This is a genomic window from Streptomyces ferrugineus (genome assembly GCF_015160855.1).
GTDB lineage: Bacteria > Actinomycetota > Actinomycetes > Streptomycetales > Streptomycetaceae > Streptomyces > Streptomyces ferrugineus.
The window spans coordinates 9,618,905-9,843,129 of the sequence record NZ_CP063373.1; the positions used below are offsets into that span (position 1 = coordinate 9,618,905).

At 70.6% G+C, this 224,225-nt stretch carries 220 protein-coding genes, 2 tRNA genes and 6 pseudogenes (2 of these 228 running past the window's edge); 104 read left to right on the forward strand and 124 right to left on the reverse strand.

The window, feature by feature from the left end; genetic code table 11:
• Positions 1-164 carry the start of a TadA family conjugal transfer-associated ATPase gene (locus IM697_RS42785; protein ID WP_228044398.1) on the reverse strand. The gene continues 1,198 nt to the left of window position 1, outside the view, so only the first 164 of its 1,362 coding nucleotides appear in the window; its start codon is at positions 162-164; its stop codon lies beyond the left edge, outside the window.
• A gap of 623 nt (positions 165-787) precedes the next feature.
• Entirely contained in the window at positions 788-1,891 is a 1,104-nt protein-coding gene (ssd, locus tag IM697_RS42790) for a septum site-determining protein Ssd (protein WP_228044399.1), read from the reverse strand.
• A gap of 592 nt (positions 1,892-2,483) precedes the next feature.
• On the opposite strand from ssd, the gene IM697_RS42795 reads away from it, so the two are divergent.
• Positions 2,484-3,317, forward strand: coding sequence for an HAD family hydrolase (locus IM697_RS42795; protein WP_194042804.1), 834 nt, complete (start codon positions 2,484-2,486; stop codon positions 3,315-3,317).
• A gap of 434 nt (positions 3,318-3,751) precedes the next feature.
• Here IM697_RS42795 and IM697_RS42800 read toward each other — a convergent pair whose 3' ends face one another.
• Positions 3,752-4,576, reverse strand: coding sequence for a Fic family protein (locus tag IM697_RS42800; RefSeq protein WP_194042806.1), 825 nt, complete (start codon positions 4,574-4,576; stop codon positions 3,752-3,754).
• A gap of 101 nt (positions 4,577-4,677) precedes the next feature.
• Here IM697_RS42800 and IM697_RS42805 point away from each other — a divergent pair, with 101 nt between their 5' ends.
• On the forward strand, positions 4,678-5,787 hold the full coding sequence (locus IM697_RS42805) for an ATP-binding protein (protein WP_228044400.1): 1,110 nt from the start codon (positions 4,678-4,680) through the stop codon (positions 5,785-5,787).
• Here the strand turns inward: IM697_RS42805 and IM697_RS42810 are convergent.
• A complete protein-coding gene (locus IM697_RS42810) occupies positions 5,777-7,087 on the reverse strand; it encodes a polysaccharide deacetylase family protein (RefSeq protein WP_194042808.1) in 1,311 nt (436 codons plus the stop codon). The two genes, IM697_RS42805 and IM697_RS42810, sit on opposite strands and share 11 nt — an antisense overlap.
• Positions 7,088-7,382: 295 nt before the next feature.
• On the opposite strand from IM697_RS42810, the gene IM697_RS42815 reads away from it, so the two are divergent.
• From IM697_RS42815 to IM697_RS45310, 6 genes are all read left to right on the forward strand, one after another.
• A complete protein-coding gene (locus IM697_RS42815) occupies positions 7,383-9,989 on the forward strand; it encodes a bifunctional SulP family inorganic anion transporter/carbonic anhydrase (protein ID WP_194042810.1) in 2,607 nt (868 codons plus the stop codon).
• A gap of 278 nt (positions 9,990-10,267) precedes the next feature.
• Positions 10,268-12,226 carry an acetate--CoA ligase gene (gene acs, locus IM697_RS42820; protein ID WP_194042812.1) on the forward strand — a complete coding sequence of 653 codons (1,959 nt, stop codon included), beginning with the start codon at positions 10,268-10,270 and terminating at the stop codon, positions 12,224-12,226.
• Positions 12,227-12,426: 200 nt separating this feature from the next.
• Positions 12,427-13,866, forward strand: coding sequence for a Na+/H+ antiporter NhaA (gene nhaA / locus IM697_RS42825; protein ID WP_194042814.1), 1,440 nt, complete (start codon positions 12,427-12,429; stop codon positions 13,864-13,866).
• Between the two features lie 77 nt (positions 13,867-13,943).
• Entirely contained in the window at positions 13,944-14,441 is a 498-nt protein-coding gene (locus IM697_RS42830; protein ID WP_194042816.1) for a phage holin family protein, read from the forward strand.
• Positions 14,438-15,376: an alpha/beta fold hydrolase gene (locus IM697_RS42835; protein WP_194042818.1), complete on the forward strand. Its 939-nt coding sequence runs from the start codon at positions 14,438-14,440 to the stop codon at positions 15,374-15,376. Before IM697_RS42830 ends, IM697_RS42835 begins: the two co-directional genes overlap by 4 nt.
• Before the next feature lie 127 nt (positions 15,377-15,503).
• Positions 15,504-15,686: a hypothetical protein gene (locus tag IM697_RS45310; RefSeq protein WP_228044401.1), complete on the forward strand. Its 183-nt coding sequence runs from the start codon at positions 15,504-15,506 to the stop codon at positions 15,684-15,686.
• Between the two features lie 18 nt (positions 15,687-15,704).
• Here IM697_RS45310 and IM697_RS42840 read toward each other — a convergent pair whose 3' ends face one another.
• The 3 genes from IM697_RS42840 to nth all read right to left on the reverse strand — a co-directional run bounded on the left by IM697_RS42840 (position 15,705) and on the right by nth (position 18,783).
• Positions 15,705-16,904 (reverse strand): MarP family serine protease, encoded by a 1,200-nt coding sequence (locus IM697_RS42840; RefSeq protein ID WP_194042826.1) that lies wholly within the window; start codon positions 16,902-16,904, stop codon positions 15,705-15,707.
• A 48-nt stretch (positions 16,905-16,952) separates the two neighbouring features.
• A complete protein-coding gene (locus IM697_RS42845; protein WP_194050121.1) occupies positions 16,953-17,648 on the reverse strand; it encodes an NUDIX hydrolase in 696 nt (231 codons plus the stop codon).
• 94 nt (positions 17,649-17,742) lie between these two features.
• On the reverse strand, positions 17,743-18,783 hold the full coding sequence (gene nth / locus IM697_RS42850) for an endonuclease III (protein WP_194042828.1): 1,041 nt from the start codon (positions 18,781-18,783) through the stop codon (positions 17,743-17,745).
• 275 nt (positions 18,784-19,058) lie between these two features.
• Between nth and IM697_RS42855 the strand changes: the two genes are divergently transcribed.
• The 3 genes from IM697_RS42855 (at position 19,059) to IM697_RS42865 (ending at position 21,827) form a co-directional block, all read left to right on the forward strand.
• Entirely contained in the window at positions 19,059-19,733 is a 675-nt protein-coding gene (locus tag IM697_RS42855) for a Crp/Fnr family transcriptional regulator (RefSeq protein ID WP_015658871.1), read from the forward strand.
• Positions 19,734-20,068: 335 nt separating this feature from the next.
• A complete protein-coding gene (locus IM697_RS42860; protein WP_194042830.1) occupies positions 20,069-20,938 on the forward strand; it encodes an NUDIX hydrolase in 870 nt (289 codons plus the stop codon).
• A 58-nt stretch (positions 20,939-20,996) separates the two neighbouring features.
• The gene (locus tag IM697_RS42865; RefSeq protein ID WP_194042832.1) at positions 20,997-21,827 is read left to right on the forward strand and encodes an MBL fold metallo-hydrolase; all 831 of its coding nucleotides are present in this window, start codon (positions 20,997-20,999) and stop codon (positions 21,825-21,827) included.
• Here IM697_RS42865 and IM697_RS42870 read toward each other — a convergent pair.
• The 3 genes from IM697_RS42870 to IM697_RS42880 form a co-directional block, all read right to left on the reverse strand.
• A complete protein-coding gene (locus tag IM697_RS42870) occupies positions 21,824-22,669 on the reverse strand; it encodes a nucleotidyltransferase domain-containing protein (RefSeq protein WP_194042834.1) in 846 nt (281 codons plus the stop codon). The two genes, IM697_RS42865 and IM697_RS42870, sit on opposite strands and share 4 nt — an antisense overlap.
• Positions 22,670-22,793: 124 nt before the next feature.
• Positions 22,794-23,261 carry a RidA family protein gene (locus IM697_RS42875; protein ID WP_194042836.1) on the reverse strand — a complete coding sequence of 156 codons (468 nt, stop codon included), beginning with the start codon at positions 23,259-23,261 and terminating at the stop codon, positions 22,794-22,796.
• Positions 23,258-23,419 carry a Sp36 family protein gene (locus IM697_RS42880; RefSeq protein WP_010986011.1) on the reverse strand — a complete coding sequence of 54 codons (162 nt, stop codon included), beginning with the start codon at positions 23,417-23,419 and terminating at the stop codon, positions 23,258-23,260. The genes IM697_RS42875 and IM697_RS42880 overlap by 4 nt, the downstream gene beginning before the upstream one ends.
• Positions 23,420-23,524: 105 nt before the next feature.
• Between IM697_RS42880 and bagA the strand changes: the two genes are divergently transcribed.
• On the forward strand, positions 23,525-24,502 hold the full coding sequence (bagA, locus tag IM697_RS42885; protein WP_194042838.1) for an ATPase BagA: 978 nt from the start codon (positions 23,525-23,527) through the stop codon (positions 24,500-24,502).
• A gap of 73 nt (positions 24,503-24,575) precedes the next feature.
• On the forward strand, positions 24,576-26,009 hold the full coding sequence (gene bagB, locus IM697_RS42890) for an ATPase BagB (protein ID WP_194042840.1): 1,434 nt from the start codon (positions 24,576-24,578) through the stop codon (positions 26,007-26,009).
• Between the two features lie 56 nt (positions 26,010-26,065).
• On the opposite strand, the gene wblA is transcribed toward bagB, so the two are convergent.
• Positions 26,066-26,404 (reverse strand): transcriptional regulator WblA, encoded by a 339-nt coding sequence (gene wblA, locus IM697_RS42895; RefSeq protein WP_194042842.1) that lies wholly within the window; start codon positions 26,402-26,404, stop codon positions 26,066-26,068.
• Between the two features lie 521 nt (positions 26,405-26,925).
• On the opposite strand from wblA, the gene IM697_RS42900 reads away from it, so the two are divergent.
• Positions 26,926-29,211 carry a transglycosylase domain-containing protein gene (locus IM697_RS42900; RefSeq protein ID WP_194042852.1) on the forward strand — a complete coding sequence of 762 codons (2,286 nt, stop codon included), beginning with the start codon at positions 26,926-26,928 and terminating at the stop codon, positions 29,209-29,211.
• A 184-nt stretch (positions 29,212-29,395) separates the two neighbouring features.
• Here IM697_RS42900 and IM697_RS42905 read toward each other — a convergent pair whose 3' ends face one another.
• Entirely contained in the window at positions 29,396-29,860 is a 465-nt protein-coding gene (locus IM697_RS42905; protein ID WP_194042854.1) for a GatB/YqeY domain-containing protein, read from the reverse strand.
• 141 nt (positions 29,861-30,001) lie between these two features.
• Between IM697_RS42905 and IM697_RS42910 the strand changes: the two genes are divergently transcribed.
• The 5 genes from IM697_RS42910 to IM697_RS42930 all read left to right on the forward strand — a co-directional run bounded on the left by IM697_RS42910 (position 30,002) and on the right by IM697_RS42930 (position 33,848).
• Complete coding sequence (locus tag IM697_RS42910) at positions 30,002-30,928, forward strand: metallophosphoesterase (RefSeq protein WP_194042856.1); 927 nt, start codon at positions 30,002-30,004, stop codon at positions 30,926-30,928.
• A 168-nt stretch (positions 30,929-31,096) separates the two neighbouring features.
• Positions 31,097-31,906 carry a Pr6Pr family membrane protein gene (locus IM697_RS42915; RefSeq protein WP_194042858.1) on the forward strand — a complete coding sequence of 270 codons (810 nt, stop codon included), beginning with the start codon at positions 31,097-31,099 and terminating at the stop codon, positions 31,904-31,906.
• A gap of 33 nt (positions 31,907-31,939) precedes the next feature.
• A tRNA-Pro gene (locus IM697_RS42920) sits at positions 31,940-32,013 on the forward strand.
• 242 nt (positions 32,014-32,255) lie between these two features.
• On the forward strand, positions 32,256-32,936 hold the full coding sequence (locus tag IM697_RS42925; RefSeq protein WP_194042860.1) for a DUF488 family protein, N3 subclade: 681 nt from the start codon (positions 32,256-32,258) through the stop codon (positions 32,934-32,936).
• A 120-nt stretch (positions 32,937-33,056) separates the two neighbouring features.
• Positions 33,057-33,848: a hypothetical protein gene (locus IM697_RS42930; RefSeq protein WP_194042862.1), complete on the forward strand. Its 792-nt coding sequence runs from the start codon at positions 33,057-33,059 to the stop codon at positions 33,846-33,848.
• 18 nt (positions 33,849-33,866) lie between these two features.
• Here IM697_RS42930 and IM697_RS42935 read toward each other — a convergent pair whose 3' ends face one another.
• From IM697_RS42935 to IM697_RS42950, 5 genes are all read right to left on the reverse strand, one after another.
• The gene (locus tag IM697_RS42935) at positions 33,867-34,679 is read right to left on the reverse strand and encodes a DUF3644 domain-containing protein (RefSeq protein WP_228044403.1); all 813 of its coding nucleotides are present in this window, start codon (positions 34,677-34,679) and stop codon (positions 33,867-33,869) included.
• Positions 34,680-34,693: 14 nt separating this feature from the next.
• Positions 34,694-34,984 carry a DUF3644 domain-containing protein gene (locus IM697_RS45315; protein ID WP_228044404.1) on the reverse strand — a complete coding sequence of 97 codons (291 nt, stop codon included), beginning with the start codon at positions 34,982-34,984 and terminating at the stop codon, positions 34,694-34,696.
• Between the two features lie 142 nt (positions 34,985-35,126).
• Positions 35,127-36,650: a LacI family DNA-binding transcriptional regulator gene (locus IM697_RS42940; protein ID WP_194042864.1), complete on the reverse strand. Its 1,524-nt coding sequence runs from the start codon at positions 36,648-36,650 to the stop codon at positions 35,127-35,129.
• A gap of 38 nt (positions 36,651-36,688) precedes the next feature.
• Positions 36,689-37,078, reverse strand: a complete 390-nt coding sequence (locus tag IM697_RS42945; RefSeq protein WP_407699588.1) for a helix-turn-helix domain-containing protein — start codon at positions 37,076-37,078, stop codon at positions 36,689-36,691.
• Positions 37,079-37,135: 57 nt separating this feature from the next.
• Entirely contained in the window at positions 37,136-37,393 is a 258-nt protein-coding gene (locus IM697_RS42950) for a helix-turn-helix domain-containing protein (protein ID WP_194042866.1), read from the reverse strand.
• Positions 37,394-37,900: 507 nt separating this feature from the next.
• Between IM697_RS42950 and IM697_RS42955 the strand changes: the two genes are divergently transcribed.
• The 5 genes from IM697_RS42955 (at position 37,901) to IM697_RS42975 (ending at position 43,341) form a co-directional block, all read left to right on the forward strand.
• Positions 37,901-38,842: a hypothetical protein gene (locus IM697_RS42955; protein ID WP_194042868.1), complete on the forward strand. Its 942-nt coding sequence runs from the start codon at positions 37,901-37,903 to the stop codon at positions 38,840-38,842.
• Positions 38,839-39,537, forward strand: coding sequence for an ATP-binding protein (locus tag IM697_RS42960; protein ID WP_194050123.1), 699 nt, complete (start codon positions 38,839-38,841; stop codon positions 39,535-39,537). The genes IM697_RS42955 and IM697_RS42960 overlap by 4 nt, the downstream gene beginning before the upstream one ends.
• A gap of 95 nt (positions 39,538-39,632) precedes the next feature.
• A complete protein-coding gene (locus tag IM697_RS42965) occupies positions 39,633-40,964 on the forward strand; it encodes a hypothetical protein (protein WP_194042870.1) in 1,332 nt (443 codons plus the stop codon).
• Between the two features lie 311 nt (positions 40,965-41,275).
• Entirely contained in the window at positions 41,276-41,617 is a 342-nt protein-coding gene (locus tag IM697_RS42970; RefSeq protein WP_194042872.1) for a plasmid mobilization relaxosome protein MobC, read from the forward strand.
• The gene (locus tag IM697_RS42975) at positions 41,614-43,341 is read left to right on the forward strand and encodes a relaxase/mobilization nuclease domain-containing protein (RefSeq protein WP_194042874.1); all 1,728 of its coding nucleotides are present in this window, start codon (positions 41,614-41,616) and stop codon (positions 43,339-43,341) included. Before IM697_RS42970 ends, IM697_RS42975 begins: the two co-directional genes overlap by 4 nt.
• A gap of 497 nt (positions 43,342-43,838) precedes the next feature.
• On the opposite strand, the gene IM697_RS42980 is transcribed toward IM697_RS42975, so the two are convergent.
• Both IM697_RS42980 and IM697_RS42985 read right to left on the reverse strand, forming a co-directional pair.
• Positions 43,839-44,285 (reverse strand): hypothetical protein, encoded by a 447-nt coding sequence (locus IM697_RS42980; protein ID WP_194042876.1) that lies wholly within the window; start codon positions 44,283-44,285, stop codon positions 43,839-43,841.
• A gap of 101 nt (positions 44,286-44,386) precedes the next feature.
• Positions 44,387-45,073, reverse strand: coding sequence for an SPDY domain-containing protein (locus IM697_RS42985; protein WP_194042878.1), 687 nt, complete (start codon positions 45,071-45,073; stop codon positions 44,387-44,389).
• A 352-nt stretch (positions 45,074-45,425) separates the two neighbouring features.
• Between IM697_RS42985 and IM697_RS42990 the strand changes: the two genes are divergently transcribed.
• The 10 genes from IM697_RS42990 to IM697_RS43035 all read left to right on the forward strand — a co-directional run bounded on the left by IM697_RS42990 (position 45,426) and on the right by IM697_RS43035 (position 51,258).
• Positions 45,426-45,656, forward strand: a complete 231-nt coding sequence (locus IM697_RS42990; protein WP_133023859.1) for a hypothetical protein — start codon at positions 45,426-45,428, stop codon at positions 45,654-45,656.
• Positions 45,634-46,146: a DUF6879 family protein gene (locus tag IM697_RS42995; RefSeq protein ID WP_194042880.1), complete on the forward strand. Its 513-nt coding sequence runs from the start codon at positions 45,634-45,636 to the stop codon at positions 46,144-46,146. Before IM697_RS42990 ends, IM697_RS42995 begins: the two co-directional genes overlap by 23 nt.
• 27 nt (positions 46,147-46,173) lie before the next feature.
• On the forward strand, positions 46,174-47,019 hold the full coding sequence (locus IM697_RS43000; protein WP_194042882.1) for a helix-turn-helix domain-containing protein: 846 nt from the start codon (positions 46,174-46,176) through the stop codon (positions 47,017-47,019).
• A 95-nt stretch (positions 47,020-47,114) separates the two neighbouring features.
• Positions 47,115-47,501 (forward strand): hypothetical protein, encoded by a 387-nt coding sequence (locus IM697_RS43005; protein WP_194042883.1) that lies wholly within the window; start codon positions 47,115-47,117, stop codon positions 47,499-47,501.
• Positions 47,498-48,040, forward strand: coding sequence for an NUDIX domain-containing protein (locus tag IM697_RS43010; protein WP_194042885.1), 543 nt, complete (start codon positions 47,498-47,500; stop codon positions 48,038-48,040). Before IM697_RS43005 ends, IM697_RS43010 begins: the two co-directional genes overlap by 4 nt.
• Before the next feature lie 82 nt (positions 48,041-48,122).
• Positions 48,123-48,368, forward strand: a complete 246-nt coding sequence (locus IM697_RS43015) for a hypothetical protein (RefSeq protein WP_194042886.1) — start codon at positions 48,123-48,125, stop codon at positions 48,366-48,368.
• A 61-nt stretch (positions 48,369-48,429) separates the two neighbouring features.
• Entirely contained in the window at positions 48,430-49,230 is an 801-nt protein-coding gene (gene dapF, locus IM697_RS43020; RefSeq protein ID WP_194042888.1) for a diaminopimelate epimerase, read from the forward strand.
• A complete protein-coding gene (locus IM697_RS43025; protein ID WP_194042891.1) occupies positions 49,227-50,318 on the forward strand; it encodes a D-alanine--D-alanine ligase family protein in 1,092 nt (363 codons plus the stop codon). Before dapF ends, IM697_RS43025 begins: the two co-directional genes overlap by 4 nt.
• Positions 50,319-50,355: 37 nt before the next feature.
• Positions 50,356-50,868, forward strand: a complete 513-nt coding sequence (locus tag IM697_RS43030) for a C39 family peptidase (protein ID WP_194042892.1) — start codon at positions 50,356-50,358, stop codon at positions 50,866-50,868.
• Between the two features lie 27 nt (positions 50,869-50,895).
• Positions 50,896-51,258, forward strand: coding sequence for a glutamate ligase domain-containing protein (locus IM697_RS43035; RefSeq protein ID WP_194042894.1), 363 nt, complete (start codon positions 50,896-50,898; stop codon positions 51,256-51,258).
• Between the two features lie 130 nt (positions 51,259-51,388).
• On the opposite strand, the pseudogene IM697_RS43040 reads toward IM697_RS43035, so the two are convergent.
• A pseudogene (locus tag IM697_RS43040) lies at positions 51,389-52,077 on the reverse strand (siderophore-interacting protein).
• A gap of 245 nt (positions 52,078-52,322) precedes the next feature.
• Between IM697_RS43040 and IM697_RS43045 the strand changes: the two are divergent.
• Positions 52,323-52,781: a MarR family winged helix-turn-helix transcriptional regulator gene (locus IM697_RS43045; protein ID WP_228044405.1), complete on the forward strand. Its 459-nt coding sequence runs from the start codon at positions 52,323-52,325 to the stop codon at positions 52,779-52,781.
• Positions 52,782-53,085: 304 nt separating this feature from the next.
• On the opposite strand, the gene IM697_RS43050 is transcribed toward IM697_RS43045, so the two are convergent.
• On the reverse strand, positions 53,086-54,363 hold the full coding sequence (locus tag IM697_RS43050) for an amidohydrolase family protein (protein ID WP_194042905.1): 1,278 nt from the start codon (positions 54,361-54,363) through the stop codon (positions 53,086-53,088).
• 220 nt (positions 54,364-54,583) lie between these two features.
• Here IM697_RS43050 and IM697_RS43055 point away from each other — a divergent pair, with 220 nt between their 5' ends.
• The 3 genes from IM697_RS43055 to IM697_RS43065 all read left to right on the forward strand — a co-directional run bounded on the left by IM697_RS43055 (position 54,584) and on the right by IM697_RS43065 (position 57,650).
• A complete protein-coding gene (locus tag IM697_RS43055) occupies positions 54,584-55,210 on the forward strand; it encodes an NAD(P)-dependent oxidoreductase (RefSeq protein ID WP_194042907.1) in 627 nt (208 codons plus the stop codon).
• Between the two features lie 64 nt (positions 55,211-55,274).
• Complete coding sequence (locus IM697_RS43060) at positions 55,275-56,147, forward strand: aldo/keto reductase (RefSeq protein WP_194042909.1); 873 nt, start codon at positions 55,275-55,277, stop codon at positions 56,145-56,147.
• Between the two features lie 66 nt (positions 56,148-56,213).
• Positions 56,214-57,650 (forward strand): FAD-binding oxidoreductase, encoded by a 1,437-nt coding sequence (locus IM697_RS43065; RefSeq protein ID WP_194042911.1) that lies wholly within the window; start codon positions 56,214-56,216, stop codon positions 57,648-57,650.
• A gap of 54 nt (positions 57,651-57,704) precedes the next feature.
• Here IM697_RS43065 and IM697_RS43070 read toward each other — a convergent pair whose 3' ends face one another.
• The 8 genes from IM697_RS43070 to IM697_RS43105 form a co-directional block, all read right to left on the reverse strand.
• Positions 57,705-58,286, reverse strand: coding sequence for a TetR/AcrR family transcriptional regulator (locus IM697_RS43070; RefSeq protein WP_194042913.1), 582 nt, complete (start codon positions 58,284-58,286; stop codon positions 57,705-57,707).
• Positions 58,287-58,377: 91 nt separating this feature from the next.
• Positions 58,378-59,043: a response regulator gene (locus tag IM697_RS43075; protein WP_194042915.1), complete on the reverse strand. Its 666-nt coding sequence runs from the start codon at positions 59,041-59,043 to the stop codon at positions 58,378-58,380.
• Complete coding sequence (locus IM697_RS43080; RefSeq protein ID WP_407699589.1) at positions 59,040-60,329, reverse strand: sensor histidine kinase; 1,290 nt, start codon at positions 60,327-60,329, stop codon at positions 59,040-59,042. The genes IM697_RS43075 and IM697_RS43080 overlap by 4 nt, the downstream gene beginning before the upstream one ends.
• Before the next feature lie 19 nt (positions 60,330-60,348).
• Positions 60,349-61,182, reverse strand: a complete 834-nt coding sequence (locus tag IM697_RS43085; protein WP_194042917.1) for an ABC transporter permease — start codon at positions 61,180-61,182, stop codon at positions 60,349-60,351.
• Positions 61,179-62,117: an ATP-binding cassette domain-containing protein gene (locus IM697_RS43090; protein WP_194042923.1), complete on the reverse strand. Its 939-nt coding sequence runs from the start codon at positions 62,115-62,117 to the stop codon at positions 61,179-61,181. Before IM697_RS43090 ends, IM697_RS43085 begins: the two co-directional genes overlap by 4 nt.
• 175 nt (positions 62,118-62,292) lie before the next feature.
• Positions 62,293-62,919, reverse strand: coding sequence for an NAD(P)-dependent oxidoreductase (locus tag IM697_RS43095; protein ID WP_194042925.1), 627 nt, complete (start codon positions 62,917-62,919; stop codon positions 62,293-62,295).
• Positions 62,920-63,001: 82 nt separating this feature from the next.
• Positions 63,002-64,576, reverse strand: coding sequence for an MDR family MFS transporter (locus IM697_RS43100; protein WP_194042927.1), 1,575 nt, complete (start codon positions 64,574-64,576; stop codon positions 63,002-63,004).
• Positions 64,573-65,463, reverse strand: coding sequence for an SDR family NAD(P)-dependent oxidoreductase (locus IM697_RS43105; RefSeq protein WP_194042929.1), 891 nt, complete (start codon positions 65,461-65,463; stop codon positions 64,573-64,575). The genes IM697_RS43100 and IM697_RS43105 overlap by 4 nt, the downstream gene beginning before the upstream one ends.
• Before the next feature lie 192 nt (positions 65,464-65,655).
• Between IM697_RS43105 and IM697_RS43110 the strand changes: the two genes are divergently transcribed.
• The 6 genes from IM697_RS43110 to IM697_RS43135 all read left to right on the forward strand — a co-directional run bounded on the left by IM697_RS43110 (position 65,656) and on the right by IM697_RS43135 (position 72,318).
• The gene (locus tag IM697_RS43110) at positions 65,656-66,165 is read left to right on the forward strand and encodes a MarR family winged helix-turn-helix transcriptional regulator (RefSeq protein ID WP_228044408.1); all 510 of its coding nucleotides are present in this window, start codon (positions 65,656-65,658) and stop codon (positions 66,163-66,165) included.
• Positions 66,166-66,222: 57 nt separating this feature from the next.
• Positions 66,223-67,380 (forward strand): sensor histidine kinase, encoded by a 1,158-nt coding sequence (locus IM697_RS43115; RefSeq protein ID WP_194042931.1) that lies wholly within the window; start codon positions 66,223-66,225, stop codon positions 67,378-67,380.
• On the forward strand, positions 67,377-68,045 hold the full coding sequence (locus IM697_RS43120) for a response regulator transcription factor (RefSeq protein WP_194042933.1): 669 nt from the start codon (positions 67,377-67,379) through the stop codon (positions 68,043-68,045). Before IM697_RS43115 ends, IM697_RS43120 begins: the two co-directional genes overlap by 4 nt.
• Positions 68,046-68,156: 111 nt before the next feature.
• Entirely contained in the window at positions 68,157-70,331 is a 2,175-nt protein-coding gene (locus IM697_RS43125; protein WP_194042935.1) for an MMPL family transporter, read from the forward strand.
• 59 nt (positions 70,332-70,390) lie between these two features.
• On the forward strand, positions 70,391-71,662 hold the full coding sequence (locus IM697_RS43130; RefSeq protein WP_228044409.1) for a metallophosphoesterase: 1,272 nt from the start codon (positions 70,391-70,393) through the stop codon (positions 71,660-71,662).
• Between the two features lie 125 nt (positions 71,663-71,787).
• Positions 71,788-72,318, forward strand: a complete 531-nt coding sequence (locus IM697_RS43135; protein WP_194042937.1) for a nuclear transport factor 2 family protein — start codon at positions 71,788-71,790, stop codon at positions 72,316-72,318.
• A gap of 211 nt (positions 72,319-72,529) precedes the next feature.
• Here IM697_RS43135 and IM697_RS43140 read toward each other — a convergent pair whose 3' ends face one another.
• From IM697_RS43140 to IM697_RS43150, 3 genes are read right to left on the reverse strand one after another with little or no spacing between them, the layout of a single operon-like run.
• On the reverse strand, positions 72,530-73,189 hold the full coding sequence (locus tag IM697_RS43140; RefSeq protein WP_228044410.1) for a PaaI family thioesterase: 660 nt from the start codon (positions 73,187-73,189) through the stop codon (positions 72,530-72,532).
• 56 nt (positions 73,190-73,245) lie between these two features.
• Positions 73,246-74,256 (reverse strand): zinc-dependent alcohol dehydrogenase, encoded by a 1,011-nt coding sequence (locus tag IM697_RS43145; protein ID WP_194042941.1) that lies wholly within the window; start codon positions 74,254-74,256, stop codon positions 73,246-73,248.
• Positions 74,249-74,680: a tautomerase family protein gene (locus IM697_RS43150; protein ID WP_194042943.1), complete on the reverse strand. Its 432-nt coding sequence runs from the start codon at positions 74,678-74,680 to the stop codon at positions 74,249-74,251. The genes IM697_RS43145 and IM697_RS43150 overlap by 8 nt, the downstream gene beginning before the upstream one ends.
• Before the next feature lie 102 nt (positions 74,681-74,782).
• Between IM697_RS43150 and IM697_RS43155 the strand changes: the two genes are divergently transcribed.
• Complete coding sequence (locus IM697_RS43155) at positions 74,783-75,373, forward strand: TetR/AcrR family transcriptional regulator (RefSeq protein ID WP_194042945.1); 591 nt, start codon at positions 74,783-74,785, stop codon at positions 75,371-75,373.
• 664 nt (positions 75,374-76,037) lie between these two features.
• Here IM697_RS43155 and IM697_RS43160 read toward each other — a convergent pair.
• The 3 genes from IM697_RS43160 to IM697_RS43170 all read right to left on the reverse strand — a co-directional run bounded on the left by IM697_RS43160 (position 76,038) and on the right by IM697_RS43170 (position 79,764).
• Entirely contained in the window at positions 76,038-76,433 is a 396-nt protein-coding gene (locus IM697_RS43160; RefSeq protein ID WP_194042947.1) for a hypothetical protein, read from the reverse strand.
• The gene (locus tag IM697_RS45320) at positions 76,433-78,262 is read right to left on the reverse strand and encodes a hypothetical protein (RefSeq protein ID WP_228044411.1); all 1,830 of its coding nucleotides are present in this window, start codon (positions 78,260-78,262) and stop codon (positions 76,433-76,435) included. The genes IM697_RS43160 and IM697_RS45320 overlap by 1 nt, the downstream gene beginning before the upstream one ends.
• A gap of 257 nt (positions 78,263-78,519) precedes the next feature.
• A complete protein-coding gene (locus tag IM697_RS43170) occupies positions 78,520-79,764 on the reverse strand; it encodes an IS256 family transposase (RefSeq protein WP_194037738.1) in 1,245 nt (414 codons plus the stop codon).
• Between the two features lie 272 nt (positions 79,765-80,036).
• Between IM697_RS43170 and IM697_RS43175 the strand changes: the two genes are divergently transcribed.
• Entirely contained in the window at positions 80,037-82,709 is a 2,673-nt protein-coding gene (locus IM697_RS43175; RefSeq protein WP_194042949.1) for an ATP/GTP-binding protein, read from the forward strand.
• Between the two features lie 451 nt (positions 82,710-83,160).
• Positions 83,161-83,676, forward strand: a complete 516-nt coding sequence (locus tag IM697_RS43180) for a DinB family protein (protein WP_194042951.1) — start codon at positions 83,161-83,163, stop codon at positions 83,674-83,676.
• A 225-nt stretch (positions 83,677-83,901) separates the two neighbouring features.
• Here IM697_RS43180 and IM697_RS43185 read toward each other — a convergent pair whose 3' ends face one another.
• Together IM697_RS43185 and IM697_RS43190 are read right to left on the reverse strand one after the other, a co-directional pair.
• Positions 83,902-84,702 carry a class I SAM-dependent methyltransferase gene (locus IM697_RS43185; RefSeq protein ID WP_228044412.1) on the reverse strand — a complete coding sequence of 267 codons (801 nt, stop codon included), beginning with the start codon at positions 84,700-84,702 and terminating at the stop codon, positions 83,902-83,904.
• The gene (locus IM697_RS43190) at positions 84,699-86,291 is read right to left on the reverse strand and encodes a radical SAM protein (protein ID WP_194042953.1); all 1,593 of its coding nucleotides are present in this window, start codon (positions 86,289-86,291) and stop codon (positions 84,699-84,701) included. Before IM697_RS43190 ends, IM697_RS43185 begins: the two co-directional genes overlap by 4 nt.
• A 225-nt stretch (positions 86,292-86,516) precedes the next feature.
• Between IM697_RS43190 and IM697_RS43195 the strand changes: the two genes are divergently transcribed.
• The 3 genes from IM697_RS43195 (at position 86,517) to IM697_RS43205 (ending at position 88,095) form a co-directional block, all read left to right on the forward strand.
• Positions 86,517-87,188 (forward strand): CDP-alcohol phosphatidyltransferase family protein, encoded by a 672-nt coding sequence (locus tag IM697_RS43195; RefSeq protein ID WP_194042955.1) that lies wholly within the window; start codon positions 86,517-86,519, stop codon positions 87,186-87,188.
• 119 nt (positions 87,189-87,307) lie between these two features.
• The gene (locus IM697_RS43200; RefSeq protein WP_194042957.1) at positions 87,308-87,766 is read left to right on the forward strand and encodes an SRPBCC family protein; all 459 of its coding nucleotides are present in this window, start codon (positions 87,308-87,310) and stop codon (positions 87,764-87,766) included.
• Entirely contained in the window at positions 87,766-88,095 is a 330-nt protein-coding gene (locus IM697_RS43205) for a TfoX/Sxy family protein (protein WP_194042958.1), read from the forward strand. Before IM697_RS43200 ends, IM697_RS43205 begins: the two co-directional genes overlap by 1 nt.
• A gap of 66 nt (positions 88,096-88,161) precedes the next feature.
• Here IM697_RS43205 and IM697_RS43210 read toward each other — a convergent pair whose 3' ends face one another.
• Positions 88,162-88,809: a peroxiredoxin-like family protein gene (locus IM697_RS43210; RefSeq protein ID WP_194042960.1), complete on the reverse strand. Its 648-nt coding sequence runs from the start codon at positions 88,807-88,809 to the stop codon at positions 88,162-88,164.
• A gap of 119 nt (positions 88,810-88,928) precedes the next feature.
• On the opposite strand from IM697_RS43210, the gene IM697_RS43215 reads away from it, so the two are divergent.
• On the forward strand, positions 88,929-89,528 hold the full coding sequence (locus tag IM697_RS43215) for a TetR/AcrR family transcriptional regulator (RefSeq protein ID WP_194042962.1): 600 nt from the start codon (positions 88,929-88,931) through the stop codon (positions 89,526-89,528).
• A gap of 6 nt (positions 89,529-89,534) precedes the next feature.
• Here the strand turns inward: IM697_RS43215 and IM697_RS43220 are convergent, their stop codons facing one another.
• The gene (locus IM697_RS43220) at positions 89,535-90,140 is read right to left on the reverse strand and encodes an SRPBCC family protein (RefSeq protein WP_228044413.1); all 606 of its coding nucleotides are present in this window, start codon (positions 90,138-90,140) and stop codon (positions 89,535-89,537) included.
• Positions 90,141-90,158: 18 nt separating this feature from the next.
• The gene (locus IM697_RS43225; protein ID WP_194042964.1) at positions 90,159-91,262 is read right to left on the reverse strand and encodes an acyltransferase family protein; all 1,104 of its coding nucleotides are present in this window, start codon (positions 91,260-91,262) and stop codon (positions 90,159-90,161) included.
• Positions 91,263-91,384: 122 nt separating this feature from the next.
• On the opposite strand from IM697_RS43225, the gene IM697_RS43230 reads away from it, so the two are divergent.
• A complete protein-coding gene (locus tag IM697_RS43230; RefSeq protein WP_194042966.1) occupies positions 91,385-91,840 on the forward strand; it encodes a tellurite resistance TerB family protein in 456 nt (151 codons plus the stop codon).
• 24 nt (positions 91,841-91,864) lie between these two features.
• Here the strand turns inward: IM697_RS43230 and IM697_RS43235 are convergent, their stop codons facing one another.
• The gene (locus tag IM697_RS43235) at positions 91,865-92,797 is read right to left on the reverse strand and encodes a M56 family metallopeptidase (RefSeq protein ID WP_194042968.1); all 933 of its coding nucleotides are present in this window, start codon (positions 92,795-92,797) and stop codon (positions 91,865-91,867) included.
• Between the two features lie 6 nt (positions 92,798-92,803).
• Complete coding sequence (locus IM697_RS43240; protein ID WP_194042970.1) at positions 92,804-93,193, reverse strand: BlaI/MecI/CopY family transcriptional regulator; 390 nt, start codon at positions 93,191-93,193, stop codon at positions 92,804-92,806.
• A gap of 142 nt (positions 93,194-93,335) precedes the next feature.
• On the opposite strand from IM697_RS43240, the gene IM697_RS43245 reads away from it, so the two are divergent.
• Entirely contained in the window at positions 93,336-93,557 is a 222-nt protein-coding gene (locus IM697_RS43245; RefSeq protein ID WP_194042972.1) for a twin-arginine translocase TatA/TatE family subunit, read from the forward strand.
• A 19-nt stretch (positions 93,558-93,576) separates the two neighbouring features.
• Here the strand turns inward: IM697_RS43245 and IM697_RS43250 are convergent, their stop codons facing one another.
• The 3 genes from IM697_RS43250 to IM697_RS43260 all read right to left on the reverse strand — a co-directional run bounded on the left by IM697_RS43250 (position 93,577) and on the right by IM697_RS43260 (position 95,212).
• Positions 93,577-93,996 (reverse strand): DUF7144 family membrane protein, encoded by a 420-nt coding sequence (locus IM697_RS43250; RefSeq protein WP_194042974.1) that lies wholly within the window; start codon positions 93,994-93,996, stop codon positions 93,577-93,579.
• 52 nt (positions 93,997-94,048) lie between these two features.
• Positions 94,049-94,492, reverse strand: a complete 444-nt coding sequence (locus IM697_RS43255) for an SHOCT domain-containing protein (RefSeq protein ID WP_194042975.1) — start codon at positions 94,490-94,492, stop codon at positions 94,049-94,051.
• Positions 94,493-94,570: 78 nt separating this feature from the next.
• Entirely contained in the window at positions 94,571-95,212 is a 642-nt protein-coding gene (locus IM697_RS43260) for an HdeD family acid-resistance protein (RefSeq protein ID WP_194042977.1), read from the reverse strand.
• 217 nt (positions 95,213-95,429) lie between these two features.
• Between IM697_RS43260 and IM697_RS43265 the strand changes: the two genes are divergently transcribed.
• Positions 95,430-96,842, forward strand: coding sequence for a DUF2252 domain-containing protein (locus tag IM697_RS43265; protein ID WP_194042979.1), 1,413 nt, complete (start codon positions 95,430-95,432; stop codon positions 96,840-96,842).
• 8 nt (positions 96,843-96,850) lie between these two features.
• Here IM697_RS43265 and IM697_RS43270 read toward each other — a convergent pair whose 3' ends face one another.
• Both IM697_RS43270 and IM697_RS43275 read right to left on the reverse strand, forming a co-directional pair.
• Positions 96,851-97,048: a hypothetical protein gene (locus tag IM697_RS43270; protein ID WP_194042981.1), complete on the reverse strand. Its 198-nt coding sequence runs from the start codon at positions 97,046-97,048 to the stop codon at positions 96,851-96,853.
• Between the two features lie 133 nt (positions 97,049-97,181).
• Positions 97,182-99,827 carry a winged helix-turn-helix domain-containing protein gene (locus tag IM697_RS43275; protein WP_194042983.1) on the reverse strand — a complete coding sequence of 882 codons (2,646 nt, stop codon included), beginning with the start codon at positions 99,825-99,827 and terminating at the stop codon, positions 97,182-97,184.
• A gap of 199 nt (positions 99,828-100,026) precedes the next feature.
• Between IM697_RS43275 and IM697_RS45325 the strand changes: the two are divergent.
• From IM697_RS45325 to IM697_RS43300, 6 genes and pseudogenes are all read left to right on the forward strand, one after another.
• A pseudogene (locus IM697_RS45325) lies at positions 100,027-100,233 on the forward strand (carboxymuconolactone decarboxylase family protein); the annotation flags it as partial.
• Between the two features lie 179 nt (positions 100,234-100,412).
• Positions 100,413-100,556 (forward strand): annotated as a pseudogene (locus tag IM697_RS45330) (carboxymuconolactone decarboxylase family protein); the annotation flags it as partial.
• 37 nt (positions 100,557-100,593) lie between these two features.
• Positions 100,594-101,508 carry an RNA polymerase sigma-70 factor gene (locus IM697_RS43285; protein ID WP_194042985.1) on the forward strand — a complete coding sequence of 305 codons (915 nt, stop codon included), beginning with the start codon at positions 100,594-100,596 and terminating at the stop codon, positions 101,506-101,508.
• Between the two features lie 403 nt (positions 101,509-101,911).
• On the forward strand, positions 101,912-105,913 hold the full coding sequence (locus tag IM697_RS43290; protein ID WP_194050131.1) for a WD40 repeat domain-containing protein: 4,002 nt from the start codon (positions 101,912-101,914) through the stop codon (positions 105,911-105,913).
• Positions 105,914-106,182: 269 nt separating this feature from the next.
• Entirely contained in the window at positions 106,183-106,752 is a 570-nt protein-coding gene (locus tag IM697_RS43295; protein ID WP_194050132.1) for a UTRA domain-containing protein, read from the forward strand.
• A gap of 8 nt (positions 106,753-106,760) precedes the next feature.
• Positions 106,761-107,537: a glycosyltransferase family 2 protein gene (locus IM697_RS43300; protein WP_194042987.1), complete on the forward strand. Its 777-nt coding sequence runs from the start codon at positions 106,761-106,763 to the stop codon at positions 107,535-107,537.
• Here the strand turns inward: IM697_RS43300 and IM697_RS43305 are convergent.
• The 12 genes and pseudogenes from IM697_RS43305 to IM697_RS43360 all read right to left on the reverse strand — a co-directional run bounded on the left by IM697_RS43305 (position 107,534) and on the right by IM697_RS43360 (position 118,441).
• Positions 107,534-108,754, reverse strand: a complete 1,221-nt coding sequence (locus IM697_RS43305) for an amidohydrolase family protein (protein ID WP_194042989.1) — start codon at positions 108,752-108,754, stop codon at positions 107,534-107,536. The genes IM697_RS43300 and IM697_RS43305 overlap by 4 nt on opposite strands.
• A 76-nt stretch (positions 108,755-108,830) precedes the next feature.
• Positions 108,831-109,559: a TIGR03943 family putative permease subunit gene (locus IM697_RS43310; protein ID WP_194050133.1), complete on the reverse strand. Its 729-nt coding sequence runs from the start codon at positions 109,557-109,559 to the stop codon at positions 108,831-108,833.
• Positions 109,556-110,587: a permease gene (locus IM697_RS43315; protein ID WP_194042992.1), complete on the reverse strand. Its 1,032-nt coding sequence runs from the start codon at positions 110,585-110,587 to the stop codon at positions 109,556-109,558. The genes IM697_RS43310 and IM697_RS43315 overlap by 4 nt, the downstream gene beginning before the upstream one ends.
• Positions 110,588-110,857: 270 nt before the next feature.
• Positions 110,858-111,124, reverse strand: coding sequence for a DUF4235 domain-containing protein (locus IM697_RS43320; RefSeq protein ID WP_194042994.1), 267 nt, complete (start codon positions 111,122-111,124; stop codon positions 110,858-110,860).
• Entirely contained in the window at positions 111,121-111,471 is a 351-nt protein-coding gene (locus IM697_RS43325; protein WP_194042996.1) for a DUF3618 domain-containing protein, read from the reverse strand. The genes IM697_RS43320 and IM697_RS43325 overlap by 4 nt, the downstream gene beginning before the upstream one ends.
• Entirely contained in the window at positions 111,468-111,887 is a 420-nt protein-coding gene (locus tag IM697_RS43330; protein WP_194042998.1) for a phage holin family protein, read from the reverse strand. Before IM697_RS43330 ends, IM697_RS43325 begins: the two co-directional genes overlap by 4 nt.
• Positions 111,888-111,946: 59 nt before the next feature.
• Positions 111,947-113,008 carry a YihY/virulence factor BrkB family protein gene (locus IM697_RS43335; RefSeq protein WP_194043000.1) on the reverse strand — a complete coding sequence of 354 codons (1,062 nt, stop codon included), beginning with the start codon at positions 113,006-113,008 and terminating at the stop codon, positions 111,947-111,949.
• 116 nt (positions 113,009-113,124) lie between these two features.
• Positions 113,125-114,975: a S9 family peptidase gene (locus IM697_RS43340; protein WP_194043002.1), complete on the reverse strand. Its 1,851-nt coding sequence runs from the start codon at positions 114,973-114,975 to the stop codon at positions 113,125-113,127.
• Between the two features lie 147 nt (positions 114,976-115,122).
• A pseudogene (gene tgmC / locus IM697_RS43345) lies at positions 115,123-116,303 on the reverse strand (ATP-grasp peptide maturase system methyltransferase).
• Complete coding sequence (gene tgmB, locus IM697_RS43350; RefSeq protein WP_194043004.1) at positions 116,300-117,262, reverse strand: ATP-grasp ribosomal peptide maturase; 963 nt, start codon at positions 117,260-117,262, stop codon at positions 116,300-116,302. Before tgmB ends, tgmC begins: the two are co-directional and overlap by 4 nt.
• On the reverse strand, positions 117,262-117,531 hold the full coding sequence (gene tgmA / locus IM697_RS43355; protein ID WP_228044414.1) for a putative ATP-grasp-modified RiPP: 270 nt from the start codon (positions 117,529-117,531) through the stop codon (positions 117,262-117,264). Before tgmA ends, tgmB begins: the two co-directional genes overlap by 1 nt.
• Positions 117,532-118,009: 478 nt before the next feature.
• A complete protein-coding gene (locus tag IM697_RS43360) occupies positions 118,010-118,441 on the reverse strand; it encodes an ATP-binding protein (protein ID WP_322734543.1) in 432 nt (143 codons plus the stop codon).
• Between the two features lie 242 nt (positions 118,442-118,683).
• Between IM697_RS43360 and IM697_RS43365 the strand changes: the two genes are divergently transcribed.
• Entirely contained in the window at positions 118,684-119,946 is a 1,263-nt protein-coding gene (locus IM697_RS43365) for a helix-turn-helix domain-containing protein (RefSeq protein WP_194043009.1), read from the forward strand.
• On the forward strand, positions 119,943-120,464 hold the full coding sequence (locus IM697_RS43370; protein ID WP_194043011.1) for an NUDIX domain-containing protein: 522 nt from the start codon (positions 119,943-119,945) through the stop codon (positions 120,462-120,464). Before IM697_RS43365 ends, IM697_RS43370 begins: the two co-directional genes overlap by 4 nt.
• Positions 120,465-120,532: 68 nt before the next feature.
• On the opposite strand, the gene IM697_RS43375 is transcribed toward IM697_RS43370, so the two are convergent.
• Positions 120,533-121,690, reverse strand: coding sequence for an FAD-dependent monooxygenase (locus IM697_RS43375; protein WP_194043014.1), 1,158 nt, complete (start codon positions 121,688-121,690; stop codon positions 120,533-120,535).
• A gap of 76 nt (positions 121,691-121,766) precedes the next feature.
• On the opposite strand from IM697_RS43375, the gene IM697_RS43380 reads away from it, so the two are divergent.
• From IM697_RS43380 to IM697_RS43390, 3 genes are all read left to right on the forward strand, one after another.
• The gene (locus IM697_RS43380) at positions 121,767-122,324 is read left to right on the forward strand and encodes a TetR/AcrR family transcriptional regulator (RefSeq protein ID WP_194043017.1); all 558 of its coding nucleotides are present in this window, start codon (positions 121,767-121,769) and stop codon (positions 122,322-122,324) included.
• Between the two features lie 55 nt (positions 122,325-122,379).
• A complete protein-coding gene (locus tag IM697_RS43385) occupies positions 122,380-122,748 on the forward strand; it encodes a nuclear transport factor 2 family protein (protein ID WP_194043019.1) in 369 nt (122 codons plus the stop codon).
• A 65-nt stretch (positions 122,749-122,813) separates the two neighbouring features.
• Complete coding sequence (locus IM697_RS43390) at positions 122,814-123,623, forward strand: SURF1 family protein (RefSeq protein WP_194043021.1); 810 nt, start codon at positions 122,814-122,816, stop codon at positions 123,621-123,623.
• A 53-nt stretch (positions 123,624-123,676) separates the two neighbouring features.
• On the opposite strand, the gene IM697_RS43395 is transcribed toward IM697_RS43390, so the two are convergent.
• From IM697_RS43395 to IM697_RS43410, 4 genes are all read right to left on the reverse strand, one after another.
• Positions 123,677-124,738, reverse strand: coding sequence for a hypothetical protein (locus tag IM697_RS43395; protein ID WP_194043023.1), 1,062 nt, complete (start codon positions 124,736-124,738; stop codon positions 123,677-123,679).
• A gap of 83 nt (positions 124,739-124,821) precedes the next feature.
• Positions 124,822-125,502 carry a SigE family RNA polymerase sigma factor gene (locus IM697_RS43400; protein ID WP_194043025.1) on the reverse strand — a complete coding sequence of 227 codons (681 nt, stop codon included), beginning with the start codon at positions 125,500-125,502 and terminating at the stop codon, positions 124,822-124,824.
• Positions 125,503-125,907: 405 nt separating this feature from the next.
• Positions 125,908-126,960: an aspartate-semialdehyde dehydrogenase gene (locus IM697_RS43405; RefSeq protein ID WP_194043034.1), complete on the reverse strand. Its 1,053-nt coding sequence runs from the start codon at positions 126,958-126,960 to the stop codon at positions 125,908-125,910.
• Positions 126,957-128,234, reverse strand: coding sequence for an aspartate kinase (locus IM697_RS43410; RefSeq protein ID WP_194043037.1), 1,278 nt, complete (start codon positions 128,232-128,234; stop codon positions 126,957-126,959). Before IM697_RS43410 ends, IM697_RS43405 begins: the two co-directional genes overlap by 4 nt.
• Before the next feature lie 276 nt (positions 128,235-128,510).
• On the opposite strand from IM697_RS43410, the gene IM697_RS43415 reads away from it, so the two are divergent.
• From IM697_RS43415 to IM697_RS43430, 4 genes are all read left to right on the forward strand, one after another.
• Positions 128,511-129,263 (forward strand): cyclodityrosine synthase, encoded by a 753-nt coding sequence (locus IM697_RS43415; protein WP_228044416.1) that lies wholly within the window; start codon positions 128,511-128,513, stop codon positions 129,261-129,263.
• Positions 129,253-130,440 (forward strand): cytochrome P450, encoded by a 1,188-nt coding sequence (locus tag IM697_RS43420; RefSeq protein ID WP_194043039.1) that lies wholly within the window; start codon positions 129,253-129,255, stop codon positions 130,438-130,440. Before IM697_RS43415 ends, IM697_RS43420 begins: the two co-directional genes overlap by 11 nt.
• 79 nt (positions 130,441-130,519) lie before the next feature.
• Positions 130,520-131,224, forward strand: coding sequence for a response regulator transcription factor (locus tag IM697_RS43425; RefSeq protein WP_194043041.1), 705 nt, complete (start codon positions 130,520-130,522; stop codon positions 131,222-131,224).
• Complete coding sequence (locus IM697_RS43430; RefSeq protein WP_194043043.1) at positions 131,221-132,606, forward strand: sensor histidine kinase; 1,386 nt, start codon at positions 131,221-131,223, stop codon at positions 132,604-132,606. The genes IM697_RS43425 and IM697_RS43430 overlap by 4 nt, the downstream gene beginning before the upstream one ends.
• Here IM697_RS43430 and IM697_RS43435 read toward each other — a convergent pair.
• Entirely contained in the window at positions 132,572-133,099 is a 528-nt protein-coding gene (locus IM697_RS43435; RefSeq protein WP_194043057.1) for an SgcJ/EcaC family oxidoreductase, read from the reverse strand. The genes IM697_RS43430 and IM697_RS43435 overlap by 35 nt on opposite strands.
• Before the next feature lie 132 nt (positions 133,100-133,231).
• On the opposite strand from IM697_RS43435, the gene IM697_RS43440 reads away from it, so the two are divergent.
• Positions 133,232-133,963, forward strand: coding sequence for a sulfite exporter TauE/SafE family protein (locus IM697_RS43440; RefSeq protein WP_194043060.1), 732 nt, complete (start codon positions 133,232-133,234; stop codon positions 133,961-133,963).
• A gap of 4 nt (positions 133,964-133,967) precedes the next feature.
• Here IM697_RS43440 and IM697_RS43445 read toward each other — a convergent pair whose 3' ends face one another.
• Positions 133,968-134,384 carry an SsgA family sporulation/cell division regulator gene (locus IM697_RS43445; protein WP_194043062.1) on the reverse strand — a complete coding sequence of 139 codons (417 nt, stop codon included), beginning with the start codon at positions 134,382-134,384 and terminating at the stop codon, positions 133,968-133,970.
• A gap of 193 nt (positions 134,385-134,577) precedes the next feature.
• Between IM697_RS43445 and IM697_RS43450 the strand changes: the two genes are divergently transcribed.
• The gene (locus IM697_RS43450; protein ID WP_194043071.1) at positions 134,578-135,417 is read left to right on the forward strand and encodes a PhzF family phenazine biosynthesis protein; all 840 of its coding nucleotides are present in this window, start codon (positions 134,578-134,580) and stop codon (positions 135,415-135,417) included.
• A 15-nt stretch (positions 135,418-135,432) separates the two neighbouring features.
• Here IM697_RS43450 and IM697_RS43455 read toward each other — a convergent pair whose 3' ends face one another.
• The 3 genes from IM697_RS43455 to IM697_RS43465 all read right to left on the reverse strand — a co-directional run bounded on the left by IM697_RS43455 (position 135,433) and on the right by IM697_RS43465 (position 137,130).
• Entirely contained in the window at positions 135,433-136,101 is a 669-nt protein-coding gene (locus IM697_RS43455) for a DUF5063 domain-containing protein (RefSeq protein WP_194043073.1), read from the reverse strand.
• The gene (gene recR, locus IM697_RS43460; RefSeq protein WP_194043075.1) at positions 136,094-136,693 is read right to left on the reverse strand and encodes a recombination mediator RecR; all 600 of its coding nucleotides are present in this window, start codon (positions 136,691-136,693) and stop codon (positions 136,094-136,096) included. Before recR ends, IM697_RS43455 begins: the two co-directional genes overlap by 8 nt.
• Positions 136,694-136,785: 92 nt before the next feature.
• Positions 136,786-137,130 (reverse strand): YbaB/EbfC family nucleoid-associated protein, encoded by a 345-nt coding sequence (locus tag IM697_RS43465; RefSeq protein WP_194043077.1) that lies wholly within the window; start codon positions 137,128-137,130, stop codon positions 136,786-136,788.
• 281 nt (positions 137,131-137,411) lie between these two features.
• On the opposite strand from IM697_RS43465, the gene IM697_RS43470 reads away from it, so the two are divergent.
• Positions 137,412-138,167, forward strand: coding sequence for an SLATT domain-containing protein (locus IM697_RS43470; RefSeq protein WP_194043079.1), 756 nt, complete (start codon positions 137,412-137,414; stop codon positions 138,165-138,167).
• A gap of 13 nt (positions 138,168-138,180) precedes the next feature.
• Here the strand turns inward: IM697_RS43470 and IM697_RS43475 are convergent, their stop codons facing one another.
• From IM697_RS43475 to IM697_RS43490, 4 genes are all read right to left on the reverse strand, one after another.
• Complete coding sequence (locus tag IM697_RS43475) at positions 138,181-139,725, reverse strand: substrate-binding domain-containing protein (RefSeq protein ID WP_194043082.1); 1,545 nt, start codon at positions 139,723-139,725, stop codon at positions 138,181-138,183.
• Positions 139,726-139,782: 57 nt separating this feature from the next.
• Positions 139,783-141,765, reverse strand: coding sequence for a serine/threonine-protein kinase (locus IM697_RS43480; protein WP_194043084.1), 1,983 nt, complete (start codon positions 141,763-141,765; stop codon positions 139,783-139,785).
• Positions 141,766-141,843: 78 nt separating this feature from the next.
• Positions 141,844-142,302 (reverse strand): MarR family winged helix-turn-helix transcriptional regulator, encoded by a 459-nt coding sequence (locus IM697_RS43485; protein WP_194043086.1) that lies wholly within the window; start codon positions 142,300-142,302, stop codon positions 141,844-141,846.
• On the reverse strand, positions 142,299-142,904 hold the full coding sequence (locus tag IM697_RS43490) for a type 1 glutamine amidotransferase family protein (protein WP_194043088.1): 606 nt from the start codon (positions 142,902-142,904) through the stop codon (positions 142,299-142,301). The genes IM697_RS43485 and IM697_RS43490 overlap by 4 nt, the downstream gene beginning before the upstream one ends.
• A 73-nt stretch (positions 142,905-142,977) precedes the next feature.
• Here IM697_RS43490 and IM697_RS43495 point away from each other — a divergent pair, with 73 nt between their 5' ends.
• The 5 genes from IM697_RS43495 (at position 142,978) to IM697_RS43515 (ending at position 148,835) form a co-directional block, all read left to right on the forward strand.
• Complete coding sequence (locus IM697_RS43495) at positions 142,978-143,220, forward strand: hypothetical protein (RefSeq protein ID WP_194043090.1); 243 nt, start codon at positions 142,978-142,980, stop codon at positions 143,218-143,220.
• An 89-nt stretch (positions 143,221-143,309) separates the two neighbouring features.
• Positions 143,310-144,665, forward strand: a complete 1,356-nt coding sequence (locus tag IM697_RS43500; RefSeq protein ID WP_194043092.1) for an aspartate aminotransferase family protein — start codon at positions 143,310-143,312, stop codon at positions 144,663-144,665.
• Positions 144,666-144,915: 250 nt separating this feature from the next.
• On the forward strand, positions 144,916-145,617 hold the full coding sequence (locus tag IM697_RS43505) for a GntR family transcriptional regulator (protein ID WP_194043094.1): 702 nt from the start codon (positions 144,916-144,918) through the stop codon (positions 145,615-145,617).
• A complete protein-coding gene (locus IM697_RS43510; RefSeq protein WP_194043096.1) occupies positions 145,614-148,097 on the forward strand; it encodes a dolichyl-phosphate beta-glucosyltransferase in 2,484 nt (827 codons plus the stop codon). The genes IM697_RS43505 and IM697_RS43510 overlap by 4 nt, the downstream gene beginning before the upstream one ends.
• A gap of 87 nt (positions 148,098-148,184) precedes the next feature.
• The gene (locus IM697_RS43515) at positions 148,185-148,835 is read left to right on the forward strand and encodes a phospholipase D-like domain-containing protein (RefSeq protein WP_194043098.1); all 651 of its coding nucleotides are present in this window, start codon (positions 148,185-148,187) and stop codon (positions 148,833-148,835) included.
• On the opposite strand, the gene IM697_RS43520 is transcribed toward IM697_RS43515, so the two are convergent.
• From IM697_RS43520 to IM697_RS43540, 5 genes are all read right to left on the reverse strand, one after another.
• Positions 148,828-149,118 carry a hypothetical protein gene (locus tag IM697_RS43520; protein ID WP_194043100.1) on the reverse strand — a complete coding sequence of 97 codons (291 nt, stop codon included), beginning with the start codon at positions 149,116-149,118 and terminating at the stop codon, positions 148,828-148,830. The two genes, IM697_RS43515 and IM697_RS43520, sit on opposite strands and share 8 nt — an antisense overlap.
• A gap of 133 nt (positions 149,119-149,251) precedes the next feature.
• On the reverse strand, positions 149,252-149,665 hold the full coding sequence (locus IM697_RS43525; RefSeq protein WP_194043102.1) for a PIN domain-containing protein: 414 nt from the start codon (positions 149,663-149,665) through the stop codon (positions 149,252-149,254).
• Complete coding sequence (locus IM697_RS43530) at positions 149,662-149,925, reverse strand: hypothetical protein (protein WP_228044417.1); 264 nt, start codon at positions 149,923-149,925, stop codon at positions 149,662-149,664. Before IM697_RS43530 ends, IM697_RS43525 begins: the two co-directional genes overlap by 4 nt.
• Positions 149,926-149,993: 68 nt before the next feature.
• Positions 149,994-150,551: a hypothetical protein gene (locus IM697_RS43535; protein ID WP_194043106.1), complete on the reverse strand. Its 558-nt coding sequence runs from the start codon at positions 150,549-150,551 to the stop codon at positions 149,994-149,996.
• 174 nt (positions 150,552-150,725) lie between these two features.
• Complete coding sequence (locus IM697_RS43540; RefSeq protein ID WP_194050135.1) at positions 150,726-151,103, reverse strand: hypothetical protein; 378 nt, start codon at positions 151,101-151,103, stop codon at positions 150,726-150,728.
• Here IM697_RS43540 and IM697_RS43545 point away from each other — a divergent pair.
• The 3 genes and pseudogenes from IM697_RS43545 to IM697_RS43555 form a co-directional block, all read left to right on the forward strand.
• Positions 151,062-151,550 (forward strand): annotated as a pseudogene (locus IM697_RS43545) (DUF5753 domain-containing protein); the annotation flags it as partial. The gene IM697_RS43540 and the pseudogene IM697_RS43545 overlap by 42 nt on opposite strands.
• Positions 151,547-151,735 carry a DUF397 domain-containing protein gene (locus IM697_RS43550; protein WP_194043110.1) on the forward strand — a complete coding sequence of 63 codons (189 nt, stop codon included), beginning with the start codon at positions 151,547-151,549 and terminating at the stop codon, positions 151,733-151,735. The pseudogene IM697_RS43545 and the gene IM697_RS43550, both read left to right, overlap by 4 nt.
• Positions 151,736-151,869: 134 nt before the next feature.
• The gene (locus IM697_RS43555; RefSeq protein ID WP_194043112.1) at positions 151,870-152,223 is read left to right on the forward strand and encodes a peptidase inhibitor family I36 protein; all 354 of its coding nucleotides are present in this window, start codon (positions 151,870-151,872) and stop codon (positions 152,221-152,223) included.
• An 84-nt stretch (positions 152,224-152,307) separates the two neighbouring features.
• On the opposite strand, the gene IM697_RS43560 is transcribed toward IM697_RS43555, so the two are convergent.
• Positions 152,308-153,591 carry an adenylosuccinate synthase gene (locus IM697_RS43560; RefSeq protein ID WP_194043114.1) on the reverse strand — a complete coding sequence of 428 codons (1,284 nt, stop codon included), beginning with the start codon at positions 153,589-153,591 and terminating at the stop codon, positions 152,308-152,310.
• Positions 153,592-153,788: 197 nt separating this feature from the next.
• Here IM697_RS43560 and IM697_RS43565 point away from each other — a divergent pair, with 197 nt between their 5' ends.
• Entirely contained in the window at positions 153,789-154,652 is an 864-nt protein-coding gene (locus IM697_RS43565; RefSeq protein WP_194043117.1) for a diacylglycerol kinase family protein, read from the forward strand.
• Positions 154,653-154,687: 35 nt separating this feature from the next.
• Here the strand turns inward: IM697_RS43565 and IM697_RS43570 are convergent, their stop codons facing one another.
• Entirely contained in the window at positions 154,688-155,182 is a 495-nt protein-coding gene (locus tag IM697_RS43570) for a GbsR/MarR family transcriptional regulator (RefSeq protein WP_194043119.1), read from the reverse strand.
• A gap of 114 nt (positions 155,183-155,296) precedes the next feature.
• Here IM697_RS43570 and IM697_RS43575 point away from each other — a divergent pair, with 114 nt between their 5' ends.
• Positions 155,297-156,232 (forward strand): ABC transporter ATP-binding protein, encoded by a 936-nt coding sequence (locus IM697_RS43575; protein WP_194043121.1) that lies wholly within the window; start codon positions 155,297-155,299, stop codon positions 156,230-156,232.
• Positions 156,229-157,887: an ABC transporter permease gene (locus IM697_RS43580; RefSeq protein WP_194043123.1), complete on the forward strand. Its 1,659-nt coding sequence runs from the start codon at positions 156,229-156,231 to the stop codon at positions 157,885-157,887. Before IM697_RS43575 ends, IM697_RS43580 begins: the two co-directional genes overlap by 4 nt.
• Before the next feature lie 25 nt (positions 157,888-157,912).
• Here the strand turns inward: IM697_RS43580 and IM697_RS43585 are convergent, their stop codons facing one another.
• The 3 genes from IM697_RS43585 to IM697_RS43595 are packed head-to-tail and all read right to left on the reverse strand — an operon-like array spanning position 157,913 to position 161,837.
• On the reverse strand, positions 157,913-159,133 hold the full coding sequence (locus IM697_RS43585) for a cytochrome P450 (RefSeq protein WP_194043125.1): 1,221 nt from the start codon (positions 159,131-159,133) through the stop codon (positions 157,913-157,915).
• 41 nt (positions 159,134-159,174) lie between these two features.
• Positions 159,175-160,383 carry an FAD-dependent monooxygenase gene (locus IM697_RS43590; RefSeq protein ID WP_194043128.1) on the reverse strand — a complete coding sequence of 403 codons (1,209 nt, stop codon included), beginning with the start codon at positions 160,381-160,383 and terminating at the stop codon, positions 159,175-159,177.
• The gene (locus IM697_RS43595; RefSeq protein ID WP_228044418.1) at positions 160,383-161,837 is read right to left on the reverse strand and encodes an MFS transporter; all 1,455 of its coding nucleotides are present in this window, start codon (positions 161,835-161,837) and stop codon (positions 160,383-160,385) included. The genes IM697_RS43590 and IM697_RS43595 overlap by 1 nt, the downstream gene beginning before the upstream one ends.
• A gap of 86 nt (positions 161,838-161,923) precedes the next feature.
• Between IM697_RS43595 and IM697_RS43600 the strand changes: the two genes are divergently transcribed.
• Positions 161,924-162,490 carry a TetR/AcrR family transcriptional regulator gene (locus tag IM697_RS43600; RefSeq protein ID WP_194043129.1) on the forward strand — a complete coding sequence of 189 codons (567 nt, stop codon included), beginning with the start codon at positions 161,924-161,926 and terminating at the stop codon, positions 162,488-162,490.
• 58 nt (positions 162,491-162,548) lie between these two features.
• Here IM697_RS43600 and IM697_RS43605 read toward each other — a convergent pair whose 3' ends face one another.
• From IM697_RS43605 to IM697_RS43640, 8 genes are all read right to left on the reverse strand, one after another.
• Positions 162,549-162,983 (reverse strand): VOC family protein, encoded by a 435-nt coding sequence (locus tag IM697_RS43605; RefSeq protein ID WP_194043131.1) that lies wholly within the window; start codon positions 162,981-162,983, stop codon positions 162,549-162,551.
• A 21-nt stretch (positions 162,984-163,004) separates the two neighbouring features.
• Positions 163,005-163,670: a response regulator gene (locus tag IM697_RS43610; protein ID WP_194043133.1), complete on the reverse strand. Its 666-nt coding sequence runs from the start codon at positions 163,668-163,670 to the stop codon at positions 163,005-163,007.
• Positions 163,667-165,007 (reverse strand): sensor histidine kinase, encoded by a 1,341-nt coding sequence (locus IM697_RS43615; protein WP_407699590.1) that lies wholly within the window; start codon positions 165,005-165,007, stop codon positions 163,667-163,669. The genes IM697_RS43610 and IM697_RS43615 overlap by 4 nt, the downstream gene beginning before the upstream one ends.
• 129 nt (positions 165,008-165,136) lie before the next feature.
• Complete coding sequence (locus tag IM697_RS43620) at positions 165,137-165,811, reverse strand: response regulator (RefSeq protein ID WP_194043135.1); 675 nt, start codon at positions 165,809-165,811, stop codon at positions 165,137-165,139.
• Complete coding sequence (locus IM697_RS43625; RefSeq protein WP_407699591.1) at positions 165,808-167,241, reverse strand: sensor histidine kinase; 1,434 nt, start codon at positions 167,239-167,241, stop codon at positions 165,808-165,810. Before IM697_RS43625 ends, IM697_RS43620 begins: the two co-directional genes overlap by 4 nt.
• 10 nt (positions 167,242-167,251) lie before the next feature.
• Positions 167,252-168,484, reverse strand: coding sequence for an acyltransferase family protein (locus IM697_RS43630; protein WP_194043139.1), 1,233 nt, complete (start codon positions 168,482-168,484; stop codon positions 167,252-167,254).
• Complete coding sequence (locus tag IM697_RS43635) at positions 168,477-169,682, reverse strand: alpha/beta hydrolase (protein ID WP_228044419.1); 1,206 nt, start codon at positions 169,680-169,682, stop codon at positions 168,477-168,479. Before IM697_RS43635 ends, IM697_RS43630 begins: the two co-directional genes overlap by 8 nt.
• A 155-nt stretch (positions 169,683-169,837) precedes the next feature.
• A complete protein-coding gene (locus IM697_RS43640) occupies positions 169,838-170,737 on the reverse strand; it encodes an alpha/beta hydrolase family protein (protein WP_194043141.1) in 900 nt (299 codons plus the stop codon).
• 210 nt (positions 170,738-170,947) lie between these two features.
• Between IM697_RS43640 and IM697_RS43645 the strand changes: the two genes are divergently transcribed.
• Positions 170,948-171,556 (forward strand): TetR/AcrR family transcriptional regulator, encoded by a 609-nt coding sequence (locus IM697_RS43645; protein WP_194043143.1) that lies wholly within the window; start codon positions 170,948-170,950, stop codon positions 171,554-171,556.
• Positions 171,557-171,608: 52 nt separating this feature from the next.
• Here IM697_RS43645 and kynU read toward each other — a convergent pair whose 3' ends face one another.
• The 3 genes from kynU to IM697_RS43660 form a co-directional block, all read right to left on the reverse strand.
• On the reverse strand, positions 171,609-172,817 hold the full coding sequence (gene kynU, locus IM697_RS43650; RefSeq protein WP_194043145.1) for a kynureninase: 1,209 nt from the start codon (positions 172,815-172,817) through the stop codon (positions 171,609-171,611).
• Positions 172,810-173,694, reverse strand: a complete 885-nt coding sequence (locus IM697_RS43655) for a tryptophan 2,3-dioxygenase family protein (protein ID WP_194043147.1) — start codon at positions 173,692-173,694, stop codon at positions 172,810-172,812. Before IM697_RS43655 ends, kynU begins: the two co-directional genes overlap by 8 nt.
• A gap of 161 nt (positions 173,695-173,855) precedes the next feature.
• Positions 173,856-174,269, reverse strand: coding sequence for a DUF3151 domain-containing protein (locus IM697_RS43660; protein ID WP_194043149.1), 414 nt, complete (start codon positions 174,267-174,269; stop codon positions 173,856-173,858).
• A gap of 81 nt (positions 174,270-174,350) precedes the next feature.
• Between IM697_RS43660 and IM697_RS46070 the strand changes: the two are divergent.
• A pseudogene (locus IM697_RS46070) lies at positions 174,351-174,535 on the forward strand (hypothetical protein); the annotation flags it as partial.
• Positions 174,536-175,008: 473 nt separating this feature from the next.
• On the opposite strand, the gene IM697_RS43665 reads toward IM697_RS46070, so the two are convergent.
• The 5 genes from IM697_RS43665 to IM697_RS43685 form a co-directional block, all read right to left on the reverse strand.
• Complete coding sequence (locus IM697_RS43665) at positions 175,009-176,484, reverse strand: MFS transporter (RefSeq protein ID WP_194043151.1); 1,476 nt, start codon at positions 176,482-176,484, stop codon at positions 175,009-175,011.
• Positions 176,485-176,569: 85 nt separating this feature from the next.
• The gene (gene fbaA, locus IM697_RS43670; protein WP_194043153.1) at positions 176,570-177,592 is read right to left on the reverse strand and encodes a class II fructose-bisphosphate aldolase; all 1,023 of its coding nucleotides are present in this window, start codon (positions 177,590-177,592) and stop codon (positions 176,570-176,572) included.
• Between the two features lie 155 nt (positions 177,593-177,747).
• On the reverse strand, positions 177,748-178,296 hold the full coding sequence (pyrE, locus tag IM697_RS43675) for an orotate phosphoribosyltransferase (RefSeq protein WP_194043155.1): 549 nt from the start codon (positions 178,294-178,296) through the stop codon (positions 177,748-177,750).
• A gap of 10 nt (positions 178,297-178,306) precedes the next feature.
• Complete coding sequence (locus tag IM697_RS43680) at positions 178,307-179,095, reverse strand: aldose epimerase family protein (RefSeq protein WP_194043157.1); 789 nt, start codon at positions 179,093-179,095, stop codon at positions 178,307-178,309.
• A 22-nt stretch (positions 179,096-179,117) separates the two neighbouring features.
• Complete coding sequence (locus tag IM697_RS43685; RefSeq protein ID WP_194043159.1) at positions 179,118-180,347, reverse strand: pyridoxal phosphate-dependent aminotransferase; 1,230 nt, start codon at positions 180,345-180,347, stop codon at positions 179,118-179,120.
• 805 nt (positions 180,348-181,152) lie between these two features.
• Between IM697_RS43685 and IM697_RS43690 the strand changes: the two genes are divergently transcribed.
• The 3 genes from IM697_RS43690 (at position 181,153) to IM697_RS43700 (ending at position 184,445) form a co-directional block, all read left to right on the forward strand.
• Positions 181,153-181,725 carry a DUF2617 family protein gene (locus IM697_RS43690; RefSeq protein WP_228044420.1) on the forward strand — a complete coding sequence of 191 codons (573 nt, stop codon included), beginning with the start codon at positions 181,153-181,155 and terminating at the stop codon, positions 181,723-181,725.
• An 86-nt stretch (positions 181,726-181,811) separates the two neighbouring features.
• Complete coding sequence (locus IM697_RS43695) at positions 181,812-183,455, forward strand: polyamine aminopropyltransferase (RefSeq protein WP_194043162.1); 1,644 nt, start codon at positions 181,812-181,814, stop codon at positions 183,453-183,455.
• A gap of 126 nt (positions 183,456-183,581) precedes the next feature.
• Positions 183,582-184,445, forward strand: coding sequence for an SRPBCC domain-containing protein (locus tag IM697_RS43700; protein WP_194043164.1), 864 nt, complete (start codon positions 183,582-183,584; stop codon positions 184,443-184,445).
• Positions 184,446-184,953: 508 nt separating this feature from the next.
• On the opposite strand, the gene IM697_RS43705 is transcribed toward IM697_RS43700, so the two are convergent.
• A complete protein-coding gene (locus IM697_RS43705) occupies positions 184,954-185,481 on the reverse strand; it encodes a YbjN domain-containing protein (RefSeq protein ID WP_194043165.1) in 528 nt (175 codons plus the stop codon).
• 140 nt (positions 185,482-185,621) lie between these two features.
• Complete coding sequence (clpB, locus tag IM697_RS43710) at positions 185,622-188,219, reverse strand: ATP-dependent chaperone ClpB (RefSeq protein ID WP_194043167.1); 2,598 nt, start codon at positions 188,217-188,219, stop codon at positions 185,622-185,624.
• A 119-nt stretch (positions 188,220-188,338) separates the two neighbouring features.
• On the opposite strand from clpB, the gene IM697_RS43715 reads away from it, so the two are divergent.
• Positions 188,339-188,752 (forward strand): pyridoxamine 5'-phosphate oxidase family protein, encoded by a 414-nt coding sequence (locus IM697_RS43715; protein ID WP_194043169.1) that lies wholly within the window; start codon positions 188,339-188,341, stop codon positions 188,750-188,752.
• A gap of 191 nt (positions 188,753-188,943) precedes the next feature.
• Here the strand turns inward: IM697_RS43715 and IM697_RS43720 are convergent, their stop codons facing one another.
• Positions 188,944-189,279, reverse strand: a complete 336-nt coding sequence (locus IM697_RS43720) for a Rieske (2Fe-2S) protein (protein WP_062673604.1) — start codon at positions 189,277-189,279, stop codon at positions 188,944-188,946.
• A gap of 295 nt (positions 189,280-189,574) precedes the next feature.
• Here IM697_RS43720 and IM697_RS43725 point away from each other — a divergent pair, with 295 nt between their 5' ends.
• The gene (locus IM697_RS43725) at positions 189,575-190,615 is read left to right on the forward strand and encodes a helix-turn-helix transcriptional regulator (protein WP_194043172.1); all 1,041 of its coding nucleotides are present in this window, start codon (positions 189,575-189,577) and stop codon (positions 190,613-190,615) included.
• Positions 190,612-191,583: a helix-turn-helix transcriptional regulator gene (locus tag IM697_RS43730; RefSeq protein ID WP_194043174.1), complete on the forward strand. Its 972-nt coding sequence runs from the start codon at positions 190,612-190,614 to the stop codon at positions 191,581-191,583. Before IM697_RS43725 ends, IM697_RS43730 begins: the two co-directional genes overlap by 4 nt.
• Here the strand turns inward: IM697_RS43730 and IM697_RS43735 are convergent.
• Positions 191,546-192,595 carry a helix-turn-helix transcriptional regulator gene (locus tag IM697_RS43735; RefSeq protein WP_194043176.1) on the reverse strand — a complete coding sequence of 350 codons (1,050 nt, stop codon included), beginning with the start codon at positions 192,593-192,595 and terminating at the stop codon, positions 191,546-191,548. The genes IM697_RS43730 and IM697_RS43735 overlap by 38 nt on opposite strands.
• A gap of 383 nt (positions 192,596-192,978) precedes the next feature.
• Between IM697_RS43735 and IM697_RS43740 the strand changes: the two genes are divergently transcribed.
• The 3 genes from IM697_RS43740 to IM697_RS43750 are packed head-to-tail and all read left to right on the forward strand — an operon-like array spanning position 192,979 to position 196,294.
• Positions 192,979-194,520, forward strand: coding sequence for a circularly permuted type 2 ATP-grasp protein (locus IM697_RS43740; RefSeq protein WP_194043178.1), 1,542 nt, complete (start codon positions 192,979-192,981; stop codon positions 194,518-194,520).
• Positions 194,517-195,455: an alpha-E domain-containing protein gene (locus IM697_RS43745; RefSeq protein ID WP_194043180.1), complete on the forward strand. Its 939-nt coding sequence runs from the start codon at positions 194,517-194,519 to the stop codon at positions 195,453-195,455. Before IM697_RS43740 ends, IM697_RS43745 begins: the two co-directional genes overlap by 4 nt.
• Positions 195,452-196,294 carry a transglutaminase family protein gene (locus IM697_RS43750; protein WP_194043182.1) on the forward strand — a complete coding sequence of 281 codons (843 nt, stop codon included), beginning with the start codon at positions 195,452-195,454 and terminating at the stop codon, positions 196,292-196,294. The genes IM697_RS43745 and IM697_RS43750 overlap by 4 nt, the downstream gene beginning before the upstream one ends.
• A gap of 28 nt (positions 196,295-196,322) precedes the next feature.
• Here IM697_RS43750 and IM697_RS43755 read toward each other — a convergent pair whose 3' ends face one another.
• The gene (locus tag IM697_RS43755; RefSeq protein ID WP_194043184.1) at positions 196,323-197,447 is read right to left on the reverse strand and encodes a sugar ABC transporter substrate-binding protein; all 1,125 of its coding nucleotides are present in this window, start codon (positions 197,445-197,447) and stop codon (positions 196,323-196,325) included.
• A 301-nt stretch (positions 197,448-197,748) separates the two neighbouring features.
• On the opposite strand from IM697_RS43755, the gene IM697_RS43760 reads away from it, so the two are divergent.
• Together IM697_RS43760 and IM697_RS43765 are read left to right on the forward strand one after the other, a co-directional pair.
• A complete protein-coding gene (locus IM697_RS43760) occupies positions 197,749-198,261 on the forward strand; it encodes a hypothetical protein (RefSeq protein ID WP_194043186.1) in 513 nt (170 codons plus the stop codon).
• Between the two features lie 93 nt (positions 198,262-198,354).
• The gene (locus IM697_RS43765) at positions 198,355-200,385 is read left to right on the forward strand and encodes a PA14 domain-containing protein (RefSeq protein WP_228044421.1); all 2,031 of its coding nucleotides are present in this window, start codon (positions 198,355-198,357) and stop codon (positions 200,383-200,385) included.
• A 67-nt stretch (positions 200,386-200,452) separates the two neighbouring features.
• Here IM697_RS43765 and IM697_RS43770 read toward each other — a convergent pair whose 3' ends face one another.
• The 5 genes from IM697_RS43770 to IM697_RS43790 all read right to left on the reverse strand — a co-directional run bounded on the left by IM697_RS43770 (position 200,453) and on the right by IM697_RS43790 (position 205,791).
• Positions 200,453-200,899: a heat shock protein transcriptional repressor HspR gene (locus tag IM697_RS43770; protein WP_194043188.1), complete on the reverse strand. Its 447-nt coding sequence runs from the start codon at positions 200,897-200,899 to the stop codon at positions 200,453-200,455.
• Between the two features lie 5 nt (positions 200,900-200,904).
• Entirely contained in the window at positions 200,905-202,089 is a 1,185-nt protein-coding gene (dnaJ, locus tag IM697_RS43775; RefSeq protein ID WP_194043190.1) for a molecular chaperone DnaJ, read from the reverse strand.
• A gap of 36 nt (positions 202,090-202,125) precedes the next feature.
• On the reverse strand, positions 202,126-202,788 hold the full coding sequence (gene grpE, locus IM697_RS43780) for a nucleotide exchange factor GrpE (protein WP_194043191.1): 663 nt from the start codon (positions 202,786-202,788) through the stop codon (positions 202,126-202,128).
• Positions 202,785-204,632, reverse strand: coding sequence for a molecular chaperone DnaK (gene dnaK / locus IM697_RS43785; RefSeq protein ID WP_194043199.1), 1,848 nt, complete (start codon positions 204,630-204,632; stop codon positions 202,785-202,787). Before dnaK ends, grpE begins: the two co-directional genes overlap by 4 nt.
• A gap of 94 nt (positions 204,633-204,726) precedes the next feature.
• A complete protein-coding gene (locus IM697_RS43790) occupies positions 204,727-205,791 on the reverse strand; it encodes an MraY family glycosyltransferase (RefSeq protein ID WP_194043202.1) in 1,065 nt (354 codons plus the stop codon).
• Between the two features lie 187 nt (positions 205,792-205,978).
• On the opposite strand from IM697_RS43790, the gene IM697_RS43795 reads away from it, so the two are divergent.
• The 3 genes from IM697_RS43795 (at position 205,979) to IM697_RS43805 (ending at position 209,973) form a co-directional block, all read left to right on the forward strand.
• Positions 205,979-208,261 (forward strand): (Fe-S)-binding protein, encoded by a 2,283-nt coding sequence (locus IM697_RS43795; RefSeq protein ID WP_194043204.1) that lies wholly within the window; start codon positions 205,979-205,981, stop codon positions 208,259-208,261.
• A gap of 83 nt (positions 208,262-208,344) precedes the next feature.
• On the forward strand, positions 208,345-209,580 hold the full coding sequence (locus tag IM697_RS43800; protein WP_194043207.1) for an IS30 family transposase: 1,236 nt from the start codon (positions 208,345-208,347) through the stop codon (positions 209,578-209,580).
• A 99-nt stretch (positions 209,581-209,679) separates the two neighbouring features.
• Entirely contained in the window at positions 209,680-209,973 is a 294-nt protein-coding gene (locus IM697_RS43805) for a zinc-ribbon domain-containing protein (RefSeq protein WP_194043209.1), read from the forward strand.
• A 33-nt stretch (positions 209,974-210,006) separates the two neighbouring features.
• Here IM697_RS43805 and IM697_RS43810 read toward each other — a convergent pair whose 3' ends face one another.
• The 6 genes from IM697_RS43810 to IM697_RS43835 form a co-directional block, all read right to left on the reverse strand.
• On the reverse strand, positions 210,007-210,705 hold the full coding sequence (locus IM697_RS43810; RefSeq protein WP_228044422.1) for a DUF2637 domain-containing protein: 699 nt from the start codon (positions 210,703-210,705) through the stop codon (positions 210,007-210,009).
• A gap of 2 nt (positions 210,706-210,707) precedes the next feature.
• Complete coding sequence (locus IM697_RS43815) at positions 210,708-210,893, reverse strand: hypothetical protein (RefSeq protein WP_194043211.1); 186 nt, start codon at positions 210,891-210,893, stop codon at positions 210,708-210,710.
• 142 nt (positions 210,894-211,035) lie between these two features.
• Positions 211,036-211,587, reverse strand: a complete 552-nt coding sequence (locus IM697_RS43820) for a dihydrofolate reductase family protein (RefSeq protein WP_194043213.1) — start codon at positions 211,585-211,587, stop codon at positions 211,036-211,038.
• Positions 211,588-211,748: 161 nt separating this feature from the next.
• Entirely contained in the window at positions 211,749-211,913 is a 165-nt protein-coding gene (locus IM697_RS43825; protein WP_194043215.1) for a hypothetical protein, read from the reverse strand.
• On the reverse strand, positions 211,910-212,521 hold the full coding sequence (locus IM697_RS43830) for a Chromate resistance protein ChrB (protein ID WP_194043217.1): 612 nt from the start codon (positions 212,519-212,521) through the stop codon (positions 211,910-211,912). The genes IM697_RS43825 and IM697_RS43830 overlap by 4 nt, the downstream gene beginning before the upstream one ends.
• A gap of 20 nt (positions 212,522-212,541) precedes the next feature.
• Complete coding sequence (locus IM697_RS43835) at positions 212,542-212,814, reverse strand: hypothetical protein (protein ID WP_228044423.1); 273 nt, start codon at positions 212,812-212,814, stop codon at positions 212,542-212,544.
• A 414-nt stretch (positions 212,815-213,228) separates the two neighbouring features.
• On the opposite strand from IM697_RS43835, the gene IM697_RS43840 reads away from it, so the two are divergent.
• Positions 213,229-214,524: an FG-GAP repeat domain-containing protein gene (locus IM697_RS43840; RefSeq protein WP_194043219.1), complete on the forward strand. Its 1,296-nt coding sequence runs from the start codon at positions 213,229-213,231 to the stop codon at positions 214,522-214,524.
• A 20-nt stretch (positions 214,525-214,544) separates the two neighbouring features.
• On the opposite strand, the gene IM697_RS43845 is transcribed toward IM697_RS43840, so the two are convergent.
• Genes IM697_RS43845 through IM697_RS43860 form a run of 4 tightly spaced genes read right to left on the reverse strand, consistent with a single transcriptional unit; the run spans position 214,545 to position 217,558 of the window.
• Positions 214,545-215,165 (reverse strand): hypothetical protein, encoded by a 621-nt coding sequence (locus IM697_RS43845; RefSeq protein ID WP_194043222.1) that lies wholly within the window; start codon positions 215,163-215,165, stop codon positions 214,545-214,547.
• Between the two features lie 13 nt (positions 215,166-215,178).
• Entirely contained in the window at positions 215,179-215,949 is a 771-nt protein-coding gene (locus IM697_RS43850) for a hypothetical protein (RefSeq protein ID WP_194043224.1), read from the reverse strand.
• Positions 215,946-217,247 carry an AAA family ATPase gene (locus IM697_RS43855; RefSeq protein ID WP_194043226.1) on the reverse strand — a complete coding sequence of 434 codons (1,302 nt, stop codon included), beginning with the start codon at positions 217,245-217,247 and terminating at the stop codon, positions 215,946-215,948. Before IM697_RS43855 ends, IM697_RS43850 begins: the two co-directional genes overlap by 4 nt.
• Before the next feature lie 5 nt (positions 217,248-217,252).
• Positions 217,253-217,558 (reverse strand): hypothetical protein, encoded by a 306-nt coding sequence (locus IM697_RS43860; RefSeq protein WP_194043228.1) that lies wholly within the window; start codon positions 217,556-217,558, stop codon positions 217,253-217,255.
• Positions 217,559-217,910: 352 nt separating this feature from the next.
• On the opposite strand from IM697_RS43860, the gene IM697_RS43865 reads away from it, so the two are divergent.
• Entirely contained in the window at positions 217,911-218,564 is a 654-nt protein-coding gene (locus tag IM697_RS43865) for a DUF5701 family protein (RefSeq protein ID WP_194043230.1), read from the forward strand.
• A gap of 287 nt (positions 218,565-218,851) precedes the next feature.
• On the forward strand, positions 218,852-219,790 hold the full coding sequence (locus tag IM697_RS43870) for a Yip1 family protein (RefSeq protein WP_194043232.1): 939 nt from the start codon (positions 218,852-218,854) through the stop codon (positions 219,788-219,790).
• 156 nt (positions 219,791-219,946) lie between these two features.
• Here the strand turns inward: IM697_RS43870 and IM697_RS43875 are convergent, their stop codons facing one another.
• Positions 219,947-220,450 carry a phosphoribosyltransferase gene (locus tag IM697_RS43875; RefSeq protein WP_194043234.1) on the reverse strand — a complete coding sequence of 168 codons (504 nt, stop codon included), beginning with the start codon at positions 220,448-220,450 and terminating at the stop codon, positions 219,947-219,949.
• Positions 220,451-220,471: 21 nt separating this feature from the next.
• Positions 220,472-221,047: a dCTP deaminase gene (gene dcd, locus IM697_RS43880; RefSeq protein ID WP_194043236.1), complete on the reverse strand. Its 576-nt coding sequence runs from the start codon at positions 221,045-221,047 to the stop codon at positions 220,472-220,474.
• A gap of 538 nt (positions 221,048-221,585) precedes the next feature.
• Here dcd and IM697_RS43885 point away from each other — a divergent pair.
• Positions 221,586-221,659 (forward strand) — tRNA-Gly (locus IM697_RS43885).
• Positions 221,660-222,560: 901 nt separating this feature from the next.
• Here the strand turns inward: IM697_RS43885 and IM697_RS43890 are convergent.
• From IM697_RS43890 to IM697_RS43900, 3 genes are all read right to left on the reverse strand, one after another.
• Positions 222,561-223,148, reverse strand: a complete 588-nt coding sequence (locus IM697_RS43890; RefSeq protein WP_194043238.1) for a TetR/AcrR family transcriptional regulator — start codon at positions 223,146-223,148, stop codon at positions 222,561-222,563.
• A complete protein-coding gene (locus IM697_RS45335) occupies positions 223,109-223,543 on the reverse strand; it encodes a hypothetical protein (protein ID WP_228044424.1) in 435 nt (144 codons plus the stop codon). The genes IM697_RS43890 and IM697_RS45335 overlap by 40 nt, the downstream gene beginning before the upstream one ends.
• A gap of 560 nt (positions 223,544-224,103) precedes the next feature.
• Positions 224,104-224,225 carry the 3' end of an ATP-binding protein gene (locus IM697_RS43900; RefSeq protein ID WP_322734544.1) on the reverse strand. 2,329 nt of this gene lie beyond the right edge of the window, so the window shows 122 of its 2,451 coding nt (coding positions 2,330-2,451); the start codon falls outside the window, past its right edge; its stop codon occupies positions 224,104-224,106.

A 224,225-nucleotide genomic window follows, 5' to 3' on the forward strand; every position in this document is an offset into this window, starting at 1 on the left:
GCCACCCGCGCGGGCGTCGGCTCGGCCCCGCTCTCGGCCAGCCACTGCCGCACCCCGTCGAGCAGTTCCGACGGCGTACCCGCCCCGTCCGCCGACCCACCCGACGCCCAGCGCACACCTGGCGGACCGGCCCGCTCGACCGGCCCCCGCCAAGCACCGTCCATCCCCGCACCGGCCGTACTCACCGCACCGTGCGACAGCCGCCGCCCACCACCGACGCGACCGGAACCATCCGGCGTCGCCGATCCGCTCGCGCCCGGCAGCGCCGATCCGCTCGCGCCCGGCAGCGCCACACCGCCCGACGCCGATCGCGGCACACTCGCACTCGTCCAACCGTCCGACGCCGAACGCGGCACACCCGCACTCGCCACACCGTCCGACGTCGAACGCGGCACCCCCGCACTCACCACACCGCCCGACGCCGATCGAGACGCGCCCGCAGAAGCCCCGCCGCCAGAAGCCCCGCCGCCAGACACCCCGCGCGGCACGCTCACCCGTGCCTCGCCGTCCGAGGCCCGCCGAGGCACACCCACACTCGCCCCACCACCGGACGCCGATCGAGACGCGCCCGCAGAAGCCCCGCCGCCACCCGAAGCCCACCGAGGCACCCCAGTACGCACCCCGTCCCCCGAAGCCCACCGAGGCCTCCCCGAACGAGACGTGCCCGAACAAGACGCACCCGAGCGCGCCCCGCCCTCCGCCGCCCCACCCGACCGCCGCCGCCCAGCCGACGCCCGTACCGACCCCGCCTCGCCACCGCTCGCCCGCTCGCGCCCCGAAGCCGTACTCATGCCACCCTCGCTTCCAGCAACGCCCGCTCCCAGAACTCCCGGCAGAAGCGCGCCAGCGGCCCCCGCCCCGCCGCCCCCGGCGGTTCCTTGCTCTCGTGCGGTCGCAGCAGTCCCGGCTCGACCGGCACCTCGCCCACCAGCGGCAGGTCCAGCAGCCGGGCGACCTCGTGGTCGTCGAGGCCGGGTGCGTAGGGCCCGCGTACGGCCACTCGCAGGTCCCGCAGGACCAACCGGACCGCGGAGGCCATCTGTCGGGCGGCGGCGACGGCGCGCAGTTCGGCGGGGACCACGAGGACCCCGACGTCGAGTTGGGCGAGGGCTTCCGCGAGCCCGTCGTCGATGCGGCGGGGCAGGTCGACGACGACCGCGCCACCCCGGCGCCGGGCAGCGGCGAGCACGGCTCGCATGGCCGGTGCCGGAACGGCGAGGCTGTCGCCGCGATCCCAGCTCAGCACTCGCAGGGAGTGCAGTCTCGGCAGCGACTCCTCCAGCGCGCCGCTGCCGAGCCGCCCGCGCGAACCGGCGAACGAGGGCCAGCGCAGCCCTTCGGCCGCCTCCCCGCCCAGCAGGACATCGAGGCCGCCGCCCAGCGGATCGGCGTCCACCAGCAGCGTGCGCAGGCCCTCACGTGCGGCCGTGACGGCGAGGGCGCACGCGAGTGTGGAGGCTCCGGCCCCGCCGCGGCCGCCGATGACGCCGACGGTGAGGGCGGGCCGGCCGACGCCCTCGGCGACATCGGCGATGCGGTCGACCAGCCACTGTTCGCCGTCGGGCAGCATCAGGACGTGGTCGGCGCCGATCTCGACGGCCCGGCGCCAGACCCCGGCGTCGTCCTGGTCCCGCCCGACGAGCACCACGCCGCGCCTGCGCCCGGCCCCGCGCACGCGGCGTGCGGCGTCGTCCCCGACCAGGACGAGCGGCGCGGCCTCCCAGCTCCCTCTGGGCTCGGGCACCCCGTGGTGGACCTCGGGTGTGGCGCCGGCCGCGGCGCACAGGCGCAGCAGGTCGTCGAGCAGTTCGGCGTCCTCCGTGACGATCAATGGCTTGCCCGGCTGCCCGGAGGCGGCGGGCTGCGGATCGTGTGTGACGGCTGCGGTCACGGTTTCCGTCCCCCTTCGCTGCATCACTCGCGCGGCCCTGCGGCCCCGCGATTCCCAAACGTGTGAAGAACCGGCGACCGGCCTCCATATGAACGGCCGATACGAACCGGCCAAACACGCCCGACAAACCGGAACCGGCCATGAAGTCGGCCCGAGCGGGACGCGTTGGAATCACGGTGCAGCGATCCCGAAAATCGTGTGGATCTTGGTCGATAACTGTGGACAACTCGGCGGTTGTGAATATCGCCGTCACCCAAACCGGTGACCCCCCAGCGCCCTCTGACCGACCTCAGTACGACTCCCGCAGAGCAGCACGACGACTACGCACAGTCACGGATCATGGATGTGGCGAGCGGACGGCCGCAGCCGCCTCGTAGCGGCCCCGCGATCGCACTCCGAAAAGGAAAACCCACCCGGACATGCGACGACCCCCGCCGGGGGGGAGAGCGGGGGTCGTCTCCACGGCCGACTCGGGGGGGGAGGAGTCGGACCGGGTTAGCACGGTCGCGAACGATCCGTGACTTCCATGGTGTACCCGAGAGCCCTCTCAGGCAAACCCACGCGCCCACCTTACGCCGAATGGGCTGCGCCTATGCTCAGGGTCGTGGAAAACCACTCCTTGCCCCGCACAGCGGCCTTCTTTGACCTGGACAAGACGGTCATTGCGAAGTCGAGCACGCTCACGTTCAGCAAGTCGTTCTACCAAGGCGGTCTGATCAACCGCAGGGCCGCCTTGCGGACCGCATATGCCCAGTTCGTCTTCCGCTTGGGCGGTATGGACCATGACCAGATGGAGCGCACGCGCGAGTACCTGTCCGCGCTCGTGCGCGGCTGGAACGTCCAGCAGGTCAAGGAGCTCGTCGCCGAGACGCTCCACGACCTGATCGACCCGATCATCTACGACGAGGCCGCCTCCCTGATCGAGGAGCACCACACCGCAGGTCGCGACGTGGTGATCGTGTCCACGTCGGGCGCCGAGGTGGTCGAGCCGGTCGGCGAGCTGCTCGGCGCCGACCGCGTGGTGGCCACGCGCATGGTCGTGGGCGACGACGGCTGCTTCACCGGGGAGGTGGAGTACTACGCGTACGGTCCGACGAAGGCCGAGGCGATCAGGGAGCTGGCCGAGTCAGAGGGCTACGACCTCGACCGCTGTTACGCCTACAGCGACTCGGCGACCGATCTGCCGATGCTCGAGACGGTCGGGCATCCGCACGCCGTCAACCCGGACCGCGCCCTGCGGCGCGAGGCGCTCGCGCGCGGGTGGCCGATTCTCGACTTCCATCGCCCGGTCCGGCTCAAGCAGCGGATCCCCTCCCTCTCCGTACCGCCGCGTCCCGCGCTCGTCGCGGCCGCGGCCATAGGAGCGGCCGCGGCCACCGCGGGCCTCGTCTGGTACGCCAACCGACGCCGGACGGCAACCGCCTGACCTGCAGACCCGCTTCACCCCCACCTCACCCGGCAAACCGCTGCCCGTTTGAAGTGGTTTGCGAGTAAAAGTAAAGAACTGCAGCGAAGCCTTCCGCTTGGTTGTGGCCTGGAGTACAAAGGACTCAACGGCCCGCGAGACCAAGGACATCCGAGAGGATCACCTTTAATACGCATTTGGCCCCACGGACCGAGCATGGACATCGGGCACCCACGCGACGTCGACCCGTCGATTACGGGCCAGCCGCACCAGGTGACGGGCAAAGTTCCCGACCTGATGGGCAACATATCGAGGACGCTTGGTAACCCGGTGAACATGCCAGCGGCGGTACGAATCCTCGTACCGCCGCAACTCATGTGCGCCACGCGCGGGCCTTTTCGCGGCCTACGACTTTCAAGTCGCCTCCACCGTCAGGCCACGCACGCGCGCGCCCGCTACGCCGCCCCGCGCTGCAACGCCTCGCACACCGCCGTCGACTCCCGCGCACCGAGTTCGATCGCCCTGCCGCAGTGCGCGATCCACGCGGCCACGCCCTCGGGAGTGCCGGAGACATAGCCGTCGAGCGCCGCCAGATAGGCGGTGCGGCCCAGTTCGGCGTGGCCGACCTCGGCCGGGCAGACGGACTTCGGGTCGAGGCCGCTGCCGACCAGGACGATGCGCTCGGCCGTGCGCGCGACCAGGCCGTTGTGGGAGGTGAAGGGGCGCAGTGCGAGGAGTTCGCCGTGCACGACGGCGGCCGTCACCAGGGCGGGCGCGGAACCGCCGGCGATGATCACCTCGGACAGCCCCTCCAGTCGGCCGTGCACCTCGGCCGCGCTCGGCAGCGGCAGCTCGACCAGTGGCTCGTCGACCGGCTCGCCCTCCTGACGCGGGCGTCCGACCTGCTCCTCCTTGCCGGCCGCCGCCACCAGGTGCAGCCGGGCCAGCACCCGCAGCGGCGACTGCCGCCAGATGGACAGCAGTTGGCCGGCCTCGGCCGTCAGACGCAGGGCCGCGCCCATGGCGCGCGCCTCGTCGTCGCCGCTGAAGTCGGTACGCCGGCGCACCTCTTCGAGCGCCCAGTCGGCACCGGACAGGGCGGCGGTGCCACGGGCGCCGCGCAGGGCAGCCTCGGAGGTGATCTCGTTGCTGCGGCGCCGCATGATCCGGTGCCCGTAGACCCGGTCCACCGCCTTGCGCACGGACTCCACGGACTCGGGCACCCCGGGCAGTGAACCGAGGGCCGCGAGCGGATCGGCGGTCGCACCTGTCGCACTCATGAGTACGACATTACGCACCTCGGAGCCCCGCCCCTCGATCGAGTGGCCTTCTTCACGCGCGCCTGCCACGTACAGCTATCACGCGACTACTCTTCGTGAACATGAAAATTGCTTTCGTCGGGAAGGGTGGCAGCGGCAAGACCACGCTGTCCTCCCTCTTCATCCGCCATCTCGCGACTGTCGGCGCACCGACCGTGGCCGTGGACGCCGACATCAACCAGCATCTGGGAGTCGCGCTCGGCCTCGACGAGGCGGAGGCCGCCGCGCTACCGGCGATGGGTGAGCGGCTGCCGATGATCAAGGACTGTCTGCGCGGCACGAATCCACGGATCACCTCTGCCCGGACGATGATCAAGACGACACCGCCCGGAGAGGGTTCGCGGCTGCTGCGGGTGTGCGAGGACAACCCGATCTACGACGCCTGCGCCCGGCCGGTGGAACTCGACTGCGGCACCGTCCGTTTGATGGTCACCGGCCCCTTCACGGATTCCGATCTGGGGGTCGCCTGCTACCACTCCAAGACGGGGGCGGTGGAGCTGTTCCTGAACCACCTGGTGGACGGCCCCGGCGAATACGTCGTGGTCGACATGACGGCCGGCTCGGACTCCTTCGCCTCCGGCATGTTCACCCGCTTCGACATCACGTTCCTCGTCGCCGAGCCGACCCGGAAGGGGGTCTCCGTCTATCGCCAGTACCGCGAGTACGCCCGCGACTTCGGAGTCGTCCTGAAGGTCGTCGGCAACAAGGTGCAGGGTCAGGACGACCTGGACTTCCTCCGCGCCGAGGTCGGCGACGACCTGCTGGTGACCGTCGGGCACTCGGACTGGGTGCGCTCCATGGAGAAGGGCCGCCCGCCCCGGTTCGAGCTCCTGGAGGACACCAACCACCTCGCCCTGCGCCGACTGCACACGGCCGTGGACGCGACGTACGAGCTGCGGGACTGGGAGCGCTACACCCACCAGATGGCGCACTTCCACCTGAAGAACGCCCGGACCTGGGCGAACGAGCGCACCGGGATCGACCTGGCGGCGCAGATCGACCCCGGGTTCATGCTCGGCGAGAGCGCCGTAGCCCTGCCCGAGGGCGTCGGCGAGGACACCGTTGCCCAACCCGAGGACATCGGCGAGAACACCGCTGCCCAACCCGAGGACATCGGCGAGAACACCGTCGACCTCCCCGAGGGCAACTCCCGCCTGACCTCTACTGCTTGACCGCCGGCGCCCCGGGCACCCCCTTCGGGGCCGGGGCCGGATGCTTCGACAGGAAGGCGGCCCAGCCCTGCTTCGGGGCCTCGCCGACCCCCAGGGTGCGCAGCTTCTTCAGGACCGCCGGGTCCTGGGCGTCCAGCCAGTCGGCGAGCTGCCGGAAGGAGACACAGCGCACGTCGGGCTTGTTGCAGACGGCCTCGACGACCTCCTCGACGGCGCGCATATAGGTGCCGCCGTTCCAGGACTCGAAGTGGTTGCCGATGATCAGGGGCGCGCGGTTGCCGTCGTAGGCCCGGCGGAAGCCCATGAGCAGGCCGTCGCGCATCTGGTCGCCCCAGAACTCGTGCTTGTCGGGGTCGCCCTGGCTCGTGGTGCCCGACTGGTTGACCATGAAGTTGTAGTCCATGGTGAGCTGCTCGTAGGAGTGCCCGGGGAACGGCACGAGCTGCATGGACAGGTCCCACAAGCCCTCCCTCTTCCTGGGCCAGAGCTGGTTGTTGACGCCGCTGGAGTCATAGCGGAAGCCCATCTCGCGCGCGGCCTTCACGAAGTTCTTCCGGCCTTCCAGACAGGGCGTGCGGGCGCCGATGAGCTCCTTGTCGTAGTCGAAGGGCAGGGGGGCCGCCTCGGTCATCCCGGTGTTGGTCTTCCAGGACTTGACGAATCGTTTCGCCTGGATGATCTCGTCCTTCCACTCCTCCACCGACCACTCGCCGACTCCGCCGTTGCCGCCGCAGAAGTGGCCGTTGAAGTGGGTGCCGATCTCATTGCCCTCCAGCCACGCGTGGCGCAACTGCTTCACGGTGTCGGCGATGCCCTGCTCGTCGTTGAAGCCGATGTCGGAGCGGCCCGGAGAGTGCTGCGGGGGCCGGTAGAGGTCGCGCTTGTGGTCCGGCAGCATGTACACGCCGCTGAGGAAGTACGTCATCGTCGCGTTGTTCGCCTTGGCCACCTTGCGGAAGTGCGAGAACAGCTTCTGGCCGTCCTCGCCGGCGCCGTCCCAGGAGAAGACCACGAACTGCGGGGGCTTCTGGCCCGGCTTCATCCGCTCGGGCCTGGGCAGATGCGGCTGCGCGCCGGTGTACGCGGTCGACCCGTCGCCGATCAGGCGGGGCGCGCTCTGCGGCGCGGGAGCCCCCGGCTTCGCCCTGTGCGGCCCGGGTGCGGCGCGCCCGGTGGCGTCCCGGCCGCTCGCGCAGCCGGCGAGCGACGCGGCGCAGACCGCGGCGACGGCGGTACTGGCCGCGATCCTGTGCGTCGCGGCGATGGTGCGGGGGGCGGTGGACCTGCGGGTGGCGGCCATGTTCCGTCCACCTTCTTCCTTCTCTCGGTGCCGACAGCGCCGCAAAGGTCGCACGGAGATCGCGAAGGAATTAGTACGACAAGCCGACTAATTAGCCACTTCACCCTTCAGGGGGATTTATTAGTCCATTTGCTCGGAAAAACTATTCCCTCCCTTTACTTTGCATTACGATTCGTTTACCGACTGTTACATCCCGCCGCTGCACGCCGTGCCCACACGGCCGCGACCCGACCCCTCGCCCCGAGCGGGGGACCACCAGATACGCGACCGCGCTGACCCGGAGGAGACGGGAAACATGTCAGCCTGCGTTCCCACCCGCGCCGACGAACCACGTCGCGAAAAGCACATCCACGAACCCCACAGCCCACCCCCGACCCGGCCCCGCCTCCCTCGCATCGCGGGCGCCGATGTGTCGGCCTCGATCGCGGTCTTCCTGATCGCACTCCCCCTGTCCCTGGGCATCGCCCTGGCCACCGGCGCCCCCCTCCAGGCCGGCCTCGTCGCCGCCGCCGTCGGAGGACTCGTCGCCGGACGGCTCGGTGGTGCCCCGCTCCAGGTCAGCGGCCCCGCCGCCGGACTCACGGTGGTCACCGCCGAGCTCATCCAGCGGTACGGCTGGCGTACGACCTGCGCCATCACCGTCCTCGCCGGTCTCGCCCAACTCGGCCTCGGACTCCTGCGTGTGGCGCGCGGCGCGCTCGCCGTGAGCCCCGCCATCGTGCACGGCATGCTCGCCGGCATCGGCGTCACCATCGCCGTGGCCCAGCTGCACATCGTCCTCGGCGGCACCCCGCACAGCTCGGTCCCGGACAACCTGCGCGAACTGCCCGGCCAGTTGGCCCGCGTCCATCCCGCCGCCCTGTCGGTGAGCGTGCTGACCCTCGCCATGCTGGTGGTCTGGCCCCGGCTTCCCGGCCGGGTCGGCCGCTGGCTGCGCAAGGTGCCGACCCCGCTCGTCGCCGTGGCCGTGGCCACCACGACCGCCTCGCTCGCCGGGCTCCACCTGCCCAAGGTCGACCTGCCGTCCTGGAGCAGCCACGCGCTGGCCTCGCTCCCCGAGGGCCCGGCGCTCGGCCTCGTCGCCGCCGTGCTCACCATCACGCTGGTGTGCAGCGTGCAGTCGCTGCTCGGCGCGGTAGCCGTCGACAAGCTGGTCGCGGGCCGACCGGAGCAGGCCGCCCGCGTCGGCCGCTCCGACCTGGACCGCGAGCTGCTCGGCCAGGGCGCCGCCAATGTCGTCTCCGGCGCACTGGGCGGGCTGCCCATCGCCGGGGTCGCCGTGCGCAGTTCCGCGAATGTGCACGCCGGTGCCGTCAGCCGGAACTCCACGATGCTGCACGGCGTTCTCGTAGTAGTCGCCGCGCTGCTGATGGTCCCGATCCTGGAGCTCATCCCGCTCGCCTCGCTCGCCGCCCTGGTGATGGCCGTCGGCATCCAGATGGTGTCCCTGCACCACATCCGCACGGTGACCCGCCACCGAGAGGCGCTGGTGTACGCCGTCACCACCCTCGGCGTGGTCTTCCTCGGCGTCCTGGAGGGCGTCGCCCTGGGCATCGCCATGGCCGTCGGCGTCGCCCTGCACCGCCTGACCCGCACCCGGATCACGCACGACGAGAAGGAAGGAGTCCATCACGTACATGTACGAGGACAGTTGACGTTCCTCGCGGTGCCGCGGCTCAGCCGGGCCCTGCATCTCGTGCCCCAGGGCGCCCACGCCGTCGTGGAGTTGGACGGGTCCTTCATGGACCACGCGGCGTACGAGTCACTGCAGGACTGGCAGAACACGCACACCGCACACGGCGGCTCCGTCGAGCTGGTCGGCCGCAGGGCCGGGGTCCGGATCGGTGAGCCGACGGGTCCGGCCGGCCTGCATGCCGACGCCGGGAGGTCCACGGCCGGGTCCGCCGACTGCCGTTGCCATCCCTGGACGCCCTGGCGCAACCACCAGTGCGAGATCCCCGAGACGGCCGCCCCGCCCCGCGACGGCCGGCCAGGGGAAGCCCGCGCGAACGGCATCGACGAAACACCCGGGTCCGGCACGCCCTCCGGCACCGACGCCCCCAACGGCCCCACCGGCACCGACAAGCTCGACACGACCGGCGAGTCCGGCGCACCCGGCGCCGCCGACGGCACCGTCGAGTCCGGTCGGGCCGAGGACAACCCGGCCGACGCGGGCGGCGGCGGTGGCGCCGACGACAGCCGGCCGAGTGCGCGTCAACTGGCCCGTGGCATCAGCGCGTTCCAGCGCAACACCGCGCCCCTGGTGCGAAGTGAGCTGGCGCGGCTGGCGCGGGAGGGGCAACGGCCCTCGCAGCTGTTCCTCACCTGCGCGGACTCACGGCTGGTCACATCGATGATCACCTCCAGTGGTCCCGGTGACCTGTTCGTGGTGCGCAATGTGGGCAACCTCGTTCCTCCCCCCGCTGACGCCGGGGGGTGCCCCCAGCCCGGCCAGGAGAGCGGGGACGACTCGGTGGCGGCCGCGATCGAGTACGCCGTGGACGTGCTCCAGGTGCGGTCGATCACGGTGTGCGGGCACTCCGGGTGCGGGGCCATGCAGGCGCTGCTCGCCTCCGAGCCGGACGGCCCGCAGACCCCGCTCCGGCGCTGGCTGCGGCATGGGCGGCCGAGCCTGGAGCGGCTGTCCGACGAGAGCCGCCCCTGGCCCAGGCTCGCCGGGCGGGCGCCGGCCGACGCGGTCGAGCAGCTCTGCCTGACGAACGTGGTCCAGCAGCTGGAGCATCTGCGCACCCATGAGTCGGTGGCCCGGGCCCTGCGGGCGGGGGCGCTGGAGTTGCACGGGATGTACTTCCACGTGGGCGAGGCACAGGCCTATCTGCTCGCCGAGGGGCGTGAGGACGAGGTGTTCGATCACGTGGGGGTGGCCGATCTGTCGGCCTGACGGATGAGAGGTGAGCGCGGCCCCGTCCGGTGCGGGGCCGCCGCGCTTTCCACCGGGTCGGCGTTTCGCCTGCGCACGGCGCGGATGTGAAAGGGATTACACAGATGAACCGCCTCGTTGCGACATCCGTGGGAACGGATGACCCGGCACCGACAGCAGCTCGGTCCACACTCCATGACAGGTCTAAACCAATTTTCCGTCGACCCTTGTCATCGGGCCCTCGGGTCTGATGAGCTGTGGCCTGGGACACAACGGACACCCTGGGAAAGGGAGATGTCGTGAGCAACGAAAGCCTGGCCAACCTGCTGAAGGAAGAGCGCAGGTTCGCACCCCCCGCCGACCTGGCCGCCAACGCCAATGTCACGGCGGAGGCGTATGAACAGGCCAAGGCTGACAGGCTCGGCTTCTGGGCCGAGCAGGCCCGCCGGCTGACCTGGGCCAAGGAGCCGGCGGAGACGCTGGACTGGTCGAACCCGCCGTTCGCGAAGTGGTTCAAGGACGGCGAACTCAACGTCGCGTACAACTGCGTGGACCGGCATGTCGAGGCCGGGCACGGCGACCGGGTCGCCATCCACTTCGAGGGCGAGCCCGGCGACAGCCGCGCCATCACCTACGCCCAGCTCAAGGACGAGGTCTCCAAGGCCGCCAACGCCCTGCTGGAGCTGGGAGTTCAAAAGGGCGACCGGGTCGCCGTCTACATGCCGATGATCCCGGAGACGGCGGTCGCGATGCTGGCCTGCGCCCGGATCGGCGCCGCCCACTCCGTCGTCTTCGGCGGCTTCTCGGCGGACGCGCTGGCCACCCGTATCCAGGACGCGGACGCCAAGGTCGTCATCACCTCCGACGGCGGCTACCGGCGCGGCAAGCCGTCCGCGCTCAAGCCGGCCGTGGACGAGGCGATCTCCAAGGTCGACAACGTGCGGCATGTGCTCGTCGTGCGCCGTACCGGCCAGGACGTCGCCTGGGACGACAGCCGTGACGTGTGGTGGCACGAGATCGTCGAGCGCCAGTCCGTCGAGCACACCCCCGAGGCGTTCAACGCCGAGCAGCCGCTCTTCATCCTCTACACGTCCGGTACGACGGGGAAGCCGAAGGGCATCCTGCACACCTCGGGCGGCTACCTCACCCAGGCCGCGTACACCCACCACGCCGTCTTCGACCTCAAGCCGGAGACCGACGTCTACTGGTGCACCGCCGACGTCGGCTGGGTCACCGGCCACTCGTACATCGTGTACGGGCCGCTGGCGAACGGTGCGACGCAGGTGATGTACGAGGGCACGCCGGACACCCCGCACCAGGGCCGGTTCTGGGAGATCGTGCAGAAGTACGGGATCACGATCCTGTACACGGCGCCCACCGCGATCCGCACGTTCATGAAGTGGGGCGACGACATCCCCGCGAAGTTCGACCTGAGCAGCCTGCGCGTCCTCGGCTCGGTCGGTGAGCCGATCAACCCCGAGGCGTGGATCTGGTACCGCAAGCACATCGGCGCCGACCGGACGCCGATCGTCGACACCTGGTGGCAGACCGAGACCGGCGCGATGATGATCTCGCCGCTGCCGGGCGTGACCGAGACCAAGCCCGGCTCCGCGCAGACGCCGCTGCCCGGCATCGCCGCGACCGTCGTCGACGACGAGGCCAACGAGGTGCCCAACGGCGGTGGCGGCTATCTGGTCCTGACCGAGCCGTGGCCGTCGATGCTGCGCACCATCTGGGGCGACGACCAGCGGTTCATCGACACCTACTGGTCGCGCTTCGAGGGCAAGTACTTCGCCGGTGACGGGGCGAAGAAGGACGACGACGGGGACGTCTGGCTGCTGGGCCGCGTGGACGACGTCATGCTCGTCTCCGGGCACAACATCTCGACCACCGAGGTGGAGTCGGCGCTCGTCTCCCACCCGTCCGTGGCCGAGGCGGCCGTCGTCGGCGCCACCGACGAGACGACCGGGCAGGCGATCGTCGCCTTCGTGATCCTGCGCGGCACGGCGAACGCCGAGGACGAGAACCTCATCGCCGACCTGCGCAACCACGTCGGCGCCACCCTCGGCCCGATCGCCAAGCCCAAGCGGGTCCTCCCGGTGGCCGAGCTGCCCAAGACCCGCTCCGGCAAGATCATGCGCCGACTGCTGCGGGACGTGGCCGAGAACCGCCAGCTCGGTGATGTGACCACGCTCACCGACTCCACCGTCATGGACCTCATCCAGGCGAAGCTGCCGGCGGCGCCGAGCGAGGACTGAGCACGGCCAGGGACTGAGCACGACCTTCGCGGGCACCCGGCGCCAAGCGCGCCGGGTGCCTTTCGTGTACGTACGGTGGACATCGACGGATGCACTTCCGGCCACCCTTAAGTAAGCTAAGCAAAACAAATGGTCCTCAGGTGTGCCGGGAAGTCTGGTCGGCAAGTGTTCTGTCCTACCCACCGACCGGAGGTTCCCACGTGGCTGCGCCCCGTCCCCCCGCTCCCGCCCGCAAGGTCCTCGGACGCCTTTCCCTGCCCGAGCGGAACTTCATCGCGGACGCGCTGCGCACCGAGACGGTCGGCGGTGTCCTGCTGCTGCTCGCCGCGATCACCGCGCTGCTCTGGGCGAACATACCCGCGCTGGGCGACAGCTACGAGAGCGTCGGCCACTTCCACCTGGGCCCCGAGGCCCTCGGGCTGGACCTGTCGATCGAGCACTGGGCCGCCGACGGACTGCTCGCGATCTTCTTCTTCGTCGCCGGGATCGAGCTCAAGCGTGAGCTGGTGGCCGGCGACCTCAGAGACCCCAAGGCGGCCGTGCTGCCGGTCGTCGCCGCCTTGTGCGGCATGGTGGCACCCGCGCTCGTCTACATCCTGACCAATGTCACCGGGGGCGGCTCCCTGTCGGGCTGGGCGGTCCCGACCGCCACGGACATCGCCTTCGCGCTCGCCGTGCTCGCCGTCATCGGCACCTCCCTGCCCAGCGCCCTGCGCGCCTTCCTGCTCACGCTCGCCGTCGTCGACGATCTGTTCGCGATCCTGATCATCGCGGTGTTCTTCACCGAGCAGATCAACTTCGCCGCGCTCGGCGGCGCCGTCGTCGGCCTGAGCGTGTTCTGGCTGCTGCTGCGCAAGGGCGTACGCGGGTGGTACGTGTACATCCCGCTCGCCCTGGTGATCTGGGGCCTGATGTACAACAGCGGCGTCCACGCCACCATCGCGGGCGTGGCGATGGGCCTGATGCTGCGCTGCCATCGCCACGAGGGCGAGGAGCACTCCCCCGGCGAGCACATCGAGCATCTCGTACGACCCCTGTCGGCCGGCCTGGCCGTGCCGCTGTTCGCGCTCTTCAGCGCCGGTGTGGCCATCTCCGGCGGCGCGCTGCGCGATGTGTTCGCCCAGCCGGAGACGCTCGGCGTGGTCCTCGGTCTCGTGGTCGGCAAGATGGTCGGCATCTTCGGCGGCACCTGGCTGACGGTACGTTTCACCAGGGCTTCGCTCAGCGACGACCTGGCGTGGGCCGACGTGTTCGCCGTCGCCACCCTCGCCGGCATCGGCTTCACCGTCTCGCTGCTCATCGGTGAGCTCGCCTTCGAGGGCGACGCCACCCTGACCGACGAGGTCAAGGCCGCCGTACTGCTCGGCTCGCTCACCGCGGCGCTCGTGGCGACGGTGCTGCTGAAGATACGGAACGCCAAGTACCGCCGGATGTGCGAGGAAGAGGACCGAGACGAGGACGCCGACGGCATCCCGGACATCTACGAGCAGGACGAGCCTGAGTACCACCTTCGGATGGCCGCCATCTTCGAACGCAAGGCCGCCGAGCACCGCCGCCTCGCCGAGGAGAAGGCCGCCGCACGCCACGCGCTTGCCGAAGTGGCGGGCAGGGCAGGCGAGGAGGAGCACCGTCGGGCATGATCTGACGGGACGGTACAAAAGACGGAACCGTACGCACTCAGGCGGAAGACGGAACCGTGACTACGAGGGAGACCGCGATGAGCGCACCCGACGGCAGCCCGGTCGGCGCCGAACGCAGCATCGGCCAGCTGTTCGCCTCGGCGACGACCGAGATGTCGGCGCTGGTGCATGACGAGATCGCCCTGGCGAAAGCGCAGCTCAAGCAGGACGTCAAGCGCGGCGCGACCAGCGGCGGCGCGTTCACGGCGGCCGGCGCGGTGCTGCTGTTCTCCCTGCCGATGCTGAACTTCGCCCTCGCGTACGGCATTCGGACCTGGAGCGACTGGAACCTCGCGATCTGCTTCGTGCTGTCCTTCGCCGCGAATGTCGTCGTCGCCGGTCTCCTCGCGCTGATCGGCGTCGTCTTCGCGAAGAAGGCCAAGAAGAGCAAGGGCCCGCAGAAGGTCGCCGCCTCGATGAAGGAGACCGCGGGCGTCCTGCAGAAGGCCAAGCCGCACCCGCGTCCGGCCCCCGCTCCGGAGCTGGAGGTCCGGGCGCCGGCGGCCATCGAGGCTGTGGCACGCTCGTCGTCATGACGGATCCCGCCGCCCCTACGCCGCAACCGGCCTCGGTCGTACGACTGGATGGTCCCTGGACACACCGGGACGTGGCCGCCAATGGTGCGCGCTTCCACATCGCCGAGCTGGGCGACGGTCCACTGGTCCTGCTGCTGCACGGTTTCCCACAGTTCTGGTGGACCTGGCGGCACCAGCTCGTCGCGCTCGCCGACGCGGGGTTCCGGGCGGTGGCGATGGACCTCAGGGGCGTGGGCGGCAGCGACCGTACGCCGCGCGGTTACGACCCGGCCAACCTCGCCCTCGACATCACCGGCGTGGTCCGCTCGCTCGGCGAGCCCGACGCCGCGCTGGTCGGCCATGACCTGGGCGGATATCTGGCGTGGACGGCGGCCGTGATGCGCCCCAAGCTGGTGCGGCGGCTCGCGGTCGCGTCCATGCCGCACCCCCGGCGCTGGCGCTCGGCGATGCTCTCCGACGTCAAGCAGACGAGTGCGAGTTCCTACATCTGGGGGTTTCAGCGCCCCTGGATTCCCGAGCGGCAGCTCACCGCCGACGACGGGGCGCTGGTCGGCCGGCTGATCCGGGACTGGTCCGGCCCGCGCCTGCCGGACGACGACGCGGTGGACACGTACCGCAGCGCCATCCGCATCCCGTCCACGGCGCACTGCTCGATCGAGCCTTACCGCTGGATGGTGCGCTCACTGGCCCGCCCCGACGGCATCCAGTTCAACCGCCGTATGAAGCGACCCGTGCGCGTGCCGACGCTGCATCTGCACGGCTCCCTCGACCCGGTGATGCGCACCCGCAGCGCGGCCGGCTCCGGCGAGTACGTCGAAGCGCCGTACCGCTGGCGTCTGTTCGACGGGCTCGGGCACTTCCCGCACGAGGAGGACCCGGTCGCCTTCTCCACCGAACTCATCAACTGGCTGAAAGACCCCGAACCCGATCGGTGACCGCGCCGATGCGCCCGGTATCCGGAACTGAACACCTGTCCTACGAACAGCCAATTGCCCGGCGCATAGGCCAATTGGGGGCGCGTGAGGCGGTTATCGACCATGGGGCAGGGGCAGACGTCGGGGTATGGGCTGGACGCACGACTACAGTGACGCAGCACGCAATCGCCGCTCGGCCAGTGGGCTGAGCTCCCACCAACGGGGCACCGCCCCGCAGATAGCGGGCGCCGATCCCCGGGTGGGCATTCCGCGCATCCTGCGCCGCCGCGCGCGCTGGGTCTCGGTGCGCCTGCGCCACCCGCGCGGCTGACGCCGCCGCACCCGAACGTCAGAGCGCGCAGCTGTCGCTGTCCACCTGCTGGTTGGCGGTACGCCCCTTGACGATGTCCTCCTGGATCTCGTCCGCGGTGAGCGCATAGCCGGTGTCGGCGTCGTCGAGGGACTTGGCGAACACCACGCCGTACACCTTGCCCTCGGGCGTGAGCAGCGGGCCGCCGGAGTTGCCCTGGCGGACGACCGCGTACAGCGAGTAGACGTCACGGCGCACGGTGCCGCGGTGGTAGATGTCCGGGCCGTTGGCCGGCAGGCGCCCGCGCACGCGCGCGGCTCGCACGTCGTACGCCCCGTTCTCCGGGAAGCCCGCGATGATCGCGCCGTCGCCGCTCTCGGCGTCGGTGGCCGTGAACCGCAGCGCGGGCGCGTCCATGTCCGGTACGTCCAGTACGGCGATGTCGCGCTCCCAGTCGTAGAGGACGACCTTCGCGTCGTACCGCCTGCCCTCTCCGCCTATCTGGACGGTGGGTTCGTCGACGCCGCCGACGACATGCGCGTTGGTCATGACCCGGCGGTCGGCGAAGACGAAGCCGGTGCCCTCCAGGACCTTTCCGCAACTCGTCGCCGTGCCCATGACCTTGACGATGGAGCGCTGGGCGCGGGCGGCCACCGGGCTGTTGGCCAGGGCCGGGTCGGGCGGCTGGACCTCGTTGATGGGCTCGTTCGAGAACGGGCTGAAGACCTGCGGGAAGCCGTTCTGCGCGAGCACGGAGGAGAAGTCCGCGAACCAGGTGTCGGCCTGGTCGGGCAGCGCCCGTGAGACGCCGAGCAGCACCTTGGAGCTGCGGACCTCCTTGCCGAGCGTCGGCAGCGTCGTCCCGGCGAGGGCGGAACCGATCAGCCAGGCGACGAGGAGCATCGCGACGACGTTGACGAGGGCGCCGCCGGTGGCGTCGAGGGCGCGGGCCGGGGACCAGGTGATGTACCGGCGCAGCTTGTTGCCGAGGTGCGTGGTCAGGGCCTGGCCGACGGAGGCGCAGACGATCACGACGACGACCGCGACGACGGCGGCGGTCGTGTTCACCTCGGCGTTGTCGGTCAGCGCGTCCCAGATGACCGGCAGCAGGTAGACGGCCACGAGGCCGCCGCCGAGGAAGCCGATCACCGACAGGATGCCGACGACGAAGCCCTGGCGGTAGCCCACGATCGCGAACCAGACGGCGGCGACCAGCAACAGGATGTCCAGCACGTTCACCGATTCAGGCCTCGCCTCGTCACTCTCCGGTCCACGGCAGACACCCTGTCATGACCGCCAGTCGAGCGGGACCTGCTTGCCCCGGTCCCAGGGCCGCTCCCAGCCCGAGAAATGGAGCAGACGGTCGATGATCCCGGCTGTGAAGCCCCAGACCAGTGCCGATTCGACCAGAAATGCCGGACCTCTGTGGCCGCTGGGATGGACGGTCGTGGCGCGGTTGTCCGGATTCGTGAGATCCGCCACGGGGACGGTGAAAACGCGCGCCGTCTCGTTCGGATCGACGACGTCGACCGGGCTCGGCTCGCGCCACCAGCCCAGCACGGGGGTGACGACGAAGCCGCTGACCGGGATGTACAGCTTGGGCAGCACCCCGAAGAGCTGGACGCCGCTCGGATCGAGCCCGGTCTCCTCCTCGGCCTCGCGCAGAGCGGCCCGCAGCGGCCCGTCGGCCTGCGGGTCGCCGTCCTCGGGGTCGAGCGCGCCACCGGGAAACGACGGCTGTCCGGCATGGGACCGCAGCGAACTGGCCCGCTCCATGAGCAGCAGCTCGGGCCCGCGCTCGCCGTCACCGAAGAGAATCAGTACGGCGGACTGCCGCCCCGCCCCGCTCTCCGGCGGCAGGAAGCGGCTCAGCTGCAACGGCTCGACGGTCTCCGCCACCCGCACCACGGGCTCCAGCCACCCCGGCAGCCCATCCCTGCTGAGCACCACTGACCCGTCCCGCGTATCGCTCGCCCTCGTCATAGCCACCCCCGTCGTCCTGCCGAGTCCAACGCCCGAGGGCACCTAGATCGTTCCGCCCCGGCCGTACCACCGCCCGGCGACGCTTCCCGCCCCGTCATCCGGCCCCCAGCGGCGGGGCCGGCTTCCCGCCCGCGTCCAGATAGGCCTGCGGCGGCTTGAGCCGCTGCCCCGGAAGGCCGCCCTTCTCGTACTTCAGCAGCTTCTTCGCCTTCTCCGGGTCCGTCTCGCCTTCGCCGTACGCCGGGCAGAGCGGCGCGATGGGGCAGGCGCCGCACGCGGGCTTGCGGGCGTGGCAGATGCGCCGGCCGTGCCAGATCACATGGTGCGACAGATCCGTCCAGTCACTCTTCGGGAACAGGGCGGCGACCTCGGCCTCGATCTTGTCCGGGTCCGTCTGCTCGGTCCACTGCCAGCGCCGCACCAGCCGCTGGAAGTGCGTGTCCACGGTGATGCCGGGCCGCCCGAAGGCGTTGCCGAGCACGACGAACGCCGTCTTGCGCCCCACACCGGGCAGCTTCACCAGCTCTTCCAGCCGCCCCGGGACCTCACCGCCATGGTTCTCCACCAGCGCCTTGGACAGCCCCATGACCGACTTGGTCTTGGCCCGGAAGAAGCCGCACGGCCGCAGGATCTCCTCGACCTCCTCCGGATTGGCGCCGGCCAGGTCCTCAGGGGTGGGGTACTTGGCGAACAGCGCCGGGGTCGTCTGGTTGACGCGCAGGTCGGTGGTCTGGGCGGACAGCACGGTGGCGACCAGGAGCTGGAAGGAGTTGTCGAAGTCCAGCTCCGGATGGGCGTAGGGATAGACCTCGGCGAGCTCGCGGTTGATGCGCCGGGCCCGACGGACAAGGGCGGTCGACGGCTTGGCGCCGACGGTCCTGACGGTGGAGGCACCCTTCACGGCGGCGGAGGCCTTCGCGGGAGCGACGACGGGCTTCTTGGCGATCGCCTTCTTGGCGGTGACCTTCTTGGCAGTGGCCTTCTTCGCAGCCGCAGCTTTCTTGCCGCCCGCCGCCTTCTTCGTACCCACGCCCTTCTTCACCGCCTCTTTCCCGCCACCGGGGGCTGCCCCGCCCGGCGCCTTTTTCGTCGCTTTTGCCGTTTTCCTTCCGCCACCGGGGTCCTGTTCGCCCACAGCGGAATCGCGACGTACAACCACCCGCCCAGCCCCCTTGGCCTGTGCTCTCACCGGCGATTTGGACACCCGGCCAGCCTAGAGCCCGGCACCGACATCCGCCTCGGACCCCGAAGGTCGGCCCCCAATTGGACCCCTGCCGCTTACCTCGGCACACCTGTGCGGCATCCTTGTGACAGATCACACTGTTTGGACCGTCCGGCAAAATGGGGAGCACGGTCCCCTGGTACGTGGGGGAGCAAGATCCCCTGAGCAGGTCGACAAGGAGAGAACTCGTGGACGACGTTCTGCGGCGCAATCCGCTCTTCGCGGCTCTCGACGACGAGCAGTCCGCGGAACTGCGCGCCTCCATGAGTGAGGTGACCCTCGCACGTGGCGACTCCCTGTTCCACGAGGGCGACCCGGGTGACCGGCTCTACGTCGTCACCGAGGGCAAGGTCAAGCTTCACCGCACATCCCCCGACGGCCGCGAGAACATGCTCGCCGTCGTCGGCCCCGGAGAGCTCATCGGCGAGCTGTCCCTCTTCGACCCGGGCCCGCGCACGGCGACCGCCACCGCGCTGACCGAGGTCAAGCTGCTGGGCCTGGGCCACGGCGACCTCCAGCCCTGGCTGAACGCCCGCCCCGAGGTGGCCACCGCACTGCTGCGCGCTGTGGCCCGCCGCCTGCGCCGCACCAACGACGCGATGTCCGACCTCGTCTTCTCGGACGTCCCCGGCCGCGTGGCCCGCGCGCTTCTGGACCTCTCCCGCCGCTTCGGCGTGCAGTCCGAGGAGGGCATCCACGTCGTCCACGACCTCACGCAGGAGGAGCTGGCCCAGCTCGTCGGCGCGTCCCGCGAAACGGTCAACAAGGCCCTGGCCGACTTCGCCCAGCGCGGCTGGCTGCGCCTGGAGGCCCGCGCGGTGATCCTGCTGGACGTGGAACGCCTGGCGAAGCGTTCGCGCTAGCCCGACCAAGACACCGGGCCCTGCCTTCTACGAGGCGGGGCCCCGTCGTAGTCCCCCCCAAGGACCCGCAGCCGCGTACGGCGGGAAGGGGACGTGGCGGGGGGTGTCCGCCCGCAGTGGCCGGCGTCAAGAAACGCTCAGCACCCTGCCCAAGGCCAGCCGCCGGTCCGAGGACGGACACCCCCGCCACGGCCCCGACCCACAAAACACCCGCAGGCGCTACGCGCACCCCCACACACCCCGCAGCGGCGCCGCAGGCATCAACACGCACCCCCACCAGCCACGCCCCAAGACCACCCCTCGAACATCCGCCCACCAAGAGATAGCCTCCGCCCATGGCAAACGGGCAGTGGTACCCACGGGAGTGGCCGGACCGCATCCGCGCACTCGCGGAAGGAACCCTCACCCCCGTCGCCCCGAAACGGGCGGCCACCGTCATGCTGCTCAAGGACGCCGACACCGGCGGCCCCGCCGTACACATGCTGCGCCGCCGCAGCTCGATGGCCTTCGCCGGCGGGGCGTACGCCTACCCCGGCGGCGGCGTCGACCCGCGCGACGAGCAGCCCATCCGCTGGGCAGGCCCCACGCGCGCGTGGTGGGCGCAGCGCCTCGGCGTCGAGGAGGCCACGGCCCAGGCGATCGTGTGCGCCGCCGTACGGGAGACGTACGAGGAGGCGGGCGTCCTGCTCGCCGGCCCCACCGACGATTCCGTAGTGGGCGACACCACGGGCGACGACTGGGAGGCGGACCGCGCCGCATTGGTCGCCCGCGACGTGTCGTTCGCCGAGTTCCTCGACCGCCGAGGTCTGGCCCTCCGCTCCGACCTGCTGGGCGCCTGGACCCGCTGGATCACCCCGGAGTTCGAGCCCCGCCGCTACGACACCTGGTTCTTCGTCGCCGCCCTCCCGGAGGGCCAGCGCACCCGCAACGCCTCCACAGAGGCCGACCGCACGGTATGGATCCGCCCCACGGACGCCGCCGCCTCGTACGACGAGGGCGAGCTGCTGATGATGCCGCCCACCATCGCGACACTGCGCCAGCTGACGCCGTACGACAGCGCCGCCCAGGCCCTCGCCGCCGCCCCGACCCGGAACCTCACGCCCGTCCTGGCGCAGGCCCGCCTCGAGGACGGCGAGATCGTGCTCACCTGGCCCGGCCACGACGAGTTCACCAAGCACATCCCGACCGGCGGAACCCCCACATGACCGCACCCGCAGCACCCGCACCCGCACCAGTGCCCGCACCCTCGGAAGGCCCCCACGCATGACGGACGCAGCAGCCCTCCCCGGCCAGCCGCGAGGCGGGGTCCTCACCGGCCCCGCCACCCCCCGCGCCGTCAACGTCCTGGCCCCCAACCCCTCCGCGATGACCCTGGACGGCACCAACACCTGGATCGTCTCCGAGCCGGACTCCGACCTGGCCGTCGTCATCGACCCGGGCCCCCGGGACGAGGGTCATCTGCGCAACGTCGTCGCCATGGCCGAGAAGTCCGGCAAGCGCGTCGCCCTGACCCTGCTCACCCACGGCCACCCCGACCACGCCGAGGGCGCCGCACGCTTCGCCGAGCTGACCGGCACGCGCGTGCGTGCCCTCGACCCGGCGCTGCGGCTCGGCGACGAGGGGCTCGGCGCCGGGGACGTGGTCACCGTCGGCGGCCTGGAGCTGCGCGTCGTACCGACGCCCGGGCACACCGCCGACTCCCTCTCCTTCCACCTCCCGGCCGACCGCGCCGTCCTGACCGGCGACACGATCCTGGGCCGCGGCACGACCGTCGTGGCACACCCCGACGGCCGCCTCGGCGACTATCTGGACTCGCTGCGGCGCCTGCGGTCCCTCACGGTCGACGACGGCGTGCACACGGTCCTCCCGGGCCACGGCCCCGTCCTGGAGGACGCCCAGGGCGCCGTCGAGTTCTACCTCGCCCATCGCGCCCACCGCCTCGCCCAGGTGGAGACGGCGGTCGAGGACGGCCACGGCACCCCGGCCGAGGTCGTCGCCCATGTGTACGCGGACGTGGACCGCTCCTTGTGGCCGGCGGCCGAGCTGTCGGTACGGGCGCAGATGGACTACCTGGAGGAGCACGGGCTCATCTAGCCCGGCCGATCGGGGCGCGGTGCCTTGATGCCGTGCACGCGCGCGTACTCCGCGGCGAGCCAGGGACCGAGGTCGTCGACGTACGAGCGGAGCACACCGGCGTCCCCGACCGGCTCGTACCCGAGCACCGCCGCCGCCCGCATCTGCCGGGCCCGCTCGGGGTAGTACGTGCCGAAGGCCTCGGCCATGTCGGTCAGATCGCTGGTCCAGCCGTTCCAGCGGGGCATGACGAGCGTGAAGCCGGTACGGACGAGACGCCGGGACATGAGCCGCACGAGCCGCCGCCGCACCCGGTCCGCGTCGTCGGCGGCGTCGGCGTCGGTGTCGGCGATGCGGGTGCGCCAGCGGGGCAGCAGCAGGGCGAGATCCCCGTTGGTCTCGCGGGCGAGCAGTGAGTCGGGACGATAGCGCGGCAGGTGCCCGGCCAGGTCCTCGCCGAGCAGCGGCGTGCACAGACAGGCGACGAACCATCCCAGGTCGTGCCGCTCCAGCTCGCTCAGCACGCGCGCCCGGCTCTCCAACAGGGTCCCGGCCCCGTCGATCTCCCGGAACTCCCTGTCCAGCGCCGCATCGAGCGCGCGGGCCTGCGCCCGGTCCCCGGCGCCGGGCTCCTCGTGCAGGACGACCAGCAGATCCAGGTCGCTGCGCCCCACGCGCGCAGTGCCGCGAGGGATCGACCCGTACAGGTAGGCGCTGTGCAGCCGCGCCCCGAACACCGCCGGCAGACGCTCCCGCGCAGCGGCGACGATGTGCCGGAAGCCATACGGGACAAGCCCGAGGGAGCCTTCGCGCGCGATGTACCCCTGGGCGTCGAGTCCTCGGCCCTGAACGGTTTCGACCATGGGGCCACTGTGCCCCGCCGGAAGGCCGCGGGGCCGCCCGTTTTCGGCACGGCAGCGGGCATGACGCCGCCGCTGTTCGGCCTGCCCGGGGCAGGTCCCCGGACAGACCACAGCCGCCGAAGGCCTACGCCTCCGTCAGCTCCACCTGGACCTCGACCTCGACCGGCGCGTCCAGCGGAAGCACGGCCACGCCGACCGCGCTGCGCGCGTGCACGCCCTTGTCGCCGAGCACCTCGGCGAACAACTCGCTCGCGCCGTTGATGACGCCGGGCTGACCCGTGAAGTCGGAAGCCGACGCCACGAAGCCCACGACCTTCACGATGCGCGCGACGCGGTCCAGGTCGCCGGCCACCGACTTCACGGCCGCGAGGGCGTTCAGGGCGCAGACACGGGCGAGGTCCTTCGCCTCCTCGGCGGTGACCTCCGCGCCCACCTTGCCGGTGACCGGAAGCTTGCCCTCCACCATGGGGAGCTGGCCCGCGGTGTAGACGTACACGCCGGACCGGACCGCCGGCTGGTACGCGGCGAGCGGCGGCACGACCTCCGGAAGCCTCAGACCCAGCTCGGCGAGTTTCGACTCGACCGCGCTCATGCCTGCCTCTCCCGCTTCAGGTAGGCCACGAGCTGCTCGGGGTTGTTCGGCCCGGGCACGACCTGGACGAGCTCCCAGCCGTCCTCGCCCCAGGTGTCCAGAATCTGCTTCGTGGCATGGACGAGCAGCGGCACGGTTGCGTATTCCCACTTGGTCATGTGGCCGACTTTATCCGTTGCCCGCAAGGGCGACGCGGCCGACCGGCGGCAGGTTATCCACAGGCCGCCGCGTGGCTCGCGCACCGACTGGTTAGGCTCGAAGACGTGAGCAGGCTCCAGGTCGTCAGCGGCAAGGGCGGGACCGGAAAGACCACGGTCGCCGCCGCGCTCGCGCTCGCCCTCGCCACCGAGGGGAAGCGGACGCTTCTCGTCGAGGTCGAGGGCAGGCAGGGCATCGCGCAGCTCTTCGAGACAGAGGCGCTGCCCTATGAGGAGCGGAAGATCGCCGTCGCTCCTGGGGGCGGGGAGGTGTACGCCCTCGCCATAGACCCCGAACTGGCCCTTCTGGACTACCTCCAGATGTTCTACAAGATGGGCGGTGCGGGCCGGGCCCTGAAGAAGCTCGGCGCGATCGACTTCGCCACCACCATCGCGCCGGGGCTGAGAGACGTCCTTCTCACCGGCAAGGCGTGCGAGGCGGTGCGCCGCAAGGACAAGGCCGGGCGGTTCGTCTACGACTGTGTCGTCATGGACGCGCCGCCCACCGGGCGCATCACCCGCTTCCTGAACGTCAACGACGAGGTGGCGGGGCTCGCCAGGATCGGGCCGATACACAATCAGGCGCAGGCCGTGATGCGGGTGCTGAAGTCGGCGGAGACGGCCGTGCACCTGGTGACGCTCCTCGAGGAGATGCCCGTCCAGGAGACCGCGGACGGGATCGCCGAGCTGCGCGCGGCGCGGCTGCCGGTCGGGCGGATCATCGTGAACATGGTGCGGCCCGAGGTGTTGGACGCGACCGACCTGGAACTCGTACGGAGCGTCCCGCGCGCGGCCCTCGCCAAGTCGCTGTCCTCGGCCGGGCTCGGCGGGGCACGGCGCGGCGGGAACGCCGAGCGGCTGGTGGACCCGCTGCTGGCGCAGGCCGACGAGTACGCCGAGCGGCACGCGCTGGAGCACGAGCAGCGGGCGGTCCTGGACGAGTTGGGGCTGCCGGTGCACGAACTGCCGCTGCTCGCCGAGGGCATGGACCTGGCGGGCCTGTACGAACTCGCGGGCGAGCTGCGGGAACAGGGCCTGTCATGAGTCCGTTCACTAGTCGGGAGCCGTACGCGACACGTCCGGAGCCTTACGCGGTACGTCGGAAGCAGGGGATGTCATGAGTCCGGAACCGGCCCACGCACACGACGCCGCGCGCCAGCCGCACCACCCCGCGCACCCCCCGCACCTGTCCCCCGCGCGCGCCCTCGACCTCGACCCGCTGCTCGACGACCCGAAGACCCGCATCGTGGTGTGCTGCGGCTCGGGCGGCGTCGGCAAGACCACCACCGCGGCGGCGCTGGGCCTGCGGGCCGCCGAGCGCGGGCGCAAGGTGGTCGTGCTGACCATCGACCCGGCCCGCCGGCTCGCCCAGTCCATGGGCATCGACTCCCTCGACAACACCCCGCGCCGGGTGAAGGGCGTCGAGGGCGAGGGCGAGCTGCACGCGATGATGCTCGACATGAAGCGCACCTTCGACGAGATCGTCGAGGCGCACGCGGACCCCGAGCGGGCCGCCGCGATCCTGGGCAACCCCTTCTACCAGTCCCTCTCGGCGGGCTTCGCGGGCACGCAGGAGTACATGGCGATGGAGAAGCTGGGCCAGCTGCGGGCCCGGGACGAGTGGGACCTCATCGTCGTGGACACCCCGCCGTCGCGCTCGGCGCTGGACTTCCTGGACGCGCCCAAGCGGCTCGGGTCCTTCCTCGACGGCAAGCTGATCCGGGTCCTGCTGGCCCCGGCGAAGGTCGGCGGGCGCGCGGGGATGAAGTTCCTGAACGTCGGCATGTCGATGATGACGGGGGCGCTCGGCAAGCTGCTGGGCGGGCAGCTGCTGAAGGACGTACAGACCTTCGTCGCCGCCATGGACTCGATGTTCGGCGGCTTCCGCACGCGCGCGGACGCCACGTACAAGCTGCTTCAGGCGCCCGGGACAGCGTTCCTGGTGGTGGCGGCGCCGGAGCGGGACGCGCTGCGGGAGGCCGCGTACTTCGTGGAGCGGCTGGCCGCCGAGGACATGCCGCTGGCGGGTCTGGTGCTCAACCGGGTCCACGGCAGCGGCGCCGACCGGCTGTCGGCCGAGCGGGCGCTCGCCGCCGCGGAAAATCTTGAAGAGCCCCGCATTGTCGATCAGGAGGGCGGGAAAGCTGGACTTCGTAACTCCCCCGACACGTACGACAGTTCAGATTCGGCCGCTTCCGAGGCATCGGCTCCCGACGCAGGCTCCCCCGCCGCGGACATGGAGCGAACCGCAGCCACGGACGAGCCGTCAACCACGGACGAGCCGTCGCCCGCCGACCCACAGCCCGTCGCGGCGCATGTGGAGCGGTCCGTCGACCAACTCACCGCAGGCCTGCTGAGGCTGCACTCCGAGCGTATGCAGCTGCTCTCCCGCGAGCAGCGCACGCGTGACCGCTTCACCGCGCTCCACCCCGAGGTGGCGGTGACCGAAGTGGCCGCGCTGCCCGGCGACGTACATGACCTCGTGGGGCTGCGGGACATCGGAAACCGGCTCGCGGCCCGTCGGCCTGAGCTGCCCGATCCCGGGGCGTGATACCGCGGTCGGCTCCTGAGGGAGGCCTCGTGGCCCCCTGTCCGAGGGGTGGCCCCTCAGCCCACCGCGGCGTAGTTCTCGTACACCTCGTCGTCGTCGAGCGGCAGCAGGCCCGCCCCGCGCTCGTACTCCGTGCGTGCGGTCTCCAGCAGCCGGCGCCACGAGGTGACCGTCGGCCGCCTGCGCAGCAGCGCACGGCGCTCCCGCTCCGTCATTCCTCCCCACACGCCGAACTCGACGCGGTTGTCCAGCGCGTCCGCCAGGCACTCCGTGCGCACCGGGCATCCGGTGCACACCGCCTTGGCCCTGTTCTGCGCTGCTCCCTGAACGAACAGTTCATCCGGATCGGTAGTGCGGCAGGCCGCCTGCGCACTCCAGTCGGTTACCCAGCCCATACCGGCGCCGTCCTCTCCCGAATCGAGGCTCCCCCACGGCGGCAGCGGCATATTCACCGCCGCCAGTTGAGGACGTTACGGAAGGTGGGCACAGCGCAACACCCCCTTCGGGCCCAATCTTGAATGGCCCGAACGGACTATGGGTAAGCGGCAGATCACCCGGGGGAGTGAGCTGGCGACATGCGTGACTTTCCCGGCAAACCGGGACAGTTCTACTGAGTCACAACGGACGCCGGATGACACACAAGGCGGATTCGGACACGTCCCCACCAAAAAAGTGGGCCATCGCCAGAACGATTCGGGGTCGCCGGACGTATTGATACGTGACCGCGCTGCTGTGACAGTTGAGAGCAGCTTAGGCCAACGCCTGTACGCCTGTCCGGCGAATGGGAAGGCAGACGGCTGACTTTGCCGTGCCATGACTCACGGCACCCCCGCGCATGGCCTGTCTCACATCGCCGTGCCGGGCTCGCACACGATCGGCCCTCGGTTCGCTCATGTCTACGGTTTAGGCTTCCCCCATGCCAAAGAACCGCTCGGGCAGTGGTCTGTCGCCGACGCAGCAGGCCGCCAAGTTCCTCGGTGTCAGTGTGCTCGCGGGAGCCGTGCTGGCCGGTATCGCGCTGCCCGCCGTCGGCGCGCTGGGGCTCGCGGCCAAGGGGTCCGTCGAGAGCTTCGACGAGCTCCCGGCCAACCTCAAGACACCTCCGCTGAGCCAGCGCACCACGATCCTGGACGCCGAGGGCGGCACGATCGCCACGGTCTACTCGCGCGACCGTACGGTGGTCGACCTCAAGGACATCTCGCCGTACATGCAGCAGGCGATCGTCGCGATCGAGGACGCCCGCTTCTACCAGCACGGCGCGGTCGACCTGAAGGGCGTCCTGCGCGCCCTCAACCGCAACGCCCAGAGCGGCGGCGTCAGCGAGGGCGCGTCCACGCTGACACAGCAGTACGTCAAGAACGTCTTCGTCGAGGAGGCCGGCGACGACGCGACGAAGGTCCAGCAGGCCACCCAGCAGACCCTCGGCCGCAAGATCAAGGAGCTGAAGTACGCGATCCAGGTGGAGGAGGAGCTCGGCAAGAAGAAGATCCTCGAGAACTACCTGAACATCACGTTCTTCGGCCAGCAGGCGTACGGCGTCGAGGCCGCGGCCCGGCGCTACTTCTCCAAGTCCGCCAAGGACCTCAAGCTGCAGGAAGCCGCGCTGCTCGCCGGCATCGTCCAGTCGCCCAGCCGCTACGACCCGGTCAACGACGAGGCCGAGGCCACCAAGCGGCGCAACGTCGTGCTGCAGCGCATGGCCGACCTCGGTGACGTCTCCCAGGCGGAGGCGGACCAGGCCAAGAAGACGCCGCTGGGCCTGAAGGTCAGCAAGCCCAAGAACGGCTGCATCACCGCCGTCAAGGGTGCCGGCTTCTTCTGCAAGTACGTCGAGAAGGTGTTCCTCGCCGACCCGGTCTTCGGCAAGAACCGCGAGGCCCGCGCCAAGACCTGGAACCAGGGCGGCCTGACCATCACCACGACCCTCGACCCGAAGTCGCAGAAGTCGGTCCAGGCCTCGCTCAAGGACCACGTCAACCAGGACGACAAGGTCGCCGCCGCGGCCACCCTCGTCGAGCCCGGCACCGGCAAGATCCTCGGCATGGGCCAGTCGAAGCCGTACGGCTTCGGCAAGAACGAGACCGAGTACAACTACTCGGTCGACGCGAAGTACGGCGGCTCCAACTTCGGCTTCCCGACCGGTTCGACGTTCAAGCCGTTCGTCGCGGCGGCCGCGCTGGAGGAGGGCCGGCCGCCGACGCAGGAGTACTCATCGCCGTACGAGATGCCGTACCCGAGCCCGGTCCAGACCTGCGACAGCACGCCGTGGACCAACCGCAACAACGAGAAGCTGGAGAACGAGAGCGAGTCGGAGCGCGGCCCCTACCGCCTGAAGAAGGCGATGGAGCTGTCGGTGAACACCTACTTCGTGCAGATGGTCGCCGACATCGGCCTGTGCCCGGTGGTCAACGTCACCGACAAGCTCCACGTCCGCCAGGGCAACGGCGACAAGCTCCCGGAGACGCCCGCCGTCACCCTCGGCTCGGTCGGCCTCTCCCCGCTGACGATGGCGAGCGCGTACGCCGCCTTCGCCTCCCGCGGCATGTACTGCACGCCGATCGCCATCGAGTCGATCTCGCAGAAGGTCGGCGGCCAGCAGAAGTCCCTGGAGGTGCCGAAGTCGACCTGCTCGCGCGCGATGTCCGAGCAGACCGCGGACACCGTCAACAGCCTGCTGCAGGGCGTGGTCGACTCCGGCACGGGCCGGGAGGCCGGCCTCTCCGACCGCGACAGCGCCGGCAAGACCGGTACGACGGACGAGCGCCGCAACGCCTGGTTCGTCGGCTACACGCCGAACCTCTCGGGCGCCGTCTGGGTCGGCAGCGCCACCCAGAAGGTCAAGATGCGCAACATCTACATCGGCGGCCAGTACCACGACCTGGTCTACGGCGGCCGGGTGCCGGGCCCGATCTGGCGCGACGCCATGGTCGGCGCCCTGGAGGGCAAGCCCGTCGAACAGTTCAACACCATCCGCATCCCCGACGACGAGGACCGCGACGAGGGCCGCGAGGACGACGACGAGGGTGACGACGACGGCAACAACGGCGACGACAACGTCATCGGCGGCCTGATCGGCGGCGGCGACAACGGCGGGGGCAACGGCGGATCGGACGGCGGCACGTTCCCGACCCCGACGTTCTCGATCCCGGAGGGCTGGTGGCAGGGCCAGACGAACGGGAACGGCAACGGGGGACGCGACTAGGGGTTCCGCACGGCGGCGACGGCCCCTGTCCCTTGTGATTGAAGGGACAGGGGCCGTCGCCGTCGTCGCTGTCGTCGTATTGCCGTCGTCGTATTGCCGTCGTCGTATTGCCGTCGCTGTGTGTCGCCGTCGACGTATACGACCGGTTGGGTGCGGTTACGACGGTCCAGGCGAGCGGGGTCCGTCAGCCCGCCAGCAGCTTCTTCACCGCCGCGGCCACCCGGCCGCCCTCGGCCTGCCCCGCCACCTTCGGGTTCACGATCTTCATTACGGCGCCCATGGCCCGCGGACCCTCGGCGCCGGCTGCCTTGGCCTCCTCGACGGCCTGGGCCACGATCCGGTTCAGCTCGTCGTCGCTGAGCTGCTTCGGCAGGTACGCGGCGAGTACCTCGCCCTCCGCCTTCTCCCGCTCGGCCTGCTCGGCACGACCACCCTGCGCGAAGGCCTCGGCGGCCTCACGGCGCTTCTTCGCCTCGCGGGTGATCACCTTCTGGACCTCGTCGTCGGAGAGCTCGCGCTTCTCCTTGCCCGCGACCTCCTCCTTGGTGATCGCGGCGAGCGTCAGCCGGAGCGTCGAGGAGCGGAGCTCGTCGCGCTCCTTGATCGCGGCGTTGAGGTCTTCCTGCAGCTTCGACTTGAGCGTGGTCATGGGGCCGATTGTCGCAGGTGTGGAGGGCGGAACGCCCGTTGATTTCAAGGGGGTGCGTGAGGGGTGGCGGATGTCGGAGGGCGGGCGCATCCGCCAGGCACCCCGGAACGGGACGCTCCACCGGTCTGACACGATGGTCGTATGCGCGCGCGATACGGAGTACCCCTGGGAATCACGGCGGTTGGCGCCGCCGGTCTGCTGTATTCGGCGGGTTTCGAGGCCCGTTCCTTCCGCCTGCGACGGGTGACGGTCCCCGCCCTGCCCGCCGGCATGCGCCCCCTCCGCGTCCTCCAGGTCTCCGACATCCACATGGTCGGCGGCCAGCGCAAGAAGCAGCGCTGGCTGCGCTCACTGGCGGGCCTGCGCCCCGACTTCGTGATCAACACGGGCGACAACCTGTCGGACCCCGAGGGTGTGCCGGAGGTGCTGGACGCGCTGGGCCCGCTGATGGAGTTCCCCGGCGCGTACGTCTTCGGCTCGAACGACTACTACGGCCCCAAGCCGCGCAACCCCGCCCGCTACCTGCTGGAAAGGGCCCAGGGCCGCCACGGCCTCAACGGCAACCCGCCGGTGGTCGGCGCGATCCACAATCCGTGGGAGGACCTGCGGGACGGTTTCGACTCGGCCGGCTGGCTGAACCTGACGAACACGCGGGGGACGCTGAAGGTGGAGGGCGTCTCGGTGGAGCTCACCGGCCTGGACGACCCGCACATCAAGAGGGACCGCTACGAGCAGGTGTCCGGCGGCCCCTCGGGCGCCGCGGACTTCTCGATGGGCGTGGTCCACGCGCCGTACCTGCGCGTCCTGGACGCGTACACGGCCGACGACTACCCCCTGATCCTGGCCGGCCACACCCACGGCGGCCAGATCTGCATCCCCTTCTACGGCGCCCTGGTCACCAACTGCGACCTGGACGCGGACCGGGTGAAGGGCCTGTCCACGCACACGTCGGAGGGCCGTACGTCGTACCTCCACGTCTCGGCAGGCTGCGGAGCGAACCGCTACACCCCGTTCCGCTTCGCTTGCCCGCCGGAGGCGACGTTGTTGACGTTGGTGGGTCGGGAGTAGGGGACCGCGAGTGGTGGCGGGTATGGCAGGGGGTGTCTGAACACCCCCTGCCACTACCTCTGGCGCTCCGCCAGCCACGCCTTCCACAACCGGACCCAATAACGCGATACATAACCCACACAGACCACCCATATCGCCCATTTCGCCCACGCTGCTTAGCGTGAGGCCATGACCGCCCCGATACCCAGGGACATCCCGGACCTCCCCGCGATACCGGGTATTCCCGCGCTGATGCCCTCGCACGTCCCCGCCACGGCGGTGATACCCCCCACCCCTCGCCGCCCGACCGCCATGTTCCGCCTGCTGGTAGCCCTGTGCGCGGCCGGGGCGGTAGCCATCGAACTGGCCCTCGGCAGCCCCTTGCGCACCCTGAGCCACTTCACGATCCAGAGCAACGCCCTGCTGGCCCTGGTCTTCATCGCCGCGGCCCGCCGCGCCTGGACGGCCCGTCGGCCACTCCCCACCTCGCTGACAGGCGCGACACTCCTCTACGCCCTGGTCACAGGCCTCGTCTACCACGTGTTCCTGGCCAACGAGACGAGCCCCTTCGCCCTCCCCGGCGTCCTCACGGGCGAGGCCACCGACCCGACCGGCTGGCACGCGCTCACCCACCAGGTCCTGCACACGGTGACGCCGATCGCCGCCCTGCTGGACTGGCTGCTCCTCACGTCCCCCGGCGGCCTGCACCTGCGCCAGGCGGCGACATGGCTCCTCTACCCCCTCACCTACCTGGCCTTCACCCTCACCCGAGGCGAACTCCTCGCCCCCGACACGCCGGCCCGCTACCTCTACCCATTCCTCGACGTGGCCCGGCACGGCTACAAGAGCGTCCTGGCCAACGCCCTCCTCATCGGCCTCGGCATCTACGCCCTGGCCATCCTCCTCGTGATCCTCGACCACACCCGCCCGAACCTGCTCCGCCGCCCCCTGCGCCACCACGCAAAAACCGGATTTCGTCTCCAGCCACCAGTGGGCTAAAGTAAACGTCGTCGCCGCGACAAGCAGCGACATCGGGGTGTAGCGCAGCTTGGCAGCGCGCTTCGTTCGGGACGAAGAGGTCGTGGGTTCAAATCCCGCCACCCCGACAGAGAAACACCAGGTCAGGGGCCTGATCCACCAAGTGGATCAGGCCCCTGACGGGTTTCTGGAGATCGTTTGGGAGAAATCTGGGAGAAGATCTTGGTCGGGTTCTCCCAGGGGGTGGCTGGTGACGCCGTCTGAAGTGCGGCGGCCGAGGGCACTCGGACCTGCGCGTTCGCGAATCCAGCCCGCAGTCGGCCGGGAACACCATGCCCGCCCGCCTCAACCGCCCTTAGGATCACGACACATGGCAAGCCATCACTCAGCGCGTCACCACAACCACGCCCGAGCCCTCGCCCATCGCGTGCGAGCGTTGCGGGAGGGCCGAGGGTGGTCGCGGGAGCGGCTCGCCAAGGAAGCCGGCATCGCCGTAGGGACGCTGGCCCGTCTGGAGAGCGAGGGAGCGATCCAGCCAGGTTTCTTCACCGTCGGCGCGGTCGCCGAGGCTCTTGAGATCTCCCTGGATGAGCTCTTCCGGGAGACCAAGGTGACTCCGGGCCTCTGGTCCGCTGGGTACGAGGGACGGGACATCGACTCGTTCGTCGCCTCTCTCCTCGACAGCCGTATCGATGTCGTGGCGGACGTACGGCTCACGCCGATCAGCCGCAAAAAGGGCTTCAGCAAAACCCGGCTGGGGCAAGCGCTCGCGGAGGCCGGTATCGAGTACACGCACCTGCGTGGCCTGGGAAATCCCAAGGACAACCGGGCGCCGTTCTGGGACGGCCGTCTCGACGTCGGCCGGGCTCGCTTCCGTGGTGTGCTGCGATCCGATGAGGCTCAGTCCGACCTCGATCGCCTTGCCGAGCAAGCTCGGCAGTCGCGGGTCGCAGTCCTGTGCTTCGAGAAGGACGAAAGCCGCTGCCACCGGCAGGTCGTCCTGGAGACGGTCCGCGAACGGGCCGCCGTGCCCGTAATTCCCTTGGCCTGACTTCACCCCTCGCCCCTGCACGCGCTCTTGCCGGTAGCGCATGCCTCTCCTCCAATCGGATTCGGGAGATCAGTGGAGGGGGCAACCATGGGATCGCGGACTCGGCAGCGTGCAAGGATCATGATCACGGTCAAGACGTATCCGGAGCTGTCCAGCAAGTACCGCGAGACCAGTTGTGTGGCTGGCATACGCCTGGACCAGGGCGAGCCACAGCACGTACGCCTCTTCCCGGTGCCCTTCCGGCTTCTGAGCGAGGAAGCCCAGTTCTCCAAGTACTCGATCATCGAGGTCGACGTCGAGCCGCACCGTCCGGAGCGGGACTCACGTCCGGAGAGTCTCCGGCCCGACCTCGACACCCTGAAGATCGTGGGTGAGGTGCCGTCCGACGGCGGCTGGAAGAAGCGGTACCAGTATGTCGAGCCGCTGGTCGCCCCGTCGCTCTGCGCCATCAAGCGGGATCAGGAGAAGCGGGGAACTTCTCTCGGGGTCTTCCGCCCCGCCGAGATCACCCGCTTCCGGCTGGAGCCCGCCGAGCCCTGGTCCGTGTCCAAAGCTGCGCTGGCCGACCAGCTCGACCTCTTCGAGCAGGAGCTGAACCCACTGGAGTGGGTGCCGCTCGACCTCCGCTACAACTTCCGTTGCGCCGACGACAACTGCCCGACTCACGACATGGGGCTGAAGGACTGGGAGGCCGGCCAGTCGTACCGCAAGTTCCTGCGCAAGTACGGCGAGCGCAGGGTCCGTGATGCGCTGCGCGAGACCTGGTACGACCGGATGTGCGCTCCGCACCGGGCCGTCCACTTCTTTGTAGGCAACATCGCGGCCCATCCCAAGACGTTCATGCTGCTGGCCGTGTTCTACCCGGAGCGGAAGGTCGTCGAGTACGTGCAGGACAGTCTGTTCGGTGAGTGACACGCTCCTGACGGAGGTTCAGGCAGACTTGCTGTGCTGCTGCGCGTCGCTCGCTTCCGGCGATCCCGGCTGCTTCGGAAACGGGGTCACCGTCTTCAGGCGGGGATCCTTACCGAAGAACGCCCGGTACTTCTCGACGGTGCCGATCTCCCTGATGATCTTCTTCACCCAGGCAGGCGTGTAGAGGTACGTCCCGAATGCCTCGCTGTAGATGCAGTACTTCGCGTTCGTGGCGCGGGGGTCGGGAGCTCCGGTGGCAGGTCTGACCCCAAAGTGTCGCCACATCATCGCGTGCTCGTGACTGGCGCTGAATTCGAAAGGCACCTGGTCTTCCACGAGACGAGCCACCTGTCCCGGTAGCAGCTTGTTTTTGTCGGCCACTTCGACGTGCTTGACCTTCTCGATCACCGTGCCGAGGCGCCCGGCCTCGACCATGGTCCTGCGCTCGTCCTCGCTCAGCTCGTCGAGCTTGACGAAGTTGATCGCCAGGTCGGCGTCCGACTTCGAGCCGATGATGGGCACGAGCCGCACGCGGTAGTCGTATCGGAGATCGTCGAGCACCGCGGGATCGATGGCGGCCTCGAACCTCGCCACCAGGTCGCGGGTGTGCTTCGGCAGCTTCTTCGCCGCCTCCTGGAGCTGCTCACGCCCTTCAGCGGTGAGAGCCTGAAGCGACATCGGAAATCGGAGACGATCGGCAAGGCTGTACTCGGGGCCGAAGTGGGCGACTATCTCCTGCTCGTAATTCATGACGAGCGCCTGGGCCCTGCCACCTGTGGCGATCTTCAAGTTGTGCTCGTAGCGGTGCTCCACCTTGTTGCGGAGCGCCACGAAGAGCTCCCCGTTCAAGCGCACGGGATCCTGGCTGTCGGGGAAGCGCGCTCCCTCAAGCAACGGTCCAGGTCCCAAGCCTTGGGCTCGCCGTCGATCAACTGGTGCTGCCCGGTCTTGGGGTCCCTGTAGTGATAGTCGATCTTCGCCTTGTGGAACTCGGCATGGAGCAGGTAGTGCCACGCCCTGTGCATGTGCGTGAGGAAGTCGCTGTAGTTACCAGTCGAGCAATTCCACTCGTCCACTGCTTTGAGGGCGTGCCGCTGCGACTCCATGAGGATGTGGCGCCAGCGAGCGTATGCCATGTCGTGCGTCCTTCTCGTCCATAAGACAGGGTCACACCAGCGGCCACATCAGGACAAGCAGAATTCCCCACGACGATTCAGAAACAGCACGTGTAACGGCGCTACCTCCCTCCCTCCGCCGTGTGGATCACGCCCCACCCCCTCATGCGACCGTCACGAAATCACGTGCCCGTAGGAGCCGGTCCAGGACCTCGACCGACGACCGCGGATGCATCCTGCGACGGGCGTCGAGCGATTCCTCCCATTGCTCGGTCAAACTGGCCATGAGGCGCTTGCGCATGCCAGGTGTCACGTGGGAGTAGCGCGCCGAGACCGAGCCGTCGATGTGCCCCATGCGCTCGTCCATGAGGACCTTCTCCGTGCCGAGGTCCTCCATGTGGGTGCGGTGGGAGTGGCGCAGGCCATGGGGTGTGAGACCCGCCGCGATGGGGAGCCAGCAGGAGTCGGCGCGGTCCTGGGCGTTGCGGCCACGGACCGGTATGCCGGGCCACGGGTCGCCGAGCAGGGGGACGGGGCGAGCCTCCTGGGGTGCCTTCTTCGGGTACCAGCCGGAGGTGGCCGGGGTGAACAGCCACGTGGCGAAGCTGTTGCGGCGCCAGTGGGCGGCGTTCTCCGTCGGTGTGGCGCCGCCACGTACGAAGTTCAGCTCGGCGATGGCGAGTCCCACTCGGACACGGGTCTCCTCACGGACGCGCTCCGGGTGGTTGAGTACGTTGGAGACCGTGCCCGTGGACACTCCCGCGCGACGGGCCACGTCGACGAGCTTGGCGCCCTGATGTCCGCCGGTGCGGGCGGTGCCCTGGCCTCGGAAGACATACCTCTTGCCGTGGCAGGGGCAAGGCGTGGGCTTCGTACGGGCCACGTGGTCGGCGACCAGGGCCGACAGCCAGTCCATCGCGTCGATGGTGCGGTAGCTGTCGTCCTTGGGCGGGCAGCGGACCAGCTCGCCCGAGTCCAGCTCGTAGAGCTGGTGTTCCACGCGTACGGCGCCGGGCCGGGCGAACTCGGTCTCCAGGCCGACGATTTCGCCCCATCGCATCCCCGTATAGCCCTTGAGGATCACGCCGACGAACTCGTCGTCGCGGCCGGACAGCAGGGACGCACGCTCGGCGATGAGCAGCAGGCCGAGCGGGTCGGTGATGACCTTCTCGGGGCCGCGGTCGCGGGAGCGGCCTGCGCGTTTGCCGCGCCCGCGCCGCTTGGTGGCGGGATTGGAGGCGATGAGGCCCTCGTCCACCGCGTCTTCCAGGATGAGGTGGAGGGTCGAGCGCCAGGTCTTGACGCTGGATGCCGCGTAGACGGCCTTCTCCCGCTTCTCCCAGGTGTCGACGTCCGTGCGGAGGATGCCGGCGAGCGCCTTGTCCTCGAAGTCGGGGAGCAGGTGCTCCTCAATGTGGCGGCGGTAGTTCTGCATGGTGGAGGCAGCCAGGTCCTGCGCGTCGTACCAGCGGCTGGCGTATTCACCGAACGTCTCCAGTCCGGCCGCCGGATCGCGCCACGTGCCGTGCCGGACCTTGGCCTCTTCCTCGTCCGCGGCCTGTTTCGCCTCACGCTTGGTGGCGAACTTGACCACCGTGCCCGTCGGGTCTACGACGGTTCCGTATTTGCCCTCGCTGACCTTGTATCTGCCGCGCCAGTAGCTGCCGCGCTTCTCGCCGAAGCCCACGCCTCGCGTTCCTCCTTTCTGTCGGTGTCGGGTGCGGGCTAGGCGGCGGTGCCGTACTGGGACCTGCGGGGCGGTCGGGCCCGGAGCCGTGGGGCGGAGGAGGCGGAGGGTCGGGCCTGCGGAGTCGCACGCGACGGCGTCGTCGACTCGGGTGGGTTGGCGGGTGGCAGTATCCGCTGGGCTCTCTGCGGCGCCGGTGCTTCGTGGATGCGGATGATCTCGGCGAGATGATCAGCGGTGAAGCGGTAGGCGCGGCCGACCCGCGTGTGCGGTATCAGGCGCCGGCGCGCGCGGTCCTTGACCCACCAGGCCGAGCAGCCGAGCGTCTCGGCGATCTCCTCGGGGCGGTAGAGGCGGGGCAGGGCGGCTTCGCCATCCGTTCGGTGAGGGAGGCGTGCGAGGGCAGGGGGTATCGCGGGGTGGGGCAAGTGGGGTGAGTCCTTACTCGGGGTGGATGCTCGATCAGCGACGCTGGGCGGCCTGCCTCACGGAGCGCTCGGTCCTCGCAGCAGCACGAGGGGCGAGACGGCAAGGGCATCGGCAATGGCGGCGAGGTCGTCGATGTCGCAGCGCCGCTGGGCACGTTCGATTCGGGACAGCATCGTGTTGGACATCGGACGGCCGAGGGCCGTGACGCGGTCTGCCAACTGGCGCTGAGCGAGACCGCGTTGGGTGCGGAGGGTTTCGATGGTGCGGGCCGCCCGTATACCTGCCGGGCCGATTTCCAATGAGCGTGCTGCCATGGCTCCATTTGTAGCGTCCATTCGCCGGTTTGGTTAACCGGCGATCGTGGTCTATGTTGCGCTCCGCAGTTCGACGCGAAGCGGTTTAACGGAGGTCGGGAAGTACCGGAAACCGGCACATCAATCGACACTCCGAGGATGCTCTGACGTGGGGTGTTGTGTTGTAGCTTCCCCGTCGGCGGTACGTCAACAGCTTCCCGATGTGATCCTTCTGGCTTCATCTGACGGGGCATTATTTCGGCAACCGGCGATCGTGCCCTACAGTTTTGGGACCGCCCTCCACCGCTTTCTTTTTCGGCAGCCTTTCTGCCGTCAGAGATTGCGCGGGATTGGGCTGGACTTGCGCGACCCGGGTGTGGCTATGTTGACGACACCCCCGGAAAGCGCGAGCGGCCATCAGCGCGCCCCGCGCCGCCGGCCAACTCCCCCACCCCCTGATGCCCTTACCGCCCATCGACGGTGAGCCGTGGGCTCCTGCCCGCCTGCACCGAGTGAGGAACCGCCCTCTTGGCCCGAATCCGCACCATCAAGCCCGAAGCCTTCGTCTCCGAGTCCCTGGCCGCGGTCTCTCTGACCGCCGAGCGCACTTTCATCGGCCTGCTCACCCAGGTCGACGACCGGGGCCGTCACCGCGACCACGCCGCGATCATCGCCGGACAGCTGTGGGTCCTGCGCCCCGAACACGGGCCCTCGGACGTCGAGACGGACCTCGCCCAGCTCGCCGACGCCGGGCTGATCTGCCGTTACACGGGGCCGGACGACAAGCGCTACCTGCACATCGTCACCTGGCACCAGCACCAGAAGATCAACCGGCCCAGCAAGAGCCGCCTCCCCACCTGCTCCCACCACGACGCCACCGTCGGCACCGCGCCAGGCGTCGCCGCGCTGGCTGCGGGGGCTGGCATCACGGATCCCTCACCGTTCCCTCACGAAACCCTCCGTGAAGGCTCCGGAGAAGTACGCAAGCCCGCGCTGAATCCCGGCGCAGATGGAGAATTTGCAGGTCAGAGCCGTTTCACGGAGCCCTCCGTGAGGGAGCGCGGAGGACTCCGTGAGGCGGCAGTGACGCCTCACGGTACGGATCTAGGACCTAGGACCATGGATCTAGGAGATACCCCTTCGGGGGGCGCGAGCGCCCCCGCGCCCGACACCGTCTCGGCTCAGCAGCTCATTCGCGAATACGTCGCCGGGTGCAACCACCGCCCGCCGAGCGACTTCCTGGGCCACCTCAGCCGGGTGGTGAGCAAGCTGCTCGACGAGGGCATCGCCCCCGCCCACATCCGAGCCGGACTCGAACGCCACCGCGCCAAGGGCCTGCACCCCAGCACCCTGCCGAGCCTCGTCCACGAGGCCATGAACGCGACCCCCACGATGCCGACGACGCCGGTTGTCCACAGGGCGTGGACGAACCCGACCGATGTCGAAGCCGCCTTCGGAGGTGACCTCTGACCGCCACCCTCACCCGCGAGCCCCACCGGGTCGGCGCGATTGCCGACCGGCTCGACGGCATCCTGGCCGGCCGCGGCATCGACCCCGCCACCGTCGCCGCCGAGGAGCCGCAGGCCGAGCCCGTCACCGCGCTGGAGCTCGCCGACGCCCGGATCCCCGCCCGCTACCGCCGTGCCCTGGCCGACTACCCGCAGGTCATCGCCTGGGCCGACGAGATCGCCCGCGCTGGACGCCCCGGCCCCGGTGGACCCGGCATCGCCGAAGGCCCGTCGCTCCTGATCGCCGGCCCCACCGGCACCGGCAAGACCTACCAGGCATACGGCGCCATCCGGACCCTCCTCGGCCGTGGCGTCCGCCTGCGCTGGGAAGCGACCACCAGCGCTGACCTGCACGCGCGCCTGCGTCCTCGTGCTGGTCACGACTCCGAACGGGACCTGCAGACGCTCGTCCGCTGCCCACTGCTGCTCCTGGACGACCTCGGCGCGGCCAAGACCAGCGAATGGACCGAGGAGCTCACCTACCGGCTGATCAACCACCGGTACGAGCACATGCTTCCCACCCTCATCACCACCAACCTCCCCACCGCCGAGCTACGCACCGCACTCGGCGACCGCGTCGCCTCCCGCCTCGCCGAGATGACCGAACGCGTCGTCCTCACCGGCCCCGACCGACGCCGTACCGCGCCCGCCGCCTGACGGCAGCCCACGTCTCCCCCTCCCTTCACCTCACCTCACCCCGCCCGCGCACAGGCATGCCCTCGCACGCGCGGGCGCCCTTGGAGAGCCCCTGCATGACACCTGGCAACACCCTGCCCACAAGCGCCGAAGAGACTCCGGCAGCATCCCTGGCGCACTGGATCACCTCGCCCACCGCAGCCGTACTGCTGCTGGCGGTCCTCGCCCTGACCGCTGGATGGCGGTGGCAGCGCGCCCGCAAGCCCGGCAACGGACAGCGCCGTCGCACCGCCGCGATCCCGGTTGCCGCCGTCGCCGCGATCGGCTGCACCGCCTACAGCGCGGACACCAGCTGGCGGTTCGCCGCCGACTACCTCGACATGGGCGGCACCATCGAGCGCGCCGCGATGTTCGCCGTCGCCGAACTCGCCTTGTTCTCCACCGCGCTGATGGCCCGGGCCAACCTCAACGGGCCGAAGCAGGCGCCCGGTCTGCCCGGCACCCTCACCTGGGTGATCACCGGCGTGCAGATCGTGCCCGCCTACGCCGAGTCCGGGCTGGTCGGCGGAACCGTGCGGGCCTTCGTCGGCCCGGTCCTGGCGGCGATGCTGTGGCACCTGGCCATGGGCATCGAACTGCGCAACCGCAGCCCGCGCTCCGCCTCCCGCAGCCTGACCGCCGTCCTCGCCCGACAGGCACGCGAACGGCTGTTGGCCCGCCTGGGGATCGCCGACCGGGACGCGGACGCCTCCCGGATCATCCGCGAACGCGCCCTCGACCGAGCCGTCACCCTGATCCTCCGGGCAGAGGCTATGAAGCCCGAGAAACGCACCACGCGACGAGGCCAGCGCCTCACCCGCCATCTGCACCAAGCACTGGAGCAGGCCGACGTCGACCGCGACGAGCGGCAGGACAAGCTGCTGCTGCGCAAGCTGGCCACCCGCCAACAGGCCCTCGCCCTGGCCACCGTCCCGCTGCCCGCCCGCTGGCCCCACCCCGCCCCAGGGCTTGCGGGCGGATCCACGATCGCCACCCTGCGGGCCACCACGGCAAATCGGGCAGAAATCCCGGGCAGCACGCCTTCAAAGGTCGCGGGCGATAACGCCGCCCACCGGGCAGCCCGCCCTCAGCCCGAAAGCCGCCCGCACCAGCCCGCCGGCACCGCCACCAGCCCGGAACCGAAACCGGGCGAGGAACCGCCGAACGTCGATCCGGGCAAGTCCGCGCGGGCGAGGTCGAATCGCTCGGGCCACAAGCCGCGGGCGACACGGGACCTCCTCACCGAGTACGCCCATCGTGTTCATAGCGACACCGGACGTCTCTCCCGTGACCTGCTGGAAAACGCAGTGCGCGAGGACGGCTACAGCGTCGCCAGCGATACCGCCGGAGAAGTCGTCCGCCGCGTCAAAGCCGACCTACGGACCGGGCCCGCCGGCCACCCGCAATGAGAACACCCCCACACCCAAGCCCCAAGGAAGACCGCTCGATGCACGACTCGCACCACGAACTCCACGACGCTCAGAAGGAGATCAACACCCCCGCGTCAGCGCCAGCAAGTTGTACCGGAAGCAATGCTTCCGGATTTCCCGCCCCGGGAGTGGCGGGAACGTCTCGGTGCCATGGGGCACCGGACGGGCAGGCTGCGACCGAGGGCGGACAGCAGCCGGGACGGGCTCGGCAGGCCGAGCCGCTGGCGCGGCGGCGTCAGCGCGCACGTCAGCCGAAGCCGCGCAAGCGCGTGCACCAGCCCAGCTGCCGTATGAACGACGACGAGCTCAAGCGCCTCACCGACGCAGCCGCCCACTGCCAGATGTCCAACGCCGCCTTCCTCGCCTTCGCCGCGGACAAGGCCGCCCGTGACCTGACCCGCACCGCCGCCGAGATCGCCACCGAACGAGAAGTCATCGACGAGCTGTTCGCCGCCCGGCGCCACCTGGGCCGCATCCACGGCCTGTTCAACCAGGTCGCCAAGGCCCTCAACTCCGGCGCCGACGCACCCCACCTGGACACGGCGGCAGAAGCCGTCCGCAATGCCGCCCGCCGCATGGAGGACGCCGCCGACGCCCTGCTCGCCCATCGCGAAGGCGGTGCCGCTGAGTGATCCCCAGCATCCACGAGCGCGGCAGCGAGACGATCGGGCTGATCCGCTACCTCTACGGCCCCGGCACCGACGAGGAGCACATCGACCCGCACCTGGTGGCCGCCTTCGACCCGCTCACCCCCGACCCCGGCCGCGACCCGAAGGCCACCTACGAGCAGTTGCAGCGCCTGCTCGACCAGCCCGTCAACGCTCTGCCCGCCCACCGGCGCCCGAAGAAACACGTCTGGCACCTGTCCGTGCGGGCTGCCCCCGATGACCCGGTCCTGTCAGACGAGGACTGGGCTGCCATCGCCCGCCGCACGGTCGCCGCCACCGGCATCGCCCCCGACGGTGACGAGGAAGCCTGCCGTTGGGCCGCCGTCCGCCACGCGGACGACCACATCCACATCATCGCCACTCTGGTCCGCGACGACGGTCGCCGGCCCCGCCTGCACAACGAGGCCCGCCGAGCCCAGACCGAATGCCGCCGCATCGAAGCCGACTACCACCTGCGCCGTGTCCCGACGGGGGACGGCACCGCCGCCAAGCGCCCCACCAGCTCCGAACGCCACAAGGCCAAACGCCAGGGCAAGGACCGCACCTCCCGCGAGGAACTGCGGGAGACCGTGCGCCGCGCGGTCGCCGGCGCCACCAGCGAGGAGGAGTTCTTCGACCGGCTGGTCGCCGCCGGCCTGTTGATCCGCAAGCGCGTCGCGCCCTCCGGTGACCTGCTCGGCTACAAGGTCGCCTCCCCCGACGACCGCAACAGGGATCAGGAACCGATCTTCTACGCGGGCTCCACTCTGGCACCCGACCTGTCCCTGCCCCGGATCCGGCAACGCTGGGCTGGCGGTGACTCCTCCCAGAGCACCGAGACGGCCCCAGACCAGAAGGACCAAGCCCCGGCATCGAGCGGCCCTGCGATGGCTCGACGGCGTGCTGCCTCGGCCGTGTGGCAGGCGGTGCTGGTTGTCGATGACGGCGAGGACGCCCATGTGGCCGCGCAGATCGCCGCGGCCGGTGAGGTCCTCGACGCGCTCGCCAAGACCTCGGCAGCCCACACCCGGGCCGAACTGCGCGAAGCTGCCTTCGCCTACGAGCGAGCCACCCGCTCCCACATCCAGGCCGAACGCGGGCACGACCGCGCCCTACGCCAGGCCGCGCGCGACCTCGTCCACAGCGGGCCCGCGCTCGGACGCGGGGAAGACGGCGCCACCACGGCGATGGCCATCGACATGCTGTTCTTCCTCGTCACTACTACCGCCCACTGGCACGCCAAGAAGAACCACGCCCAGCAAGCCGCTGCCGCACGCCAGGCCGCCGAGCACCTGCGCACCGCCTACCGGGCCGCCGCCGACACCCCGTTGGGCACGCTGTACCTGCGCGGCCAGCATCTGCCCCAGCAGCTGCGCCAGAGACAGGCTGCCTACCTCCGCCAGGCAGTGCCGGAGCTGGCGGAACAGGCTCTGGCCGAGCCGGGCTGGTTTGCGCTGGCCGCCACGCTCGCCGACGCCGAGGCCGCCGGACACGACCCTGCCGGGCTCCTGTCCGAAGCGGCTGGACGGCGGGAGCTCGCGACCGCGGACTCTGTCTCCGAGGTGCTGATGTGGCGGCTGCGCCGGATGGCAGAGCTGCCCGCCGACGCCACCTCGATGCCTCAACGCACCACCACCGCGGCCCCGGGCAACGATCGCACCGCCCGGCCTTGGGCGAGTCGAAGCGATCAACCCGGCAGGGCGCGATGATTCAGCACATATACCGAGCCCCTCTGCCAGAGCAAAGGCAGAGGGGACAGGACCTGGGGCGTGACCCGGACCTCGGCGAACGTCTTCTCCAAGTCGGCGTACACGAGCCCATGGGAGCCGGAGACGATCAACGGAACCGCTCCGTTGAGAACACACAGCCCCGTTCCGTCTCGGAACACCAAACCCGTTCCGCCTCGGAACACCACGGCCGTTCCGATTCGGAACACCACGGCCGTTCCGTCTCGGGACACGACGGCCGTCCCGAATAGGGACAGGAGCTGCGGGCGTTTCCTGGGTGAACAGATCGAGCGTCCTCCGAGTGAACGGTCCTCGCGTTTCCTGAATGGACAGGTGTGCCCGGCCAACACGGCGCTGCAGCCGTCGCGCTGTAGCCGCCGTGGGGCACACCTGCCTCAGAGGCAGTTCGAAGCGGACAGGCTGACCGAGCCAGCCCTTCAGGCATCAGCATCGCGAAGGGGTGAAGAGGTTTCCGGGATTCAGTGGCCGAGGTGGCGCAGCCCCTCTTCGAGGGTGGGGTGGAACCGGTCGACCGGACCGGAGTTGCGATTGTACCAGGCCGCATCCAGACCGGGCTCCTTCGTCTCGTGACCGGACCGGCAGCGCAGCCAGATCGAGTCATCGCGCATGCAGAAGACGATCCAGTCCCGGTATGCGCCGCAGCCTGGGCATGTACGGACCTCGTCCTCAATGATGAGCGGCGGCAGCCAGCGCATCATCAACCCGGCCACCTCCTGACGCGACGGCACCCGCAACTCCGGCGGCAGGAAGTCTGCCGCCACTGCTTCCTCCGCAGCCGGAGCCGGTGCGGTCTGCTCGGGGAAGTCGGGCCACGGCTGCGTGGCCTGTAGCTGCCGGGACAACTCGTAGCCCGCGCGCTGGGCTTCACGGAATGCCCGGTCCTCACGAGCGCGTCGAAAGAACAAGATCTCTTCCTCTCTGTCTTCTGGCGGGCACGAGGAATGTGCCTCTGCTCAGGGGATGGCGACGAGCCGCCCGCCAGCGGATCCGCCGGAGGCAGGGGTCGTCAGCTGCGGCGGACGACGGTGAGCCGGCCCTCAGCGTTCTTGGGCACAGTGCGGCGGAGTACCGGGACCGGTGAGGCGAGGGACGAGGCGAACGCCGCGACCAGGCCGTGGGGGACGCTGGCGCTGAAGCTCGCACACCACAAATACGGGCTCCCGAGAGCCGGTTCCGCCCACGCCTGCCAGCCCACCAAGTCAGGACGCGGGTCGGCGTCCTCGATGAGCGGCGGCAGCATCTCAAGGGAGACGCAGGAGGTGAACCCAGGGTCTATAGCGGTGGTGCGGGGGCGGTCCACGTCGCGGATCCAGCCCCGGGAGATGAGCGCGCTGAGGACCGTCTCGGGCCGCTCGAGGTCGGCATCGGGTGCCTCACGGGCATCGATCGCCACAAGGAGGTCAGCGAGCCCCTCGTACGGGACGCCAGCAGTGAAGTACGCGTTCCACTCCGCCATCACGGACGTGGCACGGGAGCGGGCACTCAACTGCCAGGCCACCGGCAGCCCGCCCAATTCGAACGGGTAGGCCGCGAGGATCCACTCGGCGCCGCGCAGCCCGTCCGCGCTGACGTACAGCAGGGTGTGGCGGGAGGTGGGCCACATGCGCCAGCCGAGGCTGGCCAGGATGTCACCGATCCGCTCGGCGAGCGCATCGTCGTCTCCGGCCAAGTGGCGCGGGGTGACCCAGTACACCGGGTCCGGCAGTTCGGGTCGGAAGGGATCGCTGGGGTGGTGCGATTGCAGGGGCGCCTCCGTAGGCTCGGGTACAGGTCACTGACAGTCGTTGACCTGGGGGTTCGGAAGGTCGTCCACGTTGACATGCTTGTCCGCGGTGCGCCAGTAGTCGTGGGATCTTCCCCGTCTGCCTCCGGCGAACTGATGGTCAGTCCACGCGGACCGCAGCCCCGCGGCCTGGCCCGACCAGGTTTCCCCGCTCGGGTTACCACCCGAAGTCCTGGCAAGTTTGGGCAAGTTCCTGGCTCGGCAGCGCTTTCGCAGGCAAGCTCTGGCACAGAGATCGTTACCGGCTTCCGAGGAGGACATCATGGCCCTGCGTAAGCTCGGCAAGGACCCGGAGAGTCCCAGTGGCGGCTCGCCCACCATCTACCTCGACGAGGAGAAGGACAGCTACCTGGTGCAGGGGTGGAAGGTGGAGGACGCCGAGCGCCTCGGCCAGATGGATATCCCCGGCCACGAGTCGGTGGTGGAGATCCCCCGGCGCATGGTGCAGTTCTTCCTGGAGGTGAAGAAGGATGACGAGGACCCCGACGTTTGAGGAGCTGTTCCGCGACTGCCAGAGGACGGCTGTCCATCTGGAGATGCGTGACGCCTACATGAAGTCGGACCCGGCCTTCATCGACTGGAAGGCCGGAGTGGTCCTCGATCCCGCCGAGCGCTGGGCCGACTGGCACGCCATCGTCACGGAGGCAACCTCACGAGGCGTCGAGGTTCGACGCGCACGCGTCATGTCGACACCGGTCAGCGAGTACATCCGCTTCGAGTACGACGTGACCGATGGACTGAACATCGCTGCCGGCGAAAGCGTGAGGTGGCTCTCGCGGCGCGACGCGACCGATATCGCGCTGCCGGGCAATGATTTCTGGCTGTTCGACTCCAGCCTCGTCCTCGTCAACCACTTCGACGGCGAGGGCGAGAACATGGAGGTGGAACTCACGGAGGACGCTGAGGTGGCGAAGCTCTGCGAGTCGGCCTTCGAGGCCGTGTGGAAGCGGGCAACGCCGCATGCGCAGTTCGATCTGGCCTGACGGTTCGAACAGCACCCTCGCACCGATATGACATCACCCTCTTCGAGCGTCCAGGAAGCCCGCAAGGCGCTCGGGCAACGCCTGGCCGAGATCCGGAAAGCGGCCGGTCTCACCAAGCGAGCGCTGGCCCAGAGCCTGGATTGGCATGAGTCGAAGGCTTCGCGCTTCGAGAGCGGCGCCCGCGCGCCCTCGGAGCGCGACCTTCGCGATTGGTGTTCCGCCTGCGGTGCGGAGGGTGAGGCAGAAGACCTCGTCTCGACAGCCCGCGGAATTGAGGGCATGTATGTCGAGTGGCGCAAGATGGAGCGCCATGGGCTCAAGTGGGCGCAGGAGTCCGTCGTTCCTCTGTGGGAGCGCACCGAGCGGTTTCGTATTTACTCGCCGTGGCTCATCCCCGGCCCCGTGCAGACGGCCTCGTACATCACCGCGCTTCTGACCTCCATCCGTGACCGCCGAGGACTCATCGACGACGTACCGGCGGCCGTCAAAGTGCGCGTGGAGAAGCAGCAGGTCGTCTACGGCAACCACAAGTTCGCCATCCTCCTGGAAGAAAGCGTTCTGCGGTACCGAATCGGCGGCACCGATGTGATGGCGGGCCAACTCGGCTATCTCCTCAGCGCCATGGCTCTCCCCTCGGTGAGCATCGGCATCATCCCCCAGGACGCCGACCGTTCGGGACTCTGGCCGGTCGAGGGATTCTTCCTGTACGACGACGAGTTGGTGAACGTCGAATTGATCTCGGCACATCTCAGCGTCGTACAGAGGCACGAACTTGCCATGTATGCCAAAACGTTCAGCGAGCTGGCCGAACTTGCCGTCTACGGCCCCGCAGCGCGTGAACTCATCACCGCTGCCATCGAATCTCTAGGGTGAATGCCCGGCAAGTTCCGGCACACTCATGGAGCCCTGTCCCACTCCCTTCCTAGCTTTATAGGCACGGCTGAAAGCGTGCTCCGGAAGGGCCAGAGATGACTGTGGCAAGTACCGGCAAGACGATCGAGGCGGCCGAGGACACCGAGGGCGACGACACCCCCATCGATGTAGAGGCGATCTCCTCCCGAACGAACACCGTCCTCGGCCTGCGAATGGACACCACGACTCGCGCGGCGATGGACAGGCAGGTGCCGGCGGTCGCTGGTGACCTGAACCGGTTGCTCCGCGAGGACCTGGGTGTCGACGACGACAACGAAGTGCGGCAACTGCTTTGCCAGGGGACCAGGCTGGTCGACCTCACGAACCGGCCTACCGCCGAGACGCCCGCCTTCGGGACGTATCTCTACCTCCGCGATGTCGCCCTTCTGACGCAGCGCCTGCTGTGGATCTACGTCGAGCGGAACGGTCTGGATGCCCCGTGAGCGTCAGGGACGACCAGATCATCCGGGAGCTCTCCCACTACCTCCACGAGCACCCCGCCGACAGGATGGCGCTACTGCCGGTCTACGACGCGGCCCGCGACCACTCACAGCGCCGAGTCTGCACCCATGGCCGGCGCTGCCCCCTCGTGGTCACAGGAGCCGTCGTCCTCGACGAACGCAACCGTGTCCTGTGCCTGCGGCACGAGGGAGGCTACGCCCTCGCGGAGGCGGAGCCAGAGGACGCGGACGACTCCCTCAGCGAGGCGGCCCTGCGCCTGCTCGCCGAGGAGGCCGGTATCCGGGACGTATGGACGCAGCCCGGCGCCGAGGGACCCTTCCTGATCGACGTGACCAGGCCGGGCCGACACAGGTACGGGCCGCGCCTGCGGGTCGGCATCCGCTACCTCTTCCGGGCCCATTCGGGGGCGGTCTTCCCTTCGATGATCGAGACGGGTGCAGCGGCCTGGGTGCCCCTCACCGAGATCGGCATCCCGTCGGTCCGCAGCCGCGTGGAGCACCATCTGATCGGAACCCGATGAGTCCGAGAAGCCAACAACTCGCCTACGTCGTAAGCCTCATCGCACTCGGCGGCTCCCTGCTGCTCGGCATCTGGAGGGGCTGATGTACGAGCGCAGGACCCAGGAGGCGCCCTCCATACCGCCTCCGCCTCGCGGAACCATCGGAAGCACCCGGCCGCCGAGCGATGTCCGTATCGGTGACTTCGTCTACCTCGACGGCGCCTACCAGCGAGTCCGGGACATGCGGTCGGCCGGCACCGCAGCCCACCGCGTACTGATCTTTGCCGGGCGGGAGCCCTGGGTCATGCGGGAAGCCCGGACGACGTACCGGCCCATCGACTTCCGCTGATCCCTCGCCCTGTTCGGGCGTCACATCGTCACTCTCACCTCACCATGCGAGGAGCTTTGCCATGCGCTTTCGCAAGATCCATGGCGCCGGAAACGACTTCATCCTGCTCTCCAGCCTCGGCCCGGACGACGACATCGAGTGGCCCAAGGAGGCGGAACGTCTGTGTGCCAGGCGTACCGGGGTCGGTGCGGACGGCCTGGTCATCAGCAGGCTGATCAGCGACCGCCCTGCCGTCCTCGAAGTCGCCTGTTTCAACGCGGACGGCTCGATCGCCACCATGTGCGGCAATGCCCTGCGGTGCTCCGCCTGGGCCGCTCACCGTGATCACGGCTTCCAGCGGATGAGTCTCCACATGGCCGGCGTAGTGCACGAGGCGGTCGTCTCCGACGACTCCGTCTGGGTCACGGCCGAGGTCGGCGAAGTCCTCCCTCGACGCTTACAGGCCGTCATCAACGGCAGGCCGACCTGGTTCGACAGCGCCCACACCGGCACTGAACACGTCGTAGCCATCGTGGACGACGTAGACGCCATCGACGCGGTCATGGTCGGGCGCCTCGTCCGCCACCACACCGACCTCGCTCCACTGGGAACGAACGTCAACTTCGTCCAGTCCACCGGCCACCAGGCGCTGAAGATCCGCACCTACGAACGCGGCGTCGAGGCGGAATCCCTGTCGTGCGGCAGCGGGGCCGTGGCAGCCGTCGTCGTCGCCACCATGCGCGGACTGGTGGCCCGACGCGCCATCACCGTCCACAACCGCGCCGGGGAACCGCTCACGGTCCGGCCGCACGACGCCCGGCCGAACCGGACTCACTGGGTCGGCGGCCCGGTCACCAACACCTTCGAAGGGGTACTCGCATGACTCTCTTCCTCAGCTCCTGCTCGGACCGTGCGGTGCAGAAGGCCGCCGAGGAACTTCGCGAGTGGGGGCAGAGCCGCCAGGGCCTAGCCGTCGCGCTCGTCTACGGGCCCGTGTCCGCCGAGGACAGGCTCTACCACTCGAAGTGCCCCGTCGAACAGCGCTCGGTCACCGCCCTGTCCGAAGCTCTGGAAGAGATCGGCGCCCACTGGAAGGTACTGAACCCGTGCGAGCCCGACTTCATCATGGAACTGGTCGAATACGACGTGGCCCTTTCCAACCTGCACGGCCCGTACGGCGAGGACGGCCGGCTGCAGGGTCTGCTCGACTACCTGCGCGTCCCCTACTGCGGCAGCGGAGTCGGGGCATCCGCGGTCGCCGCCGACAAGATCCTCTGCAAGCGCGTGATGCTCACCCTCGGCGTCCCTACACCCGGCTGGCACGTCTGGGTCGGCGGCCCCACGACCTGGAACGGGCGCCCGGTCATGGTCAAACCACCCTTCGGCGGATCCAGCGTCGGCATGAGCCTCGTGCACGATCCGGCGGACCTGCCTGGCGCTCTGGCGGACGCCGCCAGCGATGAGGGCGCGGCCGTGCTCATCGAGGACTACGTGACCGGCACGCCGATGACTGCGGGGCTGCTGGAGCTGCCGGGCGGCTCGGTCGTTGTCTTCCCACCACTGATCACCGAGGCAACCGAAGCCGACTTCTACGACGCCGACACGAAGCTCGACGTGGACTCCAGGGGAGCGGTGACCGTACGCGCCGCTGACCTGACTCCCGCCGTGCTGGACAAGATCACCGAGCACGCGCGGACGCTGTGGGACGGACTCGGGCTGCGCGGTTCGGCACGCATCGACTTCATCCTCACCGAGGACAGCGAACCGTACGTACTGGAGGTCAACACCACACCGGGCATGTCCCGCGACAGCAACTTCGCGGTGGGGGCGGCGATGATCGGACTCACACACACGGACGTCGTGTTGGCGATGCTGCACGAGGCGCTGGCCCGCCCGCCCTACGATGTCCCCCTGCCCACTCCCGCGTTCGCCAGGACCACACTGACCCGGGAGGCTGCCGTCTCGCCGTAGGAGCCCTGCCGCTGTGCCGCGCGTCCACGATGTCCCCATGTGCCGTCAGCTCATCGACCCCGCCGAATGGGATCTCCACGGAGGATGGGCACTCGGGGACAGGATCGAATGGGCCAACCGGGCATGCGGCCTGGCATCGCTGAGAATGATCCTTCTCGCCTACGGACGCGAGGCACCCACCGTCACGGAACTGCTGAAACTCGCGGTCAAGCACGAGATTCTGACCCCGCGTGGAGCACTTCACACCGGGATCGCGAGCCTGGCGACCGACCTTGGAGTCCCCTCCACCGCCGATCCCGTCCCGGTCGAGGCCCTGACGAAGCGGCTCGACGACGCCCCGCTCATCGTGTCCGTGACCGAGCAGTTCCCCGACGACGGCCGCGCCGGCGGCCACCTCGTCATCCTGCGCGGCTACGAGGACGGCCCCGACCCGACGATCCACTTCCGAGACCCGTCGGCCTGGGGCCAGACACACGATCGGGTCCCCCTCAGCCGCGTATCCGCCTCCTACACCGGCCGCGCAATCACCTTCGCGCCCCTGAGCCCCTGAGCCCCTGAGCCCCAACGGAGAATCCTGATGACCGAGGCAGACGGTGACACGACCGAGGCCGCAGGCGGCCGGAGGATCGCCGTGCTCGGAGAGATGCTGGAACTGGGCGACGAGGCCGTCGAAGCCCACCGCGAGGTCGGGCGCACGGCAGCCGAGAACGGCGTCGATCTCGTGGTGGCGGTCGGAGGAGATCTTGCCAAGCAACTCGCCCTCGCGGCGGGCGCGGCAGGAGTGCCGGACATCGCGATGGTCGGCGACAACGCCACCGCCGCCGCCTATCTCAACTCCATCCTCCGCCCCGATGACGTTGTGCTCGTGAAAGCGTCCCGCGGCGGCCAGCTCTGGCAGATCGCCCAGGTTCTCACGGGACAGCCCGTCACGGGCCTGTGAGTCAGCTACGACCTGCTCGGGCTGTTCCCGGGCAGGTCGTCCCTGGAGGATGGGCCTACCCCGACCACGCGTTCCCAGCCGGCCGCGGAACCGCTGCCCGCGGACCGAGGGATCGCGTGGACAGCAGACCCTACTCCAGTCCCTTCTTGCCCGGCGCCCAGAACGGCTTGGTGAGCACAGACCGCCGGCCCCAGCCCAACTCCCGTACCAGCAGTTGCCGTACGGCCTGAACGATGCGCGCCTCCCCGGCGACGTACGCGACCCCGCCCGGCTCGGGAGCGAGGCGTCGTATCCGGCCGGGGAGTGACGTGCCACCTCGGGTCAGCCAGTCGAGTCGGTCGGAGTGGCGCATCGGGAGCCGGTCCGCGGCCGTGTCCGTCTCCACGCACCCGGAGATCCGAGTCCCCTCCGGCAGCGCGTCCAACATCGCCCCGAAGGCGACGGACGCCGTCTCCTCCCCGACGAAGACGTGGTGAGCGGCGTCGGGACGGAGGGTGAACGTGCCCTCCGGATTCCGCAGCCGCACCTGCTCACCGACACTGACGCTTCGCCCCCACTCGGCCCCGGCCCACCCTCAGGGTGGTCCAACACGCACAACTCGACAGCGCCGGAGGGGTCGTAGCGCCACACGGAGTACGTCCGCGGGGTCAGCCCGCCGACCAGGACGCGCACCTGCTGTCCGGGCCGGACGTCGAGACCGGCGAGCTTGTCGCCCTCGACGTGCAGGCGGCGCATGCGGGCCGTGATCGGTTCGGCCTTGGTCACGGTGGACCGGATGAACAGGAGGTCGAGAACGGGGTTCAGCACAGCGGCGGGCATGGTTGGCTCCTCAACACGCTGCGGTTGGATGGGGTCCATGGCGGGGTTTCCTGTCCTGATCAGCCGGGGGGGTCATGGGGCGCGGCCTTGGAGCACGCCCAGCGGTGAGACTCACTGCCGGTTGCCGACACGACGTCACCGTGAGATCTTTGTTAAAGTAACCCTATAGACATTATCAATTGATAAGGAACCAGTTGTCAACATCGAGCCCTGCCCCAGGCGCACCCGACCAGACACACGGGCCCGTGACGGGCCAGCAACTGCTCGCCGCATTCACGAATCTGGGTAAAGGTCTGAGGCGGTGGATGCAGGCGACCATGCCCACCGGCGGCGGCATGACGGTGCCGCGCGCCAGCCTGCTTCTCGGCTTGACCCTCAAGAGGGAGCCGACCGGCATGAGCGAACTCGGCGAGTCCCTCGGCATGTCTCCCAGGAACATGACCGTCCTGGTGGACGGCCTCGAGGCGGAGGGCCTGGTCCAACGCGTCAGCCACCAGCACGACCGCCGGATCAAGCTCGTCGAACTCACCCCGGCCGGCAGGGAGGTGGCACAGCGGGAACTCGGGCCGTCGCAAGCGGCGGCGGCAGCGCTGTTCGACGACTTCATGTCCGAAGAGCGGGATGAGCTGCTCAGACTACTGGGGAAGGTGGGCGACACCTTGCGTGCCCGCGGGGTCGAGATGCCCTCCCGCGAGCAAAGGTGATCTTCGAATCCGCCGGGGTTGGGGCCCGTTGGTCGCCTTGTTCTGCGCCCACGCCCAGCCGGCCTGCTTGCCAAGACGGCTCGCACTGCGGCGACTTGTCTCGCTGACTGGCCTTATAGACCGCACGTGCTGGACAGCACCAGGGCCCCGGTCATGCTGACAGCGACGCCGATCACCTCGGTCACGCCGCCCGGCCCAGGCTGCTCAGCCAGGACATCCCCACGACACCGAACTGCCGGCGCCCGGATCGGCCGGTCGACCCTACCAACCGGCCGCCGGGGCGTTCTCACGACGGCCGCCGGGATCAGTTTCCCCCGCCGACGGCAGCCGCCGTGGCCCGCAGAGCGTCGGCGGTCCGGACGAGGCTTCCGTGGGTCAGCCGCCCGTCGGACTTCACGACCTGTCCTGCGACGAGGACCGTGTCCACGTTCTGCGGGTGGGCAGCGGTGACCACGGCCGCGATGGGGTCGCGGTCGGCAGTGAGGACGTTGAGGTCGTCCAGGCGGAGCAGGATGACGTCGGCCTGCTTGCCGGGACGCAGCGAGCCGATCCGGTCGGCCAGCCCGAGGGCGGCGGCACCGTCGAGCGTGGCCATCCGCAGCACATCCTTGACGCTCAACCGTGCGGCACCATCGGTGACTTGACTGGCGATCAGCGCCGCCCGCATGAGGGAGAACATGTCGCCGGGCGTGGACGTCACAGCATCGACACCCAGGCCGGTGGTGACTCCGGCACGGCGGTAGCGGCCCGCGACGGGCCGGCCGATGCCCAGCATCGCCTCCGTGCCCGGCGTGACCGAGGCGGTGCCCCCCGAGTCGGCGATCAGCTTCAGCTCGTCGTCGTCGAGCGAGTTGCCGTGCACGTACAGCGCCTTGACGTCCAGCAGACGGTGCTCCCGCAGGATGGAGACCGGACGCATCGCAAGGGGGCCGGCGCTGACGTGGAACGTCACGGACAGATCCAGTTCGGCCGCCAGCCGCCAGTCGTCGGTCACCACCTCGATCGGCGTGTACGACGGACCGAGCGGGGCGAGCGCCATGGTGACCAGCGCGTCGTCGTTCCGCAGCCGCTCCGCGCGGATCCGGCGGACGTCGTCGTGGTTCCCGAAGCCGGTGAGGGGGAAGCCGTAGCCGAACACCGCGCGCAGCCCCGCCGCCTGCAAGGCATCCACGGCGGCGTCGGCATGCTCGGGGGTGTGCAGCGCGTGTGAGAAGTCCATCAGGGTGGTGATGCCGGAGTCGAGGCCCTCCAGCGCGCCGGCCAGGGTCGCGGCGTGGATGTCCTGCGGCCCGAGCCGCGGGCCGAGCCGCCCCAGGACCAGACCGAGGTAAGCGGCGAGGTCGACATCCACGGCCGCGCTGCGCAGCGCCGACTGCCACACGTGCCGGTGGGTGTCGACGAAACCGGGGAGCACGATCCGGTCGGTGGCGTCGACGACGGTGGCGCCCTCTGCCGGGAGGTCGCGGCCTACGGCGGTGATCCGACCACCCTCGATCAGGACATCCGTCTTCGGGCGGGCGACCGGCTCGGGCTCGGTGTCGATGACGTGACCGTTGCGGAGCAGGATGCGGGTGTCGGTCATGGTGCTGCCAATCTCTTGGACTCGAGAACCGGGGCTGAACACCGACGTTGAGCCAGGTTCCTCGACGTGGCGAAGCTAAGCGGACTACTGTCCGCAGCAATCCAAACGTATCGGACACTTGTCCGCTACGCATCACCATCACTTGCTAACCGGATACCTGTCCGGTACTTTTCCAGTGGGCGGACAATTGTCCGCTTACGTCTCAGCGGAAGGCTCCGCCATGAATCTGCTCATCCTCGGTGCGACCGGCCCCACCGGTCGCCACGTCGTCGATCTGGCCCGTCAGTCCAGCGACAGGGTCACCGTCCTGGCACGCAGGCCAGAGGCGCTGGAAGACCTGGCGCACCAGGTCACCGTGGTCGCCGGCGACGCCACCTCGCAGCACGATGTCGCGAAGGCCATGGCTGGGCAGGACGTCGTCATCTCGGCCCTGGGCAGGAGCACATCCGTGCGGGCCGACGACCTGTTCACCCGGGCCGCGGCGGCCGTGATCGGCGCCGCCAAGGAGGTGGGGGTCTCCCGCCTGGTCTGGCTGTCGTCGTTCGGCGTGGGTGACACCTTCCGGTCGGCGAGCCCCGCGCAGAAGGTCATGTACAGCACGTTCCTGCGGAACATCTACGCCAACAAGGAGATCTCCGAGAAGGCGATCCGCGCCAGCGGCCTGGACTGGACGCTGGTCTACCCGACCATGCTGACCAAGGGCCCCGCCAAGGGCACCTATCTCGTGGGCGAGCGTCTCCCGATGAAAGGCAACCCGACGATCAGCCGCGCGGACGTCGCCGACTTCCTGTACAAGGCGGCCCACAGCCCCGAGTGGATCCACCGCGACGCCGTCATCACGGACTGACCAGCCCTGACGCCCCGCCGCGCACGCCTTCCCGCCCCGCGGCCGACTCCCGAACGGACCGACCATGAGTCCTGACTCCCCCGCCTCCCACGACTTCCTGCTCGGCGGCGACCTGCCGATCAAACGCATCGGCTTCGGAGCCATGCGGCTGTCCGCCAACGGCTTCACCGGCCCGGCCCGCGACCCCGAAACCGGTCGCGCCGTCCTGCGCCGCGCCATCGAACTCGGCGTCAACCACATCGACACCGCCTCGTTCTACCGCAGCAACGACGGCACCGTCAGCGCCAACGCCCTGATCCGCGAGGCCCTCCACCCCTACCCGGACGCCTTGGTTCTCGCCACCAAGGTCGGCCCGTGGGACACCCCCGACGGCGGGCTGCGGCAGACCGACGACCCGGCCGCCCTGCGGCCGATGATCGAGGCGAACCTCGAAACCCTTGACGTGGACCGCCTCGACCTCGTCTACCTGCGCGTCGGCGCGATGGAACCGCCCCACGGCCAGTCCATCGCCGCGCAGTTCGAAACGCTCTCCGCGATGCGCGAGGAGGGCTTGATCCGCCACCTCGGCCTCAGCAACGTCGACACCGGCCACCTGGCCGAAGCCCGCGCGGTCGCGCCCGTCGCCGCCGTGCAGAACCACTTCCACGCCGGCAAGCGCGACGACGCCGAGCTCCTGACTGCCTGTGTGGAAGCCGGCATCGCCTTCGTACCGTTCTTCCCCCTCGGTGGCGGCTCCAGCGACCTCTCCGCGGACCGCCTGGCCAAGGTCGCGGAACGGCATGGCGCCACGGTCCCCCAGATCGCCCTGGCCTGGCTGCTCGCCTCCGCCCCCGTCACCCTCGCCATCCCCGGCACCGGGTCCCCGACCCACCTGGCGGAGAACATAGCCGCCGGGTCGATCACCCTCACACCGGAGGACCTCGCCGACCTTGCATGACGCGGGGACCACTCCGCTCCACCGGGCAGCCGCCCGCGCGGCCTGCCGGCCTTCAGAAAGGCACACATGAGCCCGACCAGCTCTACCCCCACATCCCCCGCATCCCCCACCTACGACGACTTCACGGCCGGCTTCCGAGGTGCCGTCCTGCGCGCCGGAGACGGCGGCTTCGACGAGGCCAGGGTCGTCTTCAATGGCCGTACCGCCGACACACCTCCCGCGCTGATCGCCCGCTGTGCCGACGAGGACGATGTGGCCGCCGCTCTGCGGTACGCATCCGCACGGGATCTGCCCATCGCCGTGCGCGGCGGCGGCCACGGCGCCGACGGCTATGCCATGCCGGGCGGTGCCCTCGTCCTGGATCTGTCCGGCATGCGCGAGATCACCGTCGATCCGCAGACCCGTACCGTGCGCGCCCAGGCCGGTGTCGTACTCGGCGAACTGGACGCGGCCGCGCAGGAGCACGGCCTGGTGGTGCCGTCCGGCACCGTCACCACGACCGGCATCGCCGGGCTGACCCTCGGCGGCGGAATCGGCCACCTGATGCGCCGGTTCGGAGCCACCGTCGACAACCTGACCGGCTGCGAGATGATCACCGTCGACGGCCGGAAGGTCCGCGCGGACGCGAAGGAGAACCCGGATCTGTTCTGGGCCCTGCGCGGAGGCGGCGGCAACTTCGGCGTCGTCACCGCCTTCGAGTACCGCGCCCACCTCATGGGTCCCGGCGTCGTCTCCGGGCAGATCTTCTACCCCGGCGACCAGGCCGCCGCCGTACTGTCGAAGCTGCACGCCTTCATGGCCGACGCGCCCCGCGAACTCGGCCTGGGCACCACGCTCACCGTCGCCCTGCCCCTCCCCGGACTTCCGGAGGAGACGCACGGCAAGCCGATCCTGATCCTCATCCCGTGCTACACCGGGCCGGTACAGAACGCCGAGGACATCATCGGGCGGCTCTCCACGCTCGGCGCGCCCGTCGTCAACACGGTGGGGCCCACCACCTGGCTCAAGACGAACAGCATGCTGGACGCGATCGTCCCCTACGGCCATCGCACGGCGGTACGGGGCGGCTACCTCGCCACGCTCAGCGAAGCCGTGGTCGGCACACTGATCGAGCGTCTTGCCGACGTGCCGGACACCCCGGGCACGATGAGCACGATCAACGTCTGGTCGCTGGGCGGTGCGATCTCCGAGGACGTCAACGAGGACGACATGGCCTTCTCGCGCACCGGGGCGTCCTGGCTGTGGGAGTGCGCGCCGGTGTGGACGGAGCGGGACCAGGACGCACGGTTCGACGCATGGGCCGACGCGACGACGTCCGCCCTACGCCCCTACACGCTTCCCAACGCCTACACCAACCTCACCGAGGACCAGGGCGAGGCGTGGCGCCGTGGCGTGTTCGGCAGCGAGGCCAAGTACCGGCGGCTCGCCGAGGTCAAGGCCGTATGGGATCCGCGGAACCTGCTCCGCCACAACAAGAACATCGCTCCCGCCACCGGCGAGTAGCGCCCTTGCGTGGCCGGGCCGCTGGTCGGCCCGGCCATGTGGTCGTTCCGCCGGTCATCCCCGTCCGGGCGCCCCCGCGCACAGCCCGTCCATGACGATGTCCAGGAGCCGGGCACTCTGGGTCTGCCAGTCCCCTCCGGCGTCGATCTGCCAGATGCCCGCGACGGCCAGGATGAAGTCGCCGGACGTCAGATCCGGGCGGAGGGTGCCGGCCTCGTGGTTGGCCGCGAGCAGCGCTTCGATCGCCTTGACCACCAGCGCGTATCCCGGTTGGGCCGGGCCGTCCGTCGTACCGACGATCTGCCTCATCGCATCCGACAGGCCGGCCTTGGCGACGGCGAAGCGGGCGAGCTGGTCCATCCATTCACGCAGGGCCTGATCAGGTGTCCGGGTGTCGAGCAGCTCCGTCGCGGCGTCGGCGAGCTGCTGCGCCTCGTGGCGGTAGACCTCCAGGACGAGCGCTTCACGGTTGGGGAAGTTGCGATAGAACGTCCCTTGTCCCACCCCCGCCTTCTTGGCGATCAGGCTCAGCGGGACATCCACCGCACGCGTCAACTCGGCCAGCGCCACCTCGAGGATGCGCTCCCGATTGCGCTGTGCGTCCGACCGCTGGGGCCCGTCGCTCTTTGGTTCCACTCCCGCCCCCTTTCCCGAGGTAACGGACACCCGTCCGTTTAGCTCCACCATAGCGCCACCACAACGGAGGCGAGCAGCATCCCACTGCCGTTCAGCTCTTGGGCCGGGCGAGTCCGAGGTCGTAGGCGAAGATCACGGCCTGGATGCGGTCGCGGGCACCGATCTTGGCCAGGATGCTTCGGACATGGCTCTTGACGGTGGACTCGGCCACCACGAAGTGGGCGGCGATCTCACCGTTGGTCCAGCCCTTGCCGATGGCCACGAGAATCTCGCGCTCCCGGTCGGTGAGAGCCTTCAGCCTCGCTTCCTGGACCGGGACATCGACGGGTTGCGGGACGTGCTGGGCGTATTCGTCGAGGAGGCGGCGGGTGAGTGCGGGAGCGATCACGGCGTCGCCAGCGGCGACGGCCCGAATACCGGCGAGGAGTTCCTCGGCACGCACGTCCTTCAACAGGAATCCGCTTGCCCCTGCCCGGAGAGCGGCGTGCACGTACTCGTCGAGGTCGAAGGTCGTCAGCACGAGAATGCGGGACCGGCCGCCCGCGGCGACGATGCGACGGGTGGCCTCGATGCCGTCCATGCCCGGCATGCGGACGTCCATGAGCACGACGTCGGGGCGCAGTTCCGCCGCGAGGCGGACGGCTTCGCCGCCATGTGCGGCCTCGCCGAGCACGGTGGTCTCGGGGGCCGATTCCAGCAGGAGGCGGAAGGCGTAGCGCTGGAGCGGCTGGTCGTCCACGATGAGCACGGTGGTCATCGGTCACCGCCCTGGGGAGTGAGGTCGAGGGTGACGTCCACGCGCCAGCCTCCGTGGGCCGCGGGTCCGGCGGTGACGATCCCGCCGTAGAGTGCCGCTCGTTCACGCATGCCCACCAGGCCGTGTCCTTCCTCGTCGGGTGGTTCGGTCGGGCCCGGCGGGCCGGTGTCCTGGACCCGGATCTCCAGCCGGGTGTCCTCGACGACGAGCGACAGGTTCACCCGGGTGCCGGCACCGGCGTGCTTGAGGGTGTTGGTGAGGGCTTCCTGGACGATGCGATACGCCGTCAGCTGCACCCCTGAGTCCAGGGTGTCCATGTCTCCGGCAGTGCGGTAGACGACCTCCGGGCCGGCGGCTCGCACACCGGCACACAACGTCTCGATGTCCATGATGCCGGGCTGAGGGCTGAGCAGCGGCCCGGACGACGGGTCGTCCTCGTCCGCCGCCTCACGCAGCACGCCGAGCACCCTGCGCAGCTCACCAAGTGCCTGGCGGCCGGTGTCGCCGATCAGGTTCAGGGTTTCCTTGCCGCGTTCCGGAGCCGCGTCCGTGGCGTACGCACCGGCGTCGGCGAGGCTGATGATGACGGCCAGGTTGTGTCCGACAATGTCGTGCATCTCCCGCGCCACCCGGGCCCGTTCGGTGGCGGTCGCCAGCCTGCTGCGCTGGTCACGCTCGATCTCCAACCGTGCCGCCCGCTCCCGCAGCCCGGTGAGCTGGGCCCGGCGAAACCTGATCACCAGGCCGAGCGCAAGGGCCGCGGTCGCCGTGCTCAGGAGGAAGAACAGCGCGTCCCAGACAGACACGGCCGGAGATACCCGCAGTGCGACCAGCACCATCGCGCCCGCCATGACAGCACCGGCCCACGGCAGCTGCGGAAGCCTTCCGTGCAGGGCCAGGCTGTACAGAGCGACAAGGAGGGCGACGTCCGCGCGTAGTACGGCACCCAGTGACCACTGGAGCAGGAATACGGCCGCGATGACGCCGAAGGCCACCAGCGGTTTCCGCCGCCGCCACAGCAGGGGCAGCACCAGCCCGGCCTGCAGCGCCAGCGTCGCCGCCAGAGGCAGCTCGGTGAGCTTCAGACGCAGCCTGGGCGGACCGTCCGCCTTGCCCTCGGGCAGCAGATCCGGCAGGCAGAACATCACGACGGCCACCACGACCACCAGAGTGTCCAGCACCCATGGACGGGCGCGGTCAGCCTGCCGCAACCGCTGGCCGCCGCGGTTCAGCCGGGCGACCAGAGGTCCCATACTGCCGGTGTCGTCGATGCTCACGGAGGTCACCTGTCTGTGGCCTGGGCGGTCAGACGTCGTTGCGCTTGAGCCGGTACGCCGCGCCTGCCAGTACGAGGACCGTCCAGCCGAGGAACACCGCCAGGCCGGCCCCGGGGGACAGGGTGGAGGCGTCGTGCGTCAGCGCGAACATGGACTCGCCCGCCGTGCTCGGCAGGTAGGGGCTGACGTTGTCCTCCCAGGAGTTGGGCAGGAGCGAGGTCAGACCGGGAACCAGGATCAGCGCGCCGACCAGCACCGAAATACCGCCCGCCACCGACCGCAGCAGCGCGCCCAGGCCCGCACCGATCACCCCGATCAGGCCCAGGTAGAGCCCCGCCCCCAGCAGGCTCCTTGCGACACCCGCGTCCGACAGGCTCTGGGCCGCCTCGGTGCCAGAGAGGAACTCGTTGCCGACCAGGTAGGCCACGAACGCGCCGACCGTGCCGACAAGCAGCGCCACCAACCCGAACAACGCCGTCTTGGACCACAGCACCGGCAGTCGGCGCGGCACCGCCGCCAACGTCGAGCGGATCATGCCGGTCGAGTACTCGCCCGCCGTCACCAGCACACCCAGGACGCCGAGGGCCAACTGCGCGAAGGGCACACCGAACAGCGACAGGTCCACGGCCGTGGAGCGATCGAAGTCCTCGTCCAGACCGCCGGACTCGAACTGCCAGGCAGCGATCAGCCCGAACGCCAGCAGGAACAGCAGGCCCAAGGTCAGCGTGATCCACGTCGAGCGCAGGGACCACAGCTTGGCCCACTCCGAGCGCAGCACGCGCCATCCGGTCACCTTGTAGCGGGGGCGGGACGGAGCGGCCGACTCCTGCTGGGGCTCGACGGTCGTAGTGAGGGAACTCATGCCACCCTCCCGAGGGTGTCGATTGCGGTCGTGGTGCCGTGGTACTCCACCGCATCCCTGGTCAGATCCATGAACGCCTCTTCCAACGACACCGTTCGCGCGCTCAGTCCGAACAGCGGGATTCCGTGCTCCGCCGCCTTCAGCCCGATCTCGCGGGTGGTGAGCCCTGTGACGTGCAGTTCCTCGGAGCCGACCTGGCCGGTGATGTCGACGCCCGGACCCGCCAGGACGTCCCGCAGCCGCGCCGGATCCTCGGTCGCCACCTTCACCGTGTCGCCGCCCGCCTGGCGAACCAGCTCCTGCACGGTCGTGTCGGCCAGCAGCCGTCCGCGCCCCACGATGATCAGATGGTCCGCCACCAGCGCCATCTCGCTCATCAGATGGGAGGAGACGAACACCGTCCGCCCCTCCGCCGCGAGCGACGTCAGCAGGTTGCGGATCCACAGCACACCCTCCGGATCGAGGCCGTTGACCGGCTCGTCCAGCATCACCGTCTGCGGATCGCCAAGCAGTGCCGCCGCGATGCCGAGCCGCTGCCCCATCCCGAGGGAGAAGGCTCCGGCCCGCCGCTTCGCCACACTGCCAAGACCGGCGAGGTCGATGACCTCGTCGACGCGGCTGCGCGGGATGCCGTGCGTCAGCGCGAGCGCGTTGAGGTGGTTGAATGCCGAGCGACCCGGGTGGATCGACTTCGCCTCCAGCAGCGCGCCGACCTCCTGGAGCGGAGCCCGGTGCTCGGCATAGTGACGGCCGTTCACCGTCACGGAGCCGCTCGTCGGGGCGTCCAGTCCGACGATCATGCGCATCGTGGTGGACTTCCCCGCGCCGTTCGGTCCCAGGAAGCCTGTCACGGTGCCCGGCTTCACGGTGAAGTCCAGCCGGTCCACCGCGGTCTTCTCCCCGTACCTCTTGGTCAGTACCTGTGCCTCGATCATCAGCGTGCCTTCCCTCGGCCTCGGGCGCTTGTCGGGCGCCTCACCAGCAACGTTAGGAACGAGCGGCCTCGATCCCTTCCCCCCGCGGGCTGGTCCGCGGGCGTGGGCCTCGTACCGGGGTACGAGACCGGTATCCGACTTCGGCCTTTCAAAGGAGGGGGGAGTCGCCACGCCGTCAGTCGGTGATCACGGCGTCGCGTCCGATCCACTCGCTGCTGTGTGCCGCTTGGTGCATGAAGGCGGCGACGTCTGCGCGGCTGATCCGCGGAGCGCCCTTCATCTGCAGCCGGTCGTCCACGCGGTAGGTGCCCTTGGCCGGGCCGTTGGTCAGCGCGGTCGGGTAGACCACCGTCCAGTCCAGGCCGCTGGCGCGGATTCGGTCGTCCGCGATCTTCTTGTTCGCGTAGACCCGCCGCAGCATCGTGCGGTACATGGTCCGCTGCGTCACGGTCGCCGACTCGAAGGTGTCTCCCACCCCGAACGACGACATCCACACCAGCCGGGAAACACCCTGCTGCTTGGCCGCGCCGATCACGGCGGCCGACGCACGGTCGAAGAGCGCACGGGGGTTCAGGGACCTCCCCTGACCGAGGGCGGAGATGACCGCGTCCTGCCCGAGCGCGGCAACCGCGACATCACGTTGCGAGGTGGCATCTCCCATGACGACCGTGAAGCGGTCCGCCACCTCGCCAAGGGCTTCCGGGTCGCGTACCAGGGCCGTGACCCAGTCACCGGATCGCAGGGCGAGGTCGACGAGATGTCGACCGGTGGGGCCGGTCGCGCCGAGGATCAGTATCTTCATGGCAGAGGAGTCCTCCGTATGGGCCCGATACGGGACTTGGCGGGCGTCGCCGCCTGTGTGTGCCTGTCACTGACCACGCGGATCAGATGGCGTCGAGGGTGGGCGGCCGCGGCGTGGAGCCTTCGTCGTCCGTCCCCGCCCCCCGCAGTACGACCTCCTTCACGAAGACCGCCGCCGCCAGTGCGACCACGGCGACGCCGGTCCCGAGGAGGAACGCCGAGTGGGTGCCGGCCGACACCGCGTACTGGTACGCCTCCCGCGCGGCCTCCGGCAGCTTGGCCAGGCTCGCCGCGTCCAGTTGCGCGGACTGCTCGGTCACGTCGGAGCCCAGCGCCCCGGCCCGTTCGGCCATGACGTCCTGGACCCGGTTGTTGAACAGCGCACCCATGATGGCGACACCGAAGGAGGAGCCGAGGGTACGGAAAAGGGTGGCGGACGAGGACGCGACCCCCATGTCCTTCATCTCCACGCTGTTCTGCGCGACCAGCATGGTGACCTGCATCAGACAGCCCAGGCCCAGACCCACGATCGCCATGAACACACCGGAGGTGAACCGCGAGGTCCCGGTGTCCATCGTCGACAGCAGGTACAGCCCGATGCCCATCAGGACGCTGCCCAAGAGCGGGAACACCTTGTACTTGCCGGTGCTCGTGGTGATCCGCCCCGCCAGGACCGAGGTCACCAGCATCGCCCCGAGCATCGGCAGGAGCAGCAGTCCGGAATTGGTCGCGGACGCGCCCTGCACGGACTGCTGGTACAGCGGCAGATACAGCGTGGCACCGAACATGACAAAGCCGGTGATGAAGCCGATGAGAGTCATCAGCGTGAAGTTGCGGCTGCGGAAGATGTGCAGCGGCAGCACCGGCTCAGCGGCCTTGGTCTGCCAGAACACGAAGCCGACCAGGGCTGCCACACCGATGCCGGTCAGCTCCATGATCCGCGCGGAGGTCCAGGCGTACTCCGTACCGCCCCACGTGGTGACCAGCACGATCGCGGTGATGCCCACGGTCAGCAGGACGACACCGAGGTAGTCGATCCCAGCCTTCGCCCGCTTCTTCGGCAGCCGCAGCACCACGGCGATCAGCCCCAGTGCGACGACACCGAGCGGCAGGTTGATGTAAAAGGACCAGCGCCAGCCCCAGTTGTCGGTGATGGTGCCGCCGACCAGCGGCCCGCCGATCATCGCGAGAGCCATGACACCGGCGATCATGCCCTGGTACCTACCGCGCTCCCGCGGCGGGATCAGGTCACCGATGATCGCCATGACGCCGACCATCAGACCACCGGCACCCAGGCCCTGCACGGCCCGGAAACCGATCAACTGCCCCATGTCCTGGGCCATGCCGCTGAGGGCAGAGCCGATCAGGAAGAGCACGATCGAGCTCATGAAGACGCCCTTGCGCCCGTACATGTCGCCGAGCTTGCCCCAGATCGGGGTGGCCGCGGCGGTGGCCAGCGTGTACGCCGTGACCACCCACGACAGGTGCTCGGTGCCGCCCAGTTCGCCGACGATCGTCGGCATCGCGGTGCCCACGATCATGTTGTCGAGCATCGCGAGCATCATCGCGATCACGAGCGCGAAGAGCACGAGCCGATTGCTCCTGGGCTGCTTCTCCGTTTCACGGCCGACTGTGTCGACCGTCTGTGTGTCCGTCATGCCGCGCTCTCCTCGATGCCGACCATGGCTGCGCTCTCGCGCCACAGCTGGTCCTGGGCGCCTCGGCTGCGCGCCAGTTCCGACGGGTCGGGGAAGGTCGGTTGCCCCTTGACCAGTGAGACGTAGATCCGGCCGGGCGGCAGGGTGACCTCCCCCAGGGCGACTTGGGCCAGCGCCTCGCCCGAGCGTTCGGGCGTACCCATGACGTATTCGGGCTTGAAGAGGCCGACCAGGCGGAAGACGGTACGCATCAGGAGCGTGACGAACACGCGCCTGGCACGCGAGCTGTCGCGGCCGAGTGAGGTGCCACCGGTGAGACCGGGACTGAAGGCGATCACGCTGATCCGGCGGGCACGAACCTCGTCCAGAGCGGCGAAGGACTGCGCGGTCAGCAGGTTGCACAGCTTGGACGCCGAGTAGGCCCGCACACCCGACCCGAAGCCGCCCTTGCCCGGGTGCGCCAGCCTCTGCGGTTCCAGCGACTTGGGCGCGATCGGGGTGACGGCCGGGTCGTGTGTCTCACTCGTGGTGATTATCAGGCGGCCATGGTCGGCCATGCGCGGCACCAGGAGCCGAGCGAGTAGGTAGTGGGCGAGGTGGTTGACCGCGAACGTCAGCTCGTAGCCGTCCGCGCTCCGCCCCTCGGCACTGGAGGTCTGCATGCCGGCGTTGAGCACCAGGATGTCGATGCGGGCATCGCCGAGTTGCCGTGTCACCGCGTCGGCGAAGGCGCGGACACTGGCGAGCGAGGCGAGGTCGAGTGGTACGACCTCGGCGCCGGGCGGCACTGTCCCGCTTCCCCGGGCGCCGACGACGACCCGGGTGTCGGGCTGGGCGGCGAGGTGCCGCAGCGCGTGTGCGCCGAGGCCGGACGTGCCGCCGGTCATGACGACGACTCTCTGTGATGTGACGTGGTCCATGGCTGGTCGTCCCGTTCTGATCTGTGGGGGTTTGTCGGGCCACGCGGACTGAAGCGCGGCCACGCCGGAGGCGTCCCACTGCCGGTTGCCGACAGGGCACCCCCTCTGAGACCATTGTTACAGTACCCAAGGTGAAATTAACAACTGATAGGAATTGGCTTGCCGAGAACGACTTCCGGCTCGGACACCCCCGACGAGACACCCGCGTCCGTGACCGGCCACCAGTTGCTCGCCGGATTCGCGAGCCTGCGAAAGGGCCTGAGGCAGTGGATGCACATGAACATCCCCGCCGACGGCGGCATGACGGTGCCGCGCGCCACCCTGCTCATGGGGCTGACGCTCAAGAGCGAACCAGCCGGTATGGGCGAGCTCGGCGAGCCGCTGGGCATGTCTCCCCGGAACATGACCGTCCTGGTGGACGGTCTAGAGAAGGAGGGCCTGGTCCGCCGGGTCAGCCATCCGCAGGACCGCCGGGTCAAGCTGGTCGAGCTCACACCTGCCGGTCGACGGGTGGTGGAGCAGGAGCTCGGGCCCTCGCACGCGGCGGCCGCTGCGTTGTTCGACGACTTCACGCCCGAGGAACGGGCCGAACTGCTCAGGCTGTTGGTGAAGGTGGGCGACTCCCTGCGCACGCGCGGGATCGACGTGCCCTCCCCCGGCCAGAGTTGATCAACTGGGAGGTGCGCGTTGACTCCACCGCCATCCGGGCATGAAAGTCCGCCGAACATGGACGCGTTCGTGGCCGCGGTGGTGTTCGGGATCTCGCTGCTCGCGCCCGTTCTGGACAACAACAGCGACACTCGGCCCTTGACCCTCCAGGGCGCGCTCTACGCCGCTGTGATCTGCGCATCGCTGACCCTGCGGCGGCGCTGGCCGTCGGCAGTGCTCGCCGTGACCGCCTCCGGGACCGCCTCCGGCTTCGCGGTCACCGGGCACAAGAGCTCGCTCATGCTGGCCACGATGATCGCGATGTGCACGTGTGCGCTGCACCTTCCACGGCGCAGGGCGGTACTGGAGGTCGCCGCCGCTGCGGCCCTGCTGGCCGGGACGAGCGTCGTGTTCGGCCACCGCGGGTGGACGGGCCCGGAGGTCGTCGCGCTGAGTGCCCTGAGCGCGTCGGCCGCCGCGGTCGGGTTCGCGGTCCGCAACCGGCGTGCCTACGTCGCCGCGGTCGAGGAGCGTGCGCGGCGGGCCGAACAGACACGGGAGGAGGAGGCGCGCCGGCGGGTCATCGACGAGCGGCTGCGGATCGCCCGGGAGCTGCACGACGTCCTGGCCCACCACATCGCCCTCATCAACGTGCAGGCGGCGGTCGTGGACCACGTGATGGAGACGGAACCCGTCCAAGCCAGGGAGTCCCTCGCTCACATCCGACGGGCTGCCCGGTCCTCGCTGGAGGAGGTCCGCACCACGCTCGGGCTGCTGCGCCGACCGGACGCCCCGAACGAGGTGGCCGTCGAGCCGTCCCCAGGACTGCACCAACTCCCCGACCTGATCGCGAGCTTCACCGCCGCCGGCCTGATCGTCGACCAGAAGATCGCCGGGACGCCCGTGGACCTGCCCCCAGCGGTGAGCCTCACCGCATACCGGGTCGTCCAGGAGGCGCTGACGAACGCGAGCAGACACGCGTCCCGCCCGCACGCCGAACTGGAACTCGACTACCTGCCGTCCGCGCTTCAGATCAGCGTGCGCAATCCGGCCGAGGCCACATCGCGGTCCCGGTCCTCCGCCGGTCCCGATCCGCTGGCGCTGGGGGAGGGCGGGCATGGACTGCTCGGCATGCGGGAACGCGCGCACGCCCTCGGCGGGACCTTCGCGACACGGATGACCGACGGCCACTTCGAGGTCAGGGTCCTCCTGCCGCACGAGAGGACGGGAACATGACGATCAAGATTCTTCTCGCCGACGACCAGGAACTGGTCCGGGCCGGCTTCAAGGTGCTGGTGAACTCCACGCCCGACATGGAGGTGGTGGGCGAGGCGTCCGACGGACGGGAGGCGGTCCGGCTCGCCGCCGGGGCCGACGTCGTACTGATGGACATCCGGATGCCCGGCTCGGACGGCCTCACCGCCACCCGGCAGATCACCTCGGCGCTGCCCGACGTACGGGTCCTGGTGCTGACCACCTTCGAAGTCGACGAGTACGTGTTCAGCGCGCTGCGCTGTGGGGCCAGCGGGTTCCTCGGCAAGGGCGTCGAGCCGGCGGAGCTGCAGCAGGCGATCCGCCTGGTCGCCCACGGCGATCAGCTGCTGTCCCCCGGCGCGACGCGCGCGCTGATCGCCAAGTTCCTGCGCGGGCCCATGCAGGACGTGGGCGCCGCCGCCGAGCGGCTGGCGGTGCTCACCGAACGGGAGCGGGAGATCCTCGTCCTGGTGGCGGCCGGGCTCGGCAACGATGCGATCGCTCAACGGCTGGGGATCAGCCCCTACACCGCCAAGACCCATGTAAACCGCACGCAGGCCAAGCTCGATGCCCATGACCGTGCCCAACTCGTCATGCTCGCCTACGAGACGGGCCTGGTCCGACCCGGAACTCCGCCCGCGGTGTAGGGCCGTACCGCGATCGCGGTACGGCGGATACCGTCCGCCAGAAGGACAATCGGGCGGCTCAGGCGAACGAGATTGGAAGCATCACGTCAGCCTCGTCCCTGAGGAGTTCCCTTGTCCGCCCTTGCCCGCTGGTGCTACCGCCACCGGCTCCTCGTCGTGCTGCTCTGGGTGGCCGTACTCGCCGGTGTGGGCATAGCCTCAACCGCCGCCGGTACCAAGGCCAGCGACAGCTTCTCCCTCCCCGGCACCGAGTCGTCCAAGGCGCTCGAACTGCTGCAGGAGACGATGCCGGCCCAGTCCGGCGCCACCGCGACCGTCGTGTGGGAGTCGGACGCGGACGTCCGGGACAGCGCCGTCCAAGACCGGATGACCGCCACCCTCGACAAGCTCGCCAGGCTCCCGGACGTGGCCGCGATCACCAGCCCTTACAGCGAACAGGGCGCGAAGCAGATCAGCGAGGACGGGCGTGTCGCCTACGCCTCCGTGAACTTCACCGAGCAGGCCATGGACCTGGACAAGGCCAACCTCGAGAAGTTCATCGAGACCGCCGAGGAGGCCCGCGGCGACGGCCTGAAGGTCGAGCTCGGCGGCGACCCGATCAGCCAGGCGGCGGAGTCCGAGGCGCCCACCGCCGAACTCGTCGGCATCGCCGCCGCCGCGATCGTGCTGTTCGTGGCGTTCGGCTCGCTGTTCGCGATGCTGCTGCCGATCGCGACCGCGGTCGCCGGAGTCGGCGTCGGCCTCATGACCGTCACGCTGCTCACGCACGTGATGGACATCGGCGACGTCGGCCCCATCCTGGGCGCGCTCATCGGTCTCGGTGTCGGCATCGACTACGCACTGTTCATCGTCACCCGGCACCGCTCCAACCTGAAGTCCGGCATGGACATGGAGGCGTCGGTCATCAAGGCCATCGACACCTCCGGTCGCGCGGTGCTGTTCGCGGGCGGCACCGTCGTGGTCGCCCTGTTCGGCCTGTTCGTGCTCGGCGTGAGCTTCCTCAACGGCATGGCGGTGGCCTCGGCGACCGCCGTCGTCTTCACCGTCCTCGCCGCGGTCACCCTGCTGCCCGCGCTGCTCGGCTTCATCGGCCTGCGCGTGCTGAGCCGCCGCGAACGCCGCGCGCAGAACGACGCCCCCGAAAACAAGCCGGGCGTCTGGGCCCGCTGGGCCGTGGTCGCCGAACGGCGCCGGGTAGTCCTTTCGGTGCTCTCCCTGGCGGTGATCACCGTGCTCTCCCTGCCGGTGCTCTCGCTGCGGCTGGGCTCCTCCGACGCCGGTAACCACCCCGCCGACACCACCACCCGCAAGGCGTACGACATGCTGGCCGACGGCTTCGGCCCCGGGTTCAACGGCCCGCTCCAGCTTGTCGCGGAGACGCCCACTGCGTCCGATCGGCAGGCCCTTGAGAACCTGACCACACAGCTCGCCGACACCAAGGGCGTCGCCGCCGTCACCGTGCTGCCGGCCGAACCCGACGCCAAGGTCGGCATCGTCCAGGTCGTCCCGACGACCTCGCCCCAGTCCGAGCAGACCGCGGAACTCATCCAGCACCTCCGCGACGACGTGATCCCGCCCGCCGAGAAGGACAGCACGCTCCAGGTCTACGTAGGCGGCCAGACGGCGATCTTCGACGACTTCGCCGACGTCCTGACAGGCAAGCTCCCGCTGTTCCTCACGGTCATCGTCGCGCTCGGCTGCGTGCTGCTGCTCCTCGCGTTCCGCAGTCTGATGGTGCCGCTCGTCGCCGCGGTCATGAACATCCTCGCCACCGCCGCCTCCTTCGGTGTGATCGTCGCGTTCTTCCAGTACGGCTGGGGCTCGGAGCGCCTCGGTTGGGGCGCGGCCGGACCCGTCGAGGCGTTCCTGCCGGTCATCATGCTGTCGGTCCTGTTCGGCCTGTCGATGGACTACCAGGTGTTCCTCGTCAGCCGCATGCACGAGGAATGGGTCCACACCCGCGACAACCGGCGGGCCGTCGCGGTCGGCCAGGCCGAGACGGGACGCGTCATCACCGCCGCGGCCACCATCATGTTCTGCGTGTTCATCGCCTTCAGCTTCGGGGGCGAGCGGATCGTCGCCGAGTTCGGGATCGGCCTGGCCGCCGCCGTGGCGATCGACGCGTTCGTCCTGCGCACGGTCCTGGTCCCGGCCTCGATGTACCTGCTCGGCAAGGCCAACTGGTGGATTCCCGGCTGGCTCGACAAGCGCCTGCCGCACCTGTCCGTCGAAGGCCCCACGGAGACGCCCGAGAAGAACCGGCAGCCCGAACCGGCCACCCGCTGAGCCGGAAGAACCCAGCCGCACCGTCAGCATGAGCGAACGTCAGAGAGGGCTGCAACGCCGTGGGAATCCTGCTCGGCCTGGCCATTCCGGTCGTAGTCGGCGTGATGGGCGGCCTGCACTGGTACGTGTGGCGTCGCCTCGTCCGGGACACGACCGCCCCGGGCACGGTGGGGCGACGGCTGGGCACCGCGGTCCTCGTGGCGGGCCCCGCGCTCATGCTGACGGTGTTCACCGGGGACCGGCTCGGACTGCCGTTCCAACTGGTCCGGATCGTCGCGTGGCCCGCGTATCTGTGGGCTGCCGTCGCCCTGTACCTGCTGATCGGCGTCCTCGCCGGCGAGGCGGTCCGGCCCGCGCTGGCACGGTGGCTGCGGCGCCGCGCCGGTCGGCAGGCGGCCACCGTACCGGCGCCGGCCTCCGAGCCGGTCACGGTGCCGGACGACGCGCCCGCCCAGCCGCCCACCGCCACCCCTACGACCGACCCCGGCGACGTCTCCCCCTCGGAGGTGACACGGCGAGTGTTCGTGGCCCGGCTGGTCGGAGGAGCGGCGGCCGCGGCGGCGGTCGGCACGGTCGGTTACGGAACCTACGGAGTGCTGCGCGGACCGCGGGTGAAGCGGGTGACGGTACCGCTGGCGAAGCTGCCCAGGTCGGCGCACGGATACCGGATCGCAGTGGTCAGCGATGTCCATCTGGGCCCGATCCTGGGGCGCGGGTTCACCGAGCGGGTCGTGGCGACGGTGAACGCGACCCAGCCGGACCTGATCGCCGTGGTCGGCGACCTGGTCGACGGGTCGGTGGACGACCTCCGCTCGGCGGTCGAGCCGATCGGCGGACTGCGGGCGCGTCACGGGGCGTTCTTCGTGACCGGCAACCACGAGTACTTCTCCGGCGCGGAGGAATGGACGGAGCATGTGCAGGAACTGGGGCTGAGGCTGCTGGCGAACCAACGCGTGGAACTCGCGGCGTTCGATCTGGCCGGCGTCAACGACGTGACCGGCGAGGAGCACGACGACGGCCCCGACCTCGCGGCCGCGCTGGCCGACCGCGATCCCTCACGGACCTCGGTCCTGCTGGCACACCAACCGGTGTTCGTGGACGAGGCCGTACGACACGGAGTGGACCTGCAACTGTCCGGTCACACCCACGGCGGCCAGCTCTGGCCGATGAACTACGTTGCCGAGCTGGCCAACCCGACGGTCGCCGGGCTGGAACGGTACGGCGACACACAGCTGTATGTGTCCCGAGGCGCGGGCGCGTGGGGCCCGCCGACCCGGGTCGGGGCACCTTCGGACGTGACGGTGGTGGAACTGGCGTCGCGCCAGGCGTGAGACGGGGCCGGCTGGGGTGTCGCCGGGCCGGCGCACCGCACGGAGGACAACCGAGTTTCTCCGCACCTCCCAGGTCCGGAGATCAGCAAGGCAACACCTACCGACAGACAACTATGGAGACAGCTATGAAACCCCGCAGACCCAGCCGCCGCGCCACCATGGTGGGCGTCGGCGTCCTCACCACCGCCGCGCTGACCGTAGGCACGACCGCCTTCGCCGTCACGGACACCGCGCCGAAGAAGAAGCCCGCCGCGGCCGCTTGGTCCGGCGCCAAGGACGCCAAGGAAGCGCGCAACAAGCAGATCGTGCGCGCCTTCGTGGACCTCGGCATCAACCAGAAGAAGCCGCAGCAGGCCGCCGACCGCTACCTGGGCGACCTCATCCAGCACAACCCCAACGTCGCCGACGGCAAAGAAGGATGGGTCACCTGGGCGACCGGGTTCGTCAAGGCGGTCCCGGACGTCAACGTGAACTTCAAGCGGTTCCTCGCCGACGGCGACCTCGTGACGGTGCACACGCACATCACGCTCAACGCGACCGACCGTGGCCTCGCGGCCATGGATATCTTCCGCGTAAAGAACGGCAAGATCGTCGAGCACTGGGACGTCTCGACACCGGTGCCCGAGAACTCGGCCAATGACAACGGTATGTTCTGACCTCCTATGAGCCCCACACGATGGTGTCGGGCTCCTCGCATCCTGCCCACTGCGTCCCGCCGACCGTCCCGGCAGGCGGGACGCAGTGCTGCCGGGTGAGGAGTGATGGGGGTGAACCTTCCGCACATCACCGTCATGCCGACCGACCGGCCGGCCCGGCTCACCGGCCGCTGCCCCGCGGCCTCAACTCATGCCGGGCGGCGGCCCGGCATCAGGGCGTGTTCGGGAACAGGGTCCGGGTCCGGGCGGGGTCGGGGGAGACGAAGACGCCGTCCGCCGTGACCAGGGCGATCGACGGGTCCTCGTCGGTGCCGATCGAGCCCGCCACGAAGATCTTCCGGTCCTCGGTACCGGTGACGTGGGCGAAGACCCGCAGGGGAGTTTCCACCGGGACCGGACGGTGGTAGCGCATCTGCAGCGAGACTGTCATCGCGGGGGTTCCGGCCCTATAGCAAGCCCAGCCCATCAGCTCGTCCAGCAACATGGCACTCATCCCGCCGTGGACATATCCGGGCGGGCCCTCGTGGGCGATCCCGAGGGTGCAGCGGCCGACGATGCCGTCGTCCTCGGGCGTGACCTGCATGGGTGGGGCGAGGGGGCTGCCGGGTCCGGTGACGGGGCTGTACATCCGTGCGCCGCCGGGGAACTCGTCCACGTCCGGGATTTCCCCCCGTACGCGACGCCGACCGGTCAACTGCCCGGTGAGCCGACGGACGCCGTCCGTCACGCGGTGCAAGACCTCGGCCGGGGCCGCGGTGCGTACGGTGGCGTCCACCAAGGCCCGCATTTCGTGGCCGAGTGCGGTGATCGCCCTGCGCTGGTGGTCCAGTTCCTCTCCTCGTGGTCGTGTGGCTTCGGTATGCGTCGTCATGAGTTCTGTCGGTGGCGCGCTCATCGGGTTTCTCGGTCGGGACTCTCGGGACGTGTTCAGCCGTCGGAGCGGACGAAGACAGGTTTGAGGTGCTTCTCGGGAAGGGCGTCGGGGAGTTGCTCCCAGTCGAGGACGTGGGAGACGACCCGGGCGGGGTCGACCTTGCCGGAGCGGGCGAGGTCCAGGGCGTCGGGGATGTGGCCTCGGACGTTGTCGCGGGCGATGCGCAAGGTGACGCCGGTGAGGTACATGTCGAGGAGGGGCAGCTCGCCGGGGCGGAAGTGGTTGCCCGCCGACTCGCAGATGCCTTCTGGGGCGAGGGACTTGACGGCGAGGGCGAGCTGGTCGACGCGGCCGGTGGCCTCGACGGCGAGGTCGAAGCCGTGCGGGACGGGTTCGAGTGTCTCGGCGGTGCGGGCGCCGTAACCCTCGGCGAGCCTGCGGTGTTCGGGGTCGGGGTCGACGTACAGGACGTCGGAGGCACCGAGGGCACGGGCGATGTCGCAGACGTACAGGCCGATGCTGCCGCGCGCGACGACCAGGACGCGGGCGCCCGGCTTGCTCTTCAGGTGCGGGGCGACCAGGCGCCAGGACAGGGACCAGTTGTCGCTCGCCGACGCCATGGCGATCGGATCGAGGTCGGCGGGCAGGGGTACGAGCATGGCGTCCGCCCAGGGGACGCGGACCAGGTCGGAGAAGAGACCGCCCCAACTGCCGCCGATCGGTGCGCCGTACATGGCCATGTGCGGTACGGCCGTGCAGTGGGCGGTCATCCCGGCGCGGCAGTGGTCGCAGGTGCCGCAGTTGAGGGACCAGGGGACGACCACCAGGTCGCCGGGGGCCACGGCGGTGACGTCGTCGCCGGTCCCGACGACCCGGGCCACGCACTCGTGGCCGAGGGCGAACGGCGGGTCGATGAAGCCATGCCCAGCCAGGATCGCGGTGTCGACGTCGCAGGTCGTGGCGGCCACCGGGGCGACGATCGCTTCCTGGCCGGACTGGAGCTTGGGGTCGGGGGCCTCGCGCCATTCGACGGTGTTGCGGGCGACGTAGGTCAGTTCACGCATCGGCCTGCTGCCCCTTCGCCAGGGCCACGAGGTCGGCGTAGCGAATGACGGAGCCGCCCGCGCCCCAGGTGCCGTCGGGCTGTTCGTGCACCAGCACCCACACGCGGAGGGCGTCGTCCCGGGAGAGCCCGGCGGCCGCGAGGACGGTCTTGGTGGCGTCCTCGACCAGGCCGGCCTTGCGCCGCTCGGACAGCGCACCCTGGGGGACCGTCACGTCCACGAGGAAGCGGGGCGCGTCGTCCTCGGCGGTCGTCTGCGCGCCCTCGGGCAGTTCGACGAGGTAACTCCACGCCTGGGTGCGGAAGAACGCGGTGTCGGGTGCGCCCTCCCAGCGCAGCAGGACGGCGGCCAGGTCTCGCTGGACGGTCTTGCGGCCCTCCTCGGTCAGGGAACCGGGCGGGACGGTGAGCCGGATCATCGGCATGGCGGGGTCTCCCTTCGGCCGCACACTCGGCCTATGACAGTCGTTATAGCCGAAGGTCACGCTAGACTATGACGAGCGTTATAGCCAGAGAGGGGTACGGTCGTGGCCGAGTCCAGCACGCCGTCACGTGAGCGCATCGTGGCCGGTGCGGCCGACCTGATCAGCCGGCGCGGCCTGAACGCGACCAGCATCCGGGAGCTGGCCAAGCACGCCAAGGCTCCGCTCGGCTCGACGTACCACTACTTCCCCGAGGGCAAGCGGCAGTTGGCCACCGAGGCCGTGCGGTACGCGGGGACGGCAGTCGCGCGCATCCTGCGCAAGGAGTTGGACGAGGGCCCGGTCGCCGGGCTGCGCGCCTTCCTCACCCTGTGGCGCGGCATCGTCGTCGAGAGCGACTTCCACGCCGGCTGCCCCGTACTGGCCGTCGCTGTCGAGGAACCGCCGGCCGACGAGATCCCGCCGGCCCTCGTCGCGGCCGCCGAGGCGTTCGAGGACTGGGAGCAGCTGCTCACCCAGTCACTACGGGCGCACGGCGCCGACCGCGAGCGGGCTCCCGCACTCGCTGCCCTGATCGTGGCATCCGTCGAGGGCGCCATCGCCATGTGCCGCGCCAAGCGCAGCATGCAGCCACTGGACCAGGTGGCGCAGCAGCTCGAAGTGCTGATTGCCGACGCGCTCGACGGTTCCGTCTGACGGCGGAGGCTGTCGGACTCAGGTTTCTATGCCGCCCGGATCACCTTGGATCCTCCCCGGTGAACACACACTTTCCGAGAGGGTAAGGATGGCGAGGACCCCACCGCTGGAGCCCTAGCTGCCTTCGTCGATGACTCGGAAGTCGACCCACCGGATTGCGCACGCAACGTCATCCGTACGCGCGTGGCTCGACTCACATCCGGTGAACCTCTCGACAAGCATGACCATGCTGCCGTACGGCACAAACCGAGGCCGTGCCCAATCCGTGCCCGTAAGAGCGGACAACCACGGTCAACAACGGTGCCATCAGGCCCCGGGAACAATGCCAGCACGGCGAATCCTCGCAGGTCAACGGCCATGTGGCCGCCCAAGCGCCGTCGCTTCCCAAGCTGAGAGCGCGAGTTCGATTCTCGTCACCCGCTCCAGGGCGAAACGCCCGGTCAACGGCCTGGGATTTGTTGGCTGTCAAGACCAACGCGGGGCACCGTGCCCTTCACGTGCCCCAAGTCGAGCGCGAGTGCATCCGGGATCGCCGCAGGCAGCCTCCGGCGTGGCCACCGACTCACCCACTCAGCCGCCTCCGCCCGCGATCTGGATCGGCCGCAGACAACACCCGGAACGGCTGATCCTTGTCTCCGCCGTGGCCCCCGCAATGTTCAACGCCTCAACTCAGCCATCCGGCAATGGCGTTGGCAAGGGCATCACCGCCATGCTGAACCACGGTTCCCGCCACCAGGGCGGGAAGTGCCTGGGCGACCCCCCGAAGTACGCCGACCTGTGCGTCGGGCGCAGCCAGCGAGGTGTCAACGGTGTCCGCCATGGCACGCAGGACCGCCGCGTTGGCCAGGCCCGCCTCGTTGCGCTCCACGTCGGCACGGAACGAGGCGAGAAGGTCTCGTACGGCCTCGACGTCGACGGCGCCCTGGACAGTCGCGGACTGGTATACGTGGGAGATGTTCTGCCCCACGACGTTCTGATTCGGGGCGTTGTTGTTGCCACCGATGCTGATACCCGAGCCGTGTCCCTGCTCCGGTTCGGGGCGACGCCGTCCCACCATCATCACTTGCCTCCCTGATTGCCGTTGCTCTGGCCGACCCCGCGGATGTCGCTGCCCGCGACGTTCTGAATGGGTGCGTTGTTGTCGCCGTACACCTGGATGTTGGTGATGACCGCGGCCACCTGCCGCTCGTACGGAGCGGTGTCAACGCCCAGGTCGTCGAGATACTCGGCGACGGTCCGAAAGATGCAGGTCTGCATCAACACGACGTGCCTTTTGGCGTCGTCGCTCTGGTGCATGTCGGTGACTTCTTCACTGGAGTATCGATCGCGCAGACTGACCGGATCCTTTTCCTCAGCGCGGCCGTCCTCGGCCTGCTCGCCGCGCCCAAGCCGCGCCACGAAGCGCCACAGCGCGAGGGGGCCCGCAGCGGCGTCCAAGAAAGACTGCGTTATGGCCCAGCCGAGCAGCCGTGTCCCGCGCTTGGCGATGGGGGTGTCGGTCACCCGCAGTTCGTTGTACAGGGGTGTCATCACGTGTGGCCGTACGGTGAGCCGCAGTTCGCCCGCCTCCAGCGCGGCGTGGACGAACACGCTGACCACGACCTGGCCGTCCCAGCTGACACACTGCGCCCGCAGATACAACCGGTCCGGCACGCTGGAGGGTGACCGGCGTCCCCGACCTCGCAGGTCCGGCAGCTCCAGTTTCGCCGCGCGGGTGCGCCGCAGCCACAGCGCCGACGGCAGACCGAGCACCTCCGTGACGGAGAAACCAGGCAGCGGATCAGTGATTTCCCGGGCCCCGCGCCCCAGCTCCCGCAGCGCCCCGCCCATCCGCCGCAACAGTTCGGCTTCTCCGAACGACTTGACCGATTCTTCCGGGTCCTTGGGCTTCAAGGGGATGTCGATGTCGGCGGAACCCCACACGTCGCGCCCGGCTCCCACGAAGTTTTCGGGCTCGTCGTACGGCAGCTCCCGCCTCGCCTGTTCGTTGCCTATGTGCGCCATCCGGCGTGCGCCCTTCGGGGCGGCCCAGGGCAGCCGATCGGGCGACACGCCATCCCGGACGAGCCGGGCCAGCGCCGCCCGCGCCGCGAGCCGGTCACCAACACAGGCCAGCGCGGCTCCGACCAGCAGCGCGAACGGCAATACGAGAAGCCCGATCCGCAGGGCGACGACTTCGCCACCGACTGGCTCGTATGGAACAACCGCGAGCACCCATGGGATGCACAGCACGAGATACGCCACCCGGGGCGAACCGGCCAGCCGCGACTTTCTTCCCTTGCGTATCGCCCGGTACGCGGCCCACCGCATCAGGAGAGCCACCAGGGCGACCACTGCCCAGACGACGGCCGCCCGCGGTGCCGCGTACATCACGAGGGCAGCGAGGAACAGCACCGCCAATCGTCGAGCCCACCGACGTCGCCGGGCACGCAGACTGTGCGCCATCACGGGTACGAGGTCGAATCCGTACGACGGAACAGGCAGCGGCGGCCCGTGCAGCACGTGGTCCACCACCCACTGCGCCACAGGCTCGCCCAGCGGCGGGCAATCGTCGCTGCCCTCCAGGTAGATGCGTCTACGGGTGCTGCGACGAGGCTTGTTCGGCTTCTTGCCCTTGCCTCGGAATTTGCGCCACCACGCCTTGACCGCTGCCACTCGGTCAGGACGCGTGTAGACGGCCTGGCACAGCAGCCTGGTCACCTCAGAAGAGGTTGGGTCCACCTCGCCGGCACGGCCCGCACCAGAGGTCGTGGGGTCGACCTGAATCGGCACCGCCGGCCCCTCGACGACCCCTCCCCCGGCCCGTCCCTGGGCCCGCAGCCCCCACCCCAATGCCATGCCGCCCCCGTTCGCCGATCCGGCGGGCATCATCACGGTGAATTCCGACAATCACCAGATCACAAACGCCACAATGCGCTCAACTCTCTGTGCAGAGCAGGGATTGACCGAATTCCGCTCCCTCGGAAAGGGGCTGCAGCTGAACGCTGCGCAGGAACGGCGCTCGCTTGGGGCGTGTAGGACGACTGGCGGTAATCGGGACACGGTCTCAGGGGCGCCCTTCATAGCGGAGCTCGGGCGACCGCTGTTCGTGACAGCGATTGGCGGCGAGGTTCCAGCGCTCGGTCATGTCCCGCTGGGTGGTGTAGTCACGGCAGTTGTTTCGGTTCCGGTTGTGGGGTGATCTGCGGTTCGGGTTCGGTTCGTTTGGTGGCGAAGAGCTCGGCCATGGAGGCTTCGGAGAGGTAGCGGCGGTCGAAGACCTGCCATTCGTCGTGGAGTTCGGCCAGGACCGCGGCGGCGAGTCGGTCCAGGGCGGCGGGGTTGGGGAAGACCTGGACGACGTCGGCCCGTCGTTTGATCTCCCGGTTCAGCCGCTCCAGCGGGTTGGTCGACCAGATCTTCTTCCAGTGCGCCGGCGGGAAGTCCGCGAACGCGGTGATGTCCGTCGCCGCATCCAGCAGCATCTTCTTGACCTGCGGGAACTGCCGTCCGAGCATGTCGGCCACCACGTCCAGCTGGGTGCGCACCTGCTCGCCGGTGGTCTGCGCGAAGATGGTGCGGATGGTGGCAGCGACCATCTCCCCTGAGCCCTTCTCGATCACGCTGAAGACGTCGCGGACGAAGTGAACTCGGCACCTTTGCCAGGCCGCGCCGAGGAAGACCGTGCGGATCGCGGCCACCAGACCGCTGTGGCTGTCGGAGATCACCAGCTGGACGTTCTCCAGGCCACGGGCGCGTAAGGACCGCAGGAACTTCGTCCAGAACGGCTTCGACTCGCTGTCGCCGACCATCAGGCCGAGAATCTCGCGGTGCCCGGTGGCGGAGATCCCGGTCGCGATGACCACGGCCTGCGAGGCGATCCGATGGTTGACCCTCGCCTTGCAGTAGGTCGCGTCCAGGAAGACGTAGGGGAAGACGGTGTGATCCAGTGGCCGTTCCTTGAACGCGGTCAGTTCCTCGTCGAGTTCGCCGCAGATCCGGGAGACCTCGGACTTGGAGATCCCGCTGTCCGCACCGAGTGCTTTGACCAGGTCGTCGACCGAGCGGGTCGAGACCCCGTGCACGTATGCCTCCATCACCACGGCGAACAGCGCCCGGTCAATGCGCCGGCGCCGCTCCAGCAGCGAGGGGAAGAACGACCCGGTCCGCACCTTGGGAATCTTCAGATCCAGATCGCCGGCCTGCGTAGTCAGCAGCCTCTCGCGGTGTCCGTTGCGCCATGTAGTGCGCGTCTGCGAGTGCTCACGCGGGGCAGCCCCAATGGCCTCAGTCGCCTCGGCCTCGATGAGTTCCTGCAGGATGCGCTCACACACCACCCTGATTGCTTCAACTCCGTCGGCCCGACGTAGTGACTCCAGCAGCCGCATCAGCTCAGACTGGGACAAGGCCATCGCGTGCTCCTCCGGTTGAACTGCCCGTTCACCAGGGAGACTTGCGCGATGGCCTGCCCTTGCTCAGGGAGCATGCACGGTCGACGGATGCACGCCCCGGGCAGACACCCGCGCGTTCCGGGACCACACCCGGCTACACCACTTCATGGGACGCGATCCAGCGCTCAGCTACCGTGTGCTGGGTGCGACCTACAGACCGTGCCTGAATACGCGCTTGTCAGCCTGCGCTCAAGGGAGCATAGATTGGCTCCAGTTGATCGTCAGGGGGAGCGGTGGCAGGGCGGGACCTTCGAACGCTGTTCAGCTCGAACGACCGGAGCATCGCCGCCAATGAGGCGTTCACGAACCGGCAGGCGCAGTGGCAGGCGGTGACGGCCGGCCTCGCCGATCACGTGCGGCATGTGACCCGCTCGGACTTCGACGTGGAGGACCTGGAAGCTCCCCGCCGCAACATCCTCGTGTTCCACGGAGTGGGCGGGATCGGCAAGTCCACACTCTCCCGCAAGATCGAGGCGTCGCTCGCCGGCAGCGAGCACCGTCCCGTGCAATGGGAATCCCCGTCCCACCCCGAGGAGCGGACGCTACCGGTCCGCATCGACCTCGCGCGCGCCGCGGGCATGGACTTCGAACGCGTCATCCTCACCATCCGCCTGGCCGTCGCCGCGGTCGGCCGGCCGATGCCCGCCTTCGACCTCGCCCTGCGCCGCTACTGGGAGCACAACCACCCGGGCGAGCCGATCGAGGACTACCTGCGCCGGGGCGGGCTGCTGAGCCGCTTCAGCGCCGCTGCCGCTCTGCCGCAGCAGATGCAGTCAGCCCTGAGCGACGTCGCCCAGGCCCTGCTGCTGCCCGGCACCGTCGGGAGCGCGCTCGGACACGGGGCCGGAGCGCTCATCAAGGCGTTACGCGAGCGGCGCCAGTCCGTACGCGCACTCGCCGGCTGCTCCCGTCTGACCGATCTCCTGGAAGCCGAGCCCGACCTGGACGCTCTCAGCTTCTACCCGCACCTTCTCGCCTGGGACTTGGCCCAACTCCCGGCCGACAAGAGCGCACTGCCTGTGATCCTGCTGGACACCTTCGAGGACAGCGGCGACCGCACCAACCGTGACTTCGAGCGCCTGCTCCAGCGGATCGTGTGGCTGATGCCCAACACGTTCTTCGTCGTCACGGGACGCAATCGCCTTCAGTGGGCGGAGACGAGCCTCGAAGGGCAACTCGACTGGACCGGGCCGTACTCCTGGCCCGACCTCGTCCCCGACATCGCACATGCCGGGTCGGGCGTATCCGGCCGCCAGATCCTGATCGGCGACTTCTCCCCCGAAGACTGCGAGGACTATCTGGCCCGTAGGCTCAACCGCGACGGGCAGCCAGTCATCGACGAACCGATCCGCCGGATCATCGCCGAGCGCTCCCACGGTCTGCCGCTGTACCTGGACCTGTCGGTCATGCGCTACCTGGAGCTTCGGCGCATCGGTAGTCAGCCGCAGGTCACGGACTTCGAGCATGACTTCCCGGCCCTGATCGCCCGTACTCTCAGAGACCTGACGGCCGAGGAACGCCACGTACTCCGCTCGGTCAGCCTGCTCAGCGCGTTCTCTGTGGCCCTGGCCACCCAGGCCGCCGGCATGCAGCACGACGCGCCTGCTCTGCGCTTGGCCCAGCGCCCCTTCATCCGGGAGTCCCCCTCCGGTGTGTGGCCCTTCCATGTTCACGACCTGATCCGCGCCGCCATTCGCAACGCGGACGACGGCAGTGACGACCGCTGGTCGGAGCAGGACTGGCAGCGCGCGGCCCAACGCGCCTTCCACGCTCTGGAATCAGAGTGGCGCCAGGACCCGCGGCGCAACCGCGCCGTCCTGGTCGGCTGCCTCCAGCAAGGACTGCTCCTCGCACGGGACTTCCAGCTCGATCTCGGCTGGCTCGCCGATGCCGCCTTCCAGTACGTAGAGGACTCGATCTGGGAGCCGCTGGTGCTCCCCGCTGCCGATGCCGCGTCGCCGAGGGGCAGGCGGACTGCTGCGGATGCCCTGGTGGAAACCCTCAGTGCCATCGCCCGGCGCCAGCATGAACACCGTGGACGCACGGTCAGTCGGCTCGCCGCCGTCCTTGCATTGGGGTTGCTCCCCGATGGCCTGGCCGAACTGCCCACGTATTACCGGGCGAAGGCCCAGCGGGATCTCGGGTTGACCGACGATTCGCGTCGCGGCATGCAGCGTGTCGCATCCGCCGGCGGTCGGCTCGCTTCCGCCGCTCAGCGGGGCCTGGCGCACCTGAGCCGAGTGTCCGGAGATTTTCCCGCAGCGGTGGAGGCCGCGGGGAGTCTGGGCTGGGCTGGACGGCACCATCGGGTGCTGGGGGACGTGTGGTGGGTGCAGGGAGACATGGAGCAGGCGGCAGCCGCGTATCTGGCGGCCCGGAGCGAAGCCGAAGAACACGGCGTGGTCGGCGAAACCGCCGTGGCCCAGGCACATCTCGCCTTCGCCGTATCCTTCGTCGACCCGCTTCGGGCCGACGACGAACTCGACCTCGCGGACCGGCTGCTGTCGCCCCTCAGCCTGCGCTCCAACGAGATGACCGCTCGCATCGCCACACTCGTGCGCGACGCAGGATTCGCCTCAGACCTGCCTGACCGAGCGGCCGTCCAACTCGCAGAAATCGGCGTCTCCGGCATCTCCTACGCCGCAGCCAAACTGCAACTGGCCCTGTGCTTCCACCACGCGGTCCTTGACGCCCAGGACAACCTCGCGGCCAGCATCACCCGCCTGCGCGAACTCACACAAAACGGCTACTACGCCTACTACGTCGAAATCGCGCACTTCATGGGCGACCTCCCGCTTCCCTCGAACACCGTGCAGGCACAGTGGATCGACGGGGAACAACAGCCCCGGGAACGATGGCGCAACATTGTGCTGGGCCGCCGCGATCACGTAGCTACGGTTCGTTGATCCGCAGTACACGGTCTGCTGCTGCCAGGCGATTACCCAGCGAGTCAGCGCAAATTCGCCGACGCAATGCGCCATGCCGACACGGCAAGCGTGCTGCCACACCACCCCTTGGGAGAAATCTGGGAGATGATCTTCTCCCAGAGTCTCTCCGTGGCCATCCCAACCCAACCGAGACCAACGCCCTGACCTGCACAAACGTCAGCATTGGCAGGCATCGGGCCTGTATGCCCTTCGTTCGGGACGAAGAGGTCGTGGGTTCAAATCCCGCCACCCCGACGCTGGTCAGAGGGCCTGGTGTGTAAGTGGCACCGGGCCCTCTGTCATACGTACAGCAGCGGCCCGGCGACCGGCGCACGCGGTGAGACCGCGCCCCCGCGATGACGCACTACTCGACAGGGTCGCGCTCATTAATCACTCGACCGCCGCTCCGGCCTGCGGGAGACTCCCCGCGATGACGCAACGAACCGATACGCCTCCCACCTGGGACGAACGTACGCAGCTGATCACCTTCCTGGACTACGCCCGTGACACGGCGCGAGCCAAGTGCGAGGGCGTGTCCGCGTCAGACGCCCGCAGTGCCCCGCTTCCCGGCTCACCCCTGATGACCCTGTGCGGGCTGATCAGCCATCTGCGGTGGGTCGAGCACCACTGGGTCCAAGTGATGTTCCTGGGAGAGGAACCGGCGGGTCCGCTCACACAGGCGAGCGACGACGACCCCGACCCCGAGATGCGGACGGCGGTCGACATCCCGTTGCCCCAGCTGCTCGCCGAATATAAGGAGCAGAGCGACCGTTACCGTCGCCTGCTGTCCGACCACGACTTGGACTCAAGGGCCAAGCGCCCCATCAGCGACGGCCGCCACGTGGATCTCCGCTGGGTGATGCTCCACCTCATGGAAGAGATCTCCCGACACAACGGGCATCTCGACATCGTGCGAGAGCTCGTCGACGGACGGACCGGTGTCTAGGTTCCTGCGGCTGGTCACCGGCGGAGCCGGAGTCCGGTCGACGCGGCGGTGACGGTGACGGTGCCGTGGGAGGCGCAGGCATGCTTGTCGAACCTCGTGACCGCGGGGGGCACCTCGCTGACCCGGCGTGACCGGCGAGGCCGGCGGGTGGCGTCCGCCTTCACCGGTGAGGTGGATCTTGCTGGCGCCGGGCCCGCAACGGTCACATGATCCGCCGGACAGGCCCTACGCCGCCCGGGGCTTCTCCGCCACGAGGAGGGTGTAGCCGAGGGTGCCGGCGGAGACGGCGGTTCGGGTCGCGGTCAGGATGGCCGGGGTCGCGTTCAGGTCGAGGCCGGCTGCGGTGAGTCTGTCCGGGGCGGTCAGCCGGAGGAGGTTCAGGCGGGCCTCGATCTGGTCGATCATGCGCAGCATCGCCTGGTCGTGGCGCTCGGTGCGGGTGGTGCGCAATCCTGCGGTTGCCAGGAGGTGGGTGTATTCGGCCGGAGGGCGGGCGTCGGCGATGCAGGCGATGCGTGCGGTGAGCGTGATGAGTTCGGGGGGCAGCCGGTCGGGGGCGGCGGTGACGTCGGTGATGCCGAGCCGGCCGCCGGGACTGAGGACACGGGCGAACTCGGCAGCCGCTTTCGTCTTGTCGGGGAAGGTGCACAGGGCGCATTCGCAGATCACGGCGTCGAACGCCCCGTCCGGGTAGGGCAGTTGCTCGGCGTCGCCGGTGGTGAAGGCGACCCGTTCGGTGAGCCCGGTGGCCGCGGCGGCGCCCTGGGCGAGGGCGGTGTTGGCCGGGGAGTAGTCCACGCCGTCCACGTGCACGCCGTAGGCATCGGCGAGGAGCAGGGCGGTGGTGCCGCGCCCGGAGGCGACGTCCAGGACCCGGTTGCCGGGGACCAGGCCGAGGGTGTCGGCGAGGCGGCGGGTGAGGGTGGTGCCGCCGGGGTGGTAGGAGTCGCCGAGGAGCAGGGTGACCGCGTCGGAGGAGTACGCCGCCGCACAACATGCCTTGAGGTCGTCGTCGCGGGGCATCATGAACTCCGTTCCGTGCGTGCCGTCTTGGAGCCGTACGGGGTGTCGGTGAGGCGGTCGGCGAGGGGCAGGGCGTTGGGGGCGACGTCGGCGACGGGCACTCCGGACATCGCCGCGCGGATCTGCTCGCGGTAGCCGACGGAGTTGTAGGCGCAGAACGGGATGAGCCGGCCGTCCGGTGTGATCTCCTCGACGCAGCACTTCATGAGCTGTTTGACGTTGAGGGTGTAGGGGTCCTGGAAGTCCTGTACGACGATCATGAACGCCTTGTCGCTGAGGTTCTTCACCGCTTCCGGCAGGTCGATGCCGCAGGCGTCCGCGCAGTCCAGGGCCTCGGCGGTGGCCCGCAGCTGCTCCTCGGTCGTCTCCGTGCCCATGAACGCGGAGGCCGACCAGAGCTTCTCCAGGGCCTCGCGGATGCCGGCGTCGGGCAGGACGCGGTTGGTGACGTAGTCGAGGTGGTCCTCCACGTTCAGCAGCCGCGGGATGGGGACGACGGTGCGGTCGCCGGGTGCGCCGTCGACGAGGAGGTAGGTGACGGAGCGGCAGGTGGGGAAGCAGCAGGGCACGGGGAAGAAGTCGCCCTTGGCGAACCACTGCGGGCGCTGGGCGTTGATGAGCCGGATCACGTCGGGGTTGGTGAGCCGCTTCAGCGGGTCGAACTCCACGTGCCGGCCCGAGTGGGTGACCGGCTGGAACGCCACCGAGCGGACGGCCGGGTGGTCGATGCCGTACTCGATGATGTCGCCCAGCTCGTGCTCGTTCAGGCCGCGTTCGACGGCGGCGACCAGGGTGACGGTCAGTCCGGCCGTGGCGCAGTTGTCCAGCGCCCGCCGCTTGAGTGTGCGCAGGTCCCGGCCCCGGATCTCCAGGTGGGTGCGCTCGTCGAAGCCGTCGAACTGGAGGTAGACGTTCACGGAGTGGCCGGGCGTCCGGTTGCGCTTGCCGAGTTCGGCTACGAAGCGGTGGTCGGTGGCCAGTCGGATGCCGTTGGTGTTGAGGGTGACGTTCTTGATCGGGCGGGCCTGGGCCAGGTCGATGAAGTCGAGGATGTGCTTGTGGATGGTGGGCTCCCCGCCGGAGAACATCACCACCTCCGCCTCTCCCTCCGAGGCGACGAACACGTCCAGCATGGCCGCACACTGTTCGCGGGTGAGGGCGTAGCCGTCGGGCTGGTGGCCGGAGTCGGCGAAGCAGATCGGGCAGTCCAGGTTGCAGCCGGTGTTGACCTCGATGACGCCCAGGCAGGCGTGCTGCTTGTGCTCCGGGCACAGCCCGCAGTCGCTCGGGCAGCCGTCCCGCACCTCGGTCTGAACGGCCAGGGGAATCGTGCCCGGCTTGTTGAAGCGGGCCGAGGCCATGTACTCCTCGGCGTCCCCGTAGACGTGCGCCTCGAACTCGCCGTGTTCGCGGCAGCGTTTGCGCAGATAGACCTTGTTCTCGCGGATGTTGACCTGGGCGTCGACGGGCGTCTTGCACAGCGGGCAGATCGACTTGGTGAACTCGATGAACACCTCCTCCCGGTCCCGCTTCGTACGGGCGTCGTCCGTCGCCGCCGACGGGACCGGTCGCGCCGGCTGGTTCACCGTCATCGTCTCCTCGCCTCCGCTTCACCGTCGTCGTACGGCACCACGCCCACGACGCTACGGCCGTACGGCACCACGTCCACGACGCTACGGGCGTACGGCACCACGTCCACGACGCTACGGCCGTACGGCGGCCGCGAACCGTAAGCGCGCCCACCAAGCCGGCGGCCTACGGTGAGTGCGGAACACCGCGGAGGCCCGAGGACGAGGACACGAGGAGGAACGCCGGCCGTGTCCGTACCCGTGGACGAGCTCACCGACAGCCGTGCGGCGACCGACGCCCTGCTGGACGTGCTGCGCGCCGGCCGGTGGCGGCCCGGTGCCGTCGGGCGGTTCCTGCGGCTGTCCGCTCACCGGTCGATGCGCCAGGCGGCCCGGCGCCCCTCCGCGTTCGCGCAGGCCGGCGCCCTGCACGGGCTGCTGTTCACGGCCGCCCGAGCACCCGGAGGCCGGGCCTGGGTGGCCACCAGCTGGACGCTCACCGTCCTGCATCTGGGTCTGCTGGAGCACCGCGACCGGCTCTCGACGGCCGATGTGATCACCCTGCTGCGCGGCAACCTCCCCGCCACGGCCCTCGGGGACAGCCGCTGGTCGGGCCTGCTGGCCGTCGGGCTCGACCTGGCCGACGGCCGCCTGGCCCGCCGCCGGGGCACCGTGTCCCCGTTCGGCGACTACGCCGACTCCCTCGCCGACGCCGCCTTCTGGACCTGGCTCGTGCTGCGGCACGAACCCAGCCGTACGGTACGGGCCGCGGCGCTCGGCGCGTGGCTGGGGCCCGTCGTCGCGGTCACCGCCGTGGGTGTGCGCCGCGGCGGCATGCCCGACCGGCCCAGGCCCGCGCTGCTGCGTCCGGCCGCCGCGCTGCAGGTACTCGTCGCCGTGCGGCACGCGCTGCGCCGCTGACGGGGGCGCGTCCCGAGGGAGGGTACGGTGCGACGGCGGGGGCGTCGGCCGGCGATCACGGCCATGCTGGGAGGGGCACCCGACCGGAGCCCGAGGCACGAGCACAGGGTGGCAGGGCGATGACCATCGACGTGACCGTGCGGCGCGAGATCCCGCTGCCGCCCGAGCAGGTGGCGCTGTACGCCATGGACTGGCGCCACGACGCCGAGTGGACGCAGGGCATCCGCACGGCGGAGCTGACCCGGCCGGCGGACGGCGGCGGGTTCGGGACGGGCGCCGAGGTCACCCGCACCGCCCGCTTCCTCGGCCGGCGCATCGACTATGTCCTGCGCGTGGCCGCCTACGAGCCACCGCGGCTGCTGGACATGGTCTCCGTGGTCGCTCCCATGCCGATGCGGGTGACGTACTCCTTCGACCCGCACCCGCGCGGTACTCTCGCCGCCATCCGCGTCCGGGGCGGACCCGGCGGCCCGCTGCGCCTGGCCGCGCCCCTGTTCGCCCGCCAGGTCCGCTCCTCGCTCACCAAGGACCTGCGCGACCTCGAACGCAGGCTCACCGAGGAGCAAGGAGGCCTCTGATGGCGTACGACGAGCAACTGGCCGAGCGGATCCGCGAGCGGCTCGGCGCGGATCCCGGCATCGACGAGAAGCGCATGTTCGGCGGGATCGCCTTCCTGTACCAGGGCAACATGGCCGTCGGCGTCACCGGCGACGACCTCATGGTCCGCGTGGGTCCGGACGGCACCGACGCGGCGTTGGCCCGGCCGGGGACACGGATCTTCGACATGACCGGCCGTCCGATGCGTGGCTGGGTCGTGGTCGCGGGCGAGGCCGTCGCGGAGGACGACGTGCTGGCCGCGTGGATCGACGAGGGGCACGCGTTCGCGGCGAGCCTGGCGCCCAAGTAGCCGGTAGCCGACCGGACCCGGCGCCCGGGCAGGAGCCCGGATGGCTCGGGCAGGAGCCCGGACGGCTCAGTCCAGCGCGTCGAGGGCGGCGAGGATGTCGGCCGGTTCGGCGCGGGCGGTGTAGTCGGTGTTGACGAAGGCCCAGCGGATCACGCCGGCGCGGTCGATGACGTACGTGGCGGGCAGCGGCAGCGTGCGCGGGTGGCCGTCGTTGACGCGCTGGAGGTCGAAGCCGAGCTTGTCGTAGACGGCGGCGAGGTCGTCGGGCAGGTCGAAGGCGATGCCGTACTGCTGGGCGGTGTCGGAGCCGAGGTCGCTGAGGACGTCGAAGGCGAGGTCGTGCTTCTCGGTGAGGGTCAGGGACTCGTCGGGGATCTGCGGGGAGACGGCCACCAGGCGGGCGCCGCGGGCGGTGATCGCGTCGTGGTGCTGTTGGAGCGCGCGCAGGGTGATGTTGCAGTACGGGCACCAGGCACCGCGGTAGAAGGTCAGCACGACCGGGCCGTCGGCGAGCAGCTCGTCCAGGGCCACCGTCCGCCCGGTCGCCGAGGGGAGCGTGAACCGAGGGGCCCGGGCGCCGGCGGTCAGGGCGCGGTCGGCCTGGCCGGAGTCGGCGAGCTCCTGCCCGGCGCGGCGCATGACGGCGCGTATCTCGGCGGGGATCTGCTGCTGACGGGACGCGTAGAAGGCTCGAAGCTCGGCGTTGAGGGTCATGGAAAGGGACCTCCTGAGGCACGACTCGATCGACTCGGAACGGAACTCGGAACGACCGTTCCAAGATAGCTCTGTCGGGCGTATCCTGAAACCCTCGTTTCAAGATGGCGGGGTGAGACGTGCCGGACATCAAGCACTTCGACCCGGACACGGCCCTGGACACCGTGGTCCGGCTGTTCTGGCGCCAAGGCGTGGCCTCGACCGGCATCCAGGACGTCGTGACGGCGACCGGGCTCAACCGCTCCAGCCTCTACGCCACCTTCGGCGGCAAGCAGGAGCTGTACCGCGCCGCGCTGCGCCGCTACATCGAGCGACGCTCCCAGCCGGCGTTCCGCCGCCTGGCCGAGGACGAGCGGGGCCTGCCCGCCCTCGCCGACTTCTTCGCCGGCCTGATCGAGGCCCGCTGCTCGGGCGAGTACGCCCGCTGGGGCTGCATGGTCTCCAACGCGCACGCCGGCGCCGAGAACGGCGACCAGGACGTCCGAGGCCTCCTCGACCGGCACCACCAGCAGCTGCGGGACGCGATGCACGCCGCGCTCGTCAAGGCCGGGGCGCTCGGGCAGCTCGCCCCGGGGACGGATCCGGCAGCCGCGGCCGAGCTGCTGGCGCTCCTCGCCTACGGCGTCAACCTCCGCTCCCGCGCCGGAGCCGACGCGGCGGCACTGCGCGGGACGGTGACCGCGGCGCTCGCCTCGCTCGGCGGCCGGACGGAGCCGTAGCGCCGCTCACCGCCCCGCCCGGCGCTCCGCCTCCTCCTTGACCGAGGCGAGCGACCCGGCGACCGCCGCCTCCCAGCGGGCGGCCACCAGCCCGCCCCACCAGGCCCCGGCCCGCCACAGGTCGGTGCCCAGCTCCCCCTCGTACACCACACGCGTGCCCGCCTCCCGCCCGCCGAACACGAAGGACTCCGTCACCTGCGGCACCGGGCCCCGGACCAGCCGGAAGTCGATCCGCTCGGGCCGGGTGAAGCGCACCGTCTCCACGGTCACCGCCGTCAGCCGCCCGCCCGCGAGTGGCGTGAAGTGCTCGGCCAGCACCAGATCGCTCCCGCGCTCCAGCACGTTCAGCTTCCCCCGCATCGCCCGCGGGGTCCGCCCCAGATACGGCCCCGCCACCACGTCGAAGACCACCTCCCGGGGCGCCGCGACATCCACCGTCCGCGGTCCCAGCGGCCGGATCCGCCGCCCCACACCCACATCGACGGACAACGCCCCGGTCACCAGCCCCAGGTACACGGCGGCAAGCCCGCCGCCCGCACCCACCGCCCACCCCGCCATCCGCCCCAGGCGAGCACCCGTCACCGCCGGTCCGCCGTGTCGTGCAGCGTTCATGCCCGCGACGTTAGTGGGTCAGGGGCCTGATCGCGGCCGGAAGGCCCACCGCATCCGCGGTTCCAGCACGCACCGGAACGTGCGCTGCACAGGCGGCGTGCACAGCGCCGTCATGATCGCGGCGGCGGTGAGGGTGACCACGAGTGCGCCGGTCGGCCGGTGGAGCCACGCGGCGTCGTACCAGTCGGCGTACTCGGCGCCCTGGGCGATGAAGCCGTGCAGCAGATAGCCGTACAGCGTGCCCGCGCCGAGGATCGTGAAGGGCGTGCGGCGGCGGGGCACCCAGGCCAGGAAGCAGGCGGTCAGGGTGATCGAGCAGCCGAAGGTGGCCAGGGTCATGACCGGGCCGTACCAGGCGGGTGCCGCGAGGGATGCGGCGCTGTCGTTGTGGAAGAACCAGGCGTAGTTCATCCTCGGCACCGCCCAGTAGGCCAGGAGCAGCGCGCAGACGAAGACCGGTACGGCCAGGAGGCGGGCCTCGCGGCGGTGCACCAGGCCGACCTGCCCGGGCTTCAGGCACAGCCCCAGCACGAAGTACGGCAGGAACTGAAGCACCCGCTGGAGGTTGAGGTCGTCCCCGATGGACGGGGAGAGTGTCGCCGCGGCGGCGAGGGCGAGGGCCACGGGGAGCGGCCATCGCAGGGCCTTCCAGACCGGTGTCGTCAGGCGCCAGATGAACAGGGCCATCAGGAACCAGGTCAGGTACAGCGGGTCGAGGAGGCTGATCGGGCGGTCGGGGTCCTCGCTGGTCCAGCGGGTGAACAGGGTGTATGCCACCTCGAACACCACGTAGGGGAGCGCGAGCCGGGTCAGCAGGCGGCCGAGGTTTCTCGGGGTCGCCTCGAAACCGCGCGACAGATAGCCCGAGATCACGGCGAACACCGGCATGTGGAAGGCGTAGACGAGCATGTAGAGCGCGGTGACGGTCCTGCTGCCCGCCCGCAGGGGCTCCCAGGCGTGGCCCACCGCGACCAGCACGATCGCCAGGTACTTGGCGTTGTCCAGAAATGGGTCCCGCCGCGCCGCCGGTCTGGTCGCCGCCCCCGCGGACGGCCGCGACTCCCGCCGTGGTCCCGGTACGGCAGGGGCGTGTGGTGCCGATGTGGCGTCAGCGCGAAGCATTGCCAGCACCCTAACCACACGGCCGAGCCCTCCCTCAAGCCCACGATCCGGCCAACCCGGGCCGCCTCACACACCTGATAGCTTCTACAGCACTGTAGAAGAAACGACCTTATGGAGCTCTCATGGCCCTGTGGGACCGCGTCAGGGAATCCGCGTCGACGATGCAGACCCAGCTGGTGGCGAGGAAGAACGACCTCAAGAGCGGCGCCTTCCGGGACGCGAGCATGGCGATGTGCGCGCTCGTCGCCGCCGCGGACGGCACCGTCGACCCCTCCGAGCGGCAGCGGGTGGCCCAACTGATCGCCTCCAACGAGGTGCTGCGGAACTTCCCCGCCGACGACCTGCGCCGCCGCTTCGAGGAGAACCTCGACCGGCTCACCGCCGACTTCGACTTCGGCAGGGTGAGCGTGCTGCAGGAGATCGCCAAGGCGAAGAAGAAGCCCGCCGAGGCGCGCGCCGTCGTCCAGATCGGCATCGTCATCGGCGGCGCCGACGGCGACTTCGACAAGGACGAGCAGGCCGTGGTCCGCGAGGCGTGCTACGCGCTCGGCCTGCCGCCGCACGAGTTCGACCTCTGACGGGCCCGGCCGACACGGCCGTGCTCACAGAGGCGTCGCCGCGCGCAGGATGAGGACCATCGTCACCGCCGAGTTCGCGGACGACATCGCCGATACGGCCGTCCCCGCGGCCGCGCCCCACGCCGCCAGCCCCACCGAGGTGAACAGCGACGGCCAGCGCCGCGCCACCGGCGCCGGCCCCAGCAGCGCGGCCACCCGGCGCGGCACCGGCCCCGGCGCCGCGAGGCCGGCCAGGGTCGCGGCCGGGGCACCCCGGGACACCAGCGCCGCCCTGCCGATGGCGCGGGCGACCGTCCGGCGGCTGCCGACCGCCCGGGCGGCCTCCTCGTCGGCCCAGCGTTCCGCCGTGTACGACACCGCCGTACGCAGCGGGCGCAGGAACGGGTTGGCGTGCGCGGCGAGTTGGACGGTGAGCAGGAAACGGTGGTGTCGGGCGGCCAGGTGGGCCCGCTCGTGGGCGAACAGCGCCCTGCGTTCGGCGGGCTCGAGGTGGTCCAGCAGGCCCGTGGTCACCACCACCCGGTCACGGCGTCCGCCGGGCAGGGCGTAGGCGTACGGCAGTGCGTCGGGGAGTACGGCCACCCCGGTCGCCGGCAGCCCGGCCAGTGCCCGGTGGGCGTGGCGGCGTACCCGGGCGTGCCGCCACAGGGCGCGGGCGCAGGCGACGACCACCGCGCACAGCGCCGGGATCGCCGCCCTGCCGACCACCTCGTCGTACGGCACCGCCGCCCGCACCTCGGGATCCGACCAGCCGTCGGGCAGGGGGTTGCCGGGCAGCTGGGCGGTGCCCACGACCATCACCAGGCCGAGGCACACCGTGCTGCACACCGCCATCACCGCGGCGACGCCGGTGAGCAGCCGGGTCGCGGTGCGGGGGTGCAGATGCTGTTCGGCGAGGCGGGCGATCGGCCAGGCCGTGAGCGGCAGGACGAGCGGCAGAAAGACGAAGACCCCCATACGGCGTCAGTCTTCCCCGCCGCTCGGGGAGTCCCCCAGCAGCTCGCGCAGCAGCCGCTCGTCGTCCGGCCCCAGACCCGTGACGAAGCTGGCCAGCACCGCCTCCCGGTCGTTCTCGGCGTCCAGCACCCTGCGCATCCGGTGCGCCGCGAGGCCCGCCTGGTCGGAGGCCGGGGTCCAGGCGAAGGAGCGGCCGGTGCGCTCGCGGGTCACCGCGCCCTTGGCCAGCAGCCGGGTCAGGATGGTGATCACCGTCGTATGGGCGAGGTCCCCGCCGAGCCGCTCCCGCACCCAGCCGGCCGTCGCCGGGCCGTCGGCCTCCCGCAGCGCCGACAGGACCAGCGCCTCCAGCTCGCCCTGCCCCCGGCGCCGGGAACCCCGCCGGTGATCCGCCATGCCCTGTCTCCCCTCCGCTGGTGCGCCCGTCATGTGGGATACATCGAGCGGTACATCGTAGGGAAGGAAGGAAAGGGCCGAGCGACCGATCCACGTGCGAAGCTGAAGCGCAGTACCAGGCTCACCAGGAGGACAGGACCCCATGTTCGGACTGAGCGAACTCGCGATCATCCTCATCGTCGTCATAGCCGTCCTCTGCGCGAAGAAGCTGCCCGAACTGACCCGCTCGGCGGGCAAGTCGGCCCGCATCCTCAAGGCCGAGGCCAGGGCGGCGCGGGACGAGGACGACCGGACGACGCCCCGGGTGATCCGGGGGGAGACCGTCACGCCGAGCCCGGAGCGGCCCCGGCCTCAGGGGCAGTGACCAGGGCGTAGCCCGCGGGCTACGCCCTGAAGTCCTCCCTCCGTGCGACGCACAGGGCCCAGATGATGAACCCGGACATCGCGATCATGACGACCGACCACACCGGGTAGTACGGCAGGGAGAGGAAGTTGGCGATGATGATCAGGCCTGCGACGCCCACGCCGGCGACCCGGGCCCACAGCGACGGCTGGAACAGCCCGATGCCGATGATCACGGCGATCGCGCCCAGGATGAGATGGACCCAGCCCCAACCGGTGAGGTCGAACTCGAAGACGTAGTTGCGGGTGGCGACGAAGACGTCGTCCTCGGCGATGCCCATGATCCCGCGGAAGACGGCGATGAGTCCGGCGATGGTGAGCATGACGGCTGCGAAGACCGTCAGGCCAGCGGCCCAGGCGTACTTCGTCGTCCCCGCCTGCCTCGTCTCTGGTGCGGCCATGGTGGTGCCTCGTTTCTTTGTGCGTGCTCGGGGTTGTCGGGCTTGTGGGCGGTCAGGGGTGAGAGGGGCCTGAGCCGCTCAGGACGAGCTCCTTGGCGCGGCGGAACTCGTCGTCCGTGATGTCGCCGTGGCTGCGCATCTCGGAGAGCCTGGCGAGTTCCTCGGCGCTGCTGGGCCGCGTGGCCCCGCCGGCGGCCGCGGTCTCACGGACGTAGTCGTCGAACGCCCGCTGCTGTGCCCGGGCGTGGGAGATCTCGCGGCGGCCCATCTCCCTGCCGCGGGCGATGAGGTAGACGAACACGCCGAGGAAGGGCAGCACGATGCAGAAGGCCAGCCAGCCGGTCTTGCCCCAGCCGCTCAGGCTGTCGTCGCGGAAGATGTCGCCGATGATCCGGAAGAGCAGGACGAACCACATGACCCACAGGAAGAACCACAGCAGCGTCCAGAACATGCTCAGCAGCGGATAGTCGTAGGCGAGGTACGTGTGCGTGCTCATCGTCTGCCTCCGTCCCGGGCGGGGGACCGTCTGCCGTTCCCGCCGATCTCAGCGTGCGCATGCTCAACGGGAACGGCCTCACCCGGGGCGGGTGAAGCGTGCCCGGCGCAGCGCGGACCGCCAGGCGAGGGCGACGCCCAGCTCGGCGAGCCCGAGCAGCAGCAGCCACAGGCCGACCAGCCGGGTCAGGACGACGGCGGACTCGCTGGGCAGGGCCAGCACCACGATGCCCGCGACGACGCCGAGCATCCCGGCACCGAGGAGGAAGGCGCGGTGCGGCAGGCCCTTGGCGGCGAGGGCCGTCCAGGCGGTGAACATGCCCGTCACGACCCAGACGGCGCCGACGATCAGGGAGAGGGCGGCGATGGTCTGGAGCGGGTGGCGCAGGCTCAGCACCCCGGCGAGGACGTACAGGGCCGCCGCGAGCAGCCCCAGATGGCGGTCGCCCTGTTCCCGGGCGAACGAGGCGACGAACCGGAATCCGCCCGTCACCAGCAGATACAGCCCGATGATCACCGCCAGGGCGTGCAGGGTCACATCCGGCCAGACCAGGGCCAGGATGCCCGGCACCAGCGCCGCCACCGCCGACCCCAGCAGCCAGAGCCAGGAGTTGCCGAGCTGCGCCAGCAGCCGTTCGGCCTCCTGGCCCGGGGCGGGTTCCGTCCCGCCGGTCAGAGGATCGGCTCCGGGGTCCGGTGCCGTATCACGCGACACGGTCATGGCTCCTCCTCGCGTGATACGGCCGGCCACCACCGGGCCACCGACGGGACGGTGTGTTCCACCCTCACCGGGCCAGCCTCGCGTGGACGGCCGCCCGCCGGGTCACCCCTGACGGGTGATCCGCACCGGTGCCGGTGGCGCTGAGGTGGGCTGGGGAAGGGTGGGCCGGTTCCGCGCGACAGCGGGGCGACGGCCGCCCGGAGGTGGAGGGTGAGCGATGTCGACACCGAGTGCGTTCACGGCCTCACTGGCGCCGGACGAGCGGGCGGCGTACGGCAGGGACGCCCGCAAGCGCGCCCCGCGCTCCGGCCACGGCCGCTACGAGGCCGGGGCGGACCGTTCCGATCCGATCGGGGTGATCGAGCGTCAGTCGGCCACCCGGGTCCAGGATCTGGTGCCGATCCGCTACGGCCGGATGCTGGAGTCCCCGTTCCGCTTCTACCGGGGTGCCGCGGCGATCATGGCGACGGACCTGGGCCGGCTGCCCGACACCGGACTGCGCACCCAGCTGTGCGGAGACGCCCATCTGCTGAACTTCCGGCTGCTGGCCTCGCCCGAGCGCCGTCTGGTGTTCGACATCAACGACTTCGACGAGACCCACCCCGGCCCGTTCGAGTGGGACGTCAAACGGCTGGCGGCCAGCTTCGTGATCGCCGCCCGCGCGAACGGGTTCTCCACCGCCGAGCAGGACGCCGCCGTGGCGGAGTGCGTACGGGCGTACCGCACGCGGATGCGGGAGTTCGCCGGCATGCACACCCTGGACATCTGGTACGCGCAGGACGACGCCGATCAGATGCGCGCGCTGACGGCGTCCTCGATGAGCAAGCAGGCCAGGCGCCGCACCGCCGAGGCGACGGCGAAGGCACGGACCCGCACCCATCTGCAGGCCTTCGCCAAGCTCACCCGGGTCAGTGCCGAGGGCCGGCTGATCGCGCCGGATCCGCCGCTGATCACCCCGCTCAGGGACCTGCTGGCGGACTCGTCGGCGGGCGCGGAGGAGAAGGAGCTGCAGACCGTCTTCGAGGAGTACGCCAGGACCCTGTCGTCCGAGCGCCGGCACCTGCTGCGCCGCTTCCACCTGGTGGACGTCGCCCGCAAGGTGGTCGGGGTCGGCAGTGTCGGCACACGCTGCTGGATCATCCTGCTGCTCGGCCGGGACGACGACGATCCCCTGCTGCTGCAGGCCAAGGAGGCCCAGGAGTCGGTGCTGGCCGCGCACACCGGCGGCGAGCGCTACGACAACCAGGGGCGCCGCGTGGTGGCCGGTCAGCGGCTGATCCAGACGACCAGCGACATCTTCCTGGGCTGGACCCATATCGTCAGCGGCCTCGACGGCCACGGCCGGGACTTCTACGTACGTCAGCTGCGGGACTGGAAGGGCATCGCCCGCCCGGAGACCTGGGACCCGGGCATGCTGCGCCTGTTCGGCAAGCTGTGCGGGGGCTCCCTGGCACGGGCCCACGCCCGCTCCGGCGACCCCGTCGCCATCGCCGCGTACCTGGGCGGCGGCGACCGCTTCGACCGTGCGCTGACCGAGTTCGCGCAGGCCTACGCCGACCAGAACGAGCGGGACTACGAGGCGCTCGGCGCGGCCGCCCGCTCGGGGCGGGTGCGGGCAAGGGACCTCTAGGGGACCGGTCAGTCGGGCAACTGCCGCATCTCCAGCACCCTCAGGCCCAGCGACTGGAAGCGTGCCAGCAGCCCGTACAGGTGGGCGTCGTCGACGACGGGGCCGTACAGCACCGTCTGACTGGACATCAGCACGTGATCCAGTTCCGGGAAGACCTTGGCGAGGGTCTCCGACACATGTCCCTCGACGCGGATCTCGTAGCGCATGTGCTGCCCTCCCGCCGGTCGGGTCCGGCAGACCTGCAGGGGTTGATCCCGGGGTTCATCGTGCCGCCCGGGGAAAGGGCCGCACCTCACCCTGCGCAGGTGACCCGCCGGACGCCCCCGTCCGGCGCGGACGTCACAGCAGATGCAGTTCGCGGGCGCGTCGTACGGCGTCGCCGCGGCGGTTGACCGCCAGCTTCCGGTAGACGCTCTTGAGGTGGGTCTTCACCGTGTTCACGGAGACATACAGGTCGGCGGCGATGTCCTCGGTCGACATCAGCTGGGCGAGCCGCTCCAGCACGTCGTGCTCGCGTCCGCTCAGGTGCTCCACCAGCAGCGGCGCGGGCTCCTCGGAGGTGGCTCCCGGCAGGAGCCAGCCGGCGGCCAGCCCGCGCAGGGGTTCGCCGGTCAGGTGGGGCCCGAGCCAGGCCCCGGCCTCCAGGAAGGGCAGCCGCAGCCGCTCGCGGCGGGCGTCCGTGAGTGACCGGGCCAGCAGCCGGCGGGTGGCGGCGAGGTCTCCCGCCTCGTGCGCGGCCCGCGCCCGCAGCAGGGTGGCCCGCACCAGCACCGCCGGGCCGGTGTCCGCTTCGGCGCCGAGGGCGTCGAGCAGCTTCAGGGCCGTGTCCGGGTCGCCCGCGGCGAGATGGGCCCGCGCCGCGCCCACCGCGCAGACGGGCTGCTCACCGGCCACCGGCTCCAGTACCCGCGCGGCCTCGTCGGGCCGGCCTTCGGCCAGGTGGGCGGCGGAGGCGACCAGTGCGGCGTGGCAACGCTCCCAGGGGGAGGCGACGTCGGCGGTCACGGCCGGTTCGGTGGCCGCCAGGGCGGCGCGTGCCCTGCCACGGGCCAGGAGGAGACGGGCGGTGGCGAGGGAGCGGGCCGCGGCCGTCACCGGGTCGCGCGGCGCGGACCCGTCCGTTCCGTCGAGGAACGCCTCGGCCTCGGCCAGTTCGTGGCGGTCGACGGCCACGGCGGCCAGGACCAGCCGTCCCAGCTCGGGGACGGACGTCTCGGGCAGGCCGAACCGCTCCGTCTGTGTCCTCGCCGCGACCGCCTTGCGTTCCGCCCGGGTCGGCCAGCCGTCGAGGTGGTCGAGGAGCGCCAGATGCTCCAGGGCCTCCTCGCGCGCCAGCGCGGTGGCGGCACCGGCGGTGCCGTCGGCGACCGTGGTGAGCGCGTCCCGCGCCTCGTCGAAGCGCCCGGCCCACAGCCGGGTCGAGCCCAGGTGGGTCAGCAGCAGCGCGGACAGCTCCGGGTGCTTCTCCAGCAGCGGGGCGGGGACCTCCCGCTCCAGCTCGCGGGCGGTGCGCACGGCCTGCTCCGCCCGGCCCGGGGACCCGGTGAGCCGGGCCGCCAGCGCCTTCAGCAGGGCGCAGCTCAGCCGGGCCGCCGCGGAGCCGGAGGCGTCGGCGGTCAGCTCGTCCTCGGCACGGCGGAGGTGGGCCGGCGCATGGTCCAGGTCGCACCGGGACAGCTCGCGGGCGGCGCGGACCAGGTCCGCGGCGGGGCTCGTCGCCTCGGGCCCCATGCCGGAGAACAGCTCGGTCAGGTCGTCGGAGCGCAGCCCGGTGAACAGCTGCCCGATCGCCAGGTCGTCGACGAGGGCGCGGGCGGTGAAGTCCCACTCCCCCGCTGCGGCGCCGTGCGCCAGCATCTCCGGCAGCAGCCCGGAGCGCCCCAGCCACCGCGCGGCGCGCAGATGCAGCTCCGGTTCCAGGTCCGCGCCGCGCTCCCGCAGATGGGCCCGCAGGATCTCCCGGAACAGCGGGTGGAGGCGGTACCAGGTGTGGCCGAGGTCCTCGACGAACGCGTTCTCGCGGTGCAGCCCGGCGAGGATGGACTGGGCGTCGGTGCGCCCGGTCAGCTCGTTGACCAGGCCCACGCAGAACCGCTCCAGGACGCTGACCCGCAGCAGCAGGCACTGGGTGGGCGGCGGCTGCCGGTCGAGTACCTCCGCCAGCAGGAAGTCGGCGACCGTGCTGTGCCCGGCCTCGAACTCCTTCAGATAGGCCTCCGGGTCCGGGCACCGCCGCGCGGCCAGGGCGCACAGCCGCAGCCCGGCCGCCCAGCCGCCGGTGCGCTCCACCAGGGCGTTCGCGGCATGGACGGGCAGCCGCAGCCCGTGCAGTTCCAGCAGCGCGACCGTCTCCTCCGGCGTGAAGGCCAGCTCGGCGTTGCGGATCTCGGTCATGGCGCCGGCCGCGCGGTAGCGGTGCAGCGGCAGCAGCGGCTCGTTGCGGGTGACGATGACCAGGCGCAGCCCCGGACCGGCGTGGTGCAGCACGAACTCCAGCTGCCGGGAGATCTCCGGGGCGCCGACCCGGTCGTACTCGTCGAGCACCACGATCACGCTCCGGTCGCCGCTGCCGAGCCGCGCGGCGAGCCGGGTCAGGGTGTGGCGCATCCGGCTGCCGTCGGCAGGCCCGTCGATGTCGTCGGCGACCGGCACTCCCTGGGTGCGCAGGGCCTGGAGCAGATGCGCCCAGAACATCCCCGGGCCCTGGATCGCGGGGTCGAGCGTGAGCCAGGCGACCGGTTGCCGCAGGCCGGCCGCCCAGTCGGCGACCAGCAGGGTCTTGCCCGCTCCGGCGGCCCCGTTGACCATCGTCAGCGGGGTCAGCAGGGCCTGGTCGAGGTGCTCGACGAGGCGCTCGCGCCGCAGGAACGTGGCGGGGCGGGCGGGCAGGGCGAACCGGGTGCGCAGGAAGGGGTCGCCCAGCGGATCGAGGTGGGGGGCGGCCGCGTCGTACGGGATCTCGTCGCTCGCTGCCACCACGTTCACCGCCCTGCGGGATCGGGGATGCTGCTCCCTCCCTCCACCACCATCACAGCTTTGCCGCCTTCCCGCTCGCCAGGGGCGAAGGGCCGCCGTACCCCGCCCCGTCCGGCAGAGAGACGCAGATCACACCGGCCGATGTCACAGGGGCTCGGGCCGCCTCGTCTCGGGGGTGTAGCCACTCCGACCGCCAAGGGAGCACACGATGGACGCGCGACTGGACTTCTTCACCAACCCGACCACCGGCAAGGCCCTCAAGCACCTCATGTCGGCGGGCAGGGTGATCAAGGAATCGACACTGCCGGCCGCGTGGCGGGAGGCCACGGTCTTCTCCGAGGCCGAACGGGCCGCGCTGGAACTGGCGGAGGACGGCACCCGGATCGCGGACGCGGCCGGCGGGGTCGGCGACCAGGGCGTGTGTCGGATGTCCCGTCGTCCGCGCGAAGCGCGGGCGCAGCGGCGTCCGGTGCGTGCGATCGGCGTGCGGGGGCCTGGGTCATGTGGCGGAGCCACCTGTCCCAGGCCCCCGTGCGGCGAGCGCGCGTGCCGGACGTCGGGGCGCAGACGGGACATCCGACACACGCCCTGGGGGTGTGGGCGCGCGCCGCCCGGCACTACGACGAGGAGCAGCTCGGCGCGCTGCTGATGCTGATCTCCTTCATGAACACGGCGAACCGGATGAACGTCATCACCCGGCAGCCGGCCGGCGACTACAAGGCCGGCCAGTTCCACTGAGCCGGCGCCGGCCGGCCGAACGGGAGAGGAGTCACACGTGAGCGAGGTCGAGGAGTTCGAGGAGCTGCGGCCGCTGCTGTTCTCGATCGCCTACCGGATTCTGGGCAGCGTGGCCGAGGCCGAGGACGCGGTGCAGGAGACCTGGCTGCGCTTCGCCGCCTCCTCGACCCGGCCCGCCTCGACGAAGGCCTATCTGTCGGCGGCCGTGACCCGGATCTCGATCGACGTGCTGCGCTCCGCGCGGGTGCGGCGCGAGGAGTACGTCGGCCCCTGGTTCCCCGAGCCGCTGCTGAACGACCCGTACCAGGACCCGGCGCGCGCGGTGGAGCTGGCCGACTCGGTGTCGATGGCCGCGCTGCTGCTGCTCGAGCGGCTCAGCCCGCTGGAGCGGGCGGTGTTCGTGCTGCGGGAGGTGTTCGGCTTCGGGTTCGGCGAGGTCGCCTCCGCGGTCGGGCGCTCGGAGGCCGCGTGCCGTCAGCTGCTGGTACGGGCCCGGCGGCACATGGCGGACGGGCGGCCCCGGTTCGAGGCGGACCGGCAGGAGCGGCAGGAGCTGGCGACGCGGTTCTTCGACGCGCTCAAGGACGGCGACATGGGCGGGCTCCAGGAGCTGCTGGCCGCCGACGTGCAGCTCGTCGGGGACGGCGGCGGGAAGGCGCCGCAGTTCGCACGGGCCGTCGTGGGCGCGCAGAACGTGGCCCGGCTGCTCACCGCCGTCGTCCCGCGGCTGGCCCACCTCGACGTGTCCGCCGAGCCGCACGAGATCAACGGCCAGCCCGGCGCCGTCTACCGCGACCGGGACGGCAGGGTGCTCCAGACGGTGGTGCTGGACATCCTCGACGGACGGATCCAGACGATCCGCGCCGTCCTCAACCCCGACAAGCTCGGGCACATGGGCCCGGTGGCGGACGCGTGGGCACTCGACCGTGAGCTGAAGCGGGCCAGGCGCTGAGGCAGCGCCCCGAAGGGGCGCGGGGCTGTGCTCGATATGCGGCTCCGCCGCGTGGGCGCGACCAGCCACGACGCGCCCGCAGACGACAGACCACCTGTCGCGGCCCTCCCAGCGGAGCGTGACCGCAACGTCCGGCACCGGTCCCTCCCCTCGTGGGGACCGGTGCCGAACGGCGGGGCGGAGTGGATCGAGCAGGATGGGGGGGGGGAGGCGCGGGTGTCTGAAGAGCACCGGGCCGGTGGCCTTGTCGGCCGACGCGCGAGAGGTGCGCACTTGCCTCGTGATCCTGCCAGCCGAGGCCGCCGGGGAGGAGGTTCCGGTCTCCGGACGTCTCCTTAGCCGCAGGTCAGCCGTATAAAGTGAGTTTTCCGGTCCGGAAGTGCAGGTACGGCAGAGCGAAGGAGTGGAGGCCTTGGGTTCCGACTCGTCGGCGCGCACAGCCTTCGCCGAACGGCTCGCGCTGCTGTACAAGGAGGCCGGCAACCCTCCGCTGAAGAGCGTGTCCGAGGCGGTCGTCCGGCTCCAGCGGGTCGACGAGCGGGGGCGGCCGGTACGGGTCTCCGCCCAGCGGATCAGCGACTGGCGCCGGGCGAAGAACGTGCCCGCCCAGTTCGCCGCCCTGTCCGCCGTACTGCACGTCCTGATCCCCCAGGCGCGGCGCGAGCGGCCCACGCCGGTGTCCGCCGGGCTGTACGACCTGGGCCAGTGGCAGCGGGTGTGGGAGCGGGCGACCTCCGGGGAAGAGGAGGAGCAGGCACCGGTCGACGAGGTGCCCGCGGTGTCCGGCGGGGTGTGTCCGTACCGGGGGCTGGCCTCCTACCGGCAGCAGGACGCCCGCTGGTTCTTCGGCCGGGAGCGCAGCACCGAGTCCCTGGTCTCCCAGTTGCGGGCGGTGGCGAAGACCGGCGGCCTGGTGATGCTGGTCGGCGCCTCGGGTGCCGGGAAGTCCTCCCTGCTCAACGCCGGTCTGGTGCCCGCCCTGCGCGGCGGCGCGCTGGGCGGCGGCGGGGCCGGCACCGTCGTACAGCTGGTGCCGGGCGGCGATCCGCTGGCCGAGCTGACCGGCCGCATTCCGGAACTCGCGGACGTCGTCACGTCCTTTGCGGGGCCGGAACAGCCGACGGCCCCGGAGGCCGCGGAGACGGACCAGCCGCGCGGCGACTTCGCGCACGCCACGCGCGAGGCCGTCACCGCATGGGCCCGGCGGGAGGCCTCCGGCGGCGGCCCGCCCGTGCTCATCGTCGACCAGTTCGAGGAGACCTTCACCCTCTGCCCCGACGAGGCGGACCGCCGCACCTTCGTCCGGCTCCTGAACGCCGCCTGCACCCCCGCCGGCCCCGGCGACCCGCCGCCCGTCCTCGTCGTCCTCGGCATCCGCGCCGACTTCTACGAGCAGTGCCTCGGCCACCCGGAGCTGGCCGACGCCCTCCAGCACCGGCACATGGTGCTCGGGCCGCTGACCGCCTCCGAGCTGCGGGAGGCGGTGACCGGGCCGGCCAAGGCCGTGGGCCTGGAGCTGGAGCCCGGGCTCGCGGAGCTGATCGTGCGGGAGGTGAGCGCCGACGGACCGCGTGGGAGCCATGACGCCGGCGCGCTGCCGCTGCTGTCGCACGCGCTGCTCGCGACCTGGCAGCGGCGCAAGGCGGGCCGGCTGACGGTGGCCGGATACCGTGCGGCGGGCGGCATCCAGGGCGCGGTCGCGGCCACCGCCGAGCGCGCCTGGTCCGGCCTGGACCCGGCGGCGCGCTCGGCCGCCCGGCTGCTGCTGCTCCGGCTGGTCCGCCTCGGCGAGGACACCCACGCCACCCGGCGGCGCGGGACGCGACGGCAGCTCGCGGCGGAGTCGACGAACCCCGGCAAGACGGAGGAGTCCCTCGAGGCGCTGGTGCGGGCCCGGCTGGTGACGCTGGACGCGGAGACCGTGGAGATCACCCACGAGGCGCTGCTGCACGCCTGGCCCCGGCTGCGGGACTGGATCGACGAGGACCGGCAGGGCAACCTGCTGCGCCAGCGGCTGGAGGAGGACGGCCAGGCCTGGGAGGCCTCGAACCGGGACTCGTCGCTGCTGTACCGGGGCTCCCGGCTGGAGCAGGCGCACGGCTGGGCCCGGTCGGCCGGGAACACCTTCCTCACCCGGGCCGCGGTGGAGTTCCTGGCCGCCTCGGTACGGCTGCGCAGGCGCACCGTGTGGATCATGCGCGGCGCGGTCGCGGCGCTGGTCGCGCTGGCGGTGCTGGCCGTCGGCGCGGCGGTGGTGGCCTGGCAGCAGCGCAACGACGCGATGTTCGCGCAGGTGCTCGCCGAGGCCGACCGCTTCCAGTACTCCGACCCCTCGCTGTCCGCCCAGCTCGACCTGGTGGCACACCGGCTGCGCCCGGACGACGAGGACACCACCAGCCGGCTGATCTCCATCGTGAACGCGCCGCTGGCCACACCCCTGCGCGGCCACACCGGCGCCGTCTACCTGACCACGTTCAGCCCGGACGGACGGCTCCTGGCCACCGCCAGCTACGACCGGACCGTACGGCTGTGGGACGTCGCCGACCGGGACCGGCCGAGGCCCCTGGGCAGCCCTCTGACCGGGCACGGGAGCTGGGTGAGCAGCGCCGTCTTCAGCCCCGACGGGCGCACCCTCGCCAGCGCCTCCGACGACGGCACGGTCCGGCTGTGGGACGTACGCGACCCGAGCCGGCCGCGGCCCATCGGCACGCCCCTGACCGGGCACGAGGGCACGATCTACCTGGTCGCCTTCAGCCCCGACGGCCGCACCCTGGCCTCGGTCGGCGAGGACCGCACCGTACGGCTGTGGGACGTGGCCGATCCGACGCGGCCGAAAGCGCTCGCCACGCTGACCGGCGCCGCGGCGGCCGTGCGGTCCGTGGCGTTCGGCCCGGACGGCGACACGCTCGCGGCCGGGGGCGACGACGACACGATCCGGCTGTGGAACGTGGCCGAGCCGGACCGGCCGAAGCGGCTCGGCACCCTGACCGGGCACAGCGACCTGGTGCACTCCGTCGCCTTCAGTCCGGACGGCCGCACCCTCGCCAGCGGCAGTTCCGACGACACGATCCGGCTGTGGGACGTCTCCGACCCGCGCCACGGCCACCGGCTCGGCGCCCCGCTCACCGGCCACACCGGCCCCATCTGGTCGGTGGCCTTCAGCCCGGACGGCAACACGCTCGCCGCCGCCAGCGCGGACAGCACCGCCAGCCTGTGGAACGTCAGCGACCCGGCGTATCCGTCACAGGTCGGCGAGCCCCTCGCGGGCGCCAGCGGGGAGATGTACGCGCTGGGCTTCAGCCCCGACGGCCGCACCCTGGCCACCGGCAGCGGCGACAGCAAGGTCCGGCTGTGGTCGATCCCGACGTCGGACATGATCGGCCGCAGCGGTGCGTTCCGGCCGGACGGGAAGGTGCTGGCCACGGCCGCGCGCGACGGCAGCGTCCGGCTGTGGGACGTCGGCAGGCCCGCCCGGCCTGTGCTGCTGAACGAGCCCTTCATGCCCGGCGACGGCGGCGAGCGCTCTCTGGTGTTCTCCCCCGACGGCCGGGTCCTCGCGGTGCTGACCGGCAGCCGCCAGGTGCATCTGTGGGACCTCGGCGACCCGGCCCGGCCGGTCTCCCTCGGCCCGCCGCTGACCCTGCGCACCCGGTTCATGGGCCCCGACGCGCTCGCGTTCAGCCCGGACGGGCGTACCCTGGCCACGGCCTACGACGACCGCACGATCCGGCTGTGGAACGTCGCCGACCCCTCCCGTGTCATCCCCCTCGGGGCCCCGCTCAAGGGCCACACCGGCTACATCAACTCCCTCGCCTTCAGCCCCGACGGCCGCACCCTGGCCGGCGGCAGCGCGGACGCCACGATCCGGCTGTGGGACGTGACCGCGCCGGGCACGCCGAAGGCGCTTGCCAGGCTGACCGGGCACACCGGGCCGGTCAACGCGCTCGAATACAGCCCGGACGGCCATACGCTGGCCAGCGGCGGCGACGACGACACCGTGCGGCTGTGGGACGTCACCGATCCGCGCGAGGCGAGCGAGCTGGGCTCCCCGCTCACCGGTCACACCGAGGCGGTCGTGTCGCTGACGTTCAGCAAGGGCGGGCGCTATCTGGCCAGCGGCGGCAACGACAACACGGTCCGGCTGTGGAACGTCTCCCGCCCCTCCGACGCCTCCCCGATCGGCCAGGCGATGAGCCCCAACGCCAAGACGGGCAACTTCCTGTCGTTCAGCCCCGCCGGCCACATGCTCGGCGTCTCCAGCGGCACCGACACCGTCCGGCTGTGGAACCTGGACGTGGACCAGGCGATCCGCCGCGTCTGCTCGACCACACAGGGCGTGCTGACCCGGGAGAAGTGGCACGAGTACCTGCCCCGGCTGTCGTACGAGCCGCCCTGCGCGTCATAGCTGCCCTCCGTAACGGACCGGAGACGCAGGTGACATCACGAGGCCCCCGGCGGACAGCGGTTTCCGTGATCCCGATCACAACAACTCCTCGCAGCCGATGAGGCGACTCCCGTGAGGCAGGCAGCCTTGTTACTGTTGGCCACAGCCCGATCGCTGGTGCATCCCCCGTCGCCAGCGATCGGGCGCCTTGCTGTGCGCAGTCGTACGCTGAGGCTGTGGCAAAGGCGTACGACGTGCTCGCGGACGATCCGCGACACCCCCGCACCCCGATGCTCCGCGACAACCACCGTCACCAGTGGGAGAAGGACCGCGCGCGCCGCCCGCTCACCACGCGCGCCGCGACCGGCACCACGGAGCACGACACCGGCCTGGACCTGAGGGACCTCGTCTTCCACGCGCACTACCGCGAGATCCCCGCGCCTCCTCGGCTCGCGCGGCCCTTCGGCGTGGCGGAGGGGACGCCGCTGCTGGAGCGCGACTACCGGACCCGGCACTCGGCCGAGAGCGCGCCGTTCAGCCTGGTGGCGTCCTATCTGGTGCGCGATCTGATCGCCGCGAACCCCGCTCTGCTGGACGCCGCCAACGAGCCCTGGCCGGGCGGCACCCACCATCAGCTCTACACGGTCGGCATCGAGATCGGCCGCGTCGAGGAACGCGTCTCCGCCCGGCCGCCGACACCCCAGGAGACACGGGAGCTGGGCCTGCCACCGGGGGCTCCGGTGCTGCTGCTGCGCAAGACGTCGTACGACATCACCGACCGCGTCGTGGAGATCGCCGAGGTCACCCTGCCCGGCGACCGCGCGGACCTGCTCTTCACCACACCCCTGGAAAGGTGGTGAACGCCGCCGTGTCCCGGCGTGTCATCGTCGTCACCGCTGTCCACGGCCCAACGGCCGCGTTTCTGCCCGAGGCGCACAAGTCGCTGCGCGCGCAGGAGCTGCCGCCGGGCTGGGAGTGGCACTGGGTGATTCAGGAGGACGGTCGCACGGACGACGTCCGCCCCCATGTCCCCGACGACACCCGGGTGACCTTCCACCAGGGCCGCCCCGGCGGCCCCGGCGTGGCCCGCACCTTCGCGCTCGCGCACGCCGAGGGCCCGTACGTGAAGATCCTGGACGCCGACGACCAGCTCACCTCGGGCGCGCTGGCCCGTGACCTCGCCGTCCTGGAGGCCGACCCCGCCCTCGGCTGGACGACCTCCCGGGTACTGGACCTCCTGCCGGACGGCACCACGGCCGGCTTCCCCGGCGACCCCGACGAGGGGCCGATCGAGCGGGGCGCGGTACTCGACCACTGGCAGGCCAACGACTTCCGCGCCCCGGTCCACCCGGCGACCCTGTGCGTACGCCGGGACCTGCTGCTCGCGCTCGGCGGCTGGATGGCACTGCCGGCATCCGAGGACACCGGCCTGCTGCTCGCGCTCAACTGTGTGAGCCGGGGCTGGTTCTCGGCCGAGGCCGGGCTGCTCTACCGCAAGTGGGAGGGCCAGATGACGGGGCAGTCGGCGCATGTCGACCCGGTCGAGCGGCGGGCCCGGATGGCCGTGGTGGCGGCCAGGGCGCGGGCGCTGGGCTCCTTCGGGTGGCGGCATCCGCCCGCCGCGCTCGGTGAGGGAGACGGCTAGGCCTTCTGGTCAAAGGGGAGTTCGAGCATCCGGATCGCGTTGCCGCGCAGCAGCTTGTAGGCGATCTCGTAGGGGAGCCCGCCGACATGCTCCTCGGCCACCCGCTTCGTCTCCGGCCAGGTCGAGTCGACGTGCGGATAGTCCGTCTCGAAGGTCGCGTTGTCGACGCCGACCGTCTCGATCGCCTCGATGCCGTGCTTGTCGCGGAAGAAGCAGCAGAAGATCTGCCGGTAGTAGTACGTCGACGGCGGCTCCGGAATCAGGTCCTTCACCCCGCCCCAGGCCCGGTGCTCCTCCCACACGTCGTCCGCGCGCTCCAGGGCGTACGGGATCCAGCCCATCTGGCCCTCGCTGTAGGCGAGCTTGAGCCGGGGGAACTTCACGAGCACCCCCGAGAAGAGGAAGTCCATCATCGACGCCATGGCGTTGTTGAAGGACAGGGACGCCTGCACGGCGGGCGGGGCGTCGGGCGAGGCGGCCGGCATCTGCGAGCTGCTGCCGATGTGCATGTTGACGACCGTGCCGGTCTCCTCGCAGGCGGCGAAGAACGGGTCCCAGTAGCCGGAGTGGATCGACGGCAGCCCCAGATAGGTCGGGATCTCGCTGAACGTGACGGCCCGCACGCCCCGTTCGGCGTTGCGCCGGATCTCCGCGACGGCCAGCTCGACGTCCCACAGCGGGATCAGGCACAGCGGGATCAGCCGGCCGCCGCTGTCGCCGCACCACTCCTCGACCATCCAGTCGTTGTAGGCGCGCACACAGGCCAGGCCGACCTCCTTGTCCTTGGCCTCGGCGAAGGTCTGGCCGCAGAAGCGCGGGAAGGTCGGGAAGCAGAGCGAGGCCTCGACGTGGTTGATGTCCATGTCCGCCAGCCGGGCCTTCGGATCCCAGCAGCCGCGCCGCATCTGCTCGCGCGTGATGCCGTCGAGCGTCATCTCGTCCCGGGAGAAGCCGACGGCCGCGATGATGCGCTTGTAGGGGAAGAGGTCGCCCTCGTACTCCCACCAGTCGGTGAGCTGCCCGTCCGGGTCCGTGGTGAACCGGTACTTGCCGCCGATGTACTCGAGTTCACCGATCCCGGCGGTGAGGGGCTTCGGGCCCCGGTCCCGGTACTTGGCCGGGAGCCAGGTCTCGAAGAGGTGCGCGGGCTCGATCACATGGTCGTCCACGCTGATGACCCTGGGCAGGTCCTTCGTGCCGCTCTCGGTACTGGCCACGCATTGCCTCCCGAATCTGACGGTCCATCAGATTCAGCGTAGGGCGCGTCCGGGGGAGCGGCAAGAGACCGCGGCGTCAGCCGTTCCAGCTCTCGTCGTACGGATCCTTCGGCGCCGCCACCGGCTTGGCCTCGGTGACCTCGATGAACGGGATCGGACCGCCGTTGACCGGGTCCTTCATACGGCGCGGGACGTACGTGCCGGTGATCCGCAGCCAGGTGTCCGGCTGGAGGACCGGCGGGACCTCGCCGGTCAGGGCGACCTTCACCGCCTGGGCGTCGGCGGCACAGCAGTTGAGGGCCATGCGCACCAGATAGGGGGTGCCGTCGCGGTCCAGGGCCAGGAAGCCGGAGAGCTGGACGCGGCGGCCCTGAAGGGTGCGGCCGTGGTCGTAGACGGCGCGGCCCGCGTAGTCGACCACGCTCAGGGTCAGGGGGTCGGCGGCCGGGAGGTCGGGGTAGGCCAGGGGTTCCTGGAGGGCGGTGCCGCTGCGGGTCGCGCTGTAGGAGCCGAGGGCGGGCGGGGCGACCAGGATCAGGGCGAGGAGCGGGAGGATCAGGAGCCAGGAGACCCGGGGTTCGGCGTGGCAGTGAGCCTGTTCGTCGCCCTGCGTGTGGCGCCGCCGGGCCCGCTTGCGCTCGTACCAGACCGTCGCCACCGCCGCCACGATCAGCACCACGCCGGACGCCAGCACCAGCGGGCGGAGTCCCGCCTTGACGTACCGCAGGTAGAGGTCGGTGGTGGCCGCGTGCAGCAGGGACGCGCCCAGCAGGAACAGGACGGCCGACTGGGCCTGGCGGTTCACAGGATCACCCATCCGGTCAGCACCGACACGAGCACGGCCAGCGCGAAGGTGGCCGGGGCGAAGCGCAGGGCGAAGGACCGGCCGAAGGTGCCCGCCTGCATGGCGAACAGCTTGATGTCGATCATCGGACCCACGACGAGGAAGGCGAGCCGGGCCGTGAGCGAGAACTGCGACAGCGACGCCGCCACGAACGCGTCCGCCTCCGAGCAGATCGACAGCAGCACGGCGAGGACCGCGAGCGCCAGGACCGACAGCACCGGGTTGTCGGCCGCCGCCCGCAGCCAGCTCTCCGGAACCACCGCCTTCAGCGTCGCCGCCGCCATCGCGCCGACCACCAGAAAGCCGCCGGCGTGCATCACGTCGTGCCGGACGGAACCCCAGAAGGCCTCGCCCTTGCTCTGGCCGTCGTGGGATGGACGGGACGGCGGTTTCAGCCACTCCGTACGGCCCAGACGCAGCCACAGCCAGCCCATCGCGCAGGCCACCAGCAGGCTGGCGACCAGGCGGGCCAGGACCATCTCCGGATCGCCGGGGAAGGCCACGGCCGTCGCCGTCAGCACGATCGGGTTGATCGCCGGGGCGGACAGCAGGAACGCCAGCGCCGCGGCCGGGGTCACACCGCGCCGGACCAGCGCCCCGGCCACCGGCACCGACGCGCACTCGCAGCCGGGCAGCACCGCGCCGGCCGCTGAAGCGACCGGGACGGCGAGGGCGGGCCGGCCGGGCAGGGCGCGGGCGAAGAAGGACGGCGGCACGTACACCGCCAGCGCCGCCGAGAGCAGCACGCCCAGCACCAGGAAGGGCAGCGCCTGCACCATCACCGCGACGAACACCGTCGTCCAGCTCTGCATGACCGGGGCGGACAGCGCGCTGCGGATCGGGCCCTGGAGCAGCAGCAGCGCGAGCATGACGATGGTGAGCAGGAGAGGGGAGTTGGGATGCCGGCCCTCCTGCTCCGGCCCCTGCTCCGGCCCCGCCGGTCCGCCGCGGTCGTCGGTCCGCTGCGGGACGGTCTTGGTGATCGCCACGGGCGAGGTACCTCCGGTGGTGCGGGGCGCTGGCTTCGTGCGGGGCGCTGGCTTCCCTCCCCTCCAGTACGGCCGGGTGGGCGCGGGCGTTCACGGCTCCACGGACCCCTTCTGGAACCCCCTGCCACGCTGAGGCAGGCTCTTCCCCCGTGGCCCCTCCGAGCGTACGGAACGCCCGCCGGTCGTGGGTCAGTCGAAGGCGCCCCTGATCGCCGGTCCGGGCACCGTCGACTCGTATCCAGGTCTCGCCTGGGTGGGTGACGGGAGCGGTCAGCCGGGCCAAGTGCCCGTCAGTCGGCGGGTGGCGGTGGCGCCGCCACGGTCGACGGCCGCTTTGACGCCTGCGAAGATCGCGCCCTGCAGTACGGCTGCCGACAGTACCTCGCGCCAGGTGCGGTGCTCGTCGGTGGCGTCGGGGGCGTCCTCCTCGTGCCCGAGCCGCTTCCAGACCTGCTTGAACACCGCGCCGGACAGGGCACCGCTGAGGGCACCCATGGCCACGCCGACCGGCTTGTAAGCAATCTTCGAGGTTTTCATCGGTGCCTCCGAGCGCGGCGGACGAACAGCAGCGCGATGAGCGCCCCGACGGCAGCGAGCAGCAGGGTGCGCTTGGCTCGCACCGGCTCGGGGGCCCTGTCCTGCATCGCGTGGGCGGCGTGTGCGGCCTGGTCCCGCAGATGGGTCCCGACCTGTGCGGTCTTCTCGGCGACCTGCTGCTTGACGGCTGTCGACTTCTCCTGAGCGCGGGTCCTGACGTCGGCCTTCACCGCGAGTGCCTCGACGGTCTCGCCCAGTTCCGCGCGCGTCGCCTCGATCTCCTCGCGCAGTTCCTCCGTGGAAGGCGCTGCCGCCTCATCGCCCGTGGGGGACTTGCCCCGGGTCATCGCTGCACCTTCTCCCTGATCTCGGCCACGTCGGCCTTGACGCTGTCCATGCTCTGCTCGGGCGCCGGTGGGGAGCCCTTGCCGATCTGCTGCTTGCCGAGAGCCGCCATCAGTGCGGTGACGGCGGCCAGGACCCCGGTGACGATCAGAGCCGCCACCCACACATCCATGGCCAGCGACAGCGCGGCGATCACGGTGACCACCAGCGCCTGCAGGGTGAGCACACCCGCCAGGCCGGCGCCGCCGAACAGGCCGCCGCCCTTGCCGAACCTCTTGCCCTTCTCGGTCATCTCCGCCTGCGCCAGGCGCATCTCGTCGCGAACGAGCTGCGACAACTGCCGCGAGGCGCGCTGGACCAGGTCGCCCACCGGTTCCTGCGCTCCGGCGTGTGTGCGGTGGGTGCTGTCTGTGGTCATGGATGCTCACCTGCCCTTACGTCGGAGGGGCCGCCGACCACCCGCGGCGGGGCTCCCCCTCAGGATTCGATACGGCGGCGGTCCTCCTCGTCCCACTTCCTGGTGTCGCGCGGCTGCACGTACGGCTCCTCCTCGGCCGGGTGGCCACCCGCGACCGCGCGCTGGCGGGCCAGCTCCGCGTCACACTCCAGGCCCAGCAGGATCGCCAGATTCGTGATCCACAGCCACACCAGGAAGATGATCACGCCGGCGAAGGTGCCGTAGGTCTTGTTGTAGGAGGCGAAGTTCGCCAGGTACACCGCGAACCCGGCCGAGGCGATCATCCAGATCACCAGTGCCAGGAAACTGCCCGGCGTGATCCAGCGGAAGCCGCGGATCCGCGCGTTCGGCGTCGCCCAGTACAGGATCGCGATCATGATCGTCACCAGGGCCACCAGCACCGGCCACTTCGCGATCGACCACACCGTCAGCGCCGTGTCGCCGACACCCAGCGCGGCGCCGATCTGCCGGGCCAGGGCGCCGGTGAACACGACGATCACCGCGCTGGCCACCGCCAGGATCAACAGGACCACCGTCACGCCGACGCGGACGGGCAGCACCTTCCACACCGGGCGGCCCTCCGGGACGTCGTAGACCGCGTTGGCGGTCCTGATGAACGCGGCGACATAGCCGGAGGCCGACCACACCGCCAGCAGCAGAGCGACGGCCGCCATGACCGAGCCGATCCCGGCGTTGCCCTGCATCTGCTGCACCGCGTTGCGCAGGACGTCCTGCGCCGCGCCCGGGGCCAGCTTCTGGATGTTGTCCAGCACCTGCTGCGACGCCGACTGCCCGACCACCCCGAGGAGCGAGATCAGCGCCAGCAGTGCCGGGAACAGCGCCAGGATCCCGTAGTAGGTCAGCGCCGCGGCCCGGTCGGTCAGCTCGTCCTTCTTGAACTCCTTCAAGGTGCCTTTGAGCACTGCGCCCCAGGAGCGTTTGGGCAGGTCCGCCGGAGTGTCCGGCGCGTGCTGCTCCACCTGCTCGTCCGGCCCGGCCTCGGGTACCCGCGCGGTCTCGGCCTTCTGGTCGGTCGCGCTGTGCCCGCCGTGCCTTCCATGCCGTTTCAGCGTCCGTGCCATTTCAGCCGAGTATCCGGGTGTGCACCGACCACACGCGCATGCTCCTGTCGCTCTTCCCTCAATCTGCGGAAGGGATGCCCCTCATCGAGGGACACTCCTTCCGACCATCACGTCTTTCAGACCGGGCGCCGCCCGTTCAAGTGCCGCTCCGCGAAGTCCAGTTCCAGTCTCACCTGCTTGATCCGCTCGTCCACCACCAGCGAGCCGTGCCCCGCGTCGTACCGGTACACCTCGTGCACCGCGCCCCGCGCCTCCAGCCGCTTCACGTAGTTGTCGATCTGCCGGATCGGGCAGCGCGGGTCGTTCACACCCGCCGAGATGTAGACCGGGGCCTTCACGCGGTCGACGTACGTCAGCGGTGACGAGGCCTCGAAGCGCTCCGGGACCTCCTCGGGCGTGCCGCCCAGGAGGGTGCGGTCCATGGCCTTCAGCGCCTCCATCTCGTCGTGGTACGCGGTGACGTAGTCGGCGACCGGGACCGCCGCGATGCCCAGCGTCCACGCGTCCGGCTGGGTGCCGAGGCCGAGCAGGGTGAGATAGCCGCCCCACGAGCCGCCGGTCAGGATCAGCCGGGACGGGTCGGCGAGACCCGAGGTCACCGCCCACTCCCGCACCGCCGCGATGTCCTCCAGCTCGATCAGGCCGACCCGGTGCTTGAGGGCGTCCGTCCAGGCGCGGCCGTAGCCCGTCGAGCCGCGGTAGTTGACCCGCACGACCGCGTAGCCGTGGTCCACCCAGGCCGCCGGCCCCGCCGCGAACGCGTCGCTGTCGTGCCAGGTCGGGCCGCCGTGGATGTCGAACACGGTGGGCAGCGGTCCCGGCACGCCCGCCGGGCGCTGCACGAGCGCGTGGATGCGGCCGCCCGGGCCCTCCACCCAGACGTCCTCCACCGGAACCGAGCCGGGGGACTTCATGCCGGGCGGATCCAGCACCACCCGCCCCGTCGTCGACCGCACCGCCGACGGCTCCGCCGCCGACGACCACAGGTACTCCACGCTGCCGTCCGGCCGGGCCGTCGCTCCCGACACCGAGCCCGCCGGGGTCGGCACGGGCACCAGCGCACGCCGAGCCAGGTCGTACCGGTACAGCTCGCTGCGCGCCTCGAAGCTGTGCGCGATCAGCAGCGCCGTGCCGTCGGGGTACCACTCCGCGCTCACATCGCCCGGCAGCTCCAGCGCGAGGTCGGTCTCCTCCCCCGTCGCCACGTCCCACACCAGCGGCTCCCAGCGGCCCCGCCGCTGATGCCCGATGAGCAGCCGGGTGTCACCGTCGACCGGCGCGAAGCCCAGGACCTCCAGGCCCAGCTCCTCGGTGCCGCCCTTGGTGTCGTCGAGCTCGGCGACCGCCGTGCCGTCCGGGCGCAGCACGCGCAGCGCCGAGTGCATAGCGTCGCCGTGCTCGGTGTGCTCGATGGCGATGAGCGAACCATCGTGGGAGAGGTCGCCCACGCCCGCCGACTCGCGGTGCCGGTAGATCTGCACGGGCGGGTCACCGGCGCGAGCCAGGTGGATCGTCGTGCCGTCCTCGTCCGTGGACCGGCCCACGACCGCCGTGCGCCCGTCCCGGCCGAGGGCGAGGCCCGCCGGGTACGAGGGGTCCAGGCCCGGTGCCGCGAGCTCGTCCTCGCCACCGCCGAAGCGCTGGCGGCGCCACACGCCGAACTCGTCGCCGTCCTTGTCGTCGAACCACCAGATCCAGGCGCCGTCCGGGGTGAGCACGCCATCCGTCGTCCCGTTCGGCCGGTCGGTCACCTGGCGCTGCTCGCCCGTCGCACGGTCCCAGGCGTACAGCTCGTACGTCCCCGTGGCGTTCGACACGAACAAGGAGCGGTCCGGCGCGTCCTCCGCCCAGTCGGGCAGCGACACCCGGGGCGCCCGGAAGCGCTTCTCCCAGTCCGGCATGTCCTTGTCCTGCATGTGCCCCCGCCTGTGGTGATCGCGCGAATCGGACCCGTTGCTCTCAGTCATGACCCCATACTGCCTGGCCCGACGGACAGTCCGCTGGCGAGGTCCCCAGCCTGTGGATAACTTCACGGCCATGCGCTCCACCCCCTACGGTCGTCCCCTGACCGGCGATGAACACCAAGTGGCATCGGAGCGTCGCGGTTTCGGGTGTCAGTCGATCCCGTGTTCCCAGCGCAGTGCAGACTCGCCGCCGATCCAGTAGGTATGTGCCTTGGGGGTGACGGCCACGCGAATCGCGCTGATATCAGGCATTCCGACCTCCTGCCAGGCCGTCACGGCGCCTTCGATCCGGTCCCAGACCGCGACGGGGCCGCCCTGGCGCACCGTCCATTCCTCGCCGTCCTGCGTGAGGGCCGCGAAGGACTCCCGGCCTGTGTCGAACAGGTACACCGTGTCTCGGCCGTCGCTGCTGCGCGCACGTACGAGCTGGGCGCCGGGGACGGCGAGCTGGGCAAGGAGCGCGGGCATCCACAGTTCGAGGACCGTAGGTGACAGGGCCGTGTTCCGCTCGGTGTCGGCGTAGGCGGCGCGGGCCGCCAGGTCCCCGGACAGGGGAACGGCGGCTTCGGCGCGGGCCGGCATGAACGAGGAGCGGCCGATGATGCGGCCCTCGGCCGTGCCGTCCTCCTTGACGGTGAGCTTCACCAGGCCGGTCCCGTACGACCACGCGCCGGGGCCGATGGTGGCGAGGATGATTCCGCCGGGCTTGGTCTGCCTCACCCACGTGTATGGGATGCGGCGTACAGCGCAGGTGGCGATGAGCCGGTCATAGGGGGCCCGGCGCGGGTTGCCGAGGAGACCGTCACCGGTCACGGTCCAGGTGGAGAACCCGGCCTTCTCCAAGGCGGTATCCGCCGCGGTAGCGACGTCGGGGTCCACCTCGACGGTGGTGACGTTGTCCTCGCCGAGCCGGGGCACATGAGGGCGGTTGAGTAGCCGGTGCCGGTGCCGATCTCTGCCGTGTTGTGGCCGTCCTCGACGTCGAGAGCTTCGAGCATCCCGACGACGGTTGCGGGCACGGTGGATGACGAGGTGGGGAAGCCTCGGACGGGCTCGGTTGCCTGGTCGGGGGTCAGGTGGCCGTCGAGCTGGGTGACCAACGACTGATCGCTGTAGGCGATCTCCACCCACTCACGTGGGCTGACGCTGTCCGGGGTGACCGGCCGCCACAGGCCCGTGTCGTCCTCGGGGAGGAACACCCCGGAGGAGAGGAACAGTTCCCGGGGAACCGTCTCGACTGCCGCTCTCCATGCCAGGCTGCTCAGGTGTCCTTGCTCGGTCAGGCGGTCGGCGAGGGCCTTCCGCTCCGGTGCGGTATCGGGGAGGGTCACGGTGCGGCTCCTTGCTCCAGGACGTCAGCGAACGCGGCGGTGACCGGCAGGCCGGTTTCGTCTACCAACCAACCCCATTGGCCGTTCGGGTTCAGTTCAAGCCAGTGAAGGTGCCCGTCACGGTCCACGGCCAGGTCGAAGCTGCCCGAGGCGAGGCCGAAGTGTCTCAGATAAGCGATCAGCGCCTTGTCCATGCCGTCGGGCAGCGCGACGACTTGGTACGTGAGCGCGTCATAGTCGGCACGCCAGTCCAACAGGCCCGAGTCGATGCGTACCGGGAACACCTTGTCGCCGGCCACCACGACGCGCAGATCGGCGGCCTTGTCCACCCGGGCCTGGAACAGGTGCGGGACCACGCTCACGCTCTCGTCGACCTCGTCCGCGGTGACCGGCTCCGTCCATGTCGTCAGCCCCACGCCGTCCGCCCGCTGGTACGGAGTCCACCGAAGCGCCTTGTAGATCGCCTGATCGTGTTCGGCGATGAACGCGCGGACGTCGTCGAGGTCGTTGGAGATCAGGGTGGGCGGTACCGTGAAGCCGAACCGTTCGGCGGCGGCGAGTTGCAGCGGCTTGTGTTCAGCCATGTGATTGCGCAGCGGATGGTTCACATAGCGGCAGTTCGGCAGCGCGTACAGGGTGCCACCCAGGCCGTGACGGACCTGGGCTGTGGCATACCGGGCGTCGGCGTCCTCCAGATGCTCGAAGTGGGGCCAGGTGGGGCGGCGCCAGTACACGGACCGTACCCCTTCCAGGCTGGTGGCCCTGGAAGGGGTACGGAGGTGTCCCGCCGGTGAGACGGGGCCGGCGCCGAACCGGGCCGAGAATGACAGGTGCTCGCCGATGTCGGAGGGGTCGAACCGTACGACCGGCACGCCGCGCTCGTTCAGTTCGGTGATCACCATGTCGGCGGTGATGTCGTCGACTTCGGTGACGACTGCGACCGGTCCGGGCTCGGTCATCAGTCCTGCTCGCTGTCCTGGTCGTGGTCGGTGTCGTTGCGGCTGTCCTGGTTGGTGGACTGCGGGTTGGTCTCGGTGCCCTTGCTGGAGCCGTGCTTGCCCATCTCGACGACGCCGCCGTGTCCGTCGCGGAAGACGGTGGTCTGTGTGGCGGGGTCGAGCGCGGCGGTGGCGTAGCCGGGCTGACAGGTGCTCGGGTACGGGCGCATCCTGCTGATGCCCCACGGGCGAACGGGAGTGAGCTGATCAGGAGCGGTGCACGAGGTCACGGGCTCTCCTTCGTTGATCCTTCTCGTGGACCCTGCCGAGGCCCAACATGGCGTCAACGTCTCGGCTCCGGCAGGGGGCATATGGGGCCGCCCGCCCTGGGGAGAAGGGAGGGGCGGACGGCCGTGGACACCTACTCGGGGTGAGGCGCCCGGTGTCCCGCGCGCGGGCCGTCCTGCCGAGACCACCCGTGCGCGGGAGTCGTGCTCGTCCTGGACCGGCTGGCGGGAGTCGGGGAGGCCGTGGCCCGGGACGGAACTGCGTCCGCCGGCAGGAGCTACGGGGAGCGCCCCGCCGCCGGGGCGCAGAGGTCGCCCTCCGCGTACAGGAGCAGTGCGACCACGAACGCGGTGACGGCGGCGATGCAAAGCACCTGGGCGAGAATCTGCCGCCGCCCGAACCGGCACCTTCGCCGGCACGTGCTCTGACGCGGCGGCCGGGCAGCGTCCTTCAGCGCCTTGTCCAACCCGTCGAGGAGCATCACGGGGCCGCCCTCAGCTCTGCCCACACGCGCTTGCCCCAGGGCCGCATGTGCGGTCCGAGCAGGTCATGGCCCCACCGGGCTGCGATGTCGTCGACCAGGAGCAGACCGCGGCCGGTGACATCGTTTGGGCCGGCAGTGCGGAGTTCGGGTGTGCGGCGGGGTGCGCGGTCGACGACAGCGAGATACACCGTGTCGTCGGCCAGGCGGTCCACCATGACCCGGAGCGAGGGGCCCCACGCGTGGACCACGGCGTTGGTGACGAGTTCGGACATCACCAGCTCGGCCACTGTGGTGAGACGGTCTATGCCCCATGTGGCTACGGCGGCGCGTGCCAGGCTGCGGGCCGTCTGTGCGGACTCCTCCGCGCGGGGAAGCGTCTCGCTGTAGCCGGGAGGTCCTGTCGGTCTGGGTCGTGCTGTGGTTGCCATCGTCATCGTCAACGCCTTGGTCGGGGCGGAGGGGGCAGGCCCCGCCCGCGTGCCTCGAGGGAGAAGCCTGCGGGCGGGACGGCCGAGGGGGAGGCGTTCACGGGTGCGTCTCCCTCATGGCTGGCAGCCAGTCAACGGCGCCGGGACCGGGTGAGGAGACTCCGCGAGGTGACTCCAACATGGAGTCACCGCAAAGCCGTTGGACGTAGCATCAGGTTCGCCGCTACTCGGGGGAGTCGCAGATGAGCCATCCGTCACCGGATCCGCGAGTGATCATTTCCGGGCTGCTCGGGGATGAGCGTCTGTTGCACGCACTGGTTGAGCGGGACATGGGCGCCGTGTTCCGCATGCTCAATAACCGGGGTGTGAGTACCCGGCGGCTCGCCGCCGCAGCCGACATCACACAGGGACGGCTCTACGACTACATGAACGGCAAGAGCCGGGTGGAGAAGCTGGCCCTGTTCGAGCAGATCGCCGACGCCTTCCACATCCCAGGTCACTTACTAGGTCTGGCCCGCCGGTCATGGGAACCTGCCGCCGCGCCAGAGCGCCAGCGGATGGGCCATCCGCCACCGGACAGTGACGATCTCGCGGCGATGGACCACTTCCGCAACGCGGACCGGCAGACCGGCGGCGGCCGTCTGTATGGGGCCGTGGTGCGGCATCTGTCGGACCGGGTGGCGCCCCGGCTCGTCGACACGGCGAGCGGGCCGCAGGTGTTCGCCGCCGCGGCAGCTTTGACGGAGATGGCCGGCTGGATGGCCCACGACTCCGGACAGGATGACCTCGCCGGGCGCCACTTCGCGCGCGCTCTGCCGCTGGCCCGCACCTCCGGTGACCTCCCGTTGGCCGCCCACGTCGCTGCGAGCAGCAGCCATCTCGCCCTTGAGACGGGTGACCCGGCGGCGGCCGTGGAATGGGCACGGACCGGGCTCGACCTCGCGGCGGAAGGACCGCGCATTCCGGCGCTGACCGGGCGATTGCGCACGATGCAGGCCCGCGCCCTGGCCGCCGCCGAGCAACACGTCCCCGCTGCCCGCGCACTCGAAGCGGTACAGCGGGACCTGGAGGGCGGCGCGGATGGCGAACACCCGTGGCTGAGCCCGTTCGACGCCGCCGCCCTGGCGAGCGAGTCCGCGCTGATCCTCCGCGACCTGGAACGGCTCGACGAGGCCCTACTCCATGCCGAACAGGCCGTCGCCCTACGGGAGACCGGTCGGGCGCGGTCGCTGGCGCTGAGCCAGATCAGCCTTGTGGACATCCAGGTGCGCCGCAGGGAGCTGGACGCCGCGGTGCATGCCGCACACGCGCTGTTGAGCACGAGCCCGACCCTGGGGTCTGTCCGGGTCGTCCAGCAACTCGACGAGTTGCGCCGACTGCTGGAGCACCACAAGGCGTATCGGCCGGTGCGTGAGTACCTGGTGCGCCTCGACGATGCGCGCAGGGCCAGAATGCTTCTCCTGGCCGACTTGATCCCGCCATCACCGGGAGGCACCCCCGCATGAGGCCCACCGCACCCGAGCCCGGCGACACAGACGCCTGGAACGCCTATCTTGCCGAAGGCAACGCCAAGCAGGCCCGCAAGCGCGTTGCGGCTGATGTCCTGTTGCGTGATCCGGCCGGGCGCGTACTCCTCGTGAATCCCACCTACAAACCGGACTGGGACCTGCCGGGGGGCATGGCGGAGGCGAACGAACCACCCGAGGAGACGGTAGGCCGCGAACTCCTCGAAGAGCTTGGGCTGAAGATCACGCTGTGCGGGCTGCTGGTGGTGGACTGGGTGGCCCCGCACGGTCCATGGGATGACCAGATCGCGTTCGTCTTCGACGGCGGCACGCTGCCTCGGGACCAGGCCGACCGGCTGCGCCCACGGGATGAAGAGCTTGCCGAGGTTGCGTTCGTCGATCCGGAAGAGGCCCGCGCCCGACTCGGCGAACGCGTCCGGCGCCGCTTCACCTCCGCTATGACCGCCCTCACGACGGAACGCCCCCTCTACCTGCACGATGGTGTACCAGCCCTCTGAATGCACCATAGGCCGACGCCTCGAACCAAGACATGTCCAGGGCGTGAGTTGGCGGGGCGCCAGTCGGGTCACCCCAGCCGTGGCGGGACCCAGCCGTGGTGCCGGAGGATCATGCGCACGGCGGAGCGGGAGGGCGTCAGCCGCATCGCGGTGTTGCGCAGGGCGACGGCCAGCGGGTGGGAGAGCTGTTGGCCCATCCGCCCGGCCCGACGGGCGGCCCGGGCAACCGACTGACTGCGCGGTCGGCGCTCGGCGTCGTACCGGGCCAGCGCGGCTTCGACGGTGGGCTCCGTTGCGAGCGCGGCGGCCAGGGTGACCGCGTCCTCCAGCGCCTGGCAGGCGCCCTGTCCCAGGTTCGGGGTCATGGCGTGCGCCGCGTCGCCGAGCAGTGCGATCCGGCCGACCGCGTACGAGGGAAGCGGCGTGCGGAGTTCGTTGACGTCGTGGTGCTGCACGGCTTCGGCTCGGGTCGCGTTGAGCAGGGCGGGGATCGGGTCGTGCCAGTTGAGGAACCGCCGGCGCAGTTCGGCCAGAGGGTCGGCGAACCGCGTTCCGGCGGGAAGATTGAGGACCGCATGCCACTCGGCGCGCCCGTCAGGGAAGGCGATGTGCCCGAACTCGGCGGCTTGCCCCCAGGTCAGCTCGAAGTCGGTGCGCAGTTCGACCGCTTGCTCGGTGATGGCGCGCAGCACCGTCGAGCCGCTGTAGACAGGGCCTGGGTGGGCTGGGAAGAGGAGGCCGCGGACCTTGCTTCCGACTCCGTCGGCCGCCACCACCACATCGGCATCCAGGACCCTGTCGGCACAGGCGACCTGAACTCTCCCAGGGCCGATCTGCTCAACCGAGCTGACCTCCGAGCCGATCAGCAGTGTCTCGGCGGGCAGGCACTCGCGAAGCAGCCGGTGCAAGGTGGCACGGGGGATGCCCACGATCGGCGTGCCCACCGCCCTCTCCAGCGCCGCGCCGTCCATCCGCGCCAGCCAGCCACCCTCCGGCGTGCGGGTGCCGCCACTGTACTGGCCTCGCGACGCTTCCCTCACCGCCCGGCCGGCGCCGAGTTCGTCCAGTGCGCGAAGGCCGTTGGCGGCCAGCGAGATGCCCGCCCCCGCGTCATCGAGCACGGACGCGCGCTCGACGACCGTCACCTCCCGTCCGATGCGGCGCAGGCCGATGGCGGCGGCCAGTCCACCGATGCCCCCTCCGACGACCACTGCCGTGCTGCCCACGCGACCCCACCCCTCACCCTTCTACACCTGTAGAAAGGCGACCTTACCTGGCTTACTACAGGTGTAGAAAGGAGCCATGGCTACGGATCGACGCACCCTCCTCTCGGACGCGGCTCTCGACGTACTCGCCGATGAAGGGATCCGCGGCCTGACCCACCGCGCGGTCGACCGCAAAGCGGCCGTGCCGCCCGGCACCACGTCGGCGTACTTCCGCACCCGAGCCGCGCTGCTCACCGCACTCGTCACCCGCCTGGTCCAACTCGACCAGGCGGAACTACAGACGATGGCAGAGCAGCTCCCGCCCTTCCGCACTGCCGAGGAACTGGTGGACGGCATGACGCTGCTCACTCGTGAGCGACTCACCGGCGAAGGCCGCCGCCGCTCACTCGCCCGCTACGCCTGCGCCGTCGAGAGCGTGCGCGACCCGGAACTGCGCGAGATCCTCGTACCCCGCGAGAACGCCGGCCGCGAGGCCGTTCGGTCGTTCCTGACGGAGCGCGGTGTGCCGGACGTCGAAAACCGCACACACACGCTGCTGGCCTGCCTCGACGGACTGATCTTCGACCGGCTCGTATGCGGTGGTGAGGTGCCGCGCGAGGCCCTGGAAGGCCTCGTCGCCGCCACCCTGCGTTAGACCGCCTTCGCTCAGGTCAGGGCGATTGTCAGTGCCGGGGTGCAGACTTCCCGGCATGACAGATCTGCGCAAGACGGTCGAGAGGTTCTGGGCCGCCGCCCAGGACCGGGATTGGGACGCGTTCGCCGAGACGGTGACCGAGGACGTGGTGTACACCCTCCCCCAGACGCGGGAGCGGATCAGCGGCCGGGAGCGGTATGTGCGGTTCAACCGGGAGTACCCGGGGGACTGGCGGCTGCGGGTCGAACGGATCGTCGCCGAGCCGGGCCAGGTCGTGACGTGGATCCACTTCACGGTCGGGCTGGAGGAGATGTACGGCATCTCGTTCTTCACCGGCACCGATCGGATCGAGTCCATAACGGACTTCTGGCCCGAGCCCTACGAGCCCCCGGCCGGCCGGGAACACCTCGTCGAGCGGTACTGAGACGGGACGGACGCGAACCGACCCCGCGGGCCGGCCCTCCGTGAGAGCCCCGTACCGTTGAAGGCGTGTACCGGTTTCTGCTGACGCCCCGTTGGTGGGGGATCAACGTCTTCGTACTGCTCGCCATCCCGTTCTGCGTGTTCATGGGGTCGTGGCAGCTGAGCCGGTTCGAGGCGCGGGTCGCGGACCATCGCGACGCCGGTGAGCAGGCCGAGGAGAACAAGCGCGAGGCGGCCCGTCCGCTCGCCGAGCTGCTGCCGGTGGACAAGGCGACGTCGGGCCGGCAGGCCACCGTGCGCGGGAGGTACGCCGAGCAGTTGCTGGTGCCGGACCGGGAGCTGGACGGCAAGCGGGGCTACTACGTCCTGACGCTGCTGCGCGCCGACGGCGGCAAGGCCCTGCCGGTGGTGCGGGGCTGGCTGCCGGGCGACCCCGACCGGGCCGACGCCCCCGCCGCACCCGACGGCGAGGTCACGGTCACCGGCGCGCTGCAGGCGTCCGAGGTGCCCGGGGAGAACGGCGTGCCCGCGCGCGGCGGCCTGCCGTCCGGTCAGACCGGGGCGATCAGCGCGGCGTCGCTGGTGAACCTGGTGCCCTACGAGCTCTACGACGCCTGGATCACCCTCGACAAGGCCGACTCCGGTATGAAGCCGGTCCCGGTGACCGCCGCCAATGACACCGGCCTGGACCTGAAGGCGTTCCAGAACCTCGGCTACACCGGTGAGTGGTTCGTCTTCGCGGGCTTCGTGGTCTTCATGTGGTTCCGCCTGCTGCGCCGCGAGGTGGAGTTCGTGCGGGACGCGCGGCTGGGCCTTGCGCCGGACGAGGATCAGGACCAGAACGAGGGGCGCGTCTCCAGCCCGTCCGGCGTCTGAGAGGGCCCGTCACGGCCCGAAGGGCCGCCGGCGCCCAGCCTTACGTACGGCTACTACGCCCCGTCCAGCACACCCGTCCAGTAGATCGCCCCGGCGCACGCGTTGGACACCGTCACCGTGGCCGTCGGCGATCCCGCCTCCGGCGTGTTGGTGATCGTGACGCTGCCTTCGGCGGTGGTGTCCTCGCTCATGAGCTGGGTGGTGGTGCCGGTGCCCGTGTCGCCACCGGTGGAGGTGCCCTCGGTCCCGCTGGCGGTGTTGTCCGTCGGGGTCGGGTCGGCCGAGGGTTCGCCGCCTCCCGTGCCTCCGCCGCCGGTCGTGGGGTCGCCCGTGGTGGGGCAGGTCTCCGAGGGGACCCAGGCGAACCGCACCTCGTACGCGGCGCCCGGCTTGAGCAGCAGCGAGGTGAGCTCCTGGGACGGCGCGGGCAGACCGACCGCCGCGTCGCCGGAGACATGCCTGGCCTGGGTGATCTTCGTGGCGTCGGCCGCCCCGCCGGTCACGAAACTCACCGTGCCGGGAGCGCTGACCGTGCAGTCGGCCTGAGAGACGTTGCTGAAGCGGAAGGTGCCGTACACGATGCCGTTGGCGTCGGGTGCGTCGGCGGTCCCGCCGGAGGTGCCGAGCTGTTCGGCGGTGCAGGCGGTGGCGCCGACCGCGGTGGTCGCCGAGGGGTCGGTGGGACTTCCGGAACCGGAGCCGGTGCCCTTGCCGGTGCCCTTGTCCTCCTCCTTGCCGCTCCCCTTGCCCTGGTTCTCGGTCTTGCCGGAGGAGCCGCCCGAGGTGCTCTGGCCGCCCTCGGTCTCCTTGGCCTGACCGGCGCCGCCCTGCGCCTGCTCGCCGTGGCCGGCGACGGACGAGTTGACCTCGGAGCCGGTGGAGTTGGACACGTGCACCAGGGCCGGGACGGCGGTGCCGACGAAGAGGGCCGCGGCCGCCATGCCGACGAGCGCCTGCCGCTTGCGCGCCCGCCGTGCGGGCACCGCCTGCCGCAGGTGGTCCAGCGTGCCGTCGCGCGGCTCGATCTCCTGGACCACGTCGCGCAGCAAGCGGCGCAGTGCCAGCTCGTCCGAGTCGAGCCCCTCGGGGCCCTGGTCGTCGGGGCCGTGGTTCACAGTTCCGTTCCCAGCGTGCGATTGCTTCGGATCTTGCTCGTCCGGGCGCCCTGCCGGACCGCGCCGCGCGTCCCGGTCCCCGCTCATGCCGGCGCCTCCATGGCGACCCGCAGCGCCGCGATGCCGCGCGAGCCGTACGCCTTCACCGAGCCCAGCGAGATGCCGAGGGTCTCGGCGACCTGCGCCTCGGTCATGTCGGCGAAGTAGCGCAGCACCAGCACCTCGCGCTGGCGGCGCTGCAGGCCCTTCATCGCCTTGATCAGGGAGTCCCGTTCGAGCTGGTCGTAGGCGCCCTCTTCCGCGCTCGCCATGTCGGGCATCGGCTTGGACAGCAGCTTCAGACCGAGTATGCGGCGGCGCAGGGCCGAGCGGGACAGGTTCACCACGGTCTGGCGGAGGTACGCCAGCGTCTTCTCCGGGTCGCGCACCCGCTTGCGCGCGGAGTGGACGCGGATGAACGCCTCCTGGACGACGTCCTCACAGGAGGCGGTGTCGTCGAGGAGGAGGGCCGCGAGCCCCAGCAGCGAGCGGTAGTGGGCCCGGTAGGTCTCGGTGAGGTGGTCGACGGTCGTGCCGGCCGCCGCGGCGTTGTCGGCCTCGGCACCGTCACGCTGACTGGGTATGCGGGCGGGCCGCGCTGCGGGCATGGGCGCGATCACCGGCATGCCGCCGGACGTGCCGGGCATGCCGGGTCGGACGGGCCGACGGGGCGGCCGTAGGGCCGTACCGCGGGTCGCCGCACTGAAGTCGAGAACCTCTGCCACGCCAGTTGGACACGCGTCCCCCCAGGAGGGTTGTACGTGCCGGACGTCACTTTTGCGCCACTCTCCGCAGCCGGCCCTCTCGCGCCAGGCAGCACAGCCGACCGTGCGTCAAACGCCCACATGCCTACCCGCTCTTCCCCTATGTCCATGTATGAACGGGCGTCCCCACGCCCGGCTCATGGCGTCCCCACGCCAGAAAAACGCGTCTCACACCCATAAGGGCGACCGCAAAGACGCTCCCCGCTCTGCAAGCGGTTGCAGAGCGGGGAGGAAAATCTTCGGATGCCGACCTGTCCCGGTTCAAGAGGTCCGGACCATCGATCGGCTCACACTCTTCACACAGATCCTACAAACGATTCGGTCACGGCCCAGCGATTTACCCGGGCACACGGGCGCACCGAAACTTCACGAAAGTTCCGCCGCCACCAGCTCCGCGATCTGCGCGGTGTTGAGCGCCGCGCCCTTGCGCAGGTTGTCGCCGCAGACGAAGAGTTCGAGCGCCGTGGGATCGTCCAGCGCGCGCCGCACCCGGCCGACCCAGGTCGGATCGGTGCCCACCACATCGGCGGGCGTCGGGAACTCGCCCGCCTCCGGGTCGTCGTACAGGACGACCCCCGGAGCCGTGGCCAGGATCTCGCGCGCCTTGGCGACCGTGACCTCGCCCTCGAAGCGGGCGTGCACGGTCAGCGAGTGCCCGGTCAGCACCGGCACCCGCACACAGGTCACGGCGACCGGAAGCTGCGGCAGCCCGAGGATCTTGCGGGACTCGTCCCGCACCTTCATCTCCTCCGAGGACCAGCCGTCCTCGCGCAGCGATCCGGCCCACGGCACGACGTTCAGCGCGACCGGCTCCGGGAACGGCCCGGTGTGGTCGCCGATGGCCCGCCGTACGTCACCGGGGGTGGTCCCCAGGTCGGTGCCGGCGACCAGGGAGAGCTGCTGGCGCAGCGTCTCGACGCCGGCCCGCCCGGCCCCGCTCACCGCCTGGTAGGAGGACACCACCAGGGAGCGCAGCCCGAACTCGGCGTGCAGCGCGCCCAGCGCCACGATCATGGAGAGGGTCGTGCAGTTGGGGTTGGCGACGATTCCGCGCGGCCGCATCCGGACCGTGTGCGGGTTCACCTCGGGCACGACCAGGGGCACATCCGGGTCCATCCGGAAGGCGCCCGAATTGTCCACCACCACCGCGCCCTTGGCGGCGGCGATCGGCGCCCACTGGGCGGCCACCTCGTCCGGTACGTCGAACATCGCGACGTCGATCCCGGCGAAGGCGTCCTCGGTGAGGGCCACCACCTCGACCTCCTCGCCGCGCACGGCCAGCTTGCGGCCGGCCGAGCGCGGCGAGGCGATCAGACGGATCTCACCCCAGATGTCGGCGCGCTGGGACAGGATCTGGAGCATGACCGAGCCGACGGCCCCGGTCGCTCCCACGACCGCGAGCGTCGGTCGGTAGGTCATCGCCCGGTGCCTCCGTACACCACGGCCTCGTCGCTGTCGGAGTCGAGTCCGAAGGCGGAGTGCACGGCGCGTACGGCCTCGTTGACGTCGTCGGCGCGGGTGACGACCGAGATACGGATCTCGGAGGTCGAGATCAGCTCGATGTTCACACCGGCGTCGGACAGCGCCTTGAAGAAGTCGGCCGTGACGCCCGGGTTGGTCTTCATGCCGGCGCCGACCAGGGAGATCTTGCCGATCTGGTCGTCGTAGCGCAGCGAGTCGAAGCCGATGCCGCCCTTGTTCTTCTCCAGGGCGTCGATGGCCTTGCGGCCCTCGGACTTCGGCAGCGTGAAGGAGATGTCCGTCAGGCCGGTGGACGCGGCGGACACGTTCTGCACGATCATGTCGATGTTGATCTCGGCGTCGGAGATCGCACGGAAGATCGCGGCGGCCTCGCCCGGCTTGTCCGGGACGCCGACGACCGTGACCTTGGCCTCGGAGGTGTCGTGCGCGACACCCGAGATGATGGCCTGCTCCACCTGCTTGTCCCCTTGCTCGATCGGCTCGCTGCTGACCCACGTGCCCCTCAGTCCACTGAAGCTGGACCGGACATGGATCGGGATGTTGTAACGACGGGCGTACTCCACACAGCGGTGGAGCAGCACCTTCGAGCCGGACGCGGCCAGCTCCAGCATGTCCTCGAAGGAGATCCAGTCGATCTTCTTCGCCTTCTTGACCACGCGCGGGTCGGCGGTGAACACGCCGTCGACGTCGGTGTAGATCTCGCACACCTCGGCGTCGAGGGCGGCGGCCAGCGCGACAGCGGTGGTGTCGGAACCGCCACGCCCCAGCGTGGTGATGTCCTTGCTGTCCTGGCTCACCCCCTGGAACCCGGCGACGATCGCGATGTTGCCCTCGTCGACCGAGGTCCGGATCCGGCCCGGCGTGACGTCGATGATCCGCGCTTTGTTGTGGACCGAGTCGGTGATGACACCTGCCTGCGAACCGGTGAACGACTGGGCGCTGTGGCCCAGGTTTTTGATCGCCATGGCCAGCAGGGCCATGGAGATCCGCTCTCCGGCGGTCAGCAGCATGTCGAGCTCGCGCCCGGCAGGCATCGGGGATACCTGCTCGGCGAGATCGATCAGCTCGTCCGTCGTGTCGCCCATCGCGGAAACCACGGCGACCACCTGGTGGCCGTTCTTCTTGGCTTCCACGATCCGCTTGGCGACGCGCTTGATGCCCTCGGCATCGGCTACGGAGGAGCCTCCGTACTTCTGCACGACAAGGCCCACGTGCGCTCCTCGCTCAGTCCGTGTGTGTCGGCTCAGTCTATCGAGCGCCCGAAAACGACCTTGGGGTTCCCAGATGGTGAGATTCGAACGCTCCGGGATGGTCCCTGCCCGGTGCGGGGCAGGGCACTCCGGAAAGTGGGACAGGTCACTAGTGCGAGGTGCGGTCGCCATGAGCCCATTGACGCTCTCCGTAGTCGCACACTAACTTCGCGTCGTCGTCGCCACACCAGGGGCACAAGGCTCCATCGGGACTAGCGACGCGAAGGATTCCCTCCTTTGACGACTGCGACCGCTTCCGAGATCCAGCACGTCACACCGGCCGAAGCCGATACGGATTCCCCGGCCGGCCTCTTCGAGATCCAGCCCTTCACCCCGCACTGCGAGGTGATCCGCGCCGCCGGCGATCACGCCGTCATCGGCGTCTCCCCCGGCAACAGCTACTTCTCCGCCCGCCGCGTCATCGACCTCGCCCGCTGGGGCCTGACGCTCTTCGAGCGGGTGGACTTCGTCTACACCGATCTCTACGTGGCCGAGATGTACGCGGCGTCCGGCTATCCGCCCGAGGACGCGCGCCGCAAGGCGGTGAAGAACCTGCGCGGGGTACGGGCCAAGGTCCTCGGCGCCGTACGGTCCACGGACCCCGGCGGCACCCGGCTGCGCGCCCACGCCATGTCCGACTTCCACGGCAACGCGGCGTACCGCGAGATCCACGACCGGCTCCACGCCCGCCTCGCCACCGACGACGAGTTCCGTACGACCTGCGAGAAACTCGTCGACTCCTTCCTGGCCGGCCGGGCCGGACGGGCGAGCGCCGCCCAGCGCGAGGTCTGCCTGGCCTATGTCTGCGCCGAGGCGCCGCTCTTCCTGGACACCCCCGCCATCCTCGGCGTCCCCTCCTCCCTCAACTGCTACCACCAGCTGCTGCCGATGGCCGAGCTGCTCTACTCCCGCGGCGCCGGCCTGCGCGCCTCCCGCAACCAGGGACACGCCATCGTCACGCCGGCCGAGGGGACCACCGATGCTCACTGAGGACGTCATCGACTTCCCCTTCTCCTGGCGCGGCGACCGGCTCCCGGAGGAAGTGGAGGAGCTGCGCACCCATACGCCCGTGCGCCGCGTGCGCACCATCGCCGGGGACGAGGCCTGGCTGGTGTCGTCGTACGACCTGTGCCGGCAGGTCCTGGAGGACCCCCGCTTCAGCCTCAAGGACACCTCCGCCCCCGGCGTGCCCCGCCAGTACGCGCTGACGATCCCGCCCGAGGTCGTCAACAACATGGGGAACATCACCGGCGCCGGGCTGCGCAAGGCCGTACTGAAGGCACTGAACCCGAAGAGCCCCGGCCTGGTGGAGTGGATGCGGCTGCACGCCGGTGAGCTCGTCGACGCCCTGATCGGCGAGGGCGCCCCGGCGGACCTTCGCGGCGGCTTCGCCGATCCGTACTCGGCGGGCATGCACTGCCGCATCCTCGGCATCCCGCAGCGGGACGCGCCCCGGCTGATGCGCAGCCTGGACATCGCGTTCATGAACTCGGCCTGCCCGGTCACGGGCGCCCGGCTCAACTGGGACCGGGACATCGCCCATATGACGGAGCGGCTCGACGACCCGGCGACGACGGGCCTGATGGCCGAGCTGGCCGAGCTGCGCACGGACCCCGACTACGGTCACCTCACCGACGAGATGCTCGCGACGGTCGGGGTGACCATGTTCGGCGCCGGTGTCGTCTCCACCTCGGGCTTCCTGACCATGGCCCTGGTGTCGCTGATCCAGCACCCGGAGCTGCGGGACGAGCTGGTCGCGCACCCCGGGAGGATCCCGGCCGCCGTCGACGAACTCCTGCGCGTCAACCTGTCCATCGGCGACGGCCTGCCGAGACTGGCGACGGAGGACGTACGGCTGGGAGACATGGACGTGAAGGCCGGCGAGCTGGTGCTGGTCCTCGTCGAGGGCGCGAACTTCGACCCGGCCGCCTTCCCCGACCCGCACACGGTCGACCTCGGCCGCGAGAACGCCACCGCCCATCTCTCCTTCGGCGGCGGCCGCCACTACTGCCCCGCCACCGCCCTCGGCCGCAGACACGCCGAGGTCGCTCTGGAGACCCTCCTGGAGCGGATGCCGAAGCTCCGGCTGGCGGTGCCGATCGAGCAGCTGGTGTGGCGGACGGGCTTCATGAAGCGGATCCCGGAGCGGCTGCCGATCATGTGGTAAGTGCGGTTTGCCCGCAGATCGCCTGCTCACAGGCTCGGCGGCCGGTCGTCTTTAAAGTTCAACCACTATGGTTCGCCCTGTGCGGGTACTTCTGGTGGAAGACGACGAACCGGTCGCCGAGTCACTCCGGCGAGGACTGCTGCGCTACGGCTTCGAGGTGGCGTGGGTCACCACGGGTGCCGCGGCCCTGAGCCACAGCGACCCCTACGACGTCGTGCTCCTCGATCTCGGCCTGCCCGACGCCGACGGGCTCGACGTCTGCAAGGCGCTGCGCGGGCGCGGCGATGTGCCGATCATCGTGATCAGCGCGCGCAGCGACGAGACGGACCGGGTGGTCGGGCTGGAGATCGGCGCGGACGACTACGTCTCCAAGCCGTTCGGGGTGCGTGAGGTCATCGCGCGGATACGAGCCGTGATGCGCCGCGTGCAGCCCCGTACGCCCGCCGCCGAGACCGGCCCGGACCGCTACGGCGACCGCCTCACCATCGACCGCAAGGCGGCCCGCGTCCGCCTGGACGACGAGGAGGTGTCCCTCGCGCCCAAGGAGTACGACCTGCTGGCCTTCCTCACCGAGGAGCCCGGGGCGCTGATGTCGCGCGAGCAGATCATGGAGGCGGTCTGGGACGCCAACTGGTTCGGGCCGACCAAGACGCTGGACGTGCATGTGGCGGCGCTGCGGCGCAAGCTCGCCGGGGCGATCGCGATCGAGGCGGTGCGGGGGGTCGGGTTCCGGCTGGAGATCGTGGGCGGCAACGGGGCCGACGGCGGTGGCGGCGCGTCATGATCCGCCAGCTCACCCGTAGTTACGTCGCGCTCGTCGCCGGTGCCATCGCCCTGTTCACGGTGCCCGTGGCCTTCACCCTCACGGACCAGCTGCGCGACGACACCGCGGCCTCCGTCCGGCGTGAGGCCGACACCATGGCCCTGCTGCTCGGCAACGGGAACACCCCGTCCTGCGCGGCGCTGGACGAGATGGGCCTGGCCTACGCCGGCCAGACACCCGGCAACGTCGAGGTGACCGAGCGCTGCGACACGCACATGCCGAGCCCGAAGCAGGACGCGGCCCTCACCAAGGCCCTGGAGACGGGCGAGTCCACGACCGACTGGGGCTCGCCCTTCATCTGGGGGCCGGAGCTGAAGATCACAGTGCCCGCCCACGAGAGCAAGAGGGACCTCGACGGCCGCAACAGGGGCCCGGTCGTCGGCGCCGTACGCATCGTGTACTCGACCGGTGGTCTGACCCAGCGGCTGTGGACGATCTGGGGCTTCCGCGCGGGCCTCGCGGTGGCCGTCCTCTCCGTGGCGGCCGTGGTCGGCGCGGGGGTGGCCCGTCGGCTCACCCGCCCGTGGCGCCAGCTCAACGACACGGCGAGCAGGTTCAGCGACGGCGACCTGTCGGCCCGCTCCCCGGTGACGGGCCCGCAGGAGACACAGACCCTCGCCCGTACGCTCAACCAGGCGGGAGAGCGCCTGGACACCCTGATCGCCTCGCAGCGCATCTTCGTGGCCGACGCCTCGCATCAGCTCCGCACTCCTCTCACGGCGCTCAGGCTGTCCCTGGACAACATCGCGGACGGGGTGGACGACGACTTCGTCAAGGAGGACGTGGAGCAGGCGACGGCCGAGGTCGTCCGTATGAGCCGGCTGGTCAACGGCCTGCTGGTGCTGGCCCGGGCGGAGGCGAAGGTGGCGGCCGCGGAGCCGCTGCCGCTGCTGGACATCGTGCGGGAGCGGCTGGACGTGTGGAGGCCGGCCGCCGACGAGCGTGGAGTCACCATCACGCTCAGGGGGATTGCCGACGGCCGGCCGCTTGTGCTGACCAGCCCCGGCCATCTCGACCAGGTCCTGGACAACGTGCTCTCGAACGCCCTGGAGGTGTCACCGGACGGCGGCACGATCACCGTCCAGGTGGAGCCGAGGGGCGACGAAGTGGTGCTCTCGGTTCTCGACGAGGGCCCCGGGATGTCGGACACCGACAAGTCCCGTGCCTTCGACCGCTTCTGGCGCGGCAAGGGCCTGACCGGGAAGGCCGGCTCCGGTCTCGGCCTCGCCGTCGTCAAGCGTCTGGTGACGGACGACGGCGGGACCGTGACGCTCGGGGACGCTCCCCGGGGCGGGCTGAAGGTGACGATCAGCCTTCGGGCATCTTCGAGGAGTGGTGGTTGACGATGAGCCACTCGCCGTCACGCTTCTCGTACTCGTAGGTGTAGCGCGCCTTGGCCGTGCTCTTCTCACCGGTCTCGGGGTCGGTGAGCGCGAACTCGTACACCCCCGCGTCGATGGCGGAGTTGGCGTCGAGGACGTTGATGTGCGTCTCGATCTTCGTGCCGACCGGCTTGTTGTCCAGGAAGTGGTCGAAGTAGTCGACGATTCCGGCGCGGTCGGCGCGGACCTTGTTGGACAGGGTGGGCAGCAGCACCGCGTCGCTCGCGTACCGGTCGGCGACCTTCTCCGGGTCGCCGGTCCGCAGGCTTGCGTTCCACTGGTCGAACAGCCCGGCTATCTGCTTCTCGCTGGGCTTGCCGTGACCGGGCTTGCCGTGACCCCAACCGGGCCCGGCGACCGCGGCACCGGCGGCGACGGTGCCGACGGCGATCACGGCGGTGGCGGTGACAATGGCTACGCGCTTGCCCATGGACTTGCGTGCGGTACGAGTCATTGCATCTCCGGTGCGGGTCCGGTGCGGAAGTGACTCCAGATTCGCTGTGCACCGGTTAGCGCCCGTGCAGGAGACGTAAAGCCCAGGGACAGGGCTCGCCCAATTCGCGCGCGGTGGTCGTACGGTTACGCGATGGCCCAAACCATGGCGGGCGAGGCACTGCTGGCCTGCATCGTGCTGCTCGGCTCCTCGGTCCAGTGGCTCACGGGCATGGGTTTCGCGCTGGTCGCCGTACCCGCGCTGGTGCTACTGCTCGGGCCTGCGGAGGGAGTCGTCCTCGCCAACTGCGCGTGTGGCGCGATCAGTGTCGTGGGCCTGGCGAGCGGCTGGCGGCAGGTGCGGCCGGGCGCGATGGTGCCGTTGTGCGTCGCGGCGGCCTGCACGGTGCCGGCGGGTACCTGGACAACCCGCCAACTCCCCGAACCAGTCCTGCTGTTGCTGATGGGAGGCCTGGTGACGATCGCCGTGCTCCTGGTCATGCGCGGCGCCCGGGCCCCCGCCCTGCGCGGCACGAAGGGCGCGGTGGCGGCCGGCGCGGTGGGCGGGTTCATGAACTCCGCCGCCGGGGTGGGCGGTCCGCCGGTGTCCCTGTACGCGGTCAACGCCGGGTGGACGGTACGGGAGTTCGTGCCGAACGCGCAGTTCTACGGGGTGGTCGTCAACGTGTTCTCGGTGGCGGCCAACGGGGTGCCGGAGCTGAGCGCGGGGCGGTGGGGGACGGTGGGCGCGGCGATGGTGACGGGCGGGTTGATCGGCAGGTGGCTCGCCGGGCGGATGTCCGAACAGCGGGCGCGGGCGGTGGTGTTGGGGTTGGCGCTGCTGGGCGGGGTCACGACGGCCGGGAAGGGGGTGTGGGGGCTGTGACGCCTCACACCCGCCCGCCGAACAGCGCCGCGAGCCCGTGGTCCAGCTCGGCCCCCACGGTCTCCTCGCCGGGCGCGATCACGGTGTAGGTGCGGGCGAGAAAGCGGTACAGGTCCGAGGTGGTGAACCGCAGGACGGCCACGCCCACCGGCGAGTGGAACTCCACGTAGGTGTGGGACGCCCCGCACGGCCGCACCCGCACGGTGCCGGGCCCGGCCGGGGCCCGCAGCCCCTCGCCCAGCAGCACCCGCGCGAACGTCCAGGTCGCGGCCTCGCCGTCGAGGGTGGTGTGCGGCGGGAAGTCGATGTGCACGGCCAGCGGGTCGGCCGAGGTGTAGCGGAGGGTCGCGGGTATCGCGATGTCCTGGTCCGCGGCGGTGATCAGGTGGGCGCCGGTCGACTGCTCCAGGGTGACGTGCATGGGCGGGCTCCGATTCGGGGGCGGGAGCACCGGCCGGGTGTGGCCGCTGCCCCTGTGAGACCGCCCGAGGGGCCGCAGCATTACGCGACTTCGGAAGCCGTCTTCTGTAACCCGCGTCACTTTTCGCTCTCCCCTGATCACTTTGATCCGTAATCCCCTGGTCCCGTTTCCCGACCGCGGCTACGGTCCACGGATGGAGATTTCGCGATACGTGGCTTTCAGCAGCGACCCCGAGGGAGGCAACCCGGCGGGCGTGGTGCTCGACGCCACCGGGGTGGACGACGCGACGATGCTGGCGACGGCGGCCGAACTCGGCTACTCGGAGTCGGCGTTCGTGGTGCCGGGCGGCGAGGACGGCACCGTGGACATCCGGTACTTCAGCCCGCTCGCCGAGGTGCCGTTCTGTGGCCACGCCACGATCGCGACGGCCGTCGCCCACGCGGAACGGCACGGCACCGGCAAGCTGCAGTTGCGTACCAAGGCGGGCCCGGTCACGGTGACCACCGACCGGACGGCCGACGGCACCGTGATGGCGACCCTGGTGAGCGTGGCACCGCGCACGGCGCCGATCCCGGAGGCGGAGCTGGCCGAACTGCTGGCGATCCTGGGCTGGTCCGCCGGGGACCTGGACCCGGCGCTGCCACCGCGGGTGGCCTTCGCCGGGGCCTGGCACCCGGTCGTCGCCGCCGCGAGCCGGGAGCGGCTGGCCGACCTCGACTACGACATGGACGCACTCGCCGCCCTCATGGCCCGCCACGACTGGACCACCGTCGACCTGGTCTGGCGGGAGTCCCCCACCACGTTCCACGCCCGCAACCCGTTCCCGCCCGGCGGTGTCGTCGAGGACCCCGCCACCGGTGCCGCGGCGGCAGCGTTCGGCGGCTATCTGCGCGAACTCGGGCTGGTACCGACGCCCGCCACCCTGACGATCCACCAGGGCACGGACATGGGCCGCCCGAGCACGATCACCGTGACGGTTCCGGCGGCCCCGGACACGGGCATCGGCGTGTCCGGGACGGCCGTACGGATCTGAGCCGGTCGGCCGGTCCTACGGCTGCTGCACCGAGCGCAGCCCCAACTGCTCCCCGATCTCCTGCTCCATCACCTTGCCGGCCTCGAACTCGAGGGTCTCGTCGCCCATCACGCCCTGGTCGGTGTCGAGGCCGTCGAGTTCCTCGAGGGGCTGGTCCAGGCGGACGTGGGCCAGGACGGAGTGCAGGGCGCGCAGGGTCGCGGACGCCGTGGAGCCCCAGTTGGAGAAGTAGGAGAACTGCCACCACCACAGGGCCTCGGTGGTGCGGCCGGCGCGGTAGTGGGCCATGCCGTGGCGCAGGTCGGTGATGACATCGGCGAGGTCGTCGGAGATACGGGCCGGCACCGGTGCCTTGCGGGGCTCGTAGGGGTCGAAGACCTCCGAGTAGACGTCCACCGGGTCCAGCAGGCGGGCGAGGTTCTCGCGGAGTTCGTCCACGTCCGGCTCCGGGCCCAGGTCGGGCTCGTAGCGCTCCTCGGGGACGATGTCCTCGTGGGCGCCGAGGCGGCCGCCGGCCAGCAGGAGCTGGGAGACCTCCAGCAGGAGGAAGGGCACCGTCGAGCCCGGCTCGTCGCCCTTCGCGACCTCGGAGACCGCGACCAGGAAACTCTCGATCTGGTCCGCGATCTGGACCGCGAAGTCGTCCGGGTTCTGCTCGGTCGCGTGCAGCGTGGCGTCAGACATCTAGGAGTCGTCTCCCCTCGAAGGCGCGGCCGAGGGTGACCTCGTCCGCGTATTCCAGGTCGCCACCCACCGGGAGGCCGCTGGCCAGGCGGGTGACCTTCAGGCCCATGGGCTTGATCATGCGCGCGAGGTACGTGGCGGTGGCCTCGCCCTCGAGATTCGGATCGGTGGCCAGGATCAGCTCCGTGACCGTACCGTCGGCCAACCGCGCGAGAAGTTCTCGTATCCGCAGGTCGTCCGGTCCGACACCCTCGATCGGGCTGATCGCGCCACCGAGGACGTGGTAGCGGCCGCGGAACTCACGCGTCCGCTCGATCGCCACGACGTCCTTGGGCTCCTCGACCACGCAGATCACCGCCGGGTCGCGACGCGTGTCCCGGCAGATGTTGCACAGCTCCTCCTGCGCGACGTTCCCGCACGTCGCGCAGAAGCGGACCTTCGCCTTGACCTCGAGGAGGGCTTGGGCGAGGCGCCGTACGTCCGTCGGTTCCGCCTGGAGGACGTGGAAGGCGATCCGCTGGGCGCTCTTGGGACCGACGCCGGGCAGCCGCCCCAGCTCGTCGATGAGGTCCTGCACCACGCCTTCGTACAACGGACTGCCGTCCTTCCTGGGGTTCCTTACGGTACGTACGGTAGATGGCCCCGCCCCCTCTTAGAAAGGCACGGCGGGGAACGCGCGGAACGTCAGAACGGCAGGCCCGGGATGCCGCTGCCGCCGCCCAGGCCCTGGGCCAGCGGGCCCAGCTTCTGCTGCTGGAGATTCTGCGCGTTCTCGTTGGCCGCCTGTACGGCCGCGATGATCAGGTCGGCGAGGGTCTCGGTGTCCTCCGGGTCCACCGCCTTCGGGTCGATCTTCAGCGCCCGGAGCTCGCCGGCGCCGGTCACGGTCGCCTTCACCAGGCCGCCGCCCGCCTGGCCGTCGACCTCGGTCTGCGCCAGTTCTTCCTGCGCCCGCTGCAGGTCCTGCTGCATCTTCTGGGCCTGCTGGAGCAGCTGCTGCATGTTGGGCTGGCCACCACCGGGGATCACGATCAGCTCCTTGCGCGTGTACGCGTTTCCTGTTTCAGCACGAGCCTACGTGGTCGGCGTGGCCGTCGCCCCAGCACTCTTTCGAGTGAGAGGGAACTGGATGAACCGAGGTCCTATACCTGATCAAGGACCCCTTCCGGGCGGAAAAGAGGCGAAAGACATCTCTTCGACACCCATTGGGCGGTAGGAAGGGTCCGGCGCGTCAGCCTCAGGTGCTGCGTGACGTTCCGTGCGCCACGAGGGCACGTGATGTCACGCACCGTGACAGTAGGGAGTGCCGGGTGGGTCAGCCGGAGATGCAGCCCGACAGGTCGCCTCGGGACGGGCGGGGCGGCGAAGGGGCGGCCGGACTTCGGCCGGGCGATCTGACGGGACGGGTGTTTCCGCACGGGGACTGGGGGGAGCCGGCGGTGCGGCTGGACGAGCTGTACCGATGGGTGGAGCGCGGGGCGCTGGACACGGCGGCGTGGTATCTCGCCGACCGGGTGTGGAAGCGGCGGGCGGCGCGGGCGCTGCGCGGCGGGGCGGCGGCGGGAGCGGTGGTCGGAGCCGCGCTGCCCCTGCTGGACCTGACCCGGGTCGCGAGCGGGGTGGCCCCCTGGGGATATCTGGCGCTGCTGCTGGCGGTGGCCTGTCTGGCGGCCGACCGGTTCTTCGGTCTCACGTCCGGCTGGATAAGGGACGTCGCCACGGCCCAGGCCGTGCAGCGGCGGCTTCAGGTGCTCCAGTTCGACTGGGCGACGGAGAGCGTGCGGGAGGTCCTGGGCCCGGCCGAGGGCACGGCCGGCGAGGCCGCCGAGCGGTGTCTGGGCGTGCTGCGCCGCTTCTCGGAGGACGTGACGGAGCTGGTGCGGTCGGAGACGGCGGACTGGATGGTGGAGTTCCGGACGGGTTCGGCGCCGATGGGGATCCAGTCGGCGGTGGCCGGGGGGACCCGGCAGGAGGCGGGCATGAGCGGCCTGGGCCGCTTCCCCGTCCCCCCGCCGAACGGGGCCCGCCCGAACATGCCGCGCCAGCGGCCGCCGGAGCCGCGGTGATCCCGCCCGCGGGTCAGCGGCACAGCTCCAGCCCCACCGGCGTCGCGCACGGCACATGCCCCTGCGTACGGATCACCTGTCTGCTGCTCTCCTTGTCCAGGTAGGACAGAAACCCCGCCGTCAGGGAGTCGTCGGGCGCGGTCCCGTAGGTGTAGGCGTACTCGATGTCGCGGTACGGATAGGCGCTGTCACCGCGCTCGATCTCGTCCACGTCGGCCCGGTCGCCGTCGAGCGGCACCGTCCGTACGCCCTTGCGCTCGGCGGCGACACTCAGCTCGCTGTACCCGATGGCGCCGGGCTGCTCGGCGATCCTGTCCAGGACGTCGGAGGTACGGGCGAGTTCGCATCGCGTGACCACGGTGACGGCGGCGCCCTCGGGCGGGCGGCAGTCCAGTGACGTGCTCTGCGCCTGCTCCCATCCCCCGAGCACCCGGTCCTGGAACACCTGCCGCGTCCCCGAGCTGTCGCTGCGGCTGACCAGGACGACGGGCAGCTCGGCGGTCGCCCTGTCGGCGCCGGGGAGCACCTCGCCCCACCGCTTGTACCGGCCCTTGTAGAGGTCCCGCACCTGCTGCACCGACAGCCCGTCCGGCCCGAGGTCGATCCCGTCGTTGACGACGAGCGTGAAGACCGACAGCGCGACCTTCTTCCCCTTCAACCCCAGGCGCTCGCCCAGCGGGCCGTCGGAGAACGCGATGACCGACCGCGCCGCGCCCTTCGACCGGTCGGCGAGCGCGGCGAGTTCGGCGACACCGGCCTCGCTGCCGCGCGTCTCCACGTCGATCTCGGCGCCCGCGCACTTGTTCTCGTACTGCCGCGCCAGCGTCGAGATCACCGGCTCGAAGGCGGTGGAGCCGATCACCGTCACCTCGCCCTGCTCGCACTCGATCGGATTGCCGTCCCGGAAGACGACGATGCCCGCGAGGGCCAGCACGGACAGGGTGAGCAGACCGGTGAAGACCCTGGCCGGCAGGCTGAACACCGGGGCCTTGTCGTCCGGTGTCGCACTGCGGTTGGGATGCACCTCGCCGTCCCTGAGGCCGCCGCGCAGCCGGATCTCGCTGCCGACGTCACCGTTTCCGGAGAGCAGGACCAGCAGCTTGTAGTAGTCGCCGGGGTTGAGCGGGACGCGCGGGATGCGCAGCCGGTTGTCCTCGTAGCCGAAGCCGCGTTGCGCGGTGAAGTGGTCCATCAGATGGTCGATGTCGGTCGGCTGGGTGACCGAGACGCCCCGGATGGTGCGGTCGGTGAACACGGCGGTGAGGCCGTGGGGTTCGGGGCCGGTGTAGTCGTCGCGGTCGATGCTCTGCGACCCGTCGTTCTCGACCCGCAGCAGCACCAGCGTCGCGTCGTCCATGTCCGCGTCGAAGAGACCGAGCCGGACGTTCGCCCGGCCCGAACGCACGTCGTCGCCTATGGGGTTGTCCATTTGGACGCGGTAGCCGATGCGCTTGCGGCGCGGCACCCGCCGCTCGTACCAGACCATGACGCCCGACGCGACGACACCCAGCACGGCCGTGCCGACGGCCACGACGTTCTCTGCGCTCAGCCAGTCCACCGGCGTCACCGTAGGCTCGCGCGCTCTCAACGACCTTACGCGTACGGGCACTTGGGGTTACTGCTTGGTGTACGTCAGCTTCTCCCCGCTGCTCGTGTTCACGCGCTCCAGCCTGCCGTCCGGCAGCAGCGTGACCTCGGTGGCCTCGCCCGGCGAGCAGGAGGTGGCCGGCTCGCCGGCGGTCACGCTGGAGGGACCCATCTCCAGCGGGCCGTCCGCGCCCGGCGCCTCGGTGAGCGCCGCCTCGAACTCGCAGTGGTAGCTGCCGGTGCCGGCCGGGCCGTCGGCGACGAGGGAGAGGACCGTGTCGCCCACCTCGCCCTGCCGGATGGTCAGCCGGCGGGTGTTCCGGCCGGTGTCGTTGTCGATCGAGGCCGTCCAGGTGCCGAGGTACCGCGCCGGGACCACGCCGTCGGCGGGTGCCGAGGTGGTCGGGGTGGGTGTGGGGGTGGTGTCGGCCGGGTCGGAGGTCGCGGTGGCCGTGGCGGACGGGGCGGACGGGGCGGGGGTGGGACCGCCGTCGGCTCTGCCGTCGCCGTCGCCGTTCATGAGGGCGTACACCGAGCCACCGGCGGCGAGCGCGACGACCAGCGCGACGAGGACGAGCGCCGCGGTGGAACGGCCGCTGCGCTGCGGCGGTTCGGGCTGGGGCGCGGGAAGGTACGGCAGGGGTGGGTCGTAGGGCGGGGTGGGGCCGTACGACCGGGCGGGGGTGTACGGCGGGGTCGAGCCGTAGGGCGGCGGGGTCGGGCCGGCCGGTGGACAGCCGTACGCCGGCTGCTGCGGGTGCTGCTGCGGGGAGCCGTACGCCGGGTGGGCCGGGGTGCCACCGGGGGCGGCGGCCTCTCCGAAGGCGCCGGCGGGTGGAGTGCCGGGGCTCGGCGGCGGGGTCGGGCCGCTCCGGGGCGCGACGACGGTGGGGAGTTGGTCGGGCGGCGTCGCGGGGGCGGCCGGGGAGTGCTCGGGGGAGGCGGCGGGGGTGGGTTCGGCGGGGCGGGACAGGGCGGGGGCGGGCGCGCCGGGGGCGAGGGCGGGGCTCGGTACCGCGGGGCCGGGCACACCCGAGCCGGCGTCACCGGATCCCACCGGTCCCACCGATCCCACCGATCCCACGGGTCCCACGGGATCCTCCGTGTCCAGCAGCCGCACCGCGTGCCGCCCCAGCTGCGCCACCAGCGCGCTCGGCAGCCACGGGTCCCGGGACCGGCCGTCCGAGACGGTGTCCTCCGCCCCCGTGCGCTCCAGGATCCGGTCCAGCGTCGGCCGGGCGCCGGGGGTCTTGCGCAGACAGTCCCGTACCAGCTCGGCGATGCCCTCGGGCACGCCCTCCAGGTCGGGCTCCTCCTGGGCTATCCGGAACATCAGGGCGTGGGCGCCGCTGTCGACCGAGCCGAAGGGCAGCTTGCCGGTCGCGGCGTACGCGAGGACCGAGCCCAGGCAGAAGACGTCGCACGCGGGCGTGATCCGCTCCCCGCGCACCTGCTCGGGCGCCATGAACCCCGGCGACCCGACGAGCGAGCCGGTGCGGGTGAGCCCGCTCTCGCCGACCGTCTCCAGCGCGCGGGCGATACCGAAGTCGATGACGCGGGGCCCGTCGATGGTGATCAGGACGTTGGAGGGCTTCAGGTCCCGGTGCACTATGCCCGCGGCATGGATGTCCTTGAGCGCGTGCGCGAGGCCCGCCGCCAGGATCCGTACCGAACGCTCGGGCAGCGCCCCGTGGTCGTGCCCGACGACCTGCTGGAGGCTGGGCCCGGCGACATACCCGGTGGCCACCCACGGCACCTCGGCCTCGGTGTCCGCGTCCAGCACCGGCGCGGTCCAGAACCCGCCGACCTGCCGTGCGGCCCGCACCTCCTGCCGGAACCGGGCGCGGAACTCCTCCTGCGCGGCCAGCTCCCGCCGGACGAGTTTCACGGCGACGGTACGGCCACGGTCCGACCGGGCGAGATAGACGTCCCCCATGCCGCCCGCGCCCAGCCGCGCCAGCAGCCGATACACCCCGATCCGCGGTGGATCCCCCGGCCCCAGCTTCTGCATCGCACGCCCCCAACCAGCCCCCGCCTATGCGTCGGCCCCACGATAGTGCGGCATATGAGGAGGTGAGCGGGCCGGTGCCTACGGTTCCGTAACAGGAACGGCGATCTGGTCGAGGGCCTTCGACAACCGTTCCAGAACCCTTACGGCATCGGCGAGTTCCGCCTCCCCGACAGCCTCGGCCAGCAGATCCGCGAAGGCCGCGTGGCCGGGGTCGATACGGGAGACGGCCGCCCGTCCCTGCTCCGTCGGCGCGAGCAGCTTCGCGCGGCGGTGGGCCGGGTTGGGCCGGTACTCGGCGAGCCCCCTGTCCACCAGCAGGTCGGCGATGCGCTGCACGCTCTGCCGGGTGATGCCCATGGCGCGGGCGACGCCGGAGACGGGGAGGGGTTCGCCGAGCACCGCGCCCAGCACCTGCCACCAGGCCGCCGTCAGCCCGGCCGGCCTGGCCAGTTCCTCGGCGACCGCGAGGAACTGGCCGTTGAGCCTGAAGACCCCGAGCGCGCTGCGGCTGAGCAGGTCCTGTCGTTCGCGGCTCACAGCACGCCGGCCTTCTCCAGGACGGCGTACGCCTCGGCGTCGGAGTCGTGGAACAGCCGGTACCAGGCGTCGACGGCCGCGTCGTCGTACACCTTCAGCAGCCGCAGGATCTCCCGGGCGAAGGCGACCGGCTCGGTGGGACCGGCCGTGACGAGCCCACCGTCGGTGACGGCGTCCGCCTCGACATACCGCTCGCCGCCGGCGTACCCGGTCGCGGCCAGGTAGAAGGAGACCGCGCTGGTGTGGTCCCGCTCGTCGAGCAGTCCCTCGCGCGCGACGCCGACCGTCGCCCCGCAGATCGCGGCCACCGGCGCTCCGGCGTCCAGGAAGGCGCGGGCGGTGCGGGCGAAGGGGGCGAGTTCGTCGCCCGCGTCCCAGAGGTCGGCGCCGGGGAGGATCAGCAGGGCCGCGTCGGAGGGCCGTACGTCGGCCAGGGCAAGGTCGGGCTGGATGCGCAGGCCGCCGACGGTCGTGACGGGTTCGCGGGTGGGGCCGACGGTGCGGATCTCGTAGCCGGCGCGGGCGAGTTGCGCGGTGGCGTGGCCGGGCTCCCAGTCGGCGAGGGTGTCGTAGACGGCGAGGTACACGGGTTTGCGAGTCATGACAGCATGCTGACACTTAGACAGCTTGCTGTCAATAGAGCATCCTCCCGCCCCTGCCGTCGTTGGATCAGGCATGAAGATCATCACTGCCACCGCGCTCGCCGGCGCGGCTCTGCTCACGTCCGCCGTTCCCGCCTCCGCGGACGACGGGCCCCTCGACTTCGGCATCTTCCAGGGCGTCAACGACACCAAGGGCTCGGGCTTCACGGACTCGCGCGTGGGCTGGGGGCAGACGAACAGCGAGTCGAGCGAGACCACCCCGAAGTCGGCGCTGGGCGTGCTGCTGGACGACCTGGTGACGCCCGGCCGGCTGTAACACGTGTCGACAACCTGTCGCGGAAACCCGCCGACCGCAGACAGGACGCCGATATCGCGCCGACCGAACCGGCTCCTACGCTCGGCCGCATGACCCCTCAGCCGAATCCCGAGGTCGGCGCCGCCGTGAAGGCCGCGGACCGTGCGCATGTGTTCCACTCCTGGTCCGCGCAGGAGCTCATCGACCCGCTCGCCGTCGCCGGTGCGCGGGGGTCGTACTTCTGGGACTACGACGGCCGGCGCTATCTCGACTTCACCAGCGGACTCGTCTACACCAACATCGGCTACCAGCACCCGAAGGTCGTCGCCGCGATCCAGGAGCAGGCGGCGCGGATGACGACCTTCGCGCCGGCGTTCGCCGTCGAGGCGCGGTCGGAGGCGGCGCGGCTGATCGCCGAGCGGACGCCGGGTGACCTGGACAGCATCTTCTTCACCAACGGCGGCGCGGACGCCGTGGAACACGCGGTGCGGATGGCCCGGCTGCACACGGGCCGCCCGAAGGTGCTCTCGGCGTACCGCTCGTACCACGGCGGCACGCAGCAGGCCGTGAACCTCACCGGCGACCCGCGCCGCTGGGCCTCCGACGGCGGGACGGCCGGCGTGGTGCACTTCTGGGCGCCGTTCCTCTACCGCTCCCGCTTCTACGCCGAGACCGAGGAGCAGGAGTGCGCCCGGGCGCTGGAGCACCTGGAGACGACGATCGCCTTCGAGGGGCCGTCGACGATCGCCGCGATCATCCTGGAGACGATCCCAGGGACGGCGGGCATCATGATCCCGCCCCCCGGCTATCTCTCCGGCGTCCGGGAGCTCTGCGACAAGTACGGGATCGTCTTCGTCCTCGACGAGGTCATGGCGGGGTTCGGGCGGACCGGTGAGTGGTTCGCGGCGGACCTGTTCGATGTGACGCCGGACCTGATGACCTTCGCGAAGGGCGTGAACTCGGGGTATGTGCCGCTGGGCGGCGTGGCCATCTCGGGTGCCGTCGCCGAGACCTTCGCGAAGCGGCCGTACCCGGGCGGTCTGACGTACTCGGGCCATCCGCTGGCCTGCGCGGCCGCCGTCGCGACGATCGAGGTCATGGCCGAGGAGGGCGTGGTCGAGAACGCCGCGCGCCTGGGCGCCGACGTGGTCGGTCCGGGGCTGCGGGAGCTGGCCGAGCGGCACCCCTGCGTCGGCGAGGTGCGGGGCGTGGGCATGTTCTGGGCGCTCGAACTGGTCAAGAACCGGGAGACCCGCGAACCGCTGGTCCCCTACAACGCGGCCGGCGAGGCGAACGCCCCCATGACAGCGTTCGGCTCCACCGCGAAGACCGCCGGCCTGTGGCCGTTCGTGAACATGAACCGCACCCACGTGGTACCGCCGTGCAATGTCAGCGAGGCGGAACTGAAGGAAGGGCTGGCGGCGCTGGACGCCGCGCTGGCGGTGGCGGACGAGTACACGGGGTAGGGACGCCACCTCTCCACGCCGGTCCGCACCATCCAGCCCGTCCGGCGTTTGAGGACAAGGCCCCTTCAGGGCCGGAGCGGGGGTCTGGGGGCCGCAGGCCCCCGGGGGGACGGGAATGGGTAGGGGCGGCGGGGGCGAGAAAAGTCGGGCGGCGCAGAAACCTCGCCCGGCACCCGAACGCGTAAGGTGGCGTGCTCGTAGACATAGACGTGCACGCCACCTCATCGCGACGACGGGAGACGCCCTGACCATGCCCGGCACCAGCGGCAACGGCTCCGTGACGCGAAGTACCCTGCGCCAGCAGATCGCGGACGCGCTGCGGGACGAGGTACTGGCCGGGCGGCTCCAGGCGGGCCGGGAATTCACCGTGAAGGAGATCGCCGAGCTGTACGGCGTCTCCGCCACCCCGGTACGCGAGGCACTCGTCGACCTCTCCGCACAGGGCCTCCTGGAGGCCGACCAGCACCGCGGCTTCCGCGTCCACGAGTACTCCGTCGAGGACTACCGCGGCATCGTCGAGGCCCGCGCCCTGGTCCTCGACGGCATGTTCCAGGTCCTGGCCACCGACCGGGCGCGCCACCGCGACCCCGACGACCCCCGCGTCCACACCGCCGTCGTCGGCGTGCGCCGCCGCGCCGAGGAGGCCCAGCGCGCCGCCATCGCCGGCGACCTCACCGTGCTCATCGGCTACGACCTGCGCTTCTGGCGCGAGCTCGCCGCCCTCTTCGGCAACCCCTACCTCGCCGACTTCCTGCACCGGCTGCGCCTGCAGTCCTGGGTCTGCGCGGTCCAGCACCTGCGCCGCCTGCACGATCTACGCGGCCACCTGTGGTCCCGGCACACCGAACTGGTCGACGCCCTGATGCGCCGCGACCTGCCCTCCGCCCGTTCGATCATCGCCGCCCACGACGCGGACTCCCTCGCCCTGATCGAGCGGCTGGCGGCCGGATGAGCCCCGAGCAGGGCCTGCCCGAGCTCTCCGCGGACATCACCGAACACGACCCCGACGAGGCCTGCCCCTGCGAGCTGTCCGTCGTCATCCCCGCCTACAACGAGCGGCACCGGCTCACCCCCACCCTCGACGCCCTCACCGACCACCTGAACGCCGACCGGGCCCGCTGGCCCTCCTGGGAGATCGTCGTCGCCGACGACGGCTCCACCGACGCCACCGGCGATCTCGTCACCGCCCGCCAGGACCCCCGTGTCCGCCTGGTCACCGGCACCCGCAACCGCGGCAAGGGCCACGCCCTGCGCCTGGGCGTCGCCGCCTCCCGGGGCCGCCGCGTGCTGGTCACCGACGCCGATCTCGCGACCCCGATCGAGGAGCTGGAGCGGCTCGACAAGGCGCTCGGCGAGGGCAACTGCGCGGCGATCGGCTCCCGTTCGGTCCCCGGCGCCTCGATCGGCGACCGCCAGCACCGGCTGCGCGAACTCCTGGGCCGCGCCGGGAACGTACTGATACGCCGTACGGCCCTGCCCGGCATCCACGACACCCAGTGCGGCTTCAAGCTCTTCGACGGCGACCGCGCCCGCGAGGCCTACGCCGCCTCCCGCGTCAACGGCTGGGGCATCGACGTGGAGGTCTTACGCCACCTCCGCCGCGCGGGTCTCACCGTCGCCGAGGTCCCCGTCCGCTGGTCGCACCGGCCCGGCTCCAAGGTCGGCCCCCTCGACTACGCCCGCGTCCTCACCGAGATAGCCCGGATCGCACTGCGCTCCCTGCGCCCCGCCGACCTCTACGCCGGCCTCCTGTTCCTCCTGATGTCGGTGGCCCTCTACTCCGGCCGCTTCTTCGACCCGGCCCACCGCTACCTCCCCGACTCGCTGCGCGACCAGAACCAGTGGGAGTGGTTCTTCGCGGTCACGGCCGACAACGTCGCCCACCTCCGCAACCCCCTCTTCACCGACCTCCAGGGCTTCCCCGACGGCGTCAACCTCATGGCCAACACGGTCATGCTGGGCCTGTCCGTCCCCCTCACGCCCCTGACGCTCACCGCCGGGCCCGCGGTCACTCTCAGCCTGGTCATGACGCTGGGCCTCGCCGCCACCGCCGCGGCCTGGTACCGGCTGATCGTCAAGTACGTCGTACGCGGCCGGATCCCGGCCTTCGTGGGCGCCTCGCTCGCCGCCTTCGCCCCGCCGATGGTCAGCCACGCCCACGCGCACCCGAACTTCGTCGTCCTGTTCATGATCCCGCTGATCATCGACCGCGCCCTGCGCCTGTGCACGGGCACCCGGGTGGTACGGGACGCGGTGGTGCTCGGCCTGATGGCGGCGTACCAGATCTTCCTCGGCGAGGAGCCGTTGCTGCTCGCGGCGCTGGGCATGCTGCTGTTCGCCGCTGCCCACGCCGTCGCACGGCCGGAGACGGCACGCGCGTCCTGGCGGCCCCTGCTCAAGGGGCTCGTCATCGCCGCCTCCGTCTGTCTTCCGCTCGTCGTGTATCCGCTCGTCTGGCAGTTCGCCGGCCCGCAGAGCTACACCGACATCGAGCACAACCCCCGCTCCTTCAACAGCCCCCTCGCCCTGCTCTCCTTCGCCGAGCGCTCCTGGCTCGCGGGCGACGCCAGGACGGCGAACGCGCTGGCCTTCAACACCACCGAGCAGAACGCCTTCTACGGCTGGCCGCTGGCCCTGCTCGCCTTCGCGATCCTCGTACGGCTGTGGGAGCGGGCCCTGGTCAGGGCGCTGGCGTTCACGGCGGTGGCGGCGGCCCTGCTGTCCCTGGGACGGGAGTTCCGTATTCCGCTCACCCGCATCACCCTCCCCGGCCCCTGGGAACTCCTCGCCGACAAGCCGCTGTTCGAGGCGGTCGTCGAGAGCCGGGTCGCGATGATCTGCGCCCCCGCGCTGGGCATGCTGCTCGCCGTCGCCCTGGACAAGCTGCTCACAGCCCGCCCCCTGACCACGCGCTACGTCGGCCTGCTCGGCGTCGGTCTCGCGCTCCTCCCGCTCATCCCCGCCCCGCTGCGGGCGGTCGACCGCGTCGACGTCCCCGCCTTCATCGCGGACGGCACCTGGAAGTCGTACGTCCGCGACGGCGAGGCACTCGTACCGGTGCCGCTGCCCGACCCCTCCGACGCGGAGGCGCTGCACTGGCAGACCGAGGCCGGTCTCGGCTTCAAGCTGGCGGGCGGCTACTTCAACGGCCCCTACGGCGACGAACGCGTCGGCATCTACGGCGCCGAGCCCCGCTTCACCTCCAACCTGCTGCGCGATGTGCGCAACTCGGGCGACGTACCGCCGGTCAACGACTCCTGGCGGCAGCAGGCCCGGGCCGACCTGGCGTACTGGAGGGCGGGTGTCCTGGTGCTTGCCCCGCAGCCGAACGACCGGGCGCTGCGTGAGACGGTGGAGAAGCTGGTGGGCGGGCCCGGTAGGTGGGTCGACGGCGTATGGGTATGGGACCTGCACGAGCGGGGACCCGGGTGAGGCCCGTACGAGGGGATCCGCCCCCGAGCCGCACCGACTACCCTTCCCTGACCGACGTGCTACACGAGCTGTGCGAGGAGTCCTCTTTTGGCCTGTGACCTGTGGCTGGTACCGCTTGTCGATGTGTTGTGCCACACCCCCGACAACCCTTTCGCCGAGGAACTCGCGCAATACAACAAGGTGCTCGCCGAGGCCGGGCTGCCACCGGTGCCGGTGTACCAGTACATGCCGGGCCTGTCCGGCGACGTCGCCCCGGTCGCCGGCTTCGACTACGACGCGCTGCACTTCCTGCGCCGCGCGTATCTGCTCCAGGTCTGCGGCCTTGCGGTGACGCCGGTCGACGAACTGGGCGGCGACTACGAACAGCTGCTGGAGATGTTCGAGTCGACGGCCCAGCAGTCGCACCTGGTCTGGCACTACGACCACGCGGGCGCCTATGTCCCGGTCGACTTCCCGGGTCCGCTGGCCAACGACGAGCTCCTCGCGGGCGGCGGCCCGTTGGGCTCCTCGCAGGCACTGCTGCGCGAGCTGGAGTCCGTGGCCCCGGTGATCGGTATCGACCCGGCCAACCCCCCGACGGCGCCGCAGCCCCCGCTCGCCCCCACGTCCCTGGAGGAACCGGCCGTGCCCGCCCCGTACGACCCCAGCCCTTTCGCCCGCGAACGGCACGTCTGGCTGGGGCTGCACGCGGCGGCGACGCGGAGTCTGGCGCAGGGTTCGATGATCGTCTTCAGCTGATCTGGGCCAGGCCCTTCTGCAGATCATCGACGTTCATGAGCGGGAAGACCTCGACCGTGGCGCCGAGTTCGTTGAAGAACACCTCGCTGTCCGGGACCAGCTCGGTGCTGTCCTTCATGTCGAAGACCAGGAAGGCGGTCCGCCGGCCGCCCTCGGGCCCGAAGTAGGCGGCCTCCGGCTTGAGCCGCTCCATGCCCCTCTTCATCAGCTCCGGCATCCTGCCACTGCGGATGACTTCGGAGGCCTTCTCGGTGTCGAGGGTCGCCTTGAGCATGACGCGCATCGCGTTCGCCTTTCTCTGGGTACGTGCGGGGTCGTGCAGCCTCAGGCTATGGGCGGGATGTGCGGTTTGCCCGTTCAGTACTCCACCAGGGGCCGGGAGAGGGAGGACACCGGGCGGGTGCCCTCCCCTCGGTTCACCGCTGACGCGGCAACCGGATGGTGCGCACGAGGGGCATGTCCGCGTACTGGTCCGGTTCGACGGTCAGCACATGGCGCCCATCAGGCCAGTCCGGCGTCGGCCGGGACAGATGGATCGCGTGGCCGAGCCGCCACTCCACTCCGTCGCGCAACAGCGCACCCACGGTGGACGCCCCGGAGAAGTCCAACTCGACGATCTCCACGGCGGGCAGCGCTCCGACATGCTCGGCGAGCCCTTTGCGCATGCCGTCCGCAGCAGCCAGGCACAGCGCCGGAACGTACACGTGCCGAGTGGGCCCGTGCTCGTTGTTCGCGACGAACTGAGAGGCCAGAGAGTTCCCCGAGCCGAGCGCCAGCAGGGCCGACTCGTCGAAGACGACGCCGGTCGACCCAGTCCTCGCCGCGCTCACAGGCTGTCCACGGGCCGGCCGGCCTCAAGGTCCTGCCAGACCTTCTCCACCCTGTCGTGGTCCTCGTCCGTGAGCGTCACGCCGAAGTGCGTCTCGCAGTACGCCTTGGTCTCCTCGTACCGCTTGCGCAGTTCCTCCTTCGTCGGCGTGGCACCCGCCAGTTCGGCGATCAGGTCGCGCATGGTCATCCCCCGCTCGCGGGCGAGAACCATGAGGCGGTCACGGACAGCGGGGTCAACCTTGACGGTAGTGTCAGCCACCACGCCAGTATACCTCCGGTATACCGTCTCTGTCCGTTCAAGCAATGTGGTCATCGCATTCCTTTCGATTACCTCAACCGGCCCACGGACGCGCGCCGGAAGCCTTCCTGGACCTCGACAACCCTGACCGGCCGAGAGGTCGGCGCCTCTGGGCATCCGCGCACCAGACACGCCTCGACATGCGCGGACGCCGAGTGCACCGGCCCCGGCCACTCGTACGCCAGCGCCGCCCGCACCCGCGCACTGCTGACGCCCCGCTCCCACCACCTCTCGACGAGCGGCGCGAGTCGCAGCGCCTCGGCGCCGTCGAGGGTGAGCCGGCGGTCGATGTCCCTGAGCGAGATGAGCAGGTGCGCGGCACGCACGGTCTGCCTGCTCGGGGCGTCGGACTCCGGGACTTTTTCGGTTTCACCCGTTCGTGGATCGGCTTCGTACGGGGTGTCGAACACCTCATAGACGACGGGGCGTTGGCCCGCCACCCCCGCCCGCCGCAGATACCGCCGTTCCTCCAGCTCACGCAGGGCGTCGGCGACCCGCCTCCGCCCCTTCGCACTGGGCGTGGCCAGCGCACGGAGGGTGACTCGGGCGCGGTTGGGGAGGGCCAGCAGGCACGTCAGTACGCTCACCGCGCGCCAGGAGATGCTCCGGTCGCGGAGTAGGGCGAGCGAGAAGCCTGAAAAGACGCGCGCAGGCGTCGTACGATGAGTACGCATCTGGAGAGTACGCTCCGGGTGTCGAGCCCCCGGGTGTTGGCGCACCGCGGGGGCATTTCGTTTGTTGCTGTGACTCGTTCACGTTCTTCACCCCTGCGAGTGAAGGACGGTGCACAGCAGGCGCGCATGGACGAAGCGGTCGGAGGTCGTCGGGCGGTAGCGCCAACTCAAGGGCCAGGTCAGGCCGTTGAGCGCGGGTACCGGGATGTACGAGACACGGCTCGGACCGGCGGTGAGGCGGGTGACGCTTTCGGGCCAGGCGCGGTGGGACGTACTACCGACGGGCACGAGGAAGTAGACCCCGCGCCGACCCGTCGCCGTCTCCACGATCGGCCCCGGATCACCGCCGGTCATCCGCGCGAGCCAGTCGGCGACGTCCCGGCCCCCCTCGCCGTCGACCCTGATCGCGTCGAACTGGACGCCGGCCTTGCGGAGTTGGATGCCGCGCTGATCGGCGGCGGCTATCCGCCCCTCAAGGACGAGCGTGTGGAGGAGCTGGTCGAGGCGCGGCTGGCACGACGGGCGCTCCTCGACCGGGACCCGACGGCCCTGATCGAGCTGATCGTCGAGGAGTCCGCGCTGCGGCGCACGATTGGTGGCCGGGAGGTTATGCGCGGGCAGCTACTGCACCTCGTGGAGTGCGCGAAGCGCCGCAATGTGACGGTCCAGGTGTTGCCGACGGGCTGCGGGCTGGATGGTGAACACGCCGGCTGCCGCGGTGACATGACCCTCGTGGAAACTCCCGATCACGAGCACCTCGTCTACCTGGAGCCACAGGACGAAAGCATCCTCGTCAGCGACGCGGCCAAGGTGACGACATACATGCACCGTTATGCGAAGATCCGATCACAGGCCTTGGGCCCACGCGAGTCGCTGGGCCTCGTCGAGCAGTTGGCAGGAGAGCTCCAGTGACCGGCACTCTGCGGTGGTTCAAGTCCAGCTACAGCAGTGACAGTGGCGGCGAATGCCTCGAAGTCGCCCGCTGCCCCCAAACCCCCACCGCCATCCACATCCGCGACTCCAAGAACCCCGACGGCCCGAACCTCACCGTCTCCGGCCACGCCTGGGCCCACTTCATCGGCGGCGCCGCCCGCTGATGTCCTTCGGGCATGTCAAGGCATGTGACCCTCCCATGTCATAGGTTCCCGCCTGGAAGACCCCCGTGGATGCTGGTCCGGTCGGAACAGCCTGACATCAGGGGGAATACACCATGCGTTTGAGGACCATCGGCATGCTCGCAGCCACCGGCACACTGGCGGCGACCGCCGGCCTCTCGGGTACCGCCGCCGCCGGGGAGGTCGGCGTCACCGCGGCCTGTCCCAGGGGCGCGTTCTGCATGTACACCGGGGCGAACCAGACGGGCACGATGTACGCGAGGTACAGCAACTGGTCCGGCACCATCTCCGGCATCAAGTCCGTCTACAACAACGGCAATCCCCAGCCGGGATACGACCACGTGAACTTCACCTGGCAGTACAACGGCAACACCTTCACCAAGTGCTTCCACTACCCCTTCGACACCCCGTACAAGACGAACTACGTCGGGGTCACCGCGAAGAAGGTCGTCTGGCGCGGCGAGTGCTGAGCCGCTGACCCCTCCATCGCCCAAGGGCCGGTCAAGGACACCCATGTCCCTTGACCGGCCCTGTGGCCTGCCCTATGGCCCGCCCTACAGGAACGAGTTGATCTCGATCGTCTCGTCCCGGCCCGGACCCACGCCGATCGCGGAGATCGGGGCGCCGGACATCTCCTCCAGCGCCTTGACGTAGTTCTGGGCGTTCTTCGGCAGGTCGGAGAAGGACTTGGCGGACGTGATGTCCTCGGACCAGCCGGGCAGGGTCTCGTAGACCGGCTTCGCGTGGTGGAAGTCGGACTGCGAGTACGGCAGCTCCTCGACGCGCTTGCCGTCGATCTCGTACGCCACGCAGACCGGGATCTCCTCCCAGCCGGTGAGCACGTCGAGCTTGGTGAGGAAGAAGTCGGTCAGGCCGTTCACGCGGGTCGCGTAGCGGGCGATGACCGCGTCGAACCAGCCGCAGCGCCGGTCACGGCCGGTGGTGACACCCCGCTCGCCGCCGATGCGGCGCAGCGCCTCGCCGTCCTCGTCGAAGAGTTCGGTGGGGAAGGGGCCGGCGCCGACGCGGGTCGTGTAGGCCTTGAGGATGCCGATGACGCGGCTGATCTTCGTCGGGCCGACGCCCGCGCCGGTGCAGGCACCGCCGGCGGTGGGGTTGCTCGACGTCACGAACGGATACGTGCCGTGGTCGATGTCGAGCAGGGTGCCCTGGCCGCCCTCGAAGAGGACCACCTTGTCGTCCTCCAGGGCCTGGTTGAGGACCAGGACGGTGTCGGCGACGTACGGCTCGATCTTGGCCGCGTAGCCGAGCAGCTCCTCGACGACCTGGTCGACGGCGATCGCGCGCCGGTTGTAGAGCTTGGTGAGGACCTGGTTCTTGACGTCGAGGGCGGCTTCGACCTTCTGGGTGAGGATCGACTCGTCGTACAGGTCCTGCACGCGGATGCCGACGCGGTTGATCTTGTCGGCGTAGGTCGGGCCGATGCCGCGGCCGGTGGTCCCGATCTTCCGCTTCCCGAGGAAGCGTTCCGTCACCTTGTCCACCGTCACGTTGTACGGCGTGATGATGTGCGCGTTTCCGCTGATGAGGAGCTTGGACGTGTCAACGCCGCGCTCGTTCAGACCGCTCAGCTCGGAGAGCAGGACCGACGGGTCGACGACGACGCCGTTGCCGATGACCGGGGTACACCCCGGCGAGAGGATGCCGGAGGGGAGAAGGTGGAGGGCATACTTCTGGTCGCCGACGACGACCGTGTGGCCGGCGTTGTTGCCGCCCTGATAGCGGACCACGTAGTCGACGGATCCGCCGAGCAGGTCGGTGGCCTTGCCTTTACCCTCGTCACCCCACTGAGCACCGAGCAGCACAAGTGCGGGCACGCGCGTACACCCCTTCCGGGCGGGGCATGTCCAAGGTCAGGGGTGCACGCGTAAGGTGTTCCGCCGCGTGCACCAGCACCGGCCGCGACCTTCGTTGGCCGCGAACCGTCGGACCGGATGGCCCCGGAATAGACGAAGCCCCTGGCGCAATAGCGCAAGGGGCTCTTGCACAAAGATGCTACCCGAGGAAGCGAGGCATGGCCGAGGTGGCGACTTTCGCGATATCCGATCAGCTGCTGGTGGTGATCGATCCGATCGCCCGGAGGACGGACGGAGAGTCCGTGAGGATCGCGAAAGACGTGCTCAGCGCGGGTGCGGCGACGAAGGTGTGTCTACCGGAGGGCCCGGACGAATTCGCCCGGGCGCTGGCGCGGCGCGGCGCTCGCCGGCCGGTGGTGATAGGCGACGACGGGGCGCTGACCCGTGCGGTGGCGCTGCTGCACCGGCAGCGGCAGCTGGCGGAATGCGTGCTGTCGGTGGTGCCGGTCGGGGGCGCGCTGGCGCTGGCCGGATCCCTCGGGGTGCCGACGGGCGCGGTCGCGGCGGCGCGGGCGGTGCTGGACGGGGTGGAGCGGCGGCTCGATCTGCTCGTGGACGACAGCGACGGGGTGGTGCTGGGCGCGCTGCGGATCCCGCCGATACGCGACCCCGGCGCGCCGGCCGGGGCGAGCGCGGTGGGGCCGGGTGCGGGGCGGCCTTGGCTGCGTACGTGCCAGTCACTCGTACGGACCCTGGTGCCGGCCCGGGGCACCCCCGAGACCGCTGCGGCGGGGCCGTCCCGGCTGCGGGTCGAGGTCGACGGGGCGACGCTGGTGGACCTCGGCCATCCGGTGGAGGCGGTGTCGGTGACGCCGGGGTCCTCGGGAGTGGCCGCGGTGGAGGTACGCCCGGCCTCGGTGGGCGCGGAGGCGTCGCCGCTGCGGGCCGAGGGGCGGACGGTGACCGTGTCGGGGGCGCATTTCCGGTACCGGGCGGACACGGCGGTGTCCGGGCCGGTGCGCCGGCGGACGTGGACGGTGGGGGAAGGCGCGCTGCGGTTGGTGTTGCCGGGGGCCGGGTGAGCCGTCGGGCCGTGGGGCCGTCGGGCCGCCAGGCCTCACGTGCCGAAGGTCGCCTCCCGGTGTTCCCGCCACCGTTCCATCAGCTTGCCGAACTCGCCCTCCAGGAACTCGAAGAAGGCCAGCGTCTCGGCGATGCGCCGGCCGCCGGGGGTCGCGGCGCCCAGGCTGTCGACGCCCTCGCGCAGGGTGGCCTCCCAGCGCCTGAGTATGGCGTCGCGGTTGGTCATCGCCTCGTACCACTGGTCGCTGTGCACCCGGTAGCGCTCGCGCCGCGAGCCCGGTTCGCGTTCGCGGGAGACCATGTGGACCTGGGCGAGATAGCGCACCGCGCCGGAGATCGCGGCCGGGCTGACCCGGAGCTGTTCGCCGAGCTCGGCGGAGGTCAGGGCGCCGGCGTCGGACGCGAGCAGCGCGGCGAACACGCGCGCGGCCATACGCTGCATCCCGGCCTCGACCAGCTGCGCCGCGAACGCCTCCACGAACTTCGACACCGCTTCGGGATCCCGGCCCGCCTCACTCGGTTGCGTCATCCGTAGATCATCTCCCTTGCGTTCGCCCAGCTCGCGCGGCACCCCCGAGCCTATCCGCGATTTATACGCTTCCTTAACTTCACAAATTTGTGAAGTCAACGTACGTTCTGAAGCATGACGAAGGCAATCACCGTCTCCGGACTGCACAAGTCGTTCGGAAAGACGCGCGCGCTCGACGGCCTCGACCTGGACGTCGAGACCGGCGAGGTCCACGGCTTCCTCGGCCCCAACGGCGCCGGCAAGTCCACCACGATCCGGGTCCTGCTGGGCCTGCTGCGCGCCGATTCCGGTGCCACCCAGGTGCTCGGCCGGGATCCGTGGGCCGACGCGGTCGAGCTGCACCGGCATCTCGCCTACGTCCCCGGCGACGTCGAGCTGTGGCCCAATCTCACCGGCGGCGAGGCCATCGACCTGCTCGCGCGGCTGCGCGGGGGCATCAACAAGCAGCGCCGGGCCGACCTCATCGAGCGCTTCGACCTGGACCCCACCAAGAAGGGCCGCGCCTACTCCAAGGGCAACCGGCAGAAGGTCGCCATCGTCGCCGCGCTCGCCTCCGACGCCGAGCTGCTGCTGCTCGACGAGCCGACCGCGGGCCTGGACCCGCTGATGGAGGTCGTCTTCCAGGACGTCATCGTCGAGGCCAAGGCCGCCGGCAAGACCGTGCTGCTCTCCAGCCACATCCTGGCCCAGGTGGAGAAGCTCGCCGACCGGGTGAGCATCATCCGGCTCGGGCGGATCGTGCAGTCCGGCACGCTCACCGAGATGCGCCACCTGACCCGTACGACGATCGAGGCCGAGACCGAGCGCCCCGCCACCGGCCTGGACGCGCTGCCCGGCATCCACGACCTGCAGACCGCCGACGGCCGCGTCCGCTTCGCGGTCGACGGCGCCCAGGTCGACGGCGCCGTGCGCAAGCTCACCGAGTTCGGCATCCGCAGCCTGGTCAGCCACCCGCCGACGCTGGAGGAGCTCATGCTCCGCCACTACGGCGACGAGCTGGCCGCCAACGGGCACTCCGGCAACGGCCACAGCAACGGAGCGGCGAAATGACCACCGCCACCACCGCCAAGGCCCCGGCCCCCGCCGCTCCCGTCACCGGCGGCAACACCCTGGCCGGCACCCGCACCCTGATCCGCTTCGCCCTGCGCCGGGACCGCATCCGGCTCCCGGTGTGGATCCTGGCGCTGTTCCTCGGCACCCTGTCCACGGCCCAGAACTACAAGCAGCTCTACGGCGACCCCAAGGATCGCGCGAACGTCGTCAAGACCATGGACAGCCCGGCCGGCCTCGCCATGTCGGGCCCCCGCCACTACCTCGACGACTACAACTTCGGCTCGATGCTGGGCCACCAGATGCTCGGCTTCATGGCCGTCCTCGTCGGCCTGATGAGCGTGCTGATCATCACCCGGCACACCCGCGCCGAGGAGGAGACCGGCCGCGCCGAGCTGGTGCGCTCGACGGTCGTGGGCCGCCACGCCCACCTCGCCGCCGCCCTGTCGGTCGCGGTCCTCGCCAACCTGGTCCTGGCCCTGCTGCTCGCCTTCGGCCTGTCCGGCGCGGGCATCGAGGGCATCGGCGGCACCGGGTCGCTGCTCTACGGCCTCGACCACGCGGCCGTCGGCGTCGTCTTCGCCGCCGTCGCCGCGATCACCGTCCAGATCACCGCCCACACGCGCGGCGCGAGCGGCATGGCACTCGCGGTCATCGGTGTCGCGTACGTGCTGCGCGCCGCCGGCGACAGCGGCTCCAGCGGCGCCCTGTCCTGGCTGTCGCCGATCGGCTGGGCGCAGCGTACGTACCCGTACGTCGACAACGCCTGGTGGCCGCTGCTGCTGTGCCTCGCGTTCGCGGGGGTCTGTGCGACGGTCGGCTTCGTGCTCTCCACCCGGCGGGACGTGGGCGCGGGACTGCGCCCGGAGAAGCTGGGCAGCCCGGCCGCCTCCGACGCGCTCACCACACCGGTCGGCTTCGCGCTGCGGCTGCACCGCGGCATGCTGGTCGGCTTCGGGGTCGGCCTGTTCGTGATGGGCGCGATGTACGGCTCGATCCTCGGGGACGCCGAGGACATGCTGAAGGACATCGACGAGATCCAGGAGGCCCTGGACCGCATCGGCGGCTCCAGCATCGCCGAGTCGTTCGCCTCGATGGTGATGGTCGTCATCACGGTCGTCGCGGCGGTGTACGTGGTGATGGCCGCCCTGCGCCCCCGCTCGGAGGAGACCGCGGGCCGCGCCGAGCCGCTGCTCGCCACCGGCCTCTCGCGCAGCCGCTGGGTCGGCAGCCACCTGGCGACGGCCATGGGCGGCGGCACGCTCGTGCTGCTGCTGGCCGGGCTCGGCTTCGGCGTCTCGGGCGCGGCCTCGACCGGCGACGGCGGGCTGCTGCTGAAGCTGGTCGGCGCGGCCCTCGCCTACGCACCGGCCCTGTGGGTCACGGTCGGTGTGGCGGTCGTGCTCTTCGGCTGGTTCCCGCGCGCGAGCGCCGCGGCCTGGGTCGTCCCCGTGTACGCCTTCGTCGTCGGCTACCTCGGCCAGATCCTCCAGTTCCCGGACTGGATGAACAACCTCTCCCCCTTCGGCCACGTCCCGCAGCTTCCCGCCGCGGAGATGTCCTGGACCCCGCTGCTGGTGCTGACGCTGGTCGCCGCGGGCCTGGTGTGGCTGGGGCTCGAGGGGTTCCGGCGCCGGGATCTGGAGACGAAGTAGCCCATCGCCGTGGGGGGCGCCCCCATCAGGCCACTGATACCTCCAACCCTGACAAGCCCCGGATGACGAAGTTCGGCTTCCGCTCCGGCTCGGCCGCCAGGCGCAGGGCCGGGGCCCTCTCCAGCAGGGCCGTCATGGAGGCCGCGAGTTCGATGCGGGCCAGCGGGGCGCCGATGCAGTAGTGGATGCCGGCGCTGAAGGAGATGTGCGGGTTCTCCTTGCGGGTCAGGTCCAGACGGTCCGGGTTGGTGAAGACCTCCGGGTCATGGTTCGCGGAGCCGAACAGCATCGCGATCTCCGCGCCGCGCGGGATCGTCGTGCCGGCGATCTCGATCTCGTCCAGGACCCAGCGCTCGAAGAGCTGGAGCGGGGTGTCGTAGCGCATCAGCTCCTCGATCGCCGACGGGATCAGGGAGTGGTCGGCGCGCAGCGCGGCCAGTTGGCCGGGGTTGCGGAACAGCGCGTACCAGCCGTTGACCGTGGCGTTCACCGTGGCCTCGTGGCCGGCGTTGAGGAGGAGGACCGCCGTGGAGATCATCTCCTGCTCGGTGAGTCGGTCGCCCTCGTCGTGGGCCTCGATCAGGCCGGAGATCAGGTCGTCGCCCGGCTCCTTGCGGCGGGCCGCGATCAGCTCCCGCAGGTAGTCCGAGAACCCGACCGAGGCACGGACCGCCCTGGTCGCCGTCTCCCGCGACGGGTTCAGCTCGTACATTCCGCAGATGTCCGCCGACCAGGGCCGCAGCTGCCCCCGGTCCGCCTCGGGGATGCCCAGCATCTCGGCGATCACCGCGACCGGCAGCGGCTCGGCGACATCCGCCAGCAGATCGCCGCCGCCCGCCTCGACCAGATCGGCCACCAGCTCGCCCGCCAGCCCCTGCACATACGGCTTCAGCCGCTCCACCGTGCGCGGTGTGAAGGCCTTCGACACCAGCCGGCGGATCCGTGTGTGGTCCGGCGGCTCCAGGTCGAGCATCCCGTGGTCGTTGAGGACGTGGAACGGCTCGTGCTCGGGCGGCGGCGCGGTGCGGCCGAAGTCCTCATGGGTGAAGCGGTGCTGATACGTCCGGCCCAGCCGCCGGTCCCGCAGCAGCGCCGAGACATCCGCGTGGTGCGGGACCAGCCACTGGTCGGTGGGCTCGTAGTAGTGCACCCGGCCCCGGTCCCGCAGCTCGGCGTAGGCCGGGTACGGGTCGGCCAGGAACGCCGGGTCCCAGGGATCGAAAGCGAGGTCGAAAGGAGCTGCCATGCGTGGACGTTAGAACGCCTTCCCCCTCCCTGACCAGGGGTCTAGAAGGCGAGTGCGGCCGAGTCCCCGGGCAGGGTGAGGGCCGTGTGGGCCGGGCGACCGGTCGCCGGTGGCAGGGCGGTCAGGCCGCGAAGCCTGTCGTTGCGTCTCTCAAGGGCTTCGGCGGTGGTGGGGAAGAGCGCCGCGTCGCCGTCACCGACCTGTGCCTGGTTCAGTTCGACGAATCCGCGGATGTCGCGTTCGTAGGCGGCGAAGGCCGCGGTGTGGTCACGGTGGACGGCCAGCGAGCGGGCGAGCATGTAGGCGCCGACGAGGGCGAGGCTGGACCCCTGACCGGTCAGGAACGACGGGGCGTGGGCGGCGTCGCCGACGAGCGCGACCCGGCCGCTGGACCAGCGCGGCATGCGGATCTGGCTCACGGTGTCGAAGAACGGCTCGTCCGCGTCGCGCATCGCGGCGACCATGGCCGGGATCTCCCATCCGTCGTGGGCGAAGGCGGCGGCGACGAGGTCCCGTTGTGCCTCGGGGTCGCGAAGGACCTCGTGCGGTGGTTCGGGGTCGGCGAAGTTGAGGAACGCGTGCAGCTCCTCGCTGTCTCTGACGGCGTAGAGCGCCGCGGCCCTTCCGGGGGTGTTCCAGATGAGTACTTCGTGGGAGAGCCCATAGGTGTTGGGCATGGCGAACACGGCGAAGCGGTATCCCAGATGGCGGTGGAACTGCCGCTCGGGGCCGAACACCAGCTTCCGGGTGTGCGAGTGCAGCCCGTCCGCGCCCAGGACCAGGTCGAAGCCGCGCCGGACGCCGCTGCGGAAGGTGACGTCGACACCGTGCTCGTGTTCCGTGAGCACCTCGACGGAGTCGTCGAACACGAACTCCACCTCGTCCCGGACGGCCCCGTACAGGGCGTCCGTCAGATCCCCGCGGGGCACCTCGACGTCACGTCCCTCGACCCCGCCGGCCACCGCCTGTGGATGCACCACCGCCGCCTGGCTGCCATCGGCGTTGAGGAAGGTCAACCGGCGCGACTCGATATGCGCCTCGCGGAGCCTCGGCAGGATTCCCATCCGGCGGGCCACCTCCACCGCGGTGCCCCGCACGTCGATCGGGTAGCCGCCGCCGCGCGGTCCGGCGGACTTTTCCACCACCGTCACCGCGAACCCGAACCGGTGCAGCCAGAACGCCACGGCGGGACCCGCGATGCTCGCGCCGGAGACCAGGACCGTGCCTTTCGAAGCGGTTCTCAGGTCCATCACACCGCCTCCCGCTCGAGGTCGGGCGAGGACGAGTCGCGGCTGAGGCGGGTGCTTCGCACGAGCATCACGGCCAGCACCGCGGCGATCGCGAACGCGCCGGAAGCGACCGCGATATAGCCGTACACGCCCGTGGCCGAGTTCGTCGTCTCGCCGTCGACGACCACGGCGGTCGACTTGAGCACGGCCGCGCCCGCGAAGTCCAGCACCACGGACCCGATCGAGACCATGACCATGACCAGGCTGGACACGATGCCCTGCCGTTCGGCGGGCGCCAGGCTCCCCGCCATGTTGAAGCCGGACGTCCCGAGCGCTCCCACCGTGACGCCCAGCAGGAACCCGCAGGCGAGCGCCGCGAGAAGCTGGGAAGCGCCGAGGAACATCCCGACGGTCACCACCGTTCCGAGCATGATCGCCCCGGCCAGCGTCAGGGCCGGTCCGATGCGTGCGGCGATCCATCCGGCCCCCGGACCTCCGAGCGTGACGCCGACTCCGGGCGCCGCGAGCAGCAGGGCCACGGATCCCTGGTCGGCCAGTCCGTACCCGAGTCGCTGATCCGCCGAGACGTCGCCGATGAGCGGGATGAGCTGAAGCATGCTCTGGTACGAACCGGCCGCGAGGAAGACGACGAGGAGCGTGAGCACCAGCGGCCCACCGAGGTCCCTGACGTCGATCAGGGGGTCGGGCTTTCGGCTCGAGACCAGGAACCACCTGGCCAGTGCGGCGACGCCCCCGACGAGGAGGGCCAGCGGACCGGGGGCGAGCCAGCCGAAGTCCGAGCCCAGACTGACGTAGCCGAGCACCCCGGCGAGACCTCCGCCGAGCAGGAGGGCACCACCGATGTCGATCCTGCCCGGTGTCCTGATCGGGGACTCGGGAAGGACCTTGTGCACACAGATCGCCATCACGGCCGCGACGACGGCCGAGAGGAAGAACAGGATCTGGAAGCCGAACTCCACGGCCAGTTTCTCGATGAGGAAACGGGACGCGATGTTGAGCACCGCGGAGCCGGAGGTCACGATGCCCACGATGATCATCGCGATCCGGGGTGCGCAGATCCCTCGAACGATGGCGACGGAGAGAAACACGCTGGCCAGTGCCGCTCCCTGCAGCATGCGCCCCGGCACGAACACCCAGATGCCGGGAGCCACCGCGCACAGGACGGCGCCCGCGCAGCTCAGGCATAACGTCAGCACGAGCACTTTGCGCCTGCCGTAGATGTCGGCGCTCTTTCCGAGCAGGGGCGCCCACAGCACGCCCGCCAGCATCGCGGTGGCGTTGAGCCACGCCGCCTGGTCGGTGTCGAAGTGGTCGAGCATCTCCGGGAGGACGACCAGCGGCGCGGTGATGGCCGAGTCGACCACGAAGTTCACCATGGCCAGGACGGCCACCAGGCCGATGAGCCGCCCGTTCCATCTCGTGTGCAGTCCGGTGTCGGTGTGTCCGGTGCTCACACGCACCCCCTTAAGATACGTTTTGGTTTCTTATTCTGGAGAGTAGAGTACACCGATAAGAAACGCCAAGGTTTCTAAGGAGTGTTGTGGGACGACGGCGCGGCGAAGCGCTCGAGGCGGCGATCCTCGAAGCGGCCTGGGACGAGTTGAGCGAGCGGGGTTACACGCACCTGACCGTCGACTCCGTCGCCCGGCGGGCCGGCACCAGCAAACCGGTGCTCTACCGGCGCTGGGCGGACAAGCAGCAGCTGGTCGAGGCGGCGGTCGTACGCCGCAATGCCCTCCAGCGGGTCACCCCGCCCGACACCGGGTCCCTGCGCGGCGACCTGATCGCCACCCTCACCGAGTTGAGCGAGAAGCAGGGGCCGTTCCTCGTCCAGCTCAGCCTGCTGCTCACCGGCTACTTCGCCGAGACCGACACCAGCTTCGCCGAGCTGCGCGAGATGTTCGTCGCCGGGCGCCGCTCCGGACGCGACGAGATCATGGAGCGCGCCATCGAGCGCGGCGAGATCGATCCGGCCAAGCTCACGCCACGGATCGCCTCACTCCCCTTCGACCTGCTGCGAGGCGAGACGATGATGACGCTGCGGCCGGTCCCACCCGAGGCGATCGAGGAGATCGTCGACACGATCTTCCTGCCGCTGGTCCGCTGAGCGCTCCGCCGGAATCGCCGCGATGGGCCGTCGATCGACTGCGGCGCCATCGTGGCGTTCAGGCCGCGCCGAAGTCGGGGAGGGTGACCGAGCCGTCCTCGGCGAGAGGGAAGGCGGGGTTGTGGGCGACCTCCCAGGCGTGGCCGTCGGGGTCGACGAAGGCGCTGGAGTAGAAGCCGATCTCATTGACGGCCGCGGGCTTGGTGACCGTCCCGCCGGCCCGCTCCACCGCCGCGAGCAGCGCGTCCACCTCGGCCTCGGAGCGGACGTTGTGCGCGAGGACGATCCCGCCGAACCCGCCCGCCGCCCCGGGCTCCAGACCGCAGTCCCGGGCCAGCTTGTCCCGGCTCCACAGCACCAGCCCCAGACCGCCCGCCTGGAAGAAGACGGTCTCCTCGACCTCCTGCCCCCGCCAGCCCAGCCCCTCGTAGAAGGCCTTGGAACGGGCGAGATCGGAGACCCCCAGCGTGATCAACGTGATGCGCTGTTCCATCCCCTCACCGTAGCCCCGGTGTCAGCCCGGCGTGACCAGCCGCGCCTCGTACGCGAACACCGCCGCCTGCGTACGGTCCCGCAACCCCAGCTTCACCAGGATCCGGCTGACATGGGTCTTGATCGTCGACTCGGCGACCACCAGCCGCTCGGCGATCTCCGAGTTCGACAGGCCCTGCGCGATCAGCACCAGCACCTCCGTCTCCCGCTCGGTCAGATCCCCGTACGCCGCGTGCGCGGACGGCATCAGGCGTGGGGAGTCGGACAGCTTGGAGAACTCCGTGATCAGCCGCCTGGTGACCGAGGGGGCGAGCAGCGCCTCGCCGGCCGCCACCACCCGCACCCCGTCGGCGAGCTGGCGCGCCGAGGCGTCCTTGAGCAGGAAGCCGGAGGCTCCCGCGCGCAACGCCTGGTACACGTACTCGTCGAGGTCGAAGGTGGTCAGCACCAGCACCTTGGCCGCGCCGTCCGCCGCGACGATCTCCCGGGTCGCCTCGATGCCGTTCAGCTCCGGCATACGGATGTCCATCAGCACGACGTCCGGGGTGAGCTCACGGACCCGGTCCACCGCCTCGCGGCCGTTGACCGCCTCGCCGACGACCTCGATGTCCGGCATCGCGTTCAGCAGGACCGAGAAGCCCTCGCGCACCATCATCTGGTCGTCCGCGATCAGCACACGGATGGTCATGACGCGTCCTCAGTCGTCACCGCGACCGGCAGGAACACCGTCACCTCGTAGCCTCCGTCGTCCGTCGGGCCGGCCGTCATCTCGCCGTTCAGCATGGTGACCCGCTCCCGCATGCCGGTGATGCCGTGCCCGGCGCCGGGTGAGGGTTTCACCAGGCCCGGTGCGGGCGGCGGGCCGTTGACTATGCGCAGGCCCAGCCCGCCGAGGACATACGCGATCTCCACTCGGGCGCTCGCGCCCGGCGCGTGCCGCAGGCTGTTGCTCAGCGCCTCCTGCACGATCCGGTACGCCGACAGCTCCACGCCCTGTGGGAGTGCGCGCACCGCTCCGGTCACCGTCTTCTCGACGCTCAGTCCGGTGTCCCGCACGTTCGCCAGCAGTCCGTCCAGGTCTGCGAGGGTGGGCTGCGGGGCGTCCGGGGCCTCGTAGTCCTCGGCGCGGACGACGCCCAGGACCCGGCGCAGCTCGGTCAGTGCCGCCACCGCGTTCTCCCGGATGGTGGCGAAGGCCCGCTCCAGCTCCGGCGGCGGGTTCTCCACCCGGTAGGGGGCGGCCTCCGCCTGGATGGCGACGACCGACATGTGATGGGCCACCACGTCGTGCAGCTCACGGGCGATGTTGGTGCGCTCCTCCAGCCGGGTGCGCCGGGAGCGCTCGTGCGCGGTCACCGTCTGCTGGGCGGTCACCTCCTGGCGGGCCTCCCTGCGGGTGTGCCAGATGGCGACCACGAGCAGGATGAGCGCGGAGAACACCAGCATGGGGGCGGTGTCGTCGCTGTAGTAGTAGGACGGGCCCAAGATCACGTCGGCCACGAAGCCGTATGCCGCGGTGAGCGCCCACATGTACCCCGCCGTGCGCGGTCGGGTGCGTATGGCCACGACCGTGAGCACGGTCAGATGGCAGGCGAAGTTCGCGGGCTGCCACGGCCAGCCGTCGTCGGTGCTGCCGAAGACCTGGCTGACCGGGGTGGCCGCCATGGACAGCCAGAACGCGCCGATGGGCCGGAGCATGGTCAGCAGGATGGGGAACGCGGCGAGCGGACCGATCATGGCGGCCACACCGTCGTTGTCCACGGCGCCCATGAACAGCGTGATCACGGCGATCCCGGTGATCAGGGTGTGCGGTGTCCAGGCCGCGTACTCCCGCAGCCGGCCCGGCAGCCGCCGGGTCACCGGTCCGTCCACGCTCATGCGGGCCAGCGGGTGGTAGGCGAAGGCGTCGTGGAACAGGTCCTGCCGCAGCCCGCGCAGGGCGTCCGCGGCGATCCGGAACTCCGGGCTGCGCGGTTTGGCCTCGTCCCCCGGCGGCGGGGTCGGCATCTGGGTCGTCTCGGTCACGTACAGAACGGTAGGCGCCAAGGGGAGTCGCGGTCGTCCCCACGGAGAGGGGTTCCGGCGGGTCCATCTCAGGTACTACGGGTATCACCGCTGGTCGGGACCGGTCAGTGTCCCCCGACACGTGCTCCGTCAGTACCCCGAGGGCCGCACGACGCCCGACTCGTACGCGAACACCGCCGCCTGCGTGCGGTCGCGCAGCCCCAGCTTCACCAGGATCCGGCCCACGTGCGTCTTCACCGTCTGCTCGGCCACGACGAGCCGCTCGGCGATCTCCGCGTTCGACAGGCCCTGCGCGATCAGGGCGAGGACCTCGGTCTCGCGCTCGGTCAGGTCCCCGACGCGCTCCTTCAGCGGGGCGCGGGGACGGTCCTTCAGCCGGGAGAACTCGGTGATCAGGCGGCGGGTGATGACGGGCGCGAGCAGCGCGTCACCGGCCGCCACGACCCGTACCGCCTCGGCGAGCTGGTCGGCGGAGGCGTCCTTGAGCAGAAAGCCCGAGGCGCCCGCGCACAGCGCCTCGTAGACGTACTCGTCGAGGTCGAACGTCGTCAGCACCAGCACCTTGATGTGCGGTGCCGCGGCCGTGATGCGGCGGGTGGCCTCGATGCCGCCGAGCTCGGGCATGCGGATGTCCATCAGGACGACGTCGGGAACCAGCTCGGCGACCTTCGCGACCGCGTCCAGGCCGTCGACCGCCTGGCCGATCACGTCGATGTCGGGCTTGGTGTTGAGCAGCACGGAGAATCCCTGCCGGACCATCTGCTGGTCGTCGGCGATGACTACACGGATCGAGCTGCTCGTCATGGAGTCGGTTCTCCTGTCGGGGGGTGGGAAGGTGCCGGGGTGTCGCCCCGCGGGAGGAAGGCCGAGACCGCGAACCCGCCGTGCTGGGTAGGGGCCGCGGTGAGGTGGCCGCCGAGCATGGCCGCGCGCTCGCGCATGCCGAGCAGGCCGTGTCCCGCGCCCGGGGTGGCCGGAGCGGGGTGCTGCGGGCGGGAGTTGACGACGCCCAGATGCAGGCCGCGGAAGTCGTGGGAGACCTCGACCCGCACCTCCGAGCCCGGTGCGTGCCGCAGCGCGTTGCTGAGCGCCTCCTGGATGATCCGGTACGCCGACAGTTCCACGCCCGTGGGGTACGGGGGAGCCTCGCCCCTGATGTCGGTGACGACGTCCAGTCCGGCGGCACGGGTGTTCTCGATGAGGGCGTCCAGCCGGTCCAGCACGGGCTGCGGGGCGTCGGGAGCGGCTCCGGTGCCGGGTCCGCCGAGTCCGTAGGGGTCCTCCGTGCCCTCGGGGGTCTCGGAGCGCAGGACGCCCAGCACACGGCGCAGCTCGGTGAGAGCGTCCAGGGCGTTCTGCCGGATGCCGGCGAGGTTCTCCCGCAGCTCCTCGGAGGGGTTCTCCACCAGGTGCGGGGCCACCTGGGCCTGGATGGAGATCACCGACATGTGGTGGGCGACCACGTCGTGCAGCTCGCGGGCGATGCGGCTGCGCTCCTCCAGCAGGGTGCGCCGGGCCCGCTCCTCGGCGGTGAGTGTCTCCTGCTCGACGAGTTGGGTGCGGGCCTCCCTGCGGCCGCGCAAGGCGGTGCCGACGAGGACGGCCACGGCGAAGACGGCGACCGCCGTCACTCCCGTCGACGAGTACTGCCCCCCGCCGATGATCCCCTGCACGACGAATGTCGCCAGGCCGGTCGCCGCCAGGGCGGCGAGCGCCATGCGCGTCGTCGGTCTCAGGGCGAGCAGAAGGAGGATGGCGGCATGGGCGAGGATCTCCGATGTGCTCCAAGGCCAGTTGGGGCCCGGCTGGCGGGGCGGGAGCATCTCGCGGACGGCCAGCGCCGTGACGACCGCGCCGCCCAGTGACAGGGCCCAGGCACGACCCGGCCAGCGCAGGGCGAGGACGACCGCCACACCCTGGACACCACTGGCCAACAGGCCCTGAGCGACGCCGAGTCCGTAGTCGTAGCTCATGTCGCTGCCGCCGGCGAGGAAGACGCCGAGAGCGATCCAGCAGGTCAGCAGGACCGTCAGCCAGCGCAGCCAGCGGTACCTGGACAGGTGCGGGAACGTCGGGGAGGGGGATGCGCCGAGGGCCTTGCGCAGACGGCGGCGGGGCCTGGACGCGGGTTCGTCGCCGAGTGCGGGCGACCCCTGCGGGGGCCGAGCGCCGTCGGCGACCGCGGGAACAATGCGCCTCTCCTCGGACTCGGGGCCGGACTCCTCGCCGTTCACGCGGTCAACCCTAGACATGGTGGTGTGCCTTCGCTTCCGTGCCGCGAGCGGCCGGGCGGGAACGGATCACTCGGGACGCACGGCCGGTCGGGCGGCGCGGGCCCTGCTCATACCCGCGGAACGCCGTCCAGCACAGCGCCAGGGCCAGAGTGAACACCGGGAGCCAGAGCACACGGGAGGCCACCCAGGCGAGGTGGTCGGGGACCGTGTGCAGGCCGGGGAGGTGACCTGCCGTCAGGGCCGTGGCCGTGGTGGCCATCAGCGCCGTCTGGTGCCACAGGAAGATCGTCATCGCGGAGAGGTTGAGCAGGGCCACCGCCGCCCAGGCCAGGGGGCGGCGCATCACGCGGCGCAGCGGTGCGCGCAGCAGCAGCGCCAGGCCGCACTGCGCCAGCCCGAAGGTGACCGCGGCCAGCGTCGGTGGGTTGAGGTTGGAGACACCGGCACCGGGGACGCCGACCATCGACGCCGGATAGCCGGCCCAGGCGATGAGCGCGGCCGTCGCCGCCGCGCCGCCGGTCAGCAGGATCCAGCCCGCCCGCCGCCGCTCCAGCTCGCCCCGGGTCCAGGCCGCGCCCAGGGTGAACGGCACCAGCCAGCCCGCCGCCACGTTCACCCAGCCGAGCCAGTGCGGGCCGCCCAGGCCGAAGCGGATGAGGTCCACATGGAGGACGACTGCCAGCGGCCACAGCGGGTTGAGGCGCAGCAACAGGGGCGTCGCCGCCGTCAGCGCGGCGAAGACCAGGAGGAACCACAGCGGGGACAGCGCCAGTTTGCACAGGGTGTGGACGGTGTCGGCGTCCGTGCCCGACAGGAGCAGCAGCGCCGACGCCACCGTCCACAGGACGAGGACCGCCGCCACCGGTTTGAACAGGCGGGACAGCCGGGATCTCAGCCACTGCCCGTATGTCGTGCCGCGCTCCCGGGCCGAGGTGTAGCCGCGGGTGGCCACATGGCCGCCGACCAGGAAGAACACGGCGAGGGTCTGGAAGAGCCAGGAGATCGGGGCCAGCCAGGGCAGGTAGTGGAGCGGGCTCGCGGTGTGCAGGCCCGCCCCTCCGTCGTCCGCCACCAGGGCCGTCACCAGCCAGTGGCCCAGGACCACGCCGAGGATGGCGAAGGCCCGCAGGGCGTCGACCGCCCGGTCGCGGTCGGCGGGGGTGGCGGCATCGACCTGGGCGGCGCCCCGGTGTACGCCCTTCCACGCGCCACGCAGGCGGGCTGTCGCCGTCGACTCAGCCATGGGTCACCTCCGAGGTCTCGCCCAGGACGATGCGGGTCAGGTTCGCCAGGGACGTCGACCCCGGCCTGAAGTAGTCGCTGTGGCCGCCGTCGCCCGCCGCGAAGACATGGGCGCCGAACGACGGGGAGATCGGGTCGGTGCCGAAGCCGACGGTCGTGCCGAGCAGGTCGACGCTGACGTGCGGCACCTCCGCCACCCAGTCGTCACCGCCGCGGCCCGCCCAGACCCGGGCCGGGGTGTGCAGGGCCGCGGCGGTGTCCGCGCCGGTGCCGGGGCTGCCGACCAGGGCGATGTCGTCCACGTCCAGGTGGGAGGCGGCGCGGCCGCACACCACCGAGCCGTAGGAGTGGCACAGGAGCGAGAGGTGGGCCTCCCGGCCGGTGACGGCGCGCAGCCGCCGTAGGAACTCCCGCAGCTTCGGGGCGGCCTGTTCGGCTCGGCCGGTCGTCGTGACCGTGGTGCTGACCGTGCCCGGGGTCTCGTAGCCGAGCCAGGCCACCACGGCGGTGCTCGTGCCTCGCGGGGCCTCCCGGGTGAGCCGCTCGTACAGGGCGCGGGCGGCGTCGCGGAAACGGTCGTAGGTGTCGATGGACGTGTCGGAGCCCGGGACCAGGACCGCGACGCGGTCGGCGTGGGCCAGGTCGCCGAAGACCTCCGTCGCGAGGCCGGCACCGCGGCCGTCGAAGGTGAGGAACTGACGGGACGCGTCGGCCATCTCACGATCCGCGGCGGCGCGGTCCCGGTTGCCGTGGGCCGCGGCCATGCGGGACGCCTCGGCGGCGTTGGCCCGGTTGGCCTCGTACGTCTCGTCCAGCGTCGTCGCCGTCACGGGTGGGAGGGCGGCGGGGGCCGGGGCGGGTATCTCCGGGCGGGCGGCACCGGACAGGGGGACGACCACGGCGGCGGTGATCAGGGCGGCGAGGAGAGCCCGGCGCCGACGGTGGGTACGGCGGGGCGTCTTGCACTCACCGGTCCGCTCGGCCTCACCGGCCCGCTCGCCCCCGCCGGCCCGCTCGCCCCCGTAGGTCCGCCGCCCGGCGCGCGGGCCCTGCGCCAGACTCGACCCGCTCGACCTGGTCGACCCGCCTGGCCCACTCGACCCGCCTGGCCCACTCGACCCGCTTGGCCCACTCGACCCGCTCGCCTCGAACGCCTTGCGCGACCCGCTCGCCGCGGCGGCCCCCGTCGTACGCCCCATGGTCGTCTTCCCTTCCAGTCCGCCCGGCCATCGGGCTTGCCTGGATGGGAAATTACGGATCCGGACTCGTCGTCCGCGTCACGCCAGGGAGCTCACCTGCGACGTAGCTCTCAGGTATTACGGGTAGGAGGGGATCAACCCCGAGGAAGACGCGGTCACCACGCCAACTGCGCGATCTCCTCCACCACCACCGCACACGCGTCCGCCGCCGGATCGATCAGCGGAAAGTGGCCGACGTCCTCCAGCAGCGTCAGACCGACGACCTCCCCCGCCTTCGCCGCCGCGTCCGCGTACGACTCGGCGACGGCCAGCGGGACCACGATGTCGGTGCGGCCCTGGACGAGCGTGGTGGCGATGCCCGTCGGGAGCAGGAACGCGGGGTCCGCGTACGGCTGACGCTCGGCGAACTCCACCTCGCCGCCCAGGAGTTGCCGCGCCGCGCCGCCGCAGACGTCCAGCTTGTCGGCGACCGCGAAGTCGGCGATCGGGGCGAGGGCGACCACACCGCGCAGGGGCGCGGGCCGGTCGATGCGCCAGGGCGCGTCCGCCGGGAGGACGTGGCGGGCAGCCGCCCAGAGGGCCAGGTGGCCGCCGGCGGAGTGGCCGGTGAGCACCGTCCGGCGCGGATCGGCCTGCGGGAGCGCCTCCCGTACGAGCGCGGGCAGCGCGTCCACGGCCGCGGCGACATCGTCGAAGGTCTCCGGCCAGCGCCCGGCGACCGGACCGCCGCCACCCGAAGCGCCCTCGGCACCGCCGGCCCCCGCCGCCCCCCGCCGGTACTCCACATTGGCCACGGCGAACCCCCGCCGCGCCAGGAAGTCCGCGAACGGCGTGACGTGCCGGCGGTCGTAAGGGGACCGCCACGCCCCGCCGTGCAGGACGACGACCAGCGGGGCCGGAACGCCGGCGGCGGTCTCCCCGCGGGGCGCGTAGAAGTCGATCACCTGGTCGGGGTGGTCGCCGTAGGACGCGATGGCGTCGGGATCGACGGGCGGGTGCGAGAAGGCCGACTGCTCCTTGGCGGCGTCCCGGGCAGCTGCGGCGTCGTCCGGCATGCTCCAACCTCTCAGCAGCGAAACGGATTTGTGGGAACAAGGCGGCGTGGCGGACCAAGAGGGAACCGGCCGTTGGCGGGGACGGTACCAGGCCCCTCACATGCGCGGACACGTGGATGTCACGCTCGGTGAGGGGTAAACGGTTCTGCTGTTTCGTTACGCTGACCCCGGAGATCGCACCGCACCGCGCCGTGCACCAAGGAGGCCGATATGTCCGCCGAACCCGGCACCCTACGTCCCGGAGGGCGTACCGCGCGTGTCCGTACGGCCGTGCTGCGGGCGGCCGGAGACGTGCTGGCCGAGCAGGGTTTCGCCGGCCTCGACCTCGCCGACGTCGCCCGCCGCGCGCAGGTCGGCAAGACGACCGTGTACCGGCGGTGGGGCTCGGTGACGGGGCTGGTGGCCGACCTGCTCGCCGACATGGCCGAGCAGTCGCTGCCGCGCGAGGAGACCGGATCCGCGCTGGGCGATCTGCGGGCCAACGCGGCGCTGGTGCAGCGGACGCTGGCGGACCCCCGGCAAGGGGCGCTGTTCCGCGCCGTCATCGCCGCCGCGACCTGCGACGAACGTACGGCGCAGGCGCTGCGGCGGTTCTACGAGGTGCGGGTGGCCGAGTGGGCGCCGTGCGTGGAACAGGGCGTCGCCAGGGGGGAGTTGCCGGCCGGGACGGACGCGGAGGCCGTCGTACGGGCGGTGTCGGCGCCCCTCTACTACCAGTTGCTGACGACCGGGGTGGTCCCCGACGCCCCCGCCGCGGAGCGCGCCGCGCGGGCCGCGCACGCTGCCGCCGTGGCGGGGGCGTACGTCACCGGGACGTGACCGGGGCATGACCGCGGGACGTGACCGGGACGTGACCGGGACGTGACCGGGCTCAGCGCAGCACCTCTCCCAGCACCCGCGCCGCCCGCTCCACATCCGCGAACCCCACGTACAGCGGCGTGAAACCGAACCGCAGCACGTCAGGATGCCGGAAGTCGCCCACGACCCCCCGCTCGATCAGCCGCTTCATCACGTCCCCGGCGTCCTCGCACCGCAGCGCCACCTGGCTGCCGCGCTCCGCGTGGGCCACCGGAGTCACCGACTCCACCCGCCCCTCGGGCGCATACGCCGCGACGCACTCCAGGAAGAAGTCCGTCAGCGCGAGCGACTTGGCCCGTACCGCCTCGATCGGCACGCCGTCCCAGACCTCCAGAGCCGCCTCCAGGGCGAGCATGGAGAGGATGTCGGGCGTGCCGACGCGACCGCGCGGCGCACCCGCCGCCGGCTCGAAGTCGGTTCGCATGCCGAACGGCTCGGCGTGCGAGTTCCAGCCGGGGAGCGGGGAGTCGAAGCGGTCCTGGAGATCCCGTCGCACGTACAGGTAAGCCGGTGAACCGGGGCCGCCGTTCAGGTACTTGTAGGTGCAGCCGACCGCCAGGTCCACGCCGTGCTCGTCGAGCCCGACCGGAAGCGCGCCCGCGCTGTGACACAGGTCCCAGACGGCGAGGGCGCCCGCGGCGTGCACGGCGGCGGTGAGGGACGGCAGGTCGTGCAGCCGCCCGGTGCGGTAGTCGACGTGGTTCAGCAGGACGGCGGCGGTACGGTCGCTCAGCGCGCCCGGCACCTCGGCGGGCACCACCGGTCGCAGCGTACGGCCGGTCATGCGCGCCGCCGACTCGGCGATGTAACCGTCGGTGGGGAAGGTGGTCGCGTCGACGAGGATCTCGTCGCGGCCGGAACCGGTGGGCTCGGACTCCGCCATCCGCACGGCGGCCACAAGCGCCTTGAAGACATTGACACTTGTGGAGTCGCCGACCACGATCTGGCCCGCCGCCGCGCCGACCAGCGGGGCGATCCGGTCGCCGATCCGCTCGGGCGCGGTCCACCAGCCGCTCTCGTCCCAGGACCGGATCCGCAGCTCGCCCCACTGCCGCCGTACGACGTCCTCGACGCGGCCGGGGACGTGCGCGGGCAGGGCGCCCAGGGAGTTGCCGTCGAGGTAGACCACGTCGTCGAGGACGAACTGCTTGCGGGTGCCGGCCAGTTCGTCGGCGGCGTCCAGCGCACCCGCCCTCGTCACGAGCGTCGAGTGCTCAGACATGGGACCTCGCCGTCCACAGCTCGGGGAAGACGTTCTTGCGGGCCCGCTTCTCCAGCCAGGCCACGCCGGCCGAACCGCCCGTGCCGGGCTTGGCACCCATCGCGCGGCGGGTGGCGACCAGGTGGTCGTTGCGCCAGCGCCACACCAGTTCCGCGACGTCGGTCAACGCCTCGCCGAGGCGGGCGAGCTCGGCGTTCTGGTCGCCCGCGTAGATCGCGGTCCAGGCCGCCTCTACGGCGTCCGAGGGCTCGTAGCGCTGCGAGACGTCGCGCCTGAGAACGGACTCGGGGATGTCGCAGCCGCGCCGGGCGAGGAAGCGGAGCACCTCGTCGTAGAGGCTCGGCTCGTGCAGGGCCTTCTCCAGTTCCGCGTGGACGCGCGGGGCGCCGCGGTGCGGGACGAGCATGGACGCCGACTTCTCGGCGAGCAGGAACTCCATCCGGCGGTACATCGCCGACTGGAAGCCGGATCCCTCGCCGAGGGCGCTGCGGTACGCGTTGAACTGGGCCGGGGTGAGCTGGCCGAGCGGCTTCCAGGAGGCGTTCAGGGCCTCCAGCTCCCGTACGGAACGCTTCAGGGCGTCGATCGCCACGCCCGGCCGGTCCTCGCGCAGTGCGTGCGCCGCGGTCTCCCACTCATGGACGATGACCGTGAACCACAGCTCCATGACCTGGGTCGTGACCAGGAAGACCATCTCTCCCGGGTCGTCGGAGAGGGTGTGCTGGAGGTGGGTGAGCACGTCCGCCTTGACGTAGTCCTCGTAGGGCGTCGTGCCGGCGAAGTCGAGATGCGGGGTCTCGGGCTCTTGAGTCTCCGTGGAATTCCCCGTGGAATTCCCCGTGGAATTCTCCGCGGACCGATGAGCCTGCTGGGACATTGCTGTCTCCTGTGTAACTCCGGGTAGCGGTCCGCCCTGCCGTTATCGGCAAAGGGGCCCCGGTCCCCACCCGGCATCCTCAGGGATCGCCCCGGACGGCGCAAGGCCCGCCTGGTCACACGGGCGGGCCTTACGGGGGCGGTGCCCGAAGTGGCTAGTGGCTAGCCCAGGGTCTGGGCCGCCGTCGGCGAGGAGTCCTTCAGGAACTGCGTGCAGCGCTCGTACTCCTCCTGCTCGCCGATGGTGCCGGCGGCGCGGGCGAGGGCGTGCAGGGCGCGCAGGAAGCCCCGGTTGGGCTCGTGCTCCCAGGGGACGGGGCCGTGGCCCTTCCAGCCGCTCCTGCGCAGGGCGTCCAGGCCGCGGTGGTAGCCCGTACGGGCGTAGGCGTACGACTCCACGACGCTGCCCCGCTCGAAGGCCTCGTCGGCCAGCTGGGCCCAGGCCAGGGAGGAGGTCGGGTGCTTCGCGGCGACGTCCGCGGGGGCGGTGCCGGCGGCGAGCAGCTCGCGCGGCTCGGGGTCGTCGGGGAGGTGGGTCGGGGGCGGGCCCCCGAGGAGGTTTTCGTGAATGGCCATGGGGTCCAGTCTGGCCCATGGGGTGGTGCGGCGGGGTGGGCCGGGGCCTTGGGCGACGGCCGGGTCCTTCTCGCCCCCGCCGCTGGTGACGACCGGGTTTCCTCGCCCCCGCCGCCCCTACCCGTCCCATCCCCAGGGGCGCTGCCCCTTCGACCCCCGCTGGGGCTGCCGCCCCAGACCCCGCTCCGGCCCTGAAGGGGCCTTGTCCTCAAACGCCGGACGGGCTGGGGGGTGCCGACCGGCGCCGAAAGGTCACGGCCGGCGGGTGGGTGGGGGCTGGGGATGGTGAGAGCCCGCACTCGGACACCCCGGGCGGGGCGGATTGTGACGACCGGCGCCGAAGGCGACGGCCAGCGCGAGGGTGGGGGCTCGGGACGGGGAGAACCCCCACTCGGACACCCCGGGCGGGGCGGATTGTGACGACCGACGCCGAAAGGCGACGGCCAGCCAGTGGGTGAGGGCTCGGGACGGGGAGAACCCCCACTCGGACACCCCGGGCGGGGCGGATTGTGACGACCGACGCCGAAAGGCGACGGCCAGCCAGTGGGTGAGGGCTCGGGACGGGGAGAACCCCCACTCGGACACCCCGGGCGGGGCGGATTGTGACGACCGACGCCGAAAGGCGACGGCCAGCCAGTGGGTGCGGGCTCGGGACGGGGAGAACCCCCACTCGGACACCCCAGGCCGGCCGGATTGTGGTGAGCGGTGCTGAGAGGCGATCCTCCGCCTCGCACGACCCCTACTCCCCCACCTGCAATCTCCCCTTGCTGCGCTCCCCCTCCAACGGCGGTGCCGTCACGCTGCCGTGGGTGACGCACTCCGGGTGACGGCAGTCCGGCGGCAGGGGCCGTACCGTCGCGAAGGCGACCGCCGCGCCCGCCACCAGTACGCCGGTACAGATCACCATCGCCCTGCCGAACGCGTCGTCGAAGGCGTCGGCCGAGCGGTACGCCTCCTCGCCCATGCCGGCCAGCAGCGGCAGCGCGGCCACCGCGACCAGGCCCGCCGCCCGTGCCGCCGCGTTGTTGATGCCGCTGGCCAGGCCCGCGCGGGCGGTGTCGACGGAGGCGAGGACCGTGGCCGTCAGAGGGGCGACCAGGGTGACCATGCCCAGGCCCAGGACCAGCAGGGCCGGGAGGACGTCGGCGAGGTACGAGGCGTTCGGGCCCACGCGCAGCATCAGGAGGGTTCCGGCCGCGCACAGCAGGGGGCCGGCCGTCAGCGGGATGCGCGGGCCGATGCGGTCGGCGAGGGCGCCCGAGCGGGCCGAGAACAGCAGCATCAGGGCGGTCGTCGGCAGCAGGGCCGTGCCGGCGCCGAGGGCCGAGTAGCCGGCCACGACCTGGAGCTGGAGGGCGGCGAGGAAGAAGAAGCCGCCGAAGGCCGCGTAGACGCAGAGGGTGACCAGGTTGACCGCCGTGAACTGGCGGGAGCCGAAGATGTCCAGCGGCATCATCGGGTCCGGGCGGCCGCGCTCGACGTACACGAAGGCGATCCCGGCCGCAACGCCGCCCACCGCGGCGAGGAGCACCACCAGCGAGCCCTGCCGGGCCTCGATCAGCGCGTAGGTCACCAGGGCGAGAGACGCGGCGCCCAGGGTCGCGCCGAGCACGTCGAAGCGGCCGTGCTTGGTGCCGTCGCCGGACTCGGGGACGTGCCGTACGGCGATCGGGGCGCACAGCAGCGCCAGCGGGACGTTGAGCAGGAACACCCAGCGCCAGCCCGGACCGTCCACCAGCCAGCCGCCCAGGAAGGGGCCCACCGCCGCGCCGATGCCCCCGAAGCCGGACCACAGGCCGACCGCCCGCGCCCGGTCGTCGGGGTGGAAGGACGCCTGGATCAGGGCCAGGGAGCCGGGAGTGAGCAGGGCGCCGCCGATCCCCTGCAGCGCCCGTGCGGCGACGAGCACGCCGACGTTCGGGGCGAGGCCGCACAGCAGCGAGGCCGCGGCGAACCACACCACCCCGATGACGAAGATCCTCCGCCGCCCGTACCGGTCCCCCAGCGAACCGCCGAGCAGGATCAGCCCGGCCAGCGCCAGCATGTACGCGTTGACGGTCCACTGGAGCGCCGCGAGGTCGGCGTCCAGGTCACGGCCGATGCGCGGGAGGGCTACGTTGACGACGGTCGAGTCCAGCATCGCCATGCTGGAGCCGAGGACGGTGGTGAGCAGGATCCATCTGCCCTGCGGTGAGGCCAGCCGGACATCGGGCATGACCTCAGGTATACAGCGAGCCCGGCGCCGTAGACAGACGCCGGGCTCGGAAGATCCGCGAAGGTCCGCGGGACACTCGCGGGAACTACTTGATCTTCGTGCCCGTGGAGCGCAGGTTGGCACAGGCCTCCGTCACACGGGCGGCCATGGACGCCTCGGCGAGCTTGCCCCAGGTGCGCGGGTCGTAGGTCTTCTTGTTGCCGACCTCGCCGTCGACCTTCAGGACGCCGTCGTAGTTCTGGAACATGTGGGCCGCGACCGGACGCGTGAAGGCGTACTGGGTGTCGGTGTCGATGTTCATCTTGACCACGCCGTTCTCCAGCGCGGTCGCGATCTCCTCGGCGGTGGAGCCGGAGCCGCCGTGGAAGACGAAGTCGAACGGCGACGGCTTGCCGAACTTGGCGGCGACGCCCTCGTTCAGCTGCTTCAGCAGCTCCGGACGCAGCACGACGTTGCCCGGCTTGTACACGCCGTGGACGTTGCCGAAGGACGCGGCGAGCAGGTAGCGGCCCTTCTCGCCGAGGCCAAGTGCCTCCGCCGTACGAATGGCGTCGTCGACCGTCGTGTACAGCGAGTCGTTGATCTCGTGCGAGACGCCGTCCTCCTCGCCGCCGGTCGGGGTGATCTCGACCTCGAGGATGATCTTCGCGGCGCGGGCGCGCTCGAGGAGCTCCTGGGCGATGGAGAGGTTGTCGGCGAGGGTCTCGGCCGAGCCGTCCCACATGTGGGACTGGAACAGCGGGTTGTCGCCGCGGGCGACGCGCTCCTCCGAGACGGCGAGCAGCGGACGTACGTACCCGTCGAGCTTGTCCTTCGGGCAGTGGTCCGTGTGCAGGGCGACGGTGATGTCGTACTTCTTGGCGACGATGTGCGCGAACTCGGCCAGGGCGACGGCGCCGGTGACCATGTCCTTGCTGTGCTGGCCGCCCAGGAACTCCGCACCACCCGTGGAGATCTGGATGATGCCGTCGCTCTCCGCCTCCGCGAAGCCGCGCAGGGCCGCGTGCAGGGTCTGGGAGGAGGTCACGTTGATGGCCGGGTAGGCGAACTTGCCTGCCTTCGCCCGGTCGAGCATCTCGTTGTAGACCTCGGGGGTTGCGATGGGCATCTGTCCGCTCCTTGGAGTGTGCGGGTTGACGTGCTGCGTTACTGCTTGTTTCTTACGGCCCTGACCTAGACCTTGGGGGGTGTGACGTCATCGTCGGCCCCATCTTTCCAGACTTGGCCGGATGCTCCCGCCCCCGTGTCCAACCTGTGGATAACTCAGTCGAGGCCCAGGTCATCCTTGGAGTACGCGAACAGGTACGGCACCCCCGCACCCTCCTGGATCTTCTCGGCGGCGCCGGTGGCCCGGTCGACGATCGTCGCCACGGCCACGACCTCGCCGCCGGCCTCGCGCACGGCCTCGATGGCGGTGAGGGGGGAGCCGCCGGTGGTGGAGGTGTCCTCGACGACGAGCACCCGCCGCCCCGCGATGTCCGGGCCCTCGACCCGGCGCTGCAGCCCGTGCGCCTTGGCGGCCTTGCGGACGACGAAGGCGTCGAGCCGCTTCCCGCGCGCGGCGGCGGCGTGCAGCATGGCGCCGGCGACGGGGTCGGCGCCCATGGTGAGCCCGCCGACCGCGTCGAACTCCAGCTCGGAGGTCAGGTCGAGCAGCACCTGCCCGACGAGCGGCGCGGCCTGCCCGTCGAGGGTGATGCGCCGAAGATCGACGTAGTAGTCGGCTTCCAGACCCGACGACAGGGTCACCTTGCCGTGCACCACGGCCTTGTCCTTGATCTGCTGCAGCAGCTCGCCGCGTACGTCAGTCATGCCGCCCAGCTTAGAGGCGCCGCCAGCTCCAGACCGTCGTGGCCTCGAGCGGCTCCAGGGGCGTGACCAGGCGGGGCTGGGTGTTGAGCCCGTTGGGCGGCCCGGTCTGCGGCTCGACGCACACGGCGGCGTCCTGCTCGTCGTACACCACCACCCACTCCTCGCGGCTGGTCACCTTCAGCTCCAGCTCTCCCGGCCAGGTGAGCGTGACGTCGACGCCGCCGGGCATGCCGAAGCAGTCGTCCCAGGGGCCGGGCTTCGGGTCGATGCGGTTCCCGGTGGGGAGGTGGTCGTCGCCGCGCTCCTCCTGCCAGGCGGGGCTGAAGTCGAGCACCACGTCCTCGCCGCCGAGATTCCGGTTGAACCAGGGGTGCCAGCCGATCTGTGCCGGGAAGGACGTCTCGTACGTCTCGACGGACATGGTGAGGCTGAGGCTGTCCTCGGTGAGCGCGACGACGTGGGTGACGCGAGCGGCGTAGGGCCACGGCTCGACCAGGTCGTACGTGATGACGGCCTCGTCCCGGGTGACCCGGGCGACGTCCCAGGCACCGTCGCGGGCGGTGCCGTGGATGGCGTTCGGCGGGGCGTTGAGCGGCATCTGCCGCACCACGGCACCGTCGAGGAACCGGCCGTCCCGGATCCGCCCGCACCAGGGAACCATCGGAAAGCAGCCGAACCGCTCCCCCTGCCGCAGCAACTCCGTCCCCCCGACGCGCAGCCCCGCGACCCGCCCGCCGTTGCCCGGCAGCACGTCCACCTCCGCGTCACCCGCGGTCAGCGTGATGTGTTCGTTACTCACGGGGACGACCCTACTGGGGCGATCAAGAGCGGGGCAGGCTCAGTTTGAGCAGCCTCTCGATCGCCTCCTGAAGGATCTCCCCGCGCTTGCAGAACGCGAACCGCACGAACGGCGCCCCCGCCTCCCGGTGGTCGTAGAAGACCGCGTTGGGGATGGCGACCACTCCGGCCCGCTCCGGCAGCGCGCGGCAGAAGGCGAAGCCGTCCCCCTCCTCGGCCAGTGCGGCGCCCAGGGGGCGGATGTCGGTGGTGATGAAGTAGGTGCCGGCGGGCTTGAACACCTGGAAGCCGGCCTCCGTGAGCCCCGCCGCCAGCAGGTCGCGCTTGGTCTGCATGTCCTCGCGGAAGGCCGTGAAGTAGCGGTCGGGCAGCGCCAGCGCCTCGGCGACGGCGTACTGGAACGGCCCCGAGGAGACATACGTCAGGAACTGCTTCGCCGAGCGCACGGCCGTGAGCAGGGGGGACGCCGAGGTTACCCAGCCGACCTTCCAACCCGTGAACGAAAAACTCTTCCCTGCGGACCCGATCGTCACCGTCCGCTCGCGCATGCCGGGGAAGGTCGCCAGCGGCAGGTGCTCGGCGTCGTCGAAGACCAGGTGCTCGTACACCTCGTCGGTCACCACCAGCAGGTCCCGTTCCACGGCCAGCTCGGCGATCGCGGCCAGCTCCGCCCGGGTGAGGACGGTGCCGGTGGGGTTGTGCGGGGTGTTGATCAGCAGCAGGCGGGTGCGGTCGGTGACCGCGGCGCGCAGCTCGTCGAGGTCGAGGCGGAAGCTCGCGCCCTCGACCTCGTCGAGGTGCGGGCGCAGGGTGACCGGCACGCGCGCGGCGCCCGCCATGGCGATGCAGGCCGCGTAGGAGTCGTAGTACGGCTCGAGGGCGATGACCTCGTCGCCGGGCTCCAGCAGGGCGAGCAGCGCGGCCGCGATGGCCTCGGTGGCGCCCGCGGTGACCAGGACCTCGGTGTCGGGGTCGTACGACAGCCCGTAGCGCCGCTCCTGGTGCGCGGCGATCGCCAGGCGCAGCTCGGGGATGCCGGGGCCCGGCGGGTACTGGTTGCCGCGCCCGTCCCGCAGCGCCCGCACGGCCGCCTCGCGGACCTCCTCGGGCCCGTCGGTGTCGGGGAAGCCCTGACCGAGGTTGATGGACCCGGTGCTCAGGGCGAGCGCGGACATCTCCGCGAAGATCGTCGTCCCGAACTCGGCGAGCCGGCGGTTGAGCAGGGGGCGGGTGGTGGAGGTCATGCCGGCCATCCTGCGCCCAAGCTCTGGAGTTCCTCAACTCTGCTTTGGGCCGCGAGACGACCGGGCATCTGACTGCCACGCACCGAGCGGGAGGCGCCCACGGGGGGACGTCTCGGTCCGCTTCGGGGGAACGGAAGGAGGCTGACGCCATGGCCACAGTCATCGTGGGGGCGCTGGTCGCAGTGGTGTTCGTCGTGATCGTGGTGTCCGTCGCGCGCCGGAGCGCACGTCCGGCCCGCCGTGCGCACGGCAGCCGGTCGGGCTCGTACGACAGCGGAGGCGGTGCCGCGGCCGGCAGCTGGTGGGTCGGTGGAGACAGCGGCTCGGGGGGTTCGTCCTGTGGTGGCGGCTCGTCATGCGGAGGCGGGTCGTCCTGCGGAGGGGGCGGGGGCGGATGCGGTGGCGGAGGCAGCTGACACGGGGCAGCTGAGCTCCCCCAGCAGGGGGAACCGCATCCGGGAGGGAGCGGGGCCGGTGCCTGGGACCGGCCCCGCTTTCGTGTCCTGTGGTGCACGGCTTCCGGCGCGGTCGGCCGCGCCCCGGCGCACGCCCTGTCGCCATCGGCGCACGCCGGAGTTGAACAGTTGAGCTGATAAGCCCTCTGAGGGATGGAAACCCTCCGAACTTGGGTAAAAACGCTGTGGCGGCGCCCTAGTTCATGATTCAGTGAAAATCACCAACGCAGCCCCTCGGACGTCCCGCGGACACCTTCTGACCGGCCGACTGGGCTGCCCGAGCCGATTCCTGGTGTCGGCCGGGGTGCGCCGGAGACCGACACCTCCCTCCTTTCTTTGCGTGCTTGCGGAGCCGACCCATGCTCACGACCCTGAACACCGCTTATACCGACACGCGCGCGGCCGACCTCGCCTGGGCCCTGGGGCGCGAGCCGCTGCCCGCGCTGGCCTCGCTCGACCTCGAACTGACCGGTGCGAAGCTTCAGTTGAGACTGCTCGGCGCGTCCCACCAGGTGCTGTTGGACGAGGAGCGCGGCATCTGCTCGGAGACGGTGGCCTGTATGCCCGGCAGCAGCACACCGCTGCCGCTGGGGGTGGCCAAGCGGGTGGGCGACTGGGAGTACGAGTTCGCGGCCCGGGTGGAGATCCTGTCGCCGGGTCAGTTCGCGGGCCGTGCCCAGGAGTTGCTGGCGCTGGTCGCCGATCATCCGCACGGCCTCGCCGGCGTCTTCCCCGGCAGCCCGCACGCCTTCACCGCGCTGCTGGCCCAGCATCACGAAGGGCAGGTCCACTGGCGTACGTGGCACGCCTACCCGCAGGACGGGCAGTTGGTGGCGACGCGGACGAGGGTGGGGCCGAGGGTGGGGACGCGGTCGCCGGCGGTCGCCGGCGGTCGGCGCCGGTCGGTGTCCTTCAGCCCGTCCGGCATCTGAGGATTCCGCGGGCGCAAACGTCCAGCGCCTCAACACCACACGTGTGGGTGACGAAGCGTACCCCGGCAGTGACGTACGGTCGCAGCGTGATCGAACCGCACGCGCCCGCCCCACCCGGCACACCGCCGCCCTGGGCAGGCCCCGCGCGGCTTCCGGTCCGGCCCGGCACCGGGCGGCTCCTGGTCCTGGCGGGCGTCTTCGTCTGCGCGGCCTGCGGACTCGTGTACGAACTCGAACTCGTCGCTCTCGCCTCGTACTTGATCGGCGACTCCGTCACCCAGGCCTCCGTCGTGCTGGCCGTCATGGTGTTCGCGATGGGCATCGGCTCCCTCGCCGCGAAGCGGCTGCGTTCGTACGCCGCGGCCGGCTTCGGCGCCATCGAGGCCGTCCTCGCCCTCGTCGGCGGGTGCAGCGCGCTCGCCCTGTACGCCGTCTTCGCCTGGACCGGCGACTGGGGCGGGATGTGGGCCCACGGCCCGCGCGCCCTCCTCGTCGCCTTCTCCCTCACCATCGGCCTGCTCATCGGCGCCGAGATCCCGCTGCTGATGGAGCTCATCCAGCGCATCCGGCGCCAGGACGCGGGCGGCGCGGTGGCCGACCTGTTCGCCGCGGACTACGTCGGCGCGCTCGTCGGCGGCCTCACCTTCCCCTTCCTCCTCCTGCCGCTGCTCGGCCAGTTGACCTCGGCCCTGATCACCGGAGCCGTCAACGCCGTGGCGGGCGGCGCGCTCGTCCTCGGCCTGTTCCGGCGTGACCTCACCCGCCGCGCCCACTGGCTGCTGGTGATCGCCAACGTCACCGTGCTCGGCGTCCTCGCCTCCGCCGCCGTACTCGTCGACGACTTCGAACGGGCCGCACGGCACGCGGTGTACGGACGGGACGTACGCGTCGCCCTCCAGACGGACGTCCAGGAGGTCGTCATCACCGGCGGCACCGAAGGTCGGCCCCTCGACCTCTTCCTCGACGGCCGGCTGCGGGTCAGCGGACGCGACGCCCGCCGCTACCACGAGGCGCTGGTGCACCCCGCGATGAGCGGCGAGCACACCCGCGTGCTGATCCTCGGCGGCGGTGACGGGCTGGCGGCGCGTGAGGTGCTGCGCCATCCCGGGGTGCACCGGGTCGACGTCGTCGAGGTCGACCCCGAGGTGGTGCGCCTGGCCCGCCGGGATCCGCCCCTGTCCCGCCTCAACGGACACGCCTACGACGACGACCGCGTCCACATCATGACGGGCGACGCCTTCCACTGGCTGCGGACGGCACCGTCGGCGACGTACGACGTCGTCATCTCGGACCTCCCCGACCCCGGCATCACCGCCAGCACCAAGCTGTACTCGCAGGAGTTCTACGGCCTCACCCGCCGCGCCCTGGCCCCGCACGGCCGCCTCGCCGTGCACGCCGGCCCGGTCGCCTCCCGCCCCCGCGTCTTCTGGACGGTCGACACGACCCTGCACGCCGCGGGCCTGCGCACGGCTCCCTACCGCGTCCGGGGCCAAGGCTCCGGCTTCACGGCGGGCCCCGACCGCTCGACCGGCCCGACCCGCGCACCGCAGGACTGGGGGTTCATCCTGGCGGCACGGGGGGAGTCACCGCGGCTGCGGCTCGGCACGGGAGAGGGGGTGCCGCGGTTGGCGACCTTGACTCAGTCGGAGCTGCTGGCGGACGCGAGGGCGGCGGAGGGGACGCGGGTGGCGGGGCTGGGGGCGTCGACGTTGGTGCATCCGCGGTACTGAGGGGGCGCGATGGTACCGCTCGGGGGCCTGCGTGAGCGGGGAGAGTACGCCCGGCGGGCGGGTGTGCGCCGAGAAACCCGGGATGTGTGGGTGCGGTTCGCGCCATGCTGGGTAGGCTCGATCGGCATGGAGCAAGAGGTGTTCGTTCCGGTTGCGGCGGAGCGTCTCAGGGAGGTGCTGGCCGATCCCGCACGGGTCGCCCGGGCGGTCCCCGGGCTCCAGCAGGACGCCGGGGCCGAGCCGGTCGCCGGGCGGCTGAGGATGCGGATCAGCGGTCACACCATCACCTATCGGGGTGCGGTGCGGGTCTCCGCGCGGGAGGACGGTTCGTACGCCGTCGAGGGCGACGCCGTCGAGGCGCGCGGGAACGGTTCCGTGAAGCTCGCGCTCACCCTGCGGGTCATGGCGGCCGAGGGCGGGGCCACGGTGGCGTTCTCGGGGACCGCGTCGGCGGACGGGCGGATCGCGGAGTTCTCGGCTCAGGCCGTGTCCTCTGCCGTCGGCCGGCTGCTGAACCGGGTCGGGGAGCAGCTGGGGGCCGTGGCGGGCGAGGCGCCGCCTCCCGAGCCGGAGGCCATGGAGGAAGCACTGGCGCCGGGAGAGTTCGAGACACGGGTGACCAGTGACTTCGAGACGACGCCGGACGCGGACGACGCGCCGGCGCCGGCGCCCGACGAGGGCAGCGAGTCGCCGTCCGTGTTCGATGCCGAGGTGCCGCCGCCGTCGCTGGAGCCACAGGGCGAGGAAGAGGTGTCCGAGGGCGACTCCGGGGAGGAAACGCCCGTCGCCGAGGCGGCGCATGCCCGGCGGACGATGATCGGGCGCAGCGCGGAGGAAGTGGATCACGCCCCGCCTCGGGGCCGGTATGCCCCGGTGCCGGCGCCGCAGACCGTCGCGCCGAGCACCACCCTGCGGTGGGCGGCTCCGGCCGCGGCGCTGGTGCTGGCCTCGGCGATCGTGGTGGGGCGCATGCTGCGGCGCCGCCGCTAGGCCGTGTCGTCAGGCCGACCCACGGCGGACCGCGTCGCCCGTCGACAGGCCGGGCCACGGCGGGCCCCGTCGCCCGTCGACAGGCCGGGCCACGGCGGGCCCCGTCGCCCGTCGACAGGCCGGACCACGGCGGGCCCCGTCGCCCGTCGACAGGCCGGACCACGGCGGGCCCCGTCGCCCGTCGACAGGCCGGACCACAGCGGGCCCCGTCGCCCATCGTCAAGCCGGACCACAGCGGGCCCCGTCGCCCATCGTCAAGCCGGACCACAGCGGGCCCCGTCGCCCATCGTCAAGCCGGACCACAGCGGGCCCCGTCGCCCATCGTCAAGCCGGACCACAGCGGGCCCCGTCGCCCGTCGAGACCACGGCAGGCCCTGTGCCCGTCGACAGGCCAGACCACGGCGTGCCCCGTCGCCCGTCGCCGGCGCCGTGAAAGGCGAGAGCCCGGCCCGGCACGCGGCCGTGGCGGCCGGTGCCCTGCCGGGCTCTGCTCGATGCGCGCCGAGGGCTACTCCTCGTCGCCCTCCGGCTTCTCCGCTTCGTTGATCTCCTGCTCCAGGCCGAGCTGCTCGACGAGCCACTTGTCGAACTCGATGGCGGCCCGCACCCAGCTCACCGTCGACGAGACGAAGTGCTCCAGGCTGACGCCGGTGCCGATCAGCATCTGCGCCTCGCCGATCAGACGGACGGTGCCGTCGTCGTGCGTGTGGCTGTAGACCTTGGGCCACAGCGTCCGGCGGTTCCAGTCGTCGATCGACTCCAGAAGCTGGGGCTTCTCGTCGATCTTGTGGGGCCGGTCGTAGAACGTCCGCACCGAGAAGACCTGCTGGTCACCCTCGCCGCGGAACATGAAGTACGTACGGAACTGCTCCCACGGCGCCGCGAGGTCCCCCTCGTCGTCGACGACGTACTTCAGCTCCATCTGGTCGAGGAGCTGCTTCACGAGGTCCTGATCCGGGACAACAGGGCCGGGCGGCGGCCCGGACTGCGGCTGCTGGCCCCCGAAGTTCGGAATCGAGGACGGGTCGATGCTCACCGTGATTTTCCCTTCGTACGGATCCCGCCATCCTCCCCCATGCGGGGAGGGGGGTGGCAAGCCCTGACGGTCCTGTCAGCCCTCGGCTGACTCGATCCGGTCACCGAGTCGGGTACCCGGCTTCACCGGGTACCCGGACATCACAGCGTCTTACCGGTCGCCGGCCCCACGATCAGGCCGTCTCCGAAGGCGTCGACCCTGACCGTGTCGCCGTCCTTGACCTCGCCCGCCAGGATCTCCTTGGCCAGCCGGTCGCCGATGGCGGTCTGGACGAGGCGGCGCAGCGGGCGGGCACCGTAGGCCGGATCGTTGCCCTCGTCGGCGAGCCACTCCAGGGCCGCGTCGGTGACCTCCAGCGACAGCCGGCGCTCGGCCAGCCGCTTGGCCAGCCGGTCGATCTGGAGCCGGGCGATACGGCTGAGCTCGTCCTTGGTCAGCGCCGAGAAGACCACCAGGTCGTCCAGGCGGTTGAGGAACTCCGGCTTGAAGGAGGTCCGGACCACCTCCAGCACCTGCTGCTTCTTCTCCGCCTCGCTGGTGATCGGGTCGACCAGGAACTGGCTGCCCAGGTTGGACGTCAGCACCAGGATCGCGTTGCGGAAGTCGACCGTACGGCCCTGACCGTCCGTCAGCCGTCCGTCGTCCAGCACCTGGAGGAGGATGTCGAAGACCTCCGGGTGCGCCTTCTCCACCTCGTCCAGCAGCACCACGCTGTACGGGCGCCTGCGCACCGCCTCCGTGAGCTGGCCGCCCTCCTCGTAGCCGACGTAGCCGGGAGGCGCGCCGACCAGGCGGGCCACGCTGTGCTTCTCGCCGTACTCCGACATGTCGATGCGGACCATGGCCCGCTCGTCGTCGAAGAGGAAGTCGGCGAGGGCCTTGGCGAGTTCGGTCTTGCCGACGCCGGTCGGGCCGAGGAAGAGGAAGGAGCCGGTGGGCCGGTCGGGGTCGGCGATGCCGGCGCGGGTGCGGCGTACGGCGTCCGACACGGCGCGCACGGCCTCGCCCTGGCCGATGAGCCGCTTGCCGAGCTCGTCCTCCATGCGCAGCAGCTTCTGCGTCTCGCCCTCCAGGAGCCGTCCGGCGGGGATGCCGGTCCAGGCCGCGACGACGTCGGCGATGTCGTCGGAGCCGACCTCCTCCTTGACCATGGTGCCCTTGGCGACCTCCTCCTCGGCGGCGGAGGCGGCCTCCAGCTCCTTCTCCAGGGCGGGGATCTCGCCGTACAGCAGCTTGGAGGCGGAGTCGAAGTCGCCGTCGCGCTGGGCGCGTTCGGCCTGGCCGCGGGCTTCGTCGAGGCGTTCCTTCAGTTCGCCGACGCGGTTGAGGGACTGCTTCTCCTTCTCCCAGCGGGCGTTCAGGCCCCGCAGCTCCTCCTCCCGGTCGGCGAGGTCGCGGCGCAGCTTGTCCAGGCGCTCGCGGGAGGCCGGGTCGGTCTCCTTGTCGAGTGCCAGCTCCTCCATGCGCAGCCGGTCGACGGAGCGCTGGAGTTCGTCGATCTCGACGGGGGACGAGTCGATCTCCATGCGCAGCCGGGAGGCGGCCTCGTCGACGAGATCGATGGCCTTGTCGGGCAGGAACCGGGAGGTGATGTACCGATCGGAGAGCGTCGCGGCGGCGACCAGCGCGCTGTCCGCGATCTGCACCTTGTGGTGGGCCTCGTAGCGCCCCTTGAGCCCGCGCAGGATCGCGATGCTGTCCTCGACGGTCGGCTCGGCCACCAGCACCTGCTGGAAGCGCCGCTCTAGCGCCGGGTCCTTCTCGATCCGCTCCCGGTACTCGTCGAGGGTCGTCGCACCGACCATGCGCAGCTCACCGCGCGCGAGCATCGGCTTCAGCATGTTCCCGGCGTCCATGGCGGAATCGCCACCGGCCCCTGCGCCCACCACCGTGTGCAACTCGTCGATGAAGGTGATGATCTGCCCGTCGGAGCCCTTGATCTCCGCGAGCACGGTCTTCAGCCGCTCCTCGAACTCACCGCGGTACTTGGCCCCGGCGACCATGGCGCCCAGGTCGAGCGCGACGAGCCGCTTGTCCTTGAGGGACTCGGGCACGTCGCCCTTGACGATCCGCTGGGCGAGCCCCTCCACGACGGCGGTCTTGCCGACGCCGGGCTCGCCGATGAGGACGGGGTTGTTCTTGGTCCGGCGGGACAGCACCTGCACGACCCGCCGGATCTCCTGGTCCCGCCCGATGACGGGGTCGAGCTTGCCCTCCCGCGCGGCGGCGGTGAAGTCGGTGCCGAACTTCTCCAGGGCCTTGTACTGCCCCTCGGGGTCGGCGCTGGTCACCCGGCGTCCGCCGCGGGCCTTCTGGAAGGCGTCCAGCAGCTTCTTGGCGCCGGCCCCCTGCTGGCTAAGCACGTCTGCCGCCGGGCCCCCCTTCGCGGCGATGCCGATGAGGAGGTGCTCGGTGGAGAGGTACTCGTCGCCGAGTTCCTTGGCGCGTGCCTGGGCATCGGCGATGACGGCGAGCAGCTCGCGGTTGGGCTGCGGGGGCGCGACGGTGGACCCGGTCACGCTGGGCAGCGCGGCGAGCGCCTTCTCGGCACCGGCCCGTACGGCGGCCTGGTCGGCGTCGACGGCGGCCAGCAGGTCGACGATGTTCTCGTTGTCCTGCCCCTGGAGCAGAGCCAGCAGCAGGTGGGCGGGGGTGAGATCCGGGTGCCCCTCGGTCACGGCCCGGTTACTGGCCGCGTTGATCGCATCCCGGCTCCTGTTGGTCAGCTCGGCGTCCACGTGTCCGTTCTCCTCCTGGCGTCAGCCTCTCCCAGTACTGACTGAGTCAGCGTACACAAAGTTGAGTCTATTCCGCTCAAGGTAGTCGCGGGGGCCCCGCAACGGCTAGGTTCCGGGCCATGGCCGCACACCCCCAGGATCCTGGCGCGCCGGACGCGCCGTACCTCACCTTCTGGCAGGAGAGGCACCTGTGCACCCTGACGACCCTGCGCCCGGACGGCACTCCGCATGTCGTACCCGTCGGAGTGACATACGACCCCAAGGCGCGGCTGGCTCGGGTGATCACGAACAAGTCCAGCGCGAAGGTGGGCCATGTGCTGGCCGCCGGCCCCGACGGGGCGCGGGTGGCGGTCTGCCAGGTGGAGGGCCGGCGGTGGGCGACGCTGGAGGGACGGGCGCGGGTGTGGACCGACCGGGAGCGGGTGACGGAGGCGGAACGGCGGTACGCGCAGCGCTACGGGCGGACCCCGCGGCCGAACCCCGACCGTGTGGTGATCGAGATCGAGCTGACGCGGGCGATGGGGCGGGGGTGACGGGGGGTGACGGCGGGGATAACCGGGATGACGGGGATGACGGGGCGGGCGACCGGTTTTCGGCCACCGCCGGAATACCCGGATACCGCGAAATATCCCGCAAAACTGCAGCGGCGTCACCGTGTTCAGGTCACGGTGACGCCGCTGCGGGGGGAAGCACCTGAGCGATCTGTTACGACGGGGGAATCGCGTCAGGCACTGCGGGGGGTGGCTGAGATGGTCCTTGGGGCCGGGGCCTCCGGCTCCACCAGCCGGTGGTCGCGCTGGTCGAGGTTGACGAAGATCATTCCGTATCGGATGGCACACCTCACAGGCTGCGGCGCCCCCCGAGGCCGCCGCAGACACCGGTACGCCCGTACGTCCTCATCCTCGTCCCGCGTGACGACGACCGGCTCACCGAAGACGGTCACCATCAACGAGTCACCGGGGTGGGGGATCGCGGTGACGAGGTCGATGAAGTGCCAGCCGGAGCGGTACGCCGTGGCCATTTCGCGACGGAAGGAACGGTCGTCGGGTGGGGTGGTCATCGCGATCAGTCCCACGTGCTGTCGAGAGGGAAGACCGGCGTTTCATCGCCAGCGGCCCCGGCGGCAACGGACTGAGCACCACCCGCCTTGAACGCATCGCCCTTCACACCGGAGAGGCCAGTCAGTACTCCGAAGGCCACAACGGCGGAGAAGGCGGCGACAAGTACCGAGCGAAGCATTCTGTTACGCATAGTCGGCTTCGTCCTCACTTGAAGGTCCCCTCTTCCCCCGTCGAGTAAGACGATGGCTCATTCAGGCACGTCATGGCCACACGATCGGTGCATCATGTTCCTGCATGTTCAGGACCCTGGGGGGTGGAGATTTGGCAAAAAATGAGACAAGGGCGACACATCCCCATGCGGTGACCGAATTGTGTGAGGATGGAAGCCGCCTTTACGCGAGTGCCCTGCGCACAGGTCGCATTCTGCGGGCGGATGTGGAACCTGCTCCATGTCTGATGGAGTTCGCCCTCCTTCACCCTGATCCCGATGACGCCAACTGGCTGCGCCCCGTTCCGGCTTCCGTCGCCCTGGCCCAGCGACTCAACCCGATAGAGCGCGAGATCACGGCACAGCGGCGCACGTCGATCGCACTCGCCGAGCTCTTCGAGCCATTCATGGCCCTCGGCGCCCAGGACGCCGCCCCCACCCACTCGATCACGGTGCTGGAGGGCCTCGACCGCATCAACGCGGCGCTCGACCTGGCGATCGCCCACTGCCAGACCGAGATGCTCACAGTCCAGCCGAGCGGCCACCGCCGCCCTGAGAACCGGCTCGTCGAGGCACTGGAACGGGACAGGCCGCTGATCGAGCGCGGAGTACGTATCCGGACCCTCTACCAACACACGGCCAGGTTCATTCCCGACCGGCTGGCCTATATGGACCACTTCACCGACGGCAAGGTGGAGTACCGCACCATCGACGAGCTTGTCGAGCGCCTCATCGTCTGCGACGAGACCGTCGCCTTCATCCCCATCCGCGACGACCGTCAGGTGGCACTGGAGCTCCGTCACCCGGGTCTCGTCCGTTACCTGATCAAGGTCTTCGAGTTCATGTGGAGCCGTGCCGTCCCCCTGAGCGCCGGCGCCCCCTACGAAACCGCCCCTGACGGCATAACCGACATCCAGCACTCCATAGCCAAGCTCCTCGTCGACGGCCACGTCGACGAGGCCATAGCGCGCCGCCTGGGGATGAACGTACGTACCTGCCGGGCCCACATAGCCAAACTCGCGACGGCCCTGGGCAGCGGCAGCCGTGCCCAGCTCGGCTACCTCATAGCTCAGTCGGGGATGCTGGAAAAAGATCACACGCCAACAGAGGGAGACAGCCGCCCATGACCGAGGGGCACCCGCACGGACTGGAGGAACTGTGCGAGGCAGGTAAGAACCTGTACGCCCAGGCCCTGCGTGAAGGGCGCGTGCGTACAAAGGATGTCAACAGCGTGTCGTGCCTGGTCGACCTCAGGCTGCTGCAGCCCATGGTCGAGGACCTGGACTGGTTAGAGCCGGTCTCCCCCTCTGTCGCACTGCATCGGCTGCTGCGGGCGTCCGAGGAACGCATCGCAACAGAGCGGCGGCGCGAGGAGAAGCTAGCAGCCGCGTTCGAACCACTGATGAGGCACGCCTTCCCACAGACGACGGTGGACTCATCCGCGATCAGTGTCGTGAGCGGGCTCGACTCGATCAGGCTCAGCATCGCTCAAGCCACGGCTGGTGCGTCCCGGGAAGTCCTCACCATCCAGCCTTACTACGGCCAGACCATCTCATCCCGCATGGCGGAGTCCTTTGAACGCGACCAGGCCCTGCTGGATCGAGGTGGCCGCATCCGCACTCTCTACCAGCACACCCTGCGCCACTCGCCCGCCGTGATCGCCCGATACGAACATCTGACGGGCGACGCGGAGGTTCGCACTCTCGACGAGGTCACCGACCGCCTTCTGGTGATCGACCGCACCGTCGCCTTCATACCCGCAAGCACGGACCGCACCCTCGCTCTCGAAGTCCGCCACCCCGCCCTGATCTCCTTCTTTGTGACCACCTTCGAGCGGCTGTGGCAGCTTGCCACCCCGATGTATCCCGAAGCCGTCCAGCAACCTTCCCTGAACGGCATCACCCCCCGCCAACGCGCCATCGCAGCCCTCCTCGTCGAGGGTCACACCGATGCCGTCATAGCCGACCGTCTCGGCCTGAACGTCCGCACCGCCCGTGTCCACATCGCCAAACTCGCCGCCACCCTCGGCAGCGAAAGCCGCGCCCAACTCGGCTACCTCATCGGGCAGTCGGGGATCCTCGATCCGGAAAGCTGAGTGGTGGCGACGACGAAACATCCGCCGCCCCCGATGGCCTGTCCAGCCCCACCTGAGCGATGCGGACGCCCAGTTGCGTACGGCTCACTGCCCCCAGCGTCTCCGAGAGCCTGGCGATGTGGGCACGGCAAGTGCGGACGCTTATACCAAGCCGTTCCGCGATGACCGCGTCCTGGTGGCCCTCTGCCAGCAGCGCGGCGATGGACTGCTCGCGGTGGGAGATGCCCTCGATGCCGGTGTCAGGGAGGGGGGCCGTGAGCGGGATCGCCAGGCGCCAGAAGCGTTCGAAGACCGTCACCAAATAGTGGACCAGCCCCGGGTGGCGCAGTTCCAGCGCGATCGTGCGGTCCGCGTTCGCGGGAATAAAGGCGACCGTACGGTCGAAGACGATCAGCCGGTCGATCACCTCGTCCAGCGTGCGGGCCTCCACCGAATCGCCCATCAGCTCAAGGTAGTTGAGCAGGCCCTGGCCGTGCCGGGCCACATGTGTGTACAGGTCCCGCATCCGCACGCCCCGCCCGCGCAGCGCCATCGCCCGGTGCAGGCCCTCCGTCAGCTCGTGCTCGGGACGGATGCCGCCGGGCTGCACGGTCAGCACCTCCCTCGTGCACGCCTGGGTCGCCTCGTCCAGCGCGCCCTGGATGCGCGAGTCGCCGTCCAGCACCCGGATCGCGGTGCCCTCGGCGCCGGACGCCTGCGACAGCGGGGGACCGAGCCCGGCGTACCACTCGAACGCCGCCACCGCCGAGCCCATCCGCCCCTGGCTCGCGCTGACCTCGTCGTAGATCCCGCGCAGCAGCCGTGTCATGACCTCCTGCGGGGAGGTCGGCACCAGCCACTCCATGTCGTCGGGGTCGGGGTGCAGCAGGGCCAGCTCCAGCAGGCAGGGCACCGGCTCCGCGTCCCGGCGCGGCACCCGACCGCGGCGGACGGCCCGGGAATACACGCGATCCCCGGCCTCGCACAGCCGGTCGGCACCGTGTGGATGCTCCTTCGCCCCGTGCCCGGCCATCGCCCGTCCACCCCCGGTCCTCGCCTCATCCGCCGGCTCGCTCACCTCCGGAGCGCGGTGTCGACACCCCTGCCGGAACACCCCGGCCGAGCGGGCCCCGGTCGACGGACCACCATGCTCGGCCGCGCCGGCCCGCGGCGCTCGCGCTTCCGCAGCGCAACTATGCGCGGACCTGCCGTGCTCCGCAACACGGCTCCCGCCGGAACGGCCGCCGTTAACCACCCTTACCTCCCGCTTTTTCCTGGCCTCCCTACGTCGAGTTGCAACAAGCTGGGGGGTGGGGCGCCACCCCCTCCCGGGCCACCGGAGGCCACCCTTCCGCGTGCACACCCCGGAAACCCCCCAGTGATCACCCCGTTACACACCCCACTTAACGTCAGCCCATGGCGGACATATTTGACGCGTACGCGTTGGCCGACGCGTGGGACGAGATGTTTGAGCGGCCAGGTGAGGTCAGGACCGCCTATGAGCCGGTGCTGGCGGCGCTTCAGCCGATCGAGCCGAGCGAACTCCGGTTCCGGGCCGACCAGATGGCCCGGGCCTTCACCGACCGGGGCGTGACCTACGCCTTCGCGGGTGAGGAGCGGCCCTGGCCGCTGGACCTGGTGCCCCGCATCCTCGACGCCCTCGAATGGGATCTCATACAACGCGGGGTCGGTCAGCGGGTCAGGGCGCTGGAGGCCTACCTCTCCGATGCCTACGGACACGCCCGCGCCTTCGAGGACGGGGTCGTGCCCTGGCGGCTGCTGCTCAACTCCCCCCACTTCCACCGGGTGGCGCACGGGGTCGAACCACCGGGAGGCGTACGGATCCACGTGGCCGGGATCGACCTCGTACGGGACGAGGCCGGGGACTTCCGGGTGCTGGAGGACAACGTCCGGGTGCCCAGCGGGGTTTCGTACGTCATCGAGAACCGGCGGGCCATGACCCGGATCTTCCCTTCTCTCTTCGCCGAGCAGCATGTGCTCCCCGTCGACGGATACGCGCAGCGGCTGCTCTCCGCCCTGCGCGCCGCCGCGCCCGCCGGGACCGCCGACCCGCGCGTCGTCGTGCTCACCCCGGGGCCCAGCAACGCGGCCTACTTCGAACACGCCCTGCTGGCCCGACTGATGGGCGTGCAGCTCGTCGAGGGGCACGACCTGGTGTGCCGCAACAACCGTGTCTGGATGCGGACCACCCGCGGCGAGGTCCCCGTCCACGTCGTATACCGACGCCTCGACGACGACTTCCTCGATCCCCTCCACTTCCGCCCCGACTCGGTGATCGGCTGCCCGGGGATCATGAGCGCCGCCATGGCCGGCAACGTCACACTCGCGAACGCCGTAGGGAACGGAATCGCGGACGACAAGCTCCTCTACACGTACGTGCCCGATCTCATCCGGTACTACCTCTCCGAGGAACCGATTCTCCCCAACGTCGAGTCCTACCGGCCGGACGAGCCCGGGCAGTTGGAGGCCGTGCTCGATCAGATCGAGCAGCTCGTCATCAAGCCCGTCGACGGCGCCGGAGGGCAGGGCATCGTCATCGGGCCCAGGGCCGACCGCGAGACGATCGAACGCACTCGCAAAGCCGTCATCGCCGATCCCCGCGGCTTCATCGCCCAGCGGCCGGTCGCCCTGTCCACCTCCCCCACCCTCGCAGGCGAGCGCATGGCGCCGCGCCACATCGACCTCCGCCCCTTCGCCGTCAACGACGGCAACGATGTCTGGGTGCTGCCCGGCGGCCTCACCCGGGTCGCCCTCCAGGAGGGCAACCTCATCGTCAACTCCAGCCAGGGCGGCGGCTCCAAGGACACCTGGGTGCTGGCCGAGGGACCGACGGAGCGACCGGCGGCTCCGGCCACGGCACCGCCCGAGGTCGCCCCGCGTCAGCTCGGACCCGACGGCACCCCCACCGTCGTACAGGAAGGGGCGCAGCAGCAGTGAACGACGTGATCCTCTCCCGCATCGCCGAGGCCCTGACCTGGACCGGACGGTACGTCGAACGCGCCGACGCCACGGGGCGCATCCTCGACGCCTATCTCCACCGCATGCTGGAGGACCCCTGGCGCGACGAGGACGTGGCCTGCCGGTCGCTGTACGCGATCCTTGGGATCGACGCGGGCGACGAGCCGGTCGACATGCAGCAGGTGCTCGACCAGCTGGCCTTCGACGCCGGCTCGACCGGGTCGATCGAGGGCGCGCTGGGCGCCGCCCGGCTGAACGCGCGCAGTGCTCGCGAGGCCGTCTCCTCCGAGATGTGGGAGTGCCTCAACTCGACGTGGCACGCGCTCGCCGATCAGCGCCTCGCGGCGCGCCGCACGGGTCCGTATGCCTATCTGGAGCTGGTACGCCGCCGGGCGGCCCTCTTCTTCGGCCTCGCCGACTCCACCATGAGCCGGGACGACAGCTGGCGTTTCGTCGTCCTTGGCAGGAGTCTGGAGCGGGTGGACATGACCGTACGGCTGCTGTCGGTGCGGGTGCTGGACGCCGCGCACGCGCCCGACTGGCCGACCCTGCTGAGCGCGTCCGGCGCGGACGAGGCGTACGCGCGCGTGTACAGCGGTTTCGGCGACACCCCTCGGGTGGCCGAGTTCCTGCTCCTCGACCGGGACTTCCCGCGCTCGGCGCTGCACGCGCTGACCACGGCGGAGGAGTGCCTCACCGCGCTGGGCCGTCCCCGTCAGGATCCGGCGCGCCGCCCGATCGGCCGGCTGCGCACCCGCCTCGAATACCTGGACACCCAGGCCCTGGAGGATCAGCTCCCTGCCCTGCTGAGGGACTTGCAGCAGGCCTGCATGGCCTCGGCGGACGCGGTGGCCGACCGGTTCTTCCCGTACCAGGGGCCCGTCGAGTGGGCCCAGGAAGGAGCGCGAGCATGACCCGCCGCCTCCGCATCAAGCACACGACGAGGGTCTCCTACGCCCAGCCCGCCGCCTCGTCCCACAACGAGGTCCGCATGACCCCGCTCACGCTGCCCGGCCAGACCACCCTGGACGCCCGGATCGCCGTGAGCCCGTCGGCCACGACCTGGTCGTACTGGGACTACTGGGGCACCCAGGTCACCGGCTTCGACCTGATGGACCCGCACGGTCACCTCACGATCACTGCCTCCAGCCTGGTCGAGACGTCTCCGCCGGGGAACCTGCCGGAGCCGCCGAGCTGGACGGAGGTGTCCGAGCACATGGCGAACTCCCGTCTGTTGGAGTTCACAGGCGCCACATCCCGTACGACGGTCCCGCCCGCGCTCGTCGACAAGGCGCGGGAGGCGGCGGCCGACCTCGACCCGCACGAGACGGCGGTCGCGGTGTCGGCGCTGGTCGCCGACCGGGTGTCGTACCTCCCCGGCGCGACAGGAGTGAACACCTCCGCCGCCGAGGCCTGGGACCAGGGAGCCGGTGTCTGCCAGGACATCGCCCACCTCACCCTCGCCCTGCTGCGCGGCCTGGGGCTGCCGGCCCGGTACGTCTCCGGCTATCTGCATCCCGAACGCGAGGCCGAACTGCACCGCCCGGTGGCCGGCCAGAGCCATGCCTGGGTCGAGTACTGGGCGGGCGACTGGTGCGGCTACGACCCCACGAACCGGACCCGGGCCGACGAGTCCCATGTGGTGGTCGGCCGCGGCCGCGACTACGACGACGTCACCCCGCACAAGGGCATCTACCGGGGTGTGCCCGGCGGTCCGCCGGAGGTGACGGTGGAGTTTACGCGGGTGGCGTGAACGTGAACTCCCCGGCCGCCGACGGGGGCTACTTCAGTCCGAGCCTGCTGCAGTCCGCCTTGTACTCGCCCGTGCAGATGTCGGACACCTGGTAGATCCCGTCGGCGATGACGGTCTCCTTGATGTTCGACTTCGTCAGGGCGACCACCGGGACGAGGCGGGCCGGGATGTCCTTGTCGGTCGGGCTGTCGACCTGCTGCTGGGTGAGGGAGTCGAACTGGATGTCGTGACCCTGGACCTTGGCCACGGCCATCTCCGCGGCGCTCTCGGCCTCCGACGGGTACGACTTGTACACGCTCATGAACTGCTCGCCGGCCACGATCCGCTGAACGGCGTCCAGTTCGGCGTCCTGACCGGTGATCGGCGGCAGTTCGGTGACGCCCGCCGCCTCCAGGGCCTTGATGATGCCGCCGGCCATGCCGTCGTTGGCGGAGTAGACGCCCTTGATGTTGTTGACGCCGATGGACTTGATCGCCTGGGCCATGTTGTCCTCGGCGTTCTCCGGCTTCCAGTCCTTGGTGTCATAGGACTTGGCGATGTCCACCGCGCCCTTGAGCTCGGAGAGGGCGCCCGCCTTGAACTGCTTGGCGTTCGGGTCGGTGGGCGAGCCGTTCATCATGATGATCTTGTCGGAGGAGTCGACCGGGCGCATGGCCTCCAGGAGCGTGCGGCCCTGGACCTCGCCGACGAGTTCGTTGTCGAAGGAGACGTACGCGTCGATCGGGCCCTCGGCCAGGCGGTCGTAGGCGATGACCGGGATCCCGGCCTCCTTGGCCTTCGCCACCCCGCCGGCGATGGCGTGCGCGTCGACGGCGTCCAGCAGGATGACGTCGACCTGGTCGTCGATCATCTGCTGGAGCTGGCTGGCCTGCTTGCTCGCGTCCGCGTCGGCGTTCTTGTAGACGACCCGGCCCTGCTTGTCGGTGAGCTCCAGGACCTTGTTCCTGATGATGGGGAAGTCGAACTTGTCGTAGCGCGTGTTCGCCGTCTCCGGCAGCAGCAGCCCCACCGTGATGTCGTCGCCCTTGGTCGGGCTCGCCTCGGTGCTGTCCCCGGTGACGCCCAGGCCCCCGCACGCGGCCAGCGAGAGGGTCATCGTGGACGCGGCGGCCACGGTGATGGCGGTACGGCGCAGGGGGCGCAAGGGACGCATAGAGGAGCTCACTTCTGGTGCCTTCGGGACACGGGCGCGCCATTGCGCCCAGATGACTGAAAAGCCAACGCGCCGACGCCCCTCAGCGTCAAGCAAAACTACTTAACGAGTGCGCAACACCACGCTCCGCTTTGCATGTAAAGACATGCCGGAACCTCTCCAAACACCCATTACACCCCGTCCACCAAATCCAGGAACAGCTTCACACCGCCGCCCCGCGCTCGACCAGGAGATCGAACGAACCCGGCCAGCCAGCCATCCGTCCGACCGCCGCGGGCACCCTGCTGCGAAGATCATCCGTATGACCGTCACCGAATCCCCCGTCGAGGACACCGTGTCCGGCCCGCTGACCGTCCGCCTGGACACCGAGCGCGGTGAAGTCGTCGTCGAAGGCGAGGCGGTGCCGCGGATCGTGCTGCGGCGCGCCGCCGGTACCGAGGCCGAGGAGCACATCCCCGTCGGCACCCGGGACGGCGGGCGGCTCACGCTCACCGTCGACGGCGAGGAGGTGGGCGTACACCCGGCGAAGGGACGGCTGACCCGGCGGTCGTACGCCGTCGAGGTCCGCCGCGCCGGGCAGGTGTGGCGGCTGGTGCCCGACTCGATACCGAGCAGCCGCCTCCTGCGCGACGGGCGCCGCCTCGGGGAGTTCAGCTCCGAGGGCGACGGCGAGGTCGCCGTCGACTGGCGCCCGGGCGCCACGCCGGAGGCGATCGACGTGGCCCTCGGTTACGCCCTGGCGGCGGGGTTCGGCACGGGCGCGCAGCCGATGTGGATGCTGGTCGCGGACGCGATCGGTGACCTGCTCCCCTGATATGCGCGGCGCCCGTACAACCAATCGGGGTGCCGGCCGGTCCTGTTCGGCGACGGTTGATCGCCACCGTCGCCGACCGGACCGAAGGACCGCATGAACCCAGCCAGACGCACGACCGCGGCCACCGCGACCGCCGTCGTGCTCGCCACCGCGGGCGGCCTGCTCACCGCCCTCGCCGCGCCCGCCTCCGCCGCCGTGACCTGCAACTCGCCGGTGTTCAAGCGGCAGTTCTTCGCGAACACCGCGTTCTCCGGTACGCCGAAGAGGACCGACTGCGACGGCGTCATCGACCAGAACTGGGGCACGGGCGCCCCGGCCACCGGTCTGCCCGGGAACTACTTCGGCGTCCGCTGGAGCCTGACCCGGGACTTCGGCTCCGGCGGCCCCTTCACCTTCAGCGCCTCCGGCCTTGACGGCATCCGGGTCTACCTCGACGGCGTCCGCAAGATCGACCTGTGGCGGAACACCTCCACGACGGTCTACAGGACCGTCAACGTCACCATCCCCTCCGGCAAGCACTCCCTGCGCGTCGACTACGTCAACTGGACCGGCAGCGCCAAGGTCAAGTTCGGCTACGCACCCAGGACTTCGGCCACCGTCGACAAGGTCAGGCCCCTGGCCCCGACCGGTGCCGCCGTGACCTACGACCAGGCCACGAGCAGGGCGAGGGTGACCTGGGCGAGGAACAAGGAGATGGACCTCGCGGGCTACCGCGTCTACCGGCGGCTGAAGGGAACCGGTGACTACCGCGTGGTCAGCGGCGGTACCCTGCTGACCGGCACCTCCTTCACACAGGCCCTCGCGCCGACCGGCACCGCGTACTACTACGAGGTGCGGGCCGTGGACCGGGCCGGCAACGAGTCGGCGGGCAGCACCGACCAGCTCGTCACGACCGTGGACCGCACCGCGCCGCTGACGCCGGTCGTGTCCGCGAGCGACGATCCGGTGCGCGGGGTCACCCTCGACTGGCAGGACGACGCGTACGGCGTGACCTACGACGTCTATCGCGCCGCGGCCGCCGACGGGGAGTTCGTGAAGCTCGGAGTGTCGTACGGCTCCAGCCGCCTCGACGAGACCGCGCCCTACGGGGACACCTCGTACTACCGGGTCGTCGCCAGGGACGGCGCCGGCAACACCGCGACGTCACAGGTCCTGGCCTTCGCCCGGCCGCTGGCGGTGCCCGCCATGGACACCCCGGGCACGAACGAGGCCGAGACCGGCATCGAGCTGCGCTGGACGACGTCGAAGGCGGCGCCGGCCGAGTTCCGGGCCTATCGCTGGGACCGCTCCGACCCGGACGCCGTCCCGGTACAGGTCACCTGCGAGCCGTACCGGGTGGGCAACGAGGCCGACTACTACCCGCAGTACGGCTGCACCGACCACTCCGCCGAGCGGCGCACGTCGTACGCCTACCACGTGACCAGCGTCGACGGTCAGGGCCGGGAGTCGGCACCCTCGCGAACGGTCTACGCGAGCCGCCTGGACACCACCCCGCCGCCCACGGTCACCGGCCTCACCCACGAGAGCACGGAGTACGGCACGGTGCTCCAGTGGGACGACAGCACGGCCGAGGACCTCGCCTCGTACACCGTGTTCCGCGCCACCGACGCCCGTGACACCTCCACCTACGAGTGGATGGCCTCGCTCCCGCCCGGCACGACTCGGTACGTCGACGTCGGCGTGCCGGACGACGAGAACTGGGTCTACCTCGTGGACGCGGTGGACACGTCGAACAACTCCCTCTACACGCTGTCCGGCAACCCGGCGGACGTGGTCGCCAACGTGAGCGTCAACGAGTTCGACCTCACCCCGGGCCAGGTGCCCCCGAACACCGCCACCTGGGCCCTGTCCGCCGAGGCGGACGCGACCGGCCACGCGGTGCTGTCGTGGACCTGCGGCACCGGCTGTGACACCAGCGGATTCCACGTGTACCGCTGGGACCGCGCGACACAGCAGTACGTCCGCCTGACCGACCTGCCCCTGGCCGTCGACGCCCGCGGCTACACCGACCCGGCCACCCCGGCCGGGACCACCAGCCACTACGTCGTCTCGGCGGTCGCCGCCGACGGTTCGGAGGCGTACACCGGCCTCGCACCCGTCGTCGTCGCCCCGCAGGAGGGCTGAGCGGCACGCGCGAGGGGCCCGGAGGTTCTCACCGAACCTCCGGGCCCCCGCACGTACGGGCGTGCGCCTAGTCCCTGGGCTTCTTCGGCCGCCACACCACGAGCGCGCTGGACTGCTGCACCTCCTGGTACGGGACCAGATCGCGGCGGTACGACGCGTGCACCGCCGCCTCGCGCTGCTGCATCGCCGCCGCGGCGCCGTCCAGGGCCGCCTGCAGTTCCACGACGCGGGACTGGAGCGCGGCGACCTGGTTCTCCAGTTCGATGATGCGCTTGATGCCGGCCAGGTTGATGCCCTCGTCCTGCGACAACGCCTGCACCTGGCGGAGCAGTTCGATGTCGCGGGCCGAGTAACGGCGCCCGCGGCCGGGGGTGCGGTCCGGCGACACCAGGCCCAGGCGGTCGTACTGGCGCAGGGTCTGCGGGTGCAGGCCGGAGAGCTGGGCCGCCACCGAGATGACGTAGACCGGGGTCTCCTCGGTCAGTTCATACGGGTTGCGTCGACGGCCGTCCATCTCGATCAAGCTCCCTTCGCGGCCTGGAACAGCTCCGCCCGCGGGTCCTCGCCCGCGGTCGCCTCGCGATACGCCTCGAGCGCGTCACGAGCCTTCCCCGAAAGGTCCTTCGGGACACTCACCTCGACGGTGACCAGCAGGTCTCCGCGGGTGCCGTCCTTGCGGACCGCGCCCTTGCCCCGCGCCCGCATGGTGCGGCCGTTGGGCGTGCCGGGCGGCAGCTTCAGGGTGACCGGCGGTCCGCCCAGGGTGGGGACCCTGACCTCGCCGCCGAGGGCCGCCTCCGTGAAGGTCACGGGGACGGTCACCGTGAGGTTGTCGTCCTTGCGGCCGAACACCGGGTGCGCGTCGACGTGCACGGTGACGTACAGGTCGCCGGCCGGGCCGCCGCGCTCGCCGGGCGCTCCCTTGCCGCGCAGCCGGATGCGCTGGCTGTCCGACACCCCGGCGGGGATGCGGACCTGCATGGTCCGGGACGACTTCGCGCGGCCGCTGCCCTTGCACTCCATGCAGGGGTGCTCGGCCATCAGGCCGCGCCCCTTGCAGTCCGGGCACGGGTCGGTGAGGGAGAAGCCGCCGCCCGAGCCCCGCGCCACCTGGCCGGTGCCGACACAGGTCGGGCACACCCTCGGCGTGCCGTTCTTGTCGCCGGTGCCCGCGCACGCCTTGCACGGCGACTGCGAGGACATCCGCAGCGGGACCGTCGCGCCCTCGATCGCCTCGGTGAAGCTGAGGGTGACCTCGGTGTCGATGTCCTGGCCCCGGCGTGGCTGGGTACGGGTGGTGCCCGTGCCGCCGCGGTTGAACAGGCCCCCGAAGACGTCACCGAGTCCGCCGCCGAAGCCGCCGGCGCCGGACTGACCGCCCTGGGCGCCGCCTCCGAAGAGGTCGCCCAGGTCGAAGTTGAAGGAGCCGCCGCCCGCGCCGCCCGGCCCCGGGCGGAAGCCGCCGTTGCCGAAGAGGGCGCGTGCCTCGTCGTACTCCTTGCGCTTCTTGGGGTCGCCGAGGACGTCGTTCGCCTCGGAGATCTCCTTGAAGCGCTCCTCCGCCTTGGCGTTGCCCTTGTTGGCGTCCGGGTGGTTCTCGCGGGCGAGCTTCCGGTACGCCTTCTTGATCTCGGCCTCGGTGGCGTCCTTGGGGACGCCGAGGACCTTGTAGAAGTCCTTCTCGATGAAGTCCTTGGTGCTCATCCTCGACGTCCCTCCTCTCTCGTCGTCAGTTCAACGTCAGCCCTCGTCCGGGCCACCGCTCTCCTTGTCGTCGGCCGTCGCGGCGCTCTCCTCGGCCCCTTCGCCCTTGACGGTCTGCGCGCCCGGCTGGGGCTCGGCGACCGCCACCCGCGCGGGGCGGATGGTGCGCTCGCCGATGCGATACCCCGGCTGGAGGATCGCGACGCAGGTCGTCTCGGTGACGTCCGGCGCGTAGGAGTGCATCAGCGCCTCGTGGATCGTCGGGTCGAAGGGCTCGCCCTCCTTGCCGAACTGCTGCAGGCCCATCTTGGCGGCGACGGTCTCCAAGGACTCCGCCACCGACTTGAACCCGCCCACGAGTTCGCCGTGTTCCCGCGCGCGGCCGATGTCGTCGAGCACGGGCAGGAGCTCGGTCAGGAGGTTCGCGATGGCGATCTCCTTGACCGTGATCCGGTCGCGCTCGACGCGGCGGCGGTAGTTCTGGTACTCGGCCTGGAGCCGCTGGACGTCCGCCGTGCGCTCGTTGAGCGCCGTGCGCACCTGGTCCAGCTGGGCCACCAGGCCGGCGTCCGCTGCTGCTGATCCGTCCCCGGCCGGGGCCGCTCCCTCCTGCGGAGCGGCCTTCGGCTCGGCGTCGTCGGGGGTCGCGCCGGAGGGGACGTCAGGCTTCTCCTCGAAGCCCGGGGTCTCCTCCGTCACGCGGCACCGTCCTTGCGCTCGTCGTCCACGATCTCGGCGTCCACGACGTCGTCCTCAGGGGCCTTGCCACCCGGGGCGGCGCCCTCGGGGCCGCCCGCGGCCTGCGCGGCCTGGGCGTCGGCGTACATGGCCTGGCCGACCTTCTGGGAGACCGCGGCGACCTTCTCGGTGGCCGAGCGGATCTCGGCGGTGTCCTCGCCCTTGAGCGCGGTCTTCAGCTCCTCGACGGCGGACTCGACCTCGGTCCTGACCTCGCCGGGGACCTTGTCCTCGTTGTCCTTGAGGAACTTCTCCGTCTGGTAGACGAGCTGCTCGCCCTGGTTGCGGGACTCGGCGGCCTCGCGGCGGCGGTGGTCCTCCTCCGCGTACTGCTCGGCCTCCTGGCGCATCCGGTCGACCTCGTCCTTCGGCAGCGAGGAGCCGCCGGTGACGGTCATCTTCTGCTCCTTGCCCGTGCCGAGGTCCTTGGCCGTGACGTGCATGATGCCGTTGGCGTCGATGTCGAAGGACACCTCGATCTGCGGGACGCCGCGCGGCGCCGGCGGCAGACCGGTCAGCTCGAACATCCCGAGCTTCTTGTTGTACGCCGCGATCTCGCGCTCGCCCTGGTAGACCTGGATCTGCACGGACGGCTGGTTGTCCTCGGCCGTGGTGAAGATCTCGGACCGCTTGGTCGGGATCGTGGTGTTGCGCTCGATGAGCTTGGTCATGATGCCGCCCTTGGTCTCGATACCGAGGGACAGCGGGGTCACGTCGAGGAGCAGGACGTCCTTGACCTCGCCCTTGAGGACACCGGCCTGGAGCGAGGCGCCGATGGCGACGACCTCGTCCGGGTTCACGCCCTTGTTGGCCTCCTTGCCGCCGGTCAGCTCCTTGACGAGCTCGGCGACGGCGGGCATACGGGTGGAGCCACCGACGAGGACGACGTGGTCGATCTCGTTGATGGAGACGCCGGCGTCCTTCATGACGTTGAAGAACGGGGTCTTGCAGCGCTCCAGCAGGTCGGCCGTGAGCTGCTGGAACTGAGCCCGGGTGAGCTTCTCGTCCAGGTGCAGCGGGCCCTCGGCGGAGGCGGTGATGTAGGGCAGGTTGATCGAGGTCTCGGTGGACGAGGACAGCTCGATCTTGGCCTTCTCGGCGGCCTCACGGAGGCGCTGGAGGGCCATCTTGTCCTTGCCCAGGTCCACGCCGTGACCGGACTGGAACTGCTGGACCAGGTAGTCGACGATGCGCTGGTCCCAGTCGTCGCCACCGAGGTGGTTGTCACCGTTGGTGGCCTTCACCTCGACGACGCCGTCGCCGATCTCCAGCAGGGACACGTCGAAGGTGCCGCCACCGAGGTCGAAGACGAGGATCGTCTGGTCGTCCTTGTCGAGGCCGTAGGCCAGGGCGGCCGCGGTGGGCTCGTTGACGATGCGCAGGACGTTCAGACCGGCGATCTCGCCGGCCTCCTTCGTCGCCTGGCGCTCGGAGTCGTTGAAGTAGGCCGGGACGGTGATGACCGCGTCCGTGACCTTCTCGCCCAGGTAGGACTCGGCGTCCCGCTTCAGCTTCTGGAGGATGAACGCGGAGATCTGCTGCGGGTTGAACGGCTTCCCGTCCAGCTCGATCTTCCAGTCCGTGCCCATGTGGCGCTTCACGGAACGGATGGTCCGGTCCACGTTGGTGACCGCCTGGCGCTTGGCGACCTCGCCGACGAGCACCTCGCCGTTCTTGGCGAAGGCGACGACGGACGGCGTGGTCCTGGCGCCCTCGGCGTTGGTGATGACGGTGGGCTCGCCGCCCTCCAGAACGCTGACGACGGAGTTAGTCGTGCCCAGGTCGATGCCGACCGCACGTGCCATGGTTGATTCCTCCAGCTGACTTGAGTGGAACGGACTCAAGTGTGCACGACGGCTCTCCAGGGGTCAACAGAGCTGAGTCGACCCCGCTCAACTCTTATCCGTTCCTTACACGCAACCGGGCCCCCACCTGCGACGATGCCGCCTGCGCGGGCGGCCGAACGGGGTCCCCCACGGGAAAATAGGGTTGACGCCGAGGCCCGTAGGGCTTGATGTGCAGCAGCGCGAGTACGGCGATCAGGGCACCCACCCCCACCCACAACGCCCCGGACCGCTCCATCCATCCCATGTGCACGAGGACGCCGACGAGCATCCCGGAGAAGCCCGCGATCCCCAGCAGGACGGCCGCACCCTGCGGGGTGAGGCCGATCCGGCGCAGTCGGTGGGCGAGATGGTCGGGCCCGCGCCGCAGCAGCGGCCGTCCGGCCAGCCGCCGGGACAGCGCCACCAGCAGGACGTCGGCGGTGGCGAGGGCGGTGAGCGAGTAGAGCACGCCCGCGGTCGACACCGGATCGTGCCCGGCCCGGGTCATCACGGCCGACGACGCCAGCACGAACCCGACGAAGAGCGACCCGCAGGCCCCGAGGCCGATCCGCGCGGGATGCCAGTTGTGCATGAGGAACCCGGTCAGCGCGGCGGCCAGCACGCTGAGCAGCACGGCGAGTTCGTCCATCACCTCGGCGGCCGCACAGACGCCGACCCCGAAGGCGGTGAGCACCCCGACGGTCCCGACCAGCCCGTCCGCGTGGTCCAGCGCCTTGAAGGCGACGGCCACCAGGACGATCCAGCCGACGGCCACCAGCCCCAGCAGGATCCCGGTGTCGCCGTACGGCACCACACAGGCCGCCGCCACGGCCGTACCGCCGACCAGGAACCTCGCCTTGACCCGCCGCACGTCGGCGACCAGCCCGAGCACGGCGACCGCGCCCGCGGCGACCAGCAGCCGCATGACCTCCGAGCCGAGCGGGGCGAACCTCGTCCACTGCCCGGCGGCGGCCACCAGACAGGTGACGAGCGCGACGGCCACACCGCCGAGCAGCGGCAGCGGACGCCGGCACCGCCGGTCGAGGACGCCGAAGCGCAGGGCGGGCAGGCGGAGCAGTGCCGCGAGGAGGGCGGTGAGGAGGAGGGCGGTGGTGGCGGCGGCGATCCCGTAAAGCACGGGCCTAGATTAGTGGCGTATATACCATTTCGGGATGAATAACACGATCTGTTCTTAAGGCAAGCCTCAGCGACCCAGATCACCTCGCGCCTGGCTACAGTGCGACGGAGGATGCGGGTAGTCTCAGAGGACTGCATAAGTTACCGCTTAGTAATGTCGCCCCCTCGCAGGCCCGAGGAGCCCCGAAATGCAACTCGCCGCGATCATCGTGTCGATGGTCCTCATGGCAGTCGGCGTAGCCCTGTTCGGCCGTGCCATCCTGCAGATTTTCCGCTTCGTGATGCTCGGCCAGCCCCTCCCCGCGGGGGCCCGGACCAATGACCCCGTCCTGCGCACCATCACCCTGGCCAAGGAGTTCCTCGGCCACACCAGGATGAACCGCTGGGGCATCGTCGGCATCGCGCACTGGTTCGTGGCGATCGGCTTCTACACGCTGCTCCTGACGATCGTGAACGCCGTCGGCCAGCTCTTCCAGGCCGACTGGATCCTGCCGGTCATCGGCGACTGGGCGCCGTACAACGTCTTCGTCGAGTTCATCGGCACGATGACGGTGGTCGGCATCCTCACGCTGATCGTCATCCGGCAGCTGTCCAGGCCGGGCAGGGCGGGCCGCAAGTCCCGGTTCGCGGGCTCCAACACCGGCCAGGCGTACTTCGTCGAGGCGATCATCATGATCGTCGGCATCTGCATCTTCATGCTGCACGCGCTGGAGGGCGCCCAGCACCACGTGGACGGCTACGAGGCCTCGTTCTTCATCTCGTACCCGGTGGTGTCGTGGCTGGAGGGCATGGACCTCTCCACCCTGCAGAACCTCACGTACCTCTTCGCGGGCCTGAAGATCGCGGCCTCGTTCATCTGGATGATCACGGTCTCTTTGAAGACCGACATGGGTGTGGCCTGGCACCGCTTCCTGGGCTTCCCGAACATCTGGTTCAAGCGCAACGCGGACGGCTCGACCTCGCTCGGCGCCCTGCTCCCGATGACGTCGGGCGGCAAGCCGATCGACTTCACCGACCCGGGCGACGACGACGTCTTCGGTGTCTCGCAGGTCGAGCAGTTCTCCTGGAAGGGCCTGCTGGACTTCTCCACCTGCACCGAGTGCGGCCGCTGCCAGTCGCAGTGCCCCGCCTGGAACACCGGCAAGCCGCTCTCCCCCAAGCTGCTGATCATGTCGCTGCGCGACCACGCGCACGCCAAGGCGCCCTACCTGCTGGCCGGCGGCGGCAAGGACATGGAGGGCGAGGAGAAGGCGTCGGCCGAGGCTCTGAAGGACGTCCCGGCGGCGGCGCTGGCGGAGGCCGAGCGTCCGCTGATCGGCACCGTCGAGGAGAACGGCGTCATCGACCCGGACGTGCTGTGGTCCTGCACCACCTGCGGCGCCTGTGTCGAGCAGTGCCCGGTGGACATCGAGCACGTCGACCACATCGTCGACATGCGCCGCTACCAGGTGATGATCGAGTCCGCGTTCCCGTCCGAGGCGGGCACGATGCTCAAGAACCTGGAGAAGAAGGGCAACCCCTGGGGGCTGGCCAAGAAGCAGCGCCTGGAGTGGCTCAAGGAGGTCGACTTCGAGGTCCCGGTCGTCGGCAAGGACATCGAGGACCTCACCGACGTCGAGTACCTGTACTGGGTCGGCTGCGCGGGCGCGTTGGAAGACCGCGCCAAGAAGACGACGAAGGCCTTCGCGGAACTCCTCCACATGGCGGGCGTGAAGTTCGCGATCATGGGCGGCGACGAGAAGTGCACCGGTGACTCCGCCCGCCGCCTGGGCAACGAGCCCCTGTTCCAGGAGCTCGGCATGGAGAACGTCATGGCGCTGAACATGGCGTTCGGCGAGGAGATGGACGACGACGGCAAGGTGACGGAGGAGTCCCGCAAGCCCAAGTCGGCCAAGAAGATCGTGGCGACCTGCCCGCACTGCCTGAACACGCTCGGCAACGAGTACCCGCAGATCGGCGGCGACTACGAGGTCATCCACCACACCCAGCTGCTCCAGCACCTCGTCGACGAGGGCAAGCTGACCCCGGTCACCCCGGTCGAGGGCATCATCACCTACCACGACCCCTGCTACCTGGGCCGCCACAACAAGATCTACACGCCCCCGCGCGAGATCATCGCCAGCGTCCCCGGCATCCGCAACGAGGAGATGCACCGCCACAAGGAGCGCGGCTTCTGCTGCGGCGCCGGTGGTGCCCGGATGTGGATGGAGGAGCGGATCGGCAAGCGCATCAACGACGAGCGTGTCGACGAGGCCCTGTCCGTGAACCCGGACATCGTCTCCACGGCCTGCCCGTTCTGCCTCGTCATGCTCACGGACTCCGTGAACGGCAAGAAGAGCGACGGCAAGGCCAAGGAGTCCATCCAGGTCGTCGACGTCGCCCAGCTCCTGCTGGAGTCGGTCAAGACCCCGGTGGACCCGCAGGACGCGGCGGAGACCGAGAGCGAGCCGGAGCCGGCCCCGGCGAAGTAGCCGGCCCCGACAGCACGACGGCGCCCCCTGTTCCGTACCTTGAGTTCTAGTGGTCGTCGCAACACCCCAGCTCAAGGGGTGCGATGGACTTCGAGATCCGCAAGGACAGACGTGGTGGGGGCGGCCGTCGGCTGACGCGTGAGCGGGAGGTATATCTCCAGCTCATGCGTCAGGGGTACAGCAGCAGAGAAGCCTGCCGGATCGTCGGGATCAACCTGCGAACCGGCAAGCGGTGGCGCAACGGCCACCACTCACCGACCTACGGAAAGCCGAAGCCTCCCATCACCGTGGAGGCTTCGGCTTCCGGCCCGTCGCGGTACCTCCGGGAGGAGGACCGCATCTACATCGCCGACCGGCTCCGCGAGAGGGCATCTGTCCGGCAGATAGCCGCTGAGCTGGGCCGCAGCCCGTCGACCATCAGCCGGGAGATACGCCGCAACGGCATGCCACTGCGCGGGGACGCCTCCCGCTGGGCCTACCGGCCGCACGCCGCCCACCGCCGCGCCGAGCAGCGCAGGCCCCGCCCCAAGGCGGGCAAGATCGGGCAGAACCCCGAACTGCGGGGCTTCATCCAGCACCACCTCACACTGCGCTGGAGCCCTGAGCAGATCTGCCAGGCTCTACGGACCGCCTTTCCCGACCGGCCGGAGATGCACGTGGTCCACGAGACGATCTACCAGGCCCTCTACGTCCAGGGCCGCGGTGAACTGCGCCGCGAGCTGACCCGCGCCCTGCGCTCCGGACGGGCCATGCGCCGGCCGCACCGGCAGTCCTACAAGCGCCAGCCCCGGAACATCAGAGACATGGTGATGATCAGCGAGCGGCCCGCCGAAGCCGCCGACCGGGCCGTCCCCGGGCACTGGGAGGGAGACCTCATCATCGGCAAGGAAGGCAAGTCGGCCATCGCCACCCTCGTCGAGCGCAGCACCCGCTACGTCCTGCTCGCACCACTGCCCGAGGACCACAGCGCGGCCAGCACCCAAGACGCCCTGATCGAAGCCGTCACATCGCTTCCGCCGCACCTGAAGCGGTCCCTGACCTGGGACCAGGGCTCGGAGATGGCCACGCACAAGGCATTCACTCTCGCCACCGACATCCCGGTCTACTTCTGCGACCCAGCCAGTCCTTGGCAGCGCGGCTCGAACGAGAACACGAACGGCCTGCTGCGGCAGTACTTCCCGAAGGGCACCGACCTGTCCCGGCACAGCCGGGAGCACCTGGCTGCCGTCGCCGCCGAACTCAACAGCCGCCCACGCAAAACGCTCGGCTGGGAAACCCCAGCCGAGCGCCTCGCTAAGCTCCTGGCCACAGCCAGTTGATCACTTGTGTTGCAACAACCCCTGGAATTCGCCTACGGGACAGGGGGCGCCGTGTTGCGGCAGGCTGTAGGGCAGGAACTGATCGGAAAGGACCACGGCGTGATCATCTTCGGCACCAAGGGCTATCTGTACCAGCTCGCGATACTCACCCTGGTGTGCGGCCAGTGCGGCAACCCCGCGGCCCACACGCTGCGCAAGCGCGTCACGAAGTTCACGCTGTTCTTCGTGCCGTTGTTCCCGGTCTCGACCAAGTACGCGACGCAGTGCACCTTCTGCGGCGCGGAGCAGAAGGTGACGCCGGAGCAGGCCGAGCAGCTCCAGGCGCAGGCCACCGCCGGGGGCCCCGGCGGTCAGCAGCCGTACGGACAGCCTCAGCAGCCGTACCGGTCCTGACCCGACCGGATTTCCGGAACCCCGGGCGACGGCCTACGACTTCGGCTGCTTGGGCCCGTTGATCGTGTCGGCGGCGTGCTTGGGGCCGGGGCGCGACGAGAACTGGCCGACAAGCTCGCGAAAGCAGACCAGTGCGGTGATCGGTGGAATTCCGACGATCACCATCGCCAGCAGGGAACCCGCGGACTGGCCGATGCACAGGGCGACCGCCACGCCGGAGGAGATGAACATGACCGCCCAGGACCGCCGGGCGGTCCGGCGCTGGACGGATGCCCGGAGAATGGACAGACCTGCCAGCAGCCACGGCCCGTACACCGTCAGCGGCCACCAGTGCGCCAGCTCCGGCGAGACCACGAGCAGCGCGATGGAGCGCAGCTGATCGTACGAATATGAAATAGACCAGGTGAGCATTGTCACTGCACACAGGGTGATGAGTGTGACCAGGATGGAGACGGTGAGAAATCTCGGGTTTCGGGTAAGGCTGTGGGCGCCGGGCTGCGGTCGCTTGCGGTGCACCGGACGGGTCGGCGGCGGGGGCGGCCGGTCCTTCTCCCGCCGGGGCGGAACGGGGTCCGCGACGTGCGTGGAACCCAGCATCTGCGCCAGCTCCCGGTCCAGATCCCACCCCTCCGGCGAGAACGCCGCCGGATCGGACACCTGCCACAGGTTCTGCATGTCGAGCTGCTGTGTGTAATGGGGCTGTTCGTCTACCGCGTCATAGTCGGTCCTCATTTCTAGAAGTTCTCCCCTTCCATCGCGGCCCGGAGATATTCACGCTCCATCCGGCTGATGGTTTTCAGGAAATCGTCAAGCAGATCAGAGCAGTGCGTGACGCTTTCCGCAGCGGTCTGATCGGCTGCCTGAAGCGAACGGCCCGGAAGACCGTCAGCTGCGTATTTTTCCTGCCAAGTCACGCCCACATAACGAGTGTCATGCGGGGCAGGACATCTGGCATTCGGGGGAATATTGCGTCAACGGTGATTATCTGGAATATCAAATATCCAATGACCGGGCCCGGAAGCTGAAATTCAGAAGAAGTATGAATACCGATCATGGCCGACTTCAGGCCCCGTAGGTCCCGAACCGCGGAGTCCCCGCCGCTTCGAAGACGTGTACGGAGAGTCCGCCGGGCGTCGTCCGATGACTGACGAGGCGGAGACCCGCGGGCGCACCCCCGTCCGGGAACAGGCGCCGGCCCTGCCCCACCACGACCGGGGCGATGACGAGGCGCAGGGTGTCGATCAGGCCGGCGGCCAGCAGGGACTGGGCGAGCCGGGCGCTGCCGTGGATCTGCAGCTCGCGGCCCGGCCGCCGCTTCAGCTCGGCGACCTGGGCCGGGACGTCCCCGGAGAGGATCGTGGTGGGACTCCAGTCGGCCCGGGTGAGGGTGTGGGTGGCCACGTACTTCGGGAGGCCGTTGAGCGTGGCGGCGGCCGGATGATCATGCATTTCCGGCCAGTCCCTGGCGAAGTTCTCATACGTACGACGCCCGAACAGAAACGCGTCCGCCTCGCGGAGCCAGGCACCGGCCAGCCGCTCGAACTCCCCGTCGACATACGGCACGAACCAGCCGCCCCGCGTGAACCCGTCACTGGTGTCCTCCGACGCGCGCACTCATCACTCGCCCGGCCGCTCCGCTACGGCCCCGGGTGTGCCCCCTCGGCGGCTCGCGAGCGACCAGGGCGGGCCGGCCGGCGAGGGCCACATGGCCTGCGCGCCTCGTCCAGCCCCCTGCGCGCCTCGTCCAGCCCCTGCGCGCCTCGTCCGGCGTGCGCTCAGCGCTCGCCCGGCCGCTCCGCTACGGCCCCGGGCGCAGCACCCCGTCGGGCCGCCAGGGTCAGGGCAGGGCCGAGGGCGATCAGGAGGGCGAGGGTCGCGTAGCCGTAGGTGAAGGTGGCTGTGGTGGCGAGGGCGGCTTCCGGGGGCCGTGTCGCACTCATCGGCCGGTCTCCTCCGGCGCCCGCTGCTCCGGCACCTGGTGCAGTGCGGCGAAGACGCGCTCGGCGTAGTCCTCGCAGGCGGCGACGCAGCTCTTGAGCCGCTCGGTGGCCGCCGCGGCCTCGGGGGCGCCGAAGACGTCCCGGGCCGTCAGATCCCGGTGCCAGCGGCGCAGCCGTTCCAGTGACTGCTCCTCTTCCTCCAGTTCGGCGAGGGTGAACTTGGCGATGCGGCCGCATCCGTCAGCGCCTCCGCCGCGGGCTTTGGCCAGCTCCGCCTCGAACTTGCCGCAGTCGGCGAGGAACTCGGCCCAGTCGGTGGAGCGCGCGGCCGTGAACATCTCCCGCAGCCGCCGCCCGTCCTGGGCCCCGCGCCCGCTCGCCGCCAGCGACACCGCCTCGCCCCCGGCCCGCTCGGTCAGCTCCAGCGCCCGGGCGATCCCGGCGCCGAACACCGGCACGTCCGGTACGGCCCACACGCCCTGCCCGAGCGACAGCGCACCGATCTTCCGCAGCTCACGCCAGACGGCGACCCGGTGCCGGGAGGGTTCTGCGGGAACCTTGACGACGAGCACGATCCAGCGCGTACCGCTGCTGTCACTGTCAGTCACACACCAGAATGTATCAACCGTTACATCCACCAGCCAGAGGGCGCCGAGTCCGAGCGACTACGGGCGTGCGGTGAGCCGCCGCGCCGACCGCTCGTACGCCGCCAGCTTGTCCGGCGCCGCATGGTGGCACTCACCAGGGCGACCGGGGCCCCGTCCCGGACGAGCAGCAGGCCGGGCTGCCCGTTGGCCTCGACGAGGCCGTACTCGGCACCGGGGAAGAACTTCTGGGCGAAGGCGGTGACCCTGGCCACGCGGTCGGCACCGACGATCAGCACCCGCGCCACACCGCGCATGCCGTTGCCGTCCGCGTAGGCGACGACGTCGGCCGGCCCAGGATGCGGTAGGCGATGCCGAACAGCCGTGGCCGCAGCCGCTGGAACTCCTCCGCGGGTCGACCACCGTGCAGTCCAGCGGGCACGCCTCCCGGCGCGGGGAGCGGCCCGCTCGTCGGATCCTACGGCGGCGGCGCCGGGCGGGCATGGGGTGCGTGCGGTGCTCGGTCCTGGCGGACGACGGACGGCGGACGGCGGACGGCGCCGAAGCCAGCCTGCCGAAAGGAACGCCGCTCGGGGACTTTCAGCCACACTCGGGCATCGCCGCACCCCGTCCCGGCACAGGACTGTCGCCCCACCTCGAACACGTGCATGATTACCCAGTTGTTGCCCCTGACACTGACGAGGTGAGCGGTGCACGTGCGAAGAAGCGGGATGTGTACCGCGGCCCTGGCCTGCACCCTCGCCACCCTCGGCGCCCTGTCCCTCACGGCCTGCGGCGGCACCTCGCCCGACGGCTCCGAGTCCGCCCGGCACACCCCCGTCCAGGTGGCCGACGCCCCCGCGCCGCTGCCGGTCCCGCAGGGCAAGGGCAGCAAGGCACCGGACGACTTCAACGGCGACGGCCACCGCGACCTCGTCCTCAACGACCTGGTCAAGGCACAGGCGCACGCGGACGACGCGGGCATCGGCATCGTCTACGGCAGCGAACGCGGACTCACCCCGGGCGCACGGCAGTTGCTCAGCCCCGAGCGGCAGGCCGCCCCGACCGGGGGCCAGCTCCCGGCCGTCTTCGACGCGGAGGCGACCTGCGACCTGGACGGCGACGGCTTCACGGACCTGGTCGTCTCCACCGACCCGCCCTACGACGGCCAGGGGCAGCCCCCGGTGCCGCTCCAGCTCCTCTTCGGCTCCCCCAAGGGCCTCACCGGCAAGGCGGTCAAGCTGGTGATCCCGCCGCGCGCCCGCGTCGGCAACGACTGGCCCGACCAGCCGGTGTGCGGCGACTTCGACGGCGACGACGCGCAGGACCTGGTGGTACACGCGTCGGGAGGCCAACTGAGCTTCCTGCGGGGCCCGTTCACCCGCAAGGGCGCCCCGCGCGCGGCTGCCGCCCCCATCCAGGCGCCCGGCAACGTCCCCACCGGCCCGGCGGCCGACGTCGACGACGACGGCTACGACGACCTGGTGGTCCGTACGGCGGCGGGCCGGGCCACCTCCGCGATCGTCCTCGGCGGCCCGACCGGCCCCACCCGCACCGGAGCGGCCCTGCCCGCCGGCATCGACGTGGCCCTCGGCGCCTTCGGCGAGGGCAAAACAGCCCTCGACGCGGCGATCGGCACCATGAACGGAACGTCCCTGCGCTACGACCTCCCGGCCCCGGCCGCACGCGGCACCCTCCCCTCCCCCGGCACAAAGCTCGACGCCGCCGACTTCGACGGCGACGGCCTGAGCGAACTCCTCTCCAGCGGCTCACGGTTGCGCATCTTCCACGGCCGTACGGCAGGACTCGCGACGACGGGCATGGTCACCGTCGAGCCCCCCGCCCCGGGCACCACCCGCGTCGTCTCCACCGGCGACTTCGACGGCGACGGCCGCGCCGACCTGGTCGTGCGCACGTATGCCGGCGAGACGAAGGACACGGTGGCGGTGTACCCGGGCACGAAGAAGGGCCTCGTGGCGGCGAAGCCGTCCGTGACCTTCTCCAGCGCGGAGTTCCTGGCGCGGTAGCCGGCGCCGCGCGTTCGGCGTCAGTCGGCGACGCGTGCGCCGATGGCGCGGGCCCGGGCACGGGCCTCGGGGCTCAGGCCCTTGCGGCGGGGGTCGGTGCGGGTGTCGAAGGCAGTGGGCTGGGCGGCGTACGTCAGGGTCCGCAGGCCGGGTTCGGCGATGACGCAGGCGAAGCGGGGGTCGCCCGCGTACCACAGGTCACCGTCGAGGCCCCGACGGGCGATGCGGTCCCAGGGCCGGAAGAAGAACCCGGAGATCTTCGGCGACACCGTCTTCTCCGGCCGGTCGGGGTCGGGCAGCACGAAGGATGCCTTGCGCCCCCGCGCGTCGTACCGCACGCCACCGGGCTGCTGACGCCACGGGTAGACCGTCAGGATCCGGCGCATCCGCCCGAACCTGCACAGCTTGATGAGGGACATCACGGCGTTGTACATGAGCACGGCCAGCACCACCGTCATCGGCACCACCGCCCCCACCGGCAACAGCACGACCGTGACGAACACCGCGCCGCACCACAGCGCCACCCAGCCGAGGAACCTGGCCAGCTGCCCCGCGGCCCAGCGGGACAGGGCGCCGGCCGTGCCGGCGTCGTCCCAGGCCACCGGGCCGTCGAAGCCGCCCTGCTTCGCATACGTGCTCATTCGCTCACCTCGGTCATCCGAAGTCCGCCGTGATGCTCTTCGTGACGCGGTCGGAACCCACGTCCGCTCCATCACCGCGTACCGTCCGCTCGATCTCCGGCAGCGGGTCGTGGAAGGACACGGTGTGCGCGACGCCCTTCATCAGGTCGCGGTAGTGCCCCCGCGCCGAGACGGCCGTGGTACTCAGCGAGAGGACGGCGAGCTGCGTCCCGGACGGCGCCGGAATGTACACGTCGCACTGGTACAGCTCCTGCGCGGGCATGCCCGCAACGGCGGGCACGGTCACCAGGGTGTCGCAGAACGAACCGGGACGGACCCCCGGCAACGTCAGGAGCTCCACATTCGTCGCGTTCTCCCGCGACGAGACCGCGCGTACCGCGGTGAGCTTCGGGGGAGCCCACTCGATGTCCCGCAGAGCGGCCGTGATCACGGATGTCGCCGAGGAGCCGTCGTCCGCGAAGTGCATGCCGAGCGAGCAGCCGAGGACGCCCTCGCCGCGCATCCGCGCCACCATGAACCGCATGTCCCGCAGCGCGCCGACGTAGCGGTCGCGCTGCTCCTCGGGCGCACAGCTCAGGATGAGGGTCATCACGTTCGTGAACTGCTCCTCGTACTCGGTGCCCGGCGCCGGGTCGAGGGCCTCGAGTGGTACGTCGAGATAGCCGTCCGGCAGCGCGTACCAGAGCTTCGCGGTCGTGTCCCGGGCCGAGTCGTCGATCACCAGGCGCACCGGCCGCTCCGGCCGCTCCGCCTGCCCGGCCTCCGCCGTCTGCTGTTCCGTCATCGCAGCACCGCCCGCAGCGTGGCCTGGATCGGCCCGATCGCCCCCGGTCCGTCGAAGAGGCCCGCGCGGCCGCCGTCGATGCCGGTCGCCCCGTCCTTGCCGGGCTGGAGCGCGTCGATCTGGTCGGCCGCGAGCCCGAACCCCGCGGTGCCCACACCGGCGACCGGAGAGGCGTAGGCCAGCGCCTTGGTGAGGCCCTCGCCCCCGCCCACCGCGCGGACGATCAGGTTGCCGACCGGCCCGGCGTCGTCCACGGCGGGCATCAGCCGTCCGGCGGCGGTGACCGTGTCGTCGCCGAACCGGCCCAGGAACTGGCCCACACTTACCGACTCGCTCGCGAAGCGGGTCGACTGGATCGCACCGTTGAGGCCGCGCGTCACGGCGCCCACGGCAGGCACCGCACCCAGTGCGTCGCCGACGAGCCCGATGGAGTTCTCCCAGAAGTCGGAGTCGAACTCGCCCTTGGTGAACCCGTCCGCGAGCGAGGCCCGCACCTTGGGATCGGCGAGCCGGGAGCCCATCGTCGCCAGGCTCAACGCACCCGCCGCCAGCAGCATCGCGATCCCGAACGGCCCCGTGCACAGCAGCGCCAGCAACCCCGCCACCGCCGCCAGCACACTGAGAATGTTGGTGAGGTTGTCCCCGATCCAGCTCAGCGCCTTGCTCAGCCACCCCGGCTCCTCGGGCGCCAGGTCCTTCGTGGCGTCCTTGAGCTTCTTCGCCAGTTCGCGCGCCTGGTCCTCGTGCGTCCCCTCCAGCTCCCGCGCCTTGCGCATCACCTCGTCCAGCGCGCCCTGCGCGTTGTTGACCGCGGTGACCGCGTCGTTGACCCGGGCGTTGGCCGCGTTCAGCCGCGCCTGCGCGGACTGCAGCTCGGGGCCCTCCTCGAAGGTCTGCCCCGCGAGCTTCAGGTCGGGGTCCTGCTTGGCCGTCTCGTGCCGGGAGTTGGCCGCCTTCAGGTCGCCCTTGTGATCGGCCGCCTCGACGTCGTACTTGTGCGCCAGCTCCCTGCGGCTGGTCAGCCCGCCGTGCCAGGCACCGAGGTGGCCGGCGGCCTGGGTCAGCGACTTGTGGGCGTCCTTCATGTACTTCGGCAGATCGCCGTCGAGGGCCTCGCGGAAGCCCACGGCGGCGTCACCCTCCCAGAAGCTGGACTCCCCGAGCAGCTTGTCGATCTTCTGGTACGCCGTCTGCAGCGCGCTCGCCGAGTTGACGAGCTGGGTACGGAGCTTCTCGACCTCGCCGGGCTCGCCCGGCACGGGGTTCCAGCCGAGGTGGACGTACGGGTTCTGTGCCATCGCGATCACTTCCCCGCAGCCGCGGCCCGCTTGAAGCTCTCCTCGAGGGAGGTCTCCACTTCGCGGTAGTTGTCCGTGTTCTTCTGCAAGCCCTCGGTGAGCTTCCCGATGCGTTCCTTGATCTGCTCGTTGCCGTACTTCCAGCGCTCCTGGAACTCGTCGCACGCCTCGTCCAGCTCCGGCGTCCCGATCTGGTCGGCCCGGACGTGCTGCAGAGCAGTGCGCACCTGCTCGAGGGAGGCATTGGCGCCGTCGAGGTCCTTGGTGAAGGCGGCAAGCTGATCAATATCGGTCTTGAAGTGGTCCCCCACGCAGGTCCTTCCCGTTCGCGCTTCGCGGTCGCATCGGCAGATACCGCCGGTGGCCGAATGGGCCAGATGATGCCATGGCGCGGTAAGGGGGCCGTGCGACGGTCACGGAATCCGCACGAGACGGCCAGTTCATCCTGCGTACGAGACGGCGGTTCACCATCCGCACGAGACGGCCGGTTCACCATCCGCACGAGACGGCCGGTTCACCATCCGCACGAGACGGCCGGTTCATCGCGACGACCCCACCGCGCCTGCGGGACGCCGGGAACGTTCCGTCCGCACGCCTCGTTGATCTGTCGACCTCACTCGTTGAGCTGTCGACCGCACGCCGCCCACCGAACCGAGGAGCGCCTTGCCCGAGACGTCGCCGCCCGCCGACCTGCCCCCTCTCCCGCCGCTCACCACCCAGGCGGAACATTTGATCGCGCTCGGCGTACCCGACCTCGCGGCGATACCGGCCGACGAGCTGCGCGCCTTCGCCGAGAAGGCCGAGCGCGGCGACGGCGGCACCCTGCTCGCCGTCCACCCGGACCGCGCCCCCGCCTCCGCCCTCGCCCCGCTGCTCCGGCACGCCGACAAGCCCGGTTTCGTCGTCGTCGACATGCCCGACGTCGACGACTTCGCCCCCGACGGCATCGAGCTGCCCGACTCTCCCCTCTACGTCGTCAGCGACATCGACCGAGGCGACCAGATGGCCAACTGGAGCCCGGAGGAGGCGCTGCCCGCGCTCACTGAGCAGGCCCGCACGCCGCTGCTGCTCACCGAGGGCATCCACTGGGTGCTCCAGCAGCCGGCGGCCCTGGAGCGCAACCGCTGCTTCATGACGATCGGCTCCCGGCTGCGCAAGGCGGGCGGCGCCCTGGACGCCCGTACCCCGGCGATCTGGATCAGCAACGGCACGGGCCGCGACGGCCGCGAGCGGCGCAAGGCCCCGAAGGTGGGCTGGTGCTGGTGGGGCAACCGACACACCTGGCTGGGCTTCGCCTCTACGACCGGCCGCAGGTAGGGAGTGCGCACTGGGGGGCACCTCCGGTGGGTACCTCCGGGGGGTGCCTCCGAGGGGTGCCTCCGGGGGGTGCCTCCGGGGGGCGTCCCAGGGTGGTGCCCCGTGGGGGCCTGATGGTTGCCCGAGCGCTCCCTGACCAGCCCCTGGACCAGCCCCTGACCTTTCCCTGATCCTCCCCTGACCCTCCCCTCGGCTTCCCTTAGGGGATGTCACAGCTCGGCCGCAAAGCCCGGCCCTGACCGCAGGGTCCGGCACGCGATTCTCCGGGACCAGGTACGTTCGAAGACGTGGCTGGATTCAGGATCGGACGGGGCAGCCGGAACAACGGCACCCCGCAGACGCGCCCCCAACAACCTCCGTACGGGCAGCAGGCGCCCCAGGGACCCTCGTACGGCTACCCCCCGCAGCAGCCGCACGCCGGCTCGGGCGGCGGGAGCGGCTGGCCGCAGGCCAACGGCGGTGGTGGCCACGGCGGTTACGGCCCCGGCGGTCACGGCGGACAGGGCGGGCACGGCGAGCCGGAGTACTTCGGCGACGGCGGCTACCCGCACGGCCCGGGCGGCGGCGCCCCGGACCCGTACGCGGCGAACAACCCGGGCCACACCCAGGCGTTCTCGGTCGGCGAGGACCCCTACAACCAGGGCGGGACCTACCAGGCGGGCGCGGCCCCGGCCGCCCCGATCGGCCCCCGCCTGCACTGGAAGGCCCTGCTACGCGGCGTCGTGCTCTCCCCCACGCAGACCTTCCTCCAGATGCGGGACTACTCGATGTGGGGCCCCGCCCTGATCGTGACGTTCCTCTACGGCCTGCTGGCCGTCTTCGGCTTCGACTCCGCACGCCAGGACGCGATCAACGCGACCCTCTCCAACGCGGTGCCGATCGTCCTGACGACGGCCGTGGCCATGGTCCTGTCGTCCTTCGTCCTGGGCGTGGTGACCCACACCCTGGCCCGCCAGCTCGGCGGCGACGGCGCCTGGCAGCCCACGGTCGGCCTGTCCATGCTGATCATGTCTCTCACGGACGCCCCCCGCCTCGTCTTCGCCATGTTCGCCGGCGGCGACGCGACCTTCGTCCAGGCCCTCGGCTGGGCGACCTGGGTGGCGGCTGGCGCCCTCCTCACCCTGATGGTCTCCAAGTCCCACGACCTGCCCTGGCCGAAGGCCCTGGGCGCGAGCGCGATCCAGCTGATCGCACTGCTGTCGATCGTGAAGCTGGGCACGTTCTAGCCCCCACCGACCGGTGAGCCGGCACGTGGAAGGGCCCTCGGCGCAAGCCGTAAGCAGCCGGGGGCCCTTCCCTGCTCAGCCTGTCGGCGCCTATCAGGCAACTTCTCAGGCGACCTTCTCAGGCCATCTCCTCAGGCGATCTCCTCAGGCGGCCTCTCAGGCGTCGAGCACCTGCCCCGCCCGCTGAACGACGGGCGGCTCGACACTCCACGGGAAGTTGATCCACTCATCGGTGCGCTTCCACACGTACTCGCACTTCACGAGGGAGTGGGACTTCTCATAGATCACGGCGGACCGCACCTCGGCGACATGCTCGACGCAGAAGTCGTGGACGAGCTTCAGCGTCTTGCCGGTGTCGGCGACGTCGTCGGCGATCAGCACCTTCTTGTCGGTGAAGTCGATGGCGTTGGGGACGGGGGCGAGCATGACGGGCATCTCGAGGGTCGTCCCCACCCCCGTGTAGAACTCCACGTTCACGAGGTGGAGGTTCTTGCAGTCGAGGGCGTAGGCGAGCCCGCCGGCGACGAAGACCCCGCCCCGGGCGATGCTGAGCACGATGTCCGGCTCGAACCCGTCGTCGGCGATGGTCTGCGCGAGCTCGCGGACGGCGGTGCCGAACCGCTCGTAGGTGAGGTTCTCCCGCACCGCCTGGTCACTCATGCCGCTGCTCATCCCCGCCGCTCACACCTGAGTCCGGTGGAAGTTCTTGAAGGACCGCGAGGCGGTGGGCCCGCGCTGCCCCTGGTACCGGGATCCGTACCGCTCGCTCCCGTACGGGAACTCGGCGGGCGAGGTGAGCCGGAACATGCACAGCTGGCCGATCTTCATGCCGGGCCAGAGCTTGATGGGGAGGGTGGCGAGGTTGGACAGCTCGAGCGTGACGTGCCCGCTGAACCCCGGGTCGATGAACCCGGCGGTGGAATGCGTGACCAGCCCGAGCCGCCCGAGCGAGGACTTCCCCTCGAGCCGGGAGGCGAGATCATCGGGAAGGGTGATGACCTCGTACGTCGAGGCGAGCACGAACTCCCCGGGATGCAGGATGAACGGCTCATCGCCCTCGGGCTCGACGAGCCGCGTGAGGTCCGCCTGCTCGACGGAGGGGTCGATGTGCGGGTACCGGTGGTTCTCGAACACCCGGAAGTACCGGTCCAGCCGCACGTCGACGCTGGACGGCTGCACCATGGTCTGGTCGTAGGGATCGATCCGTACCCGCCCGGCGTCGATCTCGGCCCGGATGTCCTTGTCTGAGAGAAGCACGCCCCGAGGATACGCAAGGCGCGCGGAACGACGACAATCGCGACGTCCGCGCGCCCGGCGCACACCTGCTGTGACTGCTCGCTGCTCCCGCTACTGCTACTGCTTCTCCAACTGCACCGGCACCGCACTGCGGAGCCGGGCACAGCGGGGACACCGGACGAGCCGGCCGGGGCCGAGGCGCTCGGCCTGCTGCATCGGGAACGAAGCGGTGCTGAACACGTGCCCATCGGCACAACGGACGACGGTGCGCTCCATCAAGTCCTAGAGTCCCTTCCCCAAGAGCCGCGTCTGGCTGCTGCCTGCCTGACGACGAGAGGCCACATTACGGGATCAAAGGGACGGCCCTCCAGGCGGCACTCCGACCCCGCCCGGACCCTCTCCCACCCCTCCACGGTACGCCCCAACTCCGGCCCGCTGCACCGGGATCCCACCCCTGAAACGCACTCAGGCCCCACGGCATCAGCGCCGGAGGCCGGTCATGAGGTACAGTGACGAAGCGATCGGACACCGCCTCCGGATCTTGGGGCGGCGATCTTACGCGGGTGTAGTTTAATGGTAGAACATCAGCTTCCCAAGCTGAGAGCGCGAGTTCGATTCTCGTCACCCGCTCCATGATGAAACCCCAGGTCAGCAGCCTGGGGTTTGTTTGTTGTCTAGACCATTTTGAGGGCGGCGTGCCCTCTGCGTGCCCTCCAGTTGGCAAGATGCGTCCGCAGCGCTGCCCTATAGCATCGGGTCCCCATCAGCGCTCAGTGAGCGCCATGGGCCTTGTCGACAGGCGGGAGTTTGGTGGGTGATTCCGGGCGAGGCCGCGGCGTCCGGAACCACCAGGTCAGGGCAGTCGCCGTTGAGGCATGGCGACTGAGTGGAGTTCATGGAGTCCGGACTGGCGCAGGCTGGACTGCCTTGCTGACTGCGGGGAGTTGGTTGAACGAGCCCGGCACTCATGGGTCGAGATAGGCGGCACACGTTCGGGTAGCTGGCTGATCGGGACACGAGTCGACGTGGGCCGCACATTCGCGGACCCCCTGCCTCCGCCGGACGACGAGCAGCTGTACATGCTGGGCGCGGCGCACAGGTCCTGCCTCGCAACCGGGCTTCTCCGCGCGAGCAGAGCCCCACTGGCTGACGACCTAACCGTGATGAACATCGAACCAATCATCGGCGACGGCGCGCACGAGAATTGGTTGCCGGCTCCGCCTGGCCGCTGCCCCTTCTGCTTGGCCCCACAGGGGCAGCCCACGGACGAGGACATCTGCCCCAAGTGGCTCGTGCGCGAGATGAAGCGACACGGCTTCCGAAGCACGGACCCGAAACGGCGATTGAAACCTGAACAGGTCCTTCTTGAGCAGCCGATGGGGGCATGGTCGGGTTATCCGGTCCGGGTCACGGCAGGATCCCTGCGTCAGGCCGTCGCGACCGCGGCCCCCCTCTCCTCCACCAGCCGCAGCGCCGGCCGTGAAGCCCCGCTGGGGACCGGAGCCGTGATGCGGCGTCGTGATCGGGGGCGACCTCAGGCCATGGCCAGGACGGCTGAGATCAAGGCCCGCAGGCAGACGCGCTCGGCTTCCTCGTCCGGCAGGGAGAGGTGCTGCATCGTCAGTCCGTCGAAGCCGGCCAGGAAGAACCTCGCGATCGTCTCGGCGGGCTGGCCGAGCGGGTGACCGGTGCGTTCGGCGGCCTGGTCGACCAGTTTCGTCGTCACTGCCAGGACCTCGCTGTAGTGGCTCTGAAGAGCCTCCTTCAGGTGTGGCGTACGCAGGGCGAACATGCTCAGCTCGGTGAGCAGCTGGTGCGAGGCGGGCTGTTCGAGCACGGTACGCCAGAGTGCTTCGGCGAGCGTGACGATGGTTTCCTCGAAGCTCGCGTCCGTCGGCGCGGCCTGTGTCACCTGGTCGATCAGGTCGTGCGTGAGCTGTTCCATGACGGCCCGGTACAGCTCCTCCTTCGTGCCGAAGGTGTAGTGCACGGTCGCCTGTGCCACGCCGAGCTCGGTGGCAATGGCGCGGGTACTGCCGGCGGCGACGCCCTCCCTGGCCATGAGGGAGATGGCCGCCTTGATCAGTTGGGGGCGGCGCTCCGCCGCGGACACATGAGCCATGACACGATCCTATCCGACTCAGTCTGTCGAACAGGTCGATCGACAAGGCCAGAGACCAGAAACCGCCGCCTGTCAGAGGGCGACCTCGATGCCCCGGAACGGAGCAGGACGTCCAGGGTGATCACGAGGTGCACCCACCGGCTTTGGACCGAGCGGAACTCGAAGGTGTTGGTGACGTCCTGGAGCGGGGCGAACCCGGTGCCGGTGTCGACGCGGCGCTTGAAGGGCTCGATCTCCCTGACCGTCCAGACCGAGTCGGTCTTGAGGGGACCGAGGGTGCGGTTGCGCTCGGAGTAGGTCTTGCCGACGGTGGCGACGCCGTGGTGGTCGGTGACCTCGATGGCTCCGGCGACCCACTCGGCGTACCGGTCGGTGCGGGAGATGACGTCCCACACCCGCCCGAGGGGGCGCCGATGACGGCCTGTTCGGATCGTGGTCCTTGCCGCGCTCATCACGTGCGCCGGCGTCTGCGGCGGCAAGCTCGACGACCGCTTCACCGTGCCGGGCACCGAGTCCCAGCCGCGCTGGGCACGTTTCGGCAGGACACTGCCCGCAGCCCAGCCCCCCGGAGCGGGCGCCCAGCTCGTCTTCACGGCCCCTGAGGGGCACCGCGTCACGGACGCCCCGTACCTCGCGGACACGCCGGATCCGAGGCGGTGGTCGCGAAGGCGCCCCAGATCAAAGCCGTCGTAGGCCCAGGCCTTTCCGTGGCTGTCCCGGCGGACCGGAGCACGGCGATCGTGCAGGTGCAGTACTCGGTGCAGCGGGCCGAGGTACGCCCCTCGTCCCTGGACGTGATCGAACGGGCGGCCGAGGCGGCCGAGAAGAGCGGGCTCAGGACCTCAGTCGGCGGCAGTGCAACGGCAGCAACGGCGCGCCCCCAGGCCCGTCATCCAGCCTCTGCCCAAGTGGTGGGTGATCGAGCGGACCACGCCGGCGAGCCGGCCGCGCTCCGCTACGGGATCGTGCCGGACGGGTGGTTATGCGCCACCCACCAGGCAGCGACCCGGGCGCGGGAGCGGAATCCGAGCTTGGCCAGGATGTGCTCGATATGGCGGTCCACCGTGCGCGGTGACA

Bases quoted from the DNA above. Each gene is read 5' to 3' on its own strand.
- IM697_RS43740 (WP_194043178.1), top strand. From the start codon at position 192,979: ATGGCGGACATATTTGACGCGTACGCGTTGGCCGACGCGTGGGACGAG.
- IM697_RS43555 (WP_194043112.1), top strand. From the start codon at position 151,870: ATGCTCGCAGCCACCGGCACACTGGCGGCGACCGCCGGCCTCTCGGGT.
- IM697_RS42870 (WP_194042834.1), bottom strand. From the start codon at position 22,669: ATGGTCGAAACCGTTCAGGGCCGAGGACTCGACGCCCAGGGGTACATC.
- IM697_RS43340 (WP_194043002.1), bottom strand. From the start codon at position 114,975: ATGACTGAGAGCAACGGGTCCGATTCGCGCGATCACCACAGGCGGGGG.
- IM697_RS43690 (WP_228044420.1), top strand. From the start codon at position 181,153: ATGCTCACGACCCTGAACACCGCTTATACCGACACGCGCGCGGCCGAC.
- IM697_RS42880 (WP_010986011.1), bottom strand. From the start codon at position 23,419: ATGACCAAGTGGGAATACGCAACCGTGCCGCTGCTCGTCCATGCCACG.
- IM697_RS43225 (WP_194042964.1), bottom strand. From the start codon at position 91,262: ATGCTTCGCGCTGACGCCACATCGGCACCACACGCCCCTGCCGTACCG.
- IM697_RS43250 (WP_194042974.1), bottom strand. From the start codon at position 93,996: ATGGCCGCACCAGAGACGAGGCAGGCGGGGACGACGAAGTACGCCTGG.
- IM697_RS42875 (WP_194042836.1), bottom strand. From the start codon at position 23,261: ATGAGCGCGGTCGAGTCGAAACTCGCCGAGCTGGGTCTGAGGCTTCCG.
- IM697_RS42910 (WP_194042856.1), top strand. From the start codon at position 30,002: ATGCGCGCGCGATACGGAGTACCCCTGGGAATCACGGCGGTTGGCGCC.
- IM697_RS43105 (WP_194042929.1), bottom strand. From the start codon at position 65,463: ATGACCGGCGGCACGTCCGGCCTCGGCGCACACGCGCTGCGGCACCTC.
- IM697_RS42930 (WP_194042862.1), top strand. From the start codon at position 33,057: ATGATCACGGTCAAGACGTATCCGGAGCTGTCCAGCAAGTACCGCGAG.
- IM697_RS43490 (WP_194043088.1), bottom strand. From the start codon at position 142,904: ATGACTCGCAAACCCGTGTACCTCGCCGTCTACGACACCCTCGCCGAC.
- IM697_RS43450 (WP_194043071.1), top strand. From the start codon at position 134,578: ATGGAGATTTCGCGATACGTGGCTTTCAGCAGCGACCCCGAGGGAGGC.
- IM697_RS43190 (WP_194042953.1), bottom strand. From the start codon at position 86,291: ATGACGGTGAACCAGCCGGCGCGACCGGTCCCGTCGGCGGCGACGGAC.
- IM697_RS43720 (WP_062673604.1), bottom strand. From the start codon at position 189,279: ATGACCACCCCACCCGACGACCGTTCCTTCCGTCGCGAAATGGCCACG.
- tgmB (WP_194043004.1), bottom strand. From the start codon at position 117,262: ATGACCGAGCCCGGACCGGTCGCAGTCGTCACCGAAGTCGACGACATC.
- IM697_RS43605 (WP_194043131.1), bottom strand. From the start codon at position 162,983: ATGGAACAGCGCATCACGTTGATCACGCTGGGGGTCTCCGATCTCGCC.
- IM697_RS43240 (WP_194042970.1), bottom strand. From the start codon at position 93,193: ATGGCGGATCACCGGCGGGGTTCCCGGCGCCGGGGGCAGGGCGAGCTG.
- IM697_RS43810 (WP_228044422.1), bottom strand. From the start codon at position 210,705: ATGAGGACCGACTATGACGCGGTAGACGAACAGCCCCATTACACACAG.
- IM697_RS43050 (WP_194042905.1), bottom strand. From the start codon at position 54,363: ATGACCGACACCCGCATCCTGCTCCGCAACGGTCACGTCATCGACACC.
- IM697_RS43255 (WP_194042975.1), bottom strand. From the start codon at position 94,492: ATGAGCACGCACACGTACCTCGCCTACGACTATCCGCTGCTGAGCATG.
- IM697_RS43730 (WP_194043174.1), top strand. From the start codon at position 190,612: ATGACCGAGGGGCACCCGCACGGACTGGAGGAACTGTGCGAGGCAGGT.
- IM697_RS42810 (WP_194042808.1), bottom strand. From the start codon at position 7,087: ATGGCCGCCACCCGCAGGTCCACCGCCCCCCGCACCATCGCCGCGACG.
- IM697_RS43835 (WP_228044423.1), bottom strand. From the start codon at position 212,814: ATGCGCGGTGTGGCGCGGGTGCTGATCGTCGGTGCCGACCGCGTGGCC.
- IM697_RS43260 (WP_194042977.1), bottom strand. From the start codon at position 95,212: ATGACCGTGTCGCGTGATACGGCACCGGACCCCGGAGCCGATCCTCTG.
- IM697_RS43185 (WP_228044412.1), bottom strand. From the start codon at position 84,702: ATGATGCCCCGCGACGACGACCTCAAGGCATGTTGTGCGGCGGCGTAC.
- IM697_RS43065 (WP_194042911.1), top strand. From the start codon at position 56,214: ATGAGCCCGACCAGCTCTACCCCCACATCCCCCGCATCCCCCACCTAC.
- IM697_RS43430 (WP_194043043.1), top strand. From the start codon at position 131,221: ATGATCCGCCAGCTCACCCGTAGTTACGTCGCGCTCGTCGCCGGTGCC.
- IM697_RS43075 (WP_194042915.1), bottom strand. From the start codon at position 59,043: ATGACCACCGTGCTCATCGTGGACGACCAGCCGCTCCAGCGCTACGCC.
- IM697_RS43840 (WP_194043219.1), top strand. From the start codon at position 213,229: ATGTGTACCGCGGCCCTGGCCTGCACCCTCGCCACCCTCGGCGCCCTG.
- IM697_RS43220 (WP_228044413.1), bottom strand. From the start codon at position 90,140: ATGAACGCTGCACGACACGGCGGACCGGCGGTGACGGGTGCTCGCCTG.
- IM697_RS43335 (WP_194043000.1), bottom strand. From the start codon at position 113,008: ATGGCACGGACGCTGAAACGGCATGGAAGGCACGGCGGGCACAGCGCG.
- IM697_RS42925 (WP_194042860.1), top strand. From the start codon at position 32,256: ATGGCAAGCCATCACTCAGCGCGTCACCACAACCACGCCCGAGCCCTC.
- IM697_RS43320 (WP_194042994.1), bottom strand. From the start codon at position 111,124: ATGAAAACCTCGAAGATTGCTTACAAGCCGGTCGGCGTGGCCATGGGT.
- IM697_RS43645 (WP_194043143.1), top strand. From the start codon at position 170,948: ATGTCCGCCGAACCCGGCACCCTACGTCCCGGAGGGCGTACCGCGCGT.
- IM697_RS43360 (WP_322734543.1), bottom strand. From the start codon at position 118,441: ATGGCAACCACAGCACGACCCAGACCGACAGGACCTCCCGGCTACAGC.
- IM697_RS43585 (WP_194043125.1), bottom strand. From the start codon at position 159,133: ATGGCAGCTCCTTTCGACCTCGCTTTCGATCCCTGGGACCCGGCGTTC.
- IM697_RS43140 (WP_228044410.1), bottom strand. From the start codon at position 73,189: ATGACGACGCATACCGAAGCCACACGACCACGAGGAGAGGAACTGGAC.
- IM697_RS43440 (WP_194043060.1), top strand. From the start codon at position 133,232: ATGGCCCAAACCATGGCGGGCGAGGCACTGCTGGCCTGCATCGTGCTG.
- IM697_RS42845 (WP_194050121.1), bottom strand. From the start codon at position 17,648: ATGACGAGGGCGAGCGATACGCGGGACGGGTCAGTGGTGCTCAGCAGG.
- IM697_RS42905 (WP_194042854.1), bottom strand. From the start codon at position 29,860: ATGACCACGCTCAAGTCGAAGCTGCAGGAAGACCTCAACGCCGCGATC.
- IM697_RS43055 (WP_194042907.1), top strand. From the start codon at position 54,584: ATGAATCTGCTCATCCTCGGTGCGACCGGCCCCACCGGTCGCCACGTC.
- IM697_RS43330 (WP_194042998.1), bottom strand. From the start codon at position 111,887: ATGACCACAGACAGCACCCACCGCACACACGCCGGAGCGCAGGAACCG.
- dnaJ (WP_194043190.1), bottom strand. From the start codon at position 202,089: ATGAGCACCAAGGACTTCATCGAGAAGGACTTCTACAAGGTCCTCGGC.
- IM697_RS43150 (WP_194042943.1), bottom strand. From the start codon at position 74,680: ATGCCGATGATCCGGCTCACCGTCCCGCCCGGTTCCCTGACCGAGGAG.
- IM697_RS43085 (WP_194042917.1), bottom strand. From the start codon at position 61,182: ATGAGTTCCCTCACTACGACCGTCGAGCCCCAGCAGGAGTCGGCCGCT.
- IM697_RS43060 (WP_194042909.1), top strand. From the start codon at position 55,275: ATGAGTCCTGACTCCCCCGCCTCCCACGACTTCCTGCTCGGCGGCGAC.
- IM697_RS43445 (WP_194043062.1), bottom strand. From the start codon at position 134,384: ATGCACGTCACCCTGGAGCAGTCGACCGGCGCCCACCTGATCACCGCC.
- IM697_RS43800 (WP_194043207.1), top strand. From the start codon at position 208,345: ATGGACTTCGAGATCCGCAAGGACAGACGTGGTGGGGGCGGCCGTCGG.
- IM697_RS42915 (WP_194042858.1), top strand. From the start codon at position 31,097: ATGACCGCCCCGATACCCAGGGACATCCCGGACCTCCCCGCGATACCG.
- IM697_RS43565 (WP_194043117.1), top strand. From the start codon at position 153,789: ATGGCCGAGGTGGCGACTTTCGCGATATCCGATCAGCTGCTGGTGGTG.
- IM697_RS43015 (WP_194042886.1), top strand. From the start codon at position 48,123: ATGTACGAGCGCAGGACCCAGGAGGCGCCCTCCATACCGCCTCCGCCT.
- IM697_RS42970 (WP_194042872.1), top strand. From the start codon at position 41,276: ATGAACGACGACGAGCTCAAGCGCCTCACCGACGCAGCCGCCCACTGC.
- IM697_RS42815 (WP_194042810.1), top strand. From the start codon at position 7,383: ATGTCAGCCTGCGTTCCCACCCGCGCCGACGAACCACGTCGCGAAAAG.
- IM697_RS42865 (WP_194042832.1), top strand. From the start codon at position 20,997: ATGACGGACGCAGCAGCCCTCCCCGGCCAGCCGCGAGGCGGGGTCCTC.
- IM697_RS43760 (WP_194043186.1), top strand. From the start codon at position 197,749: ATGACCGTCACCGAATCCCCCGTCGAGGACACCGTGTCCGGCCCGCTG.
- IM697_RS43510 (WP_194043096.1), top strand. From the start codon at position 145,614: ATGAGCCCCGAGCAGGGCCTGCCCGAGCTCTCCGCGGACATCACCGAA.
- IM697_RS43765 (WP_228044421.1), top strand. From the start codon at position 198,355: ATGAACCCAGCCAGACGCACGACCGCGGCCACCGCGACCGCCGTCGTG.
- IM697_RS43090 (WP_194042923.1), bottom strand. From the start codon at position 62,117: ATGATCGAGGCACAGGTACTGACCAAGAGGTACGGGGAGAAGACCGCG.
- IM697_RS42860 (WP_194042830.1), top strand. From the start codon at position 20,069: ATGGCAAACGGGCAGTGGTACCCACGGGAGTGGCCGGACCGCATCCGC.
- IM697_RS43145 (WP_194042941.1), bottom strand. From the start codon at position 74,256: ATGCGTGAACTGACCTACGTCGCCCGCAACACCGTCGAATGGCGCGAG.
- IM697_RS43385 (WP_194043019.1), top strand. From the start codon at position 122,380: ATGACAGATCTGCGCAAGACGGTCGAGAGGTTCTGGGCCGCCGCCCAG.
- IM697_RS43100 (WP_194042927.1), bottom strand. From the start codon at position 64,576: ATGACGGACACACAGACGGTCGACACAGTCGGCCGTGAAACGGAGAAG.
- IM697_RS43035 (WP_194042894.1), top strand. From the start codon at position 50,896: ATGACCGAGGCAGACGGTGACACGACCGAGGCCGCAGGCGGCCGGAGG.
- IM697_RS43295 (WP_194050132.1), top strand. From the start codon at position 106,183: ATGCTCCGCGACAACCACCGTCACCAGTGGGAGAAGGACCGCGCGCGC.
- IM697_RS43500 (WP_194043092.1), top strand. From the start codon at position 143,310: ATGACCCCTCAGCCGAATCCCGAGGTCGGCGCCGCCGTGAAGGCCGCG.
- IM697_RS45310 (WP_228044401.1), top strand. From the start codon at position 15,504: ATGGGCTGGACGCACGACTACAGTGACGCAGCACGCAATCGCCGCTCG.
- IM697_RS43640 (WP_194043141.1), bottom strand. From the start codon at position 170,737: ATGCCGGACGACGCCGCAGCTGCCCGGGACGCCGCCAAGGAGCAGTCG.
- IM697_RS43655 (WP_194043147.1), bottom strand. From the start codon at position 173,694: ATGTCCCAGCAGGCTCATCGGTCCGCGGAGAATTCCACGGGGAATTCC.
- IM697_RS43270 (WP_194042981.1), bottom strand. From the start codon at position 97,048: ATGCGCTACGAGATCCGCGTCGAGGGACATGTGTCGGAGACCCTCGCC.
- IM697_RS43245 (WP_194042972.1), top strand. From the start codon at position 93,336: ATGTTCGGACTGAGCGAACTCGCGATCATCCTCATCGTCGTCATAGCC.
- kynU (WP_194043145.1), bottom strand. From the start codon at position 172,817: ATGTCTGAGCACTCGACGCTCGTGACGAGGGCGGGTGCGCTGGACGCC.
- IM697_RS43210 (WP_194042960.1), bottom strand. From the start codon at position 88,809: ATGACCCTCAACGCCGAGCTTCGAGCCTTCTACGCGTCCCGTCAGCAG.
- IM697_RS43380 (WP_194043017.1), top strand. From the start codon at position 121,767: ATGGCTACGGATCGACGCACCCTCCTCTCGGACGCGGCTCTCGACGTA.
- dnaK (WP_194043199.1), bottom strand. From the start codon at position 204,632: ATGGCACGTGCGGTCGGCATCGACCTGGGCACGACTAACTCCGTCGTC.
- IM697_RS43825 (WP_194043215.1), bottom strand. From the start codon at position 211,913: ATGAGTGCGACACGGCCCCCGGAAGCCGCCCTCGCCACCACAGCCACC.
- dapF (WP_194042888.1), top strand. From the start codon at position 48,430: ATGCGCTTTCGCAAGATCCATGGCGCCGGAAACGACTTCATCCTGCTC.
- IM697_RS42965 (WP_194042870.1), top strand. From the start codon at position 39,633: ATGACACCTGGCAACACCCTGCCCACAAGCGCCGAAGAGACTCCGGCA.
- IM697_RS43405 (WP_194043034.1), bottom strand. From the start codon at position 126,960: ATGACCTACCGACCGACGCTCGCGGTCGTGGGAGCGACCGGGGCCGTC.
- IM697_RS43370 (WP_194043011.1), top strand. From the start codon at position 119,943: ATGAGGCCCACCGCACCCGAGCCCGGCGACACAGACGCCTGGAACGCC.
- IM697_RS43025 (WP_194042891.1), top strand. From the start codon at position 49,227: ATGACTCTCTTCCTCAGCTCCTGCTCGGACCGTGCGGTGCAGAAGGCC.
- IM697_RS43455 (WP_194043073.1), bottom strand. From the start codon at position 136,101: ATGTCTGACGCCACGCTGCACGCGACCGAGCAGAACCCGGACGACTTC.
- IM697_RS43630 (WP_194043139.1), bottom strand. From the start codon at position 168,484: ATGGCTGAGTCGACGGCGACAGCCCGCCTGCGTGGCGCGTGGAAGGGC.
- IM697_RS43635 (WP_228044419.1), bottom strand. From the start codon at position 169,682: ATGGGGCGTACGACGGGGGCCGCCGCGGCGAGCGGGTCGCGCAAGGCG.
- IM697_RS43205 (WP_194042958.1), top strand. From the start codon at position 87,766: ATGGCGTACGACGAGCAACTGGCCGAGCGGATCCGCGAGCGGCTCGGC.
- IM697_RS43685 (WP_194043159.1), bottom strand. From the start codon at position 180,347: ATGGCCGGCATGACCTCCACCACCCGCCCCCTGCTCAACCGCCGGCTC.
- IM697_RS43770 (WP_194043188.1), bottom strand. From the start codon at position 200,899: ATGGACGGCCGTCGACGCAACCCGTATGAACTGACCGAGGAGACCCCG.
- IM697_RS43750 (WP_194043182.1), top strand. From the start codon at position 195,452: ATGACCCGCCGCCTCCGCATCAAGCACACGACGAGGGTCTCCTACGCC.
- IM697_RS43520 (WP_194043100.1), bottom strand. From the start codon at position 149,118: ATGCGCGTCATGCTCAAGGCGACCCTCGACACCGAGAAGGCCTCCGAA.
- IM697_RS43755 (WP_194043184.1), bottom strand. From the start codon at position 197,447: ATGCGTCCCTTGCGCCCCCTGCGCCGTACCGCCATCACCGTGGCCGCC.
- IM697_RS43480 (WP_194043084.1), bottom strand. From the start codon at position 141,765: ATGCAGAAGCTGGGGCCGGGGGATCCACCGCGGATCGGGGTGTATCGG.
- wblA (WP_194042842.1), bottom strand. From the start codon at position 26,404: ATGGGCTGGGTAACCGACTGGAGTGCGCAGGCGGCCTGCCGCACTACC.
- IM697_RS43795 (WP_194043204.1), top strand. From the start codon at position 205,979: ATGCAACTCGCCGCGATCATCGTGTCGATGGTCCTCATGGCAGTCGGC.
- IM697_RS43230 (WP_194042966.1), top strand. From the start codon at position 91,385: ATGGCCCTGTGGGACCGCGTCAGGGAATCCGCGTCGACGATGCAGACC.
- IM697_RS43575 (WP_194043121.1), top strand. From the start codon at position 155,297: ATGACGAAGGCAATCACCGTCTCCGGACTGCACAAGTCGTTCGGAAAG.
- IM697_RS43875 (WP_194043234.1), bottom strand. From the start codon at position 220,450: ATGAGTGACCAGGCGGTGCGGGAGAACCTCACCTACGAGCGGTTCGGC.
- bagB (WP_194042840.1), top strand. From the start codon at position 24,576: ATGAGTCCGGAACCGGCCCACGCACACGACGCCGCGCGCCAGCCGCAC.
- IM697_RS42795 (WP_194042804.1), top strand. From the start codon at position 2,484: ATGCTCAGGGTCGTGGAAAACCACTCCTTGCCCCGCACAGCGGCCTTC.
- IM697_RS42805 (WP_228044400.1), top strand. From the start codon at position 4,678: ATGAAAATTGCTTTCGTCGGGAAGGGTGGCAGCGGCAAGACCACGCTG.
- IM697_RS43665 (WP_194043151.1), bottom strand. From the start codon at position 176,484: ATGCCCGATGTCCGGCTGGCCTCACCGCAGGGCAGATGGATCCTGCTC.
- IM697_RS43200 (WP_194042957.1), top strand. From the start codon at position 87,308: ATGACCATCGACGTGACCGTGCGGCGCGAGATCCCGCTGCCGCCCGAG.
- IM697_RS43505 (WP_194043094.1), top strand. From the start codon at position 144,916: ATGCCCGGCACCAGCGGCAACGGCTCCGTGACGCGAAGTACCCTGCGC.
- IM697_RS43845 (WP_194043222.1), bottom strand. From the start codon at position 215,165: ATGAGCACGTATGCGAAGCAGGGCGGCTTCGACGGCCCGGTGGCCTGG.
- IM697_RS43170 (WP_194037738.1), bottom strand. From the start codon at position 79,764: ATGGCCTTGTCCCAGTCTGAGCTGATGCGGCTGCTGGAGTCACTACGT.
- fbaA (WP_194043153.1), bottom strand. From the start codon at position 177,592: ATGCCCATCGCAACCCCCGAGGTCTACAACGAGATGCTCGACCGGGCG.
- IM697_RS43610 (WP_194043133.1), bottom strand. From the start codon at position 163,670: ATGACCATCCGTGTGCTGATCGCGGACGACCAGATGATGGTGCGCGAG.
- IM697_RS43160 (WP_194042947.1), bottom strand. From the start codon at position 76,433: ATGATGGTGGGACGGCGTCGCCCCGAACCGGAGCAGGGACACGGCTCG.
- IM697_RS43435 (WP_194043057.1), bottom strand. From the start codon at position 133,099: ATGACTCGTACCGCACGCAAGTCCATGGGCAAGCGCGTAGCCATTGTC.
- IM697_RS43725 (WP_194043172.1), top strand. From the start codon at position 189,575: ATGTTCAGGACCCTGGGGGGTGGAGATTTGGCAAAAAATGAGACAAGG.
- IM697_RS43590 (WP_194043128.1), bottom strand. From the start codon at position 160,383: ATGGACCTGAGAACCGCTTCGAAAGGCACGGTCCTGGTCTCCGGCGCG.
- IM697_RS45315 (WP_228044404.1), bottom strand. From the start codon at position 34,984: ATGGCATACGCTCGCTGGCGCCACATCCTCATGGAGTCGCAGCGGCAC.
- IM697_RS43005 (WP_194042883.1), top strand. From the start codon at position 47,115: ATGACTGTGGCAAGTACCGGCAAGACGATCGAGGCGGCCGAGGACACC.
- IM697_RS43855 (WP_194043226.1), bottom strand. From the start codon at position 217,247: ATGGCACAGAACCCGTACGTCCACCTCGGCTGGAACCCCGTGCCGGGC.
- IM697_RS42800 (WP_194042806.1), bottom strand. From the start codon at position 4,576: ATGAGTGCGACAGGTGCGACCGCCGATCCGCTCGCGGCCCTCGGTTCA.
- IM697_RS43660 (WP_194043149.1), bottom strand. From the start codon at position 174,269: ATGGCCATTCACGAAAACCTCCTCGGGGGCCCGCCCCCGACCCACCTC.
- IM697_RS42995 (WP_194042880.1), top strand. From the start codon at position 45,634: ATGACGAGGACCCCGACGTTTGAGGAGCTGTTCCGCGACTGCCAGAGG.
- IM697_RS43715 (WP_194043169.1), top strand. From the start codon at position 188,339: ATGGCCGCACACCCCCAGGATCCTGGCGCGCCGGACGCGCCGTACCTC.
- IM697_RS43580 (WP_194043123.1), top strand. From the start codon at position 156,229: ATGACCACCGCCACCACCGCCAAGGCCCCGGCCCCCGCCGCTCCCGTC.
- IM697_RS43620 (WP_194043135.1), bottom strand. From the start codon at position 165,811: ATGACGAGCAGCTCGATCCGTGTAGTCATCGCCGACGACCAGCAGATG.
- IM697_RS43570 (WP_194043119.1), bottom strand. From the start codon at position 155,182: ATGACGCAACCGAGTGAGGCGGGCCGGGATCCCGAAGCGGTGTCGAAG.
- IM697_RS43420 (WP_194043039.1), top strand. From the start codon at position 129,253: ATGCTCACTGAGGACGTCATCGACTTCCCCTTCTCCTGGCGCGGCGAC.
- IM697_RS42990 (WP_133023859.1), top strand. From the start codon at position 45,426: ATGGCCCTGCGTAAGCTCGGCAAGGACCCGGAGAGTCCCAGTGGCGGC.
- IM697_RS42835 (WP_194042818.1), top strand. From the start codon at position 14,438: ATGACGGATCCCGCCGCCCCTACGCCGCAACCGGCCTCGGTCGTACGA.
- IM697_RS43735 (WP_194043176.1), bottom strand. From the start codon at position 192,595: ATGGCCGGGCACGGGGCGAAGGAGCATCCACACGGTGCCGACCGGCTG.
- IM697_RS42830 (WP_194042816.1), top strand. From the start codon at position 13,944: ATGAGCGCACCCGACGGCAGCCCGGTCGGCGCCGAACGCAGCATCGGC.
- IM697_RS43000 (WP_194042882.1), top strand. From the start codon at position 46,174: ATGACATCACCCTCTTCGAGCGTCCAGGAAGCCCGCAAGGCGCTCGGG.
- IM697_RS43325 (WP_194042996.1), bottom strand. From the start codon at position 111,471: ATGACCCGGGGCAAGTCCCCCACGGGCGATGAGGCGGCAGCGCCTTCC.
- IM697_RS43365 (WP_194043009.1), top strand. From the start codon at position 118,684: ATGAGCCATCCGTCACCGGATCCGCGAGTGATCATTTCCGGGCTGCTC.
- pyrE (WP_194043155.1), bottom strand. From the start codon at position 178,296: ATGACTGACGTACGCGGCGAGCTGCTGCAGCAGATCAAGGACAAGGCC.
- IM697_RS43495 (WP_194043090.1), top strand. From the start codon at position 142,978: ATGAAGATCATCACTGCCACCGCGCTCGCCGGCGCGGCTCTGCTCACG.
- IM697_RS43890 (WP_194043238.1), bottom strand. From the start codon at position 223,148: ATGGCTCATGTGTCCGCGGCGGAGCGCCGCCCCCAACTGATCAAGGCG.
- IM697_RS43030 (WP_194042892.1), top strand. From the start codon at position 50,356: ATGTGCCGTCAGCTCATCGACCCCGCCGAATGGGATCTCCACGGAGGA.
- IM697_RS43180 (WP_194042951.1), top strand. From the start codon at position 83,161: ATGACGCAACGAACCGATACGCCTCCCACCTGGGACGAACGTACGCAG.
- IM697_RS43235 (WP_194042968.1), bottom strand. From the start codon at position 92,797: ATGGGGGTCTTCGTCTTTCTGCCGCTCGTCCTGCCGCTCACGGCCTGG.
- IM697_RS42950 (WP_194042866.1), bottom strand. From the start codon at position 37,393: ATGGCAGCACGCTCATTGGAAATCGGCCCGGCAGGTATACGGGCGGCC.
- IM697_RS43095 (WP_194042925.1), bottom strand. From the start codon at position 62,919: ATGAAGATACTGATCCTCGGCGCGACCGGCCCCACCGGTCGACATCTC.
- IM697_RS43850 (WP_194043224.1), bottom strand. From the start codon at position 215,949: ATGACGGAACAGCAGACGGCGGAGGCCGGGCAGGCGGAGCGGCCGGAG.
- IM697_RS43120 (WP_194042933.1), top strand. From the start codon at position 67,377: ATGACGATCAAGATTCTTCTCGCCGACGACCAGGAACTGGTCCGGGCC.
- IM697_RS43135 (WP_194042937.1), top strand. From the start codon at position 71,788: ATGAAACCCCGCAGACCCAGCCGCCGCGCCACCATGGTGGGCGTCGGC.
- IM697_RS42900 (WP_194042852.1), top strand. From the start codon at position 26,926: ATGCCAAAGAACCGCTCGGGCAGTGGTCTGTCGCCGACGCAGCAGGCC.
- IM697_RS43265 (WP_194042979.1), top strand. From the start codon at position 95,430: ATGTCGACACCGAGTGCGTTCACGGCCTCACTGGCGCCGGACGAGCGG.
- IM697_RS43700 (WP_194043164.1), top strand. From the start codon at position 183,582: ATGGAGCAAGAGGTGTTCGTTCCGGTTGCGGCGGAGCGTCTCAGGGAG.
- IM697_RS43115 (WP_194042931.1), top strand. From the start codon at position 66,223: ATGGACGCGTTCGTGGCCGCGGTGGTGTTCGGGATCTCGCTGCTCGCG.